Consider the following 220422-nt stretch of genomic DNA (forward strand, 5'->3'; position numbering starts at 1 on the left):
CACATCCCGAAGGAAGGCGCGCTGATGTGGTTCGACCAGATGGCGATCCCGGCGGATGCGCCGAACCCGGACGCGGCACACAAGTTCATCAACTTCATGCTGGATGCGCATAACGCCGCCGCCGCGTCGAACTATGTCTACTATCCGAACGGCAACAAGGCGTCGCAGGAATTCCTGAACGAGGACGTGATCGGCGATCCCGCGATCTATCCCGACGACGCGACCATGTCGAACCTCTACACCGTCTCGCCCTGGGACCCGAAGGTGAACCGTTCGGTCACCCGGCTCTGGACCAAGATCAAGTCCGGCGTCTGACCGTCTGAAAGAAGATCGCCCCGCGCCCTCGACGGCGCGGGGTTTTACAATAAGCCAACAGGACGAGGATATCATGGCCCAGCCCGCAAACCGTCCGGTCTTTGCGCCTTGGGACGATCCCGAGGAAAAGCCGCTGATCCGGTTTCAGAACGTCACCAAGCGGTTCGGAGAGTTCACGGCGATCGACAACATCACGATCGACATCTTCCGGCGTGAATTCTTCGCGCTGCTTGGCCCTTCCGGCTGTGGCAAGACCACGCTGATGCGCATGCTCGCCGGGTTCGAGACGCCAACCGAGGGCAAGATCCTTCTCGACGGGGTGGACCTTGCGCCGATCCCGCCGAACCGGCGCGAAACCAACATGATGTTCCAAAGCTACGCGCTCTTTCCGCATCTGTCGGTCTGGGACAACATCGCCTTCGGGCTGAAGCGCTCCGACATGGCGAAGGACAAGATCCCCGCGCGGGTGGAAGAGATGCTGCGCCTGACGCGGCTTGAGAAATTCGCCAAGCGCAAGCCGCACCAGATCTCCGGCGGCCAGCGTCAGAGGGTGGCGCTTGCCCGCTCGCTCGCCAAGGCGCCGAAGCTTTTGTTGCTGGACGAACCGCTTGGCGCGCTCGACAAGAAGCTGCGGCAGGACACGCAGTTCGAGCTGATGGATATTCAGGAAAAGACCGGCACCACCTTCGTGATCGTGACCCACGATCAGGAAGAGGCGATGACGGTGGCCTCCCGCGTTGCGGTGATGAACCATGGCGAGATGATTCAGGTCGACACACCCGACCGTATCTACGAACACCCGAAATCCGTCTATGTCGCGGATTTCATTGGCGATGTGAACATCATCGAAGGCACGGTCGACACGCTTGAGGGCGACAAGGCCGCGATCGTCTGGGCCGAGGGGCAGCCGCCGATCAACGCGACCGTGACGGAGAGCGTTACCAGGGGGCAAAAGGTCCATTTCGCGGTCCGGCCCGAAAAGGTCGCCATCGCCGCGACCCGGCCCGAGGGGCGCGCCAATGTCATACAGGGCAAGGTCATCGACATCGCCTATCTTGGCAATATCTCCACCTACAAGGTGGAGGTGGCGGGCGGGCTGATGGTGAAGGCGCAGGTCGCCAACGAACGCCGCCTGTCGCGCCGCGACATCACCTGGGAGGATGAGGTCTGGCTGTCGTTCACCGACACCGCCGGCGTCGTCCTGCTAAGCTGAGGGGCAGGGGAGATGAACAATTTCCGCCGCGCCCTTCTGATCTTCGTTCCGTATTCCTGGCTGATCTTCTTCTTCCTGATCCCCTTCGTGATCGTTCTGAAGATCTCGCTTTCGGATTACGCGATCTCCATCCCGCCCTATACGCCGCAGTTGGACCTTTCGGCGGGCTGGGCGGGGATCACGGATTTCTTCGGCAATCTCGATTTCGAGAATTTCAGCTTTCTGGCCTCGGACGCGCTTTACTACACGGCCTACCTGTCCAGCCTTAAGATCGCCCTGATCTCCACCTTCCTCACGCTCTTGGTGGGCTACCCGATCGCCTATGGCATGGCGCAGGCGCCCGACGAATGGCGCCCGACGCTGATGATGCTGGTGATCCTGCCGTTCTGGACCTCATTCCTGATCCGCATCTATGCGTGGATCGGCATCCTGTCGAACGAAGGTTTCCTGAACCAGTTCCTGCTTTGGACCGGGCTGATCGACGCGCCGCTGACGGTGCTGAACACGCCCTCGGCGGTCTATATCGGTATCGTCTACGGCTATCTGCCCTTCATGATCCTGCCGATCTACGCGGCGCTGGAAAAGCTTGACGGGTCGCTGATCGAGGCGGCAGAGGATCTTGGCTGCTCCAAATTCTCTGCCTTCTGGCTGGTGACGCTGCCCCTGTCGCGGCCCGGCATCATCGCGGGGTGTTTTCTGGTCTTCATCCCGGCGCTGGGCGAATTCGTCATTCCCTCGCTGCTGGGCGGCACATCGACCCTGATGATCGGCAAGACGCTTTATGAGGAGTTCTTCAACAACCGCGACTGGCCCGTGGCCTCGGCGGTGGCGGTGGTGCTTCTCCTGATCCTCATCATCCCGATCATCCTGTTCCAGAAGAATGAGGAACGTCAGAGGGAGGCGAACGGATGAACCGCAGATTTTCATGGTTCAACGCGACATCGCTGACCTTCGGCTTCGCGTTCCTTTACCTGCCGATCCTGATCCTGGTGATCTATTCGTTCAACGAATCCAAGCTGGTGACGGTCTGGGGCGGCTTTTCGACGAAATGGTACGGGGAGCTGTTGGGCGATCAGGCGTTTCTTGACGCGGCCTGGGTCACGCTGAAGGTGGCGGTGGCGTCTTCGACCATCGCGACGGTGCTTGGCACGATGGCGGCCTATGTGCTGATGCGGGCGGGGCGGTTTCTGGGGCGGACGGTCTTTTCCGGCATGATCTATGCGCCCCTCGTCATGCCCGACGTCATCATGGGTCTGGCTTTCCTGTTGCTCTTCATCTCCATCGGGCTGGACCGGGGGGTGTTCACCATCATCCTTGCCCATACGACCTTTACCATGTGCTATGTCTCGGTCGTGGTGTCCTCGCGCCTGGTGACCTTCGACAAGTCGCTGGAAGAGGCGGCGCTCGATCTTGGCTGCACGCCCTTCGATGCGTTCAAATCGGTGACGCTGCCGATCATCGCGCCTGCGGTCATCTCCGGCTGGCTTCTGGCCTTCACGCTGTCGCTGGACGATCTGGTGATCGCTTCCTTCGCGGCGGGGCCGTCGTCGACCACCTTGCCGATGAAGGTGTTTTCCTCGGTACGCCTCGGCGTCAGCCCGCAGATCAACGCGCTCTCGACGATCCTGATCGCGGTGGTGACGCTCGGGGTCATCACGGCCTCGCTGGTGACCAAGCGGCAGATCGCCCGGCAGAAGGCGGACGAACAGGCAGCGGCGCGGACCTGAGGGGGCGGGATGAAGCGGATCTATCAGGACTTCGCCTATGGCAACGGCCCGGTGGCGGAGTGCTACTGGGACACCACCATCGCCCGTCCGGCCCGCCGTCCGGGGCCTGCGGGCGAGGTCACGCATGAGGTGGCCGTCATCGGCGGCGGTTATACCGGCCTCTCCGCCGCCTATCACCTTGCCCGCGAAGGCGTCGATGCGGCGGTGATCGAGGCGAACGGCATCGGCTGGGGCGCGTCGGGCAGGAATGGCGGCTTCGGCTCCATGGGCGGGACGAAGGCCAGCGAGACCTCGCTTTTGAAGCGTTTCGGCGCGGCGGGGATGGCGGAATGGTACGCGGCGCAGAAGGGCGCCTGCGAACTTCTGGGCGAGCTGGTGGATGGCCTCGGCCTTGATGTCGATGCCCATTCGCGCGGGGGGGAGATCTGCGTCGCCCACCGCCCGCGCGACCTGACCGCCTTTCGCGCCGAAAAGCCCGATCTGGAACGCGCCTATGGTGTCAAGGCGGAGGTCTACGACCGCGCCGACCTTGAAAGCATGGGCATCACCGGGCCGGAGTTTCACGGCGGCATCCGCCTGCCCATCGGCTTCGCGCTGAACCCGCTGAAATACGTCCTTGGCCTTGCCCGCGCGGCCGAGGGGCAGGGCGTGACGGTCTATGAGGATGCCCCCGTCAGCGCCATTTCCCGCGACAACGGGGCCTATCTCCTGACCACGCCCACGGGCCGGGTGCGGGCGAAGAAGCTGATCCTCGCCACCAATGGCTATTCAAGCGAGGATGTGCCGGGCTGGATGGCGGGGCGCTATCTGCCCGCGCTGTCGGCGATCCTTGTCACGCGCGAGCTGACAGAGGCGGAGATCGCCGCGCAGGGCTGGACGACAGATTACATGGTCTACGACTCGCGCAATCTTCTGCATTACGTCCGCATGTTGCCGAACCGCCGCTTCCTCTTCGGCAGCCGCGGCGGCACCAGTTCCAGCGCCGAAGCCCTGACCGCCCGCCGTGCCATCGTGCGCGCCAGTTTCGAACGCATGTTCCCCGCCTGGGCGAAGGTGGAGACACCCCATTTCTGGTCCGGCCTCGTTTGCCTGACCCGTGACCTGACGCCCTTTGCCGGGCCGATCGGGGATTGGGACAATGCCTGGACCGGCTATGGCTGGCACGGCAACGGGGTGGCGCTGGGGACATGGTCGGGCAGGCTTCTGGCCGGGCTGGCCACCGGCACCCGAACGGCCCCCGCGCTGATGGCGCCGCCGCCCCGGCGCTTTCCCTTCGGTGCGGCACGGCGCGGCCTGTTGCGCCCCGCCTATGCGTGGTACGGCTGGCAGGACCGTTGATCCGGCCGCGACGCCGGAAGGAGGAGCCGATGCCCGTCAAGAACCGCTTTGCGGAGTTGCAGCCCGAAATCGCCGCCTGGCGCCGCGATTTCCACGAAAACCCCGAGCTTCTGTTTGAGGTACACCGCACCGCCGCGAAGGTCGCCACGCTGCTGCGCGACTTCGGCTGCGATGAGGTGGTGGAAGGCATCGGTCGCACCGGCGTCGTCGGCGTGATCCGGGGCCGCAGCGACAGCAAGGGCCGGGTGATCGGGCTGCGCGCCGACATGGACGCGCTGCCGATCATCGAACAGACCGGGCTGCCCTATGCATCGAAGGTGCCGGGCAAGATGCATGCCTGCGGCCATGACGGCCATACCGCCATGCTTCTGGGCGCCGCGAAATATCTGGCCGAGACGCGCAATTTCGACGGCACCGCCGTGGTGATCTTCCAGCCCGCCGAGGAAGGCGGGGGCGGGGGCCGCGAGATGGTGAAGGACGGGATGATGGAGCGGTTCGCCATCCAGGAGGTCTACGGGATGCACAACATGCCGGGCATCCCCGTTGGCACTTTCGCGATCCGCAATGGCGCGATGATGGCGGCGGCGGATCAGTTCGACGTCACCGTGACCGGCAAGGGCGGCCATGCCGCGAAACCGCATGACTGCGTGGATTCGGTTCTGGTCGCCGCCCAGATCATCGTCGCGCTGCAATCCATCGCCAGCCGCAATGTCGATCCGCTGAAAGAGGTGGTCGTTTCGGTCTGCACGGTCGCGACCGAAAGCGACAGCTACAACGTGATCCCGCAAAGCGTGACACTGAAGGGGACGGTGCGGACGCTTGACCCCAAGGTGCAGGATTTCGTCGAAGAGCGCATCAAGGCCGTCGTGACCGGCATCGCCGGGGCGCTGGGGGCCACGGCCGAGATCGACTATCGCCGCGGCTACCCGGTCACGATGAACGCGGAAGGGCCGACCGGCCACGCCGCCGAGGTCGCGCGCCAGATCGCGGGCGATTGCGACATGGGCGTCGCGCCGATGATGGGGGCCGAGGATTTCAGCTTCATGCTGAACGAACGTCCCGGCGCCTATATCTTCACCGGCAATGGCGACACCGCCATGGTCCACCATCCGGCCTATAATTTCGACGATGAGGTGATCCCCTTCGGCGCAAGCTGGTATGCCGGGATGGTCGAGGCGCGGATGCCGGCATGACGGGCAAGCCCTTCCTGATCCTGCAACTCCGCCCCGAGGATGAGGCGGCGGATGAGGAATTCGCGGCCTTCCTGCGCAAAGGCGGCCTGCCTGCCGGTCGCGCCCGTCGCATCCGGCTGGACCGCGAAGACCTGCCCGCCGATCTGAACCTGTCGGATTACGCCGGTATCCTCGTCGGCGGCGGTCCCGGCTGCGTCTCTGACCCGCCGGAAAAGAAAAGCCCCGCCGAGGCGCGGATCGAGGCGGCGATCCTTGGCCTGATGCCCGAGGTGATGGCCCGCGATCACCCCTTCATGGGCTGCTGCTACGGGATCGGAATCCTCGCCCATCACCTTGGCGCGCCGGTGTCGAAGGCGCGTTATGGCGAGGCGGTCGGCCCGGTCCTGTGCCGGATGACCGAAGAGGGGGCCGCCGATCCGGTGCTGGCCGGGATGCCGTCCGAGTTCCCAGCCCTCGTCGGCCATAAGGAGGCGGTGCAGGTGCTGCCCGAAGGTGCGGTCCACCTGATGACATCCGCCCCTTGCCCGTTCCAGATGATCCGCGCCGGGCAGAACGTCTATGCCACCCAGTTCCACCCCGAGGCCGATGGCGACAGCTTCGCGCTGCGCATCCGGGTCTATCGCGACAAGGGCTATTTCCACCCCGATGAGGCGGATCGGCTGACCGACACGGTGCGGTCCGCCGATGTCGGCCTGTCGGGCCGGGTGCTGGCGAATTTCGTCGCGCGCTACGGCTGAACGGCCGGGTAGGGAAATGATGACCTGCGGCGAATCACCTTTTCTGGTTGAGTGATGCGGCCCGGAGATTACCGGGCGTTGTTCGACATCATTTTTCCAAGGAGGTTCCCATGGCAATCGAGTTTCGCCAGCTGACAATCCATTTCGACCCGACCCGCGGCATCCGCCAGCGTGAATCGCAGACTGTCACCTTCAATTCGACCGTGCAGAAGGCCGAGGCGATGCTGAAGGGCTTTCGCCTGCGCTACAACAACGGCGACCATCACGTGCTTGAGGAAGAGGTCGATCTCGACATCACCCGGATCAGCGGCAATGCGGTGACCGTCGCGGCCGATTTCCTGCTGCGTGACAGTTCCGGCAATATCGACGACCCGTTTTCGGGCTATGTGCAGGCGGTGGTGGTGGCCGATACGGCGGCCAATCCGCAGACCTGACCGGATCACCGGCGGCGGCCCATCGGGCCGCCGTTCACCCCGCCGCCCTGCGCCCCGTCCCCGGCGCGCGGTTCAGGCGCGACAGCAGCCACAGATAGGCGACGCTTGCTCCGATCCAGAGCGCGGGCGTCAGCAGGGGACGGTAGAACAGTTCGGCAAACGGCTCCCCCGGACCCCAGGTCGCGCCGAAGTCGATGGCGTAGGAAAAGGCGATGTCATCGGCTATGAAATACCAGCCATAGGCGAAAAGCAGCACGCTGAGCGCCCTGAGCGGCCAAGGTCCCGAGATCATCGCCAGCACCGCCAGCGGCGGGACCAGAAGCAGCCCGCGCAGCCCGACCTCGATGGCCAGCGACAGCGGCGTCACCTCGATCGACGGCGTCATCCCGTGGCCGATGCCCAGCACCTTCGGCCCAAGCCCCGCCATCAGGTTGACCCAGACCGTCGCCGCGGCCAGCGCGGCACCGGCAAGCGCGATGGCCCCCGCCCGCAGAAAGCGCCGCAGTTTGGGGGTCATCCGCCGGTATGGCTCATGTGGCGCGACATCTGGCCTTCGACCTTCTGGCGCGAATAGTCGAAATCGTGGCCCTTGGGCTTGCGCGCGATGGCGCGGCGGATCGCGTCCTCGACCAGTTCGTCACCCTCGCTGGCGCGGAGCGGCGCGCGCAGGTCGGCGTTGTCTTCCTGCCCGAGGCACATGAACAACTCGCCCGTGCAGGTCACCCGCACCCGGTTGCAGCTTTCGCAGAAATTATGCGTCAGCGGCGTGATAAAGCCGATCTTCTGCCCCGTCTCCTCCACCCGCACATAGCGCGCCGGGCCGCCGGTGCGTTCGGAAAGCTCGGTCAGCGTGAAACGTTCGGCCAGACGGGCGCGCAGGTCCTTCAGCGGCCAGTACTGGTCCAGCCGCAACTCCTCCCCCATCTCGCCCATCGGCATGACCTCGATGAAGGTCAGGTCGTTGTCTTCCCTGGCGCACCAGTCGAGGAGCGGGAACAACTCCGCCTCATTGAAGCCTTTCAGCGCGACGGTGTTGACCTTGACGCGGATGCCCGCCGCCTTCGCGGCCTCGATCCCCTCCATCACCTGCGCGAACTTGCCCCAGCGGGTGATGTCCTGAAACTTCTGCGGATCGAGCGTGTCGAGAGAGACGTTGATGCGCCGGATACCGCAATCCGCCAGCTCCTTCGCGAACCGCTTGAGCTGCGAGCCATTTGTGGTCAGCGTCAGTTCCTTCAACGCGCCGCTGTCCAGATGCCGGGACATGGCGCGGAAGAAGGTCAGGATGTCGCGGCGGACCAGCGGCTCCCCCCCGGTGATGCGCAGCTTTTCCACCCCCAGCCGGATGAAGGCCGAGGACAGGCGGTCCAGTTCCTCAAGCGTCAGAAGATCCTTCTTGGGCAGGAACTGCATATGTTCCGCCATGCAATAGGTGCAGCGGAAGTCGCAGCGATCGGTCACCGAAACCCGCAGGTAGGTGATCGGACGGGCAAAGGGGTCGATCAAGGGTGCCATGGCATCAATCTAGGCCCGCCGAGGGGCGGCGGCAAGGTGGGCCAAGGTCGCAGGGTCAGAGGTATTTTGCCGCTTCCTTGCGCGCGAAGGGTTTCAGGCGGTCGCCATGGGCGGCAAGGAAGGCGCGCACCCGGTCGGGGTCATGCTTCGACAGCTCCCGCAGCCACCAGGCGATGGCCTTCTGGATGAACCATTCGCGGTCGTCCGCCATGCCAGCCGCCCAGCCCAGAACCCGGTCGCGTATCGCCAGGTCCTCGGGCTTGGGGAAGTTCTGCTTGGTCCAGGGCAGGGTGACGACAAAGGCGGCGCGGCGGGTCCAAAGGCTCTCCGCCCCGGTCCAGCCTTCGACCTCGTCGATCCGCGACGGGTCTGCGACCAGTCGCCGGGCGCCCACCTCGCAGGCATGATCGGCGATGGCCCAGGCGTCGAAGTCCGGCACCCAGGCGGTGAACAGGTCCCAGACCGGGCCGTCATCCCGGATGCGCGCCTGCGTCAACAGCTTCGCGGCCGCGACGCGCGCCTCATGGATATTCGTCCGCCAAAGCGCATCGGCCAGCGCCACGCGGCCCGGCACGTCCATCCCGTCGCGCCAGCCCTTCGCCAGATCGGTGACGACCGGCACCGGCACGCCCAGATAGTCGCGCGGGGCCTTGTGATAGGCGGCGGCCCCGGCGGCGCGGTCGGGGTCGCCCGCCGCGCGCAATTCGGCCAGCGCCTGTTCCGCCGTCACGCTCACTCCACCGTCACCGATTTCGCCAGATTGCGCGGCTGGTCCACGTCGGTCCCCTTGGCGACGGCGGCGTGATAGGCCAGAAGTTGCGCCGGGATCGCGTAAAGGATCGGCGCCAGCAGGTCGGCCACCTTGGGCAACACCAGCACCTTCCACGTCCCTTCGCCCGCCTCGCGCGCGCCCGCCGCGTCGGTCAGAAGGATCACCATCCCGTGCCGCGCCATCACCTCCTGCATGTTCGACACGGTCTTGTCGAACAGCGCGTCACGGGGCGCGAGGACGACGACCGGCACCGCGCGGTCGATCAGCGCGATGGGGCCGTGCTTCAATTCGCCCGACGCATAGCCTTCGGCGTGGATGTAGCTGATTTCCTTCAGTTTCAGCGCCCCTTCCAGCGCCAGCGGGAACATCGCGCCCCGGCCCAGGAACAGCACGTCCTGCGCCTCGGCCACGGCGGCGGCGATGGCGGCGATCTCCCCCTCGCGGGCCAGCGCCTGATTGACGAGGCCGGGCAGCGCCGCAAGGTCATCCAGATGGCCCTGCACCTCGGCCTTCGTCAACTGGCCGCGATCAAGCCCGGCCTTCAGCGCCAGCAGCAAAAGCACCGTCAACTGACAGGTGAAAGCCTTGGTTGAGGCAACGCCAACCTCGATCCCGGCCAGGATCGGCAGCGCCACGTCGCTTTCCCGCGCGATGGTCGAGGTGGGGACATTCACCACCCCGACGATCTTCTTCACCTTCTCCTTGGCATAGCGAAGTGCCGCCAGCGTATCGGCGGTTTCACCCGACTGGCTGACGAACAGCGCGACGGAATTCGCGGGCAGCGGCGGTTCGCGGTAGCGGAATTCCGAGGCGACATCGACCTCGCAATTCAGCCCGGCCAGTCGTTCGAACCAGTATTTCGCCGTCAGGCAGGCATAATAGGCGGTGCCGCAGGCGACCATGGTCAGCCGGTCGAGGCCCGCAAAGTCGATCCCGGCGGGCAGGGCGATGCCGCCCGCGCCCGCGTAATGCTTGATCGCGTCGCCCAGAACGACGGGCTGTTCGGCGATCTCCTTGGCCATGAAATGCTTGTAGCCCGCCTTTTCGACGCGGGTCTGATCGACGCGGATGCGGGTCAGGTCGCGGTTGGCGCGGCGCCCCCCGGCGTCGAAGATTTCCACCCCCTCGCGGGTGACGAAGGCATGATCGCCTTCCTCAAGATAGGTGATACGGTCGGTCATCGGCGCCAGCGCGATGGCGTCGGAGCCCACGAACATCTCACCGTCCCCATGCCCGATCGCGAGGGGGGAGCCCTTGCGGGCGGCGATCATCAGGTCCTCCTCCCCGTCGAAGAGGAAAAGCAGCGCGAAGGCACCCTCCAGCCGGGCAAGCGTGGCGCGCGCCGCCTCGCGCGGGGCCATCCCCTGATCCATGAAGCGACGGGCCAGAAGGGCGACGGTTTCGGTATCCGTCTCCGTCTCGGCCGCGATCCCGGCCTCGGCCAGTTCGGCGCGCAATTCGCGGAAGTTCTCGATGATCCCGTTATGGACGACCGCCACGGGGCCGGAGCGGTGCGGGTGGGCGTTGGTGACCGTCGCCGCCCCATGCGTCGCCCAGCGGGTGTGGCCGATGCCGGACTTGCCCGCCAGCGGCTCGTGAACCAGAAGGTCCGAAAGGTTCACCAGCTTGCCGACAGCCCGGCGGCGGTCCAGCCGCCCCTGATTGACGGTCGCGATCCCGGCGGAATCGTAGCCGCGATATTCCAGCCGTTTCAACGCCTCGACAAGGATCGGCGCAACCTCATGGTTCCCCAGAACCCCTACAATTCCGCACATTTTCAGGTCTCTTTCTGGCGAGAAGCCTTCTTCGCCTTCAACAGATCGAACAATTTGGCCGCGAACCCCGGCTTGTTCTGTTGCCGCGCCCGGCCAAGGGCCAGCGCGTTTTCCGGCACGTCCTCGGTGATGACGGACCCCGACGCAGTCATCGCCCCCGCGCCGACGCTTACCGGGGCCACCAGCATCGTGTCCGAGCCGATGAAGGCCCGCGCGCCGATCTCTGTGCGGTGCTTCATCACGCCGTCATAGTTGCAGGTGATCGTACCCGCGCCGATATTCGTATGCTCCCCCACATGGGCGTCGCCCAGGTAGGTCAGGTGGCCGACCTTCACCCCTTCGTCGAGGATCGTGTTCTTCACCTCGACGAAATTGCCGACATGGACATCCTCGGCCAGTTCCGCGCCGGGGCGCAGCCGGGCGAAGGGGCCGACCCGCGCGCCGCGCGAGATATGGCAGCCTTCCAGATGGCAATAGGGCAGGATCTCCGCCTCGGACTCCACGGTCGTTCCGGTTCCGAAGACGACATGCGGGCCGACGATGGTATCGCGGCCGATCACCGTGTCATGGGACAGGAACACGGTGTCCGGCGCGCTCAGCGTCACGCCGTTTTCCATCACCTCGGCGCGCAGGCGCGCCTGCATCGCGGCCTCGGCGGCGGCAAGGTCGGCGCGGCTGTTGACGCCCAGCGTCTCCGCCTCGGGGCAGGTCACGACCTCGGCCGTCAGCCCTTCGGCGCGCGCGGCACCGATGATGTCGGTCAGGTAATATTCACCCGCGACATTGTCGTTCCGCAACGCCTGCACCAGCCGTTTCAGCGTGCTGAACTCGGTACAAAGAACGCCGCTATTGCAAAGGGTTATCCGGCGTTCCTCATCCGTTGCGTCCTTGTATTCGATGATCCGGTACAACTGCCCCAGATGCACGACCAGCCGCCCGTAACGGCCCGGATCGGCGGCCTCGAACCCCAGCACGACGACGTCGGAAGGGGCGTCGAGCATCTGCTGCAATGTCTCGGGCCGGATCAGGGGCGTGTCGCCGTAAAGGACGATGACGCGGCCCTCGAACCCTTCCAGCGCGGGCAGGGCCTGCTGCACGGCATGGCCGGTGCCTTCCTGCCTCTCCTGGATCACGACCTCGACGGCCCCATCCCACTCCCGCGCGGCCCTGGTCACCGCCTCGGCGCCATGGCCCGCCACGATCACCGTGCGTTCGGGCGAAAGCCCCGCGCCCGACATCATCGCATGGGCCAGAAGCGGCGCGCCCGCGATGCGGTGCAGGACCTTGGGCAGGTCGGAATTCATCCGCGTCCCCTGTCCCGCGGCAAGAATGATAAGCGCTGTGGCCATGTTGCTGCTTTCTTTTACCTCCGGCCCGTTTTAACCAAGGCCCCGGTTGCCGCAAGGGGGTGGGCATCACTCTTCCTTTCGGCAGGTTACACGGGAAAAGACCCATGCGGACTGTGATTTTCGACCTCGACGGCACGCTTGCCGATACCTCTGCCGACCTGATCGAAGGCGCGAATGCCTGTTTCCGCGAGATGGGGGCAGGCGATCTTCTGGACCCGGTGGCCGACGCGCTGACGGCCTTTCACGGCGGCCGCGCCATGCTGCGCCTTGGTCTTTCGCGGCTTGGCCAGACGGGGGAGGAGGCGGTCGAACGCTGGTTCCCGATCTTCCTGAACGCCTATGAGGAGGGCATCGACCGCGAGACGCGGCTTTACCCCGGCGCGGTCGAGGCGGTGGAGGCATTGCGCGCCGCAGGTTTCGCCACCGGCATCTGCACCAACAAGCCCGCCGGACTGGCCGAGCTGCTGATGCGCCGTCTGGGCGTGCGCGACCTTTTCGCCTCGCTCGTGGGCGCCGATACGCTGCCGGTGCGCAAGCCCGACCCGGCGCCCTATCACCTCTCGGTGCGCGAGGCAGGGGGGCTGTCGGACCGCTCCGTCCTGATCGGCGATACCGAAACCGACCGGCTGACGGCCAGGGCGGCGGGGGTGCCGTCGGTGCTGGTCACCTTCGGGCCGGAAGGCGCGGGGATTGCAAGGCTTTCGCCCGAGGCGCTCTTGGATCGCTACGCCGATCTGCCGGGGCTGGTCGAAGGCCTGCTGCCGCGCTGAGCGTCAGAAATAGCGCCCGCAGGCGGGCAGGACGGTCTTGAACTCCCGACGCAGCGCGCCGGGTTTCGACCGCAGCATGATCCGGTCCGCCATGCCTTGCATCGCGCGGGCCTTGTCGCGGCCATTGCCGGGCAGGGGGGCCAGAAGCTGGCCGATGGCGCCCATGCTCTTGCGATGCCCCGCGGCGTCCAGCCGCCCCTCGGAGCGGGCGAAATTCCCCGCCAGCGACAGCATCGCCGCGCATTTCAGCCGCGCGGCATCCTCGCCCGCATAGGTGACGCTTTCGGCCATCACGGGCGGTGCGGCGAGGGCGGCGATCAGGGCAAGGGCGAGACGGGTCAAGGGCAACGCTCCATCGGTCAGAAGGCCGGACAGGGCCATCCCGCGCCGCCCTTGTCAACCCGCGACCGATTGACCTTCCCCCGCCGCCCCGCCAGAGTCGCGCCATGGAAAGATTCACCGGCAGCTTCACCCAGCAGGAACCGATCCCCGAAGCGGGGATCGAGGCCGCGCTGCGCGTCCTCAACCACGGGCGGCTTCACCGCTACAACACGGCGGAAGGCGAAATCGCCGAAGCCGCGCTTCTGGAACAGGAATTCGCCGCCTTCACCGGCGCGAGATACTGCCTTGCCGTCGCCTCGGGCGGCTATGCGCTTGGCTGTGCGCTGCGCGCGCTTGGCATCGGGCCGGGCGACCGGGTCCTGACCAACGCCTTCACGCTCGCCCCCGTGCCGGGCGCCATCGCGGCACTGGGCGCGACGCCCGTCTTCGTCGAGACAACCGAAGCGCTGACCATCGACATGGAGGACCTCGCCGCCAAGGCCCCCGGCGCGAAGGCGCTGCTCCTCTCCCACATGCGCGGCCATATCTGTGACATGGACCGGCTGATGGCGATCTGCGACGCCGCCGACCTGCCGGTGATCGAGGATTGCGCCCATACGATGGGGGCCGCCTGGCGCGGCACGCCCTCGGGCCGGCACGGGGCGATGGGCTGCTATTCGACCCAGACCTACAAGCACATGAATTCGGGGGAGGGCGGGCTGATCGTCTCGGATGACCCCGACCTCATGGCCCGCGCGATCCTGCTGTCGGGCAGCTACATGCTCTACCCCCGCCACCGCGCCGCGCCGCCGCCCGAGGCGTTCGAGCGGGTGAAATACATCACCCCCAACGTGTCCGGCCGGATGGACAACCTGCGCGCCGCGATCCTCAGGCCCCAGCTTGCCGACCTGCCGCGCCAGCTTGACCGCTGGAACAAGCTCTACCGCGCTATGGAGGCGGGGCTGCGCGACACGCCCGGCCTGTCCCTCATCACCCGGCCGGCCGAAGAACACTACGTCGCCTCCTCCTTCCAGTTCCTGCTGCCCGACTGGCCCGCGGGCAAGGTGCGCGCCTTCCTCGCCCGTGCCGCCGCGCGGGGGGTGGAACTGAAATGGTTCGGCGCCGCCACGCCGCAGGGCTTCACCTCGCGCCATGACAGCTGGCGCTACGCCCCCGCACAGTCGCTCCCCAACACCGACCGCATCCTCGCGGGCCTGATCGACCTGCGCCTGCCTCTGACCTTTTCGACCGAGGACGCCGCCCTCATCGCCCGCATCCTGCGCCAGGAGGCAGCCGCCACCTTCCAGTCGGATGAGGATCTGGCCGAGGCGCCCCTGGCCGACTGATCCGGCTTCTTCGTTGTCAAAATACTCCGGGGGGAGGCCGCATGGCCGGGGGGCAGCGCCCCAATAGCGTTTCGGGTTGGCGCTGAATTAGAATTCGACCTTGTTTCGTTCGGATTCCGATACTTACCTTCTCAACGCAAACCCGAAACGCTTTATTGCGCCGCCTCGTAAAGCGGCACGGTGGAAATCGACATCTTCCCCGACCCTTGGGTCAGTTCCGAGGCATGGGCGAGGTAGATCAGCGTATTGCTTTTCGCGTCGTATATCCGCGTCACCTGAAGCGACTTGAAGATCAGGGACGTGCGTTCGGAAAAGATACTCTCACCATCCTTGCCCCTGTCGATATCGCCGACCGTGATCGGCCCGGTCTGGCGGCAGTCGAGCGCGGAATAGGACGGGTCCTCGAACCAGTTGCCCTGGCTCAGCCGGTCCAGCACCGAACGGTCGAAATAGGCGACATGGCAGGTCACGCCCTGCACCTTCGGATCGGGGATCGCCTCGACATAGATGTCATTGCCGACCCAGTCGACGCCGACCTTTCCGACGACCTCGGCCGTGGCGGCGGCGGGCAGGGCGCAAAGGATTGCGAGTGCAAGGCGCAGGGACATGGGCGTTCCTTTCAGATGGGTCCGGGCTGACGATGCCACAACGCCCGCCGCCCCGCCACGGGTTCCGGTGAAAGCCGCTTGACCCGACTCAGTGGCTGGCCTTATGAATTGAACAGTCGTTCATTTCCTTGGGAGGATGGGGCATGTTCACCGCGTCGATGAAGTTTCACCTGGGCGAAGAGGTCGAGGCGCTGCGCGACATGGTTCACCGCTGGGCGCAGGACCGGGTCAAGCCGATTGCGGCGGAGGTCGACCGGACCAACACCTTCCCCGCAGAACTGTGGAAGGAGATGGGCGATCTCGGCCTTCTGGGCATCACCGTACCGGAGGAATACGGCGGGGCGGGCATGTCCTACCTCGCCCATGTCATCGCGACGGAGGAGATTGCCCGCGCCTCGGCCTCGGTCTCGCTCTCCTACGGCGCGCATTCCAACCTCTGCGTGAACCAGATCAAGCTGAACGGCACGGATGAGCAGAAACGCAAATACCTCCCCGGCCTGATTTCGGGGGAGCATGTCGGCGCGCTGGCCATGTCCGAGGCGGGCGCGGGGTCCGACGTCGTGTCGATGAAGCTCAGGGCAGAAAAGCGGAACGGCTACTATGTCCTGAACGGCACCAAATTCTGGATCACCAACGGGCCGGATGCGGATACTCTGGTGGTCTATGCCAAGACCGACCCCGAGGCCGGATCGAAAGGCATCACCGCCTTCATCGTGGAAAAGACCTATAAGGGTTTCTCCACCTCAAAGCATTTCGACAAGCTGGGGATGCGCGGGTCGAACACCGCCGAGCTGATCTTCGAAGATGTCGAGGTGCCGTTCGAGAACGTGCTGGGGGCCGAGGGCAAGGGTGTCCGCGTCCTCATGTCGGGCCTCGATTACGAACGGGTGGTGCTGTCGGGCATCGGCACCGGCATCATGGCCGCCTGCATGGATGAGGTGATGCCCTACCTCGCCCAACGCAAGCAGTTCGGCCAACCCATCGGGTCGTTCCAGCTGATGCAGGGCAAGATTGCGGATATGTACACCAAGATGAACTCCGCCCGCGCCTATGTCTATGAGGTCGCGCGGTCCTGCGACCGGGGCGAGGTCACGCGCCAGGACGCGGCGGCCTGCGTGCTTTACGCCTCGGAAGAGGCAATGACCGTCGCGCATCAGGCGGTGCAGGCGATGGGCGGTATGGGCTTCATGAACGAGACCCCCGTTTCCCGCATCTTCCGCGACGCGAAACTGATGGAGATCGGCGCCGGGACATCCGAGATCCGCCGCATGCTGGTCGGGCGCGAGTTGATGGGGGCGATGGGGTGAGGGCTTTCCGCCGCCCCGCCCGGCCTTGCGCCGCGCAGCGCCCGACCCGCCCCCTCGGGCCGGGCGCCGCCCTTCGTGGCGATATCGGACGCCCCCCGTGCGCGCGGCAAAAAAGAAAGGGACGCGCCGCCTACCTGACGCGCCCCTTCCCCCTCTCGATCCGCGGAAACGGATCAGAACTTGTGGACGTAGGAAACCCCCACGACCAGCGGGTCGATATTGGTCTTGCCGATCTTGGTGCCGTTCAGCTTGACGTCGGAACTGATGTCGATCCAGCGCACTTCGGTACGGATCGCGTCATTGGCGCTGACCTTCACGTCGAAACCGGCCTTCAGCGCCAGCCCGAAGGAATCGTCGATCTTGACGTTACCCAGCGCGGATTTCTCGCTGAAGAACACGGTGTAGTTCAGACCGGCACCGGCGAAGGGAACGAATTTGCCCCCGTTGTCAAAGTGATAGACCAGCGAGACGGTCGGCGGCAGATGTTTGGTCGTCGCCGTGCCGACACCCTGGATGGTGACCGTGTGCTTGAAGGGCGTCGCGGCCAGAAGCTCAACCCCCAGATTGTCGCGGATGAAGTATTCCGCGGTGATCGTCGGGCGGGTGTTGGAATTGATCGTGGTCGGCGCACCGGCCAGAAGGCCGTTATTGTCCTTGGGCTCGACATAGCCAAGGCCGAAGCCGAGGGTCCAGTCCCCGGCGGACTGGGCAAGGGCGGGCGTCGCGGCGCCGAGCGCCAGAAGGAAGGGCAGAACGATGGTCTTCATGTTTTCTCTTTCCATTCTCGCGCGCATCATCGCCATAACGCCGCCGGTGGCCATGTCATTGACCTGAATCAAGATTGCGGAACCGGCGCCGCGACAATTTGGCCGCGTGGCGCCGGGGGAACAGGCCCGGCCGCCGCGCCGCGCCCTTTGAAGGGGGAAAGAGGATGAAGCTCCGCTCATCGGTCCAGACCGGGTCCGAGGCGTTCCGCGCCAACCGCGCGGCGCATGAGGCGATGCTGGCGCAGATCGCCGATGCCGCCGCCCTCGCCACCGCCGGGGGCGGGGAAAAGGCGCTGGCGCGTCACATCGCGCGCGGCAAGCTGCCACCGCGTGCGCGGGTCGCGGGCCTTCTCGACGCGGGCTCCCCCTTCCTTGAGGTGGGCGCAACCGCCGCACACGGGCTTTACGACGGCGCGGCGCCCTGCGCGGGCCTCATCGCCGGGATTGGCCTTGTCCACGGGCAGGAGGTCATGGTCGTCGCCAACGACGCCACCGTGAAGGGCGGCACCTACTATCCGATGACGGTGAAGAAACACCTGCGCGCGCAGGAGATCGCCGAAGAAAACCGCCTGCCTTGCGTCTATCTCGTCGATAGCGGTGGCGCCAACCTGCCCAATCAGGATGAGGTCTTCCCCGACCGCGACCATTTCGGCCGCATCTTCTTCAATCAGGCGCAGATGTCGGCCAAGGGCATCCCCCAGATCGCCGTCGTCATGGGCTCCTGCACCGCCGGGGGCGCCTATGTCCCCGCCATGTCCGATGTCTCGATCATCGTGAAGGAACAGGGGACGATCTTCCTCGCCGGTCCGCCCCTGGTCAAGGCCGCGACGGGTGAGGTCGTCAGCGCCGAGGATCTTGGCGGCGGCGATGTCCACACAAGGCTTTCGGGCGTGGCCGATTATCTGGCCGAGGATGATGCCCATGCCCTCGCGCTCGCCCGCCGCGCGGTGGGCAACCTCAACCGCCGCAAGCCCGAAACGGTCGCGTGGCAAAGCCCCGAAGACCCCGCCTATGACCCCGATGAGATCTTCGGCATCGTTCCGGGCGACCTGCGCACCCCCTATGACATCCGCGAGGTGATCGCCCGCATCGTCGATGGTTCGCGCTTTGACGAATTCAAGCCGCGCTTCGGCGAAACGCTGGTGACCGGCTTCGCCCATGTCAGGGGCTGCCCCGTCGGTATCGTCGCCAACAACGGCGTGCTCTTCAGCGAAAGCGCCATCAAGGGCGCGCATTTCGTCGAACTGTGCAGCCAGCGGCGCATCCCTCTGGTGTTTTTGCAAAACATCACCGGCTTCATGGTCGGGCGGAAATACGAAAACGAAGGCATCGCCCGGCACGGCGCCAAGATGGTCACCGCCGTCGCCACGACCTCGGTGCCGAAGATCACCATGCTGGTCGGCGGATCGTTCGGCGCGGGGAATTACGGCATGGCCGGGCGCGCCTATTCGCCACGCTTCCTCTGGACCTGGCCCAATTCCCGCATCTCGGTCATGGGCGGCGAACAGGCGGCAGGCGTGCTCGCGACCGTGAAACGCGACGGGATCGAAAGGGCAGGGGGGACGTGGACGCCCGAGGAAGAGGCGGAATTCAAGCGCCCCACGATCGAGATGTTTGAAGAACAGTCCCACCCCCTCTACGCCTCCGCCCGGCTCTGGGACGACGGCATCATCGACCCGAGGAAGACCCGCGACACCCTCGCCCTCTCCCTCTCCGCCGCGCTGAACGCGCCCATCGAGGACACGCGCTTCGGCGTGTTCAGGATGTGAGGCGATGCGCCGCCGCTCCCCCCTTGACCGGCTGCTGCGCGTGCTGATGGGCGCGTCCTTCGCGCTTGGCATCGGCCTGCCCGCGCTTTCCTTCGCCAACGGCACGCTGAAACCGCATGAGGGCTGCGCCGTGATCCTTGTCGTCGATGGCGACACGGTGAAGATGCTCTGCCCCGGTGAAGGGATCGTCACCGCCCGCCTCCTCGGCCTAGATACGCCAGAGATCTTCTCCCCCGGCTGTCTCGGTGAGCTTGGCAAGGGCCTGATGGCCACCGCCCGGCTGAACGCGGCGCTTTTCTCCGCCGCCCATATCGCCGAAACGGGCGCAAAGACCGACCGCTACGGCCGCCGCCTCGTCACGCTCCGCCTCGACGGTGCCGATGTCGCGCCCGCGATGATCGCCGCCGGTCTCGCCCGGCCTTACGCAGGCGGCAGGCGCGAAGGCTGGTGCGCATGACGGCCCCTTCCACTTCTTCGTTGCACAAATACTCCACGGGGTCGCCATTGAGTGCGCCATTGGTTCAAGCACCAATGGCGACGGGGTGTGAAACCCCCGGCCTCGCCGAAAGGACAGTCCCATGTTCCACAAGATCCTGATCGCCAACCGGGGCGAGATCGCGGCCCGCGTGATCGACACCTGCCGCAAGCTGGGCGTGCGCACCGTCGCGGTCTATTCCGACGCCGACCGCGATGCCCGCCATGTCGCCCTGGCCGATGAGGCGGTCCATATCGGCGGCCCCGCGCCCAAGGACAGCTACCTGCGCGGAGATGCCATCATTGCCGCCGCCAGGGCAACCGGCGCGCAGGCGATCCATCCGGGCTATGGCTTCCTGTCCGAAAACCCCGATTTCGTCGATGCGGTGGAGGCGGCGGGCCTTGTCTTCATCGGCCCTTCGGCCAAGGCGATCCGCGCCATGGGCCTCAAGGACGCCGCCAAGGCGCTGATGGAGCAGGCCGGCGTGCCGGTCGTGCCGGGCTATCACGGCGCCAATCAGGACCCTGAACATCTTGCGGGCGCGGCAGACACCATCGGCTACCCCGTCCTTATCAAGGCGGTGGCGGGCGGCGGCGGCAAGGGGATGCGGCTGGTGGAGCGGCCGCAGGACTTTGCCGAGCGCCTCGAGAGCGCGCGGTCCGAGGCACAGACGGCCTTCGGCAACCCCGCCGTGCTGATCGAGAAATTCGTGCAAAAGCCGCGCCATATCGAAGTGCAGGTCTTTGGCGACGGCACCAGCGCCGTCCATCTCTACGAACGCGACTGCTCGCTCCAGCGCCGCCACCAGAAGGTGATCGAGGAGGCCCCCGCGCCCGGCATGACCGAAAAGATGCGCGCCGCGATGGGGCAGGCCGCCGTCCGCGCCGCCGAGGCCATCGGCTATAGCGGCGCGGGGACGATCGAGTTCATCGTCGATGCCTCCGACGGGCTGCGCGCCGACCGCTTCTGGTTCATGGAAATGAACACCCGGCTTCAGGTGGAACACCCGGTGACCGAGGCCGTCACCGGCGTCGATCTGGTCGAATGGCAGCTTCGCGTCGCCTCCGGTGAAAGCCTGCCCGCCCGGCAGGAGGACATTCCCCTGACCGGCCACGCCTTCGAGGCCCGGCTTTATGCGGAGGATGTTCCGGCAGGCTTCCTGCCCGCGACCGGCACGCTGTCGCATCTGAAATTCCCCGACGGCGCACGGGCCGAAACCGGCGTGCGCCCCGGCGACACGATCAGCCCATGGTACGACCCGATGATCGCCAAGATCATTGTCCACGGCCCCACCCGCGCCATCGCGCTGACCCGGCTTGCCGCCGCGCTCGACGCGACCGAGGTGGCGGGGTCGGTGACGAACCTCGACTTCCTCGCCGCACTCGCCCGGCATGAAGGGTTTGCGGCGGGCGATGTCGATACCGGCCTGATCGCCCGCGACCTCGACGCGCTGACCGAACCGCGCCCCGCCAGTGCCGCCGTCACCGCGCTCGCGGCGCTGGGGGCCGCCGGGCTGGGGCAGGGGGGCGCGGCGCTGGCGGGCTTTCACCTCTGGCAGCCGCTGGCCCGCGACGTCGGGCTGGCGGGGCATGAGGCAGTGGTCGAATTGCTTGGCCCCGGCGCCGCAAGGGTGACCGTCGACGGGCAGACGGTGGACTGCCGCTTTGAAGGCGGGCGCTGGTGGATCGACGGGCGCCCGATGACCGACCGGATCATCCTCACCCAAGGCCATGTCAGCGTTTTCGGCCCCGGCGCGCATCATTTTGCGCTGACCGATCCCTTGGACCGCGATAGCGGCGTGGCGGGCGGCGGGCTGACGCTGTCGCCGATGCCGGGGCTGGTGAAGGCGGTCTTCGTCAGCGCCGGTCAGGCCGTCGCGGCAGGCGACCGGCTGGCGGTGCTTGAGGCGATGAAGATGGAACACACGCTGACCGCCGCCCGCGACGGCACGGTGGCCGAGGTGCTGGTGACCGCCGGTCAGCAGGTCGAGGCCGGCGCAGCGCTGGTCCGGCTTGAGGAGGAGGAGGAAGCATGATCCGCCTGCACCACTGCCACCAGACGCGCTCCATGCGCTCGCTCTGGCTTCTGAACGAACTCGGGGTTCGCTTCGATCTGGTCGTCCATCCGTTCGACAAGTCGCTCCGCGCGCTCGACTACCTTGCGCTGAACCCCGCGGGCCGGGTTCCGGCGCTGGAAATCGACGGGCGCGTGATCTGGGAAAGCGGGGCGATCACCGAATATCTCTGCGAGCGTTTTCCCGAGGCCGGGCTTGGCCGCGCGCCGGGGGATGAGGAGCGCGCCGACTGGCTGATCTGGGTCCATTTTGCCGAAACCATCAGCCAGCACACCGCGGCGCTGACCCAGCAGCATATCGCGCTTTACGACGATACGATGCGCAGCCCCACCGTCATGCGGATCGAGGCGAAGCGGCTGGAAAAATGCTACGGTGCGCTGGAACGGCGGCTGGTCGGGCGCGATCATCTCCTCGACGGCGGCTTTTCGGCGGCCGATATCGGCATCGGGCAGGCGCTTTACATGGCGCGCCACTTTGCCCGGACCGAAGATTTCCCGGCGCTGGCCGCGTGGTATGCCCGTGTGACGGCGCGCAAGGGGTTCCGCAACGCGCTGCCGCCGAAATCGGCCGACCTGCTTTATAAACGCGACTTCTACGAGGCATGGGATGGCTGAATTCGTCGAAATCGTTGAAATGGGTCCGCGTGACGGGCTTCAGAACGAAAAGCGCATCATCCCGACGGCGGAAAAGATCGCGCTGGTCGACCTGCTCAGCCGCGCAGGCTTTCGCGGGATCGAGGTGGCAAGCTTCGTCTCCCCCAAATGGGTGCCGCAGATGGCCGACAGCGCCGAGGTGCTGGCCGGCATCGCCCGCGCGCCGGGGGTGCGCTACGCCGCGCTGACGCCCAACATGAAGGGCTATGAAGGCGCGCGCGCCGCGAAAGCCGATGAGGTGGCGATCTTCGCCTCGGCCTCGGAGGGGTTTTCCAAGGCCAACCTCAACGCGACCATCGCCGAAAGCCTCGACCGTTTCCGCCCGGTGGCGGAGGCGGCGCAGGCCGATGGCATCCCGGTCCGGGGCTATGTCTCGGTCGTGACCGATTGCCCCTATGACGGCCCGGTGGCACCCGGTGCCGTCGCCCGCGTCACGGCGGCGCTGCGCGATATGGGCTGCCATGAGGTCAGCCTTGGCGACACGATCGGGCAGGGGCGGCCGGAAACGGTGGATAAGATGCTGACGGCGGTGCTGGGGGAGATGCCCGCCGAAAGGCTCGCCGGTCACTATCACGACACCGCCGGGCGGGCGCTTGCGAATATCGAGGCCTCGCTCGCGCGTGGTCTTCGCGTCTTCGACGCCGCCGTGGGCGGGCTGGGCGGTTGCCCCTATGCGCCCGGCGCGAAAGGCAATGTCGCGACCGAGGCGGTGGCAGGGCGGCTGGCGGAACTGGGCTATGACACCGGGCTGGATGCCGCGCTTCTGGCAGAGGCGGCGGCACTGGCACGCGCGATGAGGGGATGACGATGTACGAAACGATCCGCACGGACTGTGACGGGCGCGGGGTGGCAGTGCTGACCCTGAACCGGCCGGAAAAGCACAACGCGCTGTCCTCGGCCATGATCGGGGAACTGACCGAGGCCGCCGGGCGGCTTGGCCGCGATCCGGCGGTGCGCGTCGTCGTCCTGACCGGCGCGGGGGAAAGCTTTTGCGCGGGCGGCGATCTTGGCTGGATGAAGGAACAGATGGCGGCGGACGGGCCGACGCGGGCGCGCGAGGCGAAGAAACTCGCGCTGATGCTGAACGCGCTGAACCTGATGCCAAAGCCCCTGATCGGGCGGGTGCAGGGCAACGCCTTTGGCGGCGGTATCGGCATGATGTCGGTCTGCGACGTGGCCATCGGCGCCGCCACGGCGCGCTTTGGCCTGACGGAAACGAAGCTGGGACTGATCCCGGCCACCATCGGCCCTTATGTCCTTGCCCGGATGGGCGAGGCGATGGCGCGGCGCGTCTTCATGTCGGCCCGGCTTTTCGGCGCGGATGAGGCGGTGACACTGGGCCTTCTGGCCCGTGCCGTGGACCCGCAGGCACTTGACGCGGCGGTCGAGGCAGAGGTCACGCCCTATCTGTCCTGCGCCCCCGGCGCGGTGGCCGAGGCCAAGGCCCTGACGCGCAGATTCGGCCCCCCCATCGACGACGCCGCCATCGCCGGAAGCATCGAGGCGCTTGTGCGCCGCTGGGAAAGCGCCGAGGCCGGCGAAGGGATCGCGGCCTTTTTCGAACGCCGCAAACCCGGCTGGTCCGCCTGATCCCGCGGGCCGCGCGAATGCTGCGCCATGGCATCGGCCGTTACCGACGAAATCCGTAGGGTTTTCCGCCCCCTTCGCCCTGTCGTTTCCGCGCCGCAGCACGGCGCTTTCCGTGCCGCCTTCGGTTGACCATGCCGGGGGCGCGGAGTAAACGAACGGAAGCCACATGAGTGCGCCGGCCGGTTCGGCGTGACACGAAGGAGCCGATCCTTGGACATTCTCTTGCGCGAATACCTTCCCATCCTGATCTTTCTGGCGATTGCCGTCGCCCTCGGGCTGGTCCTGATCCTGGCCGCGGCGATCATCGCGGTGCGCAATCCCGACCCCGAAAAGGTGTCGGCCTATGAATGCGGCTTCAACGCTTTCGACGATGCGCGGATGAAGTTCGACGTGCGCTTCTACCTCGTCTCGATCCTCTTCATCATCTTCGACCTCGAAGTGGCCTTCCTCTTCCCCTGGGCGGTGGCGTTCAAGGACGTGAGCATGGTGGGCTTCTGGTCGATGATGGTGTTCCTCGCCGTCCTGACGATCGGCTTTGCCTATGAATGGAAGAAGGGGGCGATGGAATGGGCGTGATGACCTCTGCCAATACCGCAGGCCCCGACCGGGAGGTCGCGACACGGGCGCTGAACGCGGAGTTGCAGGACAAGGGGTTCCTGCTGACCACGACCGAGGACATCATCAACTGGGCGCGCAACGGCTCTCTCCACTGGATGACCTTCGGTCTTGCCTGCTGCGCGGTCGAGATGATGCAGGCCTCGATGCCGCGCTATGATCTTGAACGCTTCGGCACCGCGCCGCGCGCCAGCCCGCGCCAGTCGGACCTGATGATCGTCGCAGGCACCCTGACCAACAAGATGGCCCCCGCGCTGCGTAAGGTCTATGACCAGATGCCCGAGCCGCGCTATGTGATTTCCATGGGGTCCTGCGCCAATGGCGGGGGCTATTACCACTACAGCTATTCGGTGGTGCGCGGCTGCGACCGCATCGTTCCGGTCGACATCTACGTTCCGGGCTGCCCGCCGACGGCGGAGGCGCTGCTTTACGGCATCCTCCAGTTGCAGCGGAAGATCCGCCGCACCGGCACGCTGGTCCGCTGAGGAGGGAAGAGATGTCCGAAGCCCTGAATGAGCTTGCCGCCCATATCGAGCTGAAGCGCCCGAATGACGTGGTCGCGACCGAGATCGCCTTTGGTGAGCTGAACGTCACCGTGACGCTGGCCGGTCTTGTCGATTTTGTCGAATTCCTGCGCGTCGACAACAATTGCCGCTTCTCGACGCTGGTCGACATCACGGGTGTCGATCACCCGCAGCGCCCGGCGCGCTTTGATGTCGTCTATCACTTCCTGTCGATGTACCAGAACGCCCGCATCCGGGTGAAGGTCGCTGTGCGGGAAGAGGATTTCGTGCCTTCGATCATCGAGGTCCACCCCTCGGCCAACTGGTTCGAGCGGGAGGTCTACGACATGTTCGGGATCATCTTCTCCGGCCATCCGGACCTGCGCCGCATCCTGACCGATTACGGCTTCCGCGGCCATCCCTTGCGCAAGGATTTCCCGACCACGGGCTATACCGAGGTGCGCTATGACGAGGCGCTGAAGCGCGTCGTCTATGAGCCGGTGCAACTGACGCAGGAATACCGCCAGTTCGACTTCCTGTCGCCCTGGGAAGGCGCGAAATACATCCTTCCCGGCGATGAGAAGCAGGGGGCGAAGCAGTAATGGCGCAACCGGTGCTGATGTTCGGGGTGGGGGCGGCGAAGTCGGGGACTTCGTGGCTTTACCGTTACCTCGCGAAGCACCCGGACTGCCGCCTGCGCACCATCAAGGAATTGCACTTCTTCGACGCGCGCGACCTTGGCAACCGCGACTGGTACCTGCGCGACCTGGCCCGCAAGGCCGTCTCGCTGGAACGCCGGATCGCCGCGCGGGACGATGCCGCCCCGGTCGAGGATATCGTGCGGCTGGCCGACCTGCGGCTTTACGCCCATGTGCTTGAGAAGGGCGAGACCGAGGGCTACCTCGCCTTCCTGATGGAAGAGCGCGAGGAAGAGCGGGTGGTGGGCGACATCACGCCCGGCTATGCGCTTCTGTCCGAAGAGACGCTGCGCGAGATGGCCGGGCTGTCGGACGACGTGCGCTTCGTCTATGTCATGCGCGACCCGGTCGAACGGCTCTGGAGCCATGTGCGCATGGTGGCGCGCCGCCGCGCGCGGGGCGATCTGCGCCGTCAGGCGGGGCGTATCCTCGACAAGGTGCTGATCGGCGGCGAGACGCATATCAGCGAACGGGGCGACTATTCCGCGACGGTTGAGCGGCTGAAGGCCGCGGTCCCGGCGGAACGGCTGTTCCTTTGCACCAGCGAAGACCTGATGACGCAACCGATGCTTGACCGGCTTTGCGCCTTTCTCGGCATCGCGCCGCGCGCCGGGGTGTTCGAGCGCAAGATGCATTCCGGGGTCGACATATCGATGTCGGACAGCCAGAGACAACGCGCCGTGGCCTGGCTCAGGCCGCAATACGACTATGTAGCCGCCAATATGGGGGCGCTGCCGCCGGCCTGGCAGGCAAGCCTTGCGGGGATATGAGATGATGGATGGTCACTTCGACGACGCTCTGACGGGCGAACAGAAGATCCGCAACTTCAACATCAACTTCGGCCCGCAACACCCTGCGGCGCACGGGGTTCTTCGTCTGGTGCTGGAACTGGACGGCGAGATCGTCGAACGCTGTGACCCGCATATCGGGCTGCTGCATCGCGGCACCGAAAAGCTGATGGAAAGCCGCACCTACCTTCAGAACCTGCCCTATCTGGACCGGCTGGATTACGTCGCGCCGATGAACCAGGAACATGCCTGGTGTCTGGCGATCGAAAAGCTGACCGGGACCGAGGTGCCGCGCCGCGCCAGCCTGATCCGGGTGCTGTATTCGGAAATCGGCCGCGTCCTGAACCACCTTCTGAACGTGACCACGCAGGCGATGGACGTCGGCGCCCTGACCCCACCGCTCTGGGGGTTTGAAGAGCGCGAAAAGCTGATGGTCTTTTACGAACGGGCCTGCGGCGCGCGCCTGCACTCGGCCTATTTCCGCCCCGGCGGCGTGCATCAGGACCTGCCGCCGGAACTGATCGACGATATCGACCACTGGGCCGACGAATTCCCGAGGGTTCTGGACGATCTTGACGGGCTGCTGACGGAAAACCGCATCTTCAAGCAGCGCAACGTCAATATCGGCATCGTGACCGAGCAGGACGCGCTGACCTGGGGCTATTCCGGCGTCATGGTGCGCGGGTCGGGCATGGCTTGGGACCTGCGCCGCGCCCAGCCCTATGAATGCTATGACGAGTTCGATTTCCAGATCCCGGTCGGCAAGAACGGCGACTGCTTCGACCGCTACCTCGTCCGTATGGAGGAGATGCGGCAATCGACCTCGATCATCAAGCAGGCCTGCGCCAAGCTGCGCGCGCCCGAGGGGCAGGGCGACATTCTCGCGCGCGGCAAGATCACGCCGCCGAAGCGGGGCGAGATGAAGCGCTCGATGGAGGCGCTGATCCATCACTTCAAGCTTTACACCGAAGGCTTCCACGTTCCCGCCGGCGAGGTCTATGCCGCCGTCGAGGCGCCGAAGGGCGAATTCGGCGTCTACATCGTCGCCGACGGCACCAACAAGCCCTACCGCGCCAAGCTGCGCGCGCCGGGCTATCTGCACCTGCAATCCATCGACTGGATGGCCAAGGGCCACATGCTGGCCGACGTCGCCGCCATCATCGGTACGATGGATATCGTTTTTGGGGAGGTGGATCGGTGAGAATTCTGTCAAGTTTAGTATTGGTCAATGCCCTCTCGACGACAGCTTTTGCGGAGGATGCCAGCTTCGGAAATAGTGATGTAGTTCGGGCTTGTCTTGCGACATCAAAATATATCAGCGGATTGACGGCCGTGGCATTATCTTTAGACCGTGATGTGGCTCTCGATCGGTTTGATGAGACCGAAGCACAATTTGCTGATGAAGTCAGATTTTTCCAGTTAGTAGCTGGACCTGCTGCACAATCAGTGTTGTCGCGGCCAGAGTTTGCACTTCAAACCTTCCTGGGGGCGGCACTCGAATGCACGAAGTTGAGCGTGACCAAGTGCGACCCTGGGAATATTGCCGAACAGGCGGTTTTCGCCACCCATGCACTCGAAAAGGCCTGCGCCGCCGACTTTAGAGGAGAGGCGTAATGCTCCGCCGCCTGTATCACGACCAGCCCGCTTCCTTCGAATTCACGCCCGCGAACCTCGCCTGGGCGAAGGGGCAGATGACGAAATACCCCGAGGGCCGTCAGGCCAGCGCGATCATCCCGATCCTGTGGCGCGCGCAGGAACAGGAAGGCTGGCTGACCCGCGCGGCGATTGAACATGTCGCGGACATGCTGGGGATGCCCTATATCCGGGCGCTGGAAGTCGCCACCTTCTACTTCATGTTCCAGCTGCAACCCGTTGGGTCCGTAGCCCATATCCAGATCTGCGGCACCACGTCCTGCCTGATCTGCGGGGCCGAGGACCTGATCCGGGTCTGCCGCGAAAAGATCGCCGCCCATCCCCATACGCTGTCGGCCGATGGCAAGTTTTCCTGGGAAGAGGTCGAATGCCTCGGCGCCTGCACCAACGCGCCGATGGCCCAGATCGGCAAGGATTATTACGAGGATCTGACCGCCGAAAGCCTGTCGAAGCTGATCGACGACATGGGGGCGGGCAAGGTGCCGGTCCCCGGTCCGCAGAACGGCCGCTATGCCTCCGAGGCGAAATCCGGCCTGACCACGCTGAAGGACCATGAGGCGGGCCGCGCGGCCCATAACGCATCCGTCGCGCGGGCGGTGGAGATCGGCGATTCGATCAAGCGCATCGACGGGACCGAGGTGCCGCTTCTGACGCCGTGGCTGGGCGGGGCGAAAGCCGCGGCCCCGGCGGCGAAGGCCAAGCCTGCCGCGACGCCGAAACCCGCCAAGGCCGAGGCGGCGAAACCCGCCACGCCCAAGCCCGGGAAGGCGGATACCGCCCCGGCCAGGCCCAAGGCGCTGAAGGCGGCGCGCGGCGGCAAGGCGGACGATCTGAAGCAGATCAAGGGCGTCGGGCCAAAGCTTGAGACGCTGCTGAACACCCTCGGCTTTTACCATTTCGACCAGATCGCGGCCTGGACCGGGGCAGAGCTTGCCTGGGTCGACGACAATCTGGAAGGGTTCAAGGGCCGGGCCAGCCGTGACGGCTGGGTCGATCAGGCGAAGATCCTTGCCGGAGGGGGACAGACGGAGTTCTCGAACCGCGTGAAGAAGGGTGACGTATACTGACGGAACGATTGACGAGGGGTTTTGAGGATGAACGACATGGCTGATCCGACCTGCCGCCGCAATTCCTGGCTGGCCGCGCTGATCGTGGGGCTTCTGGTCGCCGCGATGCTGGCCCTTGTGGGGCATCACGGAGCTATCAAGTCGCTTTTCATCGGGGCCCTGGTCTGCGTTCTTCTGGGGTTCTTCCTCGTCTGGGCCTTCTGTTCGGGCAGCACGCAAGGCGTGGCGGAACCCGCCGCCCCGGCGCGGCCGGAACCTGCGCCCGCACCCGCACCGGCCGCCGAGGCGCCAAAGCCCGCCGCCGCACAGGCGGGGCAGGGGGCGGCAACCGCCACGGCCACGGCCGCGCCGGTGATGGCCAAGACGCCAGAGCCTGCGCCCGAACCCGCCCCGGCGCCGGAAAAACCCGCCGCCGAAAAGCCCGCACCGAAAAAAACCGCACCGGCCAAACCCGCCCCCGCCGCGAAACCGGCTGCGGCCAAGGCCAAACCTGCGCCCGCGAAAAAGCCCGCCGTGAAGAAATCCGCGCCGAAGGCGGCCGCCACGACGGTTCCGAACGACCGGCCGGGCCTTGCCCTGAACGCCGCGCTCGCCAAGTCGAAAGAGCCGGTCAGCAAGGCGGGGCCGGAACTTCTCTCCGCTCCGCGCGGCGGTAAGGCGGACGATCTGAAAGAGATCAAGGGCGTCGGGCCAAAGCTCGAAGGGCTTCTCAACAGCGTGGGGGTCTGGCATTTCGACCAGATCGCAAGCTGGAAGGCGAAGGACATCGCCTTCGTCGACGACAAGATGGAAGGTTTCAAGGGCCGGATCACCCGCGATGAGTGGGTGAAGCAGGCCAGGGTGCTGGCACGGGGCGGCAGCACCGAATTCTCTGCGCGCGTCTCCAAGGGCGACGTGTACTGAGGGGGACGATGACGAAGCCCGGAGGCAAGGACCAAGCGCTTGTTCGGGAAGCGCGGCTGGTGGCGGTGGTGATCGCCGTGACAGCGGTTCTCTGGCTCGGGGCGCAATGGCTGATCGAACCGGGCAACCGTATCATGGCCCTGTTCGACCTGGCCGCACTGGCCGCGTTCTTCTGGGCGCTGGTCGTAACCTGGCGGATCTGGCGGCGGCAACAGCGGCCCAAGGGGAATTGAGGAACTACGCATGCTGAAGGATCAGGACCGGATCTTCACCAACCTCTACGGGATGCATGACCGCTCCCTCGCCGGCGCGAAGAAGCGCGGGCATTGGAACGGCACCAAGGACATCCTGGCGCAGGGGCGCGACAAGATCATCGAGACCGTGAAGGCGTCGGGCCTGCGCGGGCGCGGCGGCGCGGGCTTTCCGACCGGCCTGAAATGGTCGTTCATGCCCAAGCAGTCGGACGGGCGCCCCTCCTACCTCGTCATCAACGCCGACGAATCCGAACCCGGCACCTGCAAGGACCGGGAGATTATGCGCCACGATCCCCATACGCTGGTCGAAGGCGCGCTGATCGCGTCCTTCGCGATGGGGGCGAATGCCTGCTACATCTACATCCGCGGCGAATATATCCGGGAGCGTGAGGCGCTTCAGGCCGCGATTGATGAGGCCTACGATGCGGGCCTGATCGGCAAGAACGCCTGCAAGTCGGGCTATGATTTCGACCTTTACCTGCATCACGGTGCGGGCGCCTATATCTGCGGCGAGGAAACCGCGCTGCTGGAAAGCCTTGAGGGCAAGAAGGGCATGCCGCGCATGAAGCCGCCTTTCCCGGCCGGTGCGGGGCTTTACGGCTGCCCGACCACGGTCAACAACGTGGAAAGCATCGCCGTCGTGCCGACGATCCTGCGCCGCGGGGCCGACTGGTTCGCCAGCTTCGGGCGGCCCAACAACACCGGGACGAAGCTTTTCGGCATCTCCGGCCACGTCAACAACCCCTGCGTCGTCGAAGAGGCGATGTCGATCCCGCTGAAGGAACTGCTGGAACGTCATTGCGGCGGCGTGCGCGGCGGGTGGAAGAACCTCAAGGCGGTGATCCCCGGCGGGTCCTCGGTGCAGCTTCTGCGCGCCGAGGAATGCGAAGACGTGCTGATGGATTTCGACGCGCTGCGCGAGCTGAAATCCGGTCTCGGCACCGCGGCGGTCATCGTGATGGACCAGTCGACCGACATCATCAAGGCGATCTGGCGGCTGTCGAAGTTCTACAAGCACGAAAGCTGCGGCCAGTGTACGCCGTGCCGCGAAGGCACCGGCTGGATGATGCGCGTCATGGACCGCCTGGTGCGCGGCGAGGCCGAGATCGAGGAGATCGACATGCTTCTGTCGGTCACCAAACAGGTCGAGGGCCACACGATCTGCGCCCTCGGCGACGCGGCCGCCTGGCCGATCCAGGGCCTGATCCGTCAGTTCCGCGATGAGATCGAGGACCGTATCAAGGCGCGCAAGACGGGCCGGGTGAGCGCGGTGGCGGCGGAGTAGGTGAGACGTTGATGGCTATCCTGCTATCTCTCGCGGTATATGCGGCCCTTTGCGGCGCAATTGCCCGGATTTACGGCCGGACTGGTCATTCGTTTATATGGAAGCTGCTCTCGTTTTCGCCATTGGCGCTCGTACTGCTCTCGTATGCGGCTGCTATGTTCGGCATTGTGCCGGAATTCGTTGGCGGAGCACTGATGTTAGTTGTCTTGGTCTACCTCGCGCTGTTGCTCGCTCTGGCATTCAAAGCCTGGCCTCAAGTTGGGGGTGAGAATGTTCGGCAATAGCCACAACCTCACCCCACCGAACGCCGGGCGCTTTACCGCCCCCTCGGACGCGCCGTACATGGCAGGAAGCACCCCCGCATGACCGCCGTTATTGCATATCGCGCGGGGGCGATCCCACATCCTGACCGGGGGCATTCCGCCCCGGAAGGATCGAGGAAGATGAAGCCTATCAAGCATTTCGCCCTGCCGCTGGCCCTTGCGCTGGTCGTGGGGACGGGGGCCGGCGCCTCGGCGTTGCAGCCCTTGCGCGACAACACCTATGTCACCGACCGCCTTGTCGCGGCGCGGGTCGCGGACCGCATTCGCAAGACCTGCCCCGACATTGGCGCCCGCCTCGTCTATGCGTTCAGCCAGGCCTATGCGCTGAAAAGCTGGGCCGAAAAGCAGGGCTATTCGGGCGATCAGATCGACGCCTTCCTGAAGGACAAGGCGGAAAAGCGGATCATCTACGACCGGGCCGAGGAATATCTTGCCTCGCGCGGGGCCGTGAACGGCAATGTCGAGGGCTTCTGCGCGCTCGGCTTCAAGGAAATCAGCGCGGGTTCGATCATCGGCTCGCTCATCTACGCGAAGTAACTGGCGCGCGGGGTAAAACCCTCGTCGCGTGACGTAAAAGGACGGGACACATGGCGGATCTGAGAAAGATCATCATCGACGACACCGAGGTCGAGGTCGATCCGAACCTGACGCTGATCCAGGCCTGTGAGCAGGCGGGGATCGAGATCCCGCGTTTCTGCTATCACGAACGGCTGTCGATCGCGGGCAACTGCCGGATGTGCCTTGTCGAGGTCGTGGGCGGCCCGCCCAAGCCCGCCGCGTCCTGCGCGATGCAGGTCAAGGACCTGCGGCCCGGCCCGAATGGGGAGCCGTCGGTCATCAAGACCAACTCCCCCATGGTGAAGAAGGCGCGGGAAGGGGTGATGGAGTTCCTCCTCATCAACCACCCGCTTGACTGCCCGATCTGCGATCAGGGCGGCGAATGCGATCTTCAGGATCAGGCCGTCGCCTATGGCGTCGATTTCAGCCGCTACCGTGAACCCAAGCGCGCGAACGAGGATCTGGACCTCGGGCCCCTGGTCGAAACCTGCATGACGCGCTGCATCTCCTGCACCCGCTGCGTGCGCTTCACGACCGAGGTCGCGGGCATCACCCAGATGGGCCAGACCGGCCGGGGCGAGGATGCGGAGATCACCTCCTACCTCAACACCACGCTCGATTCGAACCTTCAGGGCAATATCATCGACCTTTGCCCGGTCGGCGCTTTGACCTCGAAACCCTATGCCTTCACCGCGCGGCCGTGGGAATTGACGAAGACCGAAACCATCGACGTGATGGATGCGCTGGGCTCGAACATCCGCGTCGACACCAAGGGCCGCGAAGTGATGCGCATCCTGCCGCGCAACCATGACGGCGTGAATGAGGAATGGATTTCCGACAAGACCCGCTTCGTCTGGGACGGGCTCAGGCGTCAGCGTCTGGACACGCCCTACATCCGTGAGGGCGGCAAGCTTCGCAAGGCAAGCTGGCCCGAGGCGCTGGCGGCGGCAGCGGCGGCGATGAAGGGCAAGAAGGTGGCCGGTCTGGTCGGCGATCTGGCCCCGGTGGAGGCCGCCTTCAGCCTCAAGCAGTTGATCGAGGGGCAGGGCGGTTCGGTCGAATGCCGCACCGACGGCGCGCGTCTGCCTGCGGGCAACCGCTCCGCCTATGTCGGCACCGCCCGGATCGAGGATATCGACAGCGCGAAGTTCATCCAGCTGATCGGCACCAACCCGCGGGTCGAGGCGCCGGTCCTGAACGCGCGGATCCGCAAGGCCTGGGCCAATGGCGCCAAGGTGGGTCTGGTCGGTCAGGCGGTCGATCTGACCTATGACTATGCCCATGTCGGCACCGACCGCGCGGCGCTGGTCGGGCTGCTGGATCACACATTCGACGCGGTGCTGGATGCGCCCTCGATCGTCATCGTCGGTCAGGGCGCGATCCGCGAGGCCGATGGCGAGGCGGTTCTGGCCCACGCGATGAAGCTGGCCGAGGCGACGAAGTCGAAGCTTCTGGTGCTGCACACGGCCGCGTCGCGCGTCGGCGCGATGGATGTGGGCGCCGTGACCGAAGGCGGCATGACGGCGGCCATCGAGGGGGCAGAGGTGATCTATAACCTCGGCGCCGATGAGGTGGAGATCGCGGCAGGCGCCACGGTCATCTATCAGGGCAGCCATGGCGACCGTGGCGCGCACCGGGCCGACATCATCCTGCCCGCCGCCGCCTATACGGAAGAAAACGGTCTCTTCGTCAACACCGAGGGCCGCCCGCAACTGGCGCTGCGCGCCGGTTTCGCGCCGGGTGAGGCGAAAGAGAACTGGGCGATCCTGCGCGCTCTGTCGGCGGAGATGGGCGCGCAACTGCCCTGGGATTCGCTCGGTCAGCTGCGCCATGCGCTGATCGCGGCCCATCCGCATCTGGCGGGCATCGACGAGGTGCCGGAAAACGACTGGCAGCCGCTGCCGGTCCGGGCGCCGGGCAAGGCCGATTTCATCGGCGCCGTGAAGGACTTCTACCTGACCAACGCGATCACGCGCGCCTCATCCCTGATGGCGGAGCTGTCGGCGATGGCAAAGGCGCGGGGCGAAACGCCCATGGCGGCCGAGTAAGGGGGCGGGATGCGGGGCGCTCTGATTTCCGGGATGCTGGCGGTCTTTCTGCCGACGCTCGCGGCCTGTGCCGCGACGGACGGCAAGCCGCGCCCGGATGCGACCCGTGAACCCGTCTATCTGGGCGCCGAGCCGGTGGGGCTGGGCGGCGATCTTTACGGCTTTGCGGTCAGGATGCGCGCGCCGCGCGATGCGGCCGACATAGACGCCTATGTCACCTGCATCGTTGCGGGCTATGCGCTTCAAAAAGACGCGGGTTTTGCGCGCAAGCTGCGCACGAACGTGAAGGAAGAGGGTGGTGTTTGGATCGCGGATGCTGTTTACAGCATCTCGCCAGCACTGCCGAGCGGGCTGAGGACGATCGACGCGGAAGTGGCGGTCTCCGACTGCGCCGAAAACGGCATACCAACGGCATGAGACGGACGGTCTGAGGAATCGAGAATGGCTGAATTTCTGGCAACACCCTTGGGGACCTTCCTTCTGATCGTGGTCCAATGCGTGGGCATCGTCGCCTTCGTGATGATCTCGCTCCTGTTCCTGGTCTATGGCGACCGCAAGATCTGGGCCGCGGTGCAGATGCGCCGGGGGCCGAACGTGGTCGGCGCCTTCGGCATCCTGCAATCGGTGGCCGACGCGCTGAAATACGTCGTCAAGGAAATCGTCGTCCCCGCCGGGTCGGACAAGTTCGTCTTCTTCCTTGCGCCGATGCTGTCCTTCGTGCTGGCCATCCTCGCCTGGGCGGTGATCCCCTTCGATTCCGGCTGGGTCCTGTCGGACATCAACGTGGCGATCCTCTTCGTCTTCGCGATTTCCTCGCTTGAGGTCTACGGCGTCATCATGGGTGGCTGGGCCTCGAACTCCAAATACCCGTTCCTCGGCTCGCTGCGCTCGGCCGCGCAGATGATTTCCTACGAGGTGTCGCTGGGCCTGATCATCGTCGGTGTCATCATCTCCACCGGGTCGCTGAACTTCTCCGACATCGTCGCGGCGCAAGAGGGGGATTTCGGCCTTTTCAACTGGTACTGGCTGCCGCACCTGCCGATGGTGGTGCTGTTCTTCGTCTCCGCTCTGGCGGAAACCAACCGCCCGCCCTTCGACCTTCCGGAAGCGGAATCGGAACTCGTCGCCGGCTTCATGGTCGAATATTCCTCGACCCCCTACCTTCTCTTCATGGCTGGCGAATACATCGCCATCTTCCTGATGTGCGCGCTGATTTCGCTGCTGTTCTTCGGCGGCTGGCTGTCGCCCATCCCGTTCATCGCCGATGGCTGGTGGTGGATGGTCGGCAAGATGTGGGTCTTCTTCTTCCTCTTCGCGATGGTGAAGGCGATCGTCCCGCGCTACCGCTACGACCAGTTGATGCGGATCGGCTGGAAGGTGTTCCTGCCGCTCTCCATCGGCTGGGTGGTGATCGTGTCCTTCCTCGCGAAATTCGAAGTGCTTGGCGGCTTCTGGGCGCGCTGGGCGATTGGGGGCTGATATGGCGAATGTCGATTATGGCCGCGCCGCGAAGTACTTCCTGCTCTGGGATTTCCTCGTAGGCTTCAAGCTGGGCTTCAAATACTTCTTCGCCCCCAAGGCGACGCTGAACTACCCGCATGAAAAGGGGCCGCTTTCTCCCCGCTTCCGTGGCGAACATGCGCTGCGCCGCTATCCCAATGGCGAGGAACGCTGCATCGCCTGCAAGCTTTGCGAGGCGATCTGCCCGGCGCAGGCGATCACCATCGACGCCGAACCGCGTGAGGATGGCAGCCGCCGCACCACGCGCTACGACATCGACATGACGAAATGCATCTATTGCGGTTTCTGTCAGGAGGCCTGCCCGGTCGATGCCATTGTCGAGGGGCCGAATTTCGAATTCGCCACTGAGACGCGCGAGGAGCTGTTCTACGACAAGGCGAAACTCCTCGACAACGGCGCCCGCTGGGAGGCCGAGATCGCCCGCAACCTGGAACTGGACGCGCCTTACAGATGAGCCATCGTTGCGCATATCGCGCCCCGCTTGGGATGCACGGGCGGCGCCCGACCGAGGCGGGCGGGCCCCGCCCGTGCTTGCGCACGGGCGGTGGCTTGGCGGCGACGGAGGTGTCGCAATGACCGACGCCTTCCAGAAACTTTTCGCGCAGATGATGGAGCAGGGCCAGGAAATGGCCCGCACCCTGAACCCTGCGCTTGAGAATTTCTCGGTCGCGGGCTTTGACAAGATCTGGCCCACCATGTCCAAGGACATGATGGAAATGTGGTTCGGCAAGACCTTCAACCGCGAGGGGCTGGACGCCAAGACCCGGCTTCTGGTCACGGTCGCGGCGCTGACGGTCCTTGGCGCGCAGGGCGAACCGCAGATGCGCCTGACCATCCGGCACGCGCTGGAGGCAGGGGCCACGAAACGCGAGATCGCGGAAGTGATCTATCAGATGAGCATGTTCGGCGGGGTGCCCGCCATGACCAAGGCCCTCGAAATCGCCCAGGGCGTTTTCGATGAGGTCGGTGACAAAGCGGGGGACGACGCATGACGGTCGCGGTTTTCGCCTTCTACCTCTTCGCCATTACCGTGGTGGCGGCGGGCCTGATGGTGGTCCTGTCACGAAACCCGGTTCATTCGGTCCTTTGGCTGATCCTCGCCTTCCTCTCCTCGGCGGGTCTTTTCGTCCTGCTGGGGGCAGAGTTCGTGGCGATGCTTCTGATGATCGTCTATGTCGGCGCGGTGGCGGTGCTGTTCCTTTTCGTCGTCATGATGCTTGACGTCGATTTCGCCGAGCTGAAGGGCGAGATGGCGCGCTACATGCCCCTGGGCCTTCTGATCGGCGTCGTGATCCTGATGGAGCTTGGCGTGGCCTTCGGCGCCTGGACGACGGCCGACACGGCCGAGACGATGCGCGCCGCCGCGACGCCGGAGGGGGTGCATAACACCGCCGCGCTGGGGCTGCTGATCTATGACCGCTATATCCTGATGTTCCAGCTTTCCGGCCTTGTGCTGCTGGTCGCGATGATCGGGGCGATCGTCCTGACGCTGCGCCACCGCCCGAACGTCAAGCGCCAGAACGTGCTGGACCAGATGTGGCGCGACCCGGCCAAGGCGATGGAGCTGAAGGACGTGAAGCCGGGGCAGGGGCTTTGAGGATGGGCGATATCGCCCATCCTACGGGGAGTGCGGCGATATACCTCCCGGCCCGGCCGGGGATGACGACAGGGGTCGCGGATCAGGTCCGGGGCGCGCGAGAGAGAACGGAAAGACGACACAGGGTGCGCTGAGGCGCCCGGAGGGACGAGAATGATCGGATTGACACATTACCTTGGCGTTGCCGCCGCACTTTTCGTGATCGGCATCTTCGGCATCTTCCTGAACCGGAAGAACGTCATCGTCATCCTGATGTCGCTGGAACTGATGCTTCTGGCGGTGAACATCAACTTCGTCGCGTTTTCGTCCTTCCTGCACGACCTCGTGGGGCAGGTCTTCACGATGTTCGTCCTGACCGTCGCCGCCGCCGAGGCCGCGATCGGCCTGGCGATCCTCGTCTGCTTCTTCCGCAACCGCGGCACCATCGACGTCGAAGACGCCAACGTGATGAAAGGCTAAGGGGCCATGGAAACGATCATTGTTCTTGCGCCTCTTGTCGCCGCGATCATCGCGGGGTTCGGCTGGCGGATCATCGGCGAAACGGCGGCGATGGCGCTGACGACGGGGGTTCTGTTCCTCGCCTGCCTGATGTCCTGGATCGTCTTCCTGGGCTTCGACGGCACCACCCAGCACATTCACGTCCTCGACTGGATCCAGTCCGGCAGCCTCGATACCGCCTGGTCGATCCGGGTCGATCGGCTGACCACCATCATGCTGATCGTGGTGACGACCGTCTCCAGCCTCGTCCACCTCTATTCCTGGGGCTACATGGCCCATGACGAGAACTGGGGCCATCACGAGCATTACAAGGCGCGTTTCTTCGCCTATCTGTCGTTCTTCACCTTCGCCATGCTGGCGCTGGTGACGGCCGACAACCTGGCGCAGATGTTCTTCGGCTGGGAAGGCGTGGGCGTCGCGTCCTATTTGCTGATCGGGTTCTACTACAAGAAGCCCTCGGCCAACGCCGCCGCGATCAAGGCCTTCGTCGTGAACCGGGTGGGGGACTTCGGTTTCGCGCTTGGCATCTTCGGGCTTTTCTACCTGACCGACTCGATCCTGATGGACGATGTCTTTGCCGCCGCGCCGACGCTGGCGGAAACGCGGCTCGGCTTCCTCTGGACCGACTGGAACGCGGCCAACCTTCTGGCCTTCCTCCTTTTCATCGGCGCGATGGGTAAGTCGGCGCAGTTGTTCCTGCACACCTGGCTGCCGGACGCGATGGAAGGCCCGACGCCGGTCTCGGCGCTGATCCACGCCGCGACCATGGTGACGGCGGGCGTCTTCCTTGTCTGCCGCATGTCGCCCCTGTTCGAATACGCGCCCGAGGCGAAGACATTCGTGATCTATATCGGCGCGGCGACGGCCTTCTTCGCCGCCACCGTCGGTCTGGTGCAGAACGACATCAAGCGCGTCATCGCCTATTCGACCTGTTCGCAGCTGGGCTACATGTTCGTGGCCGCCGGCGCGGGGATCTATTCGGCGGCGATGTTCCACCTGCTGACGCATGCCTTCTTCAAGGCGATGCTGTTTCTTGGTGCGGGTTCGGTCATCCACGCGATGCACCACGAACAGGACATGCGGAACTACGGCAATCTGCGCAAGAAGATCCCGCTGACCTTCTGGGCGATGATGATCGGCACGCTGGCCATCACCGGCGTCGGCATCCCGCTGACCTCGATCGGCTTCGCGGGCTTCCTGTCGAAGGACGCGATCATCGAAAGCGCCTGGGGGACGGGCAACGGGTTCGCCTTCTGGGCGCTTGTCGTCGCGGCGCTTTTCACCAGCTTCTATTCCTGGCGGCTGATGTTCCTGACCTTCTACGGCAAGGAACGTGGCGATCATCACGCGCATGAACATGCCCATGAAAGCCCGGCCGTCATGACCGTTCCGCTTGGCGTGCTGGCGCTTGGCGCGATCTTCGCCGGGATGCTCTGGTACAAGCCGTTCTTCGGCGATCATGAGCGGATGCTGTCCTTCTTCGCCATGCCGCAGCATGAGGTGCAGGCGGCGGATCACGCGGCGGCGCCCGCCGAAGGCACCGCGGTTGAGGCCGCGACGACGGAACAGGCGGCGAATACCGGGGACGACCACACCACCGACACGACGATCGAGCATGCCCCCGCAGGCGCGATCTTCATGTCCGAGGCGACGAATACCGTCTTCGACAACGCCCACCACGCACCGGCCTGGGTCAAGGTCTCGCCCTTCATCGCCATGCTGATCGGCTTCTTCACCGCCTGGGTCTTCTATATCCGCGATCCGTCGATCCCCGGCCGTCTGGCCGCGCAGCAGCCGATCCTTTACCGGTTCCTGCTCAACAAATGGTACTTCGACGAGATTTATGAGGCCGTCTTCATCCGCCCGGCGCGCTGGCTTGGCAACTTCCTGTGGAAGAAGGGCGACGGCGACGTCATCGACGGGACGATCAACGGGGTGGCCATCGGTTTCGTGCCGATGCTGACCCGGATCGCGGCGCGGCTTCAGTCGGGCTACATCTTCACCTACGCCTTCGCGATGGTTATCGGGATCGCGGTCCTTCTTCTCTGGATGACGCTCTCGGGGGGCGCGCACTAATGGAAAACCTGATTTCCATCATCACTTTCGTTCCCCTCGTCGCGGCGGCGATCCTGGCCCTGTTCCTGAAGGGCAACGACCCGGCGGCACAGCGCAATGCCAAGTGGCTGGCGCTGATCGCGACGACGGTGACCTTCCTGGTCTCGCTTTTCCTGCTGGCGGGCTTCACGCCCTCCAACACGGACTTCCAGCTTGTCGAGGAGCATGAGTGGATCTTTGGCCTGAAGTACAAGGTCGGGGTGGACGGGATTTCCATCCTCTTTGTTCTGCTGACGACCTTCCTGATGCCGATCACCATCCTCGCGACATGGGAGGTGGATACCCGCGTCAAGGAATACATGGTCGCCTTCCTTGTCCTCGAAGGGCTGATGATCGGCGTCTTCGTGGCGCTCGACCTCGTCCTTTTCTACCTCTTCTTCGAGGCGGGACTGATCCCGATGTTCCTCATCATCGGCATCTGGGGCGGCAAGGACCGGATCTACGCGGCCTTCAAGTTCTTCCTTTACACCTTCCTCGGCTCGGTCCTGATGCTGGTCGCGATGATCGCGATGTATGTGGATGCGGGGACGACGGATATTCCGACGCTGCTGAACCACCAGTTCGCGTCCGAGACGCTGAACATCCTCGGCTTCCACATCGTCGGCGGGATGCAGACGCTGCTGTGGATCGCCTTCTTCGCCAGCTTCGCGGTGAAGATGCCGATGTGGCCGGTCCACACCTGGCTGCCCGACGCGCACGTTCAGGCGCCGACGGCGGGCTCCGTGGTGCTGGCGGCGATCCTGCTGAAGATGGGGGGCTACGGCTTCCTGCGCTTCAGCCTGCCGATGTTCCCCATCGCCTCGGACCAGATGTCCGGCTTCATCTTCTGGCTGTCGGCCATCGCCATCGTCTACACCTCTCTGGTGGCGCTGGCGCAGGCGGACATGAAGAAGCTGATCGCCTATTCGTCCGTCGCCCATATGGGCTACGTCACCATGGGCATCTTCGCGGCGAACCAGCAGGGCATCGACGGCGCGATCTTCCAGATGCTGTCGCACGGCTTCATCTCCGGCGCGCTCTTCCTTTGCGTCGGCGTGATCTATGACCGGATGCACACGCGCGAGATCGACGCCTATGGCGGTCTGGTGAACCGGATGCCCGCCTATGCGCTGATCTTCATGTTCTTCACCATGGCCAATGTCGGCCTGCCCGGCACCTCCGGCTTTGTCGGCGAATTCCTGACGCTGATGGGGGTCTTCCAGGTCTCTACCTGGACCGCGCTTTTCGCCACTTCGGGCGTGATCCTCAGCGCCTCCTACGCGCTTTGGCTTTATCGCCGGGTGGTCTTCGGCGATCTCATCAAGGAAAGCCTGAAGACGATCACCGACCTGACCGGGCGCGAAAAGCTGATCTTTGCGCCGCTGGTTGCGATGACCCTGCTTCTTGGCGTCTATCCCCGCCTTGTGACCGACATCATCGGGCCGTCGGTGGGCGCGCTCATCTCCGAATACCATGCCTCCCTGCCTGCCGTCGCGGATGCGGCGCAGGTGGCCAGCCACTAAGGACGACCCGCGATGATCTCTGCCGATTTCTCCGCCATCCTCCCCGAAGTGGTCCTGGTCCTTTACGGCATGGCCGCCCTTCTGGGCGCCGCCTATACCGGCAAGGACGAGCTGACCGGGACGCTGACCTGGGCGACCTCGGCCATCTTCGTCGGCGTCGCCGCCTGGATCGGCCTGTCGGGTTCGGGTGAGGCGCTGGCCTTCAACGGCGCCTTCATCGACGACGCCTTTTCACGCTTCGGCAAGGTGACGGTGCTTCTTGCCGCCGCCGCCGTCCTGGTGATGAGCCAGGATTACGTCCAGCGCCGCGGTCTGGGGCGGTTCGAGTTTCCGCTGCTGGTGAATTTCGCCGTGGTGGGGATGATGATCATGGTCTCGGCGGGCGACCTGATGTCGCTTTACATGGGGCTTGAGCTGCAATCCCTGTCGCTTTACGTCGTCGCGGCGCTGCGGCGCGACAGCGTGAAATCGACCGAAGCGGGCCTGAAATACTTCGTCCTTGGCGCGCTTTCGTCGGGCCTGCTGCTTTACGGCGCCTCGCTGACCTATGGCTTCACCGGCACGACGGTCTTCTCCGGCATCCTCGCCACCATTCAGGGCGACCATGTCTCCATCGGTCTGCTCTTCGGCCTTGTCTTCCTCATCACCGGGATCGCCTTCAAGGTCTCGGCGGTGCCGTTCCACATGTGGACGCCGGATGTCTACGAAGGCTCCCCCACGCCGGTCACCGCCTTCTTCGCCACCGCGCCCAAGATGGCCGCGATGGCGATGCTGGCGCGGCTGATGCAGGAAGGTTTCGGCCCCGCCGCCGGTGACTGGGGGCAGGTGATCGCGCTTCTGGCGGTGCTGTCGATGTTCCTTGGTGCCATCGCCGCGATCGGGCAGACGAATATCAAGCGGCTGATGGCCTATTCCTCGATCGCCCATATGGGCTTTGCGCTGGTGGGCCTTGCTTCCGGAACGCAGGAAGGCGTTCAGGCGATGCTGATCTACATGGCGGTCTATGTCACCATGAACGTCGGCACCTTCGCCTTCATCCTGTCGATGGAACGCGACGGCGCGCCCGTGACCGACATCGCCGCGCTGAACCTTTATTCCAAGCGCGAGCCGGTGAAGGCCTTCGCGCTGCTGATCCTGATGTTCAGCCTGGCCGGTGTGCCGCCGATGCTGGGCTTCTTCGCCAAGTTCGGCGTGCTGATGGCGGCGGTGAATTCGCACATGATCCTGCTGGCGCTGGCCGGTGCGGTCGCCTCGGTCATCGGCGCGTTCTACTACCTGCGCATCGTCTACTACATGTATTTCGGAACCGAGACGGACGCGCTGGACACGCGGATGATGCCCGCGCAATGGCTTCTCCTGATGGCCTCTGCCGTCATCATGGTGGTCGGTGTCGTCAACCTCTTCGGGATCGAGGGCGCCGCCGCGGCGGCTGCCGAAGCGCTTGTCCACTGACCCGGTGACCGACCCCTTCGCCTGGCCCGAGGGCGTGGCCCGCCACGCCCTCGCCGAGGTTGACAGCACCAATGCCGAGGCCGCGCGGATGGCGCCCGGCCTGACCCAGCCGACCTGGATCTTCGCCCATCGCCAGACTGCGGCGCGCGGACGGCGCGGGCGCGGCTGGGCGGCGCCTGACGGCAATTTCGGCGCCACGCTGGTGATGCGCCCCTCCGGCACCCCGCAAGAGGCCGCGCAGCGCAGCTTCGTCGCGGCGCTGGCGCTGGCCGACGCGCTGGCGCTGGTGGCCGGGCCGGGGGTGACGCTGCGGCTGAAATGGCCCAACGACGTGCTGCTGAACGGCGGCAAGGTCGCGGGCATCCTTCTGGAAAGCGCGGGGCAGGGCGGGGCGGTCAGCCACCTTGCCATCGGCATCGGCGTGAACCTGGCCGAAGCGCCGCCGCCCGAGGTGCTGGAACCCGGCGCCCATCCGGCGGCCTCGCTTCTGGGCGAAACCGGGCTGCGCATCCCGCCCGAGGAGTTCCTCGCCCCCCTCGCCAACGCCTTCGACAGGTGGGAACGGCAGCTGGCCACCTATGGCTTCGCCCCGATCCGCACCGCCTGGCTGGACCGCGCCGCCCGCATCGGCCAGCCGATCACCGCGCGCACCGGGACCGAGATTTTCGAAGGCACGTTCGAAACCATCGCCGAGGACGGCGCGCTTGTCCTCGCCACGCCGCAGGGCCGTCGGGTGATCCCGGCGGCGGATGTCTATTTCTGAGGGGGCCTGCCCATGCTTCTGTGCATCGACACCGGCAATACCAATACCGTCTTTTCGGTCTGGGACGGCACGCGCTTTGTCTGCACGCTGCGCACCTCGACCGAACATCAGCGCACGGCGGACCAGTATTTCGTCTGGTTCGTGACGCTGATGGAACATCACAAGGTCCCGGTGGAGATCGACGCCTGCGTCATCTCATCGACCGTGCCGCGCGTGGTCTTCAACCTGCGCGTCCTGTGCGACCGTTACTTCAACTGCCGCCCGCTGGTCGTGGGCAAGCCCGACTGCGCGCTGCCGGTCGCGCCCCGTGTCGATCAGGGGGCGACGGTCGGCCCCGACCGCCTGGTCAACACCGTCGCGGGCTTTGACCGGCATGGCGGCGACCTGATCCTTGTGGATTTCGGCACCGCCACGACCTTCGACGTGGTGGACACCGATGGTGCCTATATCGGCGGCGTCATCTCGCCCGGCGTCAACACCTCGCTCGAGGCGCTGCACATGGCCGCCGCCGCGCTGCCCCATGTCGATGTGACAAAGCCGCAGGTCGCCATCGGGACCAACACGGTTGCCTGTATGCAGTCGGGCATCTATTGGGGATATGTCGGCCTTGTCGAAGGGATCGTGCGCCAGATCCGCATCGAACGGGACCGGCCGATGAAGGTCATCGCCACGGGCGGCCTTGCGCCGCTGTTCGATCAGGGGACCGACATTTTCGACAGTGTCGAGGACGATCTGACGATGCACGGCCTTGAACTGATTTACCGCTACAACCGGGAACGGGACACCGCATGACCAAGAACCGCCTGATCTACCTGCCGCTTGGCGGCGCCGGTGAAATCGGCATGAACGCCTATGTCTACGGCTACGGCCCGGAAGGGCAGGAGAGGCTGATCGTCGTCGATCTCGGCGTGACCTTCGGCGACATGGACGGCTCTCCCGGTATCGACCTCATCATGGCCGACATGGACTGGCTGGCGGAGAATGCGGACCGGGTTGAGGCGATCTTCATCACCCACGCGCACGAGGATCACGTCGGAGCCCTCGGCCTTCTCTGGCCGCGTCTGAAGGCGCCGATCTATGCCCGCGCCTTCACGGCCGCCATCGCCACGCTGAAGATGGAGGAACAGGGCCAGCCGCTTGACAAGATCAAGGTCGTGAAGCCCCGGCCTGAGACGGTCGAGGCGGGACCGTTCCGCGTACAATTCGTCCCGGTCAGTCACTCGATCCCCGAAAGCGCCGCCCTTGTGATCGACACGCCCGCCGGGCGGATCGTCCATACCGGCGACTTCAAGCTGGATGGCACGCCCATCGTCGGTGAGCCCTTCGACCCCGCGGAATGGCACCGCATCGCGCATGAAGGCGACGGCGTGAAGGTGCTGGTCTGCGATTCGACCAACGTCTTTTCGACCCAGCCCGGCCGGTCGGAGGCGACGCTGGCGGAGCCCATCGCCAAGCTGATCGAGGGGCTGGACGGCATGGTGGTCGCCACCACCTTCGCCTCCAACGTCGCGCGGCTGAAGACGCTGTCGGAAGCGGGCCGGGCGGCGGGGCGGTCGGTCTGCCTGCTGGGCCGCGCGATGAAGCGGATGCTGACGGCGGCGGTGGAAACCGGCGTCCTGACCGATTTCCCGCCGATCCTGACCCCGGAAGAGGCGCTGGAGATCCCGCGCGAAAACCTGATGCTGATCGTGACCGGCAGCCAGGGCGAACGCCGCGCGGCCTCGGCCCAGCTTGCGCGCGGCAAGTATCTGGGGCTTGAGATGCGGGAGGGCGATACCTTCCTCTTCTCCTCCAAGATCATTCCGGGCAACGAACGCGGCGTGATCCGGGTGATGAACGCATTCTCGGAAATGGGCGTCGATGTCGTGGATGATCACGGCGGGCTTTACCACGTCTCGGGCCACGCCAACCGCCCCGATCTTGAGGCGGTGCATGACCTGCTGGCGCCCAAGATCCTGATCCCGATGCACGGCGAACACCGCCACCTGCGCGAACATTGCAAGATCGGCATTTCCAAGGGCATGGCGGCGGAACTGGCGGTCAACGGCGCGGTCGTGGACCTGACCGGGGATGAACCGCGCATCGTCGAATATGTGGAAGCGGGGCGGACCTATCTGGACGGCTCGGTCCTGATCGGGGCGATGGACGGCGTGGTGCGCGACCGGATTCGCATGGCGCTGAACGGGATCGTCTTCGCGACCATGATCCTTGACGAAGGCGATCAGCCGCTGGGCGACGCCTGGGTTGAGATCATGGGCCTGCCCGAACGCACGAAGGACGGCAAGCTCTTGGCCGAGGTGCTTGAGGCGGAACTGACCGAGCTTCTGGACCGCTCCGGCACCAAGGTGCTGGGCAATGACGACAAGCTGGAAGAGGCGGTGCGCCGCACCGTCCGCCAGGTCGCGGTCGAGGAGATCGGGAAAAAGCCCGAGGTCAACGTGGTGGTCAGCCGCTTGACGGCGGAATAGGCGGCGGCCGTCAGCGGCCCCCTATGGCATTTCGGGTTTACACTGACTCAGGATTCGAACGTGTTTCGTTCGAATCCTGATCCTTGCGTTTTCAACGCAAACCCGAAACGCTTTATCCGTCCGCCTTTTCCGCCTTGGGCTTGAAGCTGCGGGTCAGGAAATCGGGCATGTGATCGCCCATGCCGACGACACGGTCGTCACGGCCGCCCCGGCGGTCGTCCTTGTGGTCGCGCCGGTTGTCCTTGCGATCGCCCCGGCCACGGTTGTCCTTTTCAGGCCGGGTGTCCGCCTTCACCTCATCCCGTGCCTCGACTTGCGGCGCGGCCTGTTCGACGGGTTTCGTGACCTCCACCGGCGTCATCGCGGCCTCTTCGCCATGCGGCTTGACCGGGCGGTCGCGGCGGTCCTTGCGGCCGGTCTTCTCGGCACCCCGGCGCGGCTTGCGGTCGTCGTCCTTGCGGGCGGGCTTTTGCGCCGCCTCGCTTAGCGCGAAGCCCTCGGGCGGGGCGACGCGGGGCAGGGGGCGTTCCACCAGCTTTTCGATCGCGTCGAGGTATTTCTGGTCCGAGGGCGTCGCGATGGTGACGGCCACGCCCTTGCGGCCCGCCCGGCCGGTGCGGCCGATACGGTGGACGTAATCCTCGGCATGGCTCGGCACGTCGAAGTTGAAGACATGGCTGACGGCGGGAATATCAAGCCCCCGCGCCGCCACGTCCGAGGCCACGAGAAAGCGGATGGAGCCGTCGCGGAACCCGTCCAGCGTCTGCATCCGCTGCCGCTGATCCAGGTCGCCATGGATCGGCGAGGCGTTGAAGCCGTATTTCTTCAGCGATTTGGCGACGATATCGACCTCGGTCTTGCGGTTGCAAAAGAGGATCGCGTTGGTGCAGGCCTCGCCCTCCGCCGTGATGACGGCGCGCAAAAGCTCCCGCTTCTGCTTGGCGGTCTGGTCCTTGCGGGTCGGCGTGAATTCGATCAGCCGCTGTTCGATCGTCTCGGAGGTCGTGGCCTGCCGCGCGACCTCGATCTTGGCGGGGGCGTGCAGGAAGGTGTTGGTGATCCGCTCGATCTCCGGCGCCATGGTGGCCGAGAAGAAGAGCGTTTGCCGGGTGAAGGGCGTCAGCTGGAAGATACGTTCGATATCCGGGATGAAGCCCATGTCGAGCATCCGGTCGGCTTCGTCCACCACCATGATCTGCACGCCGGTCAGCAGAAGCTTGCCGCGTTCGAAATGGTCCAGCAGCCGCCCCGGCGTCGCGATCAGCACATCGACGCCCCGGTCGATCAGCTTGTCCTGCTCGCCAAAGGACACGCCACCGATCAGCAGCGCCTTGGTCAGCTTGGTGTGCTTGGCGTAGATATCGAAGTTTTCCGCCACCTGCGCGGCCAGTTCCCGCGTCGGGCAAAGGACGAGGCTGCGCGGCATCCTTGCCCGCGCGCGGCCCCGGCCCAGAAGCGTGATCATCGGCAGCGTGAAGCTTGCCGTCTTGCCGGTGCCGGTCTGGGCGATGCCCAGCACGTCCTTGCCTTCCAGCGCGTGGGGGATCGCGCCCGCCTGGATCGGTGTGGGGGTTTCGTAGCCCGCTTCGGCAACGGCTTTCAGGACCTTCGGGTCCAGCTTCAGGTCAGAGAATTTTGTCATCAGCGTCCATATAGTGCGGTGTCGGACCGCATAAGAATGGGACGCAACACTCGGGCGCCCCGACAGAGCCCACCGGATGTGAGCCGTCCGCGTACCTATCGCAAACCGTGGAAAACGTCAATCTGGCGGGTGCGACAGGCCCCGAAACGGGTGGCGCCGCCCGCGAGGTGCGGACGGCGCCTTGGTTTGGGGATTGGGTGGGTAAGGTTCTTGGGTGTACGACTGCCGATAGTTTTCCCGCCGCCTGCCTCAGACGTTGCGGCGATGACGGCGCAACGCCATCAGGCCGAGTGCGGAAAGAAGAAGCATCCCGCCCGCCGGAACCGGCACCTGGCCGACATCAACGCGGATCGCGCCGAGGTGGTTGGCCGTGTCGGTACCAGAACGGTCAAGCACGTTGAGCGAGATGATATAGGCGCCCGGACCAAGGATGAAGCGGCCCATGCTGTGAATGCCATCGGCAAGGGCGGCATCGAAGTTCATGCCGGTATTCGTCCCCCCGGTGCCGGGAAGCGAGGTGGTGCCGAGCGAGACACCGTTGGAGAAGACTTCGTACTGATCGCCGGCGAGGAAACCATCGACGATGGTCATGATCGCGTTCTGGGTCAGCGTGAAGCTGAACTGGCGCGTCACCTGCGTGCCAACGGCCCCGGCCGAGAAACGATCCCAGCCGCTGTCCAGCGTATAATTGATCGTACCGGCCTGCGCGGCCGAGGCGGCGCCGAGCGTGGCTGCCATCGCCAGCGCCTTGAGAGAAAATTTGAACATGGCAGCTCCATTCATTGCGGGTTGCGTTAACAATTCATTGGATGATTGAGACTTTTTTTGGGCGCGGAGACGGTGCGTTCGTGAATGCGGAACAAACCGGGGTGCGTGATGCTGATTTCGCTGCAACCGGGAACAATTCAGCAGGAACTCGCCTAAGGTTGAGGCGATTTTCACAAATTCATCCATTGGGAGAGTGCGCGTAAGGGTCCCTTTCGCCCTGCTAGCCCGCTGATAGCGGGCGAATCGGGCTTGAATCAGGCGGGCATCCCTGCATTTTGGGGGCGCGAGGGCCGGACGTGCCACATTGTCGCCATATTCCGGCCCACCGGGGCAAAAAAAGACCGCAGGCGCGGGTTTCGGGGACGATGACAAAGCAGCTACCCATCTTCGTCCTCAACCTCGACCGCGCGACGGATCGCTGGGCGGCGGTGTCGTCGCGGCTGACGGCCCTTGGCCTGACGTTCGAACGCATCCGCGCCCATGACCGGCGCGATCCGGCGGCAGAGGCGCTTTGGGCCGCGTTCGGGGGCGGGGATCTGGCGCGCGACTATCCGGCGACGCTGGGCGATGTCTGCTGTTCCCAGACCCACCGCGAGCTTTGGCAGCGGATCGCGACGCTGACCACCGGCGCGGCGATCGTGCTTGAGGATGACGCGCGCCCCGCCCCGGTCTTTGCCGCCTATGCGCAGGCCGATCTTGGCGCGCTGATGCGGGCGCACGGGATCGGCGCGCTGAAGCTGGAACACTGGCCGGGGGGGGAGCGGAGCCGCCGCTTTCCCATGGGCCGCCGCCTTGGCGCGATTGACTTCGCCGATGACGCGGGCCTTTACCGGCAAGAGGCGGGGTTCCTTGGCACTTGCGCTTATGCGATCACGCCCGAGGCGGCGGGGCGGCTTCTGGCGGCCCATGACCGCCTGAACGTGCCGGTCGATCATTACATGTTCTCGCGCTCTGCCGGTCTGGGCTTTCCCATCCTGCGCCCGGCCTTTGTTGCCCCCGCGCCGGTGCTGCATGATTTCCCCACGCTCGGCTCCGACATCCTGAACGACCGCATCGCCGCGGGCATCGCCACCCACCGCCCCGGCTGGCGCAGGCGCCTGCGCGAGGCGATCCTGCGCCGCCAGCTTGCCCGCCAGATGCGGCGGGGCGTGGTGGAACGGGTGGAAATGCACTGGGCCGGGGAACCGGAAGGCGCGACGGACGTTGGGCCAAACGCCCCCGCAATGCCTGCGATGGCCGCCATCAGAAAGGACCCGACATGATCGAGAAACACGCCTCCGCCACCTGGACAGGTTCCCTGAAGGACGGCCACGGGGTGATCGACAGCCAGTCGGGCGCGCTGTCGGGCATTTCCTACACCTTCGCCACCCGGTTCGAGGACAAGAAGGGCGCCAACCCCGAGGAGTTGATCGGCGCCGCCCATGCCGCCTGCTATGCGATGTTCCTTTCCGCCCTGATGGGGGGCGAGAAGATCGCCGCCGAGAAGATCGAGGCGAAATCGACCATCACGCTCGACCCCGCCACCGAAGGCAGTCCGACGGTGACGAAGGCCCATCTGACAGTGTGGGCCAGGGCCGACGCGCCCGAGGCGAAGATCCGCGAATTGGCGGAGAAGGCGAAAGAAGGCTGCCCGATCTCGAAACTCCTGAAGGCGGAGATCACGCTTGAGGTGACGGTGGGCTAGGGGCGTCGCTGCCCGTGACCTCATACCAGCTTAGCGTGCGGTAGTCGAAATTCCCCTCGATCGTCGGCTTGATGATCGCGAAATAGGGCGAGATATCGAAGTCGCGCGGCACGAACAGCGCGTGGTCGCGGACATGCAGCATCTCGCGCCCGCGCGGGTCGTCCGGGTCGGGGCGGATATTCGGCAGGATCGGGTAGCGGACCGACTGATAGGCCTCGGCGATCAGGGTGGAGCAGATGGCGCGGGTCGGGTCGCCCGACCCGAAGGCCAGCATCTGCCGCCGCCAGCGCCGTGGCACCGGCGGCTGCGGCAGCAGGTAACGCATCAGGTCAAAGACGTTCTTCAGGTCATAGGTCCGCCCCAGGGAGGCGCGCATATAGGCCACGACCTTTGCCCGGTCCTCATCGCTGAGGCCCACGGCGCGGCAGACGCGGGTGTTGAGATGGGCATAGGCATCAAGCCCCGCCCAGCGGACGCCTTCACGCACATCGGCCTCGATCAACTCCCGCCCGTCGCCCTCGCCGACGTAGAGCGCGGAATGCGACCAGGTAGAGGTGGTGAGGTATTTGATCGCCGAGGAGATGCGCGTGTCGCCCTCGACCAGCAGGATATCGGCAGGCCGCAGGCAACGGCGCAAGAGCGGCAGCGGCGTGACCGCCATCGGCGCATAGGACGCGCGCTGCTTTTGCAGATAGCGGATCAGGGCATGGCTGATCGGTTTCGTGACCCGGTTCACTGGCCCTCCGTTGTCGGTTTCCGGTGCCACCTCAGCATGAAGGGGAAGAGCGCGCGCGTCACGATGAAGTGAGGTCGCAGGGGCGTGATTGGGGGGGAGACCGAACGCATGGCCCCAGACGTCGAAACCTGCCCCCCGGATCGCCCGCGATCCGGTTCGCGCCCGACCCCGCCCCCCAGGGCGGGCGCGAAATCCTTCAGAGGTTTGAACAAGACGCGCCGTTGGCGGGATCTTCAGCGTTCCACCAAGAGTATCCGCGCCCACCCTCGGTGCCGGGCGCGAACCTCTGTCATGCCCGAACGCACGGTCTTTAAATCATCATCTCCTTCGTCGCCGACAGCGTCAGTTCCGGGTGATCCCGCACCACGCGGTCGATGTCCCATTGCAGGCGCGTCAGATAGACGATGTCGCCATCATGGTCGGTGGCGATGTGCTGCTTGTTGGTGTTCACGAACTTCTCCACCTCTGCCTTCGGACCCGTGACCCAGCGGGCCGAGGTGAATTGCGACGCCTCGAAGCGGACCGGCAGGGAATATTCGATCTCGATCCGGCTGGCGAGGACGTCGAATTGCAGCGCCCCCACGACGCCGACGATGAAGCCCGACCCGATGGAGGGCTTGAAGACCTTCGCGGCCCCTTCCTCGGCGAACTGCATCAGCGCCTTTTCCAGATGCTTGGCCTTCATCGGATCGCCCGCGCGCACCGTTTGCAGAAGCTCCGGCGCGAAGGAGGGGATGCCGGTGAAGCGCAGGCTTTCCCCTTCGGTCAGCGCATCGCCGATGCGCAACTGACCGTGGTTCGGAATGCCGATGATGTCGCCCGCCCAGGCCTCTTCCGCAAGCTCCCGGTCGGCAGCGAGGAAAAGGACGGGGTTCGAAATCGCCATCGGCTTTTTCGACCGCACATGCAGCAGTTTCATGCCGCGTTCGAAATGGCCTGAGGCAAGGCGCACGAACGCCACCCGGTCGCGGTGCTTGGGGTCCATGTTGGCCTGCACCTTGAAGACAAAGCCCGCGACCTTGCCCTCATCGGGCGCGATCTGGCGTTCCGCGGCGTTCTGCGGCTGCGGCTCCGGCCCGAAATCGCCGATCCCCGACATCAGTTCCTTGACCCCGAAGGAGTTGATGGCAGAGCCGAACCAGATCGGCGTCAGATGCCCTTCAAGGAACGACTTCCGGTCGAAGGCCGGCAACAGTTCGCGCGCCATTTCAATCTCTTCGCGCAGCTTGTTCAACTGCTCCGCCGGGATGTGTTCGGCCAGTTTCGGATCGTCCAGCCCCTCGATCTTGATCGACTCGGCCACCCGGTTCCGGTCCGCCCGGTCCATCAGTTCCAGCCGGTCGTTCAGGATGTCGTAACAACCCAGAAACTCGCGCCCCATGCCGATGGGCCAGCTTGCAGGCGCCACGTCGATGGCGAGGTTTTCCTGAATCTCGTCGATGATCTCGAACGTGTCGCGGCTTTCGCGGTCCATCTTGTTGCAGAAGGTCAGGATCGGCAGGTCGCGCAACCGGCAGACCTCGAAAAGTTTCCGCGTCTGGCTTTCCACGCCCTTCGCGCCGTCGATCACCATGATCGCGGCATCGACGGCGGTCAGTGTCCGGTAGGTATCTTCGGAAAAATCGCTGTGGCCCGGCGTATCGACCAGGTTGAAGCGGTATGTGCCGAACTCGAAAGACATCGCCGAGGCGGAAACGGAAATGCCCCGGTCCTGCTCCAGCTTCATGAAGTCCGATCGCGTGCGCCGCGCCTCGCCCTTGGCGCGGACCTGACCGGCCATCTGGATCGCGCCGCCGAACAGCAGGAACTTTTCGGTCAGCGTGGTTTTGCCGGCGTCGGGATGCGAGATGATCGCGAAGGTCCGGCGGCGGGCGATTTCGGGCGGAAGGGGGGCGCGGTTGTCAAGCATGGCGGGTCTATAGGGCAGGGCCACGGGCCGGGCAAGCGGCGCCTTTCGGGGCGCGCGCGCGCGGCTCAGCCCTCCTCCGTCGGGGGGATGCCGATCCCGCCAAGCCCCGCCACCGCGTCGCGCCCGATCTCGGTCCCGAAATGCTGGGTCTGGCTCAGGCGCGGGAAGCGCCGGCGCAGCTCCTCGGACAGTTCGGGGGGCAGATGCTCCACCGTGGCCGGGTTCACCATCAGGCTTTCGGCGGCGATCCCCTCGGCAAAGACGATCTCATGCCGGTCGAAGACCAGGCTGAAATAATCGACAAAGCCGCCCTCGCGCCGCAGGATGGTGGCGTCATCGACCAGATGCTTGGCCTGCACCAGAATCTCGGCCATGCCGCCGACGCGGGGGGTGCCGCGCTGATAGAGGAACAGCCGGTGATGCGGGCTGACGATCAGTTTCGATCCGTTGCCCAGCACGCCCGGCCGCACCACGACCGGCGCGAAGGCGCCCTTGGCGCGCAGTGTCGCCCGCCCGATCCAGCGAATCTCCTGCGGCCCGTGATCGCGGGTCAGGACCCGGTCGCCGACCGCCAGCGCCTCGATCCGCTCCTGCCGGCCGTCGGGCAGGGTGATGCGGGTGCCTGCGGCGAAGGACACGCAGATCAGGTCGGTCAGCGGCAGCGACCCGTCCGCCGGACGCGCGGCCAGAAGCGTGTAATCGGTGCGCGGCGACAGGGGCGAGAGCGGCAGCAGGTACTCCGCCCCCGTCTCCCCGACAGAAAGAAGGATCGCCTCCACCTGCTCGCCATCCGCGCTCATGAAGGTGAAATGCGACTGCGGCCGGATCGCCTCGCCCGGCGCGCCGATCTCCGATCCTTCGGCCACCGCGCGCCCGCCGCCGTCGCAAAGACCAAGGCGCAGCCGCATCCCGGCCGCGTCGGGAACAAGGCGGTAGACATCGCCCGGCTCGCACAGGCCTTCGCCCGCGATGGGATCGCCAAGATTGGCCCCGCTGACAACCGGCAGGTGCCGGGCAGGGTGAACGACGGCCCAATGGGCAGGTCCGGGTCGAAGCTGGTCTGACAAAGGTAGGTCCGGTCGGAGTGGTCTTTCAGCCGTAGCAGCCGCGCCCCCGCCACGTCAATCACGCCGCCTCTGGCCCTTGCCCGCCGCCGCCCGTAGATTGGCCGGGACAGAAGGGCAGGAGGCAGGGATGGATCTGGGTATCACCGGGAAACGGGCGCTGATCACGGGCGCGTCGAAGGGCCTTGGCCGTGGCTGCGCCGAGGCGCTGGCGGCGGCCGGGGTCGATCTGGTCCTGAACGCGCGGGGGGCCGAGGCGCTGAAGGCGACGGCAAGCGACATCGCCGCCCGCCACGGCGTCACCGTCACGCCCGTCGCCGCCGACATCACCACCGCCGAGGGGCAGGAAACGGTGCTTCAGGCCGCGGGCGCCCTCGACATCCTCGTCACCAACGCGGGCGGCCCACCCCCCGGCCTCTGGTCCGACTGGGGGCGGGAGGATTTCATCCGTGCGCTCGACGCCAACATGCTGACGCCGGTCGCGCTGATGAAGGCCAGCCTGCCGGGCATGATCGACCGGGGTTGGGGCCGGGTGGTCAACATCACCTCGCAATCGGTGAAATCCCCCATCGCGCAGCTTGGCCTTTCGAACGCCGCCCGCGCCGGGCTGACGGGCTATGTCGCAGGCACCGCCCGGCAGGTCGCGCCCCATGGCGTGACGATCAACAACCTTCTGCCCGGCATCCACGCCACCGACCGCGCCGACGCGCTCGACGGCGGGGTGGCCAAGGCCCAGGGCATCACGCTCGATGAGGCCCGCGCGCGCCGCGCCGCGACCGTCCCGGCCCGCCGCTACGGCACGGCGGCGGAATTCGGCGCCATGTGCGCCTTTCTCTGCTCGGTCCACGCGGGCTATATCGTCGGCCAGAACATCCTGCTCGACGGCGGCGCCTTCAACGCGACACTATAGACTTCTTCAGTCTTCTTCTGTTTCCAAATACTCCGGGTGGGTCCGGGAGGGCAGCGCCCTGCCGGCTTTGCCGATGAAACGCGACCTTGCGGGGCCGGGGCGGGGCTGCTATCCCGCCCTGAACCCGATAAAATCGCTCAGGCAAGGACAGCGCGTGCCAACCCCGCCCAGACTTGAGGTCCGAAACCTGATCCGCCGCTTCGACGGGCGGACGGTGGTGGACGACGTGTCGCTGGCGATCGAGCCGGGGCAGGTCACCTGCCTGCTGGGGCCGTCCGGCTGCGGCAAGTCGACGACGCTCAGGATGATCGCGGGTGTCGACATGCAGGACCAGGGCTCCATCTGGGTCGATGGCAAGCTGATCTGCGACACCGTCTTCCGCATCCCGCCCGAACGCCGTGCCATCGGCCTGATGTTTCAGGATTTTGCGCTCTTCCCGCATCTCTCGGTCGCCGAAAACGTCGCCTTCGGCCTGCCGAAAGGCGCCACGCGCGACATGAGAAGGGTAGAAGAACTCCTTGATCGCGTGTCGCTTTCCGGCTTCGGACCGAAATTCCCGCATGAGCTTTCGGGCGGCGAACAGCAGCGCGTCGCACTGGCCCGTGCGCTCGCCCCGCGGCCGCGCATCCTGTTGATGGACGAACCCTTTTCGGGCCTCGACGAACGGCTGCGCGACGGCATCCGCGACGACACGCTGTCTCTTCTGAAGGAAGAGGGGACGGCCGTCCTTCTGGTCACGCATGAACCGCATGAGGCGATGCGCATGGCCGATGAGATCGCGCTGATGCGCAGCGGGCGGATCGTTCAGCGCGGCGCGCCCTACAATATCTACAACGCCCCGGTGGATCGTGCCGCGGCAGGTTTCTTTTCTGACATCAATATCTTGCGTGGCGAAGTTCAGGGCGCGCTCACACGCACCGCCTTTGGCGAATTCCTCGCCCCCGGCGTCCCCGACGGCACCGAGGTGGAGATCGTCATCCGCCCCCAGCACATCAAGATCGACTTCGACCGCGCGGGCCGGGGGCCGAACCCGACGGCTGAGGACGGTACACCCGCCCGTGCCACTGTGGAACGCGCCCGATTCCTTGGCCGCGAAAGCCTCGTCGAATTCCGAATGTCCTTCGATAACAGTATCTTGCGCGCGACCGTTCCGGCGGTTTTTCTGCCGCGCCCCGGCACCGTCATGTGGCTGATGATCCGCCGCGACCGTTGTTTCGTCTTCCCCGTTACCACCCCTCAGGCGGGGGACAGCGTGGCGAGGTAATCGTCCACCGTTTTGCCGGGTTCGGGCAGGAAGGCGCCGCCGTCATGGGTCAGCCCCGTCACAAGATCGACGCGGAACACCCTGAAATCATGAAATTTCTCGGCCCAACCGGTCAGGGTCCAGACCTTGCCCCAATAGTCAAGGTGCAAGGGCCTTACCCGCTGCGCCTCGCCCCCGCGATAGGTCAGCCGCAGGGTCAGGTGATCGCGGATTGCCCGGCGGATCAGCGCCAGATGCGGCGCGGCGCGGGCGGCCTCTTCGCTGGCGAAGACGAAACTGTCGCTGCCGGGGTCCTGCGCGCGGGCGGGCGCAACGGCCCCGATCTTGGCGCGCAAGCTTGCGGCGGCGCGGGAAAGGGTCGGGTCCTCGGCGCCTGCGGCCAGCGCCACGCCCAGGCGCAGCGCCTCGAACTCATCCCGTGTCAGGGCCATCGGGGGCAGGGTGGTCGGCTCGCGCATCTGATAGCCGATGCCGCGTGCGCCCTCCACGGGCAGGCCACTGTCGGCAAGTGTCGCCATGTCGCGCCAGATGGTGCGCACCGAAACGCCCAGCCGCGCCGCCAGATCGGTCGCGCGGTGCAGCCTGCCGTCGCGCAGGATCTGGACGATGTCGAACAGGCGGTTCTTGCGGGTCAACGACGATTTCTCCGTGCAACTGACAATATAATGTCAGTTGATCCCGCCCGGCAAGCCCTGCGGCCGATCAACAGGGCGCGAAGGGGCTTTGACCGCGCGGTGCGAGGTCTTACACCTGATGAAGGAGAACGGGCGCCGGCGAACAGCGCCCAAGGAGTAAGACACATGCTTAACAACATCGGCATCCCCGGCCTGATCCTGATCGCCGTCGTCGTCCTCGTCCTTTTCGGCAAGGGCAAGGTTTCCTCGCTCATGGGTGAGGTCGGCAAGGGTATCACGTCCTTCAAGAAGGGCATCAAGGACGGCACGGAAGAGATCGAGCGCGCCTCGGCGGACAGCGCCCGCGACGTGACCCCCGAATCCGAGAAGGACAAGGCGTAAGCCTGACCTTCGCCTGAACCGGGGCGCGAGACATCCATGTTCGACATTGGCGGAGGTGAGCTTCTGCTCATCGGCATTGTGGCGCTGATCGTGGTCGGTCCCAAGGACCTGCCCGGCATGTTCCACACCATCGGCCGGTTTACCGCGAAGGCGCGGTCGATGGGGCGCGAGTTCCAGCGCGCGATGGACGATGCCGCGAAGGAATCCGGCGTCAAGGGCGCGGCGGATGACCTGAAAGCGATGACCTCGAAGAAAAGCCTCGGCCTCGACGCGCTCGACAAGGCGGCGTCGAAGTTCGAGAAGTGGCAGCCGAACAAGACGGCCGAGACGAAACCGGCCACGCCGAAATCGCCCGCCCCGCAATCGGCCACACCGAAAGGGCCAGAGACGGCCGCGCTGGCCGAGAAGAAGAAGCAGGAGCAGGCCGCGCGTCTGGCCGAAATGGCCGAACGCAAGGCCGCAAGGGCCGAGGGCGCCGCCCCGGCGGAGACCCCCGCCGCGAAACCGGCACCGAAGGCGAAGCCCGCCAAGGCCCCTGCGAAAGCGGCCAAGGCCCCGGCCAAGCCGAAGGCGGCCCCGGCGAAACCCGCCAGAACCGCCGCCACCAAACCCACGAAACCCAAAGCGCCCGCCAAGCCCCGCGCGAAGAAGGGTGAGGCATGAGCACGAACGAAGACATCGAGGATTCCTCCGCCCCCCTGATCGAGCATCTGGCAGAGCTTCGGACCCGCCTTCTGTGGTCGCTTCTGGCCTTCATCATCGCCATGGTGGCCTGCTTTTCCTTCGGCAGCGCCATCCTCGATTTCCTGCTGATCCCGATCGAAAACACGATGCGCGCGCTCGGCAACCAGAACCCGGTGATGCAATACACCGCGCCGCAGGAATATTTCTTCACCCTGATTCGCATCTCCATGGTGGGCGGGCTGGCGCTGTCCTTCCCGGTCATCGCCTATCAGATGTGGCGCTTCGTGGCGCCGGGGCTGTACCGCAGCGAAAAGCAGGCCTTCCTGCCCTTCCTCATCGCCTCGCCGGTGCTGTTCCTCGCCGGGGCGTCGTTTGCGCATTTCGTCGTCGTGCCGATGGCGATGAAATTCTTCCTCGGCTTCGCCGACCTGCCGTCCTATGTCGCGGCGCTGGTGACCGGGCAGGGGGAGCCGGCAAGCTCTGACCACGGGATCGAGATCGTCTTCAACGGCAAGGTCAACGAAACCCTCGACATCACGCTGAAAATGATCGTGGCCTTCGGGCTTTGCTTCCAGCTTCCGGTGCTGCTGACGCTGATGGGCAAGGCGGGGCTGGCAAGCTCACGCGGGCTGCGCAGCGTGCGCAAATACGCCATCGTGGCGATCCTGACCGTCGCGGCGCTGGTGACGCCGCCGGATGTGACGACGCAGGTGATCCTTTTTACCGTGGTCTACGGGCTTTATGAGATCTCCATCTACCTCGTCCAATGGGTCGAGAAGAAGAAGGACGAAGAGGCCCGCGCCGAAGGAATCATCGGGGAGGATGAAAGCCTCTTCGATGTGGATGAGGATGAGGACGACGAGGGCGACACCAAGGCATGAGCGACGAGAGCCTGAAACGCATCGCCGAGGCGCTGGAACGGCTGGCGCCCGCCCCGGCGGCGGCGCCGGATTTCGCGGCGGCAGAGGCTTTTGTCTGGCATGTCGCACCCGACCGGCTTGAACCCGTAGGCAAGGTCGCGCGGGTGGGCCTGCCGCTTCTCGTGGGTATCGACCGGGCGCGCGACATCCTTCTGGCCAACACACGCCAGTTCGCCAAGGGCCACCCGGCCAATAACGCGCTTCTCTGGGGCGCGCGGGGGATGGGGAAATCCTCGCTCGTCAAGGCGATCCATGCCGAGGTGCTGGGCGAGGGGCTGGCCCTGAAGATCGTCGAACTGAGCCGTGAGGATCTGCCGACGGTCAGCCGCCTTCTGGCCCATCTGCGCGGCGCCCCCGAATGCCGCTTCATCCTCTTCTGCGACGACCTGTCGTTCAGCCATGACGATCAGCATTACAAATCGCTGAAGGCGGTGCTGGACGGCGGCATCGAGGGGCGGCCGGAAAACGTGTTGTTCTACGCCACCTCGAACCGCCGCCACCTGATGCCGCGCGACATGATCGAGAATGAACGCTCCACCGCGATCAGCCCCTCCGAGGCGACAGAGGAAAAGGTCTCCCTCTCCGACCGCTTCGGGCTTTGGCTTGGTTTCCATCCCTGCTCGCAGGACGATTACCTCGCCATGATCCGGGGCTATTGCGACGCCGCCGGGATCGCGATTCCGGATGCCGATCTGCGCGCCGAGGCGATCGAATGGCAGGCCACGCGCGGCGCCCGTTCGGGCCGCGTCGCCTGGCAATATTTCACCGACCTCGCCGGTCGCCGCGGCGTCACGCTCTGACCGCCCTTTCGGGCGGGCCTGCCGGCGGCGAGTATTTTTTGCAACGAAGAAGCCGCCATCGTGCTTCTTCGTTGTCAAAATACTCCGGGGGGAGGCCGCAAGGCCGGGGGGCAGCGCCCCCCTTCCGCGGGCCGGTCTTACTGGAGATAGGGCATCGGATCGACGCTTTCAAAGCCCTGGCGGACCTCGAAATGGACGAAGGCGGGGTCGGTGGCGCGGACCTTGGCGATGGGCTGGCCGCGCTTGACCTTGTCGCCCTTGGCCACGGTCAGCTTGTCGATATTGGCATAGATCGTCAGCAGGTTGCCCTCGTGGCGCACCACCAGAACCGGGACGCCGTCGGTATCCTTGGTGATCGCCGCCGCCGTGCCGTCGCCTGCCGCCGTGACCGTGGTCCCGGCCGGGGCGGCGATGTCGATGCCGTCGTTCTTCTTCTTCTGGTAGCCTCGGATGATCTTGCCCGAGACCGGCATGGCAAGCTTCGAGGTGCCGGAGGCGGCGGTCTTCTGTGCGCCGAGATCGGGCGCCGACGGCGTCTTGGGCGCCTGGGCGGCGGGGGCGGTCTTTTCCGCCGGAAGCGGTTTCGCGGCCGAGGGCGGCGTCGGCGTGGGGGAACCCGCGCCGGGCGCGGTGACGGTTTCGGCCGACGCCGTCCGGCCCTGGGCCATGGCGATCGGGATCAGGAGCGTCTGGCCCTCGCGCACCGCAAGATCGGGGCCAAGCCCGTTCCAGTCGGCCAGCGCCTTGACGTTGACGTTATAAAGCCGCGCGACGGAATAGGCCGTCTCGCCCCGCTGGACGCGGTGGCGGATCGGTTCGGTCTGGCCGATGGTGCTGGTCGTGCGGGGGGCGGAGCCGATGGCGGGGCTGCCCTGTTCGGCGCGGTCGATGGCGCCCGAGGCGATGGTGGTGACGTCGATGCCGCCCACCGGCGCGCTGGTCGTCGGCGGCACGGCGCCGCCCGCGACGCGGCGGGGCAGGGCCAGAACCTCGCCCTCGCGCAGCACGGTGGCCGGTGCGATGGCGTTGTAGGTGGCCAGTTCGCCCCCCGGCAGGCCGATGCGGTCGGCGACGCTTTGTACCGTGTCGCCGCGCCGGGCGACGACGATCTGGTAGGTCGGGTAGGAGATCACGCCCCGGTCATCGGTGGACGGGCGCGGCAGGGTGGCGTTGCGCGCGGCATCGGTGGTGTCGAACCCGCCGCGGCCGAAATTCCGCATGTCGATATCGAAACCGCCATTGGGATCGCAGGCGGTCAGGGCAAGAAGGCTGATCCCGGCAAGGGCGGGCAGCGGCGAAAGGTGGCGGCGCGACATGGCTCGATCCTCACTGTCCGGCCCGTTCCTGCGGGCCTTGTCATCCTCGGTCCTGCGAAGGGTCAATCCTGTCCCAACCCTTCGACCAGCGGCACGAAACGCACGGGCCGCAACTCATCATACTCATACCCGTCGGGGCCGCGCGTGACCTTGATCAGGCTCTGGACCGTGTCGGACTGGCCGACGGGCAGAACCATGATACCGCCGATGCGAAGCTGAGCCAAGAGTGGTCCGGGCGGGTCTTCGGCGGCGGCGGTCACGATGATGCGGTCGAAGGGCGCCTGATCGGGAAGGCCGTGGCTGCCATCGGCGGTCATGGCGGTGATATTGGTGATGCCGAGCCGGGCGAAGGTTTCCTCCGCCTCGCGCACCAGCCTCTTGTGCCGGTCGAGCGTATAGACCCGGCGGGCCAGCTCGCTCAGGATCGCGGCCTGGTAGCCGGAGCCGGTTCCGATCTCAAGCACCTTGTCGCGCGGGCTGACATCAAGCGCCTGAGTCATCAGCCCGACGACCGAGGGTTGCGAGATGGTCTGACCGCAGGCGATGGGCAGGGGCGTGTCCTCATAGGCGCGTTCGGCGAAGAGGCCGCGGACGAATTCGCCGCGGTCGATCCGCTCCATCGCCGTCAGGACACGGGCGTCGGTGACGCGCTTCGAACGCAAGGTGAAGAGGAACCGCATCTTGCGTTCGGCAAGATCGGTCATCCCAGCCGCGCCCCGAGATCGGCCACCGCGTCATGCGCGGTCAGGTCGGCGCGCATCGGCGTGACGGTGATATAGCCTTCAAGGTTCAGCGCGACATCGGTGCCGGGTGCCGTCGGCAGGTGTTGCGGTCCGCCCTTGATCCAGAGGAATTTCCGCCCCGAGGGGGAGATATGGGGTTCCACGCCGAAGAAGGTTTCGGTCCGGTAGCCCTGCGGCGCGGCGCGCAGGCCCTTGACCGCTTTCGCGCCGATGGGCGGGAAGTTGACGTTGTAGAACAGGCGGTAATCGTCGCTGTCCCAATGCGCCTTGTCGAGAAGCGCGCGCACGGTCGCCGCGCCATGGTCGCGCGCGGCCTCGAACGGCGTGTCGAGATCGTCGGTTCCCGGCCCCATGAACTGGCTGAGCGCGATGGCCGGGACGCCCTGAAGGGCCGCCTCCATCGCGCCGCCGATGGTGCCGGAGTAAAGCACGTTCTCGCCCGCGTTGTTGCCCCGGTTGACGCCGGAGAGCACAAGGTCGGGGCGGCCGCCCTGAAGCACGTCGTAGATGCCCGCCAGAACGCAATCGGCGGGGCTGCCCTCGGCCGCGTAGCGGCGGGGCCCGAGCTTGGCGATCATCATCGGGTGGGTGTAGCTGATGCAATGGCCGACGCCGGATTGTTCGAAGGCGGGGGCGACGGTCCAGACTTCACCGTTCTTTCCGGCGATCTCATGGGCGATGGCGGTCAGCACTTCAAGTCCGGGGGCGTTGATGCCGTCGTCATTGGTGATGAGAATACGCATGCCGCCCCCGAATTTGTCTCAGGCCCTGATTAGACGACCCGTTGCGGGGCGTAAAGCGCCGCTGCCGCCCTTGCGGACGAAACCGCGCGGGGGCAGGCCCCGCGCGGTGCCTCCGGCGGGAGTATTTTGGGCAACGAAGAAGCTGGTCAGATGAGCGCGAGGAGGCGGTCGGCTTCCTGGCCTGGCGGCGTGAGGGCCGCGCGGTCCTCGCCGGGGAAGAAGCGGGCGCGGGTGGCGGTGGGCATCGGCGCGGGCGTTTCGATCAGCACGCGGGGGCCGGTTTTCGCGCTTTCGGCCTGCCAGCTGCGGGCCAGCGCGATCTGGGCCGATTTGGTGGCGCCGTAGACGCCGAAGAATTTCTCCCCCGCGCGGGGGTCGTCGAAAAGCATCGCGGCACCTTTCGCCGCAAGGAGGAGCGGCGTCAGGAGCGGGATCAGCTGCGCGGTGGCGCGGATGTTGCAGGCGGTGGAGCGGTCAAGCTCTTTCGGGTCGGTATGGGCGGCGGGCGCAAGGGGGGCTGCCTGAATCGCGGCATGGACCCAGAGGTCGAGCTTGCCCCAGCGGGCAAGGATCTGCTGCGCCAGGTGTCCCATCGCGCCTTCATCGGTGATGTCGAGGGGCGCGATGGTGCAGGCGCCGCCCTTCGCCTGGATCGCGTCGTCCAGTTCCTCAAGCGCGCCGGTGGTGCGGGCGACGGCGAGGACATGCCAGCCGGAGGCGCCCAGCCGTTCGGCCATGGCAAAGCCGAGGCCGCGCGAGGCGCCGGTGACGAGGGCGAGTTTGGGGGCGAGTTTGGGGGCGGGTGCGGTATCCATCATGGCGCCCCTTTGGCATTGGAACCGGTGCTGTGCAACAGGAGAGATTGACACCGCGCGGCGCTGCGGCGAAATTGCGCGGCAAATCTGGCAGAGGAAGGACCTTCCCCATGACACTTTCCAAGGCGCTCGTTCGCACGCAATCCCGGATGGCGCAGGTGGCGCTGGTCGTGGGCGGATCGCTTTTCATCGCGCTGGCGGCGCAGGTCTCCGTTCCGATGATCCCGGTGCCGATGACCTTGCAGACGCTGGCGATCCTGCTGGTGGGCTTTGCCTTTGGCGCGCGGCTGGGCGCCGCGACGCTGCTGGCCTATCTGGCCGAGGGCGCGATGGGCCTGCCGGTCTTTGCGCAGGGGATGAACGGGATCGCCTTCTTCGGGCCGACCGCCGGTTTCCTCGTCGGTTTCGTCGGGATGGCCGCGATTGCGGGCGTTGCGGCCGATCGCGGCGTGCGCGGCTTTGTCGGCACGGCGGCGGTCGCGCTGCTGGCCTCGGCGCTGCTTTATGTGCCGGGTGTTCTCTGGGCGATGTCGCTGGCCGAGATGGCCGGGATCGACACGGCGAAATGGGGCGCGGACAGCTTTGGCTCGGTCTGGACCTATTACATGGCGCCGTTCCTGATCGGCGACGCGGTCAAGGCGGTTCTGGCCGCGCTGATCGTCACCGGCGGCTGGGCCGCGCTGAAGGGCCGCCGCGCCTGAGCGCAGGTTTCCCGCAACGGATCAGGAAGGGGTCGCCTCGGCGGCCCCTTCTTCGTTATGAAGCCGGGAAAGCGCGGCCGCGCACATCCCGTAGGGTTCCCATTCGCAGCCCGCGCAGAGGGTTTTCAGGCTGCCGGGCGGGACATGGGCGCGGATGCGGGCCTTGGCCTGCCCCCAGGTCAGGACCTCGCGCGGGGCAAGGCGCAGGGCCGCCGCATGGGCGCGGTCAAGCGTCCTGATCTTCGCCTCATTGGTGCAAAGCCGCCCGCGCCGCTTGGGGCAGGGGGCGCAGATGTCGTCGGTGGCGCCCGTGACCTCGATCACCGTCGCATCGCCCCCTTCGGCGCGCAACTGGCCCATGACGATGGCGGTCATGTTGGCGGTGAAGTCCGGCGAATAGCCCTTGCCCTCGAACCCGAGCGAGCAGAGGAAATGGTGCGGGCGGTAGCGGAGCTTGCCGTCGCTCACTCCGCCGCCTTCATCTCGAACCCCTGCGCGATCTGGTCGGAGGGGGCGACGGGGTATTGGCCGGAGAAGCAGGCATCGCAATATTGCGGGGCTTTCGGGTCGCGGCCCTGCGCCTCGCCCACGGCGCGGTAAAGGCCGTCGAGCGAGACGAACTTCAAGGAGTCGACGCCGATCCAGTCGCGCATTTCCTCTTCCGACATCGTCGCGGCGAGAAGCTTGGCGCGTTCGGGCGTATCGACCCCGTAGAAACACGGCCAGGCAGTGGGGGGGGAGGCGATGCGGAAATGGACCTCGGCCGCGCCTGCATCAAGGATCATGTCCTTGATCTTGCGGCTGGTGGTCCCGCGCACGACGGAATCGTCGACCAGGATCACCCGCTTGCCCTTGATGAGCGCGCGGTTGACGTTCAGCTTCAGCCGCACCCCCATGTTGCGGATCTGCTCCGTCGGCTCGATGAAGGTTCGGCCCATGTATTGATTGCGGATGATGCCCATGCCGAAGGGGATGCCGCTTTCGGCGGCAAAGCCGATGGCGGCGGGGGTGCCGCTGTCGGGGACGGGGCAGACCAGATCGGCCTCCACCGGCGCCTCGCGCGCCAGTTCCACGCCGATCTGGCGGCGGGTTTCATAGACCGAACGGCCGCCGAGGATCGAATCGGGGCGCGAGAAATAGACGTGTTCGAAGATGCAGAAGCGGCCCTTGGCCGGGGCGAACGGGTGGGAGGAGGTGACGGTGCCGTTCTCGATCACCACCATCTCGCCCGGTGCGATCTCGCGCACGAATTCCGCGCCGATGATGTCAAGCGCGCAGGTCTCGGACGACAGGGCATAGCCGTCGCCGATCTTGCCAAGGACCAGCGGGCGGACGCCCAGGGGATCGCGCACCCCGATCAGCTTGGTGCGCGTCATGGCGACGACGGAAAACGCGCCCTCGACCGCGCGCAGCGCGTCCTTGATGCGTTCGGACAGGGTCTTTTGCATCGAACGCGCCATCAGGTGAATGATGCATTCGCTGTCAGACGACGACTGAAAGATCGCGCCGCGCCCGATCAGTTCCTTGCGCAACTGGGCGGCGTTGGTCAGGTTGCCGTTATGGGCAATGGCGCAGCCGCCGATGGCGAACTCGCCGAAAAAGGGCTGCACGTCGCGGATCGCGGTCGCGCCCTTGGTGCCTGCGGTGGAGTAGCGCACATGCCCGATGGCAAGGCTGCCGGGCAGGGTCGCCATGACGTCGGCCTTGGTGAAGTTGTCGCGCACATAACCGAAGCGCTTGGCGTTGTTGAAACCCTCGACCGGGTCATAGCTGACGATGCCGCCCGCCTCTTGTCCGCGATGTTGCAGGGCATGCAGGCCGAGGGCCACGAAATTCGCCGCGTCGGCAACGCCGATCACACCGAATATGCCACATTCTTCCTTCAACTTGTCGTCGTCGAAAGGGTGGCTCAGGAATGGGCGCATCGCGCAGGTCTCCGAATCCGGGGAGCAGATGTCGCCCCCCGTTTAGAGACTGGCGCGGCCCATGTCACGCCGTTGTCACAACGAATTGCGGGATTAGGTCAGTTCGCCGGTGCGTCGGGGACGATTGTCTTGGCGCCGGTCCCCTGATCGGTGGTCGATTGCACGGGCGCGCCGCATTTGCCGATCAGGTCCTGATAGCGCGCGGTGATCCAGCCCGGCGCGTCCGCCGGCACCTCGGCGTTCAGGCGGTCCTGAAGGCTGGCAAAGACCTTGGCCGACTGGGAATTGTCGACAACCGGGATCCCTGCGCCCGACATCGCGCGGTCATAGGCGACGAAGGCGACGGCGACCAGAAGGATGCCGCGCAGCACGCCGAACAGGAAGCCAAGCCCCTGATCGACCCCGCCAAGCGCCGAACGCTGGACGGCCGAAGAAAACAGCGGCGTGAAGATCGACATTACGATCAGCGCGACCGCGAAGACGGCGGCGAAGGCCGCGATCACCGAAAGCTCGCAACTGCCGCCGAGGAACGTGTCCAGCACCGGGATCTGCTTGATGAGCGGTTCGGCCTGCGGCGCGAAGATGAAGGCCAGCACCGCGGCGGCGACCCAGCCCGCGATGGCCAGTATCTCGCGCACCACGCCGCGGCTGTAGGCGAGGATCGCCGACAACAGGATGACGACCGCTACCACGGCGTCTACGATCGTGAAACCTTCCATGCCCTCGCTCCTTGCTCTCAGCCTGCCGCAAACATCTCGCCGACAAACGTCGTCAGATCGGGCATCTTGCGCACCCGCATTGCGTCATCCCCGCCGGTCTTGCTCTGTTCCGGGGCGACTGCCTGTGAAAAACCAAGTTTTCGCGCTTCTTTCAACCTGTTTTCGGTCTGGCCCACCGGGCGCAGCGCGCCAGAGAGGCTGATTTCGCCGAAAATTACCATGTCTGGCGGAAGTGCAACATCTTCCCTTGCGGAAAGAAGCGCCGCCGCGACGGCCAGATCGGCGGCCGGTTCGCTGACCCGCATCCCCCCCGCGACGTTCAGAAAGACGTCGAGCCCGGCGAAGGGGATGCCGCAGCGCGCCTCAAGCACCGCAAGGATGGTGGACAGCCTGCCGCTGTCCAGTCCGACAACGGTGCGGCGCGGCGTACCAAGGGGGGAGGGGGCGACAAGCGCCTGAATCTCGGTCAGGACCGGCCTTGTGCCTTCGATCCCGGCAAAGACGGCCGAGCCGGGGCTGGCCTGCCCGCGTTCGGACAGGAAGAGGGCCGAGGGGTTGGCAACCTCGGCCAGACCGCCGCCGGTCATCTCGAAGACGCCGATTTCGTCGGCCGGGCCAAAGCGGTTCTTGACCGCGCGCAGGATGCGGAACTGGTGGCCGCGCTCGCCCTCGAAATAAAGCACCGTATCGACCATGTGTTCGACGACGCGGGGGCCGGCGATCTGGCCCTCCTTCGTCACATGGCCCACAAGGATCACCGAACAGCCGCGCTTCTTGGCAAAGCTCACCAGTTCATGCGCGGCAGACCGGACCTGACTGACCGAGCCGGGGGCGGCCTCAACATGGTCGGCCCACATGGTCTGGATCGAATCGATGATGCACAGATCGGGGCGCAGCGCGTCCAGCGTCGTCAGGATGTCGCGCAGGTTGGTCTCGGCGGCCAGTTGCACCGGCGCGTCGGCAAGGCCCAGACGCGCCGCGCGCATGCGGACCTGGGCCGACGCCTCCTCACCCGAGACGTAAAGGCAGGAAAGCCCGGTGCGCGCGAAACTGGCGGCGGCCTGCAACAGAAGCGTGGATTTGCCGATGCCGGGATCGCCGCCGACCAGGATCGCCGAGGCCGCGACAAGGCCGCCGCCCAGCACGCGGTCCAGCTCCTCCATCCCCGAGGCGGCGCGCGCGGGCGGCGTTTCCGAGGTGGCGAGCGTCGTCACCTCAACCCGCCGCCCCTTGGCCGCGCCCAGCGTCTTGCCCGCCGGACCGGCGGTCAGCGGCGCCTCTTCCACGATGGTGTTCCAGCCGCCGCAGGCGTCGCAGCGCCCCGACCACTTGCGGTGAACGGCACCGCAGGCGGTGCAGGTGAAGCTTGGTAATCCCTTGGCCATGGCCCTTCCTGCACCAGCGCCGCCCGGCCCGCAAGCGCCGCGATGGCAGGCTGCCGCCACGTCCCGCCAAGTTGTTTTGACCCCGGCGGGCTGTGGCTATATAGACGCGGACGTTCCTCTTGGAGGTCAGGGTTTGCTCCGGTTTCTCGTCTCGTCGGTCGGTGGTATCTTCAGCTGGATCGTGACCGGCATCTTTTTCGGCGTGCTGACCATCGGCGCGGTGTTCTGGATCTATAGCCGCGACCTGCCGGATCACGAATATCTGGCCCAGTACACGCCGAAGACGATCAGCCGCATCTATTCGGGCGAAGGCCGTCTGATGGACGAATTCGCGACAGAACGCCGGATCTATGCTCCGATCGAGGACATCCCGGACCTTGTGAAACACGCCTTCATCTCGGCCGAGGACAAGAATTTCTATACCCACCAGGGGTTTGACGCGCGCGGCATGGCGGGTGCCTTGTGGGATGCGATCAAGACGCGGGGCCAGACGCTGCGCGGCGCCTCGACCATTCCGCAGCAGGTGGCGAAGAACTTCCTTCTGGGCGGCGAACGCACGGCGGAACGCAAGATCAAGGAACTGGTGATCGCCAACCGCCTCGTCAACACGCTGCCGCGCGACAAGATCCTTGAGCTTTACCTGAACGAGATCGACCTTGGCTTTCTGTCCTTCGGCGTCGCCTCGGCCGCGCAGACCTATTTCAACAAGCCGCTGGCCGAACTGAAGCCGGAAGAGGCGGCCTATCTGGCGGCGCTGCCCAAGGCGCCCTACAGCTACCATCCGGTCAAGAACCACGACGCCGCCGTCGCGCGGCGCAACTATGTGCTGCGCGAGATGTGGCAGAACGGCTATCTGGACAAGGACGCCTATGAAACCGCCGTCGCCGCGCCGCTGCGGACGGTGCAGGGCGGCGATTTCCCCTCGTTCAAGTCGAACCTGCCGCCGCGCGACTACTTCACCGACGAGATTCGGCGGCAATTGTCGAAAAGCTTCGGTCAGGATGAGTTCTTCGGCGGCGGGTTGACGATCCGGGCCACCGAAGACCCGGAAATGCAGATGGCCGCCGCCGCCGCCTTGCAGGAGGCGCTTGAGAAATACGACCGCAGCCAGGGCGTCTGGCGCGGCACCCGCAAGGTGCTGAAGCCCGAGGATCTGGCAAGCGAGGATACCTGGCGCGCGGCGCTGGGCGGCATCGACGTGCCACGCGACGTGCCGGGCTGGCTGCCCGCCGTGGTGCTGGAGGTCGGCGAAAAATCCGCGCGGATCGGGATCGAGGGGGTCAGCGACGACGAGGACGGCCACTGGATCCCGGCCGAGGACGTGACCTGGGCGCGCAAGCGGCAGGCCGACGGGCGGCTGGGCAAGAAGGCCAAGGTCGCGGGCGATCTCGTCTCGGTCGGCGATGTGGTTCTTGTCAGGGCGGTGACCGGCGATGACGGCAGCTTCAAGCGCTGGTCGCTGCGTCAGGTGCCGGAGGTGCAGGGCGGCTTCATGGCGATGGACGTCAATACCGGCCGCGTCATCGCGATGCAGGGCGGTTTCTCCTACCAATCCTCGGTCTTCAATCGCGCGACGCAGGCGCAGCGGCAGCCGGGGTCCTCGTTCAAGCCCTTCGTCTATGCGGCGGCCCTCGATTCTGGCTTTTCGCCGGCCACGATCGTGGTCGACGCGCCGATCGAGGTCGACACGCCGCAGGGTCTCTGGCGGCCCAAGAACGCCTCGAACAAGTATTACGGCCCGACGCCGATGCGCACCGGGATCGAACAGTCGCGGAACCTGATGACGATCCGTATCGCGCAGGAAGTCACGATGAACACCGTCGCGGGCTATGCCGAACGCTTCGGCGTCTATGACCGGCTTGAGCCGTTCCTGGCCAATGCGCTGGGCGCGCAGGAAACCACGCTGTTCAAGATGGTCGCGGCCTATGCCATGTTCGCCAATGGCGGCGAGCGGGTGGAACCGACGCTGGTCGACCGGGTGCAGGACCGCTGGGGCCGCACGATCTATCGCCACGACCAGCGCGACTGCACCGATTGCGAGGCGGCGGTGCTGCCAGCGGGCGCGGCGCCGCAGATCACCTCGAACCGCGAAAGGGTGATGGATGCCATCACCGCCTATCAGCTGACCTCGATGCTTCAGGGCGTCGTGCAGCGCGGATCGGGCAGCGGCGTGAACCTGCCGGTGCCGACGGGCGGCAAGACCGGCACCACGAACGACGCCAAGGACGTCTGGTTCATCGGCTTCACCTCGAACATCGTGGCGGGCTGCTACATGGGCTATGACCAGCCCCGCACACTGGGCCGGGGCGCCTATGGCGGTACGCTTTGCGTGCCGGTGTTTCAGGAATTCATGCAGCAGGCGGTGCAGAAATACGGCGGCAGCCAGTTCAAGGTGCCGCCGGGCGGCCATTTCGTGAAGATCAACCGCTTCACCGGCGACATGCTGCCCCCCGATGCCGCGGGCGACTATGTTCAGGCCGAATATTTCCGCGACGGTCAGGAAACGCTGACGGGCCTTTATTCCTACGTCGATGGCGGCTTTGCCATGGGCCAGAACCTGCCGCTTTACGCCTATGGCGAGGTCGGCGGGGATGAGGGGGCGACCATCACCACCTCGACCGGGGAAACCAAGGTGATCCCGAAGAAGGCGGATTTCGGAACCATCAGTTCCGGCGGGCTTTACTAAGGGCAACACCGGGGCGGGGCGCCCGCGCTTGCCGCAGGCCGCGGGCTCGGCTATCACGCCGTTCGGGATCAAGGAAGGACGACGGCCATGCGCGCCGAGATGGAAAACATCGCCGACTCCGTGGGCAAGTCGCTGAAGCTGCTGGGGCAGCGGATGGACTGGGACACCGCGCCGCATCGGCTGGAAGAAATGAACGCCATGATCGAGGATGGCGATCTGTGGTCCGACCCGGCGCGCGCGCAAAAGCTGATGCGCGACCGCCAGATGCTGATCGACCGGATCGAGACCTACAAGCGCATCGACCGCGAGTTGAAGGACAATGTCGAGCTGATCGAACTGGGCGAGATGGAGGGCGATGAGGATATCGTCGCCGATGCCGAGAAAAGCCTGAAGGCGCTGAAGGATTTCGCCGACCAGAAAGAGCTTGAGGCGCTTCTGGATGGCGAGGCGGACGGCAACGACACCTTCCTGGAAATCAACGCAGGCGCCGGTGGGACCGAGGCCTGCGACTGGGCGCAGATGTTGCAGCGCATGTATGTGCGCTGGGCCGAAAAGCGCGGCTTCACGGTGGAATTGCAGTCCGAGGAACCGGGGACCGAGGCGGGGATCAAGTCCTGCGCCTACAAGATTTCCGGCACCAATGCCTATGGCTGGCTGAAATCCGAAAGCGGGGTTCACCGGCTGGTCCGCATCTCCCCCTTCGGCAAGGGGACGCGAGAGACCTCTTTCGCGAGCGTCTGGGTCTATCCGGTGGTCGACGACAATATCGAGATCGACGTGGCCGCGAACGACATCCGCATCGACACCTACCGCTCCTCCGGCGCGGGCGGGCAGCACGTCAACACGACTGACTCCGCCGTGCGGATCACCCACATTCCGACCGGGATCGTGGTGACCAGTTCCGAGAAGTCGCAGCACCAGAACCGCGACATCGCCATGAAGGCCCTGAAATCGCGCTTGTATCAGCTTGAGCTGGACAAGCGGAACGCGGCGATCAACGCCCAGCATGAGGCGAAAGGGTCCGCCGGATGGGGCAACCAGATCCGGTCCTACGTCTTGCAGCCCTACCAGATGGTCAAGGACCTGCGCACCGCGCATGAGACGTCGGACACCCAAGGGGTTCTGGACGGTGATCTCGACGGGTTCATGGCCGCGACGCTGGCGATGGACGTGGCCGGGAAAAGCCGCGCCGAGGCGAATGCCGACGATTGAAGGCTATCCCAGCGGCAGTTCCGTCGTCGCCTTGATCTGGCGCAGGACAAAGCTGGTGGCGGTGGATCGCACGATGCCGGTCGCCAGCAGGCTGTGCATCAGGAAATCCTCAAGATCCTCGGCATCCCGCGCGACGACGCGGATCAGGTAATCCGCGCTGCCGGTGACGCGGGCGCATTCCAGCACCCGGTCCTGCCCCTGAACGAAGCTGTCGAAGCGGGCGACCGTGTCGGCGGTGTGTTCGGTCAGCGAGACATGGATATAGGCCGAGGCACGCAGCCCCAGCGCGCGGGCATCCAGCAGCGCCACATGGCCGGTGATGATCCCCGCCTCCTCCAGCCGCTTGACCCGGCGCCAGGCGGGGGAGGTGGACATGCCCGCGGCCTCGGCAAGGTCCTGGGTAGAGATGCGGGCGTCGCGCTGAAGCTGCCGCAAAAGCCTGCGGTCCGACTCATCCAGAGGGATATGGGGCATGGGGTTTCTCTGTTTTGGACATTTTAGGTATGTGGTTCCCATCATGCGCCAATCTCGCCCGCGATAGAAATGAAATTCCGCCCCTCTGCGGTACAATTTTACCAGAACACAGGCGCGGAGGGGTATCCCATGCCCAAATCCACCGAATATGAGGCCCGCCTGCCGGATCAGACCGGCCGCATCCCCTATGATGCCGACGATGACGCGGTCTGGCGCGACCTCGTGGCGCGGCAACTGCCCGAGGTGCGGCGGCATATGTCGAAACCCTATCTTGACGGGCTGACCAAGCTTGACCTGCCGCGCGACCGGGTGCCGCAATGCGTCGATGTCTCGCGCAAGTTGACCGAGGCGACCGGCTGGCGGGTGGCGCCGGTCCCGGCGCTGATCCCCTTCGGCCGCTTCTTCGCGATGCTGGCGGAACGGACCTTCCCGGCCGCCTCCTTCATCCGCAAGCGCAAGCATTTCGATTACATCGAGGAACCGGACATCTTTCATGAGATCTTCGGCCACACGCCCCTTCTGACCGACCCGCGCTTTGCCGCCTTCAGCGAGGCCATCGGCAAGGCGGGCGTGCGGGCGGCGGCAGAGGATTGCGCCTGGCTGATCCGGCTTTACTGGTTCTCCATCGAGTTCGGCCTGACGGTCGAGGCGGGGGCGCGAAAGGGCCTCGGCTCCGGTCTCGCCTCCTCCATCGCGGAACTGCAATGGGCGGTGACGGATGACACCCCCGAACGCCGCCCCTTCGACGTGATCGACATGCTGCGCACGCCCTACCGGATCGACATCCTTCAGCCGGTCTATTTCGTCATCCACGACCTTGATGAGCTGTTCGCGGCGGCCAAGCGCGACCTTCTGGCCGATATACGCACGGCCCGCGCGCGCGGGCTTCACGCGCCGAAATTCCCGGCCAAGGCGGCCTCCTGACCCGTTCCCCGCGCAAAGATCTTGCGCGACGCCCGCCCGTCATCCTAGCCTTCCCTTGCGCGCGAGGGAGGAGGAGAAATGACAGAGATTCAGGCCGTGTCCGATACCCTGCCAGAGGTGCAGGAGGTTTCCATGTCCGACATTCCGGCCGTGCTGGCGGCCGGGTGGCGCGATTTCCTGCGCGCCCCGGCCTTCGGGTTGTTCTTCAGCGCCTTTTACGTCGCGGGCGGGGTGATCCTCTACCTCGTCTTTGCGGCGGCGGGGCAGGAATGGTGGCTGATGCCGGTGATCGTCGGCTTCCCGATCCTCGCGCCCTTCGCGGCGGTCGGGCTTTACGAGGTCAGCCGCAGGCTGGAACAGGGCAAGCCCCTGGTCTGGTCCGAGGTGCTGGGCGTCGTCTTCGCCCAGAAGGACCGGCAGATCCCGTCAATGGCGATGGTGGTGCTGCTTCTCTTCATGTTCTGGGTCTTTGTCGCCCACACGATCTTTGCCCTCTTCATGGGCCTGTCGGCGATGACCAATGTCACCTCCTCGATTGGCCTGATCTTCGAAGGCAACGGCCCGGTCATGCTTCTGGTCGGTTCTCTCATCGGGGCGGGCTTTGCGGGGGTGCTGTTTTCCGTCACCGTGGCGGGGCTGCCGCTGCTTCTGGACCGCGAGGTCGATTTCGTCTCGGCCATGATCCTCAGCGTCAGGTCGGTGCTTGAGAATATCGGCGTGATGATCGTCTGGGGGCTGGTGATCGCGGTGCTTCTGTTCCTGGCGATGCTGCCGGTCTTCCTGGGGCTTTTCGTGGTGATGCCGGTCTTGGGCCACGCCACCTGGCACATGTACCGCAAGCTTCTGGGGTAGGGGGACGGCCTTTAATGCAGAAAGGGCGCCCGACCAGGGGCGCCCTTTTTTTCGTATTCTTTGCCGCGGCTTACTGCGCGGCGGGGGCCGCCGGGATCTGCTTGGGCGCGTTGCCCGCAAGCGGATCATCCTGGCGCTGCACGGAGCCTTCGAAATGGGCGCCGGATTCGATCGCGATCGTCTTGTGGATGATGTCGCCTTCGACCCGCGCGGTCGAGGTCAGGCGGACCTTCAGGCCCCGCACCCGGCCGATCACGCGGCCGTTGACGACGATGTCGTCTGCCACGATCTCACCCTTGATGGTGGCGCTTTCGCCGACCGTGAGCATATGGGCGCGGATGTCACCATCGACGACGCCCTCGATCTGGATGTCGCCGGACGTCTTCACGTTGCCGGTGATCGTGAGGTCCGAGGACAGCACCGAGGCCCCCGGCTTCGGCTTGGTCGTGGTCACCGGATAGTCGAAGGCAGGCTTCGCCGTGGCGGGGGTGTCCGCCTTGCTGTGATCGGTCTCAGCGCCGGATTTCGGACCCGGTTCGTTGATCCTGCTTTTAGAAAACATTGTTCGCCGCCTTGATAAAGGTCATCGGATTGACAGCCGATCCATTGGTGCGCACCTCATAGTGCAGATGCGGCCCGGTGGACCGGCCGGTATTTCCCATATCACCGATCCTGTCCCCGCGCGAGACCTTTTGGCCGACGCTCACGCGGATCTTGGAAAGGTGACCGTAGCGCGTTTCGAGGCCGAAATCGTGCTTGATACGGATCAGGTTGCCATAGCCGTTCTGCCATCCGGCATAAACGACCGTACCGTCGCCGGTCGAATAGATCGGCGTGCCGGAGGCGCCCGCCATGTCGATGCCTTCATGCATCCGGCCCCAGCGGCGTCCAAAGCCCGAGGAGTAGCGGAAGGACGACTTCACCGGCATCGCGAAGGGGGCCTTTTCCACCGCAAGGCGATACAGGTTCATGCGGTCCAGACCCTCAAGGATCTTGGCCGCACGGCCGCTGTCGGGGTCGTCGCCGTTCATCACCGGCGGCATCAGCGGGCCAAGCGGGCCGCCCTGGCCGGAATAGCCGCGCTTGACCTGCGCGAGAAGGTCGTCGGGGTCGAGCCCGGCCGAGGTGAACATCTTGTCGAGCGGCGCCATGGAGACGGTGACCGCCTCTTCCAGCTGGGTGAAGATCTCGTCATGCCGCTCTTCGAGAAGCTTCTTCTCATAGGCGATCTCATCGGCGGCGGCGACGGCATCAAAGGCGGTCTTTGCCATCTCGTCGCGTTCGCCCGCGGTGCGGCCAAGCGCCGCAGTCAGGAAATCGAGCGTTTCGGAGACGTCCTCGGCCGAGGTGCCGCCCTTGGCAAGCTCGGTCCCGGTGCCGGTCAGTTGCGCGGTCAGTTCGGCCGATTGCGCGCGGGCCGAATCGCGTTCGGTCATGGTGCGGCGCAGCGTCGTCTGGATCACGCCGATGCCGGTCTCAAGCTCCTTCCGGCGTTCTTCCGAGGCCAGCAGCCGCGACTGCATGTCCGAAACCTGTTCCAGCGCCAGCGCGAAACGTTCCTGCGCGGCGGTCGCCTCCTCGGCCCGCTGGTCGCGTTCGCGCGACAGGGAATCGAGACGGTTTTCATACATCGCCTGTTCGCGCCGCGCCTGTTCGCGCGCGCCGCCCGAGCCGATCGAATCCATCAGAAGAATGGCGGTGGCGACGATGGACCAGGCCAGCACGATCGAGGTGCCCGCCAGCGCCACGGCCTGCGTCGTCGGTTTCAGGCGAATGAACCGGGTTTCGGTGTCCGAGCGCAGGAACAGACGCTGTTCCGGCAGGCGGCGCTCCAATGCCGTGTTCAAACGGCCCAAAAGACGTTTAGGCAAGCCCATCCCCGTTCGTAAAAGAACCATCAGGCGGAGGAGCGACTTCCCCAAGCTTCCTCCGGTTTCGGGCTTAGCAACCGGGTCCGGGTCGGGCAAGCTCTTTGGCCGGACACCCCTTCGGGGTGGCGGAACCCGGCCCATATCGGCGGGATTCCGCCGATCTTTCCGGGGCTTGGAGGGGATTTTGAACCGTGGGGGATTAGCGAAACGCGGCCGTCCCGGCGGCGCCTTCGACCTCATCGGCGAGCGGCCAGTAGAAGTCGGGCGGCAGGCCCGCCTCGGCGCGCTTTTCCTCGTTGAAGGGCGGTTTCAGCGCGCCACGGAAGTAGCGCCGCACAAGGGCGTGGAATTCGTCCTTCGGGTCCAGCCCGTCGCGCCCGCAAAGCCAGTTGAACCACTTCACCCCATAGGCGACATGGCCGACCTCTTCGGCATAGATCGTGCGGAGCGCCGCCGTCGCCGCCCCCTCTCCGGCCTTGTCGAAGATCTCGATCATGCCCGGCGTGACGTCCAGCCCGCGCGCCTCAAGCACCATCGGCACGACGGCGAGGCGGCCCATCAGGTCTTCGGCCGTATCCTCGGCCGCGCGCCACATCCCGGCATGGGCGGGAAGGGCGCCGTAATGGCTTCCCATCGCCTCAAGACAATCGCAGAGCAGGTTGAAATGCTTGGATTCCTCATCCGCCGACTTGACCCAGTCGTCATAGAATCCGGGCGGCATCGGCACATCGGTGAAGCGCGCGATGATGTCCCAGTGCAGGTCCACCGCGTTCAGCTCGATATGCGCCAGCGCGTGAAGAAGCGCGATCCGCCCGTGCGGCGATCCGGGGCGGCGGCGCGGCACGTCGCGGGGCGGCAGCAGGTCAGGCCGCGCGGGCCGGGCGGGACGCGGCGGCGGGGGCGCCGCCCCGATGGCCAGCGGCGCGCCCGCCGCCCGCGCCTCGCGCCAGCGCGCGGCATTGCGGTGCGAGATCGCGGTCTTTTCGCGCCCGTCGGCGGTTGTCAGCACCTCAACCGCCAGCTCCGCCAGCGTGACCCCGGTCACAACGCGCGCGCCGCGTCCAGCACCTGATCGGCGTGGCCGTTGACCTTCACCTTTGGCCAGACGCGGGCGATGGTGCCGGTGGCGTCGATCAGGAAGGTGGTCCGCTCGATCCCCATATAGGTGCGGCCATACATGTTCTTTTCCACCCAGACGCCGTAATCCTCGCAGACCTGCCCGTCCTCGTCCGAGCCGAGGATGATGCCAAGCCCGTGCTTCTTGCAGAACCTGTCATGCGCCTTGACGCTGTCCTTCGAGATGCCGACGACGACGGTCCCGGCACCTGCGAATTCATCGGCCAGACGGGTGAAATCCAGCGCCTCGGTCGTGCAGCCGGGGGTGTCGTCCTTGGGATAGAAATAAAGAACGACCTTCTTCGGGAAGAGGCCGGTCAGCGAAACCTCACCCCCGCCGTCACGGGGCAGGGTGAATTCGGGGGCCTTGTCGCCTTGGCTGGGCATGGCAGCGATCCTTTGCCGGTGTCGGACGCTTTATGTTTTAATCGCTGTGGCGGAAGTTTAAAGGGAAGCCCAAGCAAAAAGCGCGGGCGCGGGCAGGGCGGTCATACCGGCGATGGACGAAGAACGGGATGCGGGCAAGGCGGTCCGGCGCAAGCCGGTCCACAAGCGCGTCCATGTCTGGGCCATCGGGCTGGCGCTTGTGATCTTCATCGGCGGGCTTATCCTTCTTCTCGGCCTGACCGAACGGGTGCTGCCTGCGCCCGCCTGGGTCGTGGCGCGGGTCGAGGCGCGGGCGAACGACGTCCTGAAGGGCGAGGGGCGCGCGAAGGTCGGCGGGCTGGAACTTTTCGTCGATGAGAATTTCGTGCCGCATGTGCGGATGACGGAGGTCGACCTCTTCAGCCGCAAGGGCCAGCGGATCGCGCGGCTGCCCTCGGTCCGCAGTACGCTTGATGGTGGCGCGGTCCTGCATGGCCGCTTGCAGCCCCGCACGATCAGCATCACCGGGGCGGAGATCGCGCTGACGCGGAACGTGGACGGCACGCTTGACTTTTCCCTTGGCGAGGGGGGCGCCACGGAGGAGCCAACGCCCGCCATCGACCCGGTCGCCGCCGCCGACGCCTTCGACCGCGCCTTCACCCTGCCGGTCCTGCGCGACATCGACACGATCGAGATCGACGACCTGTCGATCGCCTTCACCGACCGCCGCGCGGGCAAGCGCTGGCGCGCGGACGGAAGCTGGCTGCGGATGAACCAGACGGCGGACAGCGTGACGGTCAATGTGGCGGTTTCCGTCTCCGAAGGCGGCGGAACCCCGGCGCGCGCCTCGGTCAACCTGATCTCGGCCAAGGGCAGTCACGCGGCCACGCTGTCGGCCGATGTGCGCGACGTGTCCTCGCGCGATCTGGCGGCGCAGTCCCCGGCGCTGGCCTGGCTTTCGCCGCTTGACGCAACGATTTCCGGCGCGTTCTGGTCCTCGGTCGATGACAAGGGCCAGATCCAGCCGCTGAACGCGACGCTGAAGATCGGCAAGGGCGCGCTGCAACCGAACGAGACGACGCGGCCGGTGGGCTTCGACGGGGTCAATCTGGCGATGACATACTATCCGGCCGCGCAGGAAATCCGGTTTCGCGACATCGAGGTCGACGGCCCGGCTCTGCGGGTGAAGGCGACGGCGAATGCCTGGCTGAAGGACATCACCGAAGGGGTGCCGAATGCGCTGGTCGGCCAGATCGCCATCAGCGATTTCAAGGCCGACCCCGAGGGGCTGTTCGAGAACCCGGTCAGCCTGACCGAGGGTGCGGTCGATTTCCGCATCCTGCTGAACCCCTTTACCCTGACGCTGGGCCAGCTTGTGCTGGTGGACGGCGACCACCGGATTTCCGCGAAGGGGGAGTTCACGGCCGCCCCGCAGGGCTGGCAAAGCGCCTTTGACGCCACGGTCGACGCCATCGAAAGCGACCGGCTGCTGGCGCTTTGGCCCGTTGGCGTGGTGCCGAAGACCCGCGAATGGCTGCACGAGAACGTGGCCACCAGCGAGTTGTTCAACGTCGTCGCCGGTATCCGCGTCACCCAAGGAGAGGAGCCGCGCTTTGCGCTGAGCTACGAATACCGCGCGACCGATGTGACCGTGATCCGCACCCTGCCGCCGATCCGCGACGGGGCGGGCTATGCCACGATCATCGACAATGCCTATACGCTGGTGGTGGACAGCGGCCATGTGACGGCGCCGGGCGGCGGCGGGATCGACATGTCCGGTTCGGTCATGCAGATTCCCGACCTGCGCGTCGTTCCGGCAGAGGCGAATGTCACGCTGCGCACGAAAAGCACCATCAACGCGGCGCTGTCCCTGCTGGACCAGCCGCCGTTCGAGTTTCTGAAAAAGGCCGGGCAGGGGACCGATCTGGCCGAGGGGCGGGCGGACGTGACCACCAACCTGTCGCTGCGGCTGGTGGAACAGCTGATGCCCGAGGACATCGCCTATTCGGTCGAGGGCATGCTGAGCGATGTGCGCTCGGACAAGATCGTGCCGGGCAGGCGCGTCACCGCCGGGGCGCTGAAGGTGACGGCCGATCCGACAGGGCTGACCATCGGCGGGCCGGGGACCTTTGACGGGGTGCCGGTCGATGTGACCTGGCGGCAGGATTTCGGGCCGGAGGCGAAGGGCAAAAGCCGCGTCACCGGCAAGGTGGAACTGTCGCCCCGCGCGCTGAAGGCCTTTGCCATCGGCCTGCCGGACGGTGCCGTGACGGGGACCGGCTGGGGCAGGATCGACCTGCACCTTGCCAAGGACAAGGCGACGACCTTTGACCTGAATTCCGACCTGTCGGGCTTGGCCCTGTCGATCCCCGAAATCGGCTGGACAAAGGGGCAGGGCGCGAAGGGGGAGTTGCATGTCTCCGGCGCGCTGGGGCAGCCCGCGACGATCGACAAGCTCAGCCTCGCGGCGGCGGGGCTGGCGGTCGATGGCAAGGTGGTGCTGACGAAAGACGGCGGGTTTGACGCCGCCACCTTCCCCAAGGCGCGGATGAAGGACTGGTTCGATGGCGCGGTCGTGCTGCGCGGGCGCGGCAAGGGCCGCACGGTCGGGGTGGAGATCGCGGGCGGAACCCTCGACATGCGCAAGGCAAGCTTCGGGGGCGGCGGCAAGGGCAGCGATGCGCCGATCACCGTCGCGCTTGACCGGCTACGGGTGTCCTCGGGCATCGCGCTGACGCGGTTTCAGGGCGCCTTTGGCACCAAGGGCGGCTTTTCGGGTCGCTTCGCCGCGCGGCTGAATGACGGGGCCGAGGTCACCGGCACGGTGGAGCCGGGCGCCGGTGGACGCGCCGCCATTCGCGTCCGCGCCGCCGATGCCGGGGGGGCGCTCCGCTCCGCCGGGCTCTTCAGCCGCGCCAATGGCGGCACCGCCGCCCTGCGCCTCGACCCGGCGGCGAAGGCCGACAGCTATACCGGCAGGCTTGTCCTCAAGGATTTCCGCGTCACCGATGCGCCGACGCTGGCCGCGCTTCTCGATGCCATATCGGTCGTCGGGCTGCTGACCCAGCTTGACGGGCAGGGCATCTTCTTCACCGACGCTTCGGGCGATTTCCTGCTGACCCCCGGCGCGGTCGAACTGCGGCGCGCCTCGGCCGTCGGGCCGTCGATGGGCATTTCCGCCGCCGGGGTCTATCAGTTCGCCAATGACCGGATCGACATGGAGGGGACGATCTCCCCCATCTATGTCCTCAACGGCATCGGCAAGATCTTTTCCAAGCGGCGCGAGGGCCTTTTCGGCTTCAATTATAAACTGACCGGGACGACGGCGGCGCCGGATATCAGCGTCAACCCCTTGTCGATCCTGACACCCGGTGTATTCCGCGACCTGTTCCGCGCCGAGCCGCCGAAACTGCCAGAGTGACCGACCCGCCATGAAGCTGAGCGACTTCGATTTCGACCTGCCCGAGGGGCTGATCGCCACCCGGCCCGCGCGCCCGCGCAGCGCCGCGCGGCTGTTGCTGGCCGAGGGGGACGGGATGCGCGACCTGCATGTGCGCGATCTGGTGGACCTGCTCGGCCCCGGTGACCGGCTGGTCCTGAACAACACCCGCGTGATCCCGGCCCGCCTTCAGGGCCTGCGCCGCCGCATGACGCCGCAGGGCGAGGCGGTGGCGAAGATCGAGGTCACGCTGACCGAGCCGCGCGCGCAAGGTGGCTGGGCGGCGCTGGTCAAACCCCTGCGGAAGCTGAAAGAGGGGGAGGAGATCGCCTTTGCCGGCGGCCTGTCCGCCCGCGTGGCAGGGATCGCGGACGGGCAGGCGGCGCTGGTCTTCAACCTTGAGGGGGCGGCTTTCGACGCCGCGCTGGCCAAGGCGGGCGACATGCCGCTGCCGCCCTATATCGCCGCACTCCGCGCCCCCGACGCGCAGGACCGCGACGATTACCAGACCGTCTTCGCCCGCCATGCCGGTGCCGTCGCCGCGCCCACCGCGTCCCTGCATTTCGACGATGATCTGCTGGCCGCGCTGCGAGATAAGGGCGTGGCTTTCACCGAAGTGACGCTCCATGTCGGCGCAGGCACCTTCCTGCCGGTGAAGGTGGAGGATGTGACGACCCACCGGATGCATGCCGAATGGGGCGAGGTGACGGAAAGTGCCGCGGCCGAGATCAACGCCACCCGCGCCGCCGGGGGCCGCGTGATCCCGGTCGGGACCACAGCCCTTCGCCTGATCGAAAGCGCGGCGGGGGAGGATGGGCAGATGCGGCCCTGGCGCGGTGCCACCGACATCTTCATCTATCCCGGCTATCGCTTTCGGGTCACCGACGGGCTGATGACCAACTTTCACCTGCCGAAATCCACGCTCCTGATGCTGGTTTCCGCGCTGATGGGGGTGGGGCGGATGCGGCGCGTCTATGCCCATGCCGTCGCCTCCGGCTATCGCTTCTTTTCCTATGGCGATGCCTCTCTTCTTCTGCCATCACGCCGCGACGAAGGTACCGAAAGTCGGCGCGAAGCCTGACTTTCACGTCATTTTCTGCCACCATCCCGAAACGCGAACGAAAGACCCCGACCCATGCTGACCGTGCTGCGCAATTCCTGGGCTTTGCTTCTGGGCATCATGCTTCTCATGCTGGGCAACGGCATGCAGGGGACGCTTCTGGGCATCCGGGGCGGGATCGAGGGGTTTTCGACCGCGCAGATGTCCTATGTCATGTCGGCCTATTTTGCCGGTTTCCTGATCGGCAGCCGCATGGCGCCCGAGATGATCCGGCGGGTCGGCCATGTCCGGGTCTTCGCGGCGCTGGGGTCGATGATCTCGGCCGTTCTCATCATGTATGCCGCCGCACCCGACTGGATCGCCTGGGCGGCGATGCGGGTCCTGATCGGGTTTTCCTTCTCCGGCGTCTACATCACCGCCGAAAGCTGGCTGAACAATTCCGCCACGAATGAAACGCGCGGCCAGGCGCTGTCGCTTTACATGATCATGCAGATGGCGGGGATCATCGCGGCGCAGGCACTTTTGAACTTCGGCGATCCGTCGGGCTATATCCTTTTCGTCATCCCCTCGGTCCTCGTCTCCATCGCCTTCACGCCGATCCTGCTGTCGGTCAGCCCGGCGCCCGCCTTCGAGACCACGAAGCGGCTAAGCTTCGCGGCCCTCTACCGCGCCTCGCCGCTCGGCTGCGTCGGCATGTTCCTGCTGGGGGGCGTCTTCTCGGCGCAGTTCGGCATGTCGGCGGTCTGGGGGACGGCGGAAGGGCTGACGATCAGGCAGATTTCGATCTTCGTGGCCGCGATCTATGTCGGCGGCCTTGTGTTCCAATACCCGATCGGCTGGGCCTCGGACCTGCTGGGGCGGCGGCAGCTGGTCTTGTGGCTTTCTGCCATCGGCGGGGTGGCGATGCTGCTGCCTGTGGTGTTCAGCCTGAATTTCACCAGCCTTCTGGTGATAGCACTTCTGATGGGCGGCGTTTCCAACCCGCTTTATTCGCTGCTGGTCGCCTATACGAACGACTTTCTTGACCTCTCGGACATGGCGGCTGCCTCGGCCGGGCTTTTGTTCATCAACGGGCTTGGCGCGATCTCTGGCCCGGTCATCACCGGCTGGGTGATGGAGCAGATGGGGCCGTCGGGTTACTTCCTGCTGATGGGGGTGCTGTTCCTCGCGCTGGCGGGCTATGCCGCCTGGCGGATGACGCGCCGCCGCGTCACCCTGGCCGACCAGACGGCAAGCTACACGCCGATTTCGCCCACCTCTGCGGCCCTTGCGGTCGAGGCGGCGATGGAGGCCGGGCAGGAGCATTCGGACGAGACCGGGACGCCCACGCCATAGGGGCTGGCATTCCGGGCGGCATCCTGCAAAGCTGGCGCTAACAGCGTGAGCAAGGGGAGGGAGGCCATGTCCGAACCGGAAGCCATCATCGAGTTCTGGCTGCATGAGGTGGGCGAGGGCGGCTGGTACACCGCCGTGGATGAGGTCGACGCCGAAATCCGCGCCCGCTTCCTGCCCGCCTGGGAGGCGGCGGAGCGGGGCGAGCGGGACTTCTGGCTGAACGGTCCGCGCGGATCGCTGGCCTACATGATCCTGACCGACCAGTTCCCGCGCAACATGTTCCGGGGCGATCCCCGGTCCTTCGCGACCGACGCCCGCGCGCGGGCCGGGGCGCAGGTGGCCATCGACCACGGTTGGGACATGGCGATCCCTGAACCGCAGCGTGTCTTCTTCTACATGCCGTTTGAGCATTCCGAGGATATGGCGGATCAGGACCGTTCCATCGACCTGATGACACAGAAGATGCCCGAACACGGCGCGGAATTCGGCCTTCACGCCCGCGCCCATGCCGAAGTGATCCGCCGCTATGGCCGCTTTCCCTTTCGCAACGCCGCCTTGGGGCGGCAATCGACGCCGGAAGAGGTCACGTTTCTTGAGAAGGGCGGCTATGGCGCCATCGTGGAAGACCTGAAACAGGCGGATTGACGCGCCATGCGCTGGCTGCATGGCGCTACGGCGTGGCCCGCGTTGCGCCGGTTTTGGAAATAGTTTAAGGCCAAACTACTTTTTCTCAGGGAGGGAAGACATGGCTGCCAAGACCTTCGACATGATCGTGATCGGCGCCGGGCCGGGTGGCTATGTCGCCGCGATCCGGGGCGCGCAACTGGGCCTGAACGTCGCGATCGTCGAGCGCGAGCATCTGGGCGGCATCTGCCTGAACTGGGGCTGCATTCCGACGAAGGCGCTTCTGCGGTCCGCCGAGGTCTTTCACCTGATGCACCGGGCCAAGGAATTCGGGCTGAAGGCCGACGGCATCGGCTATGACCTTGACGCCGTCGTCCAACGCTCGCGCGGGGTGGCCAAACAACTGTCGGGCGGCATCGGCCACCTGATGAAGAAGAACAAGATCACCGTCTTCATGGGCGAGGCGACGCTGCCGAAAAAGGGGGTGGTGTCCGTCAAGACCGACAAGGGGACGGAAGAACTGACCGCCAAGGCCATGGTGCTGGCGACCGGCGCACGGGCGCGGGAACTGCCGGGGCTTGAGGCCGACGGCGATCTGGTCTGGACCTACAAGCACGCGCTGCAAGCCAAGCGGATGCCGAAAAACCTTCTGGTCATCGGGTCGGGCGCCATCGGCATCGAATTTGCGAGCTTCTTCAACACGCTCGGCGCCGATACGACCGTGGTCGAGGTTATGGACCGTGTGCTGCCGGTCGAGGATGCCGAAATCTCTGCCTTTGCGAAGAAGCAATTCGTCAAGCAGGGCATGAAGATCATGGAGAAATCCACGGTCAAGAAGCTGGACCGCGCGAAGGGTAAGGTGACCGCCCATATCGAGGCGGGCGGCAAGACCGAGACGATGGAGTTCGACACGGTGATTTCCGCCGTCGGCATCGTCGGCAATGTCGAAAACCTCGGGCTGGAAGCCTTGGGCGTGAAGATCGACCGCACCCATGTGGTGACGGATGAATTCTGCCGCACCGGGGTGGACGGGCTTTACGCCATCGGCGACATCGCGGGCGCGCCCTGGCTTGCCCACAAGGCAAGCCACGAAGGCGTCATGGTCGCCGAACTGATCGCGGGCGGGCACCCGCATCCGATCAAGCCGAACTCCATCGCCGGCTGCACCTATTGCCACCCGCAGGTGGCCAGTGTCGGCCTGACCGAGGCCAAGGCGAAAGAGGCGGGGTATGAGGTCAAGGTCGGCCGCTTCCCCTTCATCGGCAACGGCAAGGCGATTGCGCTGGGCGAACCCGAAGGTCTGGTCAAGACCGTCTTCGACGCGAAAACCGGCGAGCTGCTTGGCGCCCATATGGTCGGCGCGGAGGTGACCGAACTGATCCAGGGCTATGTCGTCGGTCGCACGCTTGAGACGACGGAAGCGGAGTTGATGGAGACGGTCTTCCCGCACCCGACGCTGTCGGAAATGATGCACGAATCCGTGCTCGACGCCTACGGGCGCGCGATCCACTTCTGACCGGCGGGCGGGGGGCAGGTGGAACGCACCAACTGGCCCCTCATCGCCGCGCTGTGGTTTGCCGGGCTGACGGCGGCGGGCCAGTTCGCCAAGATCGGCGTGATCTTTGACCTGTTGCGCCCGGTCTGGCCGGGGGCGGGGATCTGGCTGGGCCTTGTCGTTTCGGTCGTGGGCTTTGTCGGCATCGTCTTTGGCACCTCGGCGGGGATCGCGGTCGCCCGCATCGGCCCGCGCCGGATGCTCTTGGCGGCGCTTGCGGCAGGCGCGGTGCTGTCGCTGGTCGAAAGCCTGATGCCGCCCTTGCCGGTGATGATCGCCCTGCGCGCGCTGGAAGGGATGAGCCATCTTGCCATCGTCGTCGCCGCGCCCGTCTTGATCGCGGCCACCGCCGGGCCCGAAGACCAACCTGCGGCGATGACGCTTTGGTCCACCTTCTTCGCCGTGGCCTTTTCGCTGGCGGCCTTCCTCGGCCGTCCGCTGGTTCTGGCGCACGGCCCGGCGGCGTTTTTCGTCACCCATGCCGGGTTGATGGCGCTGGCCGGTGGCGTCTTGTGGCGCATGCTGCCCGCAAGCGCGCCGCCGCCCGCCAATACCATCGCACGGGCGGGCGTGATCGAGGCGCATCGGCGCATCTATGCCTCCCCCCGGATCGCCGCCCCGGCGCTGGGCTTTGTCTTCTACACGCTGATGTTCGTGGCTTTCCTCACGCTCTTGCCCGATGTGATCGCGCCCGAATGGCGCTATCTGACGGCGACGGTGATGCCCTTGGCCTCCATCGTCGTGTCGCTGGCCGTCGGCGTGCCGCTGACCCGGCGGCTGGGCGCGGTGGAGACGGTCCAGATCGGCCTTGCCGCCGGGGCGCTGGCGCTGATCGCCTTCACGCTGAGCGGTGGGGCGGGGCTGCTGGCGCTGATCTCGGTCATGGCGGTGTCGGGCGCGCTGGGCCTTGTGCAGGGGGGCAGTTTCGCGGCGATTTCGGAACTGAACCAGACCGGCGCCGCGCGGGCCGAGGCGGCGGGCGCCATCGCGCAACTGGGCAATGTCGGCACCACGTTGGGGACGCCGGTCCTGTTGCGCATGACCGATCTTTGGGGGCTGCCCGCGGTGCTGTGGTTCGGCCTGCCGCTGTGCCTTGGCGGCATCGCCACCCATGCCTGGCTGGCGCGACGCCGGGCGCGGATCAGCGCGTGATCTCGCCGCCCGCCGCGTGCCAGTCGTAAAGCCCGCCGAGGTTATAGACCTCCTTGTAGCCCATCTGCGCCATCATCTGCGCGGCCATCTGGCTGCGCGCGCCCGAAGCGCAGTAAAGCGCGACCGGCTTTTCCAGCGACAGTTCGGCAAGGCATTCGGGGCTGGACGGATCGCAGCGCATCCTGAACGCGGCCAGCGGCACATGGAGCGCCCCCTTGGCCTTGCCCGAGGCGGCAATCTCGCTCCCCTCGCGGATGTCGATCACCAGAAGCTCCCCCCTTGCGGCACGCGCGATGGCGTCCTTCGCGGCGATGCGGGACACGGAACTGCCGCCGGGGCGGAGGAAGGAAAGCATGGAGGGCGCCTTTCGTTGCGGGTTGCGCCGATGATCTGGCGCGCGGGCCGGGGTGATTCAAGTGCTGCCGGGCAGTTAAATTCAAAAGAGTGAATTTGTATAGCGTCCTGATGCCGCAGAGATGGGCTGAACCGGAACAGAGGGTGAAAATGTTCCGCTATTGTTCTCGATTTGAGGTTGGAGACTCATCGCCCATGCACTATCTGTTAATTTCTGATCCCCGGGGGCGTTCATGGCCGAGCAGAAGTTCATCGAGGTGCGCGGTGCGCGCGAGCATAACCTCAAGTCCATCGACGTGGATATTCCGCGCGACCAGTTGACGGTCATCACCGGGCTGTCCGGCTCGGGCAAGTCCAGCCTCGCCTTCGACACGATCTATGCGGAAGGGCAGCGGCGCTATGTCGAAAGCCTGTCGGCCTATGCGCGGCAGTTCCTTGACATGATGGGCAAGCCGGACGTGGACCACATCACCGGCCTGTCGCCCGCGATTTCCATCGAGCAGAAGACGACGTCGAAGAACCCGCGCTCCACCGTCGGCACCGTCACCGAAATCTACGATTACCTCCGCCTTCTCTTCGCCCGCGTCGGCACGCCCTATTCCCCCGCCACCGGCAAGCCGATCGAGGCGCAGCAGGTGCAGGACATGGTCGATGCCGTCATGGCGATGGAGGAGGGGGGGCGCGGCTATCTGCTCGCCCCCGTGATCCGCGACCGCAAGGGCGAATACCGCAAGGAATTCCTGGAATGGCGCAAGCAGGGCTTTCAGCGCGTCAAGGTGGACGGGCAGTTTTACGATCTTGAGGAACCGCCCACGCTCGACAAGAAATACCGCCATGACATCGACGTGGTGGTCGACCGCATCGTCGTGCGCGAGGGGCTTGAAACACGGCTGGCCGACAGTTTCCGCACCGCGCTGAACCTCGCCGACGGGATCGCGGTGCTTGAAACCGCGCCGACCGAGGGCGACCCCGACCGCATCACCTTCAGCGAGAATTTCGCCTGTCCCGTCAGTGGCTTCACCATACCCGAGATCGAGCCGAGGCTGTTTTCCTTCAACGCCCCCTTCGGTGCCTGCCCGAAATGCGACGGCCTTGGGGTGGAGCTGTTCTTCGACGAACGGCTGATCGTGCCGGACGTGACGCTGAAGCTGAAGGATGGCGCCATCGCGGCCTGGTCGAAATCGAAAACCCCCTATTTCCTGCAAACCATCGACTCGCTGGCCAAGCATTACGGCTTCGACGCCCGCAAGCCGTGGAAGGACCTGCCGGAGAAGGTGCAAAACCTGTTCCTGCGCGGATCGGGCGAGGAGGAGATCAAGTTCCGCTTCGACGAGGGCGGCCGCGTCTATGAGATCAGCCGCACGTTCGAGGGCGTGATCCCCAACATGGAACGCCGCTACCGCGAAACCGACAGCGCCTGGAGCCGGGAAGAGATGGAACGGTTCCAGAACAACCGCCCCTGCCATGTCTGCGAAGGCTATCGCCTGCGGCCCGAGGCGCTGGCGGTGAAGATCGCGGGCCTGCATGTCGGCCAGGTGGTGCAGATGTCGATCAAGGAGGCCTATGACTGGATCGACACCGTCCCCGCGAAGCTGACCAGGCAGAAGAACGAAATCGCGCGGCTGATCCTGAAGGAGATCCGTGAAAGGTTGGGTTTCCTGAACAATGTCGGCCTTGAATACCTGACCCTGTCGCGGAATGCCGGGACGTTGTCGGGCGGCGAAAGCCAGCGGATCCGGTTGGCAAGCCAGATCGGGTCGGGCCTGACGGGGGTGCTTTACGTTCTCGACGAACCCTCTATCGGGCTCCATCAGCGCGACAATGACCGGCTGCTCGGCACGCTGAAAAACCTGCGCGATCAGGGCAATACCGTGCTGGTGGTCGAACATGACGAAGAGGCGATCCGCGAGGCGGATTACGTTTTCGACATCGGCCCCGGCGCGGGCGTCCATGGCGGGCAGGTCGTCAGCCACGGCACGCCGGAGGAGATCGCCACCGATGCCGCCTCACTCACCGGGCAATACCTGTCCGGCGCGCGCGAAATCGCGGTGCCGCGCCACCGGCGCGACGGCAATGGCAAGAAGCTGACCGTCGTGAAGGCCACGGGCAACAACCTGAAGGACATGACGGCGGAGTTCCCGCTGGGCAAGTTCGTCTGCGTCACCGGCGTGTCGGGCGGCGGCAAGTCCACCCTGACGATCGAGACGCTTTACAAGAACGCCGCCCTGCGCCTGAACGGCGCGCGGGAAACCCCCGCGCCCTGTGAGACGATCAAGGGGTTCGAACATCTCGACAAGGTGATCGACATCGACCAGCGTCCCATCGGTCGCACCCCGCGCAGTAACCCCGCGACCTATACCGGCGCCTTCACGCCCATTCGTGACTGGTTCGCCGGTCTGCCCGAGGCCAAGGCGCGTGGCTATGCGCCGGGGCGGTTTTCCTTCAACGTCAAGGGCGGCCGGTGCGAGGCCTGCCAGGGCGACGGCGTCATCAAGATCGAGATGCACTTTCTGCCCGATGTCTATGTCACCTGCGAAACCTGCAAGGGCCACCGCTATAACCGTGAGACGCTTGAGATCACCTTCAAGGGCAAGTCCATCGCCGATGTGCTGGACATGACCGTTGAGGATGCGCAGGGCTTCTTCTCGGCCGTTCCCGCGATCCGCGAAAAGATGGACGCGCTGGTGAAGGTCGGCCTTGGCTATATCAAGGTCGGCCAGCAGGCGACGACCCTGTCGGGCGGCGAGGCGCAGCGGGTGAAGCTGTCCAAGGAACTGTCGCGCAGGTCCACAGGTCGGACTTTGTACATTCTGGATGAGCCTACGACCGGTTTGCATTTCGAAGATGTTCGAAAACTGCTAGAGGTACTGCACGAGCTGGTGGAGCAGGGCAATACGGTCGTGGTCATCGAACACAACCTTGACGTCATCAAGACCGCCGACTGGCTGATCGACATAGGGCCCGAGGGTGGCGATGGCGGCGGGCGGATCGTGGCGACCGGCACGCCCGAAGACGTGGCGAAGGTCGAGGCAAGCCATACCGGCCGCTACCTTGCCCCGATGCTGAAACCGCGCCGGGTGGCGGCGGAGTGACCCGTCACCGCCGGGGCGGGTTTCGGATCACCTCAAGCACCTTGTAGCCCTTGGTGGAGACCCGGTAGATGTCCGGTCCCGACATGTAATAGCGCCACGGCCCGTCCACGGGATCAAGCCCGTAGCGGTCGATATTCATGATCATGGAATGATCGTAGACCGGAAACTCATCCCCCACGGTGAAGTCGGGCGGCGTGCGTTGCGACAGCGGCACGAAGATACACTTCCGCGTCGTCCGGTCGATCCGGCAATTGTCGGCCAGAGCAGGCCCTGCCAGCGGTGCGGCCGACAGGGCGAAGATCAGTACCAGTCTCATCATCGCGCGTTCCTTCTACCCTGACACGAACCCGCAACCAAGCGGATGGTTCCGAAAAAGGGGAAGGGCCGCGATGCCTGGGCCGGTCAGCTTTTCTTCATCGGGCAGGTGTTCAGCCCGATCAGGGAATATAGCGGGCAGGTGGACATGAGGCCGGTCCCAAGCGCGACGATGCCCAGCACCAGCGGCAGCCAGCGCAGGCCCATGCCGGGCGCGAAATACCACCACGCGATCAGCGCAAGGCCGACGACGATCCGCAGCACGCGGTCGATGCCGCCAACATTGGTCTTGAACATGCTCTCTCTCCTGTCTGAAGGGCAGGGCGATGGCGCCCCGCCTGCCAGCCAAGAATGAACCCTGCCGCCGCGAATGTCTGTGACGGAGTCACATTACTCTGCCGCCGCGGCCAGCCGTCGCAGCGCGGACATGTCGGTCAGCGTCACCGCCCCGCGTTCGGTCGTGACCCAGCCCGCGCGCGCGAAGGCCTCCAACCGGCGGGAAATCACCTCTCGGGCCGAGCCGATGGCGGTGGCGAGGTCCTGATGCGTGGCCGCGACCCGGCCCGCTTCGGCGCGGTCGAGAAGGGCGGCGGCAAGACGGCTTTCGACGCGCTGAAAGGCAACCCGTTCAAGGACATGCATCATGCCCTGCATCCGTTGCGCGAAGGCTGAAAAGACAAAGGCGCGGAACGGGGCGGAGCGGTCCATGAGGGTCAGGAACTCCCCCTTCGGGATCAGGACAACGCGGCACTCGCTGGCCGTCACCGCCTCACCCGAATACTCCTCGCCGCCCAGAAGGCCCAGCGTCGTCTGGATGCAGGTACCGCCGGGTTCGACCGCGTAAAGCAGGATGTCGCGGCCCGACGACCCGGTCAGGAAGACCTCCACCCGCCCCGCCAGCACGATCACGAAGCCCTTGGCGGTGTCGCCCGGATGGAACAGCGGCGCGCCGCGCGGCAGGGCCATGGGCGCCAGCCGGTCAAGCGCCGCGCGCGCCTCTGCGTCCAGTGCGCCCAACCCGCGCGCCTGCCCCACCCAGCCGGTCATTGCGTCAAGTCCAAGGGCAGGGGCAGCTCCGTTCCAGTCAGTCGAGAAGCGCCGAGACCGCGCGGATCACGTCCAGCACCTCATAGGTGTCACGATCGACGCGCAGGATCTGCCCGTCCACGACATAGTAACGCTCACCCGTGCGCAGCGGGTCAAGCCCGTAGCGGTCGGGATAGCGGATCAGGTGATAGTCATAGTCGCGGATATGGTCGCCGCGACGAATGCGCTCATGCTCCTCGCGGTGGAATTTCTTGGCCTGTCCGGGCGGCACGCAAGGCACCGCCTTCTTGGCCAGCCCCGGCGGGCAGCCGCCCGCGCTGGACATACCCGGCGTGGCGGCGACCAGTGCCGCCAGCAGCGCCGGCAGGAGGAGGCGGTTTGATCCCTTGCCCTTGATGCGCATGGTACGGTCCTTCGGATTCATCGTCTGTCTCCCGTCATATAGGCAAGCCCAACGGGAAATGCGCGCCGATGTTCCGAACCGGACCGTCCGTCGGCAAGGATCAGCCGCGATGGCGTTTTTCGAACCGCGGCAGCATGGCCGAGAAATCCATGCCGCGCCCGTCCTCCGCCTCCACGAAGGTTTCGTAAAGCGCTGCCGCCAACTGGCCCATGGGCGTGTCGGCATCGGCCGTTTCCGCCGCCTGCTGCGACAGGCGCAGGTCCTTCAACATCAGTTCGGCCGCGAAGCCCGGCTTGTAGCCGTTGTCGGCGGGCGATGTCGGGCCGACGCCGGGGGCCGGGCAATAGGCGTTCATCGTCCAGCTATAGCCGGAGGAGGTCGAGACGACATCGAACATCTTCTGCCGGTCAAGGCCCAGCTTGTCGGCCAGCGCGAAGGCCTCGCAGGTGGCGATCATGGTGACGCCAAGGATCATGTTGTTGCAGATCTTCGCCGCCTGCCCGTTGCCCGAGGGGCCGCAATGGACCGCCTTCTGGCCCATGACGTTAAAGAGCGGCTGGACGATCGCAAAGGCCTTGTCCGATCCGCCGGCCATAAAGGTCAGCGTCCCCGCCGCCGCCCCGCCGACACCGCCCGAGACCGGGGCATCGACGGCCAGAAGCCCGGCCTTCACCGCCTGATCGGCGACCGCGCGGGCGCTGTCCACATCGACGGTGGAACAATCGCACAGGACCGCGCCCGGCTGCATCGAGGGGATCACCTGTTCGGCGACCGCGCGCAGGATGGCGCCGTTCGGCAGCATGGTGATGACGACGCCCGCGCCCGCGACCGCCCCGGCGGCGCTGGTCGCGGCTGTGACGCCATCCGGCATCGGGGCGGCGGTGTCAAAGCCCGTCACCTCATGCCCCGCCTTGACGAGGTTGGCCGCCATCGGCGCGCCCATGTTGCCAAGTCCGATGAATGCGATCTTCATGGGGTCTCCTCCGCGAATGAAAGTTCGTCCGGCCCGAGAGGGGCGAGCATCCTTGCGACATCCCCCTCCGGCACGGCATCAAGCCCGCCATGCCGCCACTGCGGATTGCGGTCCTTGTCGATGATCTGCGCGCGGATGCCTTCCAGGAAATCCGCGTGTTCCATCGACCGGAAGGTAAAGCGGTATTCCTGCATCAGCGCCGCGTGCAACGAGGCGTTCCCCCGCAGGGCGCGGATCATGGCAATGGTGCAGGCGGCCGACAAGGGGGCGGCACGGCCAAGCGCGCGCAGCGCCTGCGTGGCAAAGTCGCTGTCATCGCCTTGCAGCGACCGGGCGATCCCGGCCAGCGTCGGCTGGCCGAAATGACGGTCGATCTGGCCCTGAAGCGCGGCGAAGGTGCCGTCCGGGGCAGGGCGCATGGCGGCCGCGATCGCCGTCGCCTCACCCGTTTCGATCAGCCGCGCCTTCAGCGCGCCCCAGTCCGCCTCCGGCACGAAGCTGTCGGCAAAGCCGGTCAGGATCGCGTCTGCCGGTCCCATTCGCGCGCCGGTGGTGCCGACATAGTCGCCCAGATGCCCCGGCGCGGTGGCCAGGATAAAGCTGCCGCCCACGTCCGGCACAAGGCCGATCCCGCATTCCGGCATCGCGATAAGGGAGCTTTCGCCAACGATCCGGTGGCTGCCATGACAGCCAAGGCCAACCCCGCCGCCCATGGTGAAGCCCTGAAGGAAGCTGACCACCGGCCTGGCATAATCCGCGATCCGCGCGTTCATCCGGTATTCGTCGAACCAGAACTTGCGGCCGTAGCCATAATCGCCTTGCGTCCCGGTCGCATACATCTCGGCGATGTCGCCGCCCGCGCAAAAGGCGCGCTCGCCCTCGGCGTCGATCAGGACCAGCGCGACATCGGGGTCACTGGCCCAGCCGATCAGCGCCGCATCGACCTCAAGGCACATCGCATAGCTTAGCGCGTTCAGCGCCTTGGGCCGGGTCAGCGTGATGCGCCCGGCGCGGCCTTCCTTGCGGATATGAATATCGGCCATCAGCCCCTCTCGGCCAGCAGGGTGCGCGCCACGATCAGGCGCATGATCTCATTCGTGCCTTCAAGGATCTGGTGAACCCGCAGGTCGCGCACGATCTTTTCCACCCCGTAATCGGCAAGATAGCCGTAGCCGCCATGAAGTTGCAGGCACTGGTTGGCGACGTCGAAGGCGTTGTCGGTGACCAGCAGTTTCGCCATCGCGCAGAATTTTGTGGCATCCGGCGCCTTCATGTCCAGCTTCCACGCCGCCTGGCGCAGGAAGGTGCGGGCCGATTGCAGCTTTACCTCCAGCTCCGCCACGCGGAATTGGAGGGCCTGAAACTGATCGAGCGACCTGCCAAAGGCCTTGCGTTCCCCCATATAGCCCAGCGTCGCGTCCAGCGCCGCCTGCGCGCCGCCAAGGGCCGATGCCGCGATGTTCAGCCGCCCGCCGTCAAGCCCGGCCATGGCATAGGCAAAGCCCTTGCCCTCCTCGCCCAGCAGGTTTTCCGCCGGGATCGCGCAATCGTCGAACTGCACCTGCGCGGTGGGCTGTGCGCGCCAGCCCATCTTGTCCTCCAGCCCGCCGAAGGACAGACCCTTTGCCCCGTCCTCCACGATCACGGTAGAGATGCCCTTTGGCCCGTCCTCACCCGTCCTGACCATCGTGACATAGACGTCCGAATAGCCGCCGCCGGAGATGAAGGCCTTGGTGCCGTTCAGCACCCAGCCCTCGTTCGTCCGCTCCGCCCGCGTCCGCAGCGCGGCGGCGTCCGAGCCGGAGCCGGGTTCGGTCAGGCAATAGGAAAAGACCTTTTCCATCGAGGTCAGCGCGGGCAGCCATTTCGCCTTCGTCTCCTCGGACCCGAACTTGTCGATCATGCCGCCGCACATGTTGTGGATCGACAGGAAGGACCCGACCGCCGGGCAGGACATCGCCAGCGCCTCGAAGACCAGGGTCGCGTCAAGACGCGACAGGCCGGACCCGCCATGGTCCTCGCTGACATAGATGCCGCCCAGCCCAAGCTCTGCCACCTTGGGCCAAAGGGCCTTCGGGATCGTTCCCTCCCGCTCCCACTCCCGCGCGAAGGGGGCGATATGCTCGCGCCCGAAGGCCAGAGCCATGTCGAAGATCGCCTGCTGTTCCTCGGTCAGCGCGAAGTCCATCAAATCCCCCCTTTGCGGCATCGAATTGAACGAGTGTTAAATTCGAACTGTTTCAGGAGTTTTGCAAGATCGGCTGTCAGGGATATGCGCGGACGGCACGGCTGATTCGTGCCATTCTGTCAGGAAAACGATGAAAGACCCGGCAACAATCGTGAACTTGGAAACCCAAGGTTGAACGGAGCGAAACGCGCCCCGCACCCCCGGCAACCTGCGGGTGAATATGGCGAGACGGTGTTGGAAGGGCTCAAATATGGCGGTATTGTGGCGTCGGTGGCTTTAATTCTTGGGTGTTTCTGATGACTATGAAGTTTTCGATCAAGGCTTTTGCCTTGTCCGCGGCGTTCGCCGTATCGGCCATTGTGGGTGGGACCGCGGCGCAGGCGGCGTCCTGCCAGTTTGGCGATCAGTCGCAATTCTGGCTTCAGGCTGATGTCTGGACCTCGACCGCCTGTGTCAGCCAGATTGCTGGCAATGACAGTGACACGTCGGCGGGCAACAATATCGTCAACGTGAATACGGTCGGCGGGACCGGCCTGTTCGGGACGAATAGCTGGACGCTCGATTCCCGCTATGACGCCAATGGCTCTTACGGGCCGAGCGGCATCCTTTCGATCAGCAATGTCAGCACCGACATGCTGATGGGCGACTGGGCGGTGTCAAGCTGGTCCGGCGTCACCTCGGCGATGCTGGTCCTGAAGGCCGGGAATGGCTTTGCGTCCTACCTGCTTGATCTGACGGCGGGGACGATCGGCCAGTGGACAACCTTCGCGCTGACCAACAACGGCAGTCAAACGCCGGGCATCTCGCATATCTCGCTTTACACGACCTCCTCGACGCCGCCGGCGCCGGTTCCGGTTCCGGCTGCGGGCCTTCTTCTGATGGGCGCGCTTGGTGTGCTGACGGTCGCGCGGCGCCGCCGCAAGATGATGTGACATCCGCAAGCCACATCGCGAACGCATGAGAGAAGAGGGGGCGACCCCTCTTTTTTCGTTTCGGGGCGGGCATCACAGATCGGCGTGGTATTCCTCGATCAGGCTTTGCACCACCGCCCGCATCGCCGCGTCATGGCCGCCACCCTCGACCGCGCTGGCATAGACCGCGCGCTGACGATCCGCGCTGGTCCCGCTCGTGATTACCCCGCGCAGGCCCTCGATCTCGGCCATGCAGCCCAGCGCCTCGGCATCCTCGGCCACTAGCGCGATCATCTCCTCAAGCAGCTGCGCGAAGTCGACGACCGCCAGCTTGCCGAAGTCGATCAGCCCGCCGCCGGTCCCGTAGCGCTGCGCGCGCCAGCGGTTTTCGCCAATCAGGAAGTTGTCATAAAGCCGCCAGCGCTGGTTGCCCCGTTGCAGCCGCCAGAGCATCCGCGTCAGGCATTGCGTCATCGCCGCCAGCGACAGCGCCATCTCAAGCCGGGGGGAGACGTCGCAGATCCGGCTTTCGATGGTCGGGAAGCGGGCCGAGGGGCGCAGGTCCCACCAGATCTTCGACGAATCCTCGATCAGCTTCATGCTGACCAGCGCGCCCACCGCCCGCTCATAGGCGCCCCAGCTGTCGAATTTCGGCGGCAGGCCGGTGCGGGGCAGGTTGTCAAAGACCGTGAGGCGATAGCTGGCAAGCCCGGTATCCTCGCCCTGCCAGAAGGGTGACGACGCCGACATCGCCAGAAGATGCGGCAGGAAGTAGGAGAGCTGGTTCACAAGGTCGATGCGCATATCCTCGGACGGGATGCCGACATGGACATGCATCCCGCAGATCAGCATCCGCCGCGCCACCCCGCCCAGATCGCGGCGCAGGTCGTTGTAACGCTCCTTGTCGGTGTGGTGCTGGTCCTTCCAGTCCGCGAACGGGTGGCAGGAGACGGCGATCGGGATCAGGCCGAAGCGCGCGGCGTTGCGCGACACGCAGGCGCGCAGGCGGCGCAGATCGTCGCGCGCCTCGGCCACGTCCTTGCAGACGCGGGTGCCGACCTCGATCTGGCATTGCAGGAATTCGGGGCTGACCTGGCCCTCCATCTCGGCCTTGCAATGCTCCACCAGGTCGCCCGGAGCGGTGGCAAGCGCCAGCGTCTCGCGGTCGACCAGCAGGTATTCTTCCTCGACCCCGATGGTGAAATCCGGCGCGGCCATCGTATCCCCCCGTTTTTTGGTCAAGTTGAGCAAAGAGGGGCGTGTTGGGCAAGCGCGCAGCGACCTTGCGGGCAAAACGCCGCAGGTGGGGGCAGCGCGACCCGCAACCGTGGATTGCGTCCCGCGAGGCTGGCCGTTAGTCTCGCGACAACTTTGACAAGCAATATGGTTGTGTGGTGCGCAGGCGTTTTTCAGCAGGTCTTTTGCTTTGCGGTTTCCTTCCCCTCGGCGTCGCGGCGCAAGAGCCACCGTCCTACCGGCTTGCGGACGGTCGCCCGGTCACGACGCTTGAGGCGTTCCAGGACTGCGATCTCTGTCCCGAGATGATTGTCATGCCGACCGGGTCTTTCATGATGGGCGCGATACCCGGCGAGTCGCGCAATCCATTCGATATCACAGGCCCCGTTGATCAAAAGGGAAAGGTTCCGCGGGTGCGGGCCCCCGACGAGATCAACATCATTCCTAACGAGCATCCCCGCCATCACGTTGACATGGACATCCGCTATGCCATCGCCAGAAACGAAACCACGCATGCTGAGTGGATGGCCTGCGTTGACGATGGCGGCTGTACCCATGTGCCCGACCATCGGGTCCTGATGCCGGGCGGATACAAGCCGCTGGGGCCTGATCATCCGGTGATCAACGTTTCTTATCTCGATACGCTGGAATATGTGGCCTGGCTCAATCTGAAGGCCGGTGAAGACGTATACCGCCTGCCGACGGAAGCGGAATGGGAATACGCGGCCCGCGCCGGAACCGAGACCCCGTTTGCGCAAGGCGAAGACCTGACAGCGGATCAGGCGAATTTCTCACGCAGGTCAACAGAACATGTGCTGAGTCGAGGAAAGCGCCCTGGTGTTTCGCTGCCGGAGCTTGTCAACCGATATAGTCCGGTTCCTGTCCAAGATCTCGACGCGGCGAATGGATGGGGCGTCCGACACATGTCGGGAAACGTCTATGAACTGACTCTGTCGTGCTGGTCGGACGAGCATTTGGGCCTGTCGAGTGACAGCGCCTATTTGGCCAACGGAGACATGAGCCGCTCCTGTCGGCGCGTTGCCAAGGGTGGAGCGTTTACGACGGCGATGGATGGCCTCCGTCCTGCAGCGCGTGTGCGACCGACTGAGGACTATAGACGGGACTTCCTGGGATTCCGCGTGGTGCGGGAACTCGGCGCGGTGGTCGCGGAATAGGTCCCCCCCTCGCGCCGTCTGCCCCTGCCGTCGGCGAACCCACTGAAAAAAGGGCCGGAGGCGGTTTCACCCCCGGCCCATGTGATCGCGGGATCGTCCGGGGGGCGGATGACACCGCCCGCCTGAACGCGCCCCTCAGTCCATCGCCTTGAACGCGAACTCCCCGCCTTCCTTGATGCCGGAAAACCAGCGCGCCGTGACGGTCTTGGTCTTGGTGTAGAACTTGAAGGCGTCGGGGCCGTATTGGTTGAGATCGCCAAAGGCCGATTTCTTCCAGCCACCGAAGGAGAAATAGGACAGCGGCACCGGGATCGGGAAGTTGATGCCGACCATGCCGACATTCACCCGGTTCGCGAAGTCGCGCGCCGTGTCGCCATCGGCGGTGAAGATCGAGGTGCCGTTGCCATAGGGGTTGTCCATGGTCAGCTTCAGCGCCTCCTCGTAAGACCCGGCGCGGACCTGGCTGAGGACGGGGCCGAAGATTTCCTCCTTGTAGATGTCCATCTCCGGCGTGACCCGGTCGAAGAGCGAGGGGCCGACGAAATAGCCGTTCTCATAGCCCTGAAGCTTGAACCCGCGCCCGTCGACGACAAGCTCCGCCCCCTGCTTGACGCCCGACTCGATCAGGCCGCGGATGCGCTGTTCGGCCTGGCTGGTGATGACGGGGCCATAGTCCACGTCCTCGCCCGCCGTATAGGGGCCGACCTTCAGCTTTTCGATCCGCGGGACCAGCCGTTCGATCAGCGCGTCGGCGGTTTTCTCGCCCACCGGCACCGCGACCGAGATCGCCATGCAGCGTTCGCCCGCCGCGCCGAAGCCCGCACCGACCAGCGCGTCGGCGGCCTTGTCCATGTCGGCATCCGGCATGATGATCATGTGGTTCTTCGCGCCGCCAAAGCACTGCGCGCGCTTGCCGTTCGAACAGGCGCGGCCGTAGATATATTGCGCGATCGGGGTCGATCCGACGAAGCCGACGGCCTGCACCGTGTCGTTGTCAAGGATCGCGTCCACCGCTTCCTTGTCGCCGTTCACGACCTGAAGCACACCGTCCGGCAGCCCGGCCTCTTGCAGCAGTTCGGCCAGCCGCAGCGCGGTCGAAGGGCAGCGCTCGGACGGTTTCAGGACCATCGCGTTGCCGGAGGCGAGCGCCGGCCCCATCTTCCAGAGCGGGATCATGGCGGGGAAGTTGAAGGGCGTGATGCCCGCGACGACGCCCAGCGGCTGGCGCATCGCGTAAAGGTCGATGCCGGGGCCGCCGTCGTTCATGTACTCGCCCTTGAGCATGTGGGGCGCGCCCATGCAGACCTCGATCACCTCAAGGCCGCGCTGCACGTCGCCGCGCCCGTCGGGCAGGGTCTTGCCATGTTCGCGGCTGACCAGTTCGGCCAGCTCGTCCATGTGTTCGTTGATGAGGGCGGCGAATTTCATCATCACCCGCGCCCGACGTTGCGGGTTGGTCGCGCCCCAGGCAGGCTGGGCCTTGGCGGCCTCGGCCACGGCGGCGTCAAGCTCGGCCACGGTGGCCAGCGGGACCTTCGCCTGCACCTCGCCCGTGGCCGGGTTCATCACGTCCGAGAAGCGGCCCGACGTGCCTTTGACGTGCTTGCCGTTGATCCAATGCGTCAGTTCGTTCATGGAAAACCTCCCTGGGAATGTTCCCTGCCATCCTAGTCTTGCAGAGTTGCATTCAAAAGGGGCAGTATCCCAAAAGGGTTTTGCATTTCTGCAAGGGGTCGGGATGGCCGACTGGGACGATCTGAAAGTGTTTCTGGCCGTGGCGCGCAGCGAAAGCCTGTCGGGCGCGGGCAAGGCGCTGCGGCTTGATCCGGCGACGGTGGGGCGGCGGATTTCAAAGCTGGAAGACGCCATGGCGGCGCGTCTTTTTGCCCGCTCGCCGCAGGGCTACGCGCTGACCGAAGAGGGCGGGCGGCTTCTGACCCATGCGGTGCGCGTCGAACAGGCCGTCGCCGAGGCGATGGAAGAGGTGAAGGGCGAAGGGGGGCTGACCGGGCAGGTCAGAATCGGGGCGCCGGACGGGGCGGCAAACTATCTGCTGCCGCAGGTGGTTGCCCGCATATGCGACGACAATCCGGGGCTGGAGGTGCAGATTGTTGCGCTGCCCCGCGTGTTCAACCTGTCCAAACGCGAGGCCGACATGGCCATCGCCGTCAGCCGGCCCGAGGCCGGGCGCCTGACCGTGCAGAAGATCGCCGACTATCGGCTAAGCCTTGCCGCCGCTCAGGACTACCTCGACCGGCACCCGCCGATCCGCACGCTGGCCGACCTGCGCGGGCATCGGATGATCGGCTATATCCCCGACCTGATCTTCGACAAGGAACTTGATTATCTGGCCGAAGCGGGGGTCGAGACGGTCGCGCTCGCCTCGAACTCTGTCTCGGTCCAGTTCAACTGGGTGCGCACCGGGGCCGGGCTGGCCATCGTCCACGATTTCGCGCTGCCCTCGGCGCCGGGCGTCGTGCGCATCCTGCCGGGCAAGCTTTCCCTGACGCGCAGCTTCTACCTGATCCGCCATGCCGACGACCGGCGCGTCGAACGCCTGAACCGTTTCGCCGCCCTTCTGGCCGAGGCGGTCGGGCAGGAAGTGCATCATCTGGAAACGCTGGCTTGACAGACGGGCAGGGAGCGGCAACGCTGAAAACACCCTGAATGTCGGGAGGTTACCATGCAGGTTCACCAGATTCTCCGTTCCAAGCCCAAGGCAAGCGTCATTACCGTCGCGCCGGGCGCCACCGTGGCCGAGGCCGCGCGCCTTCTGGCGGAAAGGCGGATCGGGGCGGTCGTGGTGTCCCGCGACGGCGAGACGCCGGACGGCATCCTGTCGGAACGCGACATCGTTCGCGACCTTGGCCGTCGCGGCGAAAGCTGCCTGTCGGAAAAGATCGAATCCCTGATGACGCGGAACCTGATTTCCTGCGCGCCGGGCGACAGCACCGATGTGGTGCTGGAAAAGATGACCGCCGGGCGTTTCCGCCACATGCCGGTGATGGACGATGGCAAGATGGTCGGCATCATCTCCATCGGTGACGTGGTGGCGGCCCATATCTCGGAACTGGCGATGGAGAAGGATGCGCTGGCCGGGATGATCATGGGCAACTGATCCGCGTCATTCTGCACTTGCATTCTGCGGCGCAATATTGTTGCGTGCCCGTGACTTCGGACCTGAAAGGGGAGCCAGGCCATGCGCATCGGACTTTATCCGGGGACCTTCGACCCGGTCACGCTTGGCCATACCGACATCATCCAGCGCGCGCTGGCGCTGGTCGACCGACTGGTGATCGGCGTCGCCATCAACCGCGACAAGGGGCCGCTTTTCACGCTGGAGGAACGGGTGGCGATGCTGCAATCGGAATGCGCCGCGATCACCGCCCGTTGCGGCGGTGAGATCGTCGTCCACCCGTTCGAAAACCTGCTGATCGACTGCGCCCGCGATGTCGGTGCCGGGGTCATCATCCGCGGCCTGCGCGCCGTGGCCGATTTCGAATACGAATTCCAGATGGTCGGCATGAACCGCGCGCTCGACGCCTCGATCGAGACGGTGTTCCTGATGGCCGATGCGCGGCGCCAGGCGATCGCCTCGAAGCTGGTCAAGGAAATCGCCCGGCTGGGCGGGGACGTCGGCAAGTTTGTACCACCCAGCGTCAAGGCGGCGTTGGACGAAAAGCTTCGTTAGGCGGAGCACATGAACTGCATCACCTGATTTTCAGCCGGAAAGGTCCTGCGCTGGATCATGGTGCCAGTTTGTATGTTCTCAGTTATCATGCGCCGGTTCGATGATTGCACATCGAGAATGGTCACGTTGCCCTTGCCGCAGCGGTTCGCGGCGCTGACCTCGCAGCTGCCATGCAGCGGGATGGTTCCTGTGTTGAACAGCCCCTTCCGACCAGCCGTCGAAAGGTCCACGGTGCAACTTGTCTTATAGACGGCCTTCCCATCGCGGCTGCCGATCTGTTCGCCGTCACCGTATATGGCGCCGATGCACCCTGCGAGGGAGCCTGAGACCAGAAGCGGAAAAGCAATTCTTTTCATGATGTTCTATCCTGATCTTAATAATTTACTGCCGGGTAGCGCATCAGTTCATCCGAGACAATAAAAAAAGGACCCTGGTCGGGTCCTTTTTCCGTGCCGGTCTGGGGGGCGCCTCAGATCAACTTGCCCATCGCCACGGCGGTATCCGCCATGCGGTTGGAAAAGCCCCATTCGTTGTCATACCAGCTCAGCACCGACACGAAGGTGCCGTCCATGACCTTGGTCTGATCCATGTGGAAGACCGAGGAATGCGGGTCATGGTTGAAGTCGGATGAAACATTCTTGAACAGCGTATAGCCAAGGATGCCCTTCAGCGGCCCGTCGGCGGCGGCCTTGATGGCGGCGTTGACCTCTTCCACACTGGTTTCGCGCTTGGCGATGAATTTCAGGTCCACGACCGAGACATTCGGCGTCGGCACCCGGATCGCGAAGCCGTCCAGCTTGCCCTTCAACTCCGGCAGCACGAGGCCCACCGCCTTCGCCGCCCCGGTCGAGGTCGGGATCATGGACAGCGCCGCCGCGCGGGCGCGGTAAAGATCCTTGTGCATGGTGTCCAGCGTCGGCTGGTCGCCGGTATAGGAATGGATGGTGGTCATCATCCCCTTCTCGATCCCGATCGCGTCGTTCAGGACCTTGGCGACGGGGGAAAGGCAGTTCGTCGTGCAAGAGGCGTTGGACACGACGATGTCGTCCTTGGTCAGCGTGTCATGGTTGACGCCGTAGACGATGGTCTTGTCCGCGTCCTGGCCGGGGGCGGAGATCAGCACCCGCTTCGACCCGTTTTCCAGATGCGCGGCGCATTTTTCCTTCGAGGTGAAGATGCCGGTGCATTCCATCACGATATCGACATGGCCCCAGGGCAGGTCGGCGGGATTGCGGATCGCCGTCACCTGCATCGGGCCACGCCCGACGTCGATGGTGTTCTCGGTCGTCGTCACCTCGGCCGGGAAACGGCCATGCACACTGTCGAAGCGCAAGAGGTGGGCGTTGGTCTCGACCGGGCCAAGGTCGTTGATCGCCACGACCTCGATATCGGTACGACCGGATTCGATGATCCCGCGCAGCACGTTGCGGCCGATCCGGCCGAAGCCGTTGATGGCTACCTTCACAGTCATGGTATCTCCTTCCCGCTGGGTATCGCCCGCAGGCGGGCGATGTTGGCGCTAACATCGACAAAACGGCCGAAAGGTCAACCGCAGAGTAGCGATCCTAGCGCCAGAAGGCGAGATAATCGACGAAGTCGGCGAATTGACGCGCGAGGAACAGCGCCGCCCCCAGATGAAGGACAAGCGCATCGGCCACGAAGAAGGCCGCGATCAGAAGCACGATCGCAAGGGCGATTCGGTTCGTCATGGGCGGGGGCGGGACCCCCCGAAGCTCCTTATTGCAGGAGCCGCCCCATCGCACCGGCCACATCGGCCATCCGGCAGGAGAAGCCCCATTCGTTGTCGTACCAGGCCAGAACCCGAACCGTCCGCTTGCCGACGACCTTGGTTTGGTCGGGCGCGAAGATAGAGGAATGGGTGGTGTGGTTGAAGTCGATCGACACCTTCGGTTCGGGATCATAGGCCAGGACCATGCCCATGTAGCCTGCCGCAGCTTCCCTTACCACTTCGTTGACATCGGCCACCGTCACGTCCCTGGACGCGATAAAGGTCAGGTCCACGGCCGAAACGTTCGGCGTCGGCACCCGCATCGCGGTGCCGTCAAGCTTGCCGGTCAGTTCCGGCAGCACCTCACCCAGCGCCTTCGCGGCGCCGGTGGAGGTCGGGATCATCGCCATCGCGGCGGACCGCGCGCGGTAAAGGTCGTTGTGGCGGCGGTCCAGCGTCGGCTGGTCGCCGGTATAGGAATGGATCGTCGTCATGATGCCGGACTCGATCCCGATCGTGTCGTTCAGCACCTTGGCCAGCGGCGCGAGGCAGTTTGTCGTGCAGGAGCCGTTGGAGACGACGTGATGGTCGATCTTCAGGTCGCGGTGGTTGACGCCGTAGACCACCGTCTTGTCGGCGCGCTTGGCGGGGGCAGAGACCAGCACCCGCTTGGCGCCGCGCGTCAGGTGGACGGCGGCCTTGTCGCGGTCGTTGAACTTGCCGGTGCATTCAAGGACGACATCGACGCCGTCCCAGTCCAGCTCATCAGGGTTGTAGGTCGACATCACCTCAATCGGGCCACGGCCAAGGTCGATGGAATTGCCCGCGACCTTCACCGGCCCGGCGAAACGGCCATGGACCGAATCGTATTTCAGGAGATGGGCGTTGGTCTCGATCGGACCCGTCGCGTTGATCTTGACCACCTGCACGTCATTGCGCGCGGCTTCGGCGATATGGGCCAGCGTGCAGCGCCCGATGCGGCCAAAGCCGTTGATGCCGATAGTGACGGTCATGCGGTCTCTCCTTCAACCTGTCGCTTGTAAAGGGTTTAGCAAAGGTTATGCGTCGGGAAAATACGCGATTTCAATGTGTTAGCGGAAACAGCCCTTTGTTAGCGACAACAGGGCGAACAATGCCCGCCACGCTGCGCCCACTGTGGCGCCGCACGCCCTTGTCACGGCGGGGCAAACCTCTACCTTTGGGCGGGCAGGAACGGTGAGGGCGGGTATGAGCGGGCTTCTGGCACTTCTGGACGATGTCGCGGCGATTGCGAAGGTGGCGGCGGCGTCGGTCGATGACATCGCGGGCGCGGCGGCCAAGGTCGGTGGCAAGACCATGGGCATCCTGATCGACGACACCGCCGTGACGCCGAAATATGTCAGCGGCTTTTCGGCGGAACGGGAACTGCCGATCATCTGGAAGATCTCCAAGGGGTCGATCCGCAACAAGATCGTGATCCTCCTGCCGGGGCTTCTGCTCCTGTCGGCCTTCCTGCCCGCGGCGATCCCGATCCTTCTGATGATGGGCGGGCTCTATCTCTGTTTCGAGGGGGCGGAGAAGATCTACCACCACCTCGCCCCCCATCCCGATGCCGCGGTCGAGGCCGATTTCGACATCAAGGACCCGACCCATCTGGAACAGCAGAAGGTGGAAGGCGCGATCAAGACCGACTTCATCCTGTCGGCCGAGATCATGACCATCGCGCTGGCCTCGGTGCCGTCGCAGATCGACACGGTCTGGGGGCAGGCGGGGACGCTGGCGCTGGTGGCCATCGGGGTGACGGCGCTGGTCTATGGTTCGGTGGCGCTTCTGGTGAAGATGGACGATGTCGGGCTGGTCATGGCCTCGAAGGGGCGGCTCGGCGCCACGCGGGCGCTGGGCCGGTCTCTGGTGCGCCTCATGCCGCGCCTGATGACGATCCTGTCGACGGTCGGCACGGCGGCGATGCTTTGGGTCGGTGGCAATATCGTGGCGCATGGGCTGGCCGAGATGGGCTGGCCCTGGCTTTACGACCAGATCCACCACATTGCCGAGCTTGCGACCCACGGGCTGACGACCGGGCAGGGCTTTGCCGCCTGGGCGGTGACGGCGACGCTGGACGGTATCTTCGGCCTCGCCCTCGGCCTTCTCCTGATCCCCGTCGGAACCCGGATCGTCGGCCCGCTCTGGGGCAAGCTGACGGGCAAGGCAAGCGCCGCGCATTAACCGCCGTCGCGACCATGGGCAGCCTTGCTGTCGGGTGGCGCCCCGGCGCGGTCGTTCAGACCGTAGTCGCGCAGGACTTCGGCCACGCGCAGCCGGTAGTCGCGGAACAGGCCACCCCGTCCCTTTGTCTGCGCGCCGCGATGGCGGGGCAGGCTGCGCCAGCGCGCCACCGCCGCCTCGTCCTCGAAAAAGGACAGTGACAGAAGCTTGCGCGGGTCGGTCAGGCTTTGGAAGCGTTCGACCGAGATGAAGCCATCGACCTCTTCCAGCGCCGGGCGCAGCCCGGCCGCGATGTCGAGATAGCCCTCCATGCCGCCTTCGGCCGGTTCGACCTCGAAGATGACGGCGATCATGCGGGGACACCGGGTGCGTGCGGTGCCGAGACGAGCCTGAGGAAGGTCCGGTCCTCGCGCAGCAGGAATTTCTCCCGTTGCGCGAACAGGTAGTTCTCGCGACCCAGCGGGTCGGCGGCGAGTTTGGCGCGGTAAGCCTCATACGCGGAAAGGCTGGCGATCGTGTAGATGCCGTAGGCGAGGGTGCTGGACCCTTCATGCGGCGCGAAATAGCCCACCAGATCGGCCCCGCAGCGCGGGATGGCCTGACCCCAGTTGCGGGCGTATTCCGCGAACTGGGCGGTCTTCGTCGGGTCGATATGATAGCGGATCACACAGGTCAGCACGGCGGTCTCCTTCATCGGGTGTCCGGGTACAGACTACTGCCGGTGTCGGTCTGGATGTTTTGGTCCGGGCCGAACTGTCGCCGATCCGCCTGTCCGCTGACCGCGCCGTTGGCGGCAAGAAAAAACCGCGCGGGGCTGGCCCGCGCGGCTTTCTTTTCGACCACGAAGGCAGGGTCAGAGCAGCGCCTGAACCTTGTCCGCCACGGCCTCGGCCGTGATGCCGAATTCCTTGTAGAGCGTTTCCGCCGGGGCCGAGGCGCCAAAGCCCTCCATCCCCACGAAGCCCGCCTTCTTCTCGCTCCCGCGTTCGCCCATCAGGAAGCGATCCCAGGGCTGGCGCACGGCGGCCTCGACGGCGACGCGGACCGGACCGGCGGGCAGCACCTTCTTGCGATAGGCCTCATCCTGCGCGGCGAACAGTTCCATGCAGGGGACCGAGACGACACGGGTGCCGATGCCCTTGCCCTCAAGGATTTCCCGCGCCGCCAGCGCGATCTCGACCTCGGACCCGGTCGCCATCAGGATCGCCCGGCGCCGCGCCTCGGACTCGCGCAGGATATAGGCGCCCTGCGCGGTCAGGTTCTTGGCCGTGTGCTTGGTCCGCACCGTGGGCAGGTTCTGGCGCGACAGCGTCAGGACCGAAGGCGTCTTGTCCGACGTCAGCGCCAGTTCCCAGGCTTCCGCCGTCTCGATCAGGTCGGCGGGACGGAAGGTCCAGGTGTTCGGCGTCGCGCGGCAGATGGCAAGGTGTTCGACCGGCTGGTGGGTGGGGCCGTCTTCGCCCAGACCGATGCTGTCATGCGTCATCACATAGACGGTCGGCACGCCCATCAGCGCCGAAAGGCGCATCGCGCCGCGCGCGTAATCGGTAAAGCACATGAAGGTGCCGCCATAGGGGCGCACGCCGCCATGCAGCACCATGCCGTTCATCGCCGCCGCCATGCCGTGTTCGCGGATGCCGTAATGGACATAGCGGCCCTTGCGGTTCTCCGGGTTGAAGATGCCCAGATCGCCGGTCTTGGTGTTGTTCGACCCGGTCAGGTCGGCCGAACCGCCGATCGTCTCCGGCATCGCCGGGTTCACGACCTCAAGCACCATTTCGGATGCCTTGCGGGTCGCGACCTTGGGCGCGAGTTCGGAGTTCTGCTTTTTCAGCGCCCGGATCGTCGCGGCCAGCTTTTTCGGCGCCTCAAGGCCCATCTGACGCTCGAACTCCGCCTTCTTCGTGGCGGAGAGGCCGTTCAGGCGGTCTTCCCACTCCTTGCGCTCCGCCGCGCCCCGCGCGCCGGTCTTGCGCCAGGCGTCGAGGATGTCGGCGGGGATGTCGAAGGCGCCATGCGGCCAGCCATAGATCTCCTTCACCGCCTTGATTTCATCCGCGCCGAGGGGGGAGCCATGGGCGCCCGCCGTGTCCTGCTTTTTCGGGCTGCCGAAACCGATATGGGTCTTGCAGTCGATCATCACCGGGCCGTCGGCGGATTTCGCCTCTGTCATGGCGCGGTCGATATCCTCGGGGTCGTGGCCGTCGCAATGCAGCACGGTCCAGCCGGCGGCGCGGAACCGCTCCCGCTGGTCGGTGATGTCCGACATGCTGATCTTGCCGTCGATGGAAATGTCGTTGTTGTCCCAAAGCACGATCAGCTTCGAAAGCCGCTGCATCCCGGCAAGGCCGATCGCCTCATGGCTGATGCCTTCCATCAGGCAGCCGTCACCGGCGATGACCCAGGTGTGGTGATCGACCACCTTCTTGCCAAAGCGCGCGCGCAGGCTTTCCTCGGCGATGGCGAAGCCGACGGAATTGGCGATGCCCTGACCCAGCGGGCCGGTCGTCGTCTCGATCCCCTTGGCGTGGCCATATTCCGGGTGGCCGGCGGTCCTGGCGCCCCACTGGCGGAAATTGCGGATCTCTTCCAGCGTCATGTCCTTGTAGCCGGTGAGGTAAAGCAGCGCGTAAAGCAGCATCGACCCGTGACCGGCCGACAGGATGAAACGGTCGCGGTCGGCCCAGTCGGGCGCGGCGGCGTCGAATTTCAGGTGTTTGGAGAAGAGGACGGTCGCGACATCGGCCATCCCCATTGGCATGCCGGGGTGGCCGGAATTGGCGGCCTGCACGGCGTCCATGGCAAGCGCGCGGATCGCGGTGGCCTTCGCCCAGTGTTCGGGATGCTTGTCACGCAGCGTCGCAATGTCCATCGGGGGTCCTTCCTTCGTGTCTCGGTTGGCGCGGTGATAGCAGTAACAGGGGCAAGATCAAGCGCACTGGCTAAGCCTCTGGCGCGAAAGGGGGCAGAATTCCCCGTCCGCTTTGGTCTACACTCGCCGCAGGCACATCCCGTGCGATTCGCCTGTCTCAAGAGGGCGGCGCGGGGCGTGGTATGAGTGCAAGGGTTCGTGACGGCAATGCAGGGGGCTGAGCAATGAACGACATCGCAGGGCTGGAACAGCGTATCAACCTGGCGCTGGAACGGATCGGGGCGGGGCTTGACGCGCTGGACGCGGGTGCCATGGCGCCGGTCGCGGCGGCCGGGGGCGGCGACAGCGCCGCCGAGGCACATCTGGCCGAGGTGCAGGAGGCGCTTGAGGCGGAACGCACGACCAATGCGCAACTGACCGAACGGGTCCGCGCCATCCGCGAAAAGCAGGAAACCATGGTCGGCGCGCTGGAAAAGAAGGTCGCCTACCTCACCGAACAGGTCGACACGCTGACGCAGGACCTTCAATTGATGAAGAAGGTGAATGACGAACTTGCCGACGCCAACCACGCGCTCAGCACCGCGGCCGCCGAAGGCATCGCCGACCCTGAGCTTCTGAACGCCGCGATCCTGACCGAGTTGCAGGCGCTGCGCGCCGCGCGGGCCGCCGACGTGGCCGAGATGGACGATATCCTGTCCGAACTGAAACCCCTGATCGGAGAGGTCGCCTGATGCCCGAAGTCAAAGTCACCATCGGCGGTCGCGAATTCGAGGTCGCCTGCCAGGAGGGGGAGGAGCATTTCCTGCGCTCCGCCGCGAAGCTTCTGGATAACGAAGCGCAGGTGCTGGTCAGCCAGATCGGCCGGATGCCCGAAACGCGGATGCTTCTGATGGCGGGGCTGATGCTGGCCGACAAGGCGGCCGGGCTTGACGATCAACTGCGCATGGCCGAGGAACGCGCGGCGGTGGCCGAGCGTGTCGCGGCCGATGCCCGCGCCCATCCCGAACGGATCGAGGTGCCGGTGATCCCGGACATCGTGACCGACACTTTCGGCGAGATCGCCGCACGGGCCGAGGCGCTGGCCGCCCGGCTTGAGGACCGGCTTCAGTGACAGCGCCGCGCCTGGCCGCCGCGCTGGCCCTGCTTCTCGCCGCGCCCGCCCATGCGGAACTGGACCACTTTGGTGGCACCTATCTCTGCGACCGGGGCGTGACGCTGCCTGCCTCCTACATCAACGCCAGCGACGGGTCGGTCGCGGTGCTCTATGTCGAGGGGCGGCTTGTCACCCTGCCCGAGGCGCCCTCCGCCTCCGGCGCGCGCTATGCCTGGCCATCGGACGGGTCCGGTTATGTCTGGTGGACCAAGGGCGACACCGCGACGCTTTACTGGCGCGACCTCGCGACGGGGGACGAACAGGCGGTCTACGCCACCTGCACGATGCAGGAATAGGGCGGGCGTCTAACGGTCCAGCACCACATGGGGCTGGCCGTCCGATGTCCTCTCCCGCGTCCTGCCGGATGGCCCGACAACGCAGTGAACGCGCTTGCGGAAGTTCGAAAAGCTTTCGAAACTGACCACATCGACCGCCTCGTCAAGCTCAAGGGACAGGCGGAACCATCCGTCGCCCAGCATGGTGGCGGCAACGACCGTCGCCCGGAAAGGCTGCGACAGGTAGCTGCCCTGCACCCGCCCGCCCGGCGTCCAGTCTGCGGGCGGGCGGTTGCCGATCGCGGCGTGAAAGGCGTTCCAGTCGCGAAACCCGTGCTGATGCGCCACAAGTTCCAGCGCGCGCGCATGGCCGATCTCTGTCCCCTGTCTGGCGAGGTCCTGCCGCAGGCTTGCGGCCTGCGCCTTGGCCTCGGCGATGCTGGGCAATTGCAGGGTCATCGGATCTCTCCCCCAACGGTGTCGAACAGCCCCCAGCGCCGCGCGCCCCGCCGCGCGGTGACGGCCAGAACGGCGGCTGTCAGCGCCAGAAGGCAAAGCTCCGCCACCGGCCCGGCGGCCCAGATGCCCGCCTCGCCGAACAGGTCCGCCAGAAGGAAGGTCAGCGGCAGGGCGAAAAGATAGGGCTTGGCAAGGCCCAGCAGCCCCGCGCGCCTTGCGTCCCCGATGGCCTGAAAATGCATCGCGATCATCATCAGGGGGCCGGACAGCACGAAGAAAAGCACCATGACCGGCAGGATACGCGCCACTTCGGCGATGGTCACGGCATCCTCGACAAAGGCCCCGCCGATCCGCGCGGGCGCCGCTGTCAGGGCGACCTGCACCAGCGCGCAATAGATCAGCGCCGCCCCCAGCGCAAAGCGCAGGCTGCCATCCGACCGCCGCCAAAGTGCCGCGCCGTAGTTGTTGCCGGTGATCGTCTGCATCGCGTGGGACAGGCCCAGAAGCGGCAGGAAGGCGAAGGTCATCACGCGGGTGATGATCCCGTAGGCCGAAACCGTGTGGTCATAGCGCGGGCTTTCCACCATTTGCAGCGCGGCAAGGATCGCGGCGGAACCAAGAGAGAGGCCGATGAAGTTCAGGCTTTGCGGCGCGCCAAGGGCAAGGATCGGCCGCCATGACCGCGAAAGCCCGTGGGTTTTCAGGGCGGAAAGGCGCAGATGCGTCGGGCCGCGAAGGCGAAAGGCAAGGATGATCGCGAAGGCCAGCGCCTGCGCCAGAACCGTGCCATAGGCCGACCCGGCAACGCCAAGGCCCAGACGCGCGATCAGCAGGTAATTGAACCCGATATTGGCGGTTGAGACCAGAAGGCTCATCCCCGCCATGAAGCCCACGCGCCCCTCGTTGCGCAGCGCGTCCGAATTGACCGACATGAGGAAGAGGAGGGGGGAAAAGAGGACCACGATGCGCAGATAGGTCAGGCCCATCCCGGCAAGCTCTGCCGAGCCCGCCGCGGCGAGCAGGGTGACCGGACGCCCGGCCAGAAGGAAAAGCGCGATCAGCCCCCCGCCCGCCAGCAGCGCCAGACCATGCGCCCCGGCAAAGGCCGCCTGCGCTTCGGCCAGTCGGTTGGCGCCCAGATGGCGGGCCAGAACGCTTGACATGCCGCTCGACACCAGCGTCGCCAGCGCCACGACCAGCATGTAGAGCGGGAAGATCAGCGTCACCGCCGCCAGCGCCTGCGGTCCCACATAATGCCCCAGAAACAGGGCGTCGGCCACGGCAAGCAGCCCGTTCATCCCCATGACGAAGATGATCGGCAGCGCGGTTTTCGCGTAGGTCAGCCCAAGGGGCGCCTCAAGATAGGAGTTTTCCGGGATGTCGGACATGCCCTGTCACCCTCTTGCAAGGATCGCGCCGTTTCAGGATGGGAACCCGCGCTGCCATCCGCGCGATCTGCGTGGAGGAAAACAAGGAAAGCGGTCTGCCGAACTTCACCAGGACATCTGTCTGCGGGTGGCAGGCGTCAGCGGCCTGACCCCGCAGGTAGAGGATGCGGGGCGGGTCGTCAAGGTTTGTGGGGCTGTGGTGCAGGGTTCCGCGCGGCGGTGAGGGGGAAGGCCCGTGCCTCTCCGTCCCGGACCCGATCCGGGACGCTGCCGCCTTCCGTCCCGCCTCATCTTCTATTCTGCGCGAAATAGCGGCGCCCCCGCGCCGCCGCGCATCGCCGGGCCACCCCCCGGCCCGGCGATTGGCTGATGTCGTGCGAAACACCGCTGTCGGAGGCACTTTGCCGGGATAAAACACGATGCCGAAAGGTCGGTTCGCCGCGCCGTGGCCCGGCACTTGCTGACGGTGGTGAGGGGGAGGGCGCGTGCCTTGCCGTCCCGGACCCGATCCGGGACCTCTTCCTCCGGTGGTGGAGGTCCCGGATCAAGTCCGGGACGCTGCCGCCTTTCGCCCCGCCTCGTCTTCTATTCTGCGCGAAACACCGCTGTCGGAGGCACTTTGCCGGGATAAAGCACGATGCCGAAAGGTCGGTTCGCCGCGCCGTGGCCCGGCACTTGCTGACGGCGGTGGAGGGGAAGGCCCGTGCCTCGCCGTCCCGGACCCGATCCGGGACCTCTTCTTCCGGTGGTGGGGGTCCCGGATCAAGTCCGGGACGCTGCCGCCTTTCCCCGGCGTCCCCCCGCGGTCGGCCGCCGTCCCGGCTTCTTGCCCCCCTGAGTGCCGTCACAACGCCCCTTGCCCCGCGCAAAGCAAAAGGGGGCCGCGAAGGCCCCCCTTGATCGTCCCGCCCGTTTCGTCGCCTCAGGCGTTGGCGGCGCGGATCTGGTCGGCGGCGTCCTTGTTGTAGGACACGCCCTTGTCGTCGAAAAGCTGGTCCAGCTCACCCGAGAGCGTCATCTCGGTGATGATGTCGCAGCCGCCAACGAATTCGCCCTTGACGTAAAGCTGCGGGATCGTCGGCCAGTCGGAGAAGTCCTTGATGCCCTGGCGGATCTCGGCATCCTCAAGCACGTTCACGTCCTTGTAGTCGACCCCCATGAAGTTCAGCACCCCGGCCACGCGGCTGGAGAAGCCGCATTGCGGCATGGTCTTGGTGCCTTTCATGTAAAGCACGACGTCATTGGCGGCGACGGTGTCGCGGATCTGGTCGGTTGCGGTGGTCATGGGCCTTTACTCCGGTGCCTTTGTGGTCAGCGCGAGGGCGTGAAGTTCCCCCGCCGCGCCGTCCATCTTCCCTTTAAGCGCGGCATAGACCGCGCGCTGCTGTTGAACGCGGTTCTGTCCGCGGAAGCTTTCATCCTCCACGAAGGCCGCGAAATGCTGGCCGTCATCGCCCTGCACCTCGATCCGGGCCTTGGGGAAGGCCTCGCGGATCATGTGTTCGATGTCTTCGGCGCTGATCGGCATGAAACTCTCCTGTCCTTCGGGCGAATGTAAGCGGGCCGGTGCGCCGCCGCAAGGTGGCGCCGGTGGCGAAGGGCCGCCTCCGGCGGGAGTATTTGGGCAACGAAGAAGCCGGGGCCTCAGGCGACGGCGGCGGCGAAGGCGGTGCGGTAGAGGGTTGAAAGCTCGCCAAGGGGGGCAGAGGCCGCGCCCAGCGTGACCGTGTCACCGCCGAACCGCCCGACAAGCGCCAGTGGCACGCCCGCCGCCTGCGCCGCCGCGCTCAGCGCCGCGATGTCGGACTGGCGGAGCGCGACAAGATAACGCGCCTGATCCTCGCCAAAGAGAAAGGCGGTTTCGCCGGGGTCGAGCGTCACGCCCAGCCCGGCGCCTTCGGCCATCTCGAACGCGGCCAGCGCAAGGCCGCCGTCGGACAGATCGGTCGCGGCGCGGATCAGCTTTCGGTTGGCGCGCAGGAAGTCGCCGTTGCGCTTTTCGGCGGCGAGGTCGACATGGGGCGCATCGCCGTCCTCACGCCCGAAGGCTTCGGCCAGAAGTGCGGACTGGCCCAGATGGCCATCGGTCCGGCCGATCACCACGGCGGCGTCGCCGTCCTGCGGCTGGCCCGCGATCAATTCGTCGAGGGATTTCAGCAGGCCCACCGCGCCGATGGTGGGCGTCGGCAGGATGCCCTTGCCGTCGGTCTCGTTGTAAAGCGACACGTTGCCCGAGACGATCGGCATGTCGAGCGCCACGCAGGCCTCACCGATGCCTTTGATGGCGCCGACGAACTGGCCCATGATCTCGGGCTTTTCGGGGTTGCCGAAGTTCATGTTGTCGGTGGTGGCCAGCGGCACGGCGCCGACGGCGGTCAGGTTGCGATAGGCTTCCGCCACCGCCTGCTTGCCGCCCTCGACCGGGTTCGCCCTGACGTAGCGCGGCGTCACGTCCGAGGTGAAGGCCAGCGCCTTGCCGGTGTCGTGGACACGCACGACGCCCGCGCCAAGCCCCGGCGTGCGGATCGTGTCGGCCATCACCTGCGTGTCATACTGTTCCCAGACCCAGCCCTTGTGGGCGTAGTTGGGCGACCCGATCAGCGCGCGCAGCCCCGCGATCGGGTCGATCTGCGGCGCGTCCTTCAGGGCCGCGGCGGCGGGCGTTTCCACCCAGGGGCGGTCATATTCGGGGGCGGAGGAGGAAAGCTTCGACAAGGGCAGGTCGGCCTTCACCTCATTCCCGTGCAGGATCAGGAAGCGGTCCTCGGCGATGGTTTCGCCGACGATGGCGAAATCGAGGTCCCATTTTTCAAAGATCGCGCGGGCGACGGCCTCGCGTTCGGGCTTCAGCACCATGAGCATGCGTTCCTGGGACTCGGAGAGCATCATCTCATAGGCGGTCATGTTGGTTTCGCGCTGCGGCACGTCGTCAAGCTTCAGCTGGATGCCAAGCCCGCCCTTGTCGCCCATCTCGACCGCCGAACAGGTCAGGCCCGCCGCGCCCATGTCCTGAATGGAGATGACCGAATCCGAGGCCATCAGTTCCAGACAGGCCTCAAGCAGGCGCTTTTCGGTGAACGGATCGCCGACCTGCACGGTGGGGCGCTTTTCCTCGATCGTGTCGTCGAATTCCGCGCTGGCCATCGTCGCGCCGCCGACGCCGTCGCGCCCCGTCTTGGCGCCGAGATAGACGACCGGCATCCCCACGCCCGAGGCCGCCGAATAGAAGATCTTGTCGGCATCGGCGAGGCCCGCCGCGAAGGCGTTCACAAGGCAGTTGCCGTTATAGGAGGCATGAAACCGCACCTCACCGCCGACATTGGGGACGCCGAAGCAGTTGCCGTAGCTGCCGACGCCTTCCACCACGCCCTTGACCAGATGCGCGGTCTTGGGGTGCGACGGCAGGCCGAAAGAGAGCGAGTCCATTGCGGCGATGGGGCGCGCGCCCATGGTGAAGACGTCGCGCAGGATGCCGCCGACGCCGGTCGCGGCACCCTGATGCGGTTCGATGTAGGAGGGGTGGTTGTGGCTCTCCATCTTGAAGATCACCGCCTGATTGTCGCCGATATCGACGACGCCCGCGTTCTCGCCCGGCCCGCAGATGACCTGCGGCCCGGTGGTCGGCAGGGTGCGCAGCCATTTCTTCGAGGATTTGTAGGAACAATGTTCGTTCCACATGGCCGAGAAGATGCCAAGCTCGGTGAAACTCGGCTCACGCCCGATGATCTCCAATATGCGCGCGTATTCGTCGGGCTTAAGCCCGTGGGCGCTGATCAGGTCGGGAGTGATGGCCGGTTCTTGCATGGCACCCTGTCCTTGTTCGGTTCGCGCGACTCTTTAGGGCATGGGGCAGGCGGTGGGAAGGGCCGTTACGGCGCCTTTGGCGGGCGTGCGGCGTTGCGTTCGGCCAGCGTCAGGATGCGGGGCGTGACGGTGGGGGCGCCTGCGGCGTCGAAGAACGGGCTCGGGCGGTGCCGCCCGGTCAGCCGCGCGCCCGCCGCGCGCAGAAGAAGGCCCGCAATCGCGCGGCCCTTGCCGAAGCCCCGGACCGGCCGGCGCGCGGCGCCGGTGTTGGCCTTGGTGACCAGGGGGCCGAACCCCGCCTGACCGGGCCGCAGGACCAGCCCGACGAAGGGCAGGCGGGGGGTGGCGAGCGTATTGGCGACGGGCGTATCGCAGCAGCCCGCATACCAGCGGATCAACCCCTTCGGGCCAAGCCTGAGGGCGCGAAGGTTCTCTTGCCCCGCCGTGAACCGGACGTGACGGGGCAGGGTATGGAAGGATTCGGTACCGCCATCGGGGTCAAGCCAGAGGTCATCGGCCCGCAGATGGCGGGCGAAGCTTTGGCAATCGGCGCAGTAGCATTCGACATGGCACCCCGGCGCATTTGCAGCGACGGACCAGCGCGTCGCGCCGCAACGGCAGGAAAGATCACGGTTTTCCGGCATGGCGCCCCCTTCCTTTGAGGCAGAGCATAGCCGACATCGCCGCCGCGCGGGGGGACAAGATTGGCCCGGCGCAAAAAAAAAGGCCGAGACAAAGCTCGGCCCAAGTCCAACAGGGAGGTAGAAAACGAAGCGAGTTGCCTCAGCCATCGTCTTCAAGCCCGATTTATGTGCGCTGTGCGAACGGTTCAAGGAAAAACATGCCGCAACTGCAACATGGCCGCTATGCGTTGCGGACATGCCTCACCTCAACTTCCGGTTGTTGCCTCAGTTGGGCTCGTCCTCAACCTTGCGTTTGCGGTAGGCCATGATCTCTTCCATGACAAACTCGCGGAAGGCCGCGACGCGCTTGGACTGCCGCAATTCCTCGGGATAGGCGAGGAAAACCGGCACCTCGGCCGATTCCACATCCGGCAGCACGCGGACCAGATGGGGGAAGTCCTCGGCCAGGTAATCGGGCAGCACGCCGATGCCCAGATGGCAGAGAACCGCCTGAAGGACGCCGTAATAGTTGTTCACCGTCAGGGTGGAGCGGATTTCCTGATTGAGCAGGCTTTGCACAAGGAAGGCCCCTGCGGCGACCTGCGCCGTGGTCGGGTTCTGGCTGATGAGGCGATGGTCGGAAATATCCTCGATCGAGGACAGCTCGCCCGCCGCGTCAAGGTAATCGCGCGTCGCGTAAAGCCGCATGCGGATCGTCATCAGGCGGCGGCGGATCAGGTCGGCCTGGCTCGGTTCCTTCATGCGGATCGCCACGTCGGCCTCGCGCATCGGCAGGTCCAGCACGCGCTCTTCAAGCATCAGGTCGATCTTGAGGTCGGGGTAGCGTTCGTAAAGCTTGCCGAGACGGGGGGCGAGCCAGAGCGTGCCAAAGCCCGTCGTCGTGGTGACGCGCAATTCGCCAAAGACCTCATCCTCGCTGTCGCGGATCCGCGCGGCGGCGGTTTCCAGCCGCTTGTTCATCGAGCTTGTCGCGTCGAACAGCAATTCCCCCTGTTCGGTAAGAATCAGTCCCCGCGCATGGCGGTGGAAAAGCGTGGTGTTCAGGCTTTCCTCAAGCGCGCGGATCTGCCGGGAGACCGCGGACTGGGACAGATGAAGGCTGTCGCCCGCATGGGTCAGACTGCCCGCATCGGCAACCGCATGAAAGATTCTAAGCTTGTCCCAATCCATTCCGACACATTCACTCAAATTAACATCGCGGGTGTTATGCAGGATTTCACCAAATGGACAAAGCAAAAGCGCCCCGACCTTCGACCAAATCGTGAAGGGTTGCCCAAAATTCGCGCTTTGTAGGTCAGCATTTTTGACCTATAATGGGCGAAGGTGAGGGAGGCCGCCGATGACCAAGCACCAGATTTCGCTGAACGACCGCTACGATCTTGACCGCTCGCCGGTCCTGTTGAACGGGACCCAGGCGCTTGTGCGGCTGATGTTGATGCAGAAGGCGCGGGACGCGAGGGCCGGGCTGAACACTGCCGGTTACGTCACAGGCTATCGCGGATCGCCGCTGGGCGGGGTCGATCTGAACATGGCGAAGGCAGGCAAGCTGCTTGACGCGAACGATATCCGCTTTCAGCCGGGCCTGAACGAAGACCTTGCTGCGACCGCGATCTGGGGCAGCCAGCAGGCGGAATTGCGGGGCGAGGGCAAATATGACGGTGTCTTCGCGCTCTGGTACGGCAAGGGGCCGGGGGTGGACCGTTCCGGCGACGTGATGCGCCATGCCAACATGGCAGGCACCTCGCCCCATGGCGGCGTGTTGATGGCGATGGGGGACGACCACACCGGCGAAAGCTCTACCGTGCTGCATCAGTCCGACTGGGCGATGATCGACGCCTATATGCCCGTCGTCAGCCCCGCCGGTGTGCAGGAGATCATGGATTACGGCCTTTACGGCTGGGCGCTCAGCCGTTTTGCCGGGGTCTGGGTCGGCCTCAAGACGATGAAGGACACGGTTGAGGCGACGGCGGTCGTCGATGGCGATCCCTTCCGGCTTGCCTTCAAGACGCCGGACTTCCCGATGCCGGACGGCGGGCTGAACATTCGCCTGTCCGACACGCCCGTCGCGCAGGAAGCGCGGATGATCGACTTCAAGCGGTTCGCGGCCGAGGCGTTTTCCCACGCCAACCGCATGGACCGCCGCGTCTGGGGCAAGCCGGGCGCCAGGATCGGCTTCGTCGCGGCGGGGAAGAACTGGCTCGACCTCGTCCATGCGCTGAACCTTCTGGGAATTGATGAGGGCGAGGCAGAGCGCCTTGGCATTACCACCTACAAGGTCGGCCAGACCTTCCCGCTGGACATGAAGGGGTTCCACGACTGGGCCGAGGGCCTCGACCTGATCGTGGTGGTCGAGGAAAAGCGCAAGCTGATCGAGGTGCAGATCAAGGAGGCGATCTTTGACGACCGTCAGGGGCGGCGCGTCTATGGCTGGTACAAGGGCGGCGCGGGCGCCATGCACCGGGAGGAGTTGTTCCCCACCCGCTACGCGCTTGACCCGACCTATATCGCCGAGAAACTGGGCGGCATCCTGATCGAGGAAGGGCGCGGCACCGATGAGGTCAAGGCCCGCCTTGCCGCCATCGCCGAGGCGCGCCGCGCCGACAACGCGCCCGAGATTGCGGCCCGGCTGCCCTATTACTGCTCCGGTTGCCCGCACAACACCTCTACCAAGGTCCCCGAGGGCAGCCGCGCCTATGCCGGGATCGGCTGTCACTACATGGTGCAGTGGATGGATCGTTCGACCCTCGGCTTTACCCAGATGGGCGGCGAAGGCGCGAACTGGGTCGGTGAGGCGCCGTTTTCGACGCGCGGCCATGTGTTCCAGAACCTGGGCGACGGCACCTATAACCACTCGGGCGTGCAGGCGATCCGCGCAGCCCTCGCCGCAGGCACGACGATCACCTACAAGATACTCTTCAACGACGCCGTCGCCATGACCGGGGGCCAGACGAACGAAGGCGGCCTGACCGCCGGGCGCATCGCGCAGGAAGTGGCGGCGATGGGGGTGAAGAACATCTTCGTCGTCTATGACGAGAAGGAAGAGGTCGACCGCGCAGAGTTCCCGGCAGGGCTAGCCTTCCATGAACGCCGCGAGATGCCTCTGGTGCAGAAGAAATGCACCGAAATCAATGGCGTGTCGGTCATTCTTTACGTCCAGACCTGCGCTGCCGAAAAGCGTCGCCGCCGCAAGCGCGGGCAGTTCCCCGACCCTGACAGGCGGGTCTTCATCAATACCGAGGTCTGTGAGGGCTGCGGCGATTGCGGGGTGCAGTCGAACTGCGTCTCCATCGTGCCGGTCGAGACGGAACTGGGCCGCAAGCGCGCCATCGACCAATCGTCATGCAACAAGGATTTCTCCTGCCTCGACGGGTTCTGCCCGTCCTTCGTGACGCTGGAAGGGGCCAAGGTGAAAAAGGCCTCGGCGGCGGAGTTTGACCTGCCGGAATTGCCGGACCCGGCACTGCCCGCGATTGACGGCACCTTCAACGTCATCATCACCGGGGTCGGCGGCACCGGCGTCGTGACCATCGGCGCGGTGATGGCGCAGGCGGCGCAGATCGACGGCAAGGGCGCGGGCATGATGGAGATGGCGGGCCTCGCCCAGAAGGGCGGCGCGGTCCATATCCACCTGCGGCTGGCAAACCGGCCCGAGGATATCAGCGCGATCCGCGTCGCGGTGGGTGAGGCGGACTGCCTGATCGGCGGTGACCTCGTCGTCAGCGGCGGCGCCAAGACGCTGGGCCTGATGACGACGGGGCGCACCGGCGCGGTCGTCAACAGCCATGAGATCATCACCGGCGCCTTCACCCGCGACCGGGATTTTCACTTGCCCTCCGATGCCTTGCGCGTCTCTCTTCAGGCGCGGCTGAAGGATCGGGTCAGCTTCGTCGATGCCTCCGAGGTCGCGCGCAAGCTGATGGGGGATTCGATCTTTTCCAACATGCTGCTTCTGGGGGCCGCCTGGCAGAAGGGCCATGTCCCGCTCTCGGCCGATGCGATCCGTCAGGCGATCACCCTGAACGGCGCGGCGGTGGAGCGTAACCTGCGCGCCTTCGAGATCGGGCGCTGGGTTGCCCTGCACCCGGAAGAGGTTGAGAAACTGGTTGAAGAACCGGCGGCAACGCCCATGGATGAAAAAGAAAAGATCGACCGCCTTGCCGCCCGTCTGACCGACTATCAGAACGCCGCCTATGCCGACCGTTTCCGCACGCTGGTGGCCGGAGCGCCCGAGGATCTGCGCCTTGCCGTGGCCGAAAGCTATTACAAGCTCCTCGCCTACAAGGACGAATATGAGGTCGCGCGCCTGCATCTGGAAACGGCGGAGAAGGCCAGGGCCGCGTTCGATGGCGATTTCCGTATGACCTTCCACCTCGCGCCCCCGATGCTGGCGAAGACGGGGCCGGGCGGGCGGCCCCGGAAGAAGGCCTATGGTCCGTGGATGCTGCATGTCTTCCGCCTTCTCGCCCGGATGAAGGGCCTGCGCGGCACCGCCTTCGACCCCTTCGGCCGCGCCGCCGAACGGCGGATGGAACGCGCGCTGATCGCGCAGTTCGAGGGCGACATGGCCGAGGTGCTGCCAAAGCTGACGCCCGACACCGCCCCCGCCATCCGGGCGCTGGTGGAGCTGCCAAAGTCGATCCTCGGCTATGGCCCGGTCAAGGAAGCGGCGGAGCGCAAGGCCGCCAAGCGGCGGGAAGAGCTTCTGGCCACGATCCGCACGGGCGGTACGCCTCTGAAGGCGGCGGCGGAGTAGGGCCGCATGGCCTTGCCGTCCCGGATCAGGTCCGGGACCTCCGCCACCGGAGAAAGAGGTCCCGGATCAGGTCCGGGACGCTGCCGTTATCACCCATTGCGCCAATCCCCTCGCGCGACTGCGCGGCGTCACGGAACTGTCGCCTTCGCGCGCCATCATCGCCTGTCAGGTGAACCCTGGGAGGGCGAGAGTGGCAAAAGACATCGCGCGAGAGATTTCCTATGCCGCCTCGGCCCGGTCGCGCGGCGGGCGGGCCCTTGTCCGGCTTCTGGAAAACGCGACCGGGCGGATCGGTCTGATCCGCCGGGCGAAGGGGTATGAGGATGAGGTCGCGCGCGGGCGCGATTTCTGGCAGGTGATCGTCGAACGCTACGGGCTTCGCCTTGATATCGTGGGCGGCAGCCTGTCCAGCATCCCGGCCAACGGCCCGCTGATCCTGATCGCCAACCATCCCTACGGCATCCTCGACGGGCTGATGATGGGCTATATCCTGTCCGCCCTGCGTGGCGATTTCCGCATCATCGCGCATCAGGTCTTTCGCAAGGCGCGCGAGCTTGACCGCGTGATCCTGCCCATCGACTTCGATGAGACGGAGGCCGCGCTGAAGCGCAACCTTGAAACGCGGGCCGGGGCGCTGGCCTATCTCAAATCCGGGGGCGCCATCGGCATCTTTCCCGGCGGCACGGTCGCCACCGCGCCCACGCCCTTCGCCCGGCCCATGGACCCGGTCTGGCGCAACTTCACCGCCCGCATGATCGCGCGGTCGGGGGCGACGGTGGTGCCGATCTATTTCGACGGCCAGACCTCGCGCCTCTTCCAGCTTGCCAGCCACCTGCATTACACGCTGCGCCTTGGCCTTCTCATCAACGAATTCCGCGCGCGGATCGGCGAACCCGTGCGCATCGTCGTCGGCGATCCGATCCCGCGCGGCGAAATCGCGGCGCGGGCAGGGGATGCGAAAGCCATGATGGATTTCCTGCGCCGGACGACGTATGAATTATCCCCGAAGCCGCTGCCATCCCTGGCATACGGGTTTGAATTCGAAGAGAAATACCGCGCCTGAGGCCACGCGCCCCGGCGGCGGAGGGGGTCTGGCGATGGCGGTCGGCATATTCGATTCGGGGCTTGGCGGGCTGACGGTCTATGACGCGGTCGCCAGGGCGCTGCCCGATCTGGCCTTCGTCTATTACGGCGACAACGCCCACGCGCCCTACGGTGTGCGCGATGCCGACGACATCTTCAACCTGACCTGCGCCGGGGTGGAGCGTCTTTGGGCCGAAGGCTGCGATCTGGTGATCCTTGCCTGCAACACCGCCGCCGCCGTGGCGCTGAAACGGATGCAGGAGACGTGGGTCCCGGCCGACAAGCGCGTCCTTGGCGTCTTCGTTCCGATGATCGAGGCGCTGACCGAACGGCAATGGGGCGACAACTCCCCCCCGCGCGAAGTGGCGGTGAAACATGTCGCGCTTTTTGCCACGCCCGCCACCGTCGCCAGCCGCGCCTTTCAGCGCGAGCTTGCCTTCCGCGCCATCGGGGTCGATGTCGAGGCGCAGCCCTGTGGCGGCGTCGTCGATGCGATCGAGGACGGGGATGAAATATTGGCCGAAGCGCTGGTGCGATCCCATGTCGAGGCGCTGAAACGCCGGATGCCAAAGCCCGAGGCGGCGATCCTGGGCTGCACCCACTACCCGCTGATGGAATCCACCTTCGAGGATGCGCTGGGCGCGGGCGTGACCGTCTATTCGCAGGCAAACCTCGTGGCCGAAAGCCTGAAGGACTACCTTGTCCGGCGGCCGGACTTCATCGGCTCCGGCACGACATCGCGCTTCCTGACCACCGGCGACCCGGCGCGGGTCAGCAGCAAGGCCACGCAATTCCTGCGCCGCAAGATCGCGTTCGAGGCGGCCTGAGCGCTATAACATTTCGGGTTTGCCCTGACGCAGAATTTGAACTTATTTCGTTCGAATTCAGATACTTGCTTTCTCAACGCAAACCCGAAACGCGTTATTCCGTGAAATCGGCCCGTTCCGCCCCGGTCGCGGCCAGAAGGGCGGCGGGGGCGGCGGCGAAGACGTGGCGCGGCGTCCCGGCGGCGGCCCAGACCACGTCGAAATCCAGAAGACGCGGATCGTAATAGCTGCGGATCGGGGTCAGGTGACCAAGGGGCGCCACGCCGCCGATGGCAAATCCCGTCTCGGCCCGGATCAGGTCGGCATCGGCCTTGCCCAGCGGCTGACCGGCGACGGCGCTGGCCTTTTCCGCGCTGACCCGGTTGCCGCCCGCGGTCAGGAAGAGGACGACATGGCCGCTTTCCTCGCCCCGGAAGATGATCGACTTCATGATCTGATCGACCTCGCACCGCGCGGCGCGGGCGGCATCTTCGGCCGTGCGGGTGCCCTCAGTCATCTCAAGGATCTCTGTCTCAAGCCCCGCCGCCTCGATGGCGGCTTTGACGCGCTTCAGGCTCTTGCTCATCGCCCCTGTCCTTTCCCTTGTCCCGGCGGGGCGCAGGTAGCCATGGGGCGCGGCGAACTGCAAGGGCCGGGCGCGCGTGGGCCGTTGACGCCCGCCCGCGCGTCGCTACTGTCGCGCCATGACATTCGCCGCCCGTCTCACCCGCTCTCCGATCCCCTATGAGGATACCCGCACCGCAGAGGTGCAGGCCCGCTTTGCCGCGCAACCGCCTGAAATCCGCGCGCTTCTTGACGGAACGGCGGGGTGCAGCCCCTATCTGGCCGGGCTGATGGAGCGTGAGGCCGACTGGCTTGACGCTGCCCTTGCCGGAGCGCCGGAGGACGCGCTGGCAGGGGTGCTGGCCGCGACCGAGGGGCTGGCAAGCGACGCGCTGGGCGCCGCGCTGCGTCAGGCCAAGCGGCGCGTGGCGCTTCTGGCGGGGCTTTGCGATCTGGGCGGCGTCTGGCGGCTTGAGGAGGTGACAGGCGCGCTGACCACGCTGGCCGACCGCGCGACCCACGCGGCGCTGGTGGCCCTGACCGCCGATGAGATCCGGCGCGGCAAGGTGCCGGGTGCTGCGGCCGAAGATGCCGAAACCGCCGCCGGGATCGTGGCGCTTGCCATGGGCAAGATGGGCGCGGGGGAGCTGAACTATTCCTCCGACATCGACCTGATCTGCCTTTTCGACGAAACCCGCTATGACCCTGACGACGCGCAAGAGGCGCGGGCCTCGTTCATCCGCGTCGTGCGGCGGATGACGGCGATGCTGTCGGACCTGACGGCCGAGGGCTATGTCTTCCGCACTGACCTGCGATTGCGCCCCGATGCCTCGGTCACGCCGGTCTGCATCTCCATGGCGGCGGCGGAGCAGTATTACGAGGCGCAGGGCCGGACGTGGGAACGCGCGGCCTTCATCAAGGCGCGCGCCTGCGCGGGCGACATCACGGCGGGGGAACGGTTCCTGAAGACCCTGACCCCCTTCGTCTGGCGCAGGCATCTGGACTTTGCCGCCATTCAGGACGCGCATGACATGCGCCTGCGCATCCGCGACCACAAGGGGCTGCACGGGCCAATCGTGCTGGAAGGCCATAACATGAAGCTTGGCGTTGGCGGGATACGGGAGATCGAGTTCTTCACCCAGACCCGCCAGTTGATCGCGGGCGGGCGCGACCCGGACCTGCGCGACCGGCGCACGGTTCAGGGGCTGGCGGCGCTGGCGGCAAAAGGCTGGGTGCCAAGCGCGGATGCGGCGGAACTGACCGACCTTTACCGCGCCCATCGTGAGGTGGAGCACCGCATCCAGATGGTTGGCGATGCCCAGACCCATGACCTGCCCACCAATGCCGAGGGGATCGACCGCCTTGCCCGGATGATGGGTGAAGGCGACACCGCGCGCTGGCGCGAGGGGCTTCGCGCGCGGCTGATGCGGGTCAGCGAATTGACCGAGGGCTTTTTCGCCCCCGGCGAAACCGGCGACCTGCCGGAGATGAGCGCCGAGGCGCGCGCCATCGTCGAGGGCTGGCGCGGCTATCCGGCGCTGCGCTCGGAACGCGCGGTCACGATTTTCAAGCGGGTGCAGCCGGAGATCCTGCGCCGCCTCGACCGCGCCGCCAACCCCGATGAGGCGCTGCGTCAGTTCGACGGCTTCCTGTCGGGCCTGCCCGCCGGGGTGCAGCTTTTTTCACTTTTCGACGCCAATCCGCAGTTGATCGACCTGATTGTTGATATTTGTTCAACGGCGCCGGGGCTTGCGGCCTATCTGTCGCGCAATTCCGCCGTGCTGGATGCGGTCATCGGCGGCGGGTTCTTCAGCGAATGGCCGGGGACAGGCGCGCTGGCCGAGGAACTGGCCGGGAAGCTCGCCGAGGTCCCGGATTATGAGGGCAAGCTGACCACCGCGCGGCACTGGCAGCGGGAATGGCATTTCCGCATCGGCGTTCACCACCTGCGCGGGCTGATCGACGCCGCGCAAGCGGGGCGCGAATATGCCGATCTGGCCGGGGCGGTGTTGCAGGCGCTCTGGCCCGCCGTGGTCGCCGATTTCTCAGCCAAGCACGGCACGCCGCCGGGGCGGGGGGCGGTGGTCCTTGGCATGGGCTCACTCGGGGCGGAGCGGTTGAACGCGGCTTCGGACCTCGACCTGATCGTGGTCTATGACGCGGCGGGGGTGGAGGCGTCGGAGGGCAAGCGGCCGCTGGCGGCGCGGGCCTATTACGCGCGTCTGACACAGGCGCTGGTGACCGGGCTTTCCGCGCCGATGGCCGAGGGGCGGCTTTACGAGGTTGACATGCGGCTGCGCCCCTCGGGCCGTCAGGGGCCGGTGGCGACGTCGCTGTCGTCCTTCGAAAGCTACCAGATGGACGAAGCCTGGACATGGGAGCATCTGGCCCTGACCCGCGCGCGCGCCGTCGCGGGCGATGCGGCGCTGGCGGAGGAGATCGAGGCGATCCGGCAGAAGGTTCTGGCGGCGAAATCCACCGGCGACGCGATCCTGACCGATACCGCCGAGATGCGCGCCCGCATCTTCGCCGCCAAGGCGCCGGATGGCGAATGGGAGGCCAAGATCGGGCCGGGGCGGTTGCAGGATATCGAGTTGCTGGCGCAATCCTCGGCCCTGCGCGCCGCCGCCCCGGTGCGGCGCGTGGAACAGCAGTTGCGCGCCGGAAAGGCCGCCGGGCATTACGGCGCGGCCGCGGAACAGGCGCTGCAATCCGCCTATCGCTTCCTCTGGCGGCTTCAGGCCGGGGGGCGGCTGTTAAGCGAACGGCCCCTGGACATGGAGGCGATCGGCGAGGGCGGGCGCGCCTTTCTCTTGCGTGAAACGGATGCGTCGGAACTTGGCGATCTTGCGTCGCGGCTGGCGGGGCATGTGGCGAAGGCCGAAGAGATCATGGCGGCGATCCTTGGCGCCCCGTCGGACGGGGCGGTGCAATGAAGGGGCCGTGGACAGGATGGGCAGGAAGGTGATGGACGCGAAACTTGCCGACCCCAAGGGGCTTGTGCGCGAATCCTACGCGATCGAGGGGATCACGGCGGGCGAATGCCGGTCGATCTACCTTGACTGGGCGCTGAGCCTTGCGGGCGATACCGACGCACATGAGGCGATGCGCGTGCTGCTGTCGCACTACGCCCCCGCCAACCCCGACCACCCGATGACAAAGGTCCTGACTGACGGCCTCGTCCCCGGCGACAAGCCGACGCGGCGCGGCGGACGGTCGGCGCGTCTGGGCGGCTGACGCCCCCGCGCGACAGAAACACACCCGAAAATCGCCCCGAAGGGGACAGGCGCGCGCCGCTTCGGCGTCGCGAAGCCGCGTTAATCAGGGGCATTCACGGGAGTTTGTTTCCATGAAGACCTTTGTTAGATCCCTTTACCCGGCGCTGGCGTTCCTTGCGTTCTACCTGCCCGCCGGGGTCTTTTCCCTGACAGTGACCCGCTGGGCCGGGGTTCATGCGCCCGCGCTCGCGCCAGCGGTGCAACTGTTCCTTGGTGCGCTGGCCTTCGCGCTTGCCGTCGTGGCGGCGGCGGAGTGCTGCCTCCTCAGGGGCTATGCCGGGCCGCTGATCCAGCGGCTTTTGCACCTGCGCCGCGACCGGATGCGGCTGGCGCTGCTTTTCGCCATCCTCGGCGCGGTTCCGGCCGGTGCGGCGGATCTTTACGGCGCGTCGATGGCCCTTGGCGCCGGTCCGGGGCGGATCGGGGTGGCGGTCGTGATGCTTTCCCCGCTGGCCTGGCTGATCCTCGGCGCGATCTGCGCGCGCGACGACCTGATGCGCCGGGCACTGGGCGAGGCGGTGGGGCGGTCCTAACGCGGCAGCGCCGCCGCCGCGCGGGCCAGCGTTTCGATCTGGTCCCAGTCGCCCGCCTGAACCGCGGCCTTGGGCGCGACCCAGCTTCCGCCGCAGCAAAGGACGTTGGAAAGCTTCAGGTAATCGGCCACGTTCTTCATGCTGACGCCGCCGGTGGGGCAGAATTTCACCTGCGGGATCGGCGCGCCGATGGCGGCCAGCGCCGGGGCGCCGCCCGAGGCCTCGGCGGGGAAGAACTTCTGCACCGTGAAGCCCTTTTCCAGCAGCACCATCACCTCGGTCGCCGTTGCCGCGCCGGGCAGCAGGGGTAGCTCTTCGTCCACACAGGCCGCGATCAGCCGGTCGGTCGCGCCGGGGGAGACGCCGAACCTCGCGCCCGCTGCCTTGGCGGCCTTCACGTCGGCGGGTGTCAGCAGCGTTCCCGCCCCCACGACGCCGCCCGGCACCTCGGCCATGGCGCGGATCGCGTCGAGGGCCGAGGGCGTGCGCAGCGTTACCTCAAGCGCGGGCAACCCGCCCTTGACCAGCGCCTGCGCCAGACCCTTCGCCTGCGCGGCATCCTCGATCACAAGGACCGGGACGACGGGGGCGAGGGCGCAGATCTCGGCGGCTTTTTGGCTTTGTTCGGCGGGGGTCATGGGGCAGTCCTTCGGATCAAGAGGTCAGACGACGAGTGCGGCACCTTCCGGCGCGGCCCCGACATGGGCGCGGAAACAGGCGAAAAGCTCGCGCCCGGTGCCGTGGGCATTCGCGCCAAGGTCTACCGTGACCGGCGCGCGGTCCTCAAGGTCCACGCCGGGAACCTCAAGCCGCCCGCTGGCCGCGTCCAGCCGGACGATGTCGCCATCCCTCAGCCGCGCGATGGGACCGCCACAGGCGGCCTCCGGGCTGACATGGATCGCCGCCGGGACCTTGCCGGAGGCGCCCGACATGCGCCCGTCGGTCACAAGCGCCACCTTCAGCCCCCGGTCCTGAAGCACCGAAAGCGTGGGGGTCAGCGAATGCAGTTCCGGCATCCCGTTGGCGCGCGGCCCCTGAAAGCGGACGACGACGACCGTATCCTCGGTGAACTCACCACGCTTGAAGGCGGCTTTCACCTCTTCCTGATCGTGGAAGATGCGGGCCTTGGCCTCGATCACATGCCGCTCCGGCGCGACGGCGGAAATCTTGATGACGCCACGGCCAAGATTGCCGGTCAGTTCCTTCAGCCCGCCGATCGGCTGGAACGGGGCAGAGGCGGGGCGCAGGACCTTGTCGTTCAGGCTTTCCCCCGCGCCATCCTCCCAACTCAACACGCCACCCTTCAGCTTCGGTTCCTGCGCATAGCGGTAAAGGCCGTCCCCGGCGATGGTCTTGACATCGGGGTGCAGAAGGCCCGCTGACAGCAATTCGCCGATCATGAAGGGCAGCCCGCCCGCCGCGTGGAAGTGGTTCACATCGGCCAGACCGTTGGGATAGACCCGCGCCATCAGCGGCACGATGTCCGACAGCGCCGCGAAATCCTCAAGCTCAAGCAGCACACCCGCCGCCCGCGCCATGGCGGGCAGATGCAGGACGAGGTTGGTGGAGCCCCCCGTCGCCATCAGCCCGACGATGCCGTTGACGATGGCGCGTTCGTCAAGGATCTCGCCCACCGGGCGATAGTCGTTGCCAAGCGCGGTGATCGCACCGGCGCGGCGCACCGCCTCTTTCGTCAGCGCCTCGCGCAGCGGGGTGCCGGGGTTGACGAAGCTTGCGCCCGGCAGGTGCAGGCCCATGAACTCCATCAGCATCTGGTTGGAATTGGCGGTGCCGTAGAAGGTGCAGGTGCCGGGGCCGTGGTAAGAGGCCATCTCCGCCTCCATCAGCTTGTCGCGGCCGACCTCTCCGGCGGCGAATTGCTGGCGGACCCTGGACTTTTCGTCATTCGGCAGCCCGCTGACCATCGGGCCGGAGGGGACAAAGACGGCAGGCACATTGCCGAAGGTCGCGGCGGCCATGACAAGGCCCGGCACGATCTTGTCGCAGATGCCAAGGTAAAGCGCCGCGTCGAAACAGTTGTGGCTAAGCGCGACGCCTGCGGCCAGCGCGATCACGTCGCGGGAGAAAAGCGACAGTTCCATCCCGTCGCGTCCTTGGGTCACGCCATCGCACATCGCCGGGACGCCACCCGCGACCTGCGCGGTGATGCCAAGCTCCCGCGCCGTGTCGCGGATGATCTTGGGATAATCCTCATAGGGCTGGTGGGCCGACAGCATGTCATTATAGGCGGTGACCACGCCGATATTGGCGACCCGCCCTGCGGCGAGGTTGCCCTTGTCCGCGCCCATCGCGGCATAGGCGTGCGCCTGATTGCCGCAGGACAGGTGGGCGCGTGCCGGGCCTTCCTCGGCCGCCTTGCGCATCCGGTCAAGATAGGCGCCCCGCGTCCTGGCGGAACGGTCGCGGATACGCGCGGTGATCGCGTCGAGCTGCGGATGGATGGCCATCTGTGCCTCCTGATATGCCCGGCGCCAAGGGTGTCGGCGCGGCGGGGCCACTGTTCGGGCCGGGGTGTAGCATGATCCGTTAGCGCTAACAACCCTTGCCGGATGGCGATCCGACAGGCGGCGGCAGGGGCGCGTTTCGGTTGGGGAAAGTCTGCGCGCCCGTCCGGGCGACGTCAAGGCGGGGCCGGTCACGGGTGCCGCGAAAGGGCCGGGGGCTTTCGCTTCGCCGCGCTTCGCACTAGGGAAGGGGCCTGTCCAGCCTCCGGGGGTACCCATGACCTATCCCGTTATCCGTCTCAGGCCCAAGGCCGATGCCCGCGCGGTGCGCCACGGCTTTCCCTGGGTCTATGCGGATGAGCTTGTGACCGACCGGCGGACACAAGGGTTGACCCCCGGCACCATCGCGGTGCTTGAGGATGCCGAGAGGCGGGCGATGGGTGTGGTCACGATCAACCCGAAATCGAAGATCATCGCCCGGATGCTGGACCGCGACGCCGGGGCCGTTATCGACCGCGACTGGATCGCCGCGCGTCTGGCCCGCGCGCTGACGCTGCGCGAGACGCTTTTCGACGCGCCCTTCTACCGGCTGGTCCATGCCGAGGCCGACGGACTGCCCGGCGTCATCATCGACCGCTTCGGCGAGGCGGCGGTGATCCAGCCCAACGCTGCCTGGGCCGAGGCGATGATCGTCGACCTCTCCGCCGCGCTGGCCGATGTCACCGGCGTCACCGCCATCGTCAAGAACGCCACCGGCCGGGCGCGTGGGCTTGAGGGGCTGGATGAGGAAACCGGCATCCTCGCGGGCAAGATCGACGGCCCGCTGCCGGTGCCGATGAATGGCGCGACCTATCTGGCGGACCTCATGGGCGGGCAGAAGACCGGGCTTTTCTACGACCAGCGCCCGAACCACGCCTTCGCCGCCCGGCTGGCCGGGGATGCGCGCGTCCTTGACGTCTTTTCCCATGTCGGGGGCTTTTCGCTGGCGGCCCTTGCGGGCGGGGCCACCTCGGCTCTGGCGGTCGACGGATCGACCCCGGCGCTGGAGCTTGCCGAAGGGGGCGCGCGGGCCATGGGCATGGGCGACCGCTTCGCCACCCGCAAGGGCGACGCCTTCGCGGTGATGGAGGCGCTGCGGGGCGAGGGGGCGCAATTCGACCTCGTCATCTGCGACCCGCCCGCCTTCGCGCCCGCCAAACCGGCGCTAGAGGCGGGGCTGCGCGCCTATGAGCGCGTCGCGCGCCTTGCCGCGCCTCTGGTCGCGCCGGGGGGCTTTCTGGTGCTTTGCTCCTGCTCCCACGCCGCCGACCTGACGCAGTTCCGCAATGCCTCGGCCCGTGGCATCGGGCGCGGCGGGCGGCGCTCACAACTGATCCACACCGGCTTTGCCGGGCCGGACCATCCGCAACTGCCGCAACTGGCGGAGTCGGGTTACCTCAAGGCGCTGTTCTTCCGGCTTGACGGATGAAGGCGCTGCTGGATGCCTGCGTCCTTTATCCGACGGTGCTGCGGGAGATCCTGACAGGCGTCGCGCGGGCGGGGCTTTACACCCCGCTCTGGTCCGACCGCATCCTTGAGGAATGGGCGCGCGCGACGGTGAAACTCGGCCCCGGCGCGGAGGATATCGCGCGGGGGGAAATCGCGGTCCTGCGGGCGGCCTTCCCGGCCGCTTCGGTCCCGCCCAGACCGGGGTTGGAGGTGCGGCTGCACCTGCCGGACCCGAACGATATCCACGTCCTTGCCGCCGCCATCGCGGGCGGGGCCGATGTGATCGTTACCTTCAACGCGCAGGATTTCCCCCGTCAGACGCTGGCGGAGGAAGGGTTGCGCCGGATGGACCCCGACGAATTCCTGCGCGCGCTTCATGCCACCACCCCCGGCCCGGTCGAAACCGTGGTCGAAGAGGTCCGCGCCCGCGCCGAAGAGCTGTCGGGCGAGGCGCAACCCCTGCGCCCGCTTCTCAAACGCGCGCGGCTGCCGCGTCTGGGCAAGCTTTTGTCGGGCCGGGCGGCCCCTCACGGGTAGTTTACTCTTTCACTCAGAAAATCCTTTATCCGACCAAAAGACTGGGTTATGCCGGTCCCGGCCTCACCCGCCAGAACCGACTCGCAGGAGAAACCCCATGTCCCGTGCCGCCACCCCCTTTGCCCGCCTCGGCCTTCTGGCCGCCCTGACCGTCGCGGGCGCGGGCGCCGCCAGTGCCGCCCCCGTCGTGATCGAGTTCAGGGACGGCGTCATCACCCCGCAGGTGGTCGAGATCGCGGCAGGCGAACCGGCGGAACTGCTGATCCGCAACACCGGCACCTCGGCCGGGGAGTTCGAGAGCAAGGCGCTGAAAAAGGAAACCGTTGTCGGGCCGGGCAAAGAAATGACCGTGAAGCTGCCCGCCCTGCCTGCGGGCGACTACGCCTTTGTCGATGAGTTCCATGAACGGCAGGACAGCGCCAGGGGTACCGTCACGGTCAAATAAGGGGGGGGGGGCGGGGTCATGTCCGGGCAGATCATCTTCGTCATCTGGCGCGAAAGCATCGAGGCGCTTCTGGTCATCGGCATCCTGTCAAGCTGGCTCCGGCGTGAGGCGGCGACAGGGGCGGTCGGCGCGCGGGCCGGGCGTTACCTTTGGGGCGGTGTCGGCGCCGGGCTTGGCGTGGCGCTGGTCTTCGCGGCGATGGTGCTGGGCTTTGCCGAGATCATGCCGCCAGTCCTGCGCGATGACATGATGACGGCGATGGTCTTCCTTGCCGCCGGGCTGATCGTGCAGATGGTCCTCTGGATGCGCCGCCACGCCCGGACGCTGAAGCGCGATCTGGAATGGGGGCTGAGCGATGCGGCGCGGTCGGGCCATTGGTGGACCGTCTTCATCCTCGCCGCGATTGCCGTGGCGCGCGAGGGCAGCGAAACCGTGGTCTTCCTTTATGGCATGCTGGCGGGGGCGGCGGGGACCAGCCTTTTGGGCGTCCTTGGCGCCATCGCAGCCGGCTTCGCCATCGCCTTCGCGACCTATGCGCTGATGCAGCTTGGCAGCCGCCTTCTGCCTTGGGGCCGCTTCTTCCGCATATCCGAGGTCATGCTGCTGCTTCTGGGCTGTGCGCTGTTCACCACCGGGCTGGAAAAGCTGGTCGGGGCGGGCATCCTGCCGTTCCACGCGCCGCTTTGGGACATGGGTGGCATCCTTGACGACAGCGGCCCGGTGGGCGGTGTGATCGCCTCCCTGACCGGCTACCGCGCCGCGCCGGACTGGGTGACGCTGGCGGGCTGGGTCGGTTACTGGGCCTTCGTGACGGCGGCGCTGGCCTTCGTGACGCGGCGTACCCGGCTTGCGGTGCAGCGGGCGGGCTGATCCTATAGCATTTCGGGTTTGCACTGACTCAGAATTCGAACTTATTTCGTTCGAATTCTGATACTTGCTTTCTCAACGCAAACCCGAAACGCTTTAACGGATGGGCGTGACGTTCACGCCCCACTTCGCCTCGTTCCGCTCAATCGCCGCGATACGTTCGGCGGCCTTGGGATGGCTCAAGAGCCAGGCGGGCTGACCAACCCCCGCCGCCCCCGTCAACTTCTCCAGCTTGCGGAACAGCGACTTCTGCGGCCCGGTCCCGATCCCCGCCTTGATGAGCAGGGCAGAGGCCCATTCATCGGCCTCATATTCATCCCGGCGGCTGAGACGCGCGGCCAGAAGCGAGGTGACAAGCCCGGCAAGGAAGATGCCGACAAACGGGATCAGCCGCCCGAGGAGTGAGGCCAGCGCCACATAGACCGCGTTCTGGCCGGAAAAGTCGATCATCCGCCGCCGGGCATGACCATGGGCGATATGGCCCAGCTCATGCGCCACGACGCTGGCCATTTCCGGCCCCGTCACCGTGCCTTCGCGGTATTTCCGCACGAACCCCTCGGTCAGGAAGATCCGCCCGTCCGGCGCCGCCAGCCCGTTCACGGGGGCGATGGCGAAGACCCGGACCGGCACATGGGGCAGGTCCAGCGCGCGGGCCAGCCGGTCGATCTCGGCCTTCAGGCCGGGATCGTCCAGGGGCCGCGACTGCGCGTCCAGCATCTTCTTCGTCCGCCAGGCGGAGAAGTGATACATCAGGACCGCGTAGAGAATGGCCAGGAGGATCGGGGTCAGCTTCAGCATGAGGCGAATATGGGGGCGAGGGCGGCGAAGGGGTAGCCCCGTGCGGTCACGAGGACGGGCCACGCTTGCCGCTGCGGCCTAGATGGATCAGCCAAAGCCCCAGCAGGATCACCGCCGCCAGCCCGCCGACAAGGCCAAGGGCGGAGGACAGAAGCTCACTCGCCGCCTCAAGGTTGCCTGCAAAGCCATAGCCCGCGCCGGTGTAAAGCGTGACCCAGACGGTTTCCCCCGCAAGGCTGCCCAGCGTGAAGGCCCGCCAGCCAAAGCCCGAGGCCCCGGCGGCGAGGTTGGCCCAGGGGCCGACCGGGCTGAACAGCCAGCGGGTCAGGAAGATCGCGGCGAACCCGCGCCGCAGCATCATCGCCCGCGCGCGTTCCAGCAGCGCCGCGCGTTGCGGCCGGGCGGACAGACGCGCGACCAGCGGCGGGCCGCCTTGGCGCCCGGCGGCATAGCCGATCTGATCGCCCAGAAGCGCGCCCGCCAGCGCCGCCCCCGCGACCTGCCACAGCATCAGATCGCCCGAGGCCGCAAACCCGCCCGCCGCCAGCATCAGGATCGAGGACGGCACCGGCAGCGCCAGGCAGGACAGGAACGTCACCACGGCCACCAGCCAGGTCCCGTAATGCGGCACCAGTTCCAGCAGCCATTCGGTCATTCGACCGGGGCCTTCGCCCTTAGAACGGCGATCGCGGCCGAAACCTCACCCAACACCTGCGACAGCGGCACGCCGCGCGTCTCGGCGATCTCCTCGAACGAATGCGGGCGGTCGGATTTCAGCGGCAGGTTCAGTTCGGCCAGCAACGCCCCGCGCGGGATATGCCAGCTTCGCGCCACATAGCCCGGCGTCATCCAGCCTTCCGGCACCTGATTGCGATGGGCGGGATCGGTCCAGTAGACGGCAAAAAGGACGAAGCGCACGGCGAAGAACAGCGTCACGGCCAGTGCCGCCAGAAAGGCCAGAACCGCGATCCGGTGATCGCGCCAAAGCCGCGCCAGCGTGGTCATGTCAGCACCTTCATGGCCTGCGTGATCCCCGACAGCGTCAGCGGGAACATCGCCCCTTCGAAAATCTGCCGGATCATCCCGACCGACTGGGTGTATTGCCAGTGCCGTTCGGGCAGGGGGTTCAGCCAGACGTTGTTCGGCCATTGCGCGCGGGCGCGGTCCAGCCAGACCTGGCCCGCCTCGGCGTTCCAGTGTTCGTTGGCACCGCCGGGATGGGCGATCTCATAGGGCGACATCGACGCATCGCCGACAAAGATCGCCTTGTAGTCGCTGCCATAGGTGCGCAGCACCTCATCCGTCGGGGTCTGCCGGTCCCAGCGACGACGGTTGTCGCGCCAGACGCCTTCGTAAAGGCAGTTGTGGAAGTACAAGGACTCGAGATGCTTGAACTCGCTCCGCGCGGCGCTGAACAGCTCCTCCACCACCTTCACATGCGGGTCCATGGAGCCGCCGACATCGAGGAAGAGCAGCACCTTCACGGCATTGTGACGCTCGGGCCGGGTCTTGACGTCAAGATAGCCGTGTTCGGCGGTGGCGCGGATCGTGCCGGGCAGGTCCAGTTCCTCCACCGCGCCCTCGCGCACCCAGCGGCGCAGGCGTTTCAGCGCCACCTTGATGTTGCGGGTGCCAAGCTCCACCTGATCGTCGAAATTGCGGAATTCGCGCTTGTCCCAGACCTTGACGGCGCGCTGGTGGCGGGACTTCTCCTGCCCGATCCGCACGCCTTCGGGGTTGTAGCCATGCGCGCCGAAAGGGGAGGTGCCGCCGGTGCCGATCCATTTCGACCCGCCCTGATGGCGGCCCTTCTGCTCCTCAAGCCGCTTCTTGAGCGTCTCCATCAGCTTGTCGAAGCCGCCAAGCGCCTCGATCTGGGCCTTCTCCTCTGCGCTCAGATGCTTTTCCAGCATCTTCTCCAGCCATTCGCGCGGCAGATCGACCGCCTCGATCACCTGGTCGGCGCTGATCCCCTCAAGCCCCTTGAAAGCCTCGGCAAAGGCGCGGTCGAAGCGGTCCAGATGGCGTTCGTCCTTCACCATCGCGGTGCGGGCGAAGTAGTAGAACCCGTCGATGTCATAGGTCACAAGACCCGCCGCCAGCCCTTCCAGAAACCCCAGATATTCGCGCAAGGTGACCGGAACGCCGGTCCTGCGCAGGGTTTCGAAGAAGCCAAGGAACATCGGCCTAGCTCATGCGCTGGATGAGGATCGTCAGGAAAAGCCCCAGAATTGCGAGGAAAATCGCGTGGACGGCCGCGTATTGCAGCCTGTCGAACATATTGCCGCCGCGCTTGGTTGCCCGGACATAGCCGATGACGGCGCCGAGCAGGATGGCGGTGTAGAAGATCATCTTGGCCTCGATCGGTTGAGGGGCGAAAGCGCCGCGATCTCATCAATCTGGCGGCGGACTTCCTTGTCCGGGCCGAAGCCATAGCGCGCCCAGCCCAGACTGTCGAGGCGGGTGCTGCGCGCGGCATCGTCGCGCCCTTGCAGCGTCAGCGCCTCGGCTTTCATGGCGAGAAGCGTGGCGAGAAGGGCGGCGTTCTCGGCCTCGGCGGCATGGGGCAGCGCGCCGTCGGCCAGTGCGATGGCCAGATCGGCGTCGCCCTGGGTCAGCGCGAAGGCGGCAAGCTGCATGTCGGCATGGGCCGACTGGATCGCCAGAAGCGGGTCGGCGTGATAGATGCGGCCCGCAGTCATCAGCGCCTCGGCCGCCGCGACCGGATCGTCGGGCAGCGAGAGGCGGCCAAGGATCAGCCAGGCAAAGCCCGCGCGGGTGTCGCGCCAGCCCATGTCCCCGGCGATATTCACGGCAGAGCGCGCGGCCGCGCGACGTGCGGCGCGCCCCGATCCGTGGCCAAGCGCGGTTTCGATGGCGCGGGAAAAGGCCACGGGCGTCGGGCCGGGATGGCGGGCGGTGCGCCCCGCACCGGCCGGGTTCAGCCGGGCGAGGATCGCGGGCAGGCGCGCGGCGACCTCGCCCTTCGTCATGCCGCTGTGAAGCTCGGGCGCATAGGTCGCGCGCAGCATCAGCATGTCGAACCCGGTCAGGACGGTGTGGATATTGTCGTCGTTGAAGACCGAATCCGGCAGCCGGTAAAGGTCGTTCAGCGGACCCAGCGCCTGGGCCAGTTCCTCATGCAGGCAATCGCGAACCTCCTGCGGGGCGGTGTCGTTGGGGATGAAGATCGCGGCGGTGCCGCGTTCGGTCAGCGTCGCCCAGTCAAGCTGATCGCGCCCCGCGCGGCGGTAGTCGGTCCAGGACCGGACGCGCGGCGCGACAAAGCAGGCCGCCCCCGGCACGATTCCATGCAGGCGTTTGCCGGGCAGGAACTCGATCGTGATCGTGGCCTCGGCGGCGTCTGTGCGGGTGATGGCAATCCCCGCCTCGGACCGAAGCCGCGCCAGCAGCGCGTCCAGATCGCGGGTCGCGCTTGCCGGGGCGGGGCCGGTGACGCGGAGCGTGATCGGGCCTTCGTAGCGCGTCAGCACCGGCAGGTCGCGCCCGGTTTCCAGCCGGAAGGACAGGTCGAGGAAATCCTGCGCCATATCCGCATTCGCCCGCTGCGGCGGCCGCCCGGCATGGGGCGAAAACTGCCGCATCCGGGGCAGGGTGGAGAGGGTCGAGGAAAGCCGCCCGGCCGATGGTGCCTCGACCGTCGGGACGCAAGCAGCCAGCGCCGCCAGCGCCAGCGTCAGGGACAGGAACGTCCGCCGCATCAGGGCCGCTGATACTTGATGAAGGGCGTCAGCGTGGCGATCCGGTCGTAAAGCTGGCGCGCCGTCGTGTTGAAGTCCTGCGTCATCCAGTAGACGGTCGCGGCCCCGTGGTCGTCGGCGGCGGCATAGACCGCCTCGATCAGCGCGCGCCCGATGCCTTTGCCGCGCATTTCGGGGTCTGCGTAAAGGTCCTGAAGGTAGCAGGTATCGGCCTCGGCCCAGCAGGTCCGGTGGAAAAGGTAATGCGTCAGGCCCACGGGGCGCCCGTCAACAAGGGCGATGAAGCCTTTGAATTCGTTTTCTTTTCCCGACAGAAGCCGGGCGAAGGTCGTGGCATAGACCTGCTCTGGCCGTTCGGTTTTGTAAAACGCCAGATAGGCACGCCAGAGGCGGCGCCACTCGGCTTCGTCCCCGGCCTCGATCGGGCGGATCACGACGGAGGGATGGTTGGACATCGCACACCTCATCTGTTGCCCGGCCACTCTAGCGGCAGGTCACGCGCCCCGCCAGCGCTACCCGCGCCCGCGCGCCAGGAAGGCAAGCCGCTCGAACAGCGCCACGTCCTGTTCGTTCTTCAAAAGCGCGCCGTGCAGCTTCGGCAAAAGGCTGGACGGATCGCGCCGCAGATCCTCGGGCGCCAGATCCTCGGCCAGGATCAGTTTCAGCCAGTCCAGCACCTCGGACGTCGAAGGTTTCTTCTTCAGCCCCGGCGTCTCGCGGATTTCGTAGAACTGGGTCAGCGCGGTGGCCAGAAGCCCCTCCTTGATGCCGGGGAAATGCACGTCCACGATCTGCTTCAGCACCTCCACCTCGGGGAAGCGGATGTAGTGGAAAAAGCAGCGCCGCAGGAAGGCGTCGGGCAGTTCCTTTTCGTTGTTCGAGGTGATGATGACGATGGGGCGATGCTTCGCGCGGATCGTTTCCCCCGTCTCGTAGACGAAGAATTCCATCCGGTCGAGTTCCTGCAACAGGTCGTTCGGGAACTCGATGTCGGCCTTGTCGATCTCATCAATCAGAAGGACCACCTTGCCGTCCGCCTCGAACGCCTGCCAAAGCTTGCCCTTGCGGATGTAATTGGCGACGTCATGCACCCGTTCGTCGCCCAGCTGGCTGTCGCGCAAGCGGCTGACGGCATCGTATTCGTAAAGCCCCTGCTGCGCCTTGGTGGTGGATTTCACATGCCATTCCACGATCGGCAGCCCCAGCGCGCCCGCGACCTGGCGCGCAAGCTCTGTCTTGCCGGTGCCGGGTTCGCCCTTGACCAGAAGCGGACGTTCCAGCGTGACGGCCGCGTTCACCGCGACGGTCAGGTCGTCGGTCGCGACATAGGTTTCGGTTCCGCTAAATTTCATGGCCGTGACAACACCTTGGGCAACGGGATCGCCGGACTAGTACCCGCGCCATCAATTTGCCGCAAGAACGGACTAGGGCTAGTGACAACCCCCCCGGCTTGGGATATGGGAGCGCCCGTGAGGTGCCGGACTATGTTTAACAATGTTGAACCGAAAGCCGGCCGGCAGAAGGAAGCGGACATGAAGCCAGAGGTCTTTCTTCCCGACGATTACCGTCCGGCCGAAGACGAACCCTTTATGAACGAACGCCAGCTCGAATATTTCCGCAGGAAATTGCAGGTCTGGAAAGAGGAACTGCTCGAACAGTCGGCGGAAACGCTTGAGGGTCTGCAAGACAGCGCCCGCAACGTCCCCGACATCGCCGACCGCGCGAGCGAGGAGACAGATCGCGCGCTGGAACTGCGCACGCGGGACCGTCAGCGCAAGCTGGTCTCGAAGATCGACGCGGCGCTCAGGCGGATCGAAAGCGGCGAATACGGCTATTGCGAGATGACGGGAGAGCCGATCTCTCTCAAGCGGCTGAACGCGCGGCCGATCGCGACCATGACGCTGGAAGCGCAGGAACGTCACGAACGGCGCGAGCGGGTTCACCGCGACGACTGATCCCGGTACGGGGCGCGGCAACGGAACCGGCACCGGGCTTGATGGCTCCGGTGCCTTTTTTCTTTCGGGGGATGACATGCTGAACGACCGCAGGGTGACGGTTCTCGGCGCCGGGGTCGCGGGGCTGACCGTGGCGCGGGCGCTGGCGCTGAAGGGCGCGCATGTCACCGTGCTGGAACAGGCGCCCGAGATACGGGAGGTCGGCGCAGGTCTGCAAATCTCGCCCAACGGCGCGCGGGTCCTGTCCGCCCTGGGCCTTGGCGCGGCGCTGGACGGGATCGGCATCCCGGCAGAGCGGGTGGACCTGATCGACGGCGAAGGCGGCGGGCGTGTCGTCTCGCTTGACCTTCGCTATGGCGGGCAGGGGGGGCATTTCCGCTTCGTCCACCGCGCCGACCTGATCTCCATCCTGGCCGAGGCGGCGCGCGCGGCGGGGGCCGAAATCCGGCTTCTGCAGCAGGTCTCCGACGTGACGCTGGGTCAGGGCGCGCCGCAGCTTCACATGGCCAACGGGGCCGAGGTGGAGGCGGATATCCTGATCGGCGCCGACGGGCTGCATTCGAAGGTGCGTCAGGCCCTGAACGGGCAGGTCGCGCCCTTCTTCACCGGCCAGGTCGCCTGGCGCGCGACGATCCCGGCCGAGCCGGGCATCGCCCCCGTGGCGCGGGTCTTCATGGGGCCGGGGCGGCATTTGGTGACCTATCCGCTGCGCGGCGGCAGCCTGCGCAACATCGTCGCGGTCGAGGAGCGGCGCAAATGGGTCGAGGAAAGCTGGAACCTGACCGACGACCCGCTGGCCCTGCGCATCGCGTTCGAGAATTTCGTGCCGGAACTGCGCGGCTGGCTCGACCGGATCGAGCGGCCAAATCTCTGGGGTCTCTTCCGCCACCCGGTGGCGGAGAACTGGCACGGCCATGGCGCGGCGATCCTGGGCGATGCCGCCCACCCGACGCTGCCCTTCCTCGCGCAGGGCGCCAACATGGCGCTTGAAGATGCCTGGGTGCTGGCCGCCTGCCTGGCGGAACGCGCCCCCGATCAGGCCTTCGCCGCCTATCAGGCGCAGCGTCGCCCGCGTTGCGCGCGCATCGTCGATGCCGCCACCCGCAACGCCCGCAACTACCACCTGTCGGGCCTGACGCGCGAGGTCGCGCATATGGGCCTGCGCCTTGCCAACCGGCTGGCGCCGAAATCCATGCTGCGCCGGTTTGACTGGCTTTACCGCCACGACGTGACCGGCGGGCAGGGCCGGGGCTAAAGCGTTTCGGGTTTTCGTTGAGAAGGTAAGTGTCAGAATTCGAACGAAACAAGTTCGAATTATGATTCGGTGTACACCCGAAATGCTATAGAGCGATCAGGCCGCCAGCTCGATCCAGACCGGAACGTGGTCCGATGGCTTGTCGCGCCCCCGCACCCCCTTGTCGATCCCCGTGCCGGTCAGCAGGTCCGCCGCCTGCGGGCTTAGCAGCAGGTGGTCGATACGGATGCCGTTGTTCTTCTCCCAGGCGCCCGCCTGATAGTCCCAGAAGGTGTAGACACCAGGGCGCGGATCGGTGGCGCGGATCGCCTCGGTAAAGCCGAGGTTCAGGATCCGGCGAAACGCCGCGCGGCTGTCAGGCAGGAACAGCGCATCCTCGCGCCAGACCTCGGGCCGTGCCGCATCCTCGGCCTGCGGGATGACGTTGTAATCGCCCGCCATCACCACCGGCATCTCACTTTCCAGAAGCGCCCCGGCGCGCGCCTTCATCCGCGCCATCCACGACAGCTTGTAATCGTATTTCGGCCCCGGCGCGGGGTTGCCGTTGGGCAGGTAAAGCCCGCAAAGCCGCACCGCCGTCGCGCCCACCACCGTCGCCTCGATCCAGCGCGCCTGCTCGTCGGCATCGTCGCCGGGCAGGCCGCGCATCACATCTTCAAGCGGCAGCTTCGACAGGATCGCGACGCCGTTGAACCCCTTCTGGCCATGGGTCTCGACGTTATAGCCCCGCTCCTCGAAGATCTCGCGCGGAAAGCCCTCATCGACCGACTTGATCTCCTGCAAGAGGACCACGTCGGGCGCGGCCTCCTCCAGCCAGGCGGGCAAGGCTTCGATCCGCGCCTTGATGCCGTTGATGTTGAACGTGGCGATTTTCATCACGCGCCCCCTGTTGCCCGGCGGCCATCTTCGCCCGGCGCGCAAGGCTCCGCAACCCGGCTGCGATGCGGATCGGAAAAATCCACGCGCGCCCTGCCCGGCATCAGGGGGCCTCAAGCCCCGCCGGGCCAGCGGCCGACCGCCCCCCAGGGCGGCCGCTCCTGCGAGGTTTCCTGCAAAACGGAGGTCCGGGGGGGCGGCACGATAAAGCGATACCCACGACCGGCGCAGCGGCCCCCCGTGGCCGTCCGCCGCCCCGGCGGCTTCTTCGTTGCAAAAATACTCAATGCGCCCCCCCACCACGGGCGGGACGCCTGAGGTCAGGCGCTCAGATCGAAAAACTCGTCCCGCAGCCGCAAGAGGAGGTCGCGTTCGGGTTCTCCACCACGAAGCGCGCGCCGATCAGCTCATCGGCGAAGTCGATCACCGCATTGGTCAGGAACGGAAGGGAGACGCTGTCGACCAGCACCTTCTGTCCGTCCTTCTCCAGCACCAGATCGTCCTCACCCGGATCGTCCAGCCGGATGTCGTATTGAAACCCCGAACAGCCGCCGCCCTCGACCGCGACGCGCAGCGCCTTGGCCTCTGCGGCGTCCTCGTTGATCTCGGCCAGCCGCGCGAAGGCGCGGTCGGTGACTTTGGGGGGCAGCGTCAGGGTCATGGCAAAGCCGGTGTCAATTCGTTCACCAACCGAATATATGAAGCCCCGACAGAGGCGACAAGAAGCAGGACCATGACGCTTGCACCCTATGCCTGCCAGCCGGAAGACAGCCGGGGGCGGCTTTATCCCGAAACCATGTCCACCTTCCGCTCGCCCTTTCAGCGCGACCGGGACCGGATCATCCATTCCTCGGCCTTCCGCAGGCTGAAACACAAGACCCAGGTCTTCGTGGAGCATGAGGGCGATTATTACCGCACCCGCCTGACCCATACGATCGAGGTAGCGCAGGTCGCGCGCACGATCGCCGGGCATCTGGGCCTGAATACCGACCTGGCCGAGGCGGTGGCACTGGCGCATGATCTTGGCCATCCGCCCTTCGGCCATACCGGCGAGGATGCGCTGGCGGAACTGATGGCCCCTTACGGCGGCTTCGATCACAACGCGCAGGCGATCCGCATCGTCACGAAACTGGAACGCCATTACGCCGATTTCGACGGGCTGAACCTGACATGGGAGACGCTGGAAGGCATCGCCAAGCATAACGGCCCGGTGATCGGCCCCCATGCCAGCGGATCGCATTCCGTCGGCGATCCGGCGCTCTTGCCCTATGCGCTGGCCGAATTCAACGCGGCCTATGACCTTGAACTCCACACCCAGGCCAGTGCCGAGGCGCAGGTGGCGGCGGTGGCCGATGACGTGGCCTATAACCACCATGACCTGCATGACGGCTTGCGCGCGGGGCTTTTCACCGAAGCCGACCTGATGGAGCTTCCCGTCACCGCCCCCGCGTTCGAGGAGGTGGACCGCCTTTACCCCGATCTTGACCCGATGCGGCGGCGGCATGAAGCGCTGCGCCGCGTCTTCGGCGCGATGGTGGAAGATGTGATCGCCGTCGCCCAGACCCGCCTTCAGGCCGCCCAACCCCAGTCGGCGGCCGAGATACGCGCCATGCCGGGGACGATCATCCGGTTTTCCAAGCCGCTTTACCAGAACCTCAAGGCGATCAAGTCGTTCCTCTTCACCCGCATGTACCGCGCGCCCTCCGTGGTGGAGGAGCGGCAGCGCGTGACGGCGATGATCAACGACCTCTTCCCGCTGTTCCTGAACGATCCGGGCCTTCTGCCGGACGAATGGCACCCCGATGTGGCCCGCGCGAAGGATCAGACCGACCTGGCCCGCATCGTGCTTGATTACGTCGCGGGGATGACCGACAGGTTCGCTATACAGGAACACCAGCGGCTTTTTGGCGAAAGCTGACGCGCTGGATTTGGAACCCGGCGCGATTGGCGGCATTGTCGCGTTGCGGGTTGTGTAAAAAGGGGGCGGGGGGTTCATGGCGGCGGAACAGGTGGCAGGGGCGATGAGCCCGATCATGGCCTTCGCGGTGGTCGGCGTCCTTGGCGTCGGCAGCCAGTGGCTCGCCTGGCGGCTCAGGCTTCCGGCCATCGTGCTGATGCTGGCGGCGGGCATCCTTGTCGGGCCGGTGCTGGGCCTCTTCGATCCGGCCCGCGACATCGGGCCGCTGACCGGGCCGCTGATCTCCCTTGCCGTTGCGGTGATCCTGTTCGAGGGCGGGTTGACGCTCGACTTTCACGAACTGCGCGACGCCCGGCACGGGGTGCGGCGGCTGGTGGTGATCGGCGCGCCGCTGGGCTGGCTTCTGTCCACGCTGACGCTGCGCTACGGCGCGGGGCTTGGCTGGGAATCCGCAACCGTCTTCGGCGGTATCATGGTTGTGACCGGCCCCACCGTCATCGCGCCGCTGCTGCGTCAGGCGCGGCTGTCGCGGCGGCCCGCGCAGCTTTTGCAATGGGAGGCGATCGTCAACGACCCGATCGGCGCACTGGCGGCGGTTCTGGCGCTTGAGGTGGTGCTGACGCTGCGCACCTCGGAGCAGCTTGGCCATGCGCTTTGGACCGTGGCCTTCGGCGTCGCCATCGCGGCGATTATCGGGCTGGGCGTGGGGTTCGCGATCTCGCGCGCCTTCTGGCGCAACCGGGTGCCGGAATTCATGAAGGTGCCGGTCCTCTTCGTGGCGCTGATCGCGTGCTTCGCGCTGGCCGATACGGTCCTGCATGAAAGCGGCCTTCTGGCGGTCACGGTGATGGGCCTTGTCATCGCCAATTCCGACCTGCCGAGTTTCGTCGAACTGCGCCGGTTCAAGGAACATGCGACGATCCTTCTGGTCTCGGGCGTGTTCATCCTGCTGGCCGCCTCTCTCGATTTCGCGATGGTGCAGAAGCTGAGCTGGCGGACAATCGTCTTTGTCCTGGCCGTGGTGCTGATCGCGCGGCCCTTGACGGTGCTTTTGTCGCTGGTCGGCACCGACCTGCCGCGCAAGGAACGGCTGTTGATCGCGCTGACCGGGCCGCGGGGCGTGGTTCTGGTCGCCGTCGCGGGCCTTTTCGGCGGCCGTCTGGCCGAGGCCGGGGTGGCGGACGGCGATCTGGTGGCGCCCCTGGCCTTCGCGCTTGTGGTCTTCACCGTCGTCCTGCACGGCTTCACCTTCGCGCCGCTGGCCCGCTGGCTTGGCCTCAGCGCCGCCGAGGCGCCGGGGGTGCTGCTGGTGGGCGGCTCGCGGTTCACCACCGGGCTGGCGGAGGTGTTGAAGAAGGCGGGGGTGGAGGTGCTGATCTCCGACCCGAACCACGCCCATCTGATCCGGCCCCGTGCGCTGGGCATCCGCACCTTCTATGGCGATATCCTGTCGGAGGCGGCCGAACATCAGGTGGAACTGCTGAGCTATGAAACCCTTCTGGCCGCGACCGACAACGACGCCTACAACACCCTTGTCGCCACCGACTTCGCGCCCGAATTCGGCCGTGACCGGACCTGGCAGATCGGCCGGGCGAAATCGGACAAGTCGCGCCACGCGCTGCCGACGCAACTGGGCGGGCGGCCCTTCGCGGCCGGGCGCACCCATGATGCGCTCGACGGGCTGATCGAGGAGGGGTGGAGCTTTCGCGCGACAAAGCTCAGCGAGGAATTCGCCATGGCGGACTGGCGTGAAAAGCGGCCCGACGCGATCCTTCTGGGGACCATCGGGCCGAAGGGAACGCTGCGCCTGCTGGCGGGTGACAAGGACCCCGATGTGGCCGCCGGGCATCGCCTCGTCTTCCTGCTGCCGCCCGGAACCGCCGTGGAAGAACCCGCGCCCGCCGTCTGATCGGCCCCCCGGCATTGACGGCGCGGGCGGCCTCTGGCATTGCCGGGCCGACGTCAGGGATTGATGAAAATGAACCTCTTTGCCGAGATCCGGGCGCTGGTCGTGGCCAGCCTTGATGAAATGGTGGCGGCGGGCGACCTGCCTTCCGGCGTCGACTTCGCCGCCGTGGCGGTCGAACCGCCGCGCGACGCCGCGCATGGCGACATGGCGACGAATGCCGCGATGGTGCTGGCCAAACCCGCCGGTCAGCCGCCGCGCGCGATCGCCGAAAAGCTGACCGCGCGCTTGCAGGGCAGGGGGGGCATCACCTCGGCCGAGGTCGCGGGGCCGGGCTTTTTGAACCTGCGCCTTCAGCCGGAAAGCTGGCAGGGCGTCGTCCGTTCCGCGCTGGCCGAGGGGCGGGATTTCGGCCGTTCCGACCTTGGGCGCGGGCGCAAGGTCAATGTCGAATTCGTCTCGGCCAACCCCACGGGGCCGATGCATGTCGGGCATACCCGTGGCGCGGTCTTCGGCGACGCGCTGGCAAGCTTGCTGGATTTCGCGGGCCATGAGGTCACGCGCGAATATTACATCAACGATGGCGGCGCGCAGGTCGATGTGCTGGCGCGGTCGGCCTATGAGCGCTACCGCGAGGCCTGCGGGCTGGAACCCGAAATCCGCGAAGGGCTTTACCCCGGAGATTACCTGATCCCGGTGGGCGAGGCGCTGAAGGACAAATACGGCGACAGCCTGCTGGACAAGCCCGAAGCCGACTGGCTGGCCGATCTGCGCGACTTCGCCACCGCCGCGATGATGCAGATGATCCGCGATGACCTCGCGCTTCTGGGCGTGAAGATGGATGTCTATTCGTCCGAAAAGGCGCTTTACGGCACCGGCAAGATCGAGGGCGCCATCGACCGCCTGCGCGGGATGGGCCTGATCTACGAAGGCACGCTGGAGCCGCCGAAGGGCAAGTTGCCCGAGGACTGGGAGGAACGCGAGCAGACCCTGTTCCGCTCCACCGCGCATGGCGACGATGTGGACCGTCCGGTGAAGAAATCGGACGGGTCATGGACCTATTTCGCGCCCGACATCGCCTATCACTTCGACAAGGTGACGCGCGGTTTCGATCAGTTGATCGACATCCTCGGCGCCGACCATGGCGGCTATGTCAAACGCCTGAAAGCCGTCGTTTCGGCGCTGTCGGACGGGAAAGTACCGCTTGAGGTCAAGCTGATCCAGCTGGTGAAGCTTTTCAAGAACGGCGAACCCTTCAAGATGTCGAAGCGCGCCGGCACCTTTGTCACGCTCCGCGACGTGGTCGAACAGGCGGGCGCCGATGTGACGCGCTTCGTCATGCTGACGCGAAAGAACGACGCGCCCCTCGATTTCGACTTCGACAAGGTGCTGGAACAGTCGAAGGACAACCCGGTCTGGTATGTGCAATACGCCCATGCCCGCGTCTCATCGGTGATCCGCAAGGCGGGGGAGGCCGGGATCGCCGCCGATGACGCGACGCTTGGCCAGGCCGACCTTGCGAAACTGTCGCATGACAGCGAACTGGCGCTGGCCCGCAAGATCGCCGAATGGCCGCGTCTGGTTGAGATCGCCGCGCGCGGGCAGGAGCCGCATCGCGTGGCCTTCTACCTTTACGAACTGGCCTCTGACCTGCATGCGCATTGGAACCGGGGCAATGACGATACCTCGCTGCGCTTCATCCAGGACGGCGATGCGGCCACAAGTCAGGCGAAAATCGCCCTCGCGCGGGCCGCAGGCGTTGTTATTTCCGCCGGTCTTGGTATTCTCGGCGTCACTCCGGCGGAAGAAATGCGCTGATCAAAGGCGCCGCCGTCCGGGGCGAAGCAGGCAAGAAGCGGAACGGCGTCCCGTCAGGGGCGCGTTCGGCGGGCGAGGCAGAGCATGGCGGACGCGGATTACGACGATTACTATGAGTATGGCGGTTACACGCCGGGTCATGCTGCCGGGGACGGTGGCGGGCGCTGGCAGCGGCTGATCAATGGCGCCGGGGCGCTGACCTCTCTGGCGCTGATGGCGGGCATCGCGGTCTGGGGCTACAAGCTGGCGGTGCGCGACGTGAACGGCATCCCGGTGATCCGGGCGCTGGAAGGTCCCGCGCGCGTCGCCCCGGAAAATCCGGGCGGGGAGCTTGCGCTCCATCAGGGCATGGCGGTGAACCGCATCGCTGCCGAAGGCACCGCCGGGGAACCGGCCGACCGTCTGACGCTGGCCCCCGCGCCGACAGGGCTGGCCGAGGATGACACCGCGATGGGGACGCTGTCGGGGACCAACCGCGACATGGGCGAGGACGGGGCGAAATTCGTCCGCGTGCCGCAGGGCGACGAACGCCTGCAACCGGCGGCGATGCGCCCGATCGAACCCTTGCCCGATGGCCCGGCAGAGCCGATCAACACCGAGGATGGCGCGCCCTTCGTCGCGCCCGACCTGATCCCGGCTTCCGTGCCGGGCGTGTCGCGTTCCCTTCTGCCCGCGCGGAAACCGGCGACGGGGCAGGGCGCGACTGTCAGCGTGCCCGCCTCTGTGGACGCGACCGAGGCCGGCGCCGCCAGCGATGAATTCGACGCGGTGGCCGAGGCCGCCGCCGCCGCCGTCCTTGCCGCGATGACGCCCGAGGCGGAGATCGACCTGAACGCCGCCACGCTGGCGCCGGGAACCCGCCTTGTCCAGATCGGCGCCTACCCGAACGAGGCCGAGGCACGGCTGGAATGGGACAAGACCGCCACCCGCTTCGCCGCCCTGATGCAGGGCAAGCACCGGGTCATCGAAGAGGCGACCAGCGGCGGGCAGACCTTCTACCGACTGCGGGTCGAGGGCTTTGCGGGGGCCGAGGATGCGCAGGCCTTCTGCGCCGCGCTCAAGGCCGAAAACGCCGTCTGCGTTCCCGCCACGGTGAAGTGATGGCCCTCTCGGCGACGGTGCTGGGCTGCGGCGGGGCGGACCTCTCCGCCGATGAGGCAGCGTTTTTCCGCGACGCCGCGCCCTGGGGTTTTATCCTCTTCGCCCGCAATGTCGAAACGCCCGACCAGTTGCGCCGCCTGACCGGCGGTCTGCGTGACGCGGTGGGGCGTGACGCGCCGATCCTGATCGACCAGGAAGGTGGCCGGGTGCAGCGCCTGCGCGCGCCGCATTGGCGCGAATACCTGCCCCCCCTGGATCAGGTCGCCATGACCGGCGCGGCGATGGAACGCGGGATTTACCTGCGCTATCGCCTGATCGCGGAAGAACTACGCGCCGCTGGCATCGACGTCGATTGCGCCCCTTCGGCGGACCTCGCCACGCCCGGCACGCATCCCTTTCTGCGCAACCGCTGCTTTTCCGACGACCCGGAGACGGTGATCCGCGCCGCCCGCGCCGCGGCCGAGGGACTCGCCGATGGTGGCGTGCTGCCGGTCGTCAAGCATATGCCGGGGCACGGCCGCGCGACGCTGGACAGCCACCATGAGCTGCCCCGCGTCACCGCGCCGCTGGAGGAACTGGAAGCCACCGATTTCCGCTGCTTCGCGGGTCTTGCCGACCTGCCGATGGCGATGACCGCGCATATCGTGTTTGACGCGCTGGACCAGGACGCGCCCGCGACGGCCTCGCCTGCCGCCATCGCCTATATCCGCGACCGGATCGGCTTCACCGGGCTGCTTCTGTCCGACGACCTGTCGATGCAGGCGCTGTCCGGCACGCTGGCCGAGCGCGCGGGCCGGGCCATTGCGGCGGGCTGCGACATTGCGCTGCACTGCAACGGCAAGATGGACGAGATGGAGGGCGTCGTGGCCGCCGCCGGACCGCTCTCCGGCCCCGCGAAAATCCGCGCGGGGGCCACACTTGCCAGCCGCCGGGCGCCGTCTGCCATTGACTCAAGGGCGCTTGCCGCCGAACTTGGGGCGCTTTTGGAAACCAGCGCCCATGTCTGACCCCACCGGGTTCGAGGAAGATCACCAGACCGTCAGCGACCGGCTTGCCGCCGAGGCGCTGATCGTCGATGTCGACGGGTTCGAAGGGCCGCTCGACCTGCTGTTGATGCTGTCGCGCACCCAGAAGGTCGATCTGCGCAAGATCTCGGTCCTGCAACTGGCCGAGCAATACCTGACCTTCGTCGACAAGGCCAAGGTCCTCAGGATCGAACTGGCGGCCGATTATCTGGTCATGGCGGCCTGGCTCGCCTTTCTGAAATCGCGCCTGCTGCTGCCGCCCGACCCGCAGGACGAAGGGCCATCGGGCGAAGAACTGGCCGCGCATCTGGCCTTCCAACTCGAACGCCTGCAAGCCATGCGCGAGGCGGCGGCGCAACTGATGGCGCGCGACCAGATGGGGCGCGACTTCTTCGTGCGCGGCCTGCCCGAAGGCGTCGCACGCATCCGCCGTGTCACCTACTCCGCCACGCTTCTCGACCTCATGCAGGCCTATGCCCGCATCCGCACCAAGGACGAGTTCCGTCCCTATGCCTTCGACCGCGACCATGTCTTTACCATGGAACAGGCGCTCGACCGGATGCGCGGGCTGATCGGGTTCGCGGGCGAATGGACCGACCTGTCCAGCTATCTGCCCGATGGCTGGTCCGCCGATCCGGCGCGGCGGCGGTCGGCCACGGCGGCAACCTTCGCCGCCTCGCTGGAACTGGCCAAGCAGGGGCAGATCGAACTCAGGCAAGGGGAAACCTTCGCCCCCATCTCCATCAGACGGAAGCCGACGTGACAGAGACCGACGAAAAGGAACAAAGCCTCTTCGAGGCGCCGCCGATGGGGGAACAGGAGCGGATGGTCGAGGCAATCCTTTTCGCCTCTGCCGATCCGGTGACGGTGGCGGAACTGGCCGCGCGGATGCCCCATGGCGCCGACCCGGCCGAGGCGCTGGTCTATCTGCGCAAGCGCTATGACGGGCGCGGGGTGCATGTCGTGAAGGTGGGCGACGCCTGGGCGATCCGCACCGCGCCCGATCTGGGCTTTCTGATGCAGAAAGAGACGGTTGAGCAGAAAAAGCTTTCCCGCGCGGCGATCGAGACGCTGGCGATCATCGCCTATCACCAGCCCGCCACCCGCGCCGAGATCGAGGAAATTCGCGGCGTCGCGGTCAGTCGCGGCACCATCGACCAACTGCTTGAACTGGAATGGATCCGCTTTGGCCGTCGCCGCATGACGCCGGGACGGCCGGTGACCTTTGTGGTGACGCAAGGGTTCCTTGACCATTTCGGCCTCGAATCCGCGCGCGACCTGCCGGGGCTGAAGGAATTGCGCGCCGCAGGCCTTCTCGACAGCCGCCCGCTGCCCGGCGGGCAGGGCGCGGGCGACGAGGAGGAGGGCGAGGATCTGGCCGGGCAGAGCGAGCTTTTCGAGGATTGAGGTCAGGATATGAGTGTCAATCGCTACGTCACCATGGTGGTGAACACGGTGATCCGGCAATTGGTGAATATCGGCGTCAACAAGGGCTTCACCTGGCTCTCGCGCCGCAATCCGCCCAAGACCCCGGCCGCGCCCGCCGCCGATGCAAGGCAGCGCCAGCAGGCGCGTGAGACGGCCAAACGCGCGCGCCAGGCGGCAAGGATCACGCGGCGGCTGCGGTAGGGGCGTTCAGGCATGGAAGGTAATTGAGCGCTACGACGGATTTCTCCCTATGGATTTAAATGTCATAATTCGTTTGGTCGTCAGCGGTTTGGTGGCGTTACTTTGTAGTGTCGTTGGATTGGTCGTTCTCAAGCGGGTCTGGTGGACATCACCGGGAGTGTCCGACAACGGTTGTAAGACGTTCCGGCCATCCGTGATCGTCTACGCGCCTACAGTCCTTGGGGGCGTGGCCATGGTTCTGCTTCCTATCTATTCGCCTTTACCAGGAATGATTGCTTGGCCGTTTGCTATCGTTGGCATGGTCATTGGCGGCTTCAGTTTGCCGTCCCTGTTGGGGTTACATCAGGTTGTTGTTCGGGATGGTGGCATCGAAGGCGCCTCCACAGGTTTCTTGCTGACACTGGGCCAGTCGCGCGACATGCTTAAGTGGTCGGAAATCTCGCGAAGCGGCAAAGCGTGGAATGGCTACACCTATATCGAGACCGATGACGGGCGCAGAGTTTACTGGTCCGATCACTATACGGGGGCCGCACATCTTTGGAATATCGTTTTCGAGAATTGCCCTCACCTGTTGTTTGACCAGAATGGTGATCATGAAGGCGATGATCGCGAAGGTTGACAATAAAACGCATCTGTAACGTCACGCAGGCAAGGATCACGCGGCGGCTGCGGTAGGGGCGTTCAGGCGCTGATTTCGGCCAGGTAAAGGCGCACCGCCTCCTGCACATGGCGGAAACGGTCGCCGCCAAGGTGCTTGCCGCCGTACCAGCGTGTCACGACGATCAGGTGGCCGCTCAACCCTGCGGTTTCCAGCATCCGCAGGATGATCGCCCCGGCGCCGGCTTCGCCATCGTCGGACTTCACCGGGCCGTCGGGTCCGATCAGGCCCCAGCTGTTATGCGTGGCCCTGGCGAATTTCTTGGTCCGCTTCAGGTCTTTCAGAAGCGCCTTCGCCTGCCCCTCATCCGCGCAGGGCGCGCCCGAGACGGCGTAGCGGGAGCCGCGGTCAGAGATGATGTCTTGCAGGATCAGCATGGGGTGCAGGGGTAGGGCAGGCCCGCGCGGATCGCAAGGCGGGGATGTGATACCGGCGGCCCGATGCTGACCCCTGTCGCCGGGTCGCTTGCGGCCCGGCATGCGCCCGCCCGCCCCAAGACGGGCGCATTCGCGCCCACCTCGTGCGGGCGCATGCCTCTGTAGGGCAGGGGCGACGCAAAGGGCCGTTGTCAGGGCGCGCGAAAATGCTTCGACAGTTTCAGCCCCTGGCCCTGGTAGTTCGACTTGATGTCGGCGCCGTAAAGCCTTTCGGGCCGTTCGGCCATGCGTTCATAGACCAGACGGCCCACGACCTGCCCGTCCTCCAGCACGAAAGGCGCCTCGTGGCAGCGCACCTCCAGCACCCCGCGAGAGCCTTTGCCGCCTGCCCCGTCAAAGCCGAAGCCGGGGTCGAAGAAGCCCGCGTAATGGACGCGGAATTCGCCGACCATGGCCAGGAAAGGGGCCATCTCGGCGGCGTAGTCGGGCGGGATCGTCACCGCCTCACGGCTGACCAGAATATAGAACGCGCCGGGGTCAAGGATGATGCGGCCCTCGGTCGTGCGCACCTCTTCCCAGTAATCGGCGGGGTCGTAATGGCCCAGCTTGTCGAGGTCGATCACCCCGGTATGCGGCTTGGCGCGGTAGCCGACCAGATCGCCCGTCCGGGGGCGCAGATCGACGGAAAAGCCAAGGCCCTCGGAGATGACCGCCTTGCCGGACACCAGCGGACTCTCAGCGTTCAGCGCGCCCAGTTCCGCATCGTTCAGAACCGCCTGACCGTGGCGGAACCGGATCTGGTTCAGCCGCATGCCGGGGCGGACAAGGACGGAGAAGGAGCGCGGGCAGATCTCGGCGTAAAGCGGGCCGCGATAGCCGTCGGGGATGCGGTCGAACTCGGTCCCGCCATCGGTGATGGTGCGGGTCAGCAGGTCCAGCCGCCCGGTGGAGCTTTTGGCATTGGCGACGGCGGTCAGCCCGGCGGGCAGGGCGAGGCTTTCCATCAGCGGCACGACGTAGACGCAGCCCTTTTCCAAGACCGCGCCCTGGGTCAGGTCCACCCGGTGCATCTCGAACTCTGCCAGCCGGTCGGCGACGCGGCACCCCTTGCCGGACAGGAATGAGGCGCGGACGCGATAGGCCACGTTTCCAAGGCGCAGATCGAGGCTGGCGGGCTGGATCTGGGCCTCGGGGATCGGCGCGCTGCCGGTGATCTCACCCGCGGCGATCATGGCGCGGATGGCGCTGTCGGCCAGCACTCCGGTTCCGGTCATTCCAGCCCCCTCATATGCGAACGCCCACCCCGGCAAAGGGGTGGGCGTTTCGGTGATGGTCGGGCCGGCGAGATTCGAACTCGCGACCTTCCGCCCCCCAGACGGACGCGCTAACCAGACTGCGCCACGGCCCGACGGGGCGGTGTATAGGCCGATTGCCGGGGCGGGGGCAAGCGCCAAAACGCACCGGCCGCGACGGGATTTCGGCGCGCATGGCGGGGCTCAGTCCCGGCCGGTCGTGTCGCCGGAGGCCACACGCTCGCGCAACTCGCGCAGGCGGCGGTAGACAGAGGTCAGTTCATCGCGCTTGTCGCGGGCGCGCAGCGCGTCCATGGCGCGCAGAAGCGTGGCGGCGGGGGGCCGCATGTCGCCCGTTGTGGCAGGGGTGTCGTGCATCTGCGGCGCTTCTGCGGCCTCTTCTTCGGGGCTGTCGTCGGGGTCGGGCAGAAGCGCATCGCCGGGGCCTGCCGTGTCGGGCGGCGGGCTTTCGGGCCAATGGTCCCCGGTGGGTTCGGCGGCGGGTTCCACAGGGCGTTCGGCGGCGGGGAAGGAATGGATCGTCGCGCTGTCCTCAGGTGCGGGCGTATCCTCGATCACCGCCATCGGCGCGGGCTGATCCGCGTCCCCCTCGGCGTCAAGATCGACGGGCGACAGCGCCGCGACATGGCGCACGCCCTGTTCGCGCAGCACCTTCTGCACGCCGCGAATGGTCATGCCGTCGTCATGGAGAAGCCGCTTGATCCCGCCCAGAAGCGCCAGGTCCGCAGGGCGGTAATAGCGCCGCCCGCCCGCCCGCTTGACCGGCTTGACCTGCGAAAAGCGGCTTTCCCAGAAGCGCAGCACATGGGCCGGCGTCTGCAAAAGCTCGGACACCTCGCTGATCGTCCGAAAGGCTTCCGCCGATTTCTCCATCAAAGACGCCTCAGCCCTTGTTCCCCTGCGCCACACGCTCTTTCATCAGATGCGAGGGGCGGAAGGTCAGCACACGGCGGGGGTGAATCGGAACCTCATCCCCCGTCTTGGGGTTGCGCCCGACGCGGGCCGCCTTGTCGCGCACCGAAAAGGTCCCGAAAGACGAGATCTTGACCGTCTCGCCGCGCGCCAGCGCATCGGACATATGCTGCAACACGCCTTCGACCAGTTGCGCGGATTCGTTGCGGGACAGGCCCACCTCGCGGAACACAGCCTCGCTCAGATCCATCCTGGTCAAGGTATTATCGCTCATCACGTCCCCCTTGCTGAATTTCAACAGAGGATGGGCGGATAAGATTTCCGAGTCAATATCAATGGCTTGGAGAGGGGCTTTCAAGCGGGTTTTCACCACCTCAGAACGACGGAACCCCAGCTTAGACCCCCGCCGATGGCCTCGGTCACGATCAGGTCGCCTTGCTTGATCTGCCCACGGGCCTTGCCGACCGACAGCGCAAGGGGAATCGACGCGGCCGAGGTGTTGCCGTGATCCTGCACCGTGACGACGACCCGCTCCATCGGAACCTGCATCCGCTGGGCGGTGGCCGAGATGATCCGCAGGTTCGCCTGATGCGGCACGATCCAGTCGACATCGGCGCTTGTCAGCCCTGCCTTGTCAAGCGCGGTATGGGCGGTCGCGGCCAGCTTTTCGACCGCGTGGCGGAAGACCTGGTTGCCCTGCATTCGAAGATGGCCCGCCGTGCCGGTGGTGGAGACGCCGCCATCGACATAAAGCAGGTCCTTGTAGGAGCCGTCGCTGTTCAGGTCGGTGGCAAGGATGCCGCGATCCTCGGGCGTTCCCGCGCCCTCGACCGCCTCGACCACCACCGCGCCCGCGCCGTCGCCGAAAAGGACGCAAGTTGCGCGGTCGGTGAAATCGAGGATGCGGCTGAAGGTTTCGGCGCCGATGACGAGAACGCGCTGCGCCTGACCGGACAGGATCAGCGCATTGGCATTGGCCATGGCAAAGACGAAGCCCGCGCAAACCGCCTGAACGTCGAAGGCGAAGCCCTTGGAAATGCCCAGTTTCGCCTGAACCATCGTCGCGGCGGAAGGGAAGGTCAGATCGGCGGTCGAGGTGGCGACGATCACGGCGTCGATGTCCCCCGCCGTCAGCCCGGCATCGGCGATCGCGGCACGCCCGGCGGCGGCGCCCATGTCGGATGTGGTTTCACCCTCGGCGGCGAAGTGGCGGCGTTCGATTCCGGTCCGGGCGCGAATCCATTCGTCGCTGGTGTCGAGCTTGTCCTCGAACTCGGCATTCTCGACCACACGGGAGGGCAGGTAATGCCCGACACCCCGAACCACGGCACGCACTGTCATTCGGAAGTCCCGTCCTCTTCTCCGCCCTGCGCCGCATCCTGCCCCGCCTGCGCGGCAGAGGCAACCCGCGCCGCGAGCCGTTCCTGAAAGCCCGACTTGGCCAGCCGGTAGGCAAGCTCGATCGCGGCCGCGACGCCGGTCGCATCGGCCGAGCCATGCGATTTCACGATGGTGCCGTTCAACCCCAGAAACACCCCGCCATTGACCCGTCGCGGGTCGATGCGCGCCTGAAGCCGCTTGAGCGAGCCAAGCGCCAGAACGGCGGCGATCTTCGACAGGAAGCTGGCGTTGAAGGCCTCGCGCAGGAAATCGCCGACCAGCCGCGCGGTGCCTTCGCCGGTCTTCAGCGCGACATTGCCCGTGAAACCGTCGGTGACGATCACATCGACGCGCGCGGAGGGCAGGTCGCCGCCTTCGACAAAGCCGACATAGTCGAATTGCCCGATCCCGGCGCTGGCCTCGATCAGCTCATGCGCGGCCTTCAGTTCGGCCCGGCCCTTGTGGTCCTCGGTCCCGACGTTCAGCAAGCCCACGCGCGGGCGCGCAAGGCCAAGGCCGTTGCGGGCGTAGGACGTCCCCATCAGCGCGAATTGCAGCAGGTCGGGCGCGTCGGCCTTGATGTCGGCGCCCACGTCCAGCATGACGTTGAAGCCGCCGGGATTGCGCGAGGGCCAGAGACAGGCGATGGCGGGGCGGTTGACGCCGGGCAGCTTGCGCAGCCGGATCACCGACAGGGCCATCAGCGCGCCGGTATTGCCGCAGCTCACGGCCACCGTCGCCTCATGTTCCCGCACGCTTTCGATGGCCGACCACATGGAGGTGTCGCCGCCATGGCGCATGACCTGGCCGGGCTTGTCCTCCATCGTCACCACGCCCGAGGCATGACGGATCGTGCAGCGCGCGGCGATGTCGGCGCGCTTGGCCAGAAGGCGCGTCAGCTCCTCCTCGGGGCCGTGCAGGATGAAGTCCACATCGGGGATGCGTTTCGCCGCCTCGGTCAGCCCGCCGATCACGGCCGCCGGGCCACGGTCGCCCCCCATCGCGTCTACGGATATGACAATGCGGCCCGACAGCCCGTCTTCCCGGCTATCAGGCGGCATGTCTGTCCGTGACGTCATCAGTCAGGAACGAACGCGGAGCTTACGCCGCGTCTTCGTCCAGATCGACCTCGGCGGCCTGCGCGACGACTTCGCGGTCATCGTAATGGCCGCAAGAGGCGCAAACGTGATGCGGGCGCTTCAACTCGCCGCAGTTCGGGCATTCGTGCGGATTGGCGGCGACCAGGGCATCGTGGGCGCGGCGCATGTTGCGGCGGGACCGCGTGACTCGGTTCTGAGGGACAGCCATGTCTCAACCTCGGGCTAATTGGGGGGCGAACCCCGGTTTTCCTGGGGTTTCGACACGGCGCGATCAGCATCTGACCGGGTGCGAACCCAACATTCTTGCGAGGGCCGGAACATACTGCGATTCCGCGCGGGCGCAAGTGTTTTCTCGCGCTTTTCCCGCGCCGGACCGGCGGCGCGAAGCGTCACCCCCGACCGCCGCCGTCTTCGCCCTTTTTCAGAAGGTCGGCAAGACCCGCGAAGGGCTTCGCCGTCTCATCCGTCAGGGCCTCGGTCCCCGGCGCGGCATGATCGATCTGGCCAAAGCGCGCCCCCGGCGCGCGGGGGTAAAGCGGCAGCGACAGGCTCAGCGCCTCGGCCATGACCGCGGTCAGGTCAAGCGTGACGGGCAGGGCCTCCACCCGGTCGTCCTCGGGCATCTCGACCTCATCGCCCTCGGGCTCGGGCATGTCGGCGGTGTAGATCCGTTCTACGGTTTCGCTCAGGTCGGTGGCGACCGGCTCGGCCGTGACGACGCAGGGCTGCACCACACGGGCGTCCAGCGCCGCCTCAAGCGTCCAGTCGCTGCGCCCCTTCGGCGTCAGCGCGCCGGTGAAGGACAGCCGGTCGATGCCCAAAAGGCCCAGTTCGGCGGCAAGCCTTGCCCGCGCGCCCTCATCGGGGCGCAGGGCGAACCGGGTCGGTTTGCGCGACGGCAGGTCGGCAAGGCGCAGGATATGCGGCGCGGGGTCGGTCATGGGTTTTCGTTCCTTCGCGGCGGTCTGGACCATAGGAAGGAACCATGCGCCTTGATGGCAAGTCCCCTCATGCTATAAGCCGGATAAAAGGCAGCGCTGTGCGAGACAAGAGGGCGGGAATGGCAAGGCTTGGTTCCGGGTTCAAACGGGCGGTAATGGTGATCGCCGTGCTTTCGCTGACGGCCTGCGCGGCCGTCTATCGCAATCACGGCTATGTGCCGCGCGATCAGGACCTTGAAAAGGTCGTCGTCGGCGAATCCACGACCGAAACGGTGGCCCGCGACATCGGCCGGCCGACCTCCACCGGGCTGCTGACCGGCGGGGCCTGGTACTATGTCGGCAGCACCTTCCGCCATTACGGCGCCCGCGCGCCGCAGGAGATCAACCGCCAGGTCGTCGCGATCAGCTTCAGCGAGGCGGGCGTGGTCGAGAATGTGGAGCGCTTCGGGCTTGAGAAGGGCGAGGTCGTCAGAATCTCCCGCCGCGTGACCAAGAGCAACGTGAAGGGTCCGGGCTTCCTGCGCCAGCTTCTCAGCAATGTCAGCAACTTCAATGCCGGGCAGCTTATCGACAGCGCGCGGAACAACTAAGGCGCGCGCTGGCCTTTCGGCCGGTGGCGGGGCGGCCCGTTCGCCTGCCGCTGCGGATATAGTCCCGTGATCTGTCGCGGCGATCCTGTCATTGAGTGAAGGCAGGGCGGTGCAGGGCGCCATGTCCGGCCCGCGAAACGGAGGGCGGGGGATGCCCGTGCTGGAAAAGGGCCGCTACCGGGTGCGAACGGCGGCAGGGGCCGAGGTCGACCGCGCGCTGACGCTGCGGGCGCTGGCCTTCCGGGGCGGTAAGGACGGTGCCGGCGGGCTTGAGGGCGATGCCTTCGACGCCCGCTGCCGTCATCTGCTGGTGGAAGAGGCGGCGACCGGCGATCTGGTCGCGACCTTCCGCCTTCTGCCGCTGCCCTCGGGGGCCGATCTCGGGCAGAGCTATTCCGCGCAATATTACGACCTTTCGGCGCTGGCGGCCTATCCCGGACGGATGATCGAGCTTGGCCGCTTCTGCCTGCATCCCGACCGCCACGACCCCGACATCCTGCGCCTTGCCTGGGGGGCGATCACGCAGGCCGTGGATGCCGAAGGGGCGGGGCTGCTTTTCGGCTGTTCCTCCTTCAAGGGGACCGACGCGCGGGAGTTCCGCGACGCCTTCGCGCTCTTGGGGGAGCGTCACCTCGCGCCGAAGCGCTGGCGACCCAGGGTCAAGGCGCCCCGCGTCTTCCGCTTCGGCCGCCGCCGGGCGGGGGGGGCGACGGATGTCAGGCAGGCGCTTCTGCGCATGCCGCCGCTGCTGCGAACCTACCTCGCCATGGGCGGCTGGGTCAGCGATCATGCGGTGGTGGACGCGGAACTGGGAACCCTGCATGTCTTCACCGGGCTTGAGATCGGGCGGATACCGCCCGCCCGGGCCAAGGCGCTGCGGCTGGTCGCGGGGTAGGGGTGTGGGGGAACCCGTCCCGGACTTGCTCTAGGACCCCCATCTGTGCGGGCGGAGGTCCCGGATCAGGTCCGGGACGGGCGAGTATCCAGGTTTCGAATCCTGATGCCCAGCAACCGGTGCCCCCCCGCGCGGGCCAGACTGATGCCCGGCGGCGCGTAATATTCTTGCAGGTGATGCGTCTCGGGTGGCGGTAGGAAACCCGCGCCCCGGACCTGATCCGGGGCCTCTATCTCCGGGGGCGGAGGTCCCGGATCGGGTCCGGGACGGGTTCGAAGCTATCCCGCGACCCTTGCCCTGACCGCGCCGGCCAAGGTGATACGGCTGGAGGGGGAGGCCACCTGCAGCACTGGCCGTTGTGCGGACTTTGTGGGACGTTTGAAAGGCCGGGCGTTGCCCGACCGCGGGTGGGCGTAGGGCGGGCTGTTCGGCAGCGCTTTATGGTGAGGCCCACCTCCAACGGCTCTTCGGGGTGAGACGGTGCAAGATCGCCCGCCCGGTGGGGCGGTCGGGCGATGCCCGGCGGCGCGGACCGCGCCTTGGTTCCGGGCAAGGGGATCGACCGCAAAGGGCTCGCAGCCCCCCAACGCAAAACGCCCCGGCGTACCGGGGCGCTGCGTTCGGACCTCTCGCCTGACCTCAGGCGCGGGCGCGGCGGCCGCCGCGGCGGCCGGAGGCGGCAGCGGACTGGCTGGAGGAGGCCTCGGCAAAGCTCATGCCGCCCTCGACCGCCTCAAGCACCTTGGAGAAGCGGATCCATTCACCGCCATTGGCGTCGTGGTTCATCAGGAAGTTGGCGGCGCGGATCGCCTCCATCTCCACCTGGCGGACCGGGTTCATGATCGCCGACGTCATGCCCGCGCCGATCGCCATCGGCAGGAAGGCCGCGTTGATGCCATGGCGGTGCGGCAGCCCGAAGGAGATGTTGGACGCCCCGCAGGTCGTGTTGCAGCCCAGTTCCTCGCGCAGGCGCTGCACCAGCGTGAAGACCTGACGGCCCGCCGTCGCCATCGCGCCCACCGGCATGACCAGCGGATCGACGACGATGTCATGCGCGGGGATGCCGAAATCGGCGGCGCGCTGGACGATCTTCTTGGCGACCTCGAAGCGCACGTCGGGGTCTTCGGAAATGCCGGTATCGTCGTTGGAGATCGCCACCACCGGCACGTTATACTTCTTCACCAGCGGCAGGACGAGTTCCAGACGCTCTTCCTCGCCCGTGACGGAGTTCAGGAGCGGGCGGCCCTGGCAGGCCTCAAGCCCGGCCTGAAGCGCGCCGGGGACCGACGAGTCGATGCAAAGCGGCGTGTCCACCAGACCCTGCACAAGCTCGATCATCTTGCGCATCAGGGGCGGCTCGGTCTCATTCGGGTTGGGGTTGGAGTTGTAGACCACGCCCGCGTTCACATCGAGAACCATCGCCCCGCAGGCGACCTGTTCCAGCGCGTCCTTCTCGACGGTAGAGAAATTGCCCGCCTCAAGCTCGGCCGCCAGCTTCTTGCGGCCGGTGGGGTTGATCCGCTCACCGATCACGCAGAACGGCTCATCAAAGCCGATCACGACGGTCTTGGACTTGGATTCGAGGACGGTACGGGTCATGCGGTTACTCCTTTCAGGCGCTGGAACATCTTGTCCAGCGCGGGGTCTGTGAAATCCTGGATGGACATATCCGCGCCAAGGGCGCGAAGGGCGGCGTCGTCAAGCGAGGAGCGCAGGCCGACGGTCATGGCGCCCGAGGCATGGGCCGAGCGGATGCCCGAAGGGCTGTCCTCGAAGGCCACGCAATCGCCGGGCGCGGCGCCGAGAAGGGCCATCGCCTCAAGATAGGGGTCGGGATGGGGCTTGCCGCGCGGCGTTTCCTCGCCCGACACGACGACCTCGAAATAGGCGCGCGCGCCGATGGCCTCAAGCATCGCCTCGGCATTGGCGCGCTGGGCGTTGGTGACGACGGCAAGATGCAGGCCAGCGTCCCGCGCCCGCGAAAGAAAGTCGATCACGCCGGGCATGGAGGGGTAGGGGCGCGGCAGGCGGCGGCGGAACTCTGCCTCCTTGTGGTCCGACAGCGCCACCGGGTCGGGTTCGCCGGGCAGGAACTCGGCAAAGAAATCGACGTTCAGGCGGCCATGGATATGGGACATGTAAAAGTCTTCGTCCACGGTCAGGCCACGCGGGGCCAGAAGCTCGGCGAACACTTCCATATGGATCGGGTCCGAGACCAGCATCGTGCCGTCCAGATCGAAAAGAAGTGCCGCCTTGCCCATGGGTCCGGTCAGGCCGCTACCGGCTTGGCCGAGGCGCCGCCGTTCTCGATCGCCCAGGTCGCGTTGGTCTTGATGCCGCCGAGCGGGAAGAAATGCACCGACTCGATCCCGAAGCCGGGATTGGCGGCCTTGTGCGCGGCCAGCTCGCCCACGAAATCCGTCGGCTCATAGGGCAAAAGCAGCTTGGTCACATCCATCGCACGCTTCTGAAGCACCTTGAGCGACGGGCCGACACCGCAGGCGATGGCGAACTTGATCAGCGTTTGCAGCTTCGCCGGACCGGCGACGCCGATGTGGACCGGGATGTCGATCCCCTCGGCGTTCAGGCGGTTGACCCAGTCGATGACCGGCTTCGCCTCGAAGCAGAATTGCGTGGCCATCGCCATCTTCGCATCGGTCCGCTCAGAGAATGCCTGTTTCCACTTCAGCGCCTGCATCACGTTCTTGTCCGACCCGTCCGGGTCGATGTCCTTGTTGCCTTCCGGGTGACCGGCGACATGAAGCCGGTCGAACCCGTCGAAAAGGCCGGTCTCGATCAGTTGCATCGAATTGTCGAAATCACCGGCGGGCGTCGCCACGCCGCCGCCCAGCAGCAGCGCCTGCTTCACGTCCGCCTCGCCCTGATAGCGCGCGATCCAGTCGCCAAGCGTCGCCTTGTCCTTGATGATCCGGGCCGGGAAGTGCGGCATCACCGGGAAACCCTCGGCGTTGATGCGCTTGGCGGTGGCGACCATGTCCTCGATCGGGGTGCCGTCGATATGGGCGATGTAGACGCGCGTCCCGGCGGGCAGGAGGGTGCGGAAATCCTCGACCTTCTCGGCGGTGCGGGGCATCACCTCGATCGAGTAGTTCTTCAGGAACGCCTCGACCTGGGCCTTGTCCCCGACAGGTGCGGCCGCAGCGGTCTTGCGGCGGAAGTTCAAAATCGCCATGGCTTTCCTCCAGATCCCGGCGGGCATTCAGGCCCGGCCTTCATTCGCGATAAGCGCCTTGAGACGCTCGGTATCATACTCCCGGTCGATGCGCGCGGCTTCGGCTGCCGCGACCGCCTCGTCCTCTCCCTCGACCGTCACCGGCGCGGCCTTGCGCCATTCGGCGAGATAGGCGTCGGTGTCGCGTGCGCCGATCTTCATGGCGCAGCGGTCGATGGCCTGTTCGAAGCGCTCGGGCAGCGGCTTTTTCACCCCCCGACGCCCCTTGCCCACGATCACCTGGGCCGGGATGTCGCGCCAGTAGACGATAGTCACCTCAGCCATGGCGATTCCCTCCGAAAGTCCTTCGCCTCAATAATGCGCGACCGCCGCCCGGCGATGACGATTTTCGACATGCTACGCCATTGGAGCGACGCCGCCGCCCCGGCCATAGCCTCTTCCGGCCCCGGATGCCATGAAAACGGGCCGGGCCGCGCTTTCAAATTTCTCATGAAGATGATGAATCCCGCCTTTCCGCAGCAGGGGCGGGGGTCGGCCCGCCTTGCCAGCGCGCGGTCCTGCCTCTACATTGGACCCAACATCAGATCGGAGGGCGCAATGATGGCGCCCAGGCGTCCCGGAGGTGCGGGCGCGTTCCCGAAATCGGTCGAGCCGCACGGCACCCCAAGACCCGATCCGGCGCAGCTTTATGCGGCGCTGGACCTCGGGACCAACAGTTGTCGGATGCTGATTGCCCAGCCGAAGGGCAGTCAGTTCCATGTCGTCGACAGCTTTTCCAAATCGGTCCAGCTTGGCTACGGGCTTGAAGCCTCGGGCCGGCTCAGCCGCGGGTCGATGGCGCGCACGGCGCAGGCCTTGCAGATCTGCCGCCGCAAGATCGAACAGCATGACGTGAAGCGGATGCGCCTGGTCGCGACCGAGGCCTGTCGGCGCGCCAAGAACGCGGGCGAGTTCGTGAAATTCGTCCAGCGCGAAACCGGCCTGCCGCTGGAAATCATCCAGCCCGAGGAAGAGGCGCGGCTGGCGGTCGTCTCCTGCGCGCCGCTGGTGTCGACACGGACCGAACAGCTTCTGGTCGTGGACATTGGCGGCGGCTCGACCGAGCTTGTCTGGATCGACCTGTCCGCCGTTCCGCGCACCGAACGCCCGCGCGCGATCATGCGGCTTCACGCCGGGTTCCACCCGCCCGAAAGCCCGTTCCCGGCGGCGAAGGTGGTGGACTGGATCTCCGTCCCGCTTGGCGTCGCGACGCTGAAGGACCAGTTCGCCGATGTCGAGGATGACAGCGCCCGCTTCGCCCTGATGAGCTGGTTTTTCGAGGAAAACCTTGCCGATTTCTCCCCCTACAATGCCAGCCAGCCGCGTGAGCATTTTCAGATCATCGGTACCTCTGGCACCGTGACCACCGTCGCGGCCAGCCATCTGGGCCTGAAGCGCTATGACCGGACCAAGGTGGACGGGCTGCGCATGACCTCGGACCAGATCGACCGGGTGATCCGGAGCTATCTGCAACTGGGGCCGGAGGGGCGGCGCAACGATCCCCGTATCGGGCGCGACCGCCATTCGCTGATCATGTCGGGCGCGGCGATCTTGCAGGCGCTGATGCGGATCTGGCCGACCGATCGCCTGTCGGTCGCAGACCGGGGGCTGCGCGAGGGGCTGCTTTACGCGCAGATGTCGGCCGATGGCGTGCTTGAGGACGGGCCGTTCTGACCTGCGCCCGGCCTTCGGGCGGTGCGATTGCGGCGCGGGCGCGCATTGAGTATTTGGACCACGGTGAATGGGCTGAGGAGCGGTCGTATGGCCAAGACGCCGTCAGGCAAGACGTCGGGACGCGGGCAGCGCGATCTTCGCGTGCGGGTGAAGACCGCCAAGGGGCGCAAGCTGTCCTCGACCCTCTGGCTCGAACGGCAGTTGAACGATCCTTACGTCCAGCGGGCGCGGAAGGAAGGTTACCGGGGCCGCGCCGCCTACAAGATCCTGGAACTGGACGACAAGTACCGTTTCCTTGTGCCGGGCGCGCGGGTGGTGGACCTGGGCTGCGCGCCGGGGGGCTGGTGCCAGATCGCCGTTCAGCGGGTCAACGCGCTGGGCGAGAAATCCGGCAAGGCGGTGGGCCGGGTGCTGGGTGTCGATTTGCAGGAGGTGGAGCCGATCGCGGGGGCGGAGATCCACCAGCTCGATTTCCTCGCGGACGATGCCGATCTGAAGGTCAAGGACTGGCTGGGCGGCAAGGCCGATGTGGTGATGTCGGACATGGCCGCCGCCTCCTCGGGCCACAAGGGGACCGATCACCTGCGGATCGTCGCACTTTGCGAGGCGGCGGCGGAATTTGCCTTCGACGTGCTGGAAGAGGGCGGGACTTTCGTCGCCAAGGTGCTGGCGGGCGGCGCGGAGAACGAATTGCAGGCGCTTTTGAAGCGCGCCTTCACCAAGGTCGCCAATGTGAAACCACCGGCGAGCCGATCCGACAGTTCGGAGAAATTCGTCGTCGCTACCGGCTTTCGCGGCCGGCCCGACGATGCGGCGCGCGACGGTTAGGGCGTTTCGGGTTTGCGTTGAGAAAGTAAGTATCAGAATTCGAACGAAATAAGTTCGAATTCTGATCCAGGGTAACCCGAAACGCTTTAGGGCGCGACCTCGACCACCACGCCTTCGACGAGGACGGCGGTCGGCACCTCGCAATGGAACAGGTGATAGGACATCGCCTCCACCGGGCGGCGCAGGATGCCGGGGCGGCTTGTCAGGTCGCGCGCGAGGCGGAATTCCTGTGCGTATCCGGGCGGGCGGATGCCGATCTTCTGATGCGGTGAGACGATGAGATCGGCCTTGGGCAGCCCGTTGCCAAGCGCGTTGGCCGGGATGACGATCGGCTGGGCATCGGGATTGGCGGCAAGGAAGCCTGCGTCGAGGCGCAGCCGGTCGCACCAGTGAACCGGGCGGATCGCGCCCTGGGGCGTGCGCAGCGGGTCGCGCTTGCGCAGCGCCTGAAGCGGCAGGTCGCCGAAAGAGGTGGTGACCCGCGCGGTTTCGCCGAAGCCCGGCAGGGTCCAGGCGATGGCGCGGGGAAGGGGGCGGCGGCCCCGTGTGACGGGGGCCGCCGCCCTGGCGCCGGAATGGGCGCCGGTGTCGTCATTCAAAATCGCGTCGTGGCTCAATCGGAACTCCAAATGTACTGATGACCGTCAACCATCGCGCCCCGGACCGGGATATTCAATCCATCCCGGTCCGAAGCGATCTTGCGCGCATCCTGCGCGCCAACCATCGGCACTCGTACACCCAAGGTAACAATGTCACTCGTACAGGGCCGGACTTTATGTTGGCGCCTTACCCTGGCGCCGTCCGATGGGATCGGTCTGGCAGCCAATTCAGGCGGGTTTGTGACAAATTTTTCGGGTATCTTGCTGTGCGATGGGCGGCCAATACTACTTCTGGATGAATTGCCGTTAGGGCAGCTTTTCCGCGCGGAAACAAAACCTGTCTGATTGGACAAGTTGCCAACCGGCACCCAAGCTGTCGGGACAATGACTGTTCGCGATTGCTCATCAAAGCCCCTGGCCGGGGCGGGAAGTGAATTGTGGCAACTTTGTGGCGCGGCCGATGCGAAGATCTGGAAACTATCTGTTTCTGCGTGTTTTTTCGGGGTTTTCTCGCGGGCTGCGTGTGCGGGTTGTCGTCCGAAGGGCGGATCGGCAGGGGGCAAGGGGCGGCTGAGTCGGCGCGCCCGTTCCGCAGACGGGGACAGCCGGGGCGGCGGACAGCTTGCCTTGCGCCCGCGAACCGGCTATCTGGCCGCGATCCGGGTCGTTAGCTCAGTTGGTAGAGCGCTTCGTTTACACCGAAGATGTCGGGAGTTCGAGCCTCTCACGACCCACCATCCCCCCTTCACAGCGCCTGCACGATCCGTTCCAGAACCTGTTCGGCGGCGCGCGACAGGCGTTGGGCGCGGTTCTGGATGATGAAATAGGGCGCGACAGAGATCGTATCGGCAAGGTCCAGCGCGACAAGGCCGGGGCGCGGTGAGCCGCGCGTCAGAAGGCCCGCGACTTCCTCGCTGAGCGTCACGATGGCGTCCGAGGTCTCGATGATCGCCAGCATCACCAGAAGCGATGAGGTGTTGGTGACATTGGCCGGCACCGGCGCGCCGGCGGCATGGAAGGCGCCGTCGATGGCGATGCGGATCGGTGAGGCGCGTTCCTGGATCACCCATTCATAGCCCGAAAGCTCCGCGATGGGGATGGCACGGCGATGGGCCAGCGGGTGTTCGGCGCGCACCACCAGCGACACGACCTCGGCCCGCGCGGGGGTGACGCGGAAGGCGCGGCTGTCATAGCCGGGGGGAAAGCGCGCGAGGATGAAATCGAAGCGCCCTTCCTCAAGCCCCCGGACAAGGTCGGAAGAGGGCGCGACCTCGATCGTCGGCTCGATCCCCGGCGCGATTTCCTTGATCTGGCGGATCGCGGGGACAAGGCAGCGCACGGCGGGACCGGTCACGGACCCCACGCGCACCTCGCCCACAAGACCGGCGCGGATATTGGCCATCTCCGTCTCAAGGCTGTCCATCTCGGTCAGCATGGCGCGGGAATGCTTCAGGAACGCGCTGCCCGCCTGCGTCGGTTCCATCCCCTTGGCGTGGCGCAGGAACAGGGGCGTTCCGGCCTCGACCTCGATCTCGTTCAGGATGCGCGAGGCGGCGGGCTGCGACATGGCCAGCGCGGTTGCCGCCATCTGAAGCTGCCCGGTCTCGGCGATCTTCAGGATCAGCCGCAGATGGGCGGGTTTGAGTTTTCGCGACAGGGCCATGACGGAATGTCATATCAGTTTCGGTATGCAGATTACGATTAATGCGATTTGGAAGATATGCAAGCCTCCGCTAATCCAAGGGCGGGGTTGGAGGGCCCTCACCAATCAACACATCGCATCCCGAAGCCAATTGGATGCGTGCCACCCGTGGAGGATAACATGAAGTTCAAGACAGTTCTGGCGACGGCCGCGGCCGCCGTCCTTGTGGCATCCGGCGCCTTCGCCGACGGGCTGGTCGGCATCGCCATGCCGACGAAATCCTCGGCCCGCTGGATTTCCGACGGCACCTCGATGGTCGAACAGTTTCAGGCCGCAGGCTATGAGACCGACCTGCAATATGCCGAGGATGACATCCCCAACCAGCTGGCCCAGATCGAGAACATGATCACCAAGGGCGTGAACGTGCTGGTGATCGCCGCCATCGACGGCACGACCCTGTCGAACGCGCTGGAGAACGCCTCGGCCGCCGGGATCAAGGTCATCGCCTATGACCGCCTGATCCGCGACAGCGGCAATGTCGACTATTACGCGACCTTCGACAACTTCAAGGTCGGCGTCCAGCAGGCGGAAAGCCTTGTGAAGGGCCTGAAGGAACGCTTCCCGGATGCCAAGCCCTGGAACGTGGAACTGTTCGGCGGCTCGCCCGACGACAACAACGCCTTCTTCTTCTACAACGGTGCGATGTCGGTCCTGCAACCGATGATCGACGCGGGCGACATCGCGGTCCCGTCGGGCCAGATGGGCATGGACAAGGTCGGCACGCTGCGCTGGGACGGCGCGGTGGCGCAGGCGCGGATGGATAACCTTCTGTCGGCGAATTACACCGACAAGCAGGTCAACGGCGTTCTGTCGCCCTATGACGGGCTGTCGATCGGCATCCTGTCATCGCTCAAGGGCGTCGGCTACGGGTCCGGCGACATGAAGATGCCGATCGTCACCGGGCAGGACGCCGAACTTCCCTCGGTCAAGTCGATCCTTGCTGGTGAGCAGTATTCGACCGTTTTCAAGGACACCCGCGAACTGGCCCGCGTGACCGTCGGCATGGTCGATGCGATGCTGAAGGGCGGCGAGCCGGAGATCAACGACACCACCACCTATGACAACGGCGTCAAGGTCGTGCCGTCCTACCTGCTTGAGCCGGTCTCGGTCGATGCGTCGAACTGGGAACAGGTGCTGGTCGGGTCCGGCTATTACACCAAGGACCAGGTCGAATAATCCTGTGACAGACCGTCCCGCCCCGTTTTCGGGGGCGGGGCGGAACCAGGGGGGAAGCGATGCAGCCGCTGCTTGAGATGCGCGCCATCACCAAGACCTTTCCGGGGGTCAAGGCGCTCGACACCGTCAATCTCACCGTGATGCCGGGTGAAATCCACGCGCTTGTGGGCGAAAACGGCGCCGGAAAATCGACCCTGATGAAGGTGCTGTCGGGCGTCTATCCGGCGGGCAGCTATGACGGTGAAATCCATTACGACGGCACGCTGGCGGAATTTCGCAAGATCGCCGACAGCGAGGCGAAGGGGATCATCATCATCCACCAGGAGCTTGCCCTGGTCCCGCTTCTGTCGATTGCCGAAAACCTGTTTCTGGGCAACGAACGGGCGGGCAGGGGTGTCATCGACTGGCACGAAACCTTCGCCCAGACCGAAAAGCATCTGGCCCGCGTGGGCCTCTCTGAACCGCCCTCGCGCCTTGTCGGCAAGATCGGTGTCGGCAAGCAGCAACTGGTAGAGATCGCCAAGGCGCTGGCCAAGGACGTCCGGCTTCTGATCCTGGACGAACCGACCGCCGCGCTTCAGGAAAACGACAGCGAAAAGCTGCTCGACCTGCTTCTGGAACTGAAATCCCACGGCGTCACCTCGATCATCATCAGCCACAAGCTGAATGAGGTGCGCCGCGTCGCCGACCGGGTCACGGTGCTGCGCGACGGCACGGCGGTGGCGACGATGGACGCGCGGACGGAAGAGATCTCCGAGGAGCGCATCATCCGCGACATGGTCGGCCGCGACATGGCCCACCGCTACCCCGAACGCGACCGCAATATCGGCGACGTGCTGATGGAGGTGACAGGCTGGAACGTCTGGCACCCCGAACAGACCGAACGCCAGATCATCAGCGATGTCGGCTTCACCGTCCGCAAGGGGGAGATTGTCGGCATCGCCGGGCTGATGGGGGCCGGGCGCACCGAACTGGCGATGAGCATCTTCGGACGCTCCTACGGTCGCAACATCTCCGGCACCGTCGCCATGAACGGGACGCCTGTCGATACCTCGGACGTGACCCGCGCCATCGCGGCGGGGATCGCCTATGTGACCGAGGACCGCAAGGAGCTTGGGCTGATCCTTGAAGACCCGATCTCGCGCAATATCACGCTGGCCAACCTTGACGGCGTGTCGGCAGGGGGCGTTCTGAACAAGGCCGAGGAACAGCAGGTCGCCGAACGCTATCGGACCGCGATGCGGATACGGACGCCGGGGGTGCATCAGAAGGTGATGAACCTCTCGGGCGGCAACCAGCAGAAGGTCGTGCTGTCGAAATGGCTTTTCGCCGATCCGCAGGTCCTGATCCTGGATGAACCCACGCGCGGCATCGACGTGGGCGCGAAGTTCGAGATCTACAACATCATGAACGAACTGGTCGCGCAGGGGCGCGGCGTCGTGATGATCTCTTCCGAGATGCCCGAACTGCTGGGCATGTGCGACCGCATCTATGTGATGAACGAAGGCCGGATCGTCGGCGAACTGGCGGCGAAGGACGCAAGCCAGGAACGCATCATGGCCCATATCCTGAAGAACTGAGGGACGAGAGATGGCGAATTCGACCGAGACCGCAACCGCGCCCGCATCGAAGGGGATCGGCGCCTATCTGGGCAGCCATCTGCGCGAATACGGGATGCTTCTGGCGCTGCTGCTCATCATGATCTTCTTTCAGGTCGTGACCGGGGGGACGCTTCTGAAACCCGTCAACATCACCAACCTGTTCCTGCAAAACAGCTATATCATCATCATGGCGCTGGGGATGCTGCTGGTGATCGTGGCCGGGCATATCGACCTGTCGGTCGGGTCCGTCGCGGCCTTCGTGGGCGCGGTCTCGGCGGTGCTGACGCTGAATGTCGGGCTGCCGGTCTTTCTGGTGATCCCGATCTGCATCGTCGTCGGCATGGCGATCGGGGCGGCGCAGGGTTACTGGATCGCCTATTGGCGCATCCCGTCCTTCATCGTGACGCTGGCCGGGATGCTGGTCTTTCGCGGGCTGACGCTCTGGCTTCTGGGGGGGCAGAACCTTGGCCCGTTCCCCAAGGCGTTTCAGTCGCTTTCGACCGGCTTCATTCCCGACCTGTTCGGCGTCGGCAAGCCCAACGTCACCGCCATCGTTCTGGTCGCGGTCGCCGCGGCGGCGATGGTCTGGCAATCGCTTCGTGCGCGGCGCCGCAACGCCGCCTATGGCATCGCGCAGGAGCCGGGCGCGATGTACGCGCTGCGCAATGCCGTCGTCGTTGGCGCGCTTCTTTTCGTCGGGCTGCAACTGGCGAATTTTCGGGGCCTGCCCAATGTGCTGATGGTCATGTCGGTGCTGATCGTGGCCTATGCGTTCTTCACCGAAAACACCGTGACCGGGCGGCGCATCTATGCGGTGGGCGGCAACCTCAAGGCCGCGCGGCTGTCGGGGATCAACGCCGACCGGCTGACCTTCCTGACCTTCGTCAACATGGGCGCGCTGGCGGCCCTTGCGGGCATGATCGTGACCGCGCGGCTGAACTCCGCCACGCCCAAGGCGGGTGTCGGGTTCGAGCTTGACGTGATCGCCGCCGTCTTCATCGGCGGCGCGTCGATGTCGGGCGGTGTCGGCAAGATCGTCGGCGTCGTGGTCGGCGCCTTCATCATGGGGGTGATGAACAACGGCATGTCGATCATGGGCATTGGCATCGACTACCAGCAGGTGATCAAGGGCCTCGTCCTTCTCGCCGCGGTGATCTTCGACGTCTACAACAAGAGCAAGCAGGGCTGAGCCATGACATTCAAACCCGCCACATGGCCCCGCAAGCTTCGCTCCCAGGAATGGTACGGCGGCACCTCGCGCGATGCGATCTATCATCGCGGCTGGATGAAGAACCAGGGCTATCCGCATGATTTGTTTGACGGACGCCCTGTCATCGGCATCCTGAACACCTGGTCGGACCTGACGCCCTGCAACGGCCATCTGCGCGAACTGGCCGAGAAGGTGAAGGCCGGGATATGGGAGGCCGGGGGCTTTCCGGTCGAGGTGCCGGTCTTTTCGGCCTCGGAAAACACCTTCCGCCCGACCGCGATGATGTTTCGCAACCTTGCAGCCATGGCGATCGAGGAACAGATGCGCGGCCAGCCCATCGACGGTGCGGTGCTTCTGGTGGGCTGCGACAAGACCACGCCTAGCCTGCTGATGGCCGCCGCCTCCACCGATCTGCCGTCGATCATCGTCACCGGCGGGCCGATGCTGAACGGCTATTTCCGGGGCGAAAGGGTGGGGTCTGGCACCCATCTGTGGAAATTCTCCGAAGCCGTGAAGGCGGGGGAGATGACGCAGGCGGAGTTTCTTGAGGCCGAGGCCTCCATGTCCCGCTCCACCGGCACCTGCAACACGATGGGGACGGCGTCGACCATGGCCAGCATGGCCGAGGCGCTGGGCATGGCACTGTCGGGCAATGCCGCGATCCCGGCGGTGGACAGCCGTCGCCGGGTGATGGCGCAACTGTCCGGCCGACGCATCGTGCAGATGGTCAAGGACGACCTGAAACCTTCGGACATCCTGACGAAACCGGCCTTCGAGAACGCGATCCGCACCAATGGCGCGATTGGCGGGTCCACCAATGCGGTGATCCACCTCCTTGCCATCGCGGGCCGGGTCGGGGTCGATCTGACGCTGGACGACTGGGACCGCTGCGGGCGCGATGTGGCGACCATCGTCAACCTCATGCCCTCGGGCAAGTATCTGATGGAAGAATTCTTCTATGCCGGTGGCCTGCCGGTCGTTCTCAAGAGATTGGGGGAAGCCGGGATGCTGAACAGGGACGCGCTGACCGTTTCCGGTGGCGCGATCTGGGATGAGGTGAAGGACGCCGTCAACTGGAACGAGGACGTGATCCTGCCGGTCGAAAAGGCGCTGACGCAGCATGGCGGGATCGCCGTCCTGCGGGGCAACCTCGCGCCGAAGGGGGCGGTCCTGAAACCCTCTGCCGCCTCCGAACATCTGCTGACCCATCGTGGTCGCGCCGTCGTCTTCGAGGATATCGACGACTACAAGGCCCGGATCGAGGATGAGGCGCTGGATATCGACGAAACCTGCGTCATGGTCCTGAAGAACTGCGGCCCGAAAGGCTATCCCGGCATGGCCGAGGTGGGCAATATGGGCCTGCCGCCGAAGGTGCTGCGGAAGGGCATCACAGACATGGTGCGCATTTCGGACGCGCGCATGTCCGGCACCGCCTATGGCACGGTGGTGCTGCACACCTCGCCCGAGGCGGCCGCCGGTGGCCCGCTTGCGGTGGTCCGGGACGGCGACATGATTGAACTGGACGTGCCGAACCGGCGGCTGCATCTGGACATAACCGATGCCGAACTGGCCGCCCGGCTGGCGGACTGGACGCCCGGCCATGAGGTGCCGGAGGGCGGCTATGCCTGGCTGCATCAGGCGCATGTCGAGGGCGCCGATACCGGGGCCGATCTCGGCTTTCTCAAGGGCTGCCGGGGGGCGCCGGTCGGAAAGGATTCGCATTGATGCAGGTCGCGCTGGTTGGGATCGGAAAAATCGCGCTGGATCAGCATGTTCCGGCGATTACCTCATCGCCGGACTGGGTGCTGGCGGCGACGGTTTCGCGCCATGGCGGGGTGGGTGGCGTTCCGGCCTATACCGATTTCGCGGCCCTTCTGGCCGAACGGCAGGACATCCGCGTCATCTCGCTCTGCCTGCCGCCGGTGCCGCGCTTCGCCTATGCCGCCGCCGCGCTGAAGGCCGGGCGTCACGTCATGCTGGAAAAGCCGCCGGGCGCGACGCTGTCGGAATGCCACGCGCTTGAGGGGCTGGCCCGCGCCGGGCGCCTGTCCCTTTACGCGACCTGGCATTCGCGCGAGGCCGCGCAGGTCGCGGCGGCGAAGGCGTGGCTGGCGGACAAGGCGCTGCGCCACCTCAGCGTGACCTGGAAAGAGGACGTGCGCCGCTGGCATCCGGGGCAGGACTGGATATGGGAGCCGGGCGGGCTTGGCGTCTTCGATCCGGGCATCAACGCGCTGTCCATCGTGACCGCGATCCTGCCCGAGCCGATCCACCTGACCGCCGCGACGCTTTCTTTCCCGGACAACCGCCAGACCCCGATTGCCGCCGACCTGCGCTTCCATCACCCCGGCGGGGCCGAGGTGTCGGCAGTCTTCGACTGGCGCCAGGAGGGCGACCAGACCTGGACGATAAAGGCCGTGACCGATGCAGGCACCCTGACCCTGACCGATGGCGGCGCGCAGATGGCCGTGGACGGGGTGCGGGCGGCGGCACAGGACGATGCCCCGCTGACCGGCGAATACCCGCGTCTTTACAGTAAGATGGCGCGACTTGTTCAGGCGGGCGGGATCGACATGGACCTGTCGCCGATGCGCCATGTCGCCGACGCCTTCACCCTTGGCCGCCGCGTGACGGTGGCGCCTTTTCACTGGTAATTCCGGGACCTGACCATGACCCAAGCCCTGACCGGCATCCTGCCCGTTGCGCCGACGCCCTTCCACGGGGACGGCAGCCTTGATGAGGGCGGCATCCGCCGCGTTCTCGACTGCATGATCGACCAGGGCGTCGATGCGATCTGCATCCTTGCCAATTACTCCGAACAGTTCCTGCTGTCGGATGACGAACGCGCCACGGTCATGCGCATCAGCCTTGAGCATGTCGCGGGCCGGGTGCCGGTGATCGTCACCATCAGCCATTTCGCGACCGCCATCGCTGTCGCCCGCGCGAAGGCGGCCGAGGCGATGGGTGCGGCCATGGTGATGATGATGCCACCCTATCACGGTGTCGGCCTCGTCCCCGCCGAGGCCGGGATCGTTGAGCATTTCCGCGCCGTCAGCGACGCGATTTCGATCCCGATCATGGTGCAGGACGCGCCCCTTTCGGGCGTCAGCCTGCCGGTGCCGCTTCTGGCCCGCATGGCGCGCGAGATTGAAAACGTGAGCTACTTCAAGATCGAGACGCCCTTCGCCGCCGACAAGCTCGCCGCGCTGATCGAGGCGAGCGGGCGCGACATCATCGGCCCCTTCGACGGGGAAGAGGCGGTGACGCTTCTGGCCGATCTGGATGCGGGCGCGACCGGCACCATGACCTCGGGCCTGCTGCCGGAAAAGATCCGGCCCATCGTCATCGACTACCGCGCCGGGCGGGTCGATCAGGCGCTGGACCGATGGCGGCTCTGCCTGCCGCTTATCAACCACGAAAACCGTCAATGTGGTCTTCGCGCCTGCAAGACTGTATTCGCGGCGGGGGGCGTGATCGGGTCCGACCATGTCCGCCACCCGCTCAAACCGCTCAGCGAGCGCACGAAGGCGCGGCTTCTCCATCTGGCGGGGGAGCTTGACCTGATCGCGCTGCGTTGGGGCAAATGACGAAGGAGACCGCAATGGCGGACAGCGTTTTCACCCCCCACGGGCGTCACCTGATCGCGGGCGACTGGGTTGCGGGTGCGGCGACCTTCCGGTCTGAGCCTGCGCATGGGGCGGCGCATGACTTCGCGGTCGGGACGCCGGATCTGGTGGACCGCGCCTGCAAGGCTGCCGAGGCGGCGTTCTGGTCCTATGGCTCTGCGACCCGTGAGGATCGCGCGGCCTTCCTCAACGCCATCGCCGATGAGATCGAGGCGCGGGGCGACGCGATCACCGGGATTGGGACGTCTGAGACCGGCCTGCCGGAGGCGCGGTTGCAGGGCGAACGCGGGCGGACCACCGGGCAGTTGCGCATTTTCGCCAGCCACATCCTGAAGGGCGATTACCTCGACCGCCGCCACGACCCGGCGCTGCCCGACCGCCAGCCGCTGCCACGCCCCGACCTGAAGCTGGTCCAGCGCCCCATCGGCCCGGTGGCGGTCTTCGGCGCCTCGAACTTCCCGCTCGCCTTTTCGACCGCGGGTGGCGACACGGCGGCGGCGCTGGCCGCCGGTTGCCCGGTCGTGGTCAAGGGCCATTCCGCCCATCCCGGCACGGGCGAGATCGTGGCCGAGGCGGTCCATGCGGCCATCCGGCGCTGCGGCATCCATCCGGGCGTGTTCTCCCTTATCCAGGGCGGCAAGCGCGATGTCGGGCAGGCGCTTGTCCAGCACCCGCTGATCCGCGCCGTGGGCTTTACCGGCTCGCTCGCCGGGGGGCGCGCATTGTTCGATCTCTGCTGTTCCAGACCCGATCCGATCCCGTTCTTTGGGGAGCTTGGTTCGGTAAATCCAATGTTCCTTCTGCCATCGGCGCTGGCCCAGCGGGGGGCGGAGATCGCGAAGGGCTGGGCCGCCAGCCTGACCATGGGCGCGGGGCAGTTCTGCACCAATCCCGGCATCGCGGTGGTGATCGACGGGGCCGAGGCCGACGCCTTCACGACGGCCGCGACCGAGGCCCTGTCACCCGTCGGCGCGCAGGTGATGCTGACCGACGGGATTGCGGCCGCCTACCGCCAGGGCCGCGACCGGATCGCGGCGACGGCGGGGGTGCAGGCGGTGCTGACCTCGGTCTGCGACCTGAGGAGCGCCACGCCTTACCTTTACGCCACCACGGGCGCGGCATGGCTCGCCAATCACGCGCTGGGGGAGGAGGTCTTTGGCCCGCTCGGCCTGATCGTGCGGGTGGCGGATGCGGCGGAGATGGAGGCCGTGGCGCGGTCCTTGCAGGGCCAACTGACCTGCACGCTGCATCTGGACGCGGGCGATACCGCGCTGGGGCAACGCCTGATGCCGGTCCTTGAACGGAAGGCAGGCCGGGTGCTGGCAAACGGCTTCCCCACCGGCGTCGAGGTCGCCGATGCCATGGTCCATGGCGGTCCTTACCCGGCGTCGACCAACTTCGGCGCCACCTCCGTCGGGACGCTGTCGATCCGCCGCTTCCTGCGCCCGGTCTGCTACCAGAATATCCCCGACGCGCTCTTGCCGGGGGATCTGGGGTAGTCATGGTCAAGCCCGACTGGATCGCTGTCGATTGGGGGACGAGCAGGCTGCGCGCCTGGGCCATGGCGGCGGATGGTGCGGTTCTGGCCGAAGGGTCATCGGCCGACGGCATGGGCGCGCTGGACCCGGACGGGTTCGAACCGGCGCTCATGCGGCTGGTGGGCGGCTGGCTGCCGGACACAGGCGCGCCGGTGCCGGTCGTCGCCTGCGGGATGGTCGGGGCCAGGCAGGGCTGGCGTGAGGTACCTTATCGCCCCGTCCCCTGTGCGCCTTTGGGCGGTGGCATGGCGGTCACCACCGCCGATCCGCGCCTGTCTGTCCGCATCCTGCCCGGCCTTTCCCAAGCGACCCCGCCCGACGTCATGCGCGGGGAAGAGACGCAGATCGCCGGCCTGCTGTCGCATATGGCGGATTTCGACGGCGTCATCTGCCTGCCCGGCACCCACACCAAATGGGCGCAGGTCAGCGCGGGCGAGGTGGTGAGCTTTCAGACCTTCCTGACCGGGGAGATGTTCGACCTGCTGGCGACCCGCTCGGTCCTGCGCCATTCGGTCGGCGGGGGCGCGCTTGACCGCGCCGCCTTTGCCGGGGCGGTCACGGATGCCATGACCGCGCCACAGAAACTCGCCGCGCGGCTCTTTGCGATCCGGGCGGCGGGGCTGCTTGAGGGGCTGCCAGAGGCAGAGGCGCGGGGGCGGCTTTCGGGCCTTCTGATCGGGCTGGAACTGGCGGGGGCGAAACCCTACTGGCTGGGCCAGAACGTCGCGGTGATCGGCGCGCCCGATCTGGCCGGGCTTTATGCCGAGGCGCTGAAAGGCGCGGGCGTGACCGTCGCGGTGCTGGAGGCGACATCCATGACGCTCGCCGGGCTGGGCGCGGCGCGGCGGGGAAGGGGGGACGCATGAGCCATCGCAACATCATCGCCATCCTGCGTGGCATCCGGCCGGAGGAGGTTCTGGCCGTCGCGGACGCCCTGATCGGCGAAGGCATCACCAAGATCGAGGTGCCGCTGAACTCCCCCGACGCCATTGCCAGCGTCGCGGCGCTTGCCGGGCGGTTCGGGGGTGTCGCGGTGATCGGCGCGGGGACGGTGCTGACGCCTGCGGACGTGGACAGGGTGCAGGCGGCGGGGGGCGGGCTGATCGTCTCACCGGATGCCAACCCGGCGGTGATCGCGCGGACCAAGGCGCTTGGGCTGCTCTCCTATCCCGGCGTGATGACGCCCACGGACTGTTTCGCGGCGCTCCGGGCCGGGGCGGACGGGCTGAAGCTGTTCCCCGGCTCGCTGATCGGCCCGGCGGGGCTGAAGGCCCTGCGCGCGGTCCTGCCCGAAGGGACCGAGGTTCTGGCCGTCGGCGGCGCGGGGCCGGAAAACTTCGCCGAATGGTTCGCCGCCGGGGCGTCCGGCTTTGGCATCGGAACGGCGCTTTACCGGCCCGGCGACGGCGCGGGTGAGGTGGCCAACCGCGCGCGCGGGATCGTCGCGCAGTACGACGCAGGCCGGGGATGAGGGCGGAGGTCTTCGACAACCGCCCCTGCGAGTTGGGCGAAGGGCCGCTTTGGCACCCGGAACGGGGGCAGCTTTTCTGGTTCGACATCCTCGGCCACCGGCTGTTGTCGCGGCAGGGGGACAGGGCGCTTGACTGGGCGCTTGGCGAATGCGCCTCGGCCGCCGGGTGGGTCGATCGCGACACGCTGCTGATCGCCACGGAAAGCGGGCTTTACCGGTTCGACATCCCATCGGGCGCGCGCGAACGGGTGGTGCCGCTTGAGGCGGACACCCCCGCGACCCGGTCGAATGACGGCCGCGCGGACCCGTTCGGCGGCTTCTGGATCGGCACCATGGGCAAGCGGGCAGAGCCGGGCTTGGGCGCCATCTACCGCTTTCACCGGGGCGAGGTGGTGAAGCTGCATGACCGCATCACCATTCCCAACTCCATCTGTTTCGCGCCGGACGGCCGCAGCGCCTATTTCGCCGATACCCGGGCGGGTGTGGTCTTTCGCCAGAGGCTCGACACCGGGGGCTGGCCGGAGGGAGCGGCGGAGGTCTTCGTCGATCTGTCCGGCGAAGCCTTCGGCCCGGACGGGTCGGTGACGGACGCGGACGGCGCGCTTTGGAACGCGCAATGGGGCGCGGGGCGGGTGGCGCGCTATCTGCCCGACGGCACGCTGGACCGGGTGGTCGCGGTGGGCGGCGCGCACAGTTCCTGCCCGGCCTTCGGCGGCGCCGATCTGTCCACCCTTTACGTCACCACGGCGCGCGAGGGGATCGTGGCGCCGGACCCCGGCGACGGGCTGGTCTACCGCGTCGCCGCCGGCATACGCGGCAGGGCCGAACCGCGGGTCCTCCTCTGACCGCTTCCCCCGGCGGCGGGCCTGCGTATAGTGCGGGCGGAAAGGGGGGGCGATGGCGACCGATCTTGTCATCTTCGATTGCGACGGCGTCTTGATCGACAGTGAGATCATCAGCGCGAAGATGCTGGTGGCCGAACTGGCACGGCTGGGCGTCACCATCGACCTCGACTATGTCGCGCGCCACTTCCTCGGCCGCAGCTATCCGACCGTGATGCAGCAGATCCGCGAGGAGTTCGGCCTGAACCTGCCCGAGGCGTTCGAGGAACAGTATCGCAACCGGCTTCTGGCGGCGTTCGAGCGGGACCTGACCATCATGCCGGGGATTGCCGAGGTGATCGGCGCGCTGGCCGTACCTTATTGCATCGCCACATCCTCAAGCCCCCGCCGCGCCCGCCGCTCGCTTGAGATCGTGGCCTTTCCGGGGCTTGATGAGACGCCGCTTTTCACCGCCTCGATGGTGGAACACGGCAAGCCCGCGCCCGACCTCTTCCTGCTGGCTGCGGAAAAAATGGGCGTGAAACCAAGGGATTGCCTTGTGATCGAGGATAGCCTGAACGGCATCCGCGCGGCCCATGCGGCGGGGATGGAGGTCTTGCGCTTCACCGGCGGAACCCATCTGCAAGGCCGCGACCTGACCCCACCCGACGATGCGCGGCCTGCCAAGACATTTGATTCCTTCGCGCGGTTCTTCCAGATTGTCCCGCAATTGCGGAGAGCCCCATGAACCTGATCGACCCCGAAACCTCGAAACACGATGACGCCGCGCGGGCGGGGTGGATGTACTATGTCGGCGGCATGACGCAGGACCAGATCGCGACGGAACTGGGCGTCTCGCGCCAGCGCGCGCAGCGCCTTGTCAGCCGCGCCATGGCCGAGGGGTTGATCCATGTCCGGCTGGAACACAAGATCGGGTCTTGCCTCGCCGCCGAGGCGGCGTTGAAGCGACGCTTCGGGCTGACCGAGGCGCGGGTGGCGCCGTATCTGGGCGCGGGGGTGGACCCGGCGCGGGCGACGGCGGCCATCGCGGCGGAACTGCTGGAAAGCTACCTTGCGCGGCCCGACCCGCTGGTCATCGGCTTTGGCACCGGGCGGTCGCTGGCGGCCATGGTGGCCGAACTCGCCGCCGCGCCTTATGAGCGGCACAAGGTCGTCTCCCTCATCGGGAATATCGCGCCGGACGGGTCGGCGTCCTTCTATGACGTCATCCTCAGGCTCGCCGACAAGCTGCATGTGCCGCATTACCCGATGCCGGTGCCGGTCCTGTCCGAGACGGCCGAGGAACGGGCGCTGTTCTACGCGCTTGGCCCGGTCAAGGCGGTCGTCGATCTGGCGCGCAATGCCGATGTGGTCTTTTGCGGCGTGGGCCAGATGGGCGGCGATGCGCCGCTTTACAAGGACGGCTTCGTGACCAGGGACCAACTGGCCGAGATGCAGGCGCGCGGCGCGACGGGGGAGCTTGTCGGCTGCGTCTTCGACGCCGGGGGCGTCTATCTCGACACGCCGCTGACCGCGCGCCTCGGCGGTGTGCGGATCGAGCCTGCGCGGAGCGGCCCGGTGATCGGCATCGCCGCCGGGACCAGCAAGGTGCCTGCGATTCGCGCCGCCATCGCGGGGCGGCTGATCAACGGCCTTGTCACCGACGAGGCGACAGCCGAGGCGCTTCTGGCCGGGTAGGGGCGGGTTTTGCATCGTTTGCGCTAACCTCCAGCCGAATTTCCGGTTGACAAAATGTCGCGCAAGAGTGAGCATATGCGCATTGGATGGGCAAATGCTCATACCCTTGGGAGGAAATCATGACTATGACGATGCGGGCGCTTCTGGGCGCCACCGCTCTTTGCGGCCTGTCCGCCGGCGCCTTTGCGGAATCGATCACCGTGGCCACCGTGAACAACGGCGACATGATCCGCATGCAGGGCCTCATGTCCGACTTCAACGCGAAGCACCCCGACATTCAGGTCAACTGGGTCACGCTTGAGGAAAACGCGCTGCGCCAGCAGGTCACGACCGACATCGCCACCGGCGGCGGTCAGTTCGACGTGCTGACCATCGGCACCTATGAGGTTCCGATCTGGGCCAAGCAGAACTGGCTTTCGCCGCTGAACGACCTTCCGGCAGAGTACAATGTCGACGATCTGTTGCCTTCGGTGCGGGGCGCCCTCTCCGTCGACGGCACGCTTTATTCGCTGCCTTTCTACGGCGAATCCGCGATGGTGATGTACCGCACCGATCTGGCCGAGAAGGCCGGGATCACGATCCCCGACAGCCCGACCTGGGACGACATCAAGGCCGCCGCCGCCGCGATGACCGACAAGGGGAACGAGGTCTATGGCATCTGCCTGCGCGGCAAGCCGGGCTGGGGCGAGAACATGGCCTTCATCGGTGCCATGAACAACAGCTATGGCGGGCGCTGGTTCGACATGGACTGGAAACCCCAGTTCGACAGCCAGGAATGGAAGGACACGGTCGCCGACTACCTCGACCTGATGACCAATTACGGTCCTCCGGGCGCCTCCTCGAACGGGTTCAACGAAAACCTGACCCTGTTCCAGCAGGGCAAGTGCGGCATGTGGATCGACGCCACCGTCGCGGCCGGTTTCGTGACCGACCCGACGAATTCCACCGTCGCCGACCATGTCGGCTATGCGCAGTTCCCGAACAAGGCGGGCGTGGACAACCACGGCAACTGGTTCTGGGCCTGGACGCTCGCGATCCCGGCCTCTTCGCAAAAGCAGGACGCGGCGAAGACCTTCATCCAGTGGGCGACCAGCCAGGAATATACCAACCTCGTCGCCTCGAAAGAGGGCTGGCGCGCCGCCCCTCCGGGCACCCGCACCTCGCTTTATGAGAATGCGGAGTATCTGGCCGCCGCGCCCTTCGCCAAGATGACGCTCGATTCGATGAACGCGGTCGATTTCTCCAAGCCCTCGGTGCAGGAGATCCCCTATACCGGCGCGCAATTCGTCGCGATCCCTGAGTTCCAGGGCATCGGCACGGCCGTCGGGCAGGAGATGTCGGCAGCCCTTGCCGGGCAGGAAACCGGCGATGAGGCGCTGGCCAAGGCGCAGGCCCTGACCGACGAAGAGATGAAGGCGGCCGGTTACATCCAGTAACCCCGGCTGTCCTGAAACGGCCCGCGGGCGCGGGTTCCGAATCCCCGCACCCCGGCCACCCCGGCCGCGCCTGTCGCGCGATGTCCTCCGCATCCGCCCCCGGCGCGGCCGTTCCGGCCCACCCTTGTCCAAGGAGCGTCCCATGGCCACGCAAGCTTCCCGGTCCGCCGCGCGCCTGATGATCTCTCCTTCCGTCATCCTCCTGTTTTTGTGGATGGCGGTGCCGCTGGGAATGGTCATCTACTATTCCTTCCGCCGCTACCGCCTGCTGAACCCCGATCGCGCGGGCTGGGCGGGGTGGAGCAACTATTCCAATTTCGTCTTCTCGCCCGATTTCGGCGGTGCGCTGGTGAACACGCTGATCCTTGTGCTGGGCGTGCTGCTGCTGACCGTCATCCTTGGCATCCTGATCGCGCTGCTGATCGACCAGCCGATCTGGGGGCAGGGGCCGGTGCGGATCCTTGTGATTTCGCCCTTCTTCATCATGCCGCCGGTTTCGGCGCTGGTGTGGAAGAACATGTTTTTCAACCCGTCGAATGGCCTCTTTGGGGAGCTGTTCAAGTATCTCGGGATGCCGCCCTACGATTTCCTCGGGCAGGCGCCCCTGGCCTCCATCGTCACCATCGTCGCCTGGGAATGGCTGCCCTTCGCCACGCTGATCCTGCTGACCGCGCTGCAATCGCTGGACGGGGAACAGCTTGAGGCGGCCGAAATGGACGGCGCGCCGCCCCTGAAGCGCTTCTTCTACATCGTGCTGCCGCATATGAGCCGGGCGATCACCGTCGTCGTGCTGATCCAGACGATCTTCCTTCTGGGCATCTTCGGCGAGATCCTCGTGACCACCTCGGGCGGTCCCGGCACGGCCTCGACCACGCTGCCGTTCCTGATCTTCAAGAAGGCGCTTCTGGACTTCGACGTCGGCACCGCCGCCGCCGGGGGCATCGTCGCCGTCATCCTCGCAAACATCGTCGCCATCTTCCTGATGAAGGCGATCGGCAAGAACCTGGACTGAGGGAGAGAAAGACATGGCCCGCGCCGTCACCCCCGCCCGCAAGACCGTCAACACCGCCGCCGCATGGATCGTGGCGCTGATCATCTTCTTCCCGATCCTCTGGACGATCCTGACCAGCTTCAAGCCCGAGCCGGTCGCGGTCGCCTCGCCGCCGGTCTTCCTGAACTTCGACTGGTCCTTCGACAATTACCGGACCGTCATCCAGCAACGCGGCTATGGCCAGTTCTTCTGGAATTCCGTCGTGATCGCCTTTGGATCGACCATCCTTGGCATGATCATCGCGATCCCGGCGGCCTGGGCGATGGCCTTCGTCCACGGGCCGCGCACCAAGGACCTGCTCATGTGGATGCTCTCGACCAAGATGATGCCCGCGGCGGGCGTGCTGGTGCCGATCTACCTGATCGCGGTCTATTTCAAGATGCTGGACACGCAGATCCTGCTGACCGTGGTCCTGATGCTGATGAACCTGCCGATCATCATCTGGATGCTCTACACCTATTTCCGCGAAATCCCGGTCGATATTCTTGAGGCCGCGCGGATGGACGGCGCGACGCTCTTCAACGAGATCGTCTATGTCCTGACGCCGATGGCGGTGCCGGGGATCGCCTCGACGCTCCTGCTGAACGTCATCCTGGCCTGGAACGAAAGCTTCTGGACGCTGAACCTGACGGCGTTCAACGCGGCCCCCCTGACGAAGTTCATCGCCGGGTTTTCCAGCCCGCAGGGCCTTTTCTACGCGAAACTCTCGGCGGCCTCGGTCATGGCCTTCCTGCCGATCCTGATCCTTGGCTGGTTCAGCCAGAAGCAACTTGTGCGCGGCCTGACCTTCGGCGCGGTGAAATAAGGGGGACGAGAATGGGCAAGATCAGCCTTCAGAAAGTCGAAAAGCGCTTCGGCGATGTCAGCGTCATCCCGCCCCTGGATCTTGAGGTCGAGGACGGGGAATTCGTGGTCTTCGTCGGCCCTTCGGGCTGCGGCAAATCCACGCTTCTGCGCCTGATCGCGGGGCTGGAGGATACCACCTCGGGCAAGATCTTCATCGACGGGGCGGATGCGACACAGCTTGCGCCCGCCAAGCGCGGGCTGGCGATGGTGTTTCAGTCCTACGCGCTTTACCCGCACATGACGGTCAGGAAGAACATCGCCTTCCCGTTGAAGATGGCGGGCGTGCCGCAGGCGGAGATCGAGGAAAAGGTCGATTACGCGGCCCGCGTGCTGAACCTGTCGAACTACCTCGACCGGCGGCCGGGGCAGCTTTCCGGCGGCCAGCGCCAGCGCGTCGCCATCGGCCGGGCCATCGTGCGCAGCCCGTCGGCGTTTCTCTTTGACGAACCGTTGTCGAACCTTGACGCGGCGCTGCGCGTGAACATGCGCCTTGAGATCACCGAACTGCATCAGAACCTGAAAACGACGATGATCTACGTCACCCATGATCAGGTCGAGGCGATGACCATGGCCGACAAGATCGTGGTCTTGCAGGCGGGCGTGGTCGAACAGGTGGGCAGCCCGCTGGAACTGTACCACCGCCCGCGCAACATCTTCGTCGCGGGCTTCATCGGCAGTCCGAAGATGAACTTCATCGAAGGGGCCGAGGCCGCGAAGCAGGATGCAAAGACCATCGGCATCCGGCCCGAACATGTGACGATCAGCAAGGACAGCGGCGCCTGGAAAGGCACCGTCACGGTCAGCGAACATCTGGGCTCCGACACCTTCCTGCATGTGGAAACCGATCTGGGCCTGATGACGGTGCGCTCGGGCGGCGACGTCGACGTGCATCACGGCGACACCGTCTGGCTGACCCCCGAGGCGGACAAGCTGCACCGCTTCGACGACAAGGGGCTCAGGATCGCGTGATGGGGGGCGGAATGAAACTGTCTAATGCCACGCTGAAGGACCTGCCCGAAGGCGTTCGCGGCCCGCGCTATGACCGCGCGCGCCTGACGCCGGGGATCGTGCATATCGGGCTGGGGAACTTTCACCGCGCCCATCAGGCGTGGTATCTGCACCGGCTGTTCGATGAGGGGCGAAACCTCGACTGGGCGATCATCGGCGCGGGCGTGCGCCCCGCCGATGCGGTGCAGCGCGAAAAGATGCTGGCGCAGGATTGCTTGACGACGCTGATTGAACTGGACCCTTCGGGCAAGTCGGCCGAGGTGACAGGCGCGATGATCGGCTATGTCCCGGTTGAGGAGGGCAACGCCGCGCTGATCCGCCAGATGGCCGATCCGGCGATCCGCATCGTGTCGCTGACCGTGACCGAGGGCGGCTATTACATCGACCCGGCCAATGGCAGCTTCGACGCTGCCCATCCCGACATCGCCCATGACGCGGTAAACCCCGCGACGCCGCGCACCGCCTTCGGCGCCATGATCGCCGCGCTAAGGCTGCGCCGCGATGCCGGGCAGGGCGCCTTCACCTGCCAAAGCTGCGACAACCTCCAGGGCAATGGCCGGGTGTTGAAGCAGACGATCCTTGGCCTCGCCCGCCTCTCGGATCCCGGCCTTGCCGACTGGATCGCGGCCCACAGCGCGTTTCCGAATTCCATGGTCGATTGCATCGTCCCCGCCACTGGCCCGGCCGAACTGGCGCTGGCGCAGGGCTTCGGCATCGCCGATCAGGTCCCGGTGACGCATGAGAATTTCCGCCAATGGGTGATCGAGGACGATTTCTGCGCCGGGCGGCCCGATTGGGACAGGGTCGGCGCGACCTTCACCGCGGATGTCCATGACTATGAGGCGATGAAGATCCGCATCCTCAACGCCGGGCATCAGGTCATCGCCAACCCCGGCGAGGTTCTGTCGGTTGAGACGATTTCCGGCTGCATGGAACACCCGCTGATCGGCGCGCTTTTCCGCAAGGTCGAGGCCGAGGAAATCGCCCCCCATGTCCGGCCCGTGCCGGGGATGGAACCCGCCGCCTATGTCGCCCTGATCGAGCGGCGCTTTTCCAACCCCGCCATCGTCGATACCACCCGCCGCGTGGCCTTTGACGGCTCCTCCCGCCATCCCGGTTTCGTGCTGCCGATCCTGCGCGACGGCCTTGCCTCCGGCGGGCCGGTCGAAGGCCTTGCGCTGGTCGAGGCGCTTTGGGCGCGGATGTGCGAAGGAACGCGCGAGGATGGCAGCGTGATCGCCCCGAACGATCCCTTCTGGGACAGGCGGCAGGCGGTCGCGCGCGCCGCAAAGGACCGCCCGGCGGCCTGGCTGGAACAGCGCGAGATCTATGGCGATCTGGCGGGGGAACCGCGCTTTGCCGGGGCCTTCGCGGACTGGCTGACGCAAATATGGTCCGCCGGGGCCGAGGCCGCGTTGCGGGACTATACCGGGAAAGGGTAGGGGGCGAAGCCCTGCCTTGCGGCGGGGCTTACTCCGTCTCGCAGAACATCTCGTAAAGCAGGCCGATCATGCGTTCGACGCGCGGTTCGCTCAGCGAATAGAAGATCGCCTTGCCCTCACGACGCGCGGAGACCAGCCCTTCCAGACGCAACCGGCCAAGCTGCTGGCTGACGGCGGCCTGACGCGAGGACAGAAGCTGTTCCAGCTCCGTCACCGACTTTTCGCCGGTGGAGAGGTGGCACAGGATCATCAGCCGCCCCTCATGCGACAGCGCCTTGAGGAAATTCGCAGCATCCTCGGCCCGCGACATCATGTCGGCCGGATCGACGGGGGCGCAAAGGGGCGCGTCGTCACGCTTGGCTTCGGTCTTCGAAAGGCTCATCAACATCGTGTACACCACGTTTCAACGGGCAGAATATAGGCGGTTTGCCCGGCGAAAACCAGTGCAAGGATGTCACAGGTTAATCCGCTGCCTATCCGTGATGCAGGAAATCGCCGTAGCGCCCGTTCCAGAACAGAAGCGGATCGCCGGGGTGAAAGGCCGCGCGCAGGACCCGCCCGACAAGGATCGCGTGGTCGCCCCCGTCATGGCAGGCCTCGGCCCGGCAGTCGAAACGCGCGACGCAGCCCGATAGCGCGGGCAACCCCTCGGGCGTCTCAGAGAGGTCGAGGCCCGCGAACTCTGTCCCGTGGCGCGAAAAGTGGCGGCAAAGCGCAAGCTGGTCCGAGGCCAGCACATGCACCGCGTAATGCGCCGCCCCCTCGAAGGCCGCGAAACGGGCCGAGGCGCGCGAGGGACACCACAGGATCAAGGGCGGGTCGAGCGAGACCGAGGTGAAGCTGTTCGCCGTCATCCCCACCGGCCCGTCGGGACCCATGGTGGTGACGACCGTCACCCCGGTCGCATAGCGGCCAAGGGCCATGCGCAGGGCGCGCGGGCCATCGGTGCCGGGCGTCCAGGTGCCGGTCAGGATCTCGGGGTCGGTGTTCGCATGCGTCATTTCCCCCCGTATATGGCGCTTTCGGCCCGCAAGGGAAACCGCAATTGCGACAGGGTCAGGGGGCAGACCGGCTCAGGCTTCTTCTTCGCCGGTGTCGATCAGCCAGCCGCCGGGGCCAGCGATCTGATCGGGGAGGCCAAGGATCATCAGCTCGCGCGCGACGAGGCACAGCATCAGGCTGGCGGCGATTTCGTCGAACGAGATCATGGACAGGATCGTCATGGCTAGGTCCCCCTTTTGCAGGTCCGAACCTGCCGGGAAAAACGGGCGGGATTGCGGCAGGGACGGGGTATTGGCGGGGAATTCTGCGGGCAGGGGGCGGTATTCGTGGTCCTTGCCGTGCCGCGCGCGGCGTCGCCCTTGCGCTGAAGGGGCGCCTCGCCTATCTGCGAAACACCGGGGCAGAGTCCGCCCGCCATGGCCCGTCCGCGGGCGCAGGGCGCCGGGGGGAAAGACGGAGACCGCGCAGGATGTCCACCGCGATGCACTATTTCCGCTGGGCCTTTCTGGTCACGGCGCTGGGGCTGGTCGCGGCCTTTGCCCTTGGCTGGCAATATTCCGGCACCATGGGCGGGGCGCTCTCCTTCTTCCTGATCGGCGCCATCCTTGCGGTTCTGGAAATCTCCCTCTCCTTCGACAATGCCATCGTGAATGCCAACAAGCTGAAGGAGATGACGCCGGAATGGCAGAAACGCTTCCTGACCTGGGGCATCCTGATCGCGGTCTTCGGGATGCGCATCCTCTTCCCGCTGCTGATCGTCGTCATCGCCGCCGGGATCGGCCCGTTCGAGGCGCTGAACCTTGCCGCCGCGCGGCCTGACGAATATGCCCGCATCGTCGGCGGCGCGCATCTGTCCATCGCGGCCTTCGGCGGCACCTTCCTGATGATGGTGGCGCTGACCTATTTCATCGACGAGGGCAAAGAGGTCGACTGGATCCGCGCCGTGGAATGCCAGCTTCGCCGCTGCGCCTCGGTCCGCGGGCTTGAGATCGCGCTGGTCCTTGGCGTCGTCTTCATCTTTGCCACGCTGATCCCTGAACATGCGTCGGACGAATTCCTGTTCGCGGCCGTCGGCGGTGTCCTGACGTTTCTTCTGGTCGAGGCGCTGGGCCATGTGCTCGACCAGCGGCAGGCGGCGCTGGGGGCGGCGGCGAAGGGCGGTCTGGGCGCGTTTCTTTATCTTGAGGTGCTGGACGCCTCGTTCAGCTTCGATGGTGTGATCGGGGCCTTCGCGCTGACCCATAACCTGTTCCTCATCGCCATCGGGCTGGGCATCGGGGCGATGTATGTCCGGTCCATGACCATCATGCTGGTGGAAAAGCAGACGCTGGCAGAGTTCCGCTATCTGGAACACGGGGCGTTCTATTCGATCCTGATCCTGTCGGTCATCATGTTCGGCCAGACCCTGTGGCATATCCCCGAGGTGGTGACCGGCGTTCTTGGCTCTGCCTTCATCCTGATTGCCTTCGTGTCCTCCATCCTGCACAACCGCAAGGTCGCGCGCGAGGCGTGATCAGCCCTTCGCGACCGGCAGGGTCAGGGTAAAGGCGGTGCCTTTCCCCGGCTCGGAGGTCAGGACAAGCGGATGGCCCAGAAGCGCGCAGGCGCGGTCCACGATGGCCAGGCCCAGCCCCATCCCCTCGGCGGCCGAGGCGCGGGCGTTCAGGCGGTGGAACTCTCGAAAGACGTTGTCCTGTTCCTCTTCCGGGATGCCGGGGCCGGTGTCGATCACCGCGACGCGCAGCCGCGCGCGGCCGGGACGCACACCGACCAGAACCCGGCCGCTCTCGGTATAGCGGATCGCGTTGCCGATCAGGTTTTGCAGGATGCGGCGCAGGTAGGTCGCGTCGGACTGCACCAGGGCCCGCGTCGGCACCACCGTCAGCCGCAGGCCCTTCAGCGCGGCGACCGGGGCGAATTCGTCGTGCAACTGGCGCAGAAGGTGGCCAAGGCGCACGGTGCCGGGGGTCAGCGCGGCCTTGCCCGCCTCAAGCTTCGAGATGTCGAGAAGATCGCCAAGGATGCCCTCGACGCTGACAAGGGCGTTCTGCGCCTTGGTCAGCGTCGCTTCCGCGTCCTGCCCCAGACCGTTATCCGACAGTGAGGCGAGGAACAGCTTGGCGGCCGACAGCGGCTGCAAGAGGTCGTGGCTCGCCGCCGCGACGAAACGGGACCGCGCGGCGCTGGCGCGTTCGGCCTGGGCCAATGCGTCCTCAAGCTCAAGCGTGCGTTCCAGAACCCGCCTCTCAAGCGTTTCGTTCGCGCGTTCCATGGCGCGGATCGCGGCGCGTTCGGCGGTGACGTCGGTAAAGCTCATCACGAAGCCGCCATCGGGCATTTCCTCGGCCGAGACGGTCAGGATCGTGTCGGCGCCCGCGCGCATGTCGAAGGTCAGGGGCGGGCGGGGGCCGGTGCCGGAGCCCCAGTCGGCGAGCCTCGCAAAGCTCATCTTCTGGCCAAGATGGACGCGGCCCTTCAGCAGCGACAGAAGCGAGGCGAAGGCCGCCCCGCGCCGCGCCCCCGCGACCGGGATCGACAGAAGTTCCGCCAGACGGCGGTTCCAGCCCAGCATCCGCCCTTCGGCATCAAAGATGCAGACCCCCTGGCTGATATGATCCAGCGTCGCGCGCACCAGCCGCGCCTGATCGTCCAGAAGCCGCCCGCGTTCCTCGCGTTCCAGCCGCATCACGTCGGTCAGGTCGGTTTGCAGCACCACCGTTCCGCCATCCGCCGTGCGGTGTTCCGAAACCTGCACCCAGCGGTCCCAGATCATCTCGGCATTGAACATCACATGGCGGTCGGCATGGCGGCGCAGGCGCCGGGCGACCCAATCCTCGCGGCTGTCCCCGCGCGGCAGGACGAGGTGTCCGGAACGGCTGACGCGGTCGACATAACCCTCGAATGTCAGGCCGGGAACCAGATCGTCATGCGTGTCGGGCATATGCATCCCGAACCGCGAATTGCACAGGACCAGCACGTCGTCCGGGCCGAACAGGCCAAACCCTTCCTCAATGGTCTCGATCGCGTCGGCAAGGTAGCGCCGGGCGGCCTCAGCCTCGCCCATGGCGCGTTCGAGCCGGGCGTTGGAGTCGTTCAGCAGGTCCAGCGCGCGTTCCAGATCGCGAGTGCGGTCGCGCACCTGATCCTCCAGCAGCACGGCGCGCTGGAACTGCGCATAGGCCGCGCCGCTGTCGTCGGTCGCCTCCTCCACCCGTTTCATCAGCGCCTCGACAATGGTCAGAAGCTTGGCCTGGCGGCGTTCGGGCGGGTCGGCGGGGTTGATGAGGGGGTGGGACACTGGCCGTCACCCCCCTTTCGGCGGATAGATCGCGACGCCGGTCATGGTCTGGTTCACATGCACCGCGCCATGCTGTTCGCCATAGGTCGAAAAGCCGGTGACGCGGTGGCGGCCGAGAATGTCCGAGATCTTGCCGAAGAGCTGCTTTTCCTGCGCCTCGATCCGGCGCAGCACGCAGTCGCAGGCAAGGATGGCGGCGGGCGCGGTGTCGCGGGCCAGCGCGGTCAGTTCACCCTCCAGATGCGCGGCCATGTCCTGCGCCTCGGCCAGCGTCAGGACCAGCCCCTCGTCGATGGCGGAGAAGAAGACCAGATCGCCGTTCGGCGCGACGCGCTGGATCGCGCGGACATGGTGGCGCCCGCCGATCCTGACGACAAGCGGGTGGGCGGCGAAGGTGAAGGTGGTCAGTTGCCCTGGGTCCTTGCCAAGGATGCGGGCATATTCCTGCGCCGCCGGTTCGGCGTTGATCTGGCGGACCAGACGGCGGGCGGGGTCGGCCTTTGTCACCACCATGCGCCGGTCGGAGGGCAGAAGGTGGTCAAGGCTGAAGACCCGCACCGGGCAGCGGGTGCGGATCAGGGCAAGCGTCGCGGTGTTTTGCGCCAGCCGCCCGTGATGCAGCACATGGGTCGCGCCAAAGCGCGTCCCGTCCCCGGCCGAGCCGCCGAAAAGTGGCACCGGCCCCAGCCCGGTCGCCACGGCGGCGGCCAGTTCATCCTCTTTCACCGACAGGCCGTCGACCATCAGAAAGGCGAATTCGTAGTCCCAGCCGGGGTGGGCGGCAGTCAGGCGGTGGCGGGCGCGGATCAGATCGCCGATCAGGGCCTGCGCGTCGATGGCCTGAAGATCGGCGACCAGAAGCGTTTCGGCGGCGAAATCGGCGGCGGGCAGGCCGATGGCGACGATGCCGCCTTCCGAATATCCGCCGGGGCCGATCTCGCCCGCCGTGGTGCAGCCGGTCACGGGCGTGTCGCCGAAGGCGGCGGCGATCCGGGCGGGCAGGTCGCCCGCCACCGCCTCGGGCGACAGGAACAGCACCACCAACGCTAAGGGGCCGGGGCCAAGCGCACGCGCCAGACGGTCGAAGGCGGCCGGGTCCGACGCCTCGGCATGGGCGCGGGCGATCAGGTCGGGACCTTGTCCGGCTTCCGCGTCCATTCCTCTCCTCCCCCAAGGCGCGTGAGGTTAGGCGGGGTTCGTGTTCTCTGGCAAGAGGCTGGCAAAGCTTGCCTGCTTGGCCAGCAGCACCGCCTGGGTCCGGCTTTGCACACCGAGCTTGCGCATGATCGCCGTCACATGCGCCTTCACCGTCGTCTCGGCGATGGAGAGGTCATAGGCGATCTGCTTGTTCAGCCGCCCCTCGCAGATCAGTTGCAGGATGCGCGCCTGCTGCCGGGTCAGAAGCGCCAGACGGGCGGCGGCGTCCTCATGCGGCGTGGCCGGGCCACCCTCATCGGGGGCCTCGTAGTTTTCGGGGGTGAAGCGGCGGCCCGCGGCGACGGCTTCGAAGGCGGCGCGAAAGACCTCGCGCGGGGAATGCTTGGGGATGAAGCCCGCAGCCCCCGCGCGCAAGGCCGCGCTGATGACCCGCGCATCGGCGAGCGAGGAGACGACCAGAACCGGCACACCCCGCGCCGCCTGACGCAGCTGCACCAGCCCCTCGATCCCGTCCACGTCGGGCAGGTTGAGGTCAAGAAGGATCACATCCGGCCGCGCGCCCGCGTCGATCCGCTCCAGCGCGGCGTCAAGCCGGTCGGCGCTTTCGACCTCGGCCACGCCGACAAAGGCGCGCAAGGTCATGGACAGGGCGTCACAGAATAGCGGATGATCGTCGATGACGAGCGCTTTGGCGAAGGCGGGAAAGGCGGGGGCAACCATGATCGGACCAGTCTATGCGATATGGTCAGCCTAACACAGCCCCCGGTGGCGGGCAGTTGGCGGAAAGTAGCAGACGGGAGGCGCGCCACCTACGACCAAGGTCAGATAGCGCCTGCCGAAAGCCGCCCCTACACTTTCGCCAACCAAGGGAGGACACATGCAGCTGACAGATCACCGCGACATCGCGGCGCCGCCCGCGACCGTCTGGGCCGCGATCCTTGACCCGAAGGTCCTTATGGCCTGCATCCCCGGCTGCGAAAGCATGACCGGATCGCCCGAAGAGGGGTTCGAGGCGGTCGTGGTGCAGAAGGTCGGCCCGGTGAAGGCAAAGTTCACCGGCGCGGTCCAGCTCTCCGACATGGTCCCCGAACAGGGCCTGACCATCACGGGCGAAGGCAAGGGCGGCGCGGCAGGCTTCGCCAAGGGCGGCGCCAAGGTCGAAATGGCACCGGAAGGCGATGGCACCCGGCTGACCTATACCGTCGATGCCAGCGTCGGCGGCAAGCTTGCGCAGCTTGGCAGCCGGATCATCGACGGCTTTGCCAAGAAGATGGCCGACCAGTTCTTCGAGAACTTCAAGAACGCGCTTGAACCGCCCGCGCCGGAGGATGACGCCGGTGAGGCGGAAGAGGGTGAGAAAAAAGGATGGTTCCGCCGCACATTCGGCGGCTGAACCGGGATTTCAAGGGAGGACAAGCAATGACGAAAGTCTCGATGACGGTGAACGGCAAGGCCGTTTCCGGCGAGGTGGAGGGGCGCACGCTTCTGGCCACCTTTCTGCGCGAGGGGCTGGGCCTGACCGGCACCCATGTCGGCTGCGACACGTCGCAATGCGGCGCCTGCGTGGTGCATGTGAACGGACAGGCGATCAAAAGCTGCACCGCCTTCGCCGCCGATCTCGACGGCGCCAAGGTGACGACGATCGAGGGGATGGCCAATCCCGACGGCTCGCTCGGCACCGTCCAGCAGGCGTTTCAGGACCATCACGGTCTTCAATGCGGCTTCTGCACGCCGGGCATGGTGATGTCCGCCGCCGCCCTTCTGGCGGAAAACCCCAAGCCGACCGAGGCCGAGGTGCGCCACCATCTTGAGGGCAATATCTGCCGCTGCACCGGCTATCACAACATCGTCAAGGCGGTCCTTGCCGCGTCCGGTCAGGACGTTGGCCAGATCGCGGCGGAATGAGGGGAGGGGTTCATGCCTAAGGATCAAGGAATTGGCGCCCGTTCGAAGCGGCGCGAGGATGTGCGTTTCCTGACCGGCGCGGGGCGCTATACCGACGACATCAACGTCCCCGGCCAGACCTATGCGGCCTTTGTCCGCAGCGAGGTGGCGCACGGCAAGATCACCAAGATCGACACCTCTGACGCGGAAAAGATGCCCGGTGTGGTCAAGGTCTTTACCGCTGCGGATTTCGACGGCAAGGGCGGCGTTCCCTGCGGCTGGCAGATCCACGACCGGCAGGGCAATCCGATGCTGGAACCCAAGCACCCGATCCTTGCGGAAGGCAAGGTGCGCTATGTCGGCGACGCCATCGCCTGCGTGGTGGCCGAGACGCTGGAACAGGCCCGCGACGCGGCCGAGGCGGTGGTGGTCGATATCGACGAACTGCCTGCCGTGATGGACATGAAGGCGGCCGTGAAGGGCGGCGCGCTGGTCCATGATGAGCTTGGGTCGAACCTCTGCTACGACTGGGGGTTCATCGAGGACAACAAGGCCGCGACCGACGCCGCCTTCGAGACCGCCCATCACGTCACGACGCTGGAACTGGTCAACAACCGCCTGATCGCCAACCCGATGGAGCCGCGCGTGGCGCTGGGCCATTACAACCGCGCGATGGACGACTACACGCTTTACACCACCAGCCAGAACCCGCATGTGATCCGGCTTCTGATGGGGGCCTTCGTGCTGTCGATCCCCGAACACAAGCTGCGCGTGGTGGCGCCGGATGTCGGCGGCGGCTTTGGCTCGAAGATCTTCCACTATATCGAGGAAGCCTTCGTCACCCATGCCTCGCGCCTGATCAACCGGCCGGTCAAGTGGACCTCCACCCGGTCCGAGGCGTTCCTGACCGACGCCCATGGCCGCGACCATGTGACAAAGATCGAACTCGCGCTGGACAAGGACGGGATGTTTCAGGCGCTTCGGACCGAGACCTATGCGAATATGGGCGCCTATCTCTCCACCTTCGCGCCTTCGGTGCCGACCTACCTGCATGGCACGCTGATGGCGGGGAACTACAAGACCCCGCATATCTATGTGAACGTGAAGGCGGTCTTTACCAACACCGTGCCGGTCGATGCCTATCGCGGCGCGGGCCGGCCCGAGGCGACCTTCCAGCTTGAGCGCGTGATCGACAAGGCCGCGCGCGAGATGGGGATCGACCCGATCGAACTGCGCCGCAAGAACTTCGTCGGCGCGGATGAGTTTCCGTATCAGACGCCCGTGGCCGTGGCCTATGACACCGGCAACTATCAGGCCACGATGGACGTGCTGGAAAAGATCGCCGATCTGGCCGGGTTCGAAAAGCGACGGGCCGACAGCGCGAAGAAGGGCCTGTGGCGCGGGCTTGGCGTCAACTGCTATATCGAGGCCTGCGGCATCGCGCCCTCGAACCTCGTCGGCCAGCTTGGCGCCCGCGCGGGGCTTTACGAAAGCGCGACCGTCCGGGTGAACGCGACCGGCGGCATCGTGGTGATGACCGGCAGCCATTCCCACGGGCAGGGGCATGAAACCGCCTTCCCGCAGGTCATCTCCGAAATGATCGGCATACCGGAAAGCCAGGTCGAGATCGTCCATGGCGACACCGCCAATACGCCGATGGGGATGGGGACCTATGGCTCCCGCTCGCTGGCGGTTGGCGGGTCGGCGATGGTGAAGGCCACGAACAAGATCATCGCCAAGGCCAAGAAGATCGCGGCGCATCTCCTGGAGGCGTCGGACGGCGATATCGAGCTGAAGGACGGCAAGTTCACCGTCGCAGGCACCGACAAATCCGTCGACTGGGGTTCTGTCTGTCTGGCGGCCTATGTCCCGCACAACTATCCGCTGGCGGAACTTGAGCCGGGGCTGGAGGAGACGGCGTTCTACGACCCGTCGAACTTCACCTACCCCTCGGGCGCCTATGCCTGCGAGGTTGAGGTCGATCCCGACACCGGCAAGGTCACTGTCTGCGCCTTTGCCGCCGCCGACGACTTTGGCAATGTCATCAACCCGATGATCGTCGAAGGGCAGGTCCATGGCGGTCTGGCCCAGGGCATCGGCCAGGCGCTTCTGGAAGGGGCGGTCTATGATGAGAATGGCCAGCTTCTGTCGGGCAGCTACATGGATTATGCCATGCCGCGCGCCGACGATGTGCCGTTCTACACCGTCGACCATTCCTGCTGCACGCCCTGCACGCATAACCCGCTGGGTGTGAAGGGCTGTGGCGAGGCCGGAGCGATCGGTTCCCCCCCTGCTGTCGTCAACGCCGTGATCGACGCGCTTCAGCGCGCCGGAAAGACCAACGTCACCCATATCGACATGCCCCTGTCGCCGTCGCGCGTCTGGGCTGCGATTCAGGGCTGAGGAGGAAAAGATGTACGCATTCGAACTCGAAAAGCCCGCAACCGTGGCCGAGGCCGTGAAGGCGCTGGCGCAAGAGGACGCGCAGGCGCTGGGCGGGGGGCAAACGCTGATCCCGTCGATGAAACAGCGCCTTGCCGCGCCCGCCGTTCTGGTCAGCCTGAATGGCATCAAGGAGATGATCGGCGTCCGCAAGGACGGTGGCGATCTGGTGATCGGCGGCGCGACGCCCCATGCGGTCGTCGCGAAAGAGGCAGGGGCCTATCCGGCGCTGGCGGGGTTGGCGGGCAATATCGGCGATCCGGCGGTCAGGAACCGTGGCACGATCGGCGGCAGCCTGGCCAATAACGACCCCTCGGCCTGCTACCCTTCGGCGGTGCTGGCCTCGGGCGCGACGGTGGTGACGAACAATCGCCAGATCGCGGCGGACGACTTTTTCGAAGGTCTGTTCACCACGGCGCTGGAACCGGGCGAGATCATCACCGAGGTCCGCTTTCCGATCCCGCAAAAGGCCAGTTACCAGAAGTTCCTGCAACCGGCCTCGCGCTTTGCCCTCACGGCGGTCTTCGTCGCCAAAACCGGCGGCGGGGTGCGCGTGGCGGTGACGGGGGCGTCGGAAGATGGCGTCTTCCGCTGGGCCGATGCGGAAGCGGCGCTGTCGGCAAATTTCGCCGCCGATGCGGTGTCGGGCCTGTCCGTCGATCCCGAGGGCATGATCGGCGACATGCACGGCACCAAGGCCTATCGCGCCAATCTTGTGAAGGTTCTGACCGGACGGGCCGTTTCGGCGGCATAAGCACACCCGACGACGGTACAGAACAGCGCCCCCGGCCGCACAGGCCGGGGGCGTTTGTCTTTGGCGGGATCAGACGGCGCAGGCCGTTTCCGGCAGGTCCTCAAGCGTCATCAGGGCGGCAAGGGCGCAATTGTCCCTGACCAGATCCTCCAGCGTCATGGTCCCCATTTCGGCATAAAACGCCGCCACGGCGCGGGCGATGCCGGTGCGCAGGCGGCAGGCATCGGTCAGCGGGCAGGTGTTGCCGGTGTCCGAGAAACACTCGGCAAAGGGGACGCCGCTTTCGAACAGTTCGAACACCTCGCCGATATTGATCCTTGCGGCCGGGCGGGCCAGTTCCAGCCCCCCCGCGCGGCCCCGGATCGCCCGCACGAAACCGCGCTGGTTCAGCAGGTAGACCACCTGCGCCAGATGGTGGGGCGAGGCATTGCAGCGCTCGGCGATCTGGGCGGACCGGACGATGCGTCCCTCATGCACGGCGCAGAACATCAGCACGCGAACGGCCAGATTGGTGCGGGTTGTCAGACGCATCGAAAAAGCTTCATCCTGGTTACAGACCGCGCCCGGTCTTCCATGCTTTTCCGGGCGCCGCCCTGATCTAGATCAGGTGGCGGGCCAAAGCGGTGCCTGATCGCCGTTCCGGCCTTGCGCCCGCGCCGTGGCGGCGGCAAAGATGCGCCCCAGTCAAGATCAGGGGAGTTGCCATGAAAGCGCGTGTCAAATGGGTCGGGGACCGGAGCTTTACCGGACAGGTCGAGACGGGCCATACCATCGCCTTCGGCAACGGCGTCGATGGCAAGCCGAAACCGGGGCCAAGCCCGATGGAACTGATCCTGATCGGCACCGGGGGCTGTTCGGCCTATGACGTGGTCCATATCCTTGAAAAGGGGCGCGAGCCGGTCGAGGACGTGGTCTGCGACGTGACGGCCGAGCGGGCAGAGACCGATCCCAAGGTCTTTACGAAGATCCACCTGCACTTCACCGTGACGGGGCGCGGCCTGAACCCCGCCAAGGTCGAACGCGCGGTGGGGCTGTCGATCGAGAAATATTGCTCTGCCTCTGCCATGATGGCCAAGACGGCCGAGGTGACGCACGGGTTTGAGGTCATCGACCCCGGCGCCTGAGGCAGGCGTCAGCCGCCTCCGGCGGGAGTATTTTCGCAACGGAGAAGCGGCAGGGTCAGCGCCGCCCCGGCGGCCGTGAGGGCGGTCGCGATGGCGGGGGGCGGGGGGTGATCGGTCACCAGCGCGTCGATCCCGTCGAACCCCGCGACCCGGATCAGGCCCGCGCGGCCGAATTTGGTGTGGTCGGTCACGACCGCACGGCGGTCGGCGCGGGTCAGCATCAGGCGGGCAAGCTCTGCCTCTTCCAGATCGTAATCCATCAGCCCGGTTTCATCCACCGCGCCGACCGACAGGATCGTCAGCCGTACCCGGAACCCGGCGATGAAGTCGAGCGCGGATTTGCCGAAGGCGGCGCCGCTGTCGGGACGCAGCGCGCCACCGGCGAGAAAGACCCGGTTGCCGTTGCGGGTGGCAAGGATGCGCGCGATGTCGGTGGAGTTCGTCACCACCGTCAGGCGGCGGTGGTCGGTAAGCTCGCGGGCGACGAAGCTTGTGGTGGTGCCGGTGTCCAGCATCAGGCTGTCGCCGTCGCGCACCATGCCGGCCACGGCGCGGGCGATCACCTGCTTGGCGGCGGCGTTTTCGCGCATCCGCTTCTGGAACGGCGCTTCACCCAGTTGACCGGCCAGCCCCACCGCGCCGTGAACCCGCGTCAGCGTACCGGCTTCGGTCAGCGGCTTTACGTCCCGCCGCACCGTTTCCAGCGAGACGCCAAGCCGGTCGGCCAGCGCCGCGATGGTCGCCGTCCCCTCCGTTTCAAGGATTTTCAGGATGTCGGAATGGCGTTTCGACAGCATCGGCGGACTCCGCAGGGTGGTGGAACATTAGGCGTTTGCGGGGCCTCATGCAATTATCGGGCGCGATGCGGGCATAAAAATCACAAAAAGCCACATTGACGGATTGACGGAATCGCCCCCGTCGTCCCTACTTGACGTCAGGGAACGGGGCGGGGGCCTTGCGACAGCGTCCCCCGAACACCGTTTCGAAGACCGGCCCGGCCGGCAGAACAGGGAGTTCACGATGACCCGAACGACGAAAGCGATGCGCGTGCTGACCGCGTCCGTGCTGGCCATGACCGCCGGACTGGCCCAGGCGCAGGACTCGACCGACCCGATCAAGCTGACGCTGCATGACTGGACCGGACAGCTGATCACCACGCGCCTGATGGGGGATGTCCTTCAGAAGGCGGGCTATAACGTCGAATATGTGCAGGCCGATTACCTCGCGCAATTCGCCGGGCTGGAAACTGGCGACCTGCATGTCGCGATGGAGATGTGGGAGACGACGGGGCGCGACGCCATGGATGCCTCGACCGCGACCGGCAAGACCGAGGTCTTTGGCCCGACCGGCATGAAGGCCAAGGAAGAGTGGTGGTATCCGACCTATATGAAGGAGCTTTGCCCCGGCCTGCCGAACTGGGAAGCCCTGAAGGACCCGGCCTGTGCCGAGGCGTTTTCGACCGCCGAGACCGCGCCGAAGGGCCGCTATCTGGGTGGCCCGGTCACCTGGGGCGGTTTCGATGATGAGAGGGTCGAGGCGCTGGACCTGCCCTTCGAGGTGATCCATGCCGGGACCGATGCGGCGCTGTTCGCGGAACTGGAAAGCGCCTATCAGCGCAAGGCGCCGATCATGCTCTGGATCTATGCGCCGCACTGGGCGCCCGCGAAATATGAGGGCGAGTGGGTGGAATTCCCCGAATACACGGCCGAATGCTATACCGACCCGGCCTGGGGATCGAACCCCGACATGGCCTATGACTGCGGCAAGCCCTTTGGCGAGATCTGGAAGGTCGGCTGGGCCGGGGTCAAGGACAAGTGGCCGGGCGCCTATGACGCGATCAAGGCCTTTACCATCGACAACGATGAGATGGGCAAGATGATCACCGAGGTCGACCTGGACGGCAAGACCGTGGAAGAGGTCACCGATGCCTGGATGGCGGCGAACGAAGACCGCTGGAAAGCCTGGATCGGCCAGTAACCCTTTCTTCCGCCGGACCCTTGGACAGCCAGGGGTCCGGCCCCTTTGCCGGAAATCCCGATGAACGATGACGACCCCGCCGCCGCGGCGCCTGACCCCGCCGAGGGCCTGACCCTTCAGTGCCGCCATGTCTGGAAGCTGTTCGGCGCCCGCGCGGATGAAGCTCTGCGTGACCTTGGCGATGGCGCCACGGCCGAGGCGATCGTGGCGCGCGGGCTGGTCCCGGCGGTGCGCGACGTGAACCTGTCGGTCAGGCGGGGCGAGATCTTCGTCATCATGGGCCTGTCGGGGTCGGGCAAATCGACGCTCGTCCGTCTCATGTCACGGCTGATCGAGCCGACAGCGGGGGAGATCCTGTTCAACGGCCAGAACCTTCTGACCGCGTCGGACAAGGAGATGGTGGAGATGCGGCGGCACAAGATGGGGATGGTGTTCCAGCACTTCGCCCTTCTGCCGCATCTGAGCGTGCTGGGAAACGTTGCCTTCCCGCTTGAGGTGCAGGGCGTCGCGCGCGCCGAACGCGAGGCGCGGGCGCGGAAGATGATCGCGCTTGTCGGGCTTGCGGGACGCGAGGAGGCGCTGCCGCGTCAGTTGTCGGGCGGCCAGCAGCAGCGGGTGGGGATCGCAAGATCGCTGGCGGTGGAGCCGGAGCTGTGGTTCCTTGACGAACCCTTCTCCGCCCTCGATCCCCTGATCCGGCGCGAGATGCAGGACGAATTCATCCGCCTGCAATCGGTCTTGAAAAAGACCATCGTCTTCATCACCCATGACTTCGACGAGGCGATCCGGCTGGCCGACCGCATTGCGATCATGAAGGACGGGGAGATCGTGCAGCAAGGCACGCCCGAGGAACTGGTGCTTAACCCGGCCACCGATTACGTCCGCGAATTCACCCAGGCCGTGCCGAAGGCCAAGGTCGTGCGGGCGGAAAGCGTCATGGTCGCGGCCGAAGGCGCTGCCACGGCGACCGTGGGCGCCCGCACCGTTATCGCCGATGCCGCGCCCCTGTTTCTGGACGGGGCCGAGGCGGTCGCCGTCACGGATGCGGGCGGGGCCGTGGTCGGCCATCTGCGCCGCGCCGATGTCACCCGCCTGTTGATGGGGGGCTGAGCCTTGGCCGATGCCCCCGTCCTTTCCCCGCCGCGCGGCCTGCCCCGATGGGCGGGCTGGGGGATCGTCCTGCTGGCCTGCGTGGCGCTTTGGCTTTGGGGGGCGAAGGCGGCGCCATGGGCGTTCGAGTGGCCCAGACATGCGACCATCCCGGCGGCGCGCTGGATCACCGCCTTCACCAAATGGCTTCTGAACGACGCGAGTTTCGGGCTTTTCACCTTTCAGGACCTGACCCGCTTTATCGCCGCCGTGATCGACGCGCCCTATCGGGTGGTGCTGTCGGTGCTGTCGACCGGGTTCCTTGACGGGCAGGGCAGTGCGGCGGTGCAGATCACGCCGCCCTTGGCCTGGATCGCGGTCTTGGCTTCTTTCGCGCTGCTGGGGCTTTGGGCCGGAGGGCGGGGGCTGGCGGCGCTGGTCGCGGCCTGCTTCCTGTTTATCGCGGTCTTTGGCCAGTGGCAAAGCGCCATGGTCACGCTGGCCTCGATCCTTGTCGCGGTGCCTTTGGGGGTGCTGGGCGGGCTGATGCTGGGCATTCTCGCCTGGCGGCATCGCTGGGTGTCGCGCGCGATCCGCCCGGTGCTGGACCTGATGCAGACGATCCCGGTCTTCGCCTATCTGGTGCCGATCCTGTTCCTCTTTGGCTTCGGCCCGACGGCGGCGGTGGTGGCGACGCTGATCTACGCCATGCCGCCGATGACGCGGGTGACGGAACTGGCGCTGGCGCGGGTGCCGTCGGAACTGAGCGATCTGGGCCACATGGTCGGCTGCACCAGACGCCAGATGATGTGGCGCGTCATGGTGCCGTCGGCGCGCGAGGCGCTGATGGTGGGCGTCAACCAGGTCATCATGCTGTCGCTGAACATGGTGATCATCGCCTCGATGATCGGCGCCGGGGGGCTTGGCTTCGACGTGTTGTCGGCGCTGCGCCGCCTTGATTTCGGCGCCGGGCTTGAGGCCGGGTTCGCCATCGTGGCGCTGGCCGTGGCGCTTGACCGGCTGAGCCAGGCGGCGGCCGCGCGCGGGCGGCGTCCCGCGGTGCCGGGCGGGGTCGTCGCGCGCCACCCCTACCTGATCGCGGCGCTGGCGGTGATCGTGGTGGCGGGCGTGGCGGGGCTGCTGATCCCCGCGATCCAGAGCTACCCGGAGGCGCTGCAGCTGTCGACCGGCACGTTCTGGAGCCGGGTCGTCGAATGGATCAACGTGAACTATTTCGACGCGCTGGAGGCGGTGAAGAACTTCTTCTTGCTGAACCTGCTGATCCCCTTCAAGCGCTTCCTGCTGGGCCTGCCCTGGCTGGGCGTCGCGGCGCTGCTTGCCTTTGCCGGGCTGCGGCTGGGGGGCTGGCGGCTGGCGCTGCTGAACGCGGCGCTTGTCACGCTGATCGCGGTGACGGGGCAGTGGGAAAAGGCGATGATCACCGTCTATCTCTGCGGCATCTCGGTCGTCATCGCGATGCTGATCGGCCTGCCGGTGGGTATCCTCGCGGCCAATAGCGACCGGCTCTGGTCCTGGGTCCGGGTCATCATCGACACGCTTCAGACGCTGCCCTCTTTCGTCTACCTGATGCCCGCCGTGATGCTGTTCCGCGTCGGCGATTTCACCGCGATGATCGCCATCGTCGCCTTCGCCGTCGCGCCCGCGATCCGCTACACGGTGCTGGGCCTGAAGGGCGTCGATCCGCGCCTGATCGAGGCGGGGCGCGCGATGGGCTGCACGGAAGGGCAGATCCTGACCCGCATCCGGCTGAAGCTCGCGCTGCCGGAGATCCTGCTGGGCCTGAACCAGACCATCATGTTCGCGCTGTCGATGCTGGTCATCACCGCGCTCGTCGGGACCCGCGATCTGGGGCAGGAGGTCTATATCGCGCTGACCAAGGCCGATCCGGGGCGCGGCCTTGTCGCCGGGCTTGCCGTTGCCTTCATCGCCATCATCGCCGACCGGATGATCCATGCCGGTGCCGGGGCCGCGCGGGCGCGGCTGGGGCTGGGGGAGGCGCGGGCATGAGCGGCGCGCGTGTGGCAGGTGCGGGAGCCTCCGGCGGGAGTATTTTTCGCAACGAAGAAGTGGGGGGCGCATGAGTGTCGAACGTATCCGGGCGCTGCCCTGCTGGCGCGGCGGGATCGCGGCGGAGCCGCTGACCGGGGGCCTGTCCAACGAAAGCTGGAAGGTGACGGACGGGGCGGGCGCGTATGTGGTGCGCTTCGGGGAGGATTTCCCGTTTCACCATGTGAGCCGCGCCAATGAGGTGATGGCGGCGCGGGCGGCCCATGCGGCGGGCTTCGCGCCCGAGGTGGTCCATGCCGCGCCGGGCGTGATGGTGTCGCGCTTCGTCGAGGCGCGGACCTGGGGCGAGGCGGACCTGAGGGCGGACCCGGAGCGGGTGGGACGCTTCCTGCGCGATTTCCACGCCAGGATGCCGGGCGAGGTGTCGGGGCCGGGGGTGATCTTCTGGGTCTTTCACGTCATCCGCGACTATGCCAGGACCCTGGCCGCGAAGGGGAGCCGCTTTGCCCCCGACCTGCCGCGCCTTGTCGGGATCGCGGCGGCGACCGAGGCGGCGCAGGTGGCGCTGCCCGTCATCTATGGCCATCACGACCTGTTGCCGGGGAATTTCCTTGAGGACGCAGCAGACCGCCTCTGGCTGATCGACTTCGAATATGCGGGCTTTGGCACGGCGATGTTCGACCTGGCCGGGGCCGCGTCGAATGCCGGGATGGACGGGGCGGCCTCTGCGGCGCTTCTGGGCGCCTATTTCGGCCGCGCCCCCGATGCCGCCCTCACCCGCGCCTTCGCGGCGATGCAATGCGCCAGCCTCGCGCGCGAGGCGATGTGGGCGATGATTTCAGAGATATTCCTTGCCGCGCCGGGGGCCGACTACGACGCCCATGCGCGCGAGTATCTTGGCCGGCTTGATGCCGCGCTTGACCACTATCAGACCTCTTACGGAAAGATCCTGCCATGACCTTGCCCAGCCACGCCCGGATCGTCGTTATCGGCGGCGGGATCATCGGATGTTCGACCGCCTATCACCTGGCCCGCGACCACAAGGCCGAGGTCGTGCTGCTGGAGCAGGGGAAGCTCACCTCCGGGTCCACCTGGCACGCGGCGGGGCTGGTGGGGCAGTTGCGTTCTTCCGCCTCGATCACGCGGGTGCTGAAATACTCCGTCGACCTCTACAAGGGGCTGGCGGCGGAGACGGGGCTTGAGACCGGCTGGAAGATGACCGGGTGCCTGCGACTGGCCACCAATCAGGACCGCTGGACCGAATACAAGCGGCTGGCCACCACCGCGCGGTCCTTCGGGATGGAGATGCATCTGGTCTCCCCCGAAGAGGTGAAGCGGATGTGGCCGCTGATGGAGGTCGGCGATCTGGTCGGCGCAAGCTGGCTGCCGACGGACGGGCAGGCGAGCCCCTCTGACATCACCCAGAGCCTTGCCAAGGGCGCGCGGATGCATGGCGCGAAGATATTTGAGGGCGTGCGGGTGACCGGGTTCGCCATGGCGGGCGACCGGATCACCGGGGTGAAGACGTCGGACGGCGAGATCGGCTGCGAAATCGTCGTCAACTGCGCCGGGCAATGGGCGCGGCAGGTGGGCGCGATGGCGGGGATCGAGGTGCCGCTTCAGGCCGTCCGGCACCAGTATATCGTGACCGAGCCGGTGCCGGGGCTGGCCTCCGACGCGGCGACGATCCGCGACCCGGACCGGCGGACCTATTTCAAGGAGGAGGTGGGCGGTCTGGTCATGGGCGGGTATGAGCCGAACCCCCAGCCGCTGCCGACGGGGGACATTCCGAACGACTGGCAGTTCCACCTTTTCGAGGACGATTACGACCATTTCGAACAGCATCTGGTGCAGGCCATGGCACGGGTTCCGGCGCTGGAGCAGGTCGGCGTCAAGCAGATGATCAACGGGCCGGAAAGCTTCACCCCGGACGGGAACTTCATCCTTGGCGCGGCGCCGGAATGCGCCAACATGTATGTGGGCGCCGGTTTCAACGCCTTCGGTATCGCGAGCGGGGGCGGTGCGGGCTGGGTGCTGGCCGACTGGGTGATGAACGGCGAGGCGCCGCTGGACCTCTGGACCGTGGATATCCGCCGCTTTTCAGGGATGCACCGCGACCGGCAATGGGTCAGCGACCGGACCTGCGAGGCCTATGGCAAGCATTACACGATCGGTTTCCCGCATGAGGAATATGAAAGCGGCCGCCCGCGCATCGTTTCGCCGCTTTACGAACGGCTGAAGGAGCATCGCGGGGTGTTCGGGTCGAAGCTGGGATGGGAACGGCCGAACTGGTTCGCGCCGGAAGGCATGGCGGCGCGGGACGTCTATTCCATGGGCCGCCAGAACTGGTTCGCGCCGGTGGGGCAGGAACATGCCCATGTGCGCGAGGCGGTCGGCGTCTTCGACCAATCCTCCTTCGCCAAATATGAGGTGACAGGGCGCGATGCGGCGGCGGCGCTGGATGCGGTCTTTGCGGGCGACGTGACGAAGGCGCCGGGGCGGCTGACCTATACCCAGGCGCTTAACTCCCGCGGCGGGATCGAATGCGACCTGACGGTGGCGCGGCTGGCCGAGGACCGCTTTTACCTTGTGACCGGGACCGGGTTCCGCACCCATGACCTTGCCTGGATCGCCGATCACCTGCCAAAGGGCGACGTGGCGATCCGCGATATCACCGAGGATTGGGGGGTCTTGTCGCTGATGGGGCCGAAGGCGCGCGAGGTGCTGGCCCAGGTGACCGATGCCGATGTGTCGAACGCGGGCTTCCCCTTTGGCCATGTGCGGGAAATTGCCATCGCCGGGGCGACGGTGCGGGCGCTGCGCGTGACCTATGTGGGCGAACTGGGGTGGGAGCTGCATGTGCCGCTGTCCGCCACCGGCGCGGTCTTTGATGCGCTGATGGCGGGCGGCGCGGGCGCGGGCATCCGGCCGGTGGGCTACCGGGCGCTGGAATCCTTGCGGCTTGAAAAGGGCTATCGCGCCTGGTCGTCCGACATCACGCCGAACGACACGCCTTTCGAGGCGGGCCTTGGCTGGGCGGTGAAGATGAAGACCAACCGCCCCTTCATCGGGCGCGAGGCGCTTGTGGCGGCGGAGGGCGCGCCCCTGAAGAAGCGCTTTGCAGGCTTCACGCTGGACGATCCCGACGCGGTGCTGGTCGGGCGCGAGACGATCCTGCGGGACGGGGCGCCGGTCGGTTACCTGACCTCGGGCGGGTATGGCTATACGATCGGGAAAAGCGTGGGCTACGGCTATGTGCGCAACGAGGGCGGCGTGACGGACGCTTTCCTGACCGGCGGGCGCTATGAGCTTGTCGTCGCGAATGAGGTCTATCCGGCCGAGATCGGGCTGGGGCCGTTCTACGATCCGGGCAATGCGCGGGTGAAGGGGTAGGCGCCGTTGCGGGGCGCTGCCCCGCAGGCCCCGAGGTATCTGAGGCAAGATGAAGGGGGGGAAAGGCGCGGTTGCGGTGCCGTTGTCTTCGCCCCGCTTCGGTGCCAGATTGGGGCCGCGCGGGACGGCCCGCGCCGGTGGAGCTATTCCGGGACGGCCCGGCCTTGCAAGGGAAGGGATGCGTCGTGGCGTGGGTCTATATCGTTCTGGCCGGGATTCTTGAAACCGTCTGGGCCTTTTACATGAAGAAATCGGCGGGCTTCACCGTCGTGGGGCCAAGCGTCGTGACCATCGTCACGATGATCATGAGCTTTGCGCTGCTCTCCATTGCGATGCGGTCGCTGCCCTTGGGGACGGCCTATACGGTCTGGACCGGCATCGGCGCGGTCGGGGCCTTTGGCGTCGGCGTCGTGGTGCTGGGCGAAAGCGCCACGCCGCTGCGGCTGATCGCGGCGCTGCTGATCGTCTCTGGCATCCTGCTGATGAAGCTCGCCAGCCCGTCGGAGTGACGGGCGGCTCAGTCGCGTTTCAGCACGATGGCGAGGCTCGGGACCGTCCCGGCCTCACCGGGCATTGAGACGTAGGGGGCCGTCTCCTCCACCAGCGTTACCGGCAGGTCGGCCAGATGCGCGGCAAAGCCGCCGGACCAGAGCGTCGTCTTGACGGTCAGCACGATCACGCCGCCGGGGCGGCAGATGCGGGTCAGGTCGTCCAGCCCCTCGGCGCCGACATGGCCGGTGGTGAAGACGCCGGAGGACACGATGCCTGCGAAGGCGCCATCCGCGAAGGGCAGGCGGGTGCCAAGGGCGGCGCGGTGCAGCGCGTCATAGCTGCCCTTCGCGGCCGCGACCGCCAGCATCCCTTCGGAAATATCCATCCCGTGAACAACGGGATAGCCCGCGATCTTCAGCCAATCTCCCAACAGTCCCGTCCCCGCGCCCGCGTCCAGAACCGGCGCCGCGCCGCGCGGCAGGTGGCGGGCCAGCAGCGCCAGGCAGATGGTCGGGTGGCGATAGCCGGCCTTCGCCATGTCGCCATCGTATTTCGCCGCCCAGCCGTCATAAAGGGCCGCGACCTCTTCGCTGGATCCGGCGCCATAGACCGCGCCAAGCTCGCCTTCATGTTCCGCTGCCATGTCCTTGCCTCTGCCCGTGGGGGTTGACGCGACGATAGTCCCGGTCTGTGATCGGGGGAAGACTTGAACCGGGTATCGGGAGGGGAAAAATGGCGGACGGGGTGGCGGATCTTCTGGCGGCGGCGCGGGCGAAGGTGCCGGGGCTGGGCGACGGGGCGGCCGAGCGTCTGGGCGGGCTGACCAACCTTGTCTTCCGCATCGGCGATCACTGCCTGCGCCTGCCCGGCCGGGGGACCGAGGAATATATCGACCGCGCGAATGAGGCGGTCGCGGCGCACGAGGCCGCGAAGGCGGGTGTCAGCCCCGAGGTCATTCATGCCGATGCGGATAGCGGGCTGATGGTGACGCGCTTCATCCCCGGCGCCGTGACGATGAGCCCGGCCGCCTTCAAGGCGCGGCCCGGATCGCCCGCCCGCGCGGGGGCGGCCTTCGCGAGGCTTCACCGCTCCGGCGCGGAATTCCCCTTCCGGTTCGAGCTGTTCGCAATGATCGACGACTACCTCAGGATCCTTGCGACCAAGGATGTCGCGCTGCCCGAGGGCTATCACGACGTGGTGGCCGAGGCCGAAGCGGTGCGCGCCGCCCTGGCCGCGCACCCCTTGCCGCTTGCGCCCTGCCACTGCGATCCGCTCTGCGAAAACTTCCTCGATACCGGGGACAGGATGTGGATCGTCGATTGGGAATATTCCGGCATGAACGACCCGATGTGGGACCTTGGCGACCTGTCGGTCGAGGGGGCGTTCGACGACGCGCAGGACGAAGAGATGCTGCGCGCCTATTTCGGCGCGCCGCCTTCGGCCAATGACCGGGGGCGGATGATGATCTACAAGGCGATGTGCGACCTTCTGTGGACGCTTTGGGGCCTGATCCAGCTGGCCAATGACAACCCGGCCGACGATTTCCGCGCCTATGCCGACACCCGCTTTGCCCGATGCAAGGCGTTGATGGCGACGCGCGCGTTCGCGACCCATGTCGCGGCGGTGAGGGGTTAGGGCATTTCGGGTTTGCACTGACTCAGAATTCGAACTTATTTCGTTCGAATTCTGATACTTACCTTCTCAACGCAAACCCGAAACGCTTCAGGGCTTGGGCCGCGACAGGCGGCTGGCCAGAAGGTCGCCGGTTTCCGACAGGATCGGGTAGGCGAGCATGGTGAAGGCGGAGTTCACCTGTTTCAGCGCGCGCAGCGTCTCCTGATGCAGGTTCGAAGTTTCGATGCTTTCGCTCAACCCCTGCTGCAAGCGTGCAAGGTGGGCGCGTTGCAGCCCCTGTTCCACGTCGCGCACGGTGTCCTTTTCCTCCACCAGCGCGCGGGCGGCGTCGGGGCTTGAGGTCACGAGAAGGTTCAGCGCGCCCTGCGCGTTCGACAGCACCCGGTCGTGGAAATCGCGGATCTCTTCCAGCCCCTTGTCGGAAAAGGCGACGCCGCCCTGGTTCAGGCGCTGCGCCAGGCTCAGCATCGTGTCGGAGATGACATTGCCCGCGCTTTCAAGGTTCACCGCCATATCGGCAAGTTCGAGGGCGCGGGAGGCGACCTCATCCCCGCTATGGTCGCGTTGCAGCTTTGCGAGGTAAAGCTTTGTATTGATGTGGATCTTGTCGACCTCGCGTTCCTTCTTGCGGATCGCTTCGGCGGCCTCGTCGTCCCAGTCGGCGTAAAGGCCGACCACCGGGCGCAGCATGCTTTCCACCGCCTCGCCCATTTGCAGCAGTTCCCGCATGACGCAGGCCAGCGCCCGGTCCGGCACCTTCAGCGCGGCCGGGTCAAGCGCCGAAACCCGGTTCAGCGCCGGTGAGGCGGCCTGGTCAGGCATCAGCCGGTCGACAAGGCGCAGCACCGGCACGGTCAGCGGCAGTGCGATCAGCATGACGGCAAGGTTGAAGGCAAGGTGCAGGTTGATGACCTGACGCGGCGGCGTGCTGCCCAGAAGCTCAAGCGGTGCGGCGCCCCGTTGCAGGAAGAACAGCGCCAGCGCCGCCCCGCCGCCCCTGAGCGCGAGGTTGGCGATCACGATGCGCCGCGCGGGCTGATCGGCGCCCAGTGTCAGCACATAGGCGATCAGTGAACCGCCGAGATTGGCCCCCAGCACCATCGCGGCGGCGGCGCTGAGCGGCAGGACCGATTGCGCGGCCAGCGTCACGAAAAGAAGGACGGCGGCGACGGAGGATTGCACCAGCCAGGCGAACAGCGCCCCCAGCGCAAAGGCCGTCAGCGCGTCCTTGCCGAGATAGCCCATGGCAGAGCCGACGGCGGCGCTTTGGCGCAGCGGATCGGTCGCCTCGCGGATCAGCGACAGCGACACGAAGATCAGCGCGACGCCGATCAGGACCCGGCCCGTCATCCGCCCCTCGCGCCGCCGCGCGCGCAGGAACAGGCCGACGCCAAGGACCATGAGGACCGGCATCACCCAATCCGCCCGCGCCAGCAGGACCTGCGCAACCAGCGCCGAGCCGACATCGGCGCCCAGCAGGATCGCGAGCCCCCCCGCCGCCGTCAGCGTTCCGGCGGCGACGAAAGAGGTGGTCAGGATCGCCACGGCGGTGGAACTTTGCAGCGCCAGCGCCGCGATCATGCCGCTCAGCGCCGCCATGATGCGGTTGTCGTCGCCCTTGCGCAGCCAGCGGCGCAACTGCACCGACCAGCCGCGCTCAACGCCGGTGCGCACCAGGCGGACCGCCCAGATCAGCAGCGCCGCCGCGCCCGCGACATGCAGAAGAAAAAGGATCGGCGAGGTGCTTTCCAAGGCGTCATCCGGCGGGTCGGGGGCCGCGCGAGTCGCGGCCGTTACAAAACTGTTACAAAGAGTTCACATTCCGGGGCCTGCCACAATGGCAAACATCCGGGGGCAAACATCCGGGGGCAAACATCTTTGCCTGACCCGCGGTCACTTCCAGCGGCGGTGAATCCAGAACCACTGGCCCATATGCTGCCGGACCAGCGCCTCAAGGCTGTCGTTGATCGCCTGCGTCATGGTCACCGGATCGCCTTTGGGGATCGGCGCCTCGGCCCGGATGTCGAAGTTCAGCCCGTCGTCGCGGCGGATGCCGTAGATCGGGATGATCTCGGCATCGTATTTCAGCGCCAGATCGGCGGCGGAGGTGGCGGTATAGGCGCGCTTGCCGAAAAAGGTGATCGGCGCCCCGTGGCCCATGTGCTGATCCATGACGAGGCCAAGCATGCCGCCCGATTTCAGGAACCGCACCATCGCGCCAAGCCCTTCCGGCCCGCGCGGGAAAAGCGGCTTTCCGATCGTGGAGATCGCCTTGACGTAATGGTCGTTGAAGAGCGGGTTCTTCATCGGCTTGTAAAGTCCGCCGACGCGATAGCCCCGCGCCACCAGCGCGCCGCGCGCCACGTCGTAATTGCCGAAATGCCCGGTGGCGAGGATCACCGGGCGGCCTTCGCGATGCGCCGCCTCAAGGGCGGCCGCGCCGGGACCCTGGATCGGCAGGTCGCGGACGCGGTCGATGAAATCGGTGCCGGAGTAAAGCTCGATCGTGGTGCGGCCGACATTGTCGGGGACATCGCGAAGAAGGCGCGCGACCTCTGCCGGCGGCAGGTCGGGGCAGACGAGGGCGAGGTTTTCGCGGATCCGGGTCGTATAGCCCGCCAGCGGCGCCACCAGGCGCGAGACGACCCAGCCCGCGACCGGCACGCGGCGGCGATAGGGCAGGCGGAAGGCACACCACAAAAGCGCGCGGAAGGCGCCATCGACGATCCGGTCGGACAGGGTCGGTTTGCGCGGGGTCTTTCTCGCCATCTCGGGTATCGGGTTGCGGCCGCGACCGTCGCGGTCCGGCTTTCGGGCGCCAGACATAGTCAGGGCCGGGCCGGGTGACAAGACGAAGGCGGGCCGGGCCGTTGCGTCAGCCCTCATCCTCTTCCTCGCCCTGGCGCAGCGCCAGCTCGCCCGTGGCCTCAAGATCGCGGATCGCGGCGATAAGGGCGGTCTGGGCGGCGTCGGCATCCTTGACCTTGACGTTGCCCCTTGCCTCCATCTCTTCGCGCAGCGTGGCGGCCATGCGTTGCGAGAGGTTGGAGAGGATGAATTCCGCGCTGGTGGCATCGTCGCCCTCGGTCGCGGCGGCAAGCGCGGTGACAAGCTGCGCCTGGTCGATGCCGCGCGTGACCTTGGGAATGTCGCGCCCCTCGATCCGTTTGGCGATGTCGGCGAAGGTGAAGATGGTGCGGCGGACCCGTTCGGCGAATTCGGCGTCCTCTTCCCCCAGGCCTGCCAGAACCGCGTCGCGGGTCTGGGCCGGGGTGACGTTCAGGATCGCGCCGACGCGGGCTTCGGGGGCATCCTCGAAGGCGCGCGGCGCGACGTTGGAAAGCTGCCCGATCAGCGACTGGCCGATCTGGCGCACCGTTTCGGGTTTGACAACGCCGGTCTGGCCCATGGCATGGGCGAGCCTGCGGGCGCGGTCACCGGGCAGTTGCGCCAGAAGATCGGCCGCGCGCCCGACCGGCAGCTTGGACAGCAGCACCGCCCCGATCTCGGCGCTTTCGTCGTTCAGGACGGCGATCAGGCGTTCATCCTCAAGCGCGCCGATCCGTTCCCACGGGTCGCCGGTCGCCGATGTCGCGCGGGCGTTGCGCAGCCGCGTCGCGGCGGCGGGCGAGATATGGCCCTGAAGCAGGTCCAGCGCGCGTTCGATGCCGCCGGGGAAGGAAAGACCGACCGAATCGAGACGCCCCACGAATTCCTCCACTACCGCCCGCAGCGTCGCGCGATCGACGCTGCGCATGGAGCCCATCTGTTCGGTCAGCGCTGCCTGAAGATCGTCGGGGAGCGAGGTCAGCGGCAGGTTGCCGCCCTCGGCCAGCAGGAACCGCACGATGATGGCGGCCTTCTGCCGTCCGGTCACGACCCTCGGGTCGTGCCGGGCGGGCGTCTGGCCCGTGTTGCTGTCAGCCTGTCGTGCAACCGCCGTCATGGGTCCTCTCCGCCGCGTTGGAGCGACGGTCGCAGAACCGGGTTAACGGCGGCTTACGAATGAGCCGTTTCTCAGCTTTGCAGCTTCACGCAGGTCCGGGTCGCGCTGTCCCAGGCGGTCCCTTCCGCGCAGGACATGGCGGCCTGCTTGTCATGGCCGGAACAGTTCCCGAAGGCAAAGCCGGGGGCGACAGAAGCGGCAAGGGCGATCAGTGCGGCAAAGGCGTGTTTCGTCATGGCATGCTCCTTTCCTTCGTAAAGGGTGCCAGTCCCCCTGACCTTGCGGCAAGTGTTTCTTGGCCGGAAACAGCCGGATCACGCAATCGTGTGGCCTGTGGGGTGGGGATGGGCAATATTGCCCATCCTACGCGCCGAAAACGCGGGCAAAGATCGTGTTGACATGCTTGGTATGGTAGCCAAGGTCGAATTTTTCCTCGATCTCGGCGGGCGACAGGGCGGCGGTGACCTCGGCATCGGCCAGCAGCTCTTCCTTGAAATCCGCGCCCTTTTCCCAGACCTTCATCGCGTTCCGCTGCACCAGCCGATAGGCGTCCTCGCGGCTGACCCCCGCCTGGGTCAGCGCCAGAAGGACCCGCTGCGACATGACCAGCCCTTTGAACTTGTTCATGTTCCTCAGCATGTTTTCCGGGTAGACGACGAGCTTTTCGATAACCCCCGCCAGCCGGTTCAGCGCGAAATCGAGCGTGATCGTGGTATCGGGGCCGATGGCGCGCTCGACCGAGGAATGCGAGATGTCGCGTTCATGCCAAAGCGCCACATTCTCCAGCGCCGGGACCACGGCCATGCGCACCAGCCGGGCAAGGCCGGTGAGGTTCTCGGTCAGGACCGGGTTCCTCTTGTGCGGCATGGCCGAGGACCCCTTCTGGCCGGGGGAGAAGAACTCCTCCGCCTCCAGAACCTCGGTCCGTTGCATGTGACGAATCTCGATCGCGATGTTTTCGATGCTCGACGCGATGACGCCCAAGGTGGCGAAGAACATCGCGTGGCGGTCGCGCGGGATCACCTGCGTCGAAATAGGTTCCGGGCGCAGGCCCAGTTTTTCGCAGACATGCTCCTCGACCGCAGGGTCGATATTGGCAAACGTGCCGACGGCGCCGGAGATGGCGCCCGTCGCCACCTCCCACCGGGCCTTTTCAAGCCGGTTCTTGTTGCGATCCATCTCGGCGTAAAAGCGCGCGAAGGTCAGGCCCATGGTCGTCGGTTCGGCATGGATGCCGTGGCTGCGGCCGATCCTGACCGTGTCCTTATGCTCAAAGGCGCGTTTCTTCAGCGCGGCGAGGACCTTGTCCATATCGGCCAGAAGGATGTCGGCGGCGCGGACAAGCTGAACGTTCAGCGTGGTGTCCAGCACGTCGGATGAGGTCATGCCCTGATGGACAAAGCGCGCGTCCTCGGACCCGATATGTTCGGCCAGATGGGTCAGAAAGGCGATGACGTCGTGCTTGGTGACCGCTTCGATCTCGTCGATGCGCGCCACATCGAATTCCACGTCCTTCGCGCGCCACACCGCCTCGGCATTCGCCTTCGGGATCACGCCAAGGGCGGCTTGCGCGTCGCAGGCATGGGCCTCGATCTCATACCAGATGCGGAACTTCGTCTCGGGCGACCAGATCGCAACCATCTCGGGGCGGGAATAGCGGGGGATCATGGTGGGCCTCTTGCTTGTGACGGGGTTGCCGGGCTTCTAGAATGCGCGCCGCCGGGGAGCAAGGATGACAGGCCGGAAATGAGGCTGAAGATCGCGGATTTCGAAGGGCTCTGGCATGTGCGGCGGGTAATCTCGGATCATCTGGCCGGGCAGAGCGGCGTTTTTACCGGCACCGCGACCCTGTCACCGCGCGGTGACGGGCTTTGGGACTGGTCAGAAAGCGGGGTAATCGCGCTTGGCGGCGGCAGGCCGATGAGCGCGGCGCGGCGCTATCTGTGGCGCGCTGAGGGGGGTCGTATCGCGGTCCTGTTCGAGGACGGCCGCCCGTTTCACGACTTCGCCCCGGTGGGCGCGCCCGAGGCCGCCCATTGGTGCGCGCCCGACGATTACCGGGTGCGCTACGATTTCTCCCGCTGGCCGGATTGGCAGGCGGAGTGGGTCGTGAAGGGGCCGCGCAAGGACTACACGATGCTTTCGCACCATGGGCGCGCGGCAATGGATCACGCTTCGTGATGAATATCCGCACGATCATTCATTTCTGAAATGGATCGGCCCGCCTTATCTGATCGGCAGAGACCCGACAGACAGGAGGTCAGTCATGCCCGCCAGGATCGCCCCGACGCCCCGCTTTGCCGCCAGTCGGCCCCTCCCGGCCCTTGCCGGGGGCCTTGCCGTTCTGGCCGTCATTGTGCTTGCGGCGACCCTGCCGCGGCCCGCGCCCGGACCGGACGCGCCCGAGGATTGGCACGGCAATGTCGCGGCCTCCCACTGGCACCCGGTCACGCCCCGGTAAGCGCCGGGTCGAAGGGATAGCGCGTCAGGTTTTCGCACCCGTCCGCCGTCACCAGCACCTGATCCTCGATCTTGATCGAAAAGTCGCCGCCCTCGGGACTAACCAGCGCCTCGACGCAGATCACCATGCCTTCCTCGATCACATGGTCAAAGGCGCCCTCGGCCCAGTTGTCGGGGTAGGGCACATAGGGCCATTCGTCGCAAAGCCCGACACCGTGCATCTTACAGGAATATTTCTGCGCCCAGTACTGGTCCTCAAGCTGATGCCCCTCAAGCACCAGCTCCCGGATCGGCACGCCCGGTTTCAGCCGCGCCTGATGGTCGCGGATATGATCAAGCGCGTGGTTCATGGCGGAAATCATCGCGTTCGCGGGCTTGGCGTCACCCACCCACCATGTCCGCGAGATGTCGATGCAGATGCCGTAGGACCCGATCAGGTCGGTGTCGAAGGCGACGATTTCGTTATTCTGCACGATCCGCGGGCCGCATTCCTGAAACCACGGGTTCGTGCGCGGGCCAGAGGCCAGAAGCCGGGTCTCGATCCATTCGCCGCCGCGCCGGATATTGCCCTTGTGCAACTCCGCCCAGATGTCATCCTCGCTGACGCCGCCCTTCGGGACATTGGTGCGCGTGAAATCCTCCATCTCGGCAATAGCGCTTTCGCAGGCATGGTGCGCGCAGCGCATGGCGAGGATTTCGTCCGCCCCCTTGATGGCGCGGGTGCGTTCGGTCAACTCCTCCCCCTCCATCACCTGAAACCCGGCGCGTTCCAGCGCACGCAGGCCGTGGATCTGGATCTTGTCGACGGCAAGGCGCCGGTTCGCGCCGGCATGGGCGCGCATCACCTCATCCACCTGACCGGCAAAGGCATGGGCGTCGCGGTCGCCCAGATCGCCTGAAACGGCGTAGAAGAAGGACGCGCCCGACCGAAGTTCCTTCACCAGCGGGTTGAAATCGACGAGGAAGGGGGAATTCTTGTATTCCCAGACCACCATATGCCCGTCGGCGCAGACAAGGCAGGCGCGGAACGGGTTATGCGCGTTCCAAAGCTGCATGTTCGTGGTGTCGGTGGCATAGCGGATGTTGAGGGGATCGAACATCAGGATGCCGCCATAGTCGCGATCCGCCAGCGCCCGGACCAGCCGCCTCCAGCGATCCTCACGCATCGCGGAAAGGTTCGGCAGCGTCAGCCCCGCCGCCTCCCATTCGCGGAAGGCAAGTTGCGTCGGCCCGATCTCTACCCGGTCGTTGTCGTTGGGGGTGCCGTCGCCAAGGGTCGCGCCCCGGCTTGGGTCGATCTTGCGGCGGTCGCGGTAGTGATCGGTCATGGGGTCCTCCTTCGGCTTGGTGCGATGCTGGGGCGGGGTGGGGGCGCCGTCATGCCGGTTCGCGACATCGGAAGGCATGGAAATCGTCACCGCGTTGGGGCAATGAAGGGGCATGCAGTCAGACCCGATCCTTCAACCGACGATCCCCGACGCCCAGCGAGAGGCGGCCGCGCGGCGTCTGCCCGCGATGCAGCCGGTGGCGGAGGGGGCGCTTCTGACCGTGGACGCGGGGTATTCCGCGCAACTGGCGGAAAAGGCGCGGCTGATCGCGGCGGGCCGGGACCGGGTGATCGCGGTGACGCCGGGCGCCGGGGCGGCGGTGGCGGAGCTGTTGGAGTTTGTGCTGGACGACCTCTCGCGCCGCCCGGATTTCGCGGTCAGGGGCGGGACCGTCCGCCGCCCGGATGGCGTCACGGTCACGGTAGAGCGGGACGATCCGTTCCTGACCCTGTCACGGCTGGTGCAAGAGGATCTTTGCGTTCTGGAAAAGCGCGGGGCGGAGCACGTGCTGACCGCCGCTCTCCTCTGCTTTCCCGCCGCCTGGACGCTGGCCGAAAAGATCGGGCAACCTCTGTTGCGGATCCATCTGCCGGTGCCGGTCTATGACGCGGACATCGCCCGGCGGGTGCAGCGGATGTTCGACGGGGTACAGCCGGGGCGGGCGGTCTGGCGCGCGAACCTTCTGCGCTACGACCTGCCGGACCTCTATCAGCCGCATTCCGAGGCCAATCCGCGCAAGGTCGGTCGGCCGGACAGCGTTTATGAGAGAAGCGAGCGGCAAAGCGTCTTTCGCCTGCCCGTGACCGGCGCGGTGGTCTTTGCCATTCACACGACGGTGGCCCGCCGCGCGGTCTGATCCGGCCCGGTCGGGGGGGATCAGAGGTGCAGGATCCGCGACAACTGCCCCAGCGCATCGTCGCGCTTGGCGATGTCCACGACGCTTGGCATCTCATAGCGCCGCATCGTCGCCTCGATCATGTCGTCCACCCGCAGCGCGGCATTGCGCCGTGCCTGCCAGGCGATGACATGCGCTTTCGGCGGTGTCGCCGAACCGGTCGGTCTGATGTGAAGTCCCGTCATGCCCTTAACCCTTTTGAGGTCTTTTACCCAGCTTCTGGTTAATGAGGGATTTAGGCGGAAATCTGCCGAGATCGGTACGCTTTCGCGATGCTTTTCCGGCAATGACGGGGCCAAGGCGCTGGAAACGCATGAAAAACCGGCGCAGGGGCAGGGTTCGCCGGGGTTTCGGGCGAAACGGGAACGGGCGTGTCAGGCAAAGCCCTCGCCGCCGCAGGTCGGGCAACGCGAGGTTTTCAGGCCAAAGCAGCCGCCGCAGCGGTCAAGGATCTGCCGCCCGCGCATGTCCACCCCCTTCACCACCTGCCCGGACCCCCGGCAGATCGCGCAAGGCACCCGGCCAGAGCCGTGGCACCTGTGACAGCGCCGCTTGACCGGCTTTTCCGTCCCTTTGCCCTGATGCGGTGGCTGCATGGCGGCGCTGCTTTTTCTGTTCCCCGCGCGCAGCCAAGCACGATTCGCCCGGTCTGTCACCTCATTGACGGTGCCGGTCGCGGGCGCGCCCATCCGGGCCGCAACCGGTGGCGGGATGGCCTGCGCGGGCGGGAATCCGCGAGGTTGGAGGCGGCTTGAGGAGGCGATTGGAGTGACTCCTGATAACAGCCGTCGTGTGGCTTCTATTTGGCGACTGGGTTGGTGTTGAGCCGGTAAAAAGCAATTAGAAAAAAGACAGCGACGGAAGTAGCTGTGGCAAGGAAGAAAACAACACTATACCCCAAAAACGTAGTGCTCAATAGCGCAAGGGGACCATCTTGAAGCAGCATGATCGTCCCCCAGAAAATAACGAAAAGAGCGGAGCATATTAACGCAAACCAAAGAAACGGGCGAAAGCTGATCCTCTTCAGTTTTCTAAAGTATAAGAAGTAGGCCGGTATACCTAAAATGATGGCAAAACCATACCCAGTCATTGAGCCTATGCCGAGAAAAAACTCCCACAACACAACCCTGCCTGAGATATAGCCTTCGATAATCACCAAGATTGGCACGATAATCGGAGCGACTATAAACGCCGCAACCACTCTTCCGTTAGGAGTCATTCCCCAACACCCGTACCGCAAGTGCATTTATCCATAATTTCTTGATTCAGGGGCGGCCAAACACTGTTGATTGAATCTGCGTAACGCCCGCCTGGCCATTGTAAGTGACCATTCCCTTCCCCATAAGTTCGAATTCCGTGCGGCGTAGCGATACGAACCACGATACCATCTGAGAGGAAGTGGCCTCGTCTGGTGACATTTACTATTCCTCTGTTACCGTAGCAATCACCGAAGCTATAACTGTCTACTGGATTCATCCTTAATCTGTCTAGCCCTCCCATAGGGTTAGCGTAATTTCGAGTCGGGCAATGCCCGGCCTTTCGAAATTATCCGGCGTAGGATGGGCAATATTGCCCATCCTACGGCTGCGGCGGCGTGCATCCCGAGTTACGCGCGCCGCGACGCAAAAAGGGCGCCCGAAGGCGCCCTTTCCCCGTAGGATGGGCAATCCTGCCCATCCCAAACTCAGCAGGAATAATACATCTGGTACTCGATCGGGTGCGGCGTGTGTTCGTAGGCATAGACCTCTTCCCACTTCAGCGCCATGTAGCCGTCAAGCTGGTCCTTGGTGAACACGTCGCCCGCAAGCAGGAAGTCGTGGTCCTTCTCCAGCTCTTCCAGCGCCTCACGGAGCGAACCGCAGACGGTCGGGATTTCGGCCAGTTCTTCCGGCGGCAGGTCGTAAAGGTCCTTGTCGGAGGCCGCGCCGGGGTCGATCTTGTTCTTGATACCGTCAAGACCGGCCATCAGAAGCGCGGCAAAGGCCAGATAGGGGTTCGCCGCCGGATCGGGGAAGCGGGCCTCGACACGCTTGGCCTTCGGGCTTTCGGTCCACGGAATACGGACGCAGCCCGACCGGTTGCGGGCCGAATAGGCGCGCAGGACCGGGGCCTCGAAGCCGGGGATCAGACGCTTGTAGGAGTTGGTGGAAGGGTTGGTCAGCGCGTTCAGCGCCTTGGCGTGCTTCAGGATGCCGCCGATGAAGTAAAGCGCCTCCTGGCTGAGATCGGCATATTTGTCGCCCGCGAACAGCGGCTTGCCGCCCTTCCAGATCGACATGTTGACGTGCATGCCCGAACCGTTGTCGCCCTTCATCGGCTTCGGCATGAAGGTCACCGACTTGCCATAGGCGGCGGCGACGTTGTGGATGACGTATTTGTATTTCTGGATGTTGTCCGCCTGTTCGACGAGGCCGCCGAAGATCAGGCCAAGCTCGTGCTGGGCGGTCGCCACCTCATGGTGGTGCTTGTCGACCTTCATGCCCATGCGCTTCATGGTCGACAACATCTCGCCGCGCAGGTCCTGGCTGGCATCGACCGGGTTGACCGGGAAGTAGCCGCCCTTGTGCATGGCGCGGTGGGCCTGGTT

General features: G+C 66.0%; 225 protein-coding genes and 2 tRNA genes (2 of these 227 running past the window's edge). 129 read left to right on the forward strand and 98 right to left on the reverse strand.

From position 1 onward, the window contains the following. The 8 genes from LX70_RS06815 to LX70_RS06850 all read left to right on the forward strand — a co-directional run. Window positions 1-315 carry the 3' end of a polyamine ABC transporter substrate-binding protein gene (locus LX70_RS06815; RefSeq protein ID WP_105513809.1) on the forward strand. 768 nt of this gene lie to the left of the window's left edge, so 315 of the gene's 1083 nt are visible here — the last part of the coding sequence; the start codon falls outside the window, past its left edge; its stop codon occupies window positions 313-315. Between the two features lie 73 nt (window positions 316-388). Further along, window positions 389-1528, forward strand: coding sequence for an ABC transporter ATP-binding protein (locus LX70_RS06820; protein ID WP_105513810.1), 1140 nt, complete (start codon window positions 389-391; stop codon window positions 1526-1528). A gap of 12 nt (window positions 1529-1540) precedes the next feature. Then, entirely contained in the window at window positions 1541-2440 is a 900-nt protein-coding gene (locus tag LX70_RS06825) for an ABC transporter permease subunit (protein WP_105513811.1), read from the forward strand. Beyond that, entirely contained in the window at window positions 2437-3255 is an 819-nt protein-coding gene (locus tag LX70_RS06830) for an ABC transporter permease (protein ID WP_105513812.1), read from the forward strand. Before LX70_RS06825 ends, LX70_RS06830 begins: the two co-directional genes overlap by 4 nt. Before the next feature lie 9 nt (window positions 3256-3264). Beyond that, entirely contained in the window at window positions 3265-4593 is a 1329-nt protein-coding gene (locus tag LX70_RS06835) for an NAD(P)/FAD-dependent oxidoreductase (RefSeq protein ID WP_105513813.1), read from the forward strand. A 29-nt stretch (window positions 4594-4622) separates the two neighbouring features. After that, window positions 4623-5786 carry a M20 aminoacylase family protein gene (locus LX70_RS06840; protein ID WP_105513814.1) on the forward strand — a complete coding sequence of 388 codons (1164 nt, stop codon included), beginning with the start codon at window positions 4623-4625 and terminating at the stop codon, window positions 5784-5786. Beyond that, window positions 5783-6523: a glutamine amidotransferase gene (locus LX70_RS06845; RefSeq protein WP_105513815.1), complete on the forward strand. Its 741-nt coding sequence runs from the start codon at window positions 5783-5785 to the stop codon at window positions 6521-6523. Before LX70_RS06840 ends, LX70_RS06845 begins: the two co-directional genes overlap by 4 nt. Window positions 6524-6633: 110 nt before the next feature. After that, window positions 6634-6957 carry a hypothetical protein gene (locus LX70_RS06850; protein WP_211301680.1) on the forward strand — a complete coding sequence of 108 codons (324 nt, stop codon included), beginning with the start codon at window positions 6634-6636 and terminating at the stop codon, window positions 6955-6957. Window positions 6958-6991: 34 nt separating this feature from the next. Here the strand turns inward: LX70_RS06850 and LX70_RS06855 are convergent, their stop codons facing one another. Genes LX70_RS06855 through glmU form a run of 5 tightly spaced genes read right to left on the reverse strand, consistent with a single transcriptional unit; the run spans window position 6992 to window position 12368 of the window. Then, complete coding sequence (locus LX70_RS06855) at window positions 6992-7474, reverse strand: hypothetical protein (protein WP_105513816.1); 483 nt, start codon at window positions 7472-7474, stop codon at window positions 6992-6994. Beyond that, on the reverse strand, window positions 7471-8472 hold the full coding sequence (gene moaA / locus LX70_RS06860) for a GTP 3',8-cyclase MoaA (RefSeq protein ID WP_105513817.1): 1002 nt from the start codon (window positions 8470-8472) through the stop codon (window positions 7471-7473). Before moaA ends, LX70_RS06855 begins: the two co-directional genes overlap by 4 nt. Before the next feature lie 55 nt (window positions 8473-8527). Next, entirely contained in the window at window positions 8528-9202 is a 675-nt protein-coding gene (locus tag LX70_RS06865) for a DNA alkylation repair protein (protein WP_105513818.1), read from the reverse strand. Between the two features lie 2 nt (window positions 9203-9204). Continuing rightward, the gene (glmS, locus tag LX70_RS06870) at window positions 9205-11019 is read right to left on the reverse strand and encodes a glutamine--fructose-6-phosphate transaminase (isomerizing) (RefSeq protein WP_105513819.1); all 1815 of its coding nucleotides are present in this window, start codon (window positions 11017-11019) and stop codon (window positions 9205-9207) included. 2 nt (window positions 11020-11021) lie between these two features. Continuing rightward, on the reverse strand, window positions 11022-12368 hold the full coding sequence (glmU, locus tag LX70_RS06875) for a bifunctional UDP-N-acetylglucosamine diphosphorylase/glucosamine-1-phosphate N-acetyltransferase GlmU (RefSeq protein ID WP_105513820.1): 1347 nt from the start codon (window positions 12366-12368) through the stop codon (window positions 11022-11024). Window positions 12369-12472: 104 nt separating this feature from the next. Here glmU and LX70_RS06880 point away from each other — a divergent pair, with 104 nt between their 5' ends. Next, window positions 12473-13138 carry an HAD-IA family hydrolase gene (locus LX70_RS06880; protein WP_105513821.1) on the forward strand — a complete coding sequence of 222 codons (666 nt, stop codon included), beginning with the start codon at window positions 12473-12475 and terminating at the stop codon, window positions 13136-13138. Between the two features lie 3 nt (window positions 13139-13141). On the opposite strand, the gene LX70_RS06885 is transcribed toward LX70_RS06880, so the two are convergent. Further along, complete coding sequence (locus tag LX70_RS06885; protein ID WP_105513822.1) at window positions 13142-13519, reverse strand: hypothetical protein; 378 nt, start codon at window positions 13517-13519, stop codon at window positions 13142-13144. 65 nt (window positions 13520-13584) lie between these two features. On the opposite strand from LX70_RS06885, the gene LX70_RS06890 reads away from it, so the two are divergent. After that, window positions 13585-14805, forward strand: a complete 1221-nt coding sequence (locus LX70_RS06890; RefSeq protein WP_105513823.1) for a DegT/DnrJ/EryC1/StrS family aminotransferase — start codon at window positions 13585-13587, stop codon at window positions 14803-14805. Between the two features lie 152 nt (window positions 14806-14957). On the opposite strand, the gene LX70_RS06895 is transcribed toward LX70_RS06890, so the two are convergent. Continuing rightward, window positions 14958-15413, reverse strand: coding sequence for a CreA family protein (locus LX70_RS06895; protein ID WP_105513824.1), 456 nt, complete (start codon window positions 15411-15413; stop codon window positions 14958-14960). Window positions 15414-15556: 143 nt separating this feature from the next. On the opposite strand from LX70_RS06895, the gene LX70_RS06900 reads away from it, so the two are divergent. After that, window positions 15557-16720: an isovaleryl-CoA dehydrogenase gene (locus LX70_RS06900; protein WP_105513825.1), complete on the forward strand. Its 1164-nt coding sequence runs from the start codon at window positions 15557-15559 to the stop codon at window positions 16718-16720. A gap of 173 nt (window positions 16721-16893) precedes the next feature. Here the strand turns inward: LX70_RS06900 and LX70_RS06905 are convergent, their stop codons facing one another. Beyond that, window positions 16894-17487, reverse strand: a complete 594-nt coding sequence (locus tag LX70_RS06905; protein WP_105514158.1) for an OmpW/AlkL family protein — start codon at window positions 17485-17487, stop codon at window positions 16894-16896. Window positions 17488-17651: 164 nt separating this feature from the next. Between LX70_RS06905 and LX70_RS06910 the strand changes: the two genes are divergently transcribed. The 30 genes from LX70_RS06910 to LX70_RS07050 all read left to right on the forward strand — a co-directional run bounded on the left by LX70_RS06910 (window position 17652) and on the right by LX70_RS07050 (window position 46659). Next, window positions 17652-19256, forward strand: coding sequence for a carboxyl transferase domain-containing protein (locus LX70_RS06910; RefSeq protein ID WP_105513826.1), 1605 nt, complete (start codon window positions 17652-17654; stop codon window positions 19254-19256). 4 nt (window positions 19257-19260) lie between these two features. Continuing rightward, the gene (locus tag LX70_RS06915) at window positions 19261-19713 is read left to right on the forward strand and encodes a thermonuclease family protein (protein ID WP_105513827.1); all 453 of its coding nucleotides are present in this window, start codon (window positions 19261-19263) and stop codon (window positions 19711-19713) included. Window positions 19714-19834: 121 nt separating this feature from the next. Then, complete coding sequence (locus tag LX70_RS06920) at window positions 19835-21766, forward strand: acetyl-CoA carboxylase biotin carboxylase subunit (protein ID WP_105513828.1); 1932 nt, start codon at window positions 19835-19837, stop codon at window positions 21764-21766. Continuing rightward, window positions 21763-22419 carry a glutathione S-transferase family protein gene (locus LX70_RS06925; protein WP_105513829.1) on the forward strand — a complete coding sequence of 219 codons (657 nt, stop codon included), beginning with the start codon at window positions 21763-21765 and terminating at the stop codon, window positions 22417-22419. Before LX70_RS06920 ends, LX70_RS06925 begins: the two co-directional genes overlap by 4 nt. Further along, on the forward strand, window positions 22412-23263 hold the full coding sequence (locus LX70_RS06930; RefSeq protein ID WP_105513830.1) for a hydroxymethylglutaryl-CoA lyase: 852 nt from the start codon (window positions 22412-22414) through the stop codon (window positions 23261-23263). Before LX70_RS06925 ends, LX70_RS06930 begins: the two co-directional genes overlap by 8 nt. 2 nt (window positions 23264-23265) lie before the next feature. Continuing rightward, a complete protein-coding gene (locus LX70_RS06935) occupies window positions 23266-24048 on the forward strand; it encodes a crotonase/enoyl-CoA hydratase family protein (RefSeq protein ID WP_105513831.1) in 783 nt (260 codons plus the stop codon). Between the two features lie 210 nt (window positions 24049-24258). Then, complete coding sequence (locus tag LX70_RS06940; RefSeq protein ID WP_105513832.1) at window positions 24259-24624, forward strand: NADH-quinone oxidoreductase subunit A; 366 nt, start codon at window positions 24259-24261, stop codon at window positions 24622-24624. Further along, window positions 24615-25148 carry a NuoB/complex I 20 kDa subunit family protein gene (locus LX70_RS06945; protein WP_281260434.1) on the forward strand — a complete coding sequence of 178 codons (534 nt, stop codon included), beginning with the start codon at window positions 24615-24617 and terminating at the stop codon, window positions 25146-25148. The genes LX70_RS06940 and LX70_RS06945 overlap by 10 nt, the downstream gene beginning before the upstream one ends. Before the next feature lie 11 nt (window positions 25149-25159). Further along, window positions 25160-25768: an NADH-quinone oxidoreductase subunit C gene (locus LX70_RS06950; protein WP_105513833.1), complete on the forward strand. Its 609-nt coding sequence runs from the start codon at window positions 25160-25162 to the stop codon at window positions 25766-25768. After that, window positions 25768-26634 carry a sulfotransferase gene (locus tag LX70_RS06955; protein ID WP_105513834.1) on the forward strand — a complete coding sequence of 289 codons (867 nt, stop codon included), beginning with the start codon at window positions 25768-25770 and terminating at the stop codon, window positions 26632-26634. Before LX70_RS06950 ends, LX70_RS06955 begins: the two co-directional genes overlap by 1 nt. 4 nt (window positions 26635-26638) lie before the next feature. Then, entirely contained in the window at window positions 26639-27853 is a 1215-nt protein-coding gene (locus LX70_RS06960) for an NADH-quinone oxidoreductase subunit D (protein ID WP_105514160.1), read from the forward strand. Next, complete coding sequence (locus LX70_RS20385; RefSeq protein WP_146111560.1) at window positions 27850-28266, forward strand: hypothetical protein; 417 nt, start codon at window positions 27850-27852, stop codon at window positions 28264-28266. Before LX70_RS06960 ends, LX70_RS20385 begins: the two co-directional genes overlap by 4 nt. Continuing rightward, entirely contained in the window at window positions 28266-29372 is a 1107-nt protein-coding gene (gene nuoE / locus LX70_RS06965) for an NADH-quinone oxidoreductase subunit NuoE (protein WP_105513835.1), read from the forward strand. The genes LX70_RS20385 and nuoE overlap by 1 nt, the downstream gene beginning before the upstream one ends. 36 nt (window positions 29373-29408) lie before the next feature. Next, a complete protein-coding gene (locus tag LX70_RS06970) occupies window positions 29409-30275 on the forward strand; it encodes an NADH-quinone oxidoreductase subunit E (protein ID WP_105514161.1) in 867 nt (288 codons plus the stop codon). 8 nt (window positions 30276-30283) lie between these two features. Continuing rightward, window positions 30284-30508: a DUF5337 family protein gene (locus LX70_RS06975; RefSeq protein ID WP_105513836.1), complete on the forward strand. Its 225-nt coding sequence runs from the start codon at window positions 30284-30286 to the stop codon at window positions 30506-30508. 10 nt (window positions 30509-30518) lie between these two features. Beyond that, window positions 30519-31814, forward strand: a complete 1296-nt coding sequence (gene nuoF, locus LX70_RS06980; RefSeq protein ID WP_105513837.1) for an NADH-quinone oxidoreductase subunit NuoF — start codon at window positions 30519-30521, stop codon at window positions 31812-31814. A 443-nt stretch (window positions 31815-32257) separates the two neighbouring features. Continuing rightward, the gene (locus tag LX70_RS06985; protein WP_170076138.1) at window positions 32258-32674 is read left to right on the forward strand and encodes a DUF5333 domain-containing protein; all 417 of its coding nucleotides are present in this window, start codon (window positions 32258-32260) and stop codon (window positions 32672-32674) included. 50 nt (window positions 32675-32724) lie between these two features. Then, window positions 32725-34743, forward strand: coding sequence for an NADH-quinone oxidoreductase subunit NuoG (gene nuoG / locus LX70_RS06990; RefSeq protein WP_105513838.1), 2019 nt, complete (start codon window positions 32725-32727; stop codon window positions 34741-34743). Window positions 34744-34752: 9 nt separating this feature from the next. Next, window positions 34753-35160 (forward strand): hypothetical protein, encoded by a 408-nt coding sequence (locus LX70_RS06995; RefSeq protein ID WP_105513839.1) that lies wholly within the window; start codon window positions 34753-34755, stop codon window positions 35158-35160. Between the two features lie 24 nt (window positions 35161-35184). Continuing rightward, window positions 35185-36222, forward strand: a complete 1038-nt coding sequence (gene nuoH / locus LX70_RS07000) for an NADH-quinone oxidoreductase subunit NuoH (RefSeq protein WP_105513840.1) — start codon at window positions 35185-35187, stop codon at window positions 36220-36222. A 1-nt stretch (window position 36223) separates the two neighbouring features. Then, complete coding sequence (nuoI, locus tag LX70_RS07005) at window positions 36224-36718, forward strand: NADH-quinone oxidoreductase subunit NuoI (protein WP_105513841.1); 495 nt, start codon at window positions 36224-36226, stop codon at window positions 36716-36718. 118 nt (window positions 36719-36836) lie between these two features. Beyond that, window positions 36837-37256 carry a carboxymuconolactone decarboxylase family protein gene (locus tag LX70_RS07010; protein ID WP_105513842.1) on the forward strand — a complete coding sequence of 140 codons (420 nt, stop codon included), beginning with the start codon at window positions 36837-36839 and terminating at the stop codon, window positions 37254-37256. Then, window positions 37253-37861, forward strand: coding sequence for an NADH-quinone oxidoreductase subunit J (locus tag LX70_RS07015; protein ID WP_105513843.1), 609 nt, complete (start codon window positions 37253-37255; stop codon window positions 37859-37861). The genes LX70_RS07010 and LX70_RS07015 overlap by 4 nt, the downstream gene beginning before the upstream one ends. 153 nt (window positions 37862-38014) lie before the next feature. Continuing rightward, window positions 38015-38320 carry an NADH-quinone oxidoreductase subunit NuoK gene (nuoK, locus tag LX70_RS07020; RefSeq protein WP_105513844.1) on the forward strand — a complete coding sequence of 102 codons (306 nt, stop codon included), beginning with the start codon at window positions 38015-38017 and terminating at the stop codon, window positions 38318-38320. A 6-nt stretch (window positions 38321-38326) separates the two neighbouring features. Beyond that, window positions 38327-40435, forward strand: coding sequence for an NADH-quinone oxidoreductase subunit L (nuoL, locus tag LX70_RS07025; protein ID WP_105513845.1), 2109 nt, complete (start codon window positions 38327-38329; stop codon window positions 40433-40435). Next, the gene (locus LX70_RS07030; RefSeq protein ID WP_105513846.1) at window positions 40435-41976 is read left to right on the forward strand and encodes an NADH-quinone oxidoreductase subunit M; all 1542 of its coding nucleotides are present in this window, start codon (window positions 40435-40437) and stop codon (window positions 41974-41976) included. The genes nuoL and LX70_RS07030 overlap by 1 nt, the downstream gene beginning before the upstream one ends. Window positions 41977-41988: 12 nt before the next feature. Beyond that, window positions 41989-43428, forward strand: a complete 1440-nt coding sequence (gene nuoN / locus LX70_RS07035; protein ID WP_105513847.1) for an NADH-quinone oxidoreductase subunit NuoN — start codon at window positions 41989-41991, stop codon at window positions 43426-43428. 4 nt (window positions 43429-43432) lie between these two features. Continuing rightward, window positions 43433-44191: a biotin--[acetyl-CoA-carboxylase] ligase gene (locus tag LX70_RS07040; protein ID WP_105513848.1), complete on the forward strand. Its 759-nt coding sequence runs from the start codon at window positions 43433-43435 to the stop codon at window positions 44189-44191. A gap of 12 nt (window positions 44192-44203) precedes the next feature. Further along, window positions 44204-44983, forward strand: a complete 780-nt coding sequence (locus LX70_RS07045; protein ID WP_105513849.1) for a type III pantothenate kinase — start codon at window positions 44204-44206, stop codon at window positions 44981-44983. Continuing rightward, entirely contained in the window at window positions 44980-46659 is a 1680-nt protein-coding gene (locus LX70_RS07050) for a ribonuclease J (RefSeq protein ID WP_105513850.1), read from the forward strand. Before LX70_RS07045 ends, LX70_RS07050 begins: the two co-directional genes overlap by 4 nt. Window positions 46660-46771: 112 nt before the next feature. Here the strand turns inward: LX70_RS07050 and LX70_RS07055 are convergent, their stop codons facing one another. After that, window positions 46772-48301, reverse strand: coding sequence for a DEAD/DEAH box helicase (locus tag LX70_RS07055; protein WP_105513851.1), 1530 nt, complete (start codon window positions 48299-48301; stop codon window positions 46772-46774). A gap of 249 nt (window positions 48302-48550) precedes the next feature. Beyond that, window positions 48551-49069, reverse strand: a complete 519-nt coding sequence (locus LX70_RS07060; protein ID WP_105513852.1) for a hypothetical protein — start codon at window positions 49067-49069, stop codon at window positions 48551-48553. A 365-nt stretch (window positions 49070-49434) separates the two neighbouring features. On the opposite strand from LX70_RS07060, the gene LX70_RS07065 reads away from it, so the two are divergent. Together LX70_RS07065 and LX70_RS07070 are read left to right on the forward strand one after the other, a co-directional pair. Continuing rightward, window positions 49435-50331 carry a glycosyltransferase family 25 protein gene (locus tag LX70_RS07065; protein ID WP_105513853.1) on the forward strand — a complete coding sequence of 299 codons (897 nt, stop codon included), beginning with the start codon at window positions 49435-49437 and terminating at the stop codon, window positions 50329-50331. After that, a complete protein-coding gene (locus LX70_RS07070; RefSeq protein ID WP_105513854.1) occupies window positions 50328-50753 on the forward strand; it encodes an OsmC family peroxiredoxin in 426 nt (141 codons plus the stop codon). Before LX70_RS07065 ends, LX70_RS07070 begins: the two co-directional genes overlap by 4 nt. Here LX70_RS07070 and LX70_RS07075 read toward each other — a convergent pair. From LX70_RS07075 to LX70_RS07085, 3 genes are all read right to left on the reverse strand, one after another. Beyond that, window positions 50728-51489 carry a YiiX/YebB-like N1pC/P60 family cysteine hydrolase gene (locus LX70_RS07075; RefSeq protein ID WP_245884977.1) on the reverse strand — a complete coding sequence of 254 codons (762 nt, stop codon included), beginning with the start codon at window positions 51487-51489 and terminating at the stop codon, window positions 50728-50730. The two genes, LX70_RS07070 and LX70_RS07075, sit on opposite strands and share 26 nt — an antisense overlap. A gap of 310 nt (window positions 51490-51799) precedes the next feature. Beyond that, on the reverse strand, window positions 51800-53398 hold the full coding sequence (locus LX70_RS07080; protein WP_105513855.1) for a peptide chain release factor 3: 1599 nt from the start codon (window positions 53396-53398) through the stop codon (window positions 51800-51802). Window positions 53399-53463: 65 nt separating this feature from the next. After that, window positions 53464-54465 (reverse strand): Hint domain-containing protein, encoded by a 1002-nt coding sequence (locus LX70_RS07085; RefSeq protein WP_105513856.1) that lies wholly within the window; start codon window positions 54463-54465, stop codon window positions 53464-53466. A gap of 127 nt (window positions 54466-54592) precedes the next feature. On the opposite strand from LX70_RS07085, the gene LX70_RS07090 reads away from it, so the two are divergent. Next, complete coding sequence (locus tag LX70_RS07090; RefSeq protein ID WP_105513857.1) at window positions 54593-55372, forward strand: SDR family oxidoreductase; 780 nt, start codon at window positions 54593-54595, stop codon at window positions 55370-55372. Between the two features lie 73 nt (window positions 55373-55445). Then, window positions 55446-56636 carry an ABC transporter ATP-binding protein gene (locus tag LX70_RS07095; RefSeq protein WP_105513858.1) on the forward strand — a complete coding sequence of 397 codons (1191 nt, stop codon included), beginning with the start codon at window positions 55446-55448 and terminating at the stop codon, window positions 56634-56636. Here the strand turns inward: LX70_RS07095 and LX70_RS07100 are convergent. Further along, entirely contained in the window at window positions 56609-57271 is a 663-nt protein-coding gene (locus LX70_RS07100; protein ID WP_105513859.1) for a helix-turn-helix transcriptional regulator, read from the reverse strand. The two genes, LX70_RS07095 and LX70_RS07100, sit on opposite strands and share 28 nt — an antisense overlap. A gap of 165 nt (window positions 57272-57436) precedes the next feature. Between LX70_RS07100 and LX70_RS07105 the strand changes: the two genes are divergently transcribed. The 4 genes from LX70_RS07105 to LX70_RS07120 are packed head-to-tail and all read left to right on the forward strand — an operon-like array spanning window position 57437 to window position 60056. Next, the gene (locus LX70_RS07105; RefSeq protein WP_105513860.1) at window positions 57437-57652 is read left to right on the forward strand and encodes a twin-arginine translocase TatA/TatE family subunit; all 216 of its coding nucleotides are present in this window, start codon (window positions 57437-57439) and stop codon (window positions 57650-57652) included. A 36-nt stretch (window positions 57653-57688) separates the two neighbouring features. Then, entirely contained in the window at window positions 57689-58315 is a 627-nt protein-coding gene (gene tatB, locus LX70_RS07110; protein WP_105513861.1) for a Sec-independent protein translocase protein TatB, read from the forward strand. Continuing rightward, window positions 58312-59217: a twin-arginine translocase subunit TatC gene (tatC, locus tag LX70_RS07115; RefSeq protein WP_105513862.1), complete on the forward strand. Its 906-nt coding sequence runs from the start codon at window positions 58312-58314 to the stop codon at window positions 59215-59217. Before tatB ends, tatC begins: the two co-directional genes overlap by 4 nt. After that, window positions 59214-60056, forward strand: coding sequence for an ATP-binding protein (locus LX70_RS07120; protein WP_105513863.1), 843 nt, complete (start codon window positions 59214-59216; stop codon window positions 60054-60056). Before tatC ends, LX70_RS07120 begins: the two co-directional genes overlap by 4 nt. Before the next feature lie 137 nt (window positions 60057-60193). On the opposite strand, the gene LX70_RS07125 is transcribed toward LX70_RS07120, so the two are convergent. The 4 genes from LX70_RS07125 to LX70_RS07140 all read right to left on the reverse strand — a co-directional run bounded on the left by LX70_RS07125 (window position 60194) and on the right by LX70_RS07140 (window position 63673). Then, window positions 60194-61372, reverse strand: coding sequence for a M23 family metallopeptidase (locus tag LX70_RS07125; protein ID WP_105513864.1), 1179 nt, complete (start codon window positions 61370-61372; stop codon window positions 60194-60196). A gap of 62 nt (window positions 61373-61434) precedes the next feature. Then, window positions 61435-62076: a protein-L-isoaspartate(D-aspartate) O-methyltransferase gene (locus LX70_RS07130; RefSeq protein ID WP_105513865.1), complete on the reverse strand. Its 642-nt coding sequence runs from the start codon at window positions 62074-62076 to the stop codon at window positions 61435-61437. Continuing rightward, window positions 62073-62858, reverse strand: a complete 786-nt coding sequence (gene surE, locus LX70_RS07135) for a 5'/3'-nucleotidase SurE (protein WP_105513866.1) — start codon at window positions 62856-62858, stop codon at window positions 62073-62075. The genes LX70_RS07130 and surE overlap by 4 nt, the downstream gene beginning before the upstream one ends. A 146-nt stretch (window positions 62859-63004) precedes the next feature. Then, the gene (locus tag LX70_RS07140) at window positions 63005-63673 is read right to left on the reverse strand and encodes an SDR family NAD(P)-dependent oxidoreductase (protein ID WP_105514164.1); all 669 of its coding nucleotides are present in this window, start codon (window positions 63671-63673) and stop codon (window positions 63005-63007) included. A 110-nt stretch (window positions 63674-63783) separates the two neighbouring features. Between LX70_RS07140 and LX70_RS07145 the strand changes: the two genes are divergently transcribed. Next, window positions 63784-64374 carry a biotin transporter BioY gene (locus tag LX70_RS07145; protein ID WP_105513867.1) on the forward strand — a complete coding sequence of 197 codons (591 nt, stop codon included), beginning with the start codon at window positions 63784-63786 and terminating at the stop codon, window positions 64372-64374. A gap of 21 nt (window positions 64375-64395) precedes the next feature. On the opposite strand, the gene LX70_RS07150 is transcribed toward LX70_RS07145, so the two are convergent. The 4 genes from LX70_RS07150 to radA all read right to left on the reverse strand — a co-directional run bounded on the left by LX70_RS07150 (window position 64396) and on the right by radA (window position 68403). Beyond that, complete coding sequence (locus tag LX70_RS07150; protein WP_105513868.1) at window positions 64396-64842, reverse strand: DUF1284 domain-containing protein; 447 nt, start codon at window positions 64840-64842, stop codon at window positions 64396-64398. After that, complete coding sequence (gene purF / locus LX70_RS07155) at window positions 64839-66299, reverse strand: amidophosphoribosyltransferase (RefSeq protein WP_105513869.1); 1461 nt, start codon at window positions 66297-66299, stop codon at window positions 64839-64841. Before purF ends, LX70_RS07150 begins: the two co-directional genes overlap by 4 nt. A 98-nt stretch (window positions 66300-66397) precedes the next feature. Beyond that, window positions 66398-67018 (reverse strand): CvpA family protein, encoded by a 621-nt coding sequence (locus tag LX70_RS07160; protein ID WP_105513870.1) that lies wholly within the window; start codon window positions 67016-67018, stop codon window positions 66398-66400. A gap of 17 nt (window positions 67019-67035) precedes the next feature. Continuing rightward, a complete protein-coding gene (gene radA / locus LX70_RS07165) occupies window positions 67036-68403 on the reverse strand; it encodes a DNA repair protein RadA (RefSeq protein WP_105513871.1) in 1368 nt (455 codons plus the stop codon). A 133-nt stretch (window positions 68404-68536) separates the two neighbouring features. On the opposite strand from radA, the gene LX70_RS07170 reads away from it, so the two are divergent. Beyond that, entirely contained in the window at window positions 68537-71089 is a 2553-nt protein-coding gene (locus LX70_RS07170) for a penicillin-binding protein 1A (protein ID WP_105513872.1), read from the forward strand. 87 nt (window positions 71090-71176) lie between these two features. Beyond that, window positions 71177-72301, forward strand: coding sequence for a peptide chain release factor 2 (prfB, locus tag LX70_RS07175; RefSeq protein WP_105513873.1), 1125 nt, complete (start codon window positions 71177-71179; stop codon window positions 72299-72301). 3 nt (window positions 72302-72304) lie between these two features. On the opposite strand, the gene LX70_RS07180 is transcribed toward prfB, so the two are convergent. Then, window positions 72305-72775: an Lrp/AsnC family transcriptional regulator gene (locus LX70_RS07180; protein WP_245884978.1), complete on the reverse strand. Its 471-nt coding sequence runs from the start codon at window positions 72773-72775 to the stop codon at window positions 72305-72307. Between the two features lie 129 nt (window positions 72776-72904). On the opposite strand from LX70_RS07180, the gene phhA reads away from it, so the two are divergent. Both phhA and LX70_RS07190 read left to right on the forward strand, forming a co-directional pair. Then, entirely contained in the window at window positions 72905-73699 is a 795-nt protein-coding gene (gene phhA, locus LX70_RS07185) for a phenylalanine 4-monooxygenase (protein ID WP_105513874.1), read from the forward strand. A 78-nt stretch (window positions 73700-73777) separates the two neighbouring features. Further along, window positions 73778-74551, forward strand: coding sequence for a DUF2189 domain-containing protein (locus tag LX70_RS07190; RefSeq protein ID WP_105513875.1), 774 nt, complete (start codon window positions 73778-73780; stop codon window positions 74549-74551). 70 nt (window positions 74552-74621) lie between these two features. On the opposite strand, the gene LX70_RS07195 is transcribed toward LX70_RS07190, so the two are convergent. The 4 genes from LX70_RS07195 to bcp all read right to left on the reverse strand — a co-directional run bounded on the left by LX70_RS07195 (window position 74622) and on the right by bcp (window position 77925). After that, entirely contained in the window at window positions 74622-75113 is a 492-nt protein-coding gene (locus LX70_RS07195) for a bactofilin family protein (RefSeq protein WP_105513876.1), read from the reverse strand. Next, window positions 75103-76422, reverse strand: coding sequence for a M23 family metallopeptidase (locus tag LX70_RS07200; RefSeq protein ID WP_245884979.1), 1320 nt, complete (start codon window positions 76420-76422; stop codon window positions 75103-75105). Before LX70_RS07200 ends, LX70_RS07195 begins: the two co-directional genes overlap by 11 nt. A gap of 199 nt (window positions 76423-76621) precedes the next feature. After that, window positions 76622-77467, reverse strand: a complete 846-nt coding sequence (locus LX70_RS07205; RefSeq protein WP_105513878.1) for a ferritin-like domain-containing protein — start codon at window positions 77465-77467, stop codon at window positions 76622-76624. Further along, window positions 77464-77925, reverse strand: coding sequence for a thioredoxin-dependent thiol peroxidase (gene bcp / locus LX70_RS07210; protein WP_105513879.1), 462 nt, complete (start codon window positions 77923-77925; stop codon window positions 77464-77466). The genes LX70_RS07205 and bcp overlap by 4 nt, the downstream gene beginning before the upstream one ends. A gap of 112 nt (window positions 77926-78037) precedes the next feature. Between bcp and LX70_RS07215 the strand changes: the two genes are divergently transcribed. The 6 genes from LX70_RS07215 to LX70_RS07240 all read left to right on the forward strand — a co-directional run bounded on the left by LX70_RS07215 (window position 78038) and on the right by LX70_RS07240 (window position 87069). Further along, the gene (locus tag LX70_RS07215; protein WP_105513880.1) at window positions 78038-81325 is read left to right on the forward strand and encodes an AsmA-like C-terminal region-containing protein; all 3288 of its coding nucleotides are present in this window, start codon (window positions 78038-78040) and stop codon (window positions 81323-81325) included. A 10-nt stretch (window positions 81326-81335) separates the two neighbouring features. Then, complete coding sequence (queA, locus tag LX70_RS07220; RefSeq protein WP_105513881.1) at window positions 81336-82424, forward strand: tRNA preQ1(34) S-adenosylmethionine ribosyltransferase-isomerase QueA; 1089 nt, start codon at window positions 81336-81338, stop codon at window positions 82422-82424. A gap of 54 nt (window positions 82425-82478) precedes the next feature. Then, the gene (locus LX70_RS07225) at window positions 82479-83738 is read left to right on the forward strand and encodes an MFS transporter (RefSeq protein ID WP_105513882.1); all 1260 of its coding nucleotides are present in this window, start codon (window positions 82479-82481) and stop codon (window positions 83736-83738) included. A gap of 66 nt (window positions 83739-83804) precedes the next feature. Beyond that, window positions 83805-84383 carry a DUF924 family protein gene (locus LX70_RS07230; protein ID WP_105513883.1) on the forward strand — a complete coding sequence of 193 codons (579 nt, stop codon included), beginning with the start codon at window positions 83805-83807 and terminating at the stop codon, window positions 84381-84383. Window positions 84384-84483: 100 nt separating this feature from the next. Then, a complete protein-coding gene (gene lpdA / locus LX70_RS07235) occupies window positions 84484-85878 on the forward strand; it encodes a dihydrolipoyl dehydrogenase (protein ID WP_105513884.1) in 1395 nt (464 codons plus the stop codon). A gap of 18 nt (window positions 85879-85896) precedes the next feature. Then, window positions 85897-87069, forward strand: coding sequence for an MFS transporter (locus LX70_RS07240; protein ID WP_105513885.1), 1173 nt, complete (start codon window positions 85897-85899; stop codon window positions 87067-87069). On the opposite strand, the gene LX70_RS07245 is transcribed toward LX70_RS07240, so the two are convergent. Then, complete coding sequence (locus tag LX70_RS07245; RefSeq protein ID WP_105513886.1) at window positions 87059-87424, reverse strand: rhodanese-like domain-containing protein; 366 nt, start codon at window positions 87422-87424, stop codon at window positions 87059-87061. The genes LX70_RS07240 and LX70_RS07245 overlap by 11 nt on opposite strands. Window positions 87425-87656: 232 nt before the next feature. On the opposite strand from LX70_RS07245, the gene uvrA reads away from it, so the two are divergent. Next, the gene (uvrA, locus tag LX70_RS07250) at window positions 87657-90515 is read left to right on the forward strand and encodes an excinuclease ABC subunit UvrA (protein ID WP_105513887.1); all 2859 of its coding nucleotides are present in this window, start codon (window positions 87657-87659) and stop codon (window positions 90513-90515) included. A 4-nt stretch (window positions 90516-90519) separates the two neighbouring features. Here the strand turns inward: uvrA and LX70_RS07255 are convergent, their stop codons facing one another. The 7 genes from LX70_RS07255 to LX70_RS07285 all read right to left on the reverse strand — a co-directional run bounded on the left by LX70_RS07255 (window position 90520) and on the right by LX70_RS07285 (window position 95441). After that, entirely contained in the window at window positions 90520-90834 is a 315-nt protein-coding gene (locus LX70_RS07255) for a hypothetical protein (protein ID WP_105513888.1), read from the reverse strand. An 83-nt stretch (window positions 90835-90917) separates the two neighbouring features. Further along, a complete protein-coding gene (locus tag LX70_RS07260) occupies window positions 90918-91127 on the reverse strand; it encodes a YgaP family membrane protein (protein WP_105513889.1) in 210 nt (69 codons plus the stop codon). A gap of 93 nt (window positions 91128-91220) precedes the next feature. Next, window positions 91221-91877: a Crp/Fnr family transcriptional regulator gene (locus tag LX70_RS07265; protein ID WP_105513890.1), complete on the reverse strand. Its 657-nt coding sequence runs from the start codon at window positions 91875-91877 to the stop codon at window positions 91221-91223. Window positions 91878-91914: 37 nt separating this feature from the next. Then, window positions 91915-92301 (reverse strand): excinuclease ABC subunit A, encoded by a 387-nt coding sequence (locus LX70_RS07270; protein WP_245884981.1) that lies wholly within the window; start codon window positions 92299-92301, stop codon window positions 91915-91917. Between the two features lie 79 nt (window positions 92302-92380). Next, the gene (gene mmsB, locus LX70_RS07275; protein ID WP_105513891.1) at window positions 92381-93253 is read right to left on the reverse strand and encodes a 3-hydroxyisobutyrate dehydrogenase; all 873 of its coding nucleotides are present in this window, start codon (window positions 93251-93253) and stop codon (window positions 92381-92383) included. Further along, window positions 93250-94296 carry an enoyl-CoA hydratase/isomerase family protein gene (locus LX70_RS07280; RefSeq protein ID WP_105513892.1) on the reverse strand — a complete coding sequence of 349 codons (1047 nt, stop codon included), beginning with the start codon at window positions 94294-94296 and terminating at the stop codon, window positions 93250-93252. Before LX70_RS07280 ends, mmsB (LX70_RS07275) begins: the two co-directional genes overlap by 4 nt. Continuing rightward, window positions 94296-95441 carry an acyl-CoA dehydrogenase family protein gene (locus tag LX70_RS07285; RefSeq protein ID WP_105513893.1) on the reverse strand — a complete coding sequence of 382 codons (1146 nt, stop codon included), beginning with the start codon at window positions 95439-95441 and terminating at the stop codon, window positions 94296-94298. Before LX70_RS07285 ends, LX70_RS07280 begins: the two co-directional genes overlap by 1 nt. A gap of 296 nt (window positions 95442-95737) precedes the next feature. On the opposite strand from LX70_RS07285, the gene LX70_RS07290 reads away from it, so the two are divergent. Beyond that, a complete protein-coding gene (locus tag LX70_RS07290; protein ID WP_105513894.1) occupies window positions 95738-96373 on the forward strand; it encodes a VPLPA-CTERM sorting domain-containing protein in 636 nt (211 codons plus the stop codon). Between the two features lie 72 nt (window positions 96374-96445). Here LX70_RS07290 and LX70_RS07295 read toward each other — a convergent pair whose 3' ends face one another. Beyond that, window positions 96446-97570 carry a carboxylate-amine ligase gene (locus LX70_RS07295; protein WP_105513895.1) on the reverse strand — a complete coding sequence of 375 codons (1125 nt, stop codon included), beginning with the start codon at window positions 97568-97570 and terminating at the stop codon, window positions 96446-96448. A gap of 176 nt (window positions 97571-97746) precedes the next feature. Between LX70_RS07295 and LX70_RS07300 the strand changes: the two genes are divergently transcribed. Next, window positions 97747-98763 (forward strand): formylglycine-generating enzyme family protein, encoded by a 1017-nt coding sequence (locus LX70_RS07300; RefSeq protein WP_146111562.1) that lies wholly within the window; start codon window positions 97747-97749, stop codon window positions 98761-98763. A gap of 135 nt (window positions 98764-98898) precedes the next feature. Here LX70_RS07300 and LX70_RS07305 read toward each other — a convergent pair whose 3' ends face one another. Beyond that, the gene (locus LX70_RS07305) at window positions 98899-100398 is read right to left on the reverse strand and encodes a CoA-acylating methylmalonate-semialdehyde dehydrogenase (RefSeq protein ID WP_105513897.1); all 1500 of its coding nucleotides are present in this window, start codon (window positions 100396-100398) and stop codon (window positions 98899-98901) included. 103 nt (window positions 100399-100501) lie between these two features. On the opposite strand from LX70_RS07305, the gene LX70_RS07310 reads away from it, so the two are divergent. The 3 genes from LX70_RS07310 to coaD all read left to right on the forward strand — a co-directional run bounded on the left by LX70_RS07310 (window position 100502) and on the right by coaD (window position 102454). Continuing rightward, complete coding sequence (locus tag LX70_RS07310) at window positions 100502-101392, forward strand: LysR family transcriptional regulator (protein ID WP_105513898.1); 891 nt, start codon at window positions 100502-100504, stop codon at window positions 101390-101392. Between the two features lie 54 nt (window positions 101393-101446). Further along, window positions 101447-101881 carry a CBS domain-containing protein gene (locus LX70_RS07315; RefSeq protein ID WP_105513899.1) on the forward strand — a complete coding sequence of 145 codons (435 nt, stop codon included), beginning with the start codon at window positions 101447-101449 and terminating at the stop codon, window positions 101879-101881. A gap of 81 nt (window positions 101882-101962) precedes the next feature. Continuing rightward, a complete protein-coding gene (gene coaD / locus LX70_RS07320) occupies window positions 101963-102454 on the forward strand; it encodes a pantetheine-phosphate adenylyltransferase (RefSeq protein WP_105513900.1) in 492 nt (163 codons plus the stop codon). Here coaD and LX70_RS07325 read toward each other — a convergent pair. The 4 genes from LX70_RS07325 to gap (LX70_RS07335) form a co-directional block, all read right to left on the reverse strand. Continuing rightward, window positions 102451-102810: a hypothetical protein gene (locus LX70_RS07325; protein ID WP_105513901.1), complete on the reverse strand. Its 360-nt coding sequence runs from the start codon at window positions 102808-102810 to the stop codon at window positions 102451-102453. The genes coaD and LX70_RS07325 overlap by 4 nt on opposite strands. A gap of 113 nt (window positions 102811-102923) precedes the next feature. Then, window positions 102924-103925, reverse strand: a complete 1002-nt coding sequence (gene gap, locus LX70_RS07330) for a type I glyceraldehyde-3-phosphate dehydrogenase (protein WP_105513902.1) — start codon at window positions 103923-103925, stop codon at window positions 102924-102926. A 94-nt stretch (window positions 103926-104019) separates the two neighbouring features. Continuing rightward, on the reverse strand, window positions 104020-104163 hold the full coding sequence (locus tag LX70_RS20685) for a hypothetical protein (RefSeq protein ID WP_170076140.1): 144 nt from the start codon (window positions 104161-104163) through the stop codon (window positions 104020-104022). A gap of 28 nt (window positions 104164-104191) precedes the next feature. Beyond that, complete coding sequence (gene gap, locus LX70_RS07335; protein ID WP_105513903.1) at window positions 104192-105196, reverse strand: type I glyceraldehyde-3-phosphate dehydrogenase; 1005 nt, start codon at window positions 105194-105196, stop codon at window positions 104192-104194. Window positions 105197-105410: 214 nt separating this feature from the next. Here gap (LX70_RS07335) and LX70_RS07340 point away from each other — a divergent pair, with 214 nt between their 5' ends. Further along, window positions 105411-106388 carry a DUF808 domain-containing protein gene (locus tag LX70_RS07340; RefSeq protein WP_105513904.1) on the forward strand — a complete coding sequence of 326 codons (978 nt, stop codon included), beginning with the start codon at window positions 105411-105413 and terminating at the stop codon, window positions 106386-106388. Here the strand turns inward: LX70_RS07340 and LX70_RS07345 are convergent. The 3 genes from LX70_RS07345 to tkt all read right to left on the reverse strand — a co-directional run bounded on the left by LX70_RS07345 (window position 106385) and on the right by tkt (window position 109260). After that, window positions 106385-106741, reverse strand: a complete 357-nt coding sequence (locus LX70_RS07345) for an antibiotic biosynthesis monooxygenase family protein (protein ID WP_105513905.1) — start codon at window positions 106739-106741, stop codon at window positions 106385-106387. The two genes, LX70_RS07340 and LX70_RS07345, sit on opposite strands and share 4 nt — an antisense overlap. Further along, window positions 106738-107067 carry an NIPSNAP family protein gene (locus LX70_RS07350; protein ID WP_105514167.1) on the reverse strand — a complete coding sequence of 110 codons (330 nt, stop codon included), beginning with the start codon at window positions 107065-107067 and terminating at the stop codon, window positions 106738-106740. Before LX70_RS07350 ends, LX70_RS07345 begins: the two co-directional genes overlap by 4 nt. 174 nt (window positions 107068-107241) lie before the next feature. Continuing rightward, complete coding sequence (tkt, locus tag LX70_RS07355; protein WP_105513906.1) at window positions 107242-109260, reverse strand: transketolase; 2019 nt, start codon at window positions 109258-109260, stop codon at window positions 107242-107244. Window positions 109261-109484: 224 nt separating this feature from the next. Here tkt and LX70_RS07360 point away from each other — a divergent pair, with 224 nt between their 5' ends. Genes LX70_RS07360 through LX70_RS07370 form a run of 3 tightly spaced genes read left to right on the forward strand, consistent with a single transcriptional unit; the run spans window position 109485 to window position 110709 of the window. After that, window positions 109485-109991, forward strand: a complete 507-nt coding sequence (locus tag LX70_RS07360) for a hypothetical protein (RefSeq protein WP_105513907.1) — start codon at window positions 109485-109487, stop codon at window positions 109989-109991. Next, window positions 109991-110371, forward strand: a complete 381-nt coding sequence (locus tag LX70_RS07365; protein ID WP_105513908.1) for a cell division protein ZapA — start codon at window positions 109991-109993, stop codon at window positions 110369-110371. Before LX70_RS07360 ends, LX70_RS07365 begins: the two co-directional genes overlap by 1 nt. After that, the gene (locus tag LX70_RS07370) at window positions 110368-110709 is read left to right on the forward strand and encodes an MliC family protein (protein ID WP_105513909.1); all 342 of its coding nucleotides are present in this window, start codon (window positions 110368-110370) and stop codon (window positions 110707-110709) included. Before LX70_RS07365 ends, LX70_RS07370 begins: the two co-directional genes overlap by 4 nt. A gap of 9 nt (window positions 110710-110718) precedes the next feature. On the opposite strand, the gene LX70_RS07375 is transcribed toward LX70_RS07370, so the two are convergent. The 7 genes from LX70_RS07375 to LX70_RS07405 form a co-directional block, all read right to left on the reverse strand. Beyond that, entirely contained in the window at window positions 110719-111147 is a 429-nt protein-coding gene (locus tag LX70_RS07375) for a glyoxalase superfamily protein (protein WP_105513910.1), read from the reverse strand. Then, window positions 111144-112535 carry an MATE family efflux transporter gene (locus LX70_RS07380; RefSeq protein WP_105513911.1) on the reverse strand — a complete coding sequence of 464 codons (1392 nt, stop codon included), beginning with the start codon at window positions 112533-112535 and terminating at the stop codon, window positions 111144-111146. Before LX70_RS07380 ends, LX70_RS07375 begins: the two co-directional genes overlap by 4 nt. Before the next feature lie 922 nt (window positions 112536-113457). Then, window positions 113458-113820, reverse strand: a complete 363-nt coding sequence (grxD, locus tag LX70_RS07385; RefSeq protein WP_105513912.1) for a Grx4 family monothiol glutaredoxin — start codon at window positions 113818-113820, stop codon at window positions 113458-113460. Between the two features lie 6 nt (window positions 113821-113826). After that, window positions 113827-114063: a BolA/IbaG family iron-sulfur metabolism protein gene (locus LX70_RS07390; RefSeq protein ID WP_105513913.1), complete on the reverse strand. Its 237-nt coding sequence runs from the start codon at window positions 114061-114063 to the stop codon at window positions 113827-113829. Between the two features lie 116 nt (window positions 114064-114179). Then, a complete protein-coding gene (gene purL, locus LX70_RS07395; RefSeq protein ID WP_105513914.1) occupies window positions 114180-116339 on the reverse strand; it encodes a phosphoribosylformylglycinamidine synthase subunit PurL in 2160 nt (719 codons plus the stop codon). Between the two features lie 65 nt (window positions 116340-116404). Continuing rightward, on the reverse strand, window positions 116405-116983 hold the full coding sequence (locus LX70_RS07400) for a DUF6151 family protein (protein WP_105513915.1): 579 nt from the start codon (window positions 116981-116983) through the stop codon (window positions 116405-116407). A 264-nt stretch (window positions 116984-117247) separates the two neighbouring features. After that, a complete protein-coding gene (locus tag LX70_RS07405; RefSeq protein ID WP_105513916.1) occupies window positions 117248-118153 on the reverse strand; it encodes a LysR family transcriptional regulator in 906 nt (301 codons plus the stop codon). A gap of 169 nt (window positions 118154-118322) precedes the next feature. Here LX70_RS07405 and LX70_RS07410 point away from each other — a divergent pair, with 169 nt between their 5' ends. From LX70_RS07410 to LX70_RS07420, 3 genes are all read left to right on the forward strand, one after another. Next, window positions 118323-121736, forward strand: a complete 3414-nt coding sequence (locus LX70_RS07410) for an indolepyruvate ferredoxin oxidoreductase family protein (protein ID WP_105513917.1) — start codon at window positions 118323-118325, stop codon at window positions 121734-121736. 190 nt (window positions 121737-121926) lie between these two features. Continuing rightward, window positions 121927-122799 (forward strand): lysophospholipid acyltransferase family protein, encoded by an 873-nt coding sequence (locus LX70_RS07415; protein WP_105513918.1) that lies wholly within the window; start codon window positions 121927-121929, stop codon window positions 122797-122799. Window positions 122800-122833: 34 nt separating this feature from the next. Then, entirely contained in the window at window positions 122834-123646 is an 813-nt protein-coding gene (locus tag LX70_RS07420; protein ID WP_105513919.1) for a glutamate racemase, read from the forward strand. 94 nt (window positions 123647-123740) lie between these two features. Here the strand turns inward: LX70_RS07420 and LX70_RS07425 are convergent, their stop codons facing one another. Then, on the reverse strand, window positions 123741-124211 hold the full coding sequence (locus LX70_RS07425; protein WP_105513920.1) for a YbaK/EbsC family protein: 471 nt from the start codon (window positions 124209-124211) through the stop codon (window positions 123741-123743). A 118-nt stretch (window positions 124212-124329) separates the two neighbouring features. Here LX70_RS07425 and LX70_RS07430 point away from each other — a divergent pair, with 118 nt between their 5' ends. From LX70_RS07430 to LX70_RS07440, 3 genes are all read left to right on the forward strand, one after another. Then, on the forward strand, window positions 124330-127125 hold the full coding sequence (locus tag LX70_RS07430; RefSeq protein WP_105513921.1) for a bifunctional [glutamate--ammonia ligase]-adenylyl-L-tyrosine phosphorylase/[glutamate--ammonia-ligase] adenylyltransferase: 2796 nt from the start codon (window positions 124330-124332) through the stop codon (window positions 127123-127125). 31 nt (window positions 127126-127156) lie between these two features. Beyond that, complete coding sequence (locus LX70_RS07435; protein WP_105514168.1) at window positions 127157-127426, forward strand: hypothetical protein; 270 nt, start codon at window positions 127157-127159, stop codon at window positions 127424-127426. A gap of 112 nt (window positions 127427-127538) precedes the next feature. Then, window positions 127539-128000 (forward strand): hypothetical protein, encoded by a 462-nt coding sequence (locus LX70_RS07440; RefSeq protein ID WP_105513922.1) that lies wholly within the window; start codon window positions 127539-127541, stop codon window positions 127998-128000. Here the strand turns inward: LX70_RS07440 and eda are convergent. Beyond that, a complete protein-coding gene (gene eda, locus LX70_RS07445; protein ID WP_105513923.1) occupies window positions 127997-128638 on the reverse strand; it encodes a bifunctional 4-hydroxy-2-oxoglutarate aldolase/2-dehydro-3-deoxy-phosphogluconate aldolase in 642 nt (213 codons plus the stop codon). The two genes, LX70_RS07440 and eda, sit on opposite strands and share 4 nt — an antisense overlap. Window positions 128639-128662: 24 nt before the next feature. Further along, the gene (gene edd / locus LX70_RS07450; RefSeq protein ID WP_105513924.1) at window positions 128663-130468 is read right to left on the reverse strand and encodes a phosphogluconate dehydratase; all 1806 of its coding nucleotides are present in this window, start codon (window positions 130466-130468) and stop codon (window positions 128663-128665) included. Between the two features lie 274 nt (window positions 130469-130742). Between edd and LX70_RS07455 the strand changes: the two genes are divergently transcribed. The 4 genes from LX70_RS07455 (at window position 130743) to LX70_RS07470 (ending at window position 133805) form a co-directional block, all read left to right on the forward strand. Further along, window positions 130743-131933: an RSP_2647 family RNA methyltransferase gene (locus LX70_RS07455; RefSeq protein ID WP_105513925.1), complete on the forward strand. Its 1191-nt coding sequence runs from the start codon at window positions 130743-130745 to the stop codon at window positions 131931-131933. Further along, entirely contained in the window at window positions 131930-132490 is a 561-nt protein-coding gene (locus LX70_RS07460) for an RSP_2648 family PIN domain-containing protein (protein WP_105513926.1), read from the forward strand. The genes LX70_RS07455 and LX70_RS07460 overlap by 4 nt, the downstream gene beginning before the upstream one ends. Window positions 132491-132587: 97 nt before the next feature. Further along, window positions 132588-132935: a cupredoxin domain-containing protein gene (locus LX70_RS07465; RefSeq protein ID WP_105513927.1), complete on the forward strand. Its 348-nt coding sequence runs from the start codon at window positions 132588-132590 to the stop codon at window positions 132933-132935. A gap of 18 nt (window positions 132936-132953) precedes the next feature. Next, window positions 132954-133805 (forward strand): FTR1 family iron permease, encoded by an 852-nt coding sequence (locus LX70_RS07470; protein ID WP_105513928.1) that lies wholly within the window; start codon window positions 132954-132956, stop codon window positions 133803-133805. A 93-nt stretch (window positions 133806-133898) separates the two neighbouring features. Here the strand turns inward: LX70_RS07470 and LX70_RS07475 are convergent, their stop codons facing one another. Genes LX70_RS07475 through LX70_RS07505 form a run of 8 tightly spaced genes read right to left on the reverse strand, consistent with a single transcriptional unit; the run spans window position 133899 to window position 139674 of the window. Beyond that, window positions 133899-134600: a M48 family metallopeptidase gene (locus LX70_RS07475; protein WP_105513929.1), complete on the reverse strand. Its 702-nt coding sequence runs from the start codon at window positions 134598-134600 to the stop codon at window positions 133899-133901. A 46-nt stretch (window positions 134601-134646) separates the two neighbouring features. Beyond that, window positions 134647-135255: a DedA family protein gene (locus tag LX70_RS07480; protein ID WP_105513930.1), complete on the reverse strand. Its 609-nt coding sequence runs from the start codon at window positions 135253-135255 to the stop codon at window positions 134647-134649. After that, on the reverse strand, window positions 135252-135605 hold the full coding sequence (locus LX70_RS07485) for a hypothetical protein (protein ID WP_105513931.1): 354 nt from the start codon (window positions 135603-135605) through the stop codon (window positions 135252-135254). The genes LX70_RS07480 and LX70_RS07485 overlap by 4 nt, the downstream gene beginning before the upstream one ends. Next, window positions 135602-136783: a vWA domain-containing protein gene (locus LX70_RS07490; RefSeq protein ID WP_105513932.1), complete on the reverse strand. Its 1182-nt coding sequence runs from the start codon at window positions 136781-136783 to the stop codon at window positions 135602-135604. The genes LX70_RS07485 and LX70_RS07490 overlap by 4 nt, the downstream gene beginning before the upstream one ends. Before the next feature lie 4 nt (window positions 136784-136787). Further along, window positions 136788-136952 (reverse strand): hypothetical protein, encoded by a 165-nt coding sequence (locus LX70_RS20695; RefSeq protein WP_170076142.1) that lies wholly within the window; start codon window positions 136950-136952, stop codon window positions 136788-136790. Continuing rightward, window positions 136949-138322: a DUF2927 domain-containing protein gene (locus LX70_RS07495; protein ID WP_105513933.1), complete on the reverse strand. Its 1374-nt coding sequence runs from the start codon at window positions 138320-138322 to the stop codon at window positions 136949-136951. The genes LX70_RS20695 and LX70_RS07495 overlap by 4 nt, the downstream gene beginning before the upstream one ends. Beyond that, window positions 138322-138777, reverse strand: coding sequence for a GNAT family N-acetyltransferase (locus LX70_RS07500; RefSeq protein ID WP_105513934.1), 456 nt, complete (start codon window positions 138775-138777; stop codon window positions 138322-138324). Before LX70_RS07500 ends, LX70_RS07495 begins: the two co-directional genes overlap by 1 nt. A 57-nt stretch (window positions 138778-138834) precedes the next feature. Further along, complete coding sequence (locus LX70_RS07505) at window positions 138835-139674, reverse strand: AAA family ATPase (protein WP_105513935.1); 840 nt, start codon at window positions 139672-139674, stop codon at window positions 138835-138837. 180 nt (window positions 139675-139854) lie between these two features. Here LX70_RS07505 and dksA point away from each other — a divergent pair, with 180 nt between their 5' ends. Next, the gene (gene dksA, locus LX70_RS07510) at window positions 139855-140277 is read left to right on the forward strand and encodes an RNA polymerase-binding protein DksA (protein ID WP_105514169.1); all 423 of its coding nucleotides are present in this window, start codon (window positions 139855-139857) and stop codon (window positions 140275-140277) included. Window positions 140278-140353: 76 nt separating this feature from the next. Beyond that, window positions 140354-141532 carry an FAD-dependent monooxygenase gene (locus LX70_RS07515; RefSeq protein WP_105513936.1) on the forward strand — a complete coding sequence of 393 codons (1179 nt, stop codon included), beginning with the start codon at window positions 140354-140356 and terminating at the stop codon, window positions 141530-141532. A 96-nt stretch (window positions 141533-141628) separates the two neighbouring features. Here the strand turns inward: LX70_RS07515 and xth are convergent, their stop codons facing one another. Both xth and LX70_RS07525 read right to left on the reverse strand, forming a co-directional pair. Continuing rightward, window positions 141629-142408, reverse strand: coding sequence for an exodeoxyribonuclease III (xth, locus tag LX70_RS07520; protein ID WP_105513937.1), 780 nt, complete (start codon window positions 142406-142408; stop codon window positions 141629-141631). A gap of 328 nt (window positions 142409-142736) precedes the next feature. After that, entirely contained in the window at window positions 142737-143063 is a 327-nt protein-coding gene (locus LX70_RS07525; protein WP_105514170.1) for a HesB/IscA family protein, read from the reverse strand. A gap of 78 nt (window positions 143064-143141) precedes the next feature. Here LX70_RS07525 and LX70_RS07530 point away from each other — a divergent pair, with 78 nt between their 5' ends. The 9 genes from LX70_RS07530 to LX70_RS20395 all read left to right on the forward strand — a co-directional run bounded on the left by LX70_RS07530 (window position 143142) and on the right by LX70_RS20395 (window position 152424). Then, window positions 143142-144326, forward strand: a complete 1185-nt coding sequence (locus LX70_RS07530; protein WP_105513938.1) for a deoxyguanosinetriphosphate triphosphohydrolase — start codon at window positions 143142-143144, stop codon at window positions 144324-144326. Window positions 144327-144402: 76 nt separating this feature from the next. Next, window positions 144403-146235, forward strand: coding sequence for a cation:proton antiporter (locus LX70_RS07535; RefSeq protein WP_105513939.1), 1833 nt, complete (start codon window positions 144403-144405; stop codon window positions 146233-146235). Window positions 146236-146304: 69 nt separating this feature from the next. Further along, window positions 146305-148050, forward strand: coding sequence for an arginine--tRNA ligase (argS, locus tag LX70_RS07540; RefSeq protein ID WP_105514171.1), 1746 nt, complete (start codon window positions 146305-146307; stop codon window positions 148048-148050). A gap of 84 nt (window positions 148051-148134) precedes the next feature. Continuing rightward, window positions 148135-149151 carry an SPOR domain-containing protein gene (locus tag LX70_RS07545; protein WP_105513940.1) on the forward strand — a complete coding sequence of 339 codons (1017 nt, stop codon included), beginning with the start codon at window positions 148135-148137 and terminating at the stop codon, window positions 149149-149151. Then, complete coding sequence (locus tag LX70_RS07550; protein WP_105513941.1) at window positions 149151-150158, forward strand: glycoside hydrolase family 3 N-terminal domain-containing protein; 1008 nt, start codon at window positions 149151-149153, stop codon at window positions 150156-150158. Before LX70_RS07545 ends, LX70_RS07550 begins: the two co-directional genes overlap by 1 nt. Then, window positions 150151-150939 (forward strand): segregation and condensation protein A, encoded by a 789-nt coding sequence (locus LX70_RS07555; protein ID WP_105513942.1) that lies wholly within the window; start codon window positions 150151-150153, stop codon window positions 150937-150939. The genes LX70_RS07550 and LX70_RS07555 overlap by 8 nt, the downstream gene beginning before the upstream one ends. A 44-nt stretch (window positions 150940-150983) precedes the next feature. Next, window positions 150984-151583, forward strand: a complete 600-nt coding sequence (scpB, locus tag LX70_RS07560; RefSeq protein WP_105514172.1) for an SMC-Scp complex subunit ScpB — start codon at window positions 150984-150986, stop codon at window positions 151581-151583. 9 nt (window positions 151584-151592) lie between these two features. Further along, entirely contained in the window at window positions 151593-151805 is a 213-nt protein-coding gene (locus LX70_RS07565; RefSeq protein ID WP_105513943.1) for a hypothetical protein, read from the forward strand. 49 nt (window positions 151806-151854) lie between these two features. After that, window positions 151855-152424 (forward strand): hypothetical protein, encoded by a 570-nt coding sequence (locus LX70_RS20395; RefSeq protein WP_146111563.1) that lies wholly within the window; start codon window positions 151855-151857, stop codon window positions 152422-152424. Window positions 152425-152486: 62 nt separating this feature from the next. Here the strand turns inward: LX70_RS20395 and LX70_RS07575 are convergent, their stop codons facing one another. The 9 genes from LX70_RS07575 to LX70_RS07615 form a co-directional block, all read right to left on the reverse strand. Then, window positions 152487-152840 carry a YigZ family protein gene (locus tag LX70_RS07575; protein ID WP_105513945.1) on the reverse strand — a complete coding sequence of 118 codons (354 nt, stop codon included), beginning with the start codon at window positions 152838-152840 and terminating at the stop codon, window positions 152487-152489. 191 nt (window positions 152841-153031) lie between these two features. Continuing rightward, on the reverse strand, window positions 153032-154114 hold the full coding sequence (locus tag LX70_RS07580; protein ID WP_105513946.1) for a 2'-deoxycytidine 5'-triphosphate deaminase: 1083 nt from the start codon (window positions 154112-154114) through the stop codon (window positions 153032-153034). A 56-nt stretch (window positions 154115-154170) separates the two neighbouring features. Then, window positions 154171-154248, reverse strand: a tRNA-Pro gene (locus LX70_RS07585). A gap of 88 nt (window positions 154249-154336) precedes the next feature. Next, window positions 154337-155026, reverse strand: coding sequence for a MerR family transcriptional regulator (locus LX70_RS07590; RefSeq protein WP_105513947.1), 690 nt, complete (start codon window positions 155024-155026; stop codon window positions 154337-154339). A 10-nt stretch (window positions 155027-155036) separates the two neighbouring features. Then, the gene (gene ihfA / locus LX70_RS07595; protein ID WP_105514173.1) at window positions 155037-155339 is read right to left on the reverse strand and encodes an integration host factor subunit alpha; all 303 of its coding nucleotides are present in this window, start codon (window positions 155337-155339) and stop codon (window positions 155037-155039) included. A gap of 92 nt (window positions 155340-155431) precedes the next feature. Beyond that, window positions 155432-156406 carry a beta-ketoacyl-ACP synthase III gene (locus LX70_RS07600; protein ID WP_105513948.1) on the reverse strand — a complete coding sequence of 325 codons (975 nt, stop codon included), beginning with the start codon at window positions 156404-156406 and terminating at the stop codon, window positions 155432-155434. Further along, the gene (gene plsX / locus LX70_RS07605) at window positions 156403-157506 is read right to left on the reverse strand and encodes a phosphate acyltransferase PlsX (RefSeq protein ID WP_245884982.1); all 1104 of its coding nucleotides are present in this window, start codon (window positions 157504-157506) and stop codon (window positions 156403-156405) included. Before plsX ends, LX70_RS07600 begins: the two co-directional genes overlap by 4 nt. Window positions 157507-157546: 40 nt before the next feature. After that, window positions 157547-157753, reverse strand: coding sequence for a 50S ribosomal protein L32 (gene rpmF / locus LX70_RS07610; protein WP_105513950.1), 207 nt, complete (start codon window positions 157751-157753; stop codon window positions 157547-157549). 181 nt (window positions 157754-157934) lie between these two features. Then, a complete protein-coding gene (locus tag LX70_RS07615; RefSeq protein WP_105514174.1) occupies window positions 157935-158486 on the reverse strand; it encodes a YceD family protein in 552 nt (183 codons plus the stop codon). 119 nt (window positions 158487-158605) lie between these two features. Between LX70_RS07615 and LX70_RS07620 the strand changes: the two genes are divergently transcribed. Together LX70_RS07620 and LX70_RS07625 are read left to right on the forward strand one after the other, a co-directional pair. Then, window positions 158606-159076 (forward strand): outer membrane protein assembly factor BamE, encoded by a 471-nt coding sequence (locus LX70_RS07620; protein ID WP_105513951.1) that lies wholly within the window; start codon window positions 158606-158608, stop codon window positions 159074-159076. 151 nt (window positions 159077-159227) lie between these two features. Continuing rightward, window positions 159228-159971 carry a GNAT family N-acetyltransferase gene (locus LX70_RS07625; RefSeq protein WP_105513952.1) on the forward strand — a complete coding sequence of 248 codons (744 nt, stop codon included), beginning with the start codon at window positions 159228-159230 and terminating at the stop codon, window positions 159969-159971. A 639-nt stretch (window positions 159972-160610) separates the two neighbouring features. Here LX70_RS07625 and LX70_RS07630 read toward each other — a convergent pair. Genes LX70_RS07630 through LX70_RS07645 form a run of 4 tightly spaced genes read right to left on the reverse strand, consistent with a single transcriptional unit; the run spans window position 160611 to window position 163488 of the window. Beyond that, on the reverse strand, window positions 160611-161570 hold the full coding sequence (locus LX70_RS07630) for a methyltetrahydrofolate cobalamin methyltransferase (protein WP_105513953.1): 960 nt from the start codon (window positions 161568-161570) through the stop codon (window positions 160611-160613). Then, entirely contained in the window at window positions 161567-162232 is a 666-nt protein-coding gene (locus LX70_RS07635; protein WP_170076145.1) for an HAD family hydrolase, read from the reverse strand. Before LX70_RS07635 ends, LX70_RS07630 begins: the two co-directional genes overlap by 4 nt. 8 nt (window positions 162233-162240) lie before the next feature. Next, the gene (locus tag LX70_RS07640) at window positions 162241-163164 is read right to left on the reverse strand and encodes a methylenetetrahydrofolate reductase (RefSeq protein WP_105513955.1); all 924 of its coding nucleotides are present in this window, start codon (window positions 163162-163164) and stop codon (window positions 162241-162243) included. Between the two features lie 27 nt (window positions 163165-163191). Continuing rightward, a complete protein-coding gene (locus LX70_RS07645) occupies window positions 163192-163488 on the reverse strand; it encodes a virulence factor (RefSeq protein ID WP_105513956.1) in 297 nt (98 codons plus the stop codon). Window positions 163489-163764: 276 nt separating this feature from the next. On the opposite strand from LX70_RS07645, the gene LX70_RS07650 reads away from it, so the two are divergent. Further along, on the forward strand, window positions 163765-164877 hold the full coding sequence (locus tag LX70_RS07650; RefSeq protein WP_105514175.1) for a Ppx/GppA phosphatase family protein: 1113 nt from the start codon (window positions 163765-163767) through the stop codon (window positions 164875-164877). 87 nt (window positions 164878-164964) lie between these two features. Continuing rightward, window positions 164965-165705 carry an RlmE family RNA methyltransferase gene (locus LX70_RS07655; RefSeq protein ID WP_105513957.1) on the forward strand — a complete coding sequence of 247 codons (741 nt, stop codon included), beginning with the start codon at window positions 164965-164967 and terminating at the stop codon, window positions 165703-165705. Window positions 165706-165791: 86 nt separating this feature from the next. Here the strand turns inward: LX70_RS07655 and LX70_RS07660 are convergent, their stop codons facing one another. Continuing rightward, window positions 165792-166322, reverse strand: a complete 531-nt coding sequence (locus LX70_RS07660; RefSeq protein ID WP_170076146.1) for a Hint domain-containing protein — start codon at window positions 166320-166322, stop codon at window positions 165792-165794. A gap of 643 nt (window positions 166323-166965) precedes the next feature. On the opposite strand from LX70_RS07660, the gene LX70_RS07665 reads away from it, so the two are divergent. Continuing rightward, window positions 166966-167041 (forward strand) — tRNA-Val (locus LX70_RS07665). 8 nt (window positions 167042-167049) lie between these two features. Here the strand turns inward: LX70_RS07665 and LX70_RS07670 are convergent. Continuing rightward, window positions 167050-167967 carry a LysR family transcriptional regulator gene (locus LX70_RS07670; RefSeq protein WP_105513959.1) on the reverse strand — a complete coding sequence of 306 codons (918 nt, stop codon included), beginning with the start codon at window positions 167965-167967 and terminating at the stop codon, window positions 167050-167052. 159 nt (window positions 167968-168126) lie between these two features. Between LX70_RS07670 and chvE the strand changes: the two genes are divergently transcribed. The 17 genes from chvE (at window position 168127) to LX70_RS07755 (ending at window position 186930) form a co-directional block, all read left to right on the forward strand. Then, window positions 168127-169182, forward strand: a complete 1056-nt coding sequence (gene chvE, locus LX70_RS07675) for a multiple monosaccharide ABC transporter substrate-binding protein (RefSeq protein WP_105513960.1) — start codon at window positions 168127-168129, stop codon at window positions 169180-169182. 59 nt (window positions 169183-169241) lie between these two features. Then, entirely contained in the window at window positions 169242-170762 is a 1521-nt protein-coding gene (gene mmsA, locus LX70_RS07680) for a multiple monosaccharide ABC transporter ATP-binding protein (RefSeq protein WP_105513961.1), read from the forward strand. Window positions 170763-170772: 10 nt separating this feature from the next. Then, the gene (gene mmsB, locus LX70_RS07685) at window positions 170773-171972 is read left to right on the forward strand and encodes a multiple monosaccharide ABC transporter permease (RefSeq protein ID WP_105513962.1); all 1200 of its coding nucleotides are present in this window, start codon (window positions 170773-170775) and stop codon (window positions 171970-171972) included. 3 nt (window positions 171973-171975) lie between these two features. Beyond that, complete coding sequence (araD, locus tag LX70_RS07690; protein ID WP_105513963.1) at window positions 171976-173718, forward strand: L-arabinonate dehydratase; 1743 nt, start codon at window positions 171976-171978, stop codon at window positions 173716-173718. Beyond that, window positions 173718-174647 carry a Gfo/Idh/MocA family protein gene (locus tag LX70_RS07695; RefSeq protein WP_105513964.1) on the forward strand — a complete coding sequence of 310 codons (930 nt, stop codon included), beginning with the start codon at window positions 173718-173720 and terminating at the stop codon, window positions 174645-174647. The genes araD and LX70_RS07695 overlap by 1 nt, the downstream gene beginning before the upstream one ends. A 15-nt stretch (window positions 174648-174662) precedes the next feature. Beyond that, window positions 174663-175580, forward strand: a complete 918-nt coding sequence (locus LX70_RS07700) for a dihydrodipicolinate synthase family protein (RefSeq protein ID WP_105513965.1) — start codon at window positions 174663-174665, stop codon at window positions 175578-175580. Window positions 175581-175594: 14 nt separating this feature from the next. After that, window positions 175595-177118 carry an aldehyde dehydrogenase (NADP(+)) gene (locus tag LX70_RS07705; RefSeq protein ID WP_105514176.1) on the forward strand — a complete coding sequence of 508 codons (1524 nt, stop codon included), beginning with the start codon at window positions 175595-175597 and terminating at the stop codon, window positions 177116-177118. Window positions 177119-177120: 2 nt separating this feature from the next. Next, on the forward strand, window positions 177121-178023 hold the full coding sequence (locus LX70_RS07710; RefSeq protein WP_105513966.1) for a 2-dehydro-3-deoxygalactonokinase: 903 nt from the start codon (window positions 177121-177123) through the stop codon (window positions 178021-178023). Continuing rightward, complete coding sequence (locus tag LX70_RS07715) at window positions 178020-178628, forward strand: 2-dehydro-3-deoxy-6-phosphogalactonate aldolase (protein ID WP_105513967.1); 609 nt, start codon at window positions 178020-178022, stop codon at window positions 178626-178628. The genes LX70_RS07710 and LX70_RS07715 overlap by 4 nt, the downstream gene beginning before the upstream one ends. Next, window positions 178625-179473, forward strand: a complete 849-nt coding sequence (locus LX70_RS07720) for an SMP-30/gluconolactonase/LRE family protein (protein ID WP_105513968.1) — start codon at window positions 178625-178627, stop codon at window positions 179471-179473. The genes LX70_RS07715 and LX70_RS07720 overlap by 4 nt, the downstream gene beginning before the upstream one ends. Window positions 179474-179525: 52 nt before the next feature. Further along, window positions 179526-180197, forward strand: coding sequence for an HAD family hydrolase (locus LX70_RS07725; protein ID WP_105513969.1), 672 nt, complete (start codon window positions 179526-179528; stop codon window positions 180195-180197). Next, window positions 180194-181147, forward strand: coding sequence for a sugar-binding transcriptional regulator (locus LX70_RS07730; protein ID WP_105513970.1), 954 nt, complete (start codon window positions 180194-180196; stop codon window positions 181145-181147). Before LX70_RS07725 ends, LX70_RS07730 begins: the two co-directional genes overlap by 4 nt. 119 nt (window positions 181148-181266) lie before the next feature. After that, complete coding sequence (locus LX70_RS07735) at window positions 181267-182583, forward strand: ABC transporter substrate-binding protein (protein WP_105513971.1); 1317 nt, start codon at window positions 181267-181269, stop codon at window positions 182581-182583. Between the two features lie 142 nt (window positions 182584-182725). Next, entirely contained in the window at window positions 182726-183595 is an 870-nt protein-coding gene (locus LX70_RS07740; RefSeq protein ID WP_105513972.1) for a carbohydrate ABC transporter permease, read from the forward strand. Between the two features lie 13 nt (window positions 183596-183608). Continuing rightward, a complete protein-coding gene (locus LX70_RS07745; protein WP_105513973.1) occupies window positions 183609-184439 on the forward strand; it encodes a carbohydrate ABC transporter permease in 831 nt (276 codons plus the stop codon). Between the two features lie 11 nt (window positions 184440-184450). After that, window positions 184451-185449, forward strand: coding sequence for an ABC transporter ATP-binding protein (locus LX70_RS07750; RefSeq protein WP_105513974.1), 999 nt, complete (start codon window positions 184451-184453; stop codon window positions 185447-185449). Between the two features lie 11 nt (window positions 185450-185460). After that, entirely contained in the window at window positions 185461-186930 is a 1470-nt protein-coding gene (locus LX70_RS07755) for a mannitol dehydrogenase family protein (protein WP_245884983.1), read from the forward strand. A gap of 28 nt (window positions 186931-186958) precedes the next feature. Here the strand turns inward: LX70_RS07755 and LX70_RS07760 are convergent, their stop codons facing one another. The 3 genes from LX70_RS07760 to LX70_RS20700 all read right to left on the reverse strand — a co-directional run bounded on the left by LX70_RS07760 (window position 186959) and on the right by LX70_RS20700 (window position 188153). After that, window positions 186959-187312 carry an ArsR/SmtB family transcription factor gene (locus LX70_RS07760; RefSeq protein ID WP_245884985.1) on the reverse strand — a complete coding sequence of 118 codons (354 nt, stop codon included), beginning with the start codon at window positions 187310-187312 and terminating at the stop codon, window positions 186959-186961. A 91-nt stretch (window positions 187313-187403) separates the two neighbouring features. Then, entirely contained in the window at window positions 187404-187931 is a 528-nt protein-coding gene (gene ferA / locus LX70_RS07765) for a flavin reductase FerA (protein ID WP_105513977.1), read from the reverse strand. Between the two features lie 72 nt (window positions 187932-188003). Further along, window positions 188004-188153 carry a hypothetical protein gene (locus LX70_RS20700; protein ID WP_170076147.1) on the reverse strand — a complete coding sequence of 50 codons (150 nt, stop codon included), beginning with the start codon at window positions 188151-188153 and terminating at the stop codon, window positions 188004-188006. 248 nt (window positions 188154-188401) lie between these two features. Between LX70_RS20700 and LX70_RS07770 the strand changes: the two genes are divergently transcribed. Then, on the forward strand, window positions 188402-189445 hold the full coding sequence (locus LX70_RS07770) for a DUF475 domain-containing protein (protein ID WP_211301681.1): 1044 nt from the start codon (window positions 188402-188404) through the stop codon (window positions 189443-189445). On the opposite strand, the gene LX70_RS07775 is transcribed toward LX70_RS07770, so the two are convergent. From LX70_RS07775 to LX70_RS07785, 3 genes are read right to left on the reverse strand one after another with little or no spacing between them, the layout of a single operon-like run. Continuing rightward, a complete protein-coding gene (locus LX70_RS07775; RefSeq protein WP_105513979.1) occupies window positions 189446-191230 on the reverse strand; it encodes a sensor histidine kinase in 1785 nt (594 codons plus the stop codon). A 6-nt stretch (window positions 191231-191236) separates the two neighbouring features. Continuing rightward, entirely contained in the window at window positions 191237-192388 is a 1152-nt protein-coding gene (locus LX70_RS07780) for an FIST N-terminal domain-containing protein (protein ID WP_105513980.1), read from the reverse strand. A gap of 27 nt (window positions 192389-192415) precedes the next feature. Further along, complete coding sequence (locus LX70_RS07785; RefSeq protein ID WP_105513981.1) at window positions 192416-193108, reverse strand: response regulator transcription factor; 693 nt, start codon at window positions 193106-193108, stop codon at window positions 192416-192418. Between the two features lie 157 nt (window positions 193109-193265). Here LX70_RS07785 and LX70_RS07790 point away from each other — a divergent pair, with 157 nt between their 5' ends. Genes LX70_RS07790 through LX70_RS07805 form a run of 4 tightly spaced genes read left to right on the forward strand, consistent with a single transcriptional unit; the run spans window position 193266 to window position 197468 of the window. Further along, entirely contained in the window at window positions 193266-193781 is a 516-nt protein-coding gene (locus LX70_RS07790) for an SRPBCC family protein (RefSeq protein WP_105513982.1), read from the forward strand. A gap of 26 nt (window positions 193782-193807) precedes the next feature. Then, window positions 193808-194293 carry a (2Fe-2S)-binding protein gene (locus tag LX70_RS07795; protein WP_105513983.1) on the forward strand — a complete coding sequence of 162 codons (486 nt, stop codon included), beginning with the start codon at window positions 193808-193810 and terminating at the stop codon, window positions 194291-194293. 12 nt (window positions 194294-194305) lie between these two features. Continuing rightward, window positions 194306-196675: a xanthine dehydrogenase family protein molybdopterin-binding subunit gene (locus LX70_RS07800; protein ID WP_105513984.1), complete on the forward strand. Its 2370-nt coding sequence runs from the start codon at window positions 194306-194308 to the stop codon at window positions 196673-196675. A 10-nt stretch (window positions 196676-196685) separates the two neighbouring features. Next, window positions 196686-197468, forward strand: coding sequence for an FAD binding domain-containing protein (locus LX70_RS07805; RefSeq protein ID WP_105513985.1), 783 nt, complete (start codon window positions 196686-196688; stop codon window positions 197466-197468). A 69-nt stretch (window positions 197469-197537) separates the two neighbouring features. Here LX70_RS07805 and LX70_RS07810 read toward each other — a convergent pair whose 3' ends face one another. Beyond that, window positions 197538-197999, reverse strand: a complete 462-nt coding sequence (locus LX70_RS07810) for an RrF2 family transcriptional regulator (protein WP_105513986.1) — start codon at window positions 197997-197999, stop codon at window positions 197538-197540. A gap of 173 nt (window positions 198000-198172) precedes the next feature. Here LX70_RS07810 and LX70_RS07815 point away from each other — a divergent pair, with 173 nt between their 5' ends. Continuing rightward, a complete protein-coding gene (locus tag LX70_RS07815) occupies window positions 198173-198592 on the forward strand; it encodes an OsmC family protein (RefSeq protein WP_105513987.1) in 420 nt (139 codons plus the stop codon). A gap of 8 nt (window positions 198593-198600) precedes the next feature. Here LX70_RS07815 and LX70_RS07820 read toward each other — a convergent pair whose 3' ends face one another. Further along, the gene (locus LX70_RS07820) at window positions 198601-199389 is read right to left on the reverse strand and encodes a DeoR/GlpR family DNA-binding transcription regulator (RefSeq protein ID WP_105513988.1); all 789 of its coding nucleotides are present in this window, start codon (window positions 199387-199389) and stop codon (window positions 198601-198603) included. A gap of 223 nt (window positions 199390-199612) precedes the next feature. On the opposite strand from LX70_RS07820, the gene LX70_RS07825 reads away from it, so the two are divergent. From LX70_RS07825 to LX70_RS07850, 6 genes are all read left to right on the forward strand, one after another. Beyond that, window positions 199613-200569: an ABC transporter substrate-binding protein gene (locus LX70_RS07825; protein WP_105513989.1), complete on the forward strand. Its 957-nt coding sequence runs from the start codon at window positions 199613-199615 to the stop codon at window positions 200567-200569. 60 nt (window positions 200570-200629) lie between these two features. Beyond that, window positions 200630-201679 carry a quaternary amine ABC transporter ATP-binding protein gene (locus tag LX70_RS07830; RefSeq protein ID WP_105513990.1) on the forward strand — a complete coding sequence of 350 codons (1050 nt, stop codon included), beginning with the start codon at window positions 200630-200632 and terminating at the stop codon, window positions 201677-201679. A 3-nt stretch (window positions 201680-201682) separates the two neighbouring features. Then, window positions 201683-203686 (forward strand): ABC transporter permease, encoded by a 2004-nt coding sequence (locus LX70_RS07835; RefSeq protein WP_245884986.1) that lies wholly within the window; start codon window positions 201683-201685, stop codon window positions 203684-203686. 70 nt (window positions 203687-203756) lie between these two features. Then, complete coding sequence (locus tag LX70_RS07840) at window positions 203757-204644, forward strand: choline/ethanolamine kinase family protein (RefSeq protein WP_105513991.1); 888 nt, start codon at window positions 203757-203759, stop codon at window positions 204642-204644. Beyond that, window positions 204641-207079, forward strand: a complete 2439-nt coding sequence (locus tag LX70_RS07845; protein WP_105513992.1) for a GcvT family protein — start codon at window positions 204641-204643, stop codon at window positions 207077-207079. The genes LX70_RS07840 and LX70_RS07845 overlap by 4 nt, the downstream gene beginning before the upstream one ends. Window positions 207080-207264: 185 nt before the next feature. After that, window positions 207265-207588 (forward strand): DMT family transporter, encoded by a 324-nt coding sequence (locus LX70_RS07850; protein ID WP_105513993.1) that lies wholly within the window; start codon window positions 207265-207267, stop codon window positions 207586-207588. Window positions 207589-207596: 8 nt separating this feature from the next. Here the strand turns inward: LX70_RS07850 and LX70_RS07855 are convergent, their stop codons facing one another. Continuing rightward, window positions 207597-208214: a class I SAM-dependent DNA methyltransferase gene (locus tag LX70_RS07855; protein ID WP_105513994.1), complete on the reverse strand. Its 618-nt coding sequence runs from the start codon at window positions 208212-208214 to the stop codon at window positions 207597-207599. A gap of 89 nt (window positions 208215-208303) precedes the next feature. On the opposite strand from LX70_RS07855, the gene LX70_RS07860 reads away from it, so the two are divergent. Next, entirely contained in the window at window positions 208304-209206 is a 903-nt protein-coding gene (locus LX70_RS07860) for a choline/ethanolamine kinase family protein (protein ID WP_105513995.1), read from the forward strand. Between the two features lie 87 nt (window positions 209207-209293). On the opposite strand, the gene LX70_RS07865 is transcribed toward LX70_RS07860, so the two are convergent. From LX70_RS07865 to purB, 5 genes are all read right to left on the reverse strand, one after another. Continuing rightward, a complete protein-coding gene (locus LX70_RS07865) occupies window positions 209294-210958 on the reverse strand; it encodes a Na/Pi cotransporter family protein (protein WP_105513996.1) in 1665 nt (554 codons plus the stop codon). Window positions 210959-211099: 141 nt separating this feature from the next. After that, window positions 211100-211975: a lysophospholipid acyltransferase family protein gene (locus LX70_RS07870; RefSeq protein ID WP_105514178.1), complete on the reverse strand. Its 876-nt coding sequence runs from the start codon at window positions 211973-211975 to the stop codon at window positions 211100-211102. A gap of 106 nt (window positions 211976-212081) precedes the next feature. Beyond that, a complete protein-coding gene (locus tag LX70_RS07875) occupies window positions 212082-213152 on the reverse strand; it encodes a flagellar motor switch protein FliG (RefSeq protein ID WP_105513997.1) in 1071 nt (356 codons plus the stop codon). 71 nt (window positions 213153-213223) lie between these two features. Further along, window positions 213224-213388 carry a hypothetical protein gene (locus LX70_RS20705; RefSeq protein WP_170076148.1) on the reverse strand — a complete coding sequence of 55 codons (165 nt, stop codon included), beginning with the start codon at window positions 213386-213388 and terminating at the stop codon, window positions 213224-213226. A gap of 127 nt (window positions 213389-213515) precedes the next feature. Next, window positions 213516-214820 (reverse strand): adenylosuccinate lyase, encoded by a 1305-nt coding sequence (gene purB / locus LX70_RS07880; protein WP_105513998.1) that lies wholly within the window; start codon window positions 214818-214820, stop codon window positions 213516-213518. Window positions 214821-214898: 78 nt separating this feature from the next. On the opposite strand from purB, the gene LX70_RS07885 reads away from it, so the two are divergent. Next, the gene (locus LX70_RS07885) at window positions 214899-215333 is read left to right on the forward strand and encodes a DUF6314 family protein (RefSeq protein ID WP_105513999.1); all 435 of its coding nucleotides are present in this window, start codon (window positions 214899-214901) and stop codon (window positions 215331-215333) included. An 85-nt stretch (window positions 215334-215418) separates the two neighbouring features. Further along, the gene (locus LX70_RS20400) at window positions 215419-215613 is read left to right on the forward strand and encodes a hypothetical protein (RefSeq protein ID WP_146111564.1); all 195 of its coding nucleotides are present in this window, start codon (window positions 215419-215421) and stop codon (window positions 215611-215613) included. Here LX70_RS20400 and dddP read toward each other — a convergent pair. Beyond that, on the reverse strand, window positions 215600-216940 hold the full coding sequence (gene dddP, locus LX70_RS07895) for a dimethylsulfonioproprionate lyase DddP (RefSeq protein ID WP_105514179.1): 1341 nt from the start codon (window positions 216938-216940) through the stop codon (window positions 215600-215602). The two genes, LX70_RS20400 and dddP, sit on opposite strands and share 14 nt — an antisense overlap. A 112-nt stretch (window positions 216941-217052) precedes the next feature. Between dddP and LX70_RS07900 the strand changes: the two genes are divergently transcribed. Beyond that, the gene (locus LX70_RS07900; RefSeq protein ID WP_105514001.1) at window positions 217053-217796 is read left to right on the forward strand and encodes a heme-dependent oxidative N-demethylase family protein; all 744 of its coding nucleotides are present in this window, start codon (window positions 217053-217055) and stop codon (window positions 217794-217796) included. Between the two features lie 20 nt (window positions 217797-217816). Here the strand turns inward: LX70_RS07900 and LX70_RS07905 are convergent, their stop codons facing one another. The 4 genes from LX70_RS07905 to glnA form a co-directional block, all read right to left on the reverse strand. Next, window positions 217817-218020: a hypothetical protein gene (locus LX70_RS07905; RefSeq protein WP_105514002.1), complete on the reverse strand. Its 204-nt coding sequence runs from the start codon at window positions 218018-218020 to the stop codon at window positions 217817-217819. 189 nt (window positions 218021-218209) lie between these two features. Further along, on the reverse strand, window positions 218210-218431 hold the full coding sequence (locus tag LX70_RS07910) for a hypothetical protein (RefSeq protein ID WP_146111565.1): 222 nt from the start codon (window positions 218429-218431) through the stop codon (window positions 218210-218212). Between the two features lie 203 nt (window positions 218432-218634). After that, window positions 218635-219054 (reverse strand): hypothetical protein, encoded by a 420-nt coding sequence (locus LX70_RS07915; RefSeq protein ID WP_105514004.1) that lies wholly within the window; start codon window positions 219052-219054, stop codon window positions 218635-218637. Between the two features lie 465 nt (window positions 219055-219519). Continuing rightward, a protein-coding gene (glnA, locus tag LX70_RS07920) for a type I glutamate--ammonia ligase (protein ID WP_105514005.1) crosses the window boundary here: on the reverse strand, window positions 219520-220422 show its 3' portion. Its footprint extends 507 nt past the window's final position; the window shows 903 of its 1410 coding nt (coding positions 508-1410); its start codon lies beyond the right edge, outside the window; the stop codon is at window positions 219520-219522.

Source organism: Albidovulum denitrificans (assembly GCF_002973535.1).
Taxonomy (GTDB): domain Bacteria; phylum Pseudomonadota; class Alphaproteobacteria; order Rhodobacterales; family Rhodobacteraceae; genus Albidovulum; species Albidovulum denitrificans.

What these genes read in the sequence shown, in the direction of transcription:
- LX70_RS07630 (WP_105513953.1), bottom strand. Translation starts at nt 161,570, where the DNA reads ATGACCCGTACCGTCCTCGAATCCAAGTCCAAGACCGTCGTGATCGGC.
- mmsB (WP_105513891.1), bottom strand. Translation starts at nt 93,253, where the DNA reads ATGAAGATCGCATTCATCGGACTTGGCAACATGGGCGCGCCGATGGCG.
- LX70_RS07515 (WP_105513936.1), top strand. Translation starts at nt 140,354, where the DNA reads ATGCTGAACGACCGCAGGGTGACGGTTCTCGGCGCCGGGGTCGCGGGG.
- xth (WP_105513937.1), bottom strand. Translation starts at nt 142,408, where the DNA reads ATGAAAATCGCCACGTTCAACATCAACGGCATCAAGGCGCGGATCGAA.
- LX70_RS07555 (WP_105513942.1), top strand. Translation starts at nt 150,151, where the DNA reads ATGTCTGACCCCACCGGGTTCGAGGAAGATCACCAGACCGTCAGCGAC.
- LX70_RS07655 (WP_105513957.1), top strand. Translation starts at nt 164,965, where the DNA reads ATGGCCAAGACGCCGTCAGGCAAGACGTCGGGACGCGGGCAGCGCGAT.
- LX70_RS07725 (WP_105513969.1), top strand. Translation starts at nt 179,526, where the DNA reads ATGGCGACCGATCTTGTCATCTTCGATTGCGACGGCGTCTTGATCGAC.
- LX70_RS07435 (WP_105514168.1), top strand. Translation starts at nt 127,157, where the DNA reads ATGGACGCGAAACTTGCCGACCCCAAGGGGCTTGTGCGCGAATCCTAC.
- LX70_RS20700 (WP_170076147.1), bottom strand. Translation starts at nt 188,153, where the DNA reads ATGACGATCCTGTCCATGATCTCGTTCGACGAAATCGCCGCCAGCCTG.
- LX70_RS07845 (WP_105513992.1), top strand. Translation starts at nt 204,641, where the DNA reads ATGACCTTGCCCAGCCACGCCCGGATCGTCGTTATCGGCGGCGGGATC.
- LX70_RS07905 (WP_105514002.1), bottom strand. Translation starts at nt 218,020, where the DNA reads ATGACGGGACTTCACATCAGACCGACCGGTTCGGCGACACCGCCGAAA.
- LX70_RS07535 (WP_105513939.1), top strand. Translation starts at nt 144,403, where the DNA reads ATGGCGGCGGAACAGGTGGCAGGGGCGATGAGCCCGATCATGGCCTTC.
- LX70_RS07015 (WP_105513843.1), top strand. Translation starts at nt 37,253, where the DNA reads ATGACGGTCGCGGTTTTCGCCTTCTACCTCTTCGCCATTACCGTGGTG.
- rpmF (WP_105513950.1), bottom strand. Translation starts at nt 157,753, where the DNA reads ATGGCTGTCCCTCAGAACCGAGTCACGCGGTCCCGCCGCAACATGCGC.
- LX70_RS06970 (WP_105514161.1), top strand. Translation starts at nt 29,409, where the DNA reads ATGGCTGATCCGACCTGCCGCCGCAATTCCTGGCTGGCCGCGCTGATC.
- LX70_RS07575 (WP_105513945.1), bottom strand. Translation starts at nt 152,840, where the DNA reads ATGCTGATCCTGCAAGACATCATCTCTGACCGCGGCTCCCGCTACGCC.
- coaD (WP_105513900.1), top strand. Translation starts at nt 101,963, where the DNA reads ATGCGCATCGGACTTTATCCGGGGACCTTCGACCCGGTCACGCTTGGC.
- LX70_RS07050 (WP_105513850.1), top strand. Translation starts at nt 44,980, where the DNA reads ATGACCAAGAACCGCCTGATCTACCTGCCGCTTGGCGGCGCCGGTGAA.
- LX70_RS07565 (WP_105513943.1), top strand. Translation starts at nt 151,593, where the DNA reads ATGAGTGTCAATCGCTACGTCACCATGGTGGTGAACACGGTGATCCGG.
- moaA (WP_105513817.1), bottom strand. Translation starts at nt 8,472, where the DNA reads ATGGCACCCTTGATCGACCCCTTTGCCCGTCCGATCACCTACCTGCGG.
- LX70_RS07745 (WP_105513973.1), top strand. Translation starts at nt 183,609, where the DNA reads ATGGCCCGCGCCGTCACCCCCGCCCGCAAGACCGTCAACACCGCCGCC.
- LX70_RS06995 (WP_105513839.1), top strand. Translation starts at nt 34,753, where the DNA reads ATGCGGGGCGCTCTGATTTCCGGGATGCTGGCGGTCTTTCTGCCGACG.
- LX70_RS07160 (WP_105513870.1), bottom strand. Translation starts at nt 67,018, where the DNA reads ATGGAAGGTTTCACGATCGTAGACGCCGTGGTAGCGGTCGTCATCCTG.
- LX70_RS07475 (WP_105513929.1), bottom strand. Translation starts at nt 134,600, where the DNA reads ATGCTGAAGCTGACCCCGATCCTCCTGGCCATTCTCTACGCGGTCCTG.
- bcp (WP_105513879.1), bottom strand. Translation starts at nt 77,925, where the DNA reads ATGCCCAGCCAAGGCGACAAGGCCCCCGAATTCACCCTGCCCCGTGAC.
- uvrA (WP_105513887.1), top strand. Translation starts at nt 87,657, where the DNA reads ATGGCCGAGCAGAAGTTCATCGAGGTGCGCGGTGCGCGCGAGCATAAC.
- nuoF (WP_105513837.1), top strand. Translation starts at nt 30,519, where the DNA reads ATGCTGAAGGATCAGGACCGGATCTTCACCAACCTCTACGGGATGCAT.
- grxD (WP_105513912.1), bottom strand. Translation starts at nt 113,820, where the DNA reads ATGACCACCGCAACCGACCAGATCCGCGACACCGTCGCCGCCAATGAC.
- LX70_RS20695 (WP_170076142.1), bottom strand. Translation starts at nt 136,952, where the DNA reads ATGATCTTCTACACCGCCATCCTGCTCGGCGCCGTCATCGGCTATGTC.
- gap (WP_105513903.1), bottom strand. Translation starts at nt 105,196, where the DNA reads ATGACCGTCACTATCGGCATCAACGGCTTTGGCCGCATCGGGCGCTGC.
- LX70_RS06880 (WP_105513821.1), top strand. Translation starts at nt 12,473, where the DNA reads ATGCGGACTGTGATTTTCGACCTCGACGGCACGCTTGCCGATACCTCT.
- LX70_RS20400 (WP_146111564.1), top strand. Translation starts at nt 215,419, where the DNA reads ATGCCCGCCAGGATCGCCCCGACGCCCCGCTTTGCCGCCAGTCGGCCC.
- LX70_RS07230 (WP_105513883.1), top strand. Translation starts at nt 83,805, where the DNA reads ATGTCCGAACCGGAAGCCATCATCGAGTTCTGGCTGCATGAGGTGGGC.
- LX70_RS07530 (WP_105513938.1), top strand. Translation starts at nt 143,142, where the DNA reads ATGACGCTTGCACCCTATGCCTGCCAGCCGGAAGACAGCCGGGGGCGG.
- LX70_RS07870 (WP_105514178.1), bottom strand. Translation starts at nt 211,975, where the DNA reads ATGGCGAGAAAGACCCCGCGCAAACCGACCCTGTCCGACCGGATCGTC.
- glmU (WP_105513820.1), bottom strand. Translation starts at nt 12,368, where the DNA reads ATGGCCACAGCGCTTATCATTCTTGCCGCGGGACAGGGGACGCGGATG.
- LX70_RS07615 (WP_105514174.1), bottom strand. Translation starts at nt 158,486, where the DNA reads ATGACCGACCCCGCGCCGCATATCCTGCGCCTTGCCGACCTGCCGTCG.
- LX70_RS07840 (WP_105513991.1), top strand. Translation starts at nt 203,757, where the DNA reads ATGAGTGTCGAACGTATCCGGGCGCTGCCCTGCTGGCGCGGCGGGATC.
- LX70_RS07255 (WP_105513888.1), bottom strand. Translation starts at nt 90,834, where the DNA reads ATGATGAGACTGGTACTGATCTTCGCCCTGTCGGCCGCACCGCTGGCA.
- LX70_RS07640 (WP_105513955.1), bottom strand. Translation starts at nt 163,164, where the DNA reads ATGGCGATTTTGAACTTCCGCCGCAAGACCGCTGCGGCCGCACCTGTC.
- LX70_RS07645 (WP_105513956.1), bottom strand. Translation starts at nt 163,488, where the DNA reads ATGGCTGAGGTGACTATCGTCTACTGGCGCGACATCCCGGCCCAGGTG.
- nuoK (WP_105513844.1), top strand. Translation starts at nt 38,015, where the DNA reads ATGATCGGATTGACACATTACCTTGGCGTTGCCGCCGCACTTTTCGTG.
- LX70_RS20395 (WP_146111563.1), top strand. Translation starts at nt 151,855, where the DNA reads ATGGATTTAAATGTCATAATTCGTTTGGTCGTCAGCGGTTTGGTGGCG.
- LX70_RS06955 (WP_105513834.1), top strand. Translation starts at nt 25,768, where the DNA reads ATGGCGCAACCGGTGCTGATGTTCGGGGTGGGGGCGGCGAAGTCGGGG.
- LX70_RS07670 (WP_105513959.1), bottom strand. Translation starts at nt 167,967, where the DNA reads ATGGCCCTGTCGCGAAAACTCAAACCCGCCCATCTGCGGCTGATCCTG.
- LX70_RS07340 (WP_105513904.1), top strand. Translation starts at nt 105,411, where the DNA reads ATGAGCGGGCTTCTGGCACTTCTGGACGATGTCGCGGCGATTGCGAAG.
- mmsB (WP_105513962.1), top strand. Translation starts at nt 170,773, where the DNA reads ATGGCGAATTCGACCGAGACCGCAACCGCGCCCGCATCGAAGGGGATC.
- LX70_RS07405 (WP_105513916.1), bottom strand. Translation starts at nt 118,153, where the DNA reads ATGGATTGGGACAAGCTTAGAATCTTTCATGCGGTTGCCGATGCGGGC.
- LX70_RS07695 (WP_105513964.1), top strand. Translation starts at nt 173,718, where the DNA reads ATGCAGGTCGCGCTGGTTGGGATCGGAAAAATCGCGCTGGATCAGCAT.
- LX70_RS07290 (WP_105513894.1), top strand. Translation starts at nt 95,738, where the DNA reads ATGACTATGAAGTTTTCGATCAAGGCTTTTGCCTTGTCCGCGGCGTTC.
- LX70_RS07855 (WP_105513994.1), bottom strand. Translation starts at nt 208,214, where the DNA reads ATGGCAGCGGAACATGAAGGCGAGCTTGGCGCGGTCTATGGCGCCGGA.
- radA (WP_105513871.1), bottom strand. Translation starts at nt 68,403, where the DNA reads ATGGCCAAGGGATTACCAAGCTTCACCTGCACCGCCTGCGGTGCCGTT.
- LX70_RS07810 (WP_105513986.1), bottom strand. Translation starts at nt 197,999, where the DNA reads ATGCGTCTGACAACCCGCACCAATCTGGCCGTTCGCGTGCTGATGTTC.
- LX70_RS07460 (WP_105513926.1), top strand. Translation starts at nt 131,930, where the DNA reads ATGAAGGCGCTGCTGGATGCCTGCGTCCTTTATCCGACGGTGCTGCGG.
- LX70_RS07485 (WP_105513931.1), bottom strand. Translation starts at nt 135,605, where the DNA reads ATGACCACGCTGGCGCGGCTTTGGCGCGATCACCGGATCGCGGTTCTG.
- LX70_RS07265 (WP_105513890.1), bottom strand. Translation starts at nt 91,877, where the DNA reads ATGACCGGCTGGGTGGGGCAGGCGCGCGGGTTGGGCGCACTGGACGCA.
- LX70_RS06935 (WP_105513831.1), top strand. Translation starts at nt 23,266, where the DNA reads ATGTACGAAACGATCCGCACGGACTGTGACGGGCGCGGGGTGGCAGTG.
- LX70_RS07195 (WP_105513876.1), bottom strand. Translation starts at nt 75,113, where the DNA reads ATGTTTTCTAAAAGCAGGATCAACGAACCGGGTCCGAAATCCGGCGCT.
- LX70_RS07600 (WP_105513948.1), bottom strand. Translation starts at nt 156,406, where the DNA reads ATGACAGTGCGTGCCGTGGTTCGGGGTGTCGGGCATTACCTGCCCTCC.
- LX70_RS07470 (WP_105513928.1), top strand. Translation starts at nt 132,954, where the DNA reads ATGTCCGGGCAGATCATCTTCGTCATCTGGCGCGAAAGCATCGAGGCG.
- ferA (WP_105513977.1), bottom strand. Translation starts at nt 187,931, where the DNA reads ATGACGCATGCGAACACCGACCCCGAGATCCTGACCGGCACCTGGACG.
- LX70_RS07120 (WP_105513863.1), top strand. Translation starts at nt 59,214, where the DNA reads ATGAGCGACGAGAGCCTGAAACGCATCGCCGAGGCGCTGGAACGGCTG.
- LX70_RS07915 (WP_105514004.1), bottom strand. Translation starts at nt 219,054, where the DNA reads ATGACTCCTAACGGAAGAGTGGTTGCGGCGTTTATAGTCGCTCCGATT.
- LX70_RS07055 (WP_105513851.1), bottom strand. Translation starts at nt 48,301, where the DNA reads ATGACAAAATTCTCTGACCTGAAGCTGGACCCGAAGGTCCTGAAAGCC.
- dddP (WP_105514179.1), bottom strand. Translation starts at nt 216,940, where the DNA reads ATGACCGATCACTACCGCGACCGCCGCAAGATCGACCCAAGCCGGGGC.
- LX70_RS07410 (WP_105513917.1), top strand. Translation starts at nt 118,323, where the DNA reads ATGACCAAGCACCAGATTTCGCTGAACGACCGCTACGATCTTGACCGC.
- purB (WP_105513998.1), bottom strand. Translation starts at nt 214,820, where the DNA reads ATGATCCCCCGCTATTCCCGCCCCGAGATGGTTGCGATCTGGTCGCCC.
- LX70_RS07710 (WP_105513966.1), top strand. Translation starts at nt 177,121, where the DNA reads ATGGTCAAGCCCGACTGGATCGCTGTCGATTGGGGGACGAGCAGGCTG.
- LX70_RS07310 (WP_105513898.1), top strand. Translation starts at nt 100,502, where the DNA reads ATGGCCGACTGGGACGATCTGAAAGTGTTTCTGGCCGTGGCGCGCAGC.
- LX70_RS07800 (WP_105513984.1), top strand. Translation starts at nt 194,306, where the DNA reads ATGCCTAAGGATCAAGGAATTGGCGCCCGTTCGAAGCGGCGCGAGGAT.
- LX70_RS07105 (WP_105513860.1), top strand. Translation starts at nt 57,437, where the DNA reads ATGCTTAACAACATCGGCATCCCCGGCCTGATCCTGATCGCCGTCGTC.
- LX70_RS07755 (WP_245884983.1), top strand. Translation starts at nt 185,461, where the DNA reads ATGAAACTGTCTAATGCCACGCTGAAGGACCTGCCCGAAGGCGTTCGC.
- LX70_RS07400 (WP_105513915.1), bottom strand. Translation starts at nt 116,983, where the DNA reads ATGCCGGAAAACCGTGATCTTTCCTGCCGTTGCGGCGCGACGCGCTGG.
- surE (WP_105513866.1), bottom strand. Translation starts at nt 62,858, where the DNA reads ATGCGTATTCTCATCACCAATGACGACGGCATCAACGCCCCCGGACTT.
- edd (WP_105513924.1), bottom strand. Translation starts at nt 130,468, where the DNA reads ATGGCCATCCATCCGCAGCTCGACGCGATCACCGCGCGTATCCGCGAC.
- phhA (WP_105513874.1), top strand. Translation starts at nt 72,905, where the DNA reads ATGCCCAAATCCACCGAATATGAGGCCCGCCTGCCGGATCAGACCGGC.
- purL (WP_105513914.1), bottom strand. Translation starts at nt 116,339, where the DNA reads ATGCAAGAACCGGCCATCACTCCCGACCTGATCAGCGCCCACGGGCTT.
- LX70_RS07455 (WP_105513925.1), top strand. Translation starts at nt 130,743, where the DNA reads ATGACCTATCCCGTTATCCGTCTCAGGCCCAAGGCCGATGCCCGCGCG.
- queA (WP_105513881.1), top strand. Translation starts at nt 81,336, where the DNA reads ATGAAGCTGAGCGACTTCGATTTCGACCTGCCCGAGGGGCTGATCGCC.
- LX70_RS07070 (WP_105513854.1), top strand. Translation starts at nt 50,328, where the DNA reads ATGATCGAGAAACACGCCTCCGCCACCTGGACAGGTTCCCTGAAGGAC.
- purF (WP_105513869.1), bottom strand. Translation starts at nt 66,299, where the DNA reads ATGCGCCCATTCCTGAGCCACCCTTTCGACGACGACAAGTTGAAGGAA.
- LX70_RS07735 (WP_105513971.1), top strand. Translation starts at nt 181,267, where the DNA reads ATGACTATGACGATGCGGGCGCTTCTGGGCGCCACCGCTCTTTGCGGC.
- LX70_RS07550 (WP_105513941.1), top strand. Translation starts at nt 149,151, where the DNA reads ATGGCCCTCTCGGCGACGGTGCTGGGCTGCGGCGGGGCGGACCTCTCC.
- araD (WP_105513963.1), top strand. Translation starts at nt 171,976, where the DNA reads ATGACATTCAAACCCGCCACATGGCCCCGCAAGCTTCGCTCCCAGGAA.
- LX70_RS20705 (WP_170076148.1), bottom strand. Translation starts at nt 213,388, where the DNA reads ATGACGAAACACGCCTTTGCCGCACTGATCGCCCTTGCCGCTTCTGTC.
- LX70_RS07490 (WP_105513932.1), bottom strand. Translation starts at nt 136,783, where the DNA reads ATGTTCCTTGGCTTCTTCGAAACCCTGCGCAGGACCGGCGTTCCGGTC.
- LX70_RS07815 (WP_105513987.1), top strand. Translation starts at nt 198,173, where the DNA reads ATGAAAGCGCGTGTCAAATGGGTCGGGGACCGGAGCTTTACCGGACAG.
- LX70_RS07590 (WP_105513947.1), bottom strand. Translation starts at nt 155,026, where the DNA reads ATGGAGAAATCGGCGGAAGCCTTTCGGACGATCAGCGAGGTGTCCGAG.
- LX70_RS07345 (WP_105513905.1), bottom strand. Translation starts at nt 106,741, where the DNA reads ATGATCGCCGTCATCTTCGAGGTCGAACCGGCCGAAGGCGGCATGGAG.
- LX70_RS07420 (WP_105513919.1), top strand. Translation starts at nt 122,834, where the DNA reads ATGGCGGTCGGCATATTCGATTCGGGGCTTGGCGGGCTGACGGTCTAT.
- LX70_RS07270 (WP_245884981.1), bottom strand. Translation starts at nt 92,301, where the DNA reads ATGAATCCGAAGGACCGTACCATGCGCATCAAGGGCAAGGGATCAAAC.
- lpdA (WP_105513884.1), top strand. Translation starts at nt 84,484, where the DNA reads ATGGCTGCCAAGACCTTCGACATGATCGTGATCGGCGCCGGGCCGGGT.
- LX70_RS06930 (WP_105513830.1), top strand. Translation starts at nt 22,412, where the DNA reads ATGGCTGAATTCGTCGAAATCGTTGAAATGGGTCCGCGTGACGGGCTT.
- LX70_RS06960 (WP_105514160.1), top strand. Translation starts at nt 26,639, where the DNA reads ATGGATGGTCACTTCGACGACGCTCTGACGGGCGAACAGAAGATCCGC.
- LX70_RS07885 (WP_105513999.1), top strand. Translation starts at nt 214,899, where the DNA reads ATGAGGCTGAAGATCGCGGATTTCGAAGGGCTCTGGCATGTGCGGCGG.
- LX70_RS06825 (WP_105513811.1), top strand. Translation starts at nt 1,541, where the DNA reads ATGAACAATTTCCGCCGCGCCCTTCTGATCTTCGTTCCGTATTCCTGG.
- LX70_RS06950 (WP_105513833.1), top strand. Translation starts at nt 25,160, where the DNA reads ATGTCCGAAGCCCTGAATGAGCTTGCCGCCCATATCGAGCTGAAGCGC.
- LX70_RS07820 (WP_105513988.1), bottom strand. Translation starts at nt 199,389, where the DNA reads ATGCTGTCGAAACGCCATTCCGACATCCTGAAAATCCTTGAAACGGAG.
- LX70_RS07285 (WP_105513893.1), bottom strand. Translation starts at nt 95,441, where the DNA reads ATGGACTTCGCGCTGACCGAGGAACAGCAGGCGATCTTCGACATGGCT.
- LX70_RS07545 (WP_105513940.1), top strand. Translation starts at nt 148,135, where the DNA reads ATGGCGGACGCGGATTACGACGATTACTATGAGTATGGCGGTTACACG.
- LX70_RS07770 (WP_211301681.1), top strand. Translation starts at nt 188,402, where the DNA reads ATGTCCACCGCGATGCACTATTTCCGCTGGGCCTTTCTGGTCACGGCG.
- LX70_RS06895 (WP_105513824.1), bottom strand. Translation starts at nt 15,413, where the DNA reads ATGTCCCTGCGCCTTGCACTCGCAATCCTTTGCGCCCTGCCCGCCGCC.
- LX70_RS07625 (WP_105513952.1), top strand. Translation starts at nt 159,228, where the DNA reads ATGCCCGTGCTGGAAAAGGGCCGCTACCGGGTGCGAACGGCGGCAGGG.
- LX70_RS07635 (WP_170076145.1), bottom strand. Translation starts at nt 162,232, where the DNA reads ATGGGCAAGGCGGCACTTCTTTTCGATCTGGACGGCACGATGCTGGTC.
- LX70_RS07225 (WP_105513882.1), top strand. Translation starts at nt 82,479, where the DNA reads ATGCTGACCGTGCTGCGCAATTCCTGGGCTTTGCTTCTGGGCATCATG.
- LX70_RS07790 (WP_105513982.1), top strand. Translation starts at nt 193,266, where the DNA reads ATGCAGCTGACAGATCACCGCGACATCGCGGCGCCGCCCGCGACCGTC.
- gap (WP_105513902.1), bottom strand. Translation starts at nt 103,925, where the DNA reads ATGACTGTGAAGGTAGCCATCAACGGCTTCGGCCGGATCGGCCGCAAC.
- LX70_RS07750 (WP_105513974.1), top strand. Translation starts at nt 184,451, where the DNA reads ATGGGCAAGATCAGCCTTCAGAAAGTCGAAAAGCGCTTCGGCGATGTC.
- LX70_RS07295 (WP_105513895.1), bottom strand. Translation starts at nt 97,570, where the DNA reads ATGGCCGCGCCGGATTTCACCATCGGGGTCGAGGAAGAATACCTGCTG.
- LX70_RS06830 (WP_105513812.1), top strand. Translation starts at nt 2,437, where the DNA reads ATGAACCGCAGATTTTCATGGTTCAACGCGACATCGCTGACCTTCGGC.
- LX70_RS07095 (WP_105513858.1), top strand. Translation starts at nt 55,446, where the DNA reads ATGAAACGCGACCTTGCGGGGCCGGGGCGGGGCTGCTATCCCGCCCTG.
- LX70_RS06915 (WP_105513827.1), top strand. Translation starts at nt 19,261, where the DNA reads ATGCGCCGCCGCTCCCCCCTTGACCGGCTGCTGCGCGTGCTGATGGGC.
- LX70_RS06905 (WP_105514158.1), bottom strand. Translation starts at nt 17,487, where the DNA reads ATGAAGACCATCGTTCTGCCCTTCCTTCTGGCGCTCGGCGCCGCGACG.
- LX70_RS06885 (WP_105513822.1), bottom strand. Translation starts at nt 13,519, where the DNA reads ATGGCCCTGTCCGGCCTTCTGACCGATGGAGCGTTGCCCTTGACCCGT.
- LX70_RS07900 (WP_105514001.1), top strand. Translation starts at nt 217,053, where the DNA reads ATGCAGTCAGACCCGATCCTTCAACCGACGATCCCCGACGCCCAGCGA.
- LX70_RS07090 (WP_105513857.1), top strand. Translation starts at nt 54,593, where the DNA reads ATGGATCTGGGTATCACCGGGAAACGGGCGCTGATCACGGGCGCGTCG.
- dksA (WP_105514169.1), top strand. Translation starts at nt 139,855, where the DNA reads ATGAAGCCAGAGGTCTTTCTTCCCGACGATTACCGTCCGGCCGAAGAC.
- LX70_RS06850 (WP_211301680.1), top strand. Translation starts at nt 6,634, where the DNA reads ATGGCAATCGAGTTTCGCCAGCTGACAATCCATTTCGACCCGACCCGC.
- scpB (WP_105514172.1), top strand. Translation starts at nt 150,984, where the DNA reads ATGGGGGAACAGGAGCGGATGGTCGAGGCAATCCTTTTCGCCTCTGCC.
- ihfA (WP_105514173.1), bottom strand. Translation starts at nt 155,339, where the DNA reads ATGAGCGATAATACCTTGACCAGGATGGATCTGAGCGAGGCTGTGTTC.
- LX70_RS07145 (WP_105513867.1), top strand. Translation starts at nt 63,784, where the DNA reads ATGACACTTTCCAAGGCGCTCGTTCGCACGCAATCCCGGATGGCGCAG.
- LX70_RS07360 (WP_105513907.1), top strand. Translation starts at nt 109,485, where the DNA reads ATGAACGACATCGCAGGGCTGGAACAGCGTATCAACCTGGCGCTGGAA.
- LX70_RS06835 (WP_105513813.1), top strand. Translation starts at nt 3,265, where the DNA reads ATGAAGCGGATCTATCAGGACTTCGCCTATGGCAACGGCCCGGTGGCG.
- LX70_RS07280 (WP_105513892.1), bottom strand. Translation starts at nt 94,296, where the DNA reads ATGGCCGATATTCATATCCGCAAGGAAGGCCGCGCCGGGCGCATCACG.
- LX70_RS07805 (WP_105513985.1), top strand. Translation starts at nt 196,686, where the DNA reads ATGTACGCATTCGAACTCGAAAAGCCCGCAACCGTGGCCGAGGCCGTG.
- argS (WP_105514171.1), top strand. Translation starts at nt 146,305, where the DNA reads ATGAACCTCTTTGCCGAGATCCGGGCGCTGGTCGTGGCCAGCCTTGAT.
- LX70_RS07580 (WP_105513946.1), bottom strand. Translation starts at nt 154,114, where the DNA reads ATGACCGGAACCGGAGTGCTGGCCGACAGCGCCATCCGCGCCATGATC.
- LX70_RS07780 (WP_105513980.1), bottom strand. Translation starts at nt 192,388, where the DNA reads ATGGACGCGGAAGCCGGACAAGGTCCCGACCTGATCGCCCGCGCCCAT.
- LX70_RS07430 (WP_105513921.1), top strand. Translation starts at nt 124,330, where the DNA reads ATGACATTCGCCGCCCGTCTCACCCGCTCTCCGATCCCCTATGAGGAT.
- chvE (WP_105513960.1), top strand. Translation starts at nt 168,127, where the DNA reads ATGAAGTTCAAGACAGTTCTGGCGACGGCCGCGGCCGCCGTCCTTGTG.
- LX70_RS07130 (WP_105513865.1), bottom strand. Translation starts at nt 62,076, where the DNA reads ATGACCGATCTTGCCGAACGCAAGATGCGGTTCCTCTTCACCTTGCGT.
- LX70_RS06890 (WP_105513823.1), top strand. Translation starts at nt 13,585, where the DNA reads ATGGAAAGATTCACCGGCAGCTTCACCCAGCAGGAACCGATCCCCGAA.
- glmS (WP_105513819.1), bottom strand. Translation starts at nt 11,019, where the DNA reads ATGTGCGGAATTGTAGGGGTTCTGGGGAACCATGAGGTTGCGCCGATC.
- LX70_RS20685 (WP_170076140.1), bottom strand. Translation starts at nt 104,163, where the DNA reads ATGACGAACCGAATCGCCCTTGCGATCGTGCTTCTGATCGCGGCCTTC.
- LX70_RS06855 (WP_105513816.1), bottom strand. Translation starts at nt 7,474, where the DNA reads ATGACCCCCAAACTGCGGCGCTTTCTGCGGGCGGGGGCCATCGCGCTT.
- LX70_RS06975 (WP_105513836.1), top strand. Translation starts at nt 30,284, where the DNA reads ATGACGAAGCCCGGAGGCAAGGACCAAGCGCTTGTTCGGGAAGCGCGG.
- nuoG (WP_105513838.1), top strand. Translation starts at nt 32,725, where the DNA reads ATGGCGGATCTGAGAAAGATCATCATCGACGACACCGAGGTCGAGGTC.
- LX70_RS07860 (WP_105513995.1), top strand. Translation starts at nt 208,304, where the DNA reads ATGGCGGACGGGGTGGCGGATCTTCTGGCGGCGGCGCGGGCGAAGGTG.
- LX70_RS07910 (WP_146111565.1), bottom strand. Translation starts at nt 218,431, where the DNA reads ATGCAGCCACCGCATCAGGGCAAAGGGACGGAAAAGCCGGTCAAGCGG.
- LX70_RS07045 (WP_105513849.1), top strand. Translation starts at nt 44,204, where the DNA reads ATGCTTCTGTGCATCGACACCGGCAATACCAATACCGTCTTTTCGGTC.
- LX70_RS07060 (WP_105513852.1), bottom strand. Translation starts at nt 49,069, where the DNA reads ATGTTCAAATTTTCTCTCAAGGCGCTGGCGATGGCAGCCACGCTCGGC.
- LX70_RS06945 (WP_281260434.1), top strand. Translation starts at nt 24,615, where the DNA reads ATGGGCGTGATGACCTCTGCCAATACCGCAGGCCCCGACCGGGAGGTC.
- LX70_RS07010 (WP_105513842.1), top strand. Translation starts at nt 36,837, where the DNA reads ATGACCGACGCCTTCCAGAAACTTTTCGCGCAGATGATGGAGCAGGGC.
- LX70_RS07785 (WP_105513981.1), bottom strand. Translation starts at nt 193,108, where the DNA reads ATGGTTGCCCCCGCCTTTCCCGCCTTCGCCAAAGCGCTCGTCATCGAC.
- LX70_RS06820 (WP_105513810.1), top strand. Translation starts at nt 389, where the DNA reads ATGGCCCAGCCCGCAAACCGTCCGGTCTTTGCGCCTTGGGACGATCCC.
- nuoE (WP_105513835.1), top strand. Translation starts at nt 28,266, where the DNA reads ATGCTCCGCCGCCTGTATCACGACCAGCCCGCTTCCTTCGAATTCACG.
- mmsA (WP_105513961.1), top strand. Translation starts at nt 169,242, where the DNA reads ATGCAGCCGCTGCTTGAGATGCGCGCCATCACCAAGACCTTTCCGGGG.
- LX70_RS07480 (WP_105513930.1), bottom strand. Translation starts at nt 135,255, where the DNA reads ATGACCGAATGGCTGCTGGAACTGGTGCCGCATTACGGGACCTGGCTG.
- LX70_RS07650 (WP_105514175.1), top strand. Translation starts at nt 163,765, where the DNA reads ATGGCGCCCAGGCGTCCCGGAGGTGCGGGCGCGTTCCCGAAATCGGTC.
- prfB (WP_105513873.1), top strand. Translation starts at nt 71,177, where the DNA reads ATGCGCGCCGAGATGGAAAACATCGCCGACTCCGTGGGCAAGTCGCTG.
- LX70_RS07080 (WP_105513855.1), bottom strand. Translation starts at nt 53,398, where the DNA reads ATGCTTGACAACCGCGCCCCCCTTCCGCCCGAAATCGCCCGCCGCCGG.
- LX70_RS07830 (WP_105513990.1), top strand. Translation starts at nt 200,630, where the DNA reads ATGAACGATGACGACCCCGCCGCCGCGGCGCCTGACCCCGCCGAGGGC.
- LX70_RS07730 (WP_105513970.1), top strand. Translation starts at nt 180,194, where the DNA reads ATGAACCTGATCGACCCCGAAACCTCGAAACACGATGACGCCGCGCGG.
- LX70_RS07380 (WP_105513911.1), bottom strand. Translation starts at nt 112,535, where the DNA reads ATGTCCGACATCCCGGAAAACTCCTATCTTGAGGCGCCCCTTGGGCTG.
- LX70_RS07760 (WP_245884985.1), bottom strand. Translation starts at nt 187,312, where the DNA reads ATGAGCCTTTCGAAGACCGAAGCCAAGCGTGACGACGCGCCCCTTTGC.
- LX70_RS07495 (WP_105513933.1), bottom strand. Translation starts at nt 138,322, where the DNA reads ATGCGGCGGACGTTCCTGTCCCTGACGCTGGCGCTGGCGGCGCTGGCT.
- LX70_RS07425 (WP_105513920.1), bottom strand. Translation starts at nt 124,211, where the DNA reads ATGAGCAAGAGCCTGAAGCGCGTCAAAGCCGCCATCGAGGCGGCGGGG.
- LX70_RS07740 (WP_105513972.1), top strand. Translation starts at nt 182,726, where the DNA reads ATGGCCACGCAAGCTTCCCGGTCCGCCGCGCGCCTGATGATCTCTCCT.
- LX70_RS07315 (WP_105513899.1), top strand. Translation starts at nt 101,447, where the DNA reads ATGCAGGTTCACCAGATTCTCCGTTCCAAGCCCAAGGCAAGCGTCATT.
- LX70_RS07140 (WP_105514164.1), bottom strand. Translation starts at nt 63,673, where the DNA reads ATGGATACCGCACCCGCCCCCAAACTCGCCCCCAAACTCGCCCTCGTC.
- LX70_RS07875 (WP_105513997.1), bottom strand. Translation starts at nt 213,152, where the DNA reads ATGACGGCGGTTGCACGACAGGCTGACAGCAACACGGGCCAGACGCCC.
- nuoH (WP_105513840.1), top strand. Translation starts at nt 35,185, where the DNA reads ATGGCTGAATTTCTGGCAACACCCTTGGGGACCTTCCTTCTGATCGTG.
- nuoI (WP_105513841.1), top strand. Translation starts at nt 36,224, where the DNA reads ATGGCGAATGTCGATTATGGCCGCGCCGCGAAGTACTTCCTGCTCTGG.
- LX70_RS06910 (WP_105513826.1), top strand. Translation starts at nt 17,652, where the DNA reads ATGAAGCTCCGCTCATCGGTCCAGACCGGGTCCGAGGCGTTCCGCGCC.
- nuoN (WP_105513847.1), top strand. Translation starts at nt 41,989, where the DNA reads ATGATCTCTGCCGATTTCTCCGCCATCCTCCCCGAAGTGGTCCTGGTC.
- LX70_RS06985 (WP_170076138.1), top strand. Translation starts at nt 32,258, where the DNA reads ATGAAGCCTATCAAGCATTTCGCCCTGCCGCTGGCCCTTGCGCTGGTC.
- LX70_RS07065 (WP_105513853.1), top strand. Translation starts at nt 49,435, where the DNA reads ATGACAAAGCAGCTACCCATCTTCGTCCTCAACCTCGACCGCGCGACG.
- nuoL (WP_105513845.1), top strand. Translation starts at nt 38,327, where the DNA reads ATGGAAACGATCATTGTTCTTGCGCCTCTTGTCGCCGCGATCATCGCG.
- LX70_RS06900 (WP_105513825.1), top strand. Translation starts at nt 15,557, where the DNA reads ATGTTCACCGCGTCGATGAAGTTTCACCTGGGCGAAGAGGTCGAGGCG.
- eda (WP_105513923.1), bottom strand. Translation starts at nt 128,638, where the DNA reads ATGACCCCCGCCGAACAAAGCCAAAAAGCCGCCGAGATCTGCGCCCTC.
- LX70_RS07465 (WP_105513927.1), top strand. Translation starts at nt 132,588, where the DNA reads ATGTCCCGTGCCGCCACCCCCTTTGCCCGCCTCGGCCTTCTGGCCGCC.
- LX70_RS07180 (WP_245884978.1), bottom strand. Translation starts at nt 72,775, where the DNA reads ATGCCCCATATCCCTCTGGATGAGTCGGACCGCAGGCTTTTGCGGCAG.
- LX70_RS07245 (WP_105513886.1), bottom strand. Translation starts at nt 87,424, where the DNA reads ATGCTTTCCTTCCTCCGCCCCGGCGGCAGTTCCGTGTCCCGCATCGCC.
- LX70_RS07440 (WP_105513922.1), top strand. Translation starts at nt 127,539, where the DNA reads ATGAAGACCTTTGTTAGATCCCTTTACCCGGCGCTGGCGTTCCTTGCG.
- LX70_RS07215 (WP_105513880.1), top strand. Translation starts at nt 78,038, where the DNA reads ATGGACGAAGAACGGGATGCGGGCAAGGCGGTCCGGCGCAAGCCGGTC.
- LX70_RS07705 (WP_105514176.1), top strand. Translation starts at nt 175,595, where the DNA reads ATGGCGGACAGCGTTTTCACCCCCCACGGGCGTCACCTGATCGCGGGC.
- LX70_RS06925 (WP_105513829.1), top strand. Translation starts at nt 21,763, where the DNA reads ATGATCCGCCTGCACCACTGCCACCAGACGCGCTCCATGCGCTCGCTC.
- LX70_RS06845 (WP_105513815.1), top strand. Translation starts at nt 5,783, where the DNA reads ATGACGGGCAAGCCCTTCCTGATCCTGCAACTCCGCCCCGAGGATGAG.
- LX70_RS07325 (WP_105513901.1), bottom strand. Translation starts at nt 102,810, where the DNA reads ATGAAAAGAATTGCTTTTCCGCTTCTGGTCTCAGGCTCCCTCGCAGGG.
- LX70_RS07305 (WP_105513897.1), bottom strand. Translation starts at nt 100,398, where the DNA reads ATGAACGAACTGACGCATTGGATCAACGGCAAGCACGTCAAAGGCACG.
- LX70_RS07375 (WP_105513910.1), bottom strand. Translation starts at nt 111,147, where the DNA reads ATGACCCTGCAATTGCCCAGCATCGCCGAGGCCAAGGCGCAGGCCGCA.
- LX70_RS07125 (WP_105513864.1), bottom strand. Translation starts at nt 61,372, where the DNA reads ATGTCGCGCCGCCACCTTTCGCCGCTGCCCGCCCTTGCCGGGATCAGC.
- tatC (WP_105513862.1), top strand. Translation starts at nt 58,312, where the DNA reads ATGAGCACGAACGAAGACATCGAGGATTCCTCCGCCCCCCTGATCGAG.
- LX70_RS07030 (WP_105513846.1), top strand. Translation starts at nt 40,435, where the DNA reads ATGGAAAACCTGATTTCCATCATCACTTTCGTTCCCCTCGTCGCGGCG.
- LX70_RS07720 (WP_105513968.1), top strand. Translation starts at nt 178,625, where the DNA reads ATGAGGGCGGAGGTCTTCGACAACCGCCCCTGCGAGTTGGGCGAAGGG.
- tatB (WP_105513861.1), top strand. Translation starts at nt 57,689, where the DNA reads ATGTTCGACATTGGCGGAGGTGAGCTTCTGCTCATCGGCATTGTGGCG.
- LX70_RS07390 (WP_105513913.1), bottom strand. Translation starts at nt 114,063, where the DNA reads ATGCCGATCAGCGCCGAAGACATCGAACACATGATCCGCGAGGCCTTC.
- LX70_RS07190 (WP_105513875.1), top strand. Translation starts at nt 73,778, where the DNA reads ATGACAGAGATTCAGGCCGTGTCCGATACCCTGCCAGAGGTGCAGGAG.
- LX70_RS07715 (WP_105513967.1), top strand. Translation starts at nt 178,020, where the DNA reads ATGAGCCATCGCAACATCATCGCCATCCTGCGTGGCATCCGGCCGGAG.
- LX70_RS07260 (WP_105513889.1), bottom strand. Translation starts at nt 91,127, where the DNA reads ATGTTCAAGACCAATGTTGGCGGCATCGACCGCGTGCTGCGGATCGTC.
- LX70_RS06920 (WP_105513828.1), top strand. Translation starts at nt 19,835, where the DNA reads ATGTTCCACAAGATCCTGATCGCCAACCGGGGCGAGATCGCGGCCCGC.
- LX70_RS07700 (WP_105513965.1), top strand. Translation starts at nt 174,663, where the DNA reads ATGACCCAAGCCCTGACCGGCATCCTGCCCGTTGCGCCGACGCCCTTC.
- LX70_RS07505 (WP_105513935.1), bottom strand. Translation starts at nt 139,674, where the DNA reads ATGAAATTTAGCGGAACCGAAACCTATGTCGCGACCGACGACCTGACC.
- LX70_RS07500 (WP_105513934.1), bottom strand. Translation starts at nt 138,777, where the DNA reads ATGTCCAACCATCCCTCCGTCGTGATCCGCCCGATCGAGGCCGGGGAC.
- tkt (WP_105513906.1), bottom strand. Translation starts at nt 109,260, where the DNA reads ATGGACATTGCGACGCTGCGTGACAAGCATCCCGAACACTGGGCGAAG.
- plsX (WP_245884982.1), bottom strand. Translation starts at nt 157,506, where the DNA reads ATGCCGCCTGATAGCCGGGAAGACGGGCTGTCGGGCCGCATTGTCATA.
- LX70_RS07620 (WP_105513951.1), top strand. Translation starts at nt 158,606, where the DNA reads ATGGCAAGGCTTGGTTCCGGGTTCAAACGGGCGGTAATGGTGATCGCC.
- LX70_RS06840 (WP_105513814.1), top strand. Translation starts at nt 4,623, where the DNA reads ATGCCCGTCAAGAACCGCTTTGCGGAGTTGCAGCCCGAAATCGCCGCC.
- LX70_RS07365 (WP_105513908.1), top strand. Translation starts at nt 109,991, where the DNA reads ATGCCCGAAGTCAAAGTCACCATCGGCGGTCGCGAATTCGAGGTCGCC.
- LX70_RS07795 (WP_105513983.1), top strand. Translation starts at nt 193,808, where the DNA reads ATGACGAAAGTCTCGATGACGGTGAACGGCAAGGCCGTTTCCGGCGAG.
- LX70_RS07825 (WP_105513989.1), top strand. Translation starts at nt 199,613, where the DNA reads ATGACCCGAACGACGAAAGCGATGCGCGTGCTGACCGCGTCCGTGCTG.